This window comes from Methylocella silvestris, assembly GCF_002891535.1.
Classification (GTDB): Bacteria; Pseudomonadota; Alphaproteobacteria; order Rhizobiales; family Beijerinckiaceae; genus Methylocapsa; species Methylocapsa silvestris_A.
The window spans coordinates 226,903-456,448 of the sequence record NZ_PDZR01000001.1 but is presented as its reverse complement, the minus strand read 5'-3'; the positions used below and the strand labels follow the sequence as shown (position 1 = coordinate 456,448).

Genomic DNA, 229,546 nt, shown 5'->3' with positions numbered 1-229,546 from the left:
GGGACCGCAGGAAACACCGCATCGAGACAGGTTGCGATTGAGGCCGGTTTTCCCGGCAGATTGATGACGAGACACGCGCCCCTCAGCGAAGCGATCTGACGCGACAGAATGGCGGTCGGAACCTGCTTCAGGCTTTCCTGCCGCATCAATTCGCCAAATCCCGGCAGCACGCGGGGCGCCGCCGCCTCGGTCGCTTCCGGCGTCAGATCGCGCGGCGAAGGGCCGGTTCCGCCCGTCGTCAGGATGAGGTCGCAGCCAGCTTCGTCGGCAAGATGGATCAATTCGTCGCGCACGCTGTCGAACCCGTCCGGAATGATGCGGCGGAGGATGTCGAAAGGCGAGATCAGGATCTTCGTCAGATAGGCGACGATCGCAGGTCCGCTCAAATCCTCATAAATACCCGCGCTGGCGCGATCGGAGATCGTCACGACGCCGATTGTGGCCACGCGCTTGTCGTCACCCGCCATTACGTTGCCTCATGGCGCTCGCCCGTTCCCGCGCCGGCCTTGTTATAGCTCAAAGCGAACAGATCCCTCCGGCAAAAAGACAGGCGCCGCGCCGCTTGCGTCGGCTATCCACGAAAATTAATTTACCAGAAGTCATATCGCGGGGCGCGCGACAATACGTCGTTTGACCGCAGGCGCAAGCGGGAGGCGACCTTGGCGACTTTCAATACGCGCCGGATATTTGAAGAGGCGCGGCGTTAGGCAAGCCGCCTCTATTCCGCGCAGATTCGCCGCCGCCCTCCTATTGCTGCGGCGCCAAACTCTGATTGCCGAAAGGTGAGGATTTCGGCGGGGCGATGGTCACGAAACCAACGCCGGCGGCCTTGTGGCAGGCGTTGCACGCCGTCGTGAGATTGGCGAAGGCGAGCTTCGCCTTCGTCTGATCCTTTTGTGTGGCCGGATCCTGCAACGCGACAAGCGGCTTTGCCGCCGCCTCGACGAATTCGATCGGGATCGACTGATAGAGCATCGCCGAAGCGACCAAATTATCCGCCATCAAGCGCGCCTCGAAAGCGGCGAGCGGCGCATTTCCCGCCGAAATCGCCTCGCCGAGCTTGATATGGCGGAGCTGCACGAAGGTCATGATGTCGGCAAGGCTCATAAGATAGGAGTCGCCCGGCCGCGCGGACCGAGCAAAAGGCACGTCATCGGCGAAGGCCAAAGCCCCCATCGAGACCGCTGCCAGCGCAGCAACCCCCCATCGCATCCTGAAGGTCCGATTCATCATGTTCTCTCCGCAAAGCCCGCATTCCGGACGCAAGCTATAGCGTTTTTGGCCCGGCGCGAATGCGGCAGAACATGCCGGGATGCGCCGATGTGCTTTTTGCGGCGCTTGCGTCTGTCCTTGCGATTCTTCGGGCCCGGCGGGCGCGGCGATTGTCCGGCGCGGCCAGCGCCCTTAGAGAGGGGTCGCGCGCCGTTTGTCTCGCCTTGTCCAATCCCGTCCTGGAGCTGATCGCATGCGATCCATGATTCGTCTTATGATCCTCGCCCTCGCTCTATCCGGCCCTTGCCTCTCCTCCTCCTCAGCCGCGACCTGCCGCGACCCGGCTGGATTTGCCGCCTTTATCGCGTCCATCAAGACCGAGGCCGCGGCGCAAGGCATTTCAAGCGCCGCGATCGCCGCGCTCGATGGCGTCGCCTACAGCCCGAGCATCCTCGCCAAGGATCACGGCCAGCGCGTCTTCCAACAAAGCTTCGAGCAATTCTCGGCGCGGATGATCAGCCCCGATCGCCTGCGCCGCGGCGCAACGCTTTTGAAAACATACGCCTCGGCGCTGAGCCGGATCGAGGCCGCCTATGGCGTCTCCGGCCCGGTCCTCGTCGCGCTGTGGGGGCTCGAGACGGATTTCGGCGCCGTCAACGGCGACGAGCCAACGCTGCAGGCGCTGGCGACGCTGGCTTTCGATTGCCGCCGTACGGAGAAGTTTCAGGCCGAATTGCTCGACGCCCTGCGCCTCGTCGCGCGCGGCGACCTTGCGCCCGCCGCGATGCGCGGCGCCTGGGCGGGCGAACTCGGCCAGACCCAGTTCATGCCCTCGTCCTATCTGAAATACGCCGTCGATTTCAACGGCAACGGCCGGCGCGACCTGATCCGCGACCCGCTCGATGCGCTCGCCTCTACGGCGAACTATCTGAAAGGCTATGGCTGGCAGGCCGGCGCGGGCTATCAGCCGGGCGAGCCGAATTTCGCAGTCATTCAGAAATGGAACGAATCAGAGATTTACGCGAAGACGGTCGCAGCCTTCGCGACGAAGCTGGCTGCGACCTATTAGACCGCGGCCCGGCATGGCTGCGACCTGGCTTGTGTCGGCCTCAGCGCCGCGCGGCCGCGTCGCCGCCGTCGATCTTCTGGCCGACCATCGCGATCGCCTGCTGATAGACGCTCGCCGCGTTCCAGGCCTGAAGCGCCGCGAAATTCGCCTCGCCCGGCTGATAGCCCGCGCCGGCCTGCCAGCCATGCGCTTTCAGGAAAGCCGCCGTCGCATTGAGCGCGCCAGACGGCGTGTCGAGATTGGCGCCGCCGCCATAGGCCAGAATATTTTTCGGCAGGAACTGGGTCTGGCCGATCTCGCCATGCATCGAGCCGCGCTCATTGGCTGACATCAGCCCCTTGTCGATCAGGGTCAGCGCCGCATAAAGCTGGTCGGTGAAAAAGGCCGAGCGGCGGCAGTCATAGGCGAGCGTCGCCACCGCCGAAAGCGCGTGCTGATTGCCGTGCACCGCGCCGAAGCCGGTCTCAAAGCCCCAGATGGCGATCAGCGGCCCCGCCGGCACGCCATAGCGCTGCTGGATCGAGGCGAATAGCCCGGCATTGGACTGCTTCAGCGACCGCCCGCGCGCGGCGATGGTCGAGCCGCCGCGCTTGGCCATGAACTGATCGAGCGAGAGACGGAAGCCATGCTGACCACGGTCGGCGCCGATGGTCGCCCCGTTGTAATGCGTCCCCTGGAGGGCGGCGACGCCCGCCGCGCCGACGCCGCGGCCTTTGGCTTCATTGGCGAACTGGCCCTTCCACGCCTCAAAGCCTGCGCTGTTGTTGCCGCATTGCGCGGCGCTCGCGCCGCCGGGCGCGGACGAGAACCCGATCATGGCCGCGACAACAAATGCACCGAACTGGCCGCCCTTGATCATCTGATCCCCCTGCGCGCCCTTGCGCCGGACGACATGCCGGCTTGCGTCCCTTGCCGGGATAGAGCGCGATCCCGCGCCCCGCGCATAGCCCGCCGCGCCGCCCGTGTCAAAAATGCGGCGCAGGCAAGGCGGCGGATCGGGGGCACAAGCCGGCCCTTACCGCGGGAACTGGTGATACTGCCGCCAATAGGGCGTCGGAATCAGTTTCTGATGCTTTCTGACGCCGCCCGTCTGCGGATTGCCGAGCGCGTTCGGCCCCAGCGATTGCGGGACCGGATCGGGCTTCAGATGCTGATGCCTGGACGCGCGCGGCGCCCCTTCCGGCAGGATCGCCGTATTGCCGAATGATTCGGGATAGGGCGCGGGGATCAGCTGCTGGGCGGCGTCGGCGGCGGCGCTGGCGGCAAAAAACAAGGCCAGCGCCGCCAAACCGCGCCTCACCGCGACTTCCCCTTGAACACCCTTGTCCCGCTTTTCCCTCCCGTACTTCTTGGCGCCGGCCGCGCCCCTGCCCGCGGCTTGGCTTCGCCGCCGCCGAAATTATGCGGCCCCATCTCGTCGTCGGTCGGCTTGTGCGGCCGATTGGCCGGCATATTGGCGGCCGCGCCATATTTGCGCTCGCCGGCATAGGCGCCGGCCGAGGCTTCGACGTCGCGCTGGCTCGCCATCGGATCGGCGCTGATCGCAAGCTCCACCGCCTGCAGCCGTTTCAACTCGTCGCGCAGCCGCGCGGCCTCCTCGAAATCGAGATCGCTGGCTGCGGCGCGCATGCGCTTTTCGAGGTCCGTGACGGTCGCCTTGAAATTATGGCCGACGAGCGACTGCGCCCCGACGAGGCCGGCGTCGACCGTCACATGGTCGCGCTCATAGACCGAGCCCAGAATGTCCTGAATGCCGCGCTTGATCGAGGCCGGCGTGATGCCGTGCTCAAGATTATAGGCGGTCTGCTTGTCGCGCCGCCGCGAGGTTTCGGCGATGGCGCGCTGCATCGAGCCGGTCTCGCGATCGGCGTACAAGATGACCTTGCCGTCGATATTGCGGGCAGCGCGGCCGATGGTCTGCACCAGCGAGGTTTCGCTGCGCAAAAACCCTTCCTTGTCGGCGTCGAGAATGGCGACAAGGCTGCATTCCGGGATGTCGAGGCCTTCGCGCAGCAGATTGATGCCGACCAGCGCGTCGAAGGCGCCGAGCCGCAGATCGCGGATGATCTCGATGCGCTCGATGGTGTCGATGTCCGAATGCATGTAGCGCACGCGCACGCCATGCTCATGCAGATATTCGGTGAGGTCCTCGGCCATGCGCTTGGTCAGCACGGTAATCAGGCTGCGATAGCCGCGCAACGCCACCTCGCGCACCTCGCCGAGAAGATCGTCGACCTGGCTGCGGGCGGGACGGATCTCGACCGGCGGGTCGATGAGGCCGGTCGGCCGGATGATCTGCTCGACGAAGACGCCGCCGGTGCGCTCCATTTCCCATGAGCCCGGCGTCGCCGAGACATGCACCGTTTGCGGCCGCATCGCCTCCCATTCCTCGAAGCGCAGAGGCCGGTTGTCGAGGCAGGACGGCAGCCGAAAGCCATATTCGGCGAGCGTCGCCTTGCGCCTAAAATCGCCGCGATACATGGCGCCAATCTGCGGCACCGTCACATGCGATTCATCGGTGAAGACGAGAGCGTTGTCGGGCAAATATTCGAACAGCGTCGGCGGCGGCTCGCCGGGGCGCCGGCCGGTAAGATAGCGCGAGTAATTCTCGATGCCGGCGCATGAGCCGGTCGCCTCCAGCATTTCGAGATCGAACATGCAGCGCTGTTCGAGCCGTTGCGCCTCGAGCAGGCGCCCGCCCGCGTAAAGCTCGGTGAGGCGCTGCTTCAGCTCGATCTTGATGCCCTTGATCGACTGCAACAGGGTCGGGCGCGGCGTCACATAATGCGAATTGGCGTAGATTTTGACGAATTCGAGATCCTGCGTTTTTTTCCCGGTGAGCGGATCGAATTCCGAAATGGTTTCGATCGAATCGCCAAAGAAATTGATGCGCCAGGCGCGGTCCTCATAGTGGGCCGGGAAGAGGTCGATGGTGTCGCCGCGCACGCGAAACACGCCGCGCGAGAAATCGCCGGCCGAGCGCTTGTATTGCAGCGCGACGAGGTCAGCGATGAGCTGGCGCTGGTCGATCCGCTCGCCGGCCTTCACCGTAAAGGTCATCGCCGTATAGGTTTCGACCGAGCCGATGCCATAGATGCAGGACACCGAGGCGACGATAATGACGTCGTCGCGCTCCAGCAGCGCGCGCGTCGCGGCGTGGCGCATGCGGTCAATCTGTTCGTTGATCGAGCTTTCCTTCTCGATATAGGTGTCGGAGCGCGGCACATAGGCTTCCGGCTGATAGTAATCATAGTAAGAGACGAAATATTCGACGGCGTTGTCGGGAAAGAAGCTTTTGAATTCGCCGTAGAGCTGCGCCGCAAGGGTCTTGTTCGGGGCGAGCACCAGCGCCGGGCGGTTGGTCCGCTCGATCACCTGCGCCATGGTGAAAGTCTTGCCGGAGCCCGTGACGCCAAGCAGAACCTGATCGCGCTCATGCGCCGCGATGCCCTTGACCAGTTCGGCGATGGCCGCCGGCTGATCGCCCTTCGGCTCATATTCGGACACGAGCTTGAATTTGACGCCGCCTTCGCTCTTGTCGGGGCGGTCGGGGCGATGCGGAGTCCAGGGCTTTGTCTCGCGCAGATTGGGATCGCCGCGCTCAAGCAGGTCCTTTAGCGATTCGACGGTGGCGACGGCGCCGCTGAGGCCGGGCGGCTGATAGAGCGGAGCCGAAGACCCGTTCGCGCCACGGTCCGGAGAACGGCCAAGCGATTCGGCAAGCTGCGCGTCGATGCGGGATGCCGGGCCGGCGTCATAGGCCGCGGGCGCCTCGGAAAAACCCGGCTGCTTCTGGTTCAGCGCCGGGTTCAGCAAGGCGGCAAGATGTTCGCCGAGCGGCTTGACCTCGGGCTTCGAGGCCTTGGAGCGGGGCGTTTTCGTCGCCTTGGCGGCGGCGCGCTTAGCGGGGACGGAAGATTGGGGCGGCTTCGACATCGTCCCAATATGGGGTGAATCGGCCGGTGTTGGAAGGGTGCGAACCGGCCCGGAAAGGCGAGCGCGGCTGCGGCGGTTACAACCCCTCGACGATAACCCCCAGCAGAAGCGCCAGATAGGCGCCCGCCAGAACCCAGAAGCGATGCGAGCTCACATAGGCGCCCACCACCGGCACCCGCCAATAAAGCGTCGCGATGGCGAGCCCGGCGAGAACGACGGAAACAAGGAAAACGGGAAAGCCCGGAGGCGACAGTCTGAAACGCATGGGGATCCCGAATCGATAAGCTCGCGGCAATTTACCCGAAGGCGCCGCGGCTTTGAACCATTCGCTCGCGGCTTCAAGACGCAGGACGACCGCTCGTTTGCGCGGCTATATAAAAACAACATCGGATTAATTTAGATCAAATCTAAGACAGCTCTGAAAGCGCTAGCTTAAGAGTTATCTCGATTTTCGATTGGGTCTAAAGGAGTTGACAATGAAGCGCTTGGCAGTCGCGGCGGCGGCGATCCTTTGTGCGCAAATCGCCTCGGCGGATGACTTGCGCAACGACGCGCTGGCGGTTTTCAAGCCCATTCCATCCACGGTTCCGGAGGTCCGCGGAAATCCGGTTACCCCCGAAAAAATCACTCTTGGCCGAAAGCTGTTTTTCGATCCGCGGCTGTCGGGCAGTCAGGCGCTCAGCTGCAACAGCTGCCACGACGTTGGCGCGGGCGGTTCGGACGCCGGTCCGACCTCGGTCGGCCATGGCTGGCAGCGCGGTCCGCGCCGGGCGCCGACCGTGTTCAATTCCGTGTTTAACATCGCCCAATTTTGGGACGGCCGCGCTGCGGATCTCGCGGCGCAGGCGAAAGGGCCGCTGCAAAATCCGATCGAGATGAACGCGACCGCGGATGTCCTTCTGGCCGTGCTGAAATCGATGCCGGAATATGTCGCTGACTTTCAGCGCGCCTTTCCCAAAGTCGCCGACCCCGTGACGTTCGACAATGTCGCGAAGGCGCTTGAAGCGTTCGAGGCGACGCTAATCACGCCGGCCTCGCCCTTCGACCAGTTTCTCGCGGGCGACGACAACGCTCTCACCGTCACGCAAAAATCCGGCTTGCGCCTGTTCATGGATAAGGGCTGCTCGGCCTGCCACAATGGCGTAAACATCGGCGGCGACGGCTATTTCCCATTCGGCGTGATCGAAAAGCCCGGCGCAGACGTCCTCCCGCGAGACGACCACGGCCGCTTCATGGTCACCAAAACCGCCTCGGACGATTACGTGTTCCGCGTCGCGCCGCTGCGCAATGTGGCGCTGAGGGCTCCCTACTTCCATTCGGGCCAAGTCTGGAGCCTTGAACAGGCGGTCGCCGTCATGGGCGTCGCACAGCTTGGAACAGAGTTGACGCCGCAAGAGGTCAAGGACGTCACAGCTTTTCTGGGCAGCCTGACGGGAGAACAGCCCCGGATCGAATATCCGCTGCTGCCGCCGCGCACGAAAGAGACGCCCATCCCGCACTAGAGCCTGTTCCGATCAGTTTGAGTCAAACTGATCGAACGGAATATGCCTCACCTTCGAAGCAGGGGCGATGTCTTATCGACCGCATGACTCCATTCGGTCGGTAAGCGCTTTAGATCACGATGCCTTTGGATGGACACATCCGGAAGCTCCGAAGGTCGCCGTCGACCGGAGCCGCCGGCGAGGGGAAATCAGCGCCGGCTCTTTCAATTGAGGCCAGGCGCCGGATTTCTTCCTTCCAGAATTGCGCCGAGGCTGCCGCTCGCGCCGCGCGGGTTCGTGACGGCGCCATATTGAACCGCGAAGTCCGGCGCCCCGCCCGCGGAGGGGCCCTGATACAGGCCATAATATTGATCGGCGCGGGCGGGCGGCGGCGCCCGGCGCCTATCTTTCGCCAGGGCTGCTCCGGAAATCAAAAGCCCGCAGCCGATCAGCGCGATATTGAAAAATTTCATTGTCGTCTCCGTCGTCGGGTCGAGCCGGCGATGCGCCGGCGGCGCTGCGGCCCTTGCGGCAAAGACTCCGGATCGGCGCTTCTATTCCGCTCGATCGCCGGGCCCCGGCTCAAAATCAGGTGATGCGGGGATGACGCGCGATCCATTCGCCGCGGAAACTAGGTCCTGTTGACAAATAAGATTCCCAGTCCCGGCTTTCGGTGATTCAACGTTGCTTTCTCAGGGAGGCGGCTTTGATTCGGGACATGATGAGCGACGAGGAGTGGGCGTTCTTCGAGCCGTTTGTGACCACGCGCGGTGCGCACAGCGGCCGGCCGCCTCGGGATCATCGGCTGGTGCTCGACGGCGTGTTCTGGATCGCCCGCACCGGCGCCCAGTGGCGAGATCTGCCCGAAGTCTTCGGCAAGTGGGGTACGGTCTACCGTCAGTTCCGCCGCTGGAGCCTCTCGGGACTTTGGGATCTGCTGCTTGAGGTGCTGAACGACACCGAAGGCGTCGGGGAAACGGTCCAGATGATCGACAGCACTGTGATCCGGGCCCATCATTGCGCCGCCGGCGCAAGGGGGGGACTCATATTCAGGGTCTCGGGCGCTCGCGAGGTGGCTTTACGACGAAAATTCATCTCCGAACGAACGGAATTGGCCTCCCCGTAGCCGTCGATATCGCCCCCGGCCAGGCCTCCGACTACACGGGTGCGTTGCCACTCCTTGAAGCCGACGGACCGGAACCCGGGGTTCTGCTCGCCGATCGCGGGTACGATGCCGATGCGATCCGCGACGCGATGGTCGCACGAGCTGTCACGCCGATCATTCCGACACGGCGCAGTCGCAAGGTTCAGGTTCCCGTCGATGGCCACATCTACGCCCTCAGAAATCGGATCGAGCGCTGCTTCAACAAACTGAAAAACTGGCGCCGCTTGGCGACCCGCTACGACAAGACCGCCGAAAGCTACCGCGGCTTCGTCCTCATCGCCGCCGTCCGACTATGGATGAGGGTATTTGTCAACAGGACCTAGACGATGACAGCGCCGAGCAGCGCGCCGGCGACGGCGGCCGCGAACAGAATGAAATCATGGAGCGCAAGCATCGCCCGCGGCGCGCCGCGCTGATGCAGCCATTGCGTCGCGCCGAGGGTGGCCAGCGACCAGCCGCAGCCGCCAATAATCAGCGCCAGATCGAAGCCGAAGGCGCTGTTTTGTCCGCGCGCCGCGAGGACGCCGAGGCCTAATAGAGCCAGCCCCACGAGGGTCGTCGCCGCCGCGGGCGGGCGCCAGCCGGAGGCGGCGATGGCGGCGGCGGGCGCATACATGGCCAGCAAATGCCAGGCGATCCCGCCCGAAGCTGCGCCAAGGCCGAGGCCACAGCCAGCCATCGCCAGCGGCGCGCCGGCCATCAAGGCCATCATGCCGAACCAGGCGAGCGCCGCCGCGCTGGTGATCGCGGCGAAGCGCTGGACGAAATCCGTAGGCGCTGAATCGCCGCCGCTCTCCGGCGGCGACAGCTCGACCGTCGCTGGCAGCGGCGCCGCGAGCACCAGAACGCCCAATTGCGCCAGCGCCGCGCCGATCAGCGCGCCGGCCGGCGCGAGCGGCCCCGCCACGGCCTGGGAGAGCCCGACGACGGCTGGCGCGGCGAAAGCGGCAAGGCTCGCCGCGCCGAGCACAATTGCCGCGGCGCGAGCTCCGCCGCCGACGGCATGGCGATAGAACAGTCCAAAACCCTGCGCGACGCCAAGCCAGAAAGCGCCGAGGCAGAGCGCCCCGAACTCGCCCGCGGCGAGGCCGAAGGCGGCCAGCGCGGCGCCGGCGACGCCAAGACTGGCGCCGAGCGCGAAGGCCGAGCGGCGGCCGAACAGCCCGGTCAGGAACGCCGCCGGAAAGGTCGCCGTCGCCGCTCCCGCCAGCATCAGCGCGACCGGCGCCGTCGCTGCCTCCGGCCGCGGCGCGAGCACGGCGCCAGCGATCGGCAGTGCGGCGAAAGCCAATGCCTGCGCCAGCACGGAAAAGGCAAAGCCCGCGGCGATCAGCGCGAGCGGCTGCGCAGGCGCATCGACAGCCCCGTCGTCTGGAACGTCAAAGTCGCAGGCGCAGCTGAGGAGGCCGGCCCGGCGGTCGCGCAGGGCGGTCATGGCGGCAGATCGTCATCGGACAGCACCCGCACGGCGGCGCCGTCGAGGTCTTCGTACTGGCCGTTGCGCAAAGCCCAAAGAAAAGCGGCAAGGCCCAGAAATCCGAGCGCGAGGGCGAGCGGCAAAAGAAAAAGCAGGATCGTCATGGCCGGGCCTCGTTGAGACGGCTTGCGCTGCGGGCTGCTGCGGGCGCGCCGCCGGGCGCGATGGCCCGCGCAGCGCCCCTCGCCCGCAGCGCGTTGAGGGTGACGATAATCGAGGACCCCGACATCGCCGCCGCCGCGATGAGCGGCGTCGCCAGTCCCGCCACCGCGAGCGGCACGGCGACCATATTATAGACGACCGCGAAGCCGAGATTCTGCCGCATCAGGTTTTTTGCGCGTCGCGAGACGTCAAGGACCGCATCCACGGGGCCGAGCAGGTCGCCGAGGAACAGCGCGTCCGCCGCCGCTTGCGCGAGGCCCGAGGCGGTGATCGGCGACAGCGAAGCATGGGCGGCGGCGAGCGCAGGGGCGTCGTTCATGCCGTCGCCGACCATCAGCGGCTTGCGCCCGTTTTTCTTGAGTTCGGCCAGAAATGCGAGTTTCTCGCCCGGCCGCATATCGGCGCGCCATTCGGCCACCCCGAGCGCCAGCGCGCAGGAACGCACCGCGGGATCAGCGTCGCCCGACAGGATGACGATCGCAAGCCCGCGGCGCCGAAGCGCAGCGATGACAGAAGCCGCGTCAGCGCGCAGCTTCTGCCGGATGCGGAAGATGGTCGCCTCGCCGCCATGGCGAAAAGCGATCAGGGAGGCGCCCGGATGAATCAGCCGGAGGCGTGCGGCGTCAGCCTCGAGGCCGCAAAAACCGGGCGAGCCAAGACGAGCCTCGGCGCCGTCGATCGTCGCCTGCACACCGGAGCCCGGAACCTCCTGCGCGTCCGCGACAGGCGCCTGCGCCCGCGACAGGCGGGCGAGCGCCGCGGCGAGGGGGTGATGCGAGGCGAGCGCCAGGCGGGCCGCCCGTTCGACAAGGCCGGGCGGCGCATCGTCGTCGACTTCGACGCCAAGCTCCGGCAAGGTCAGCGTGCCGGTCTTGTCAAACACCACCATGTCGACGTCGGCGAAGCGTTCGATGGCGTCGCCGGCGCTGAGGATGATTTTCGCGCGAAACAGCGCGCCCGCGGCGACGACCTGCACCGCAGGAACGGCGAGAGCGAGGGCGCAGGGGCAGGTGATGATCAAAACCGCGATGGCGGCGATGATGGCGTCATGGACCGATGCGCCGGCGATAAGCCAGAAGATGACGGTCAGCGCGGCCATCGAATGCACCACAGGCGCATAGAGACGAGCGGCCCGGTCGGCGAGGCGAACATAGGCGCTTTTCTCATGGATCGCCCCGTCCAGCAGCCGCTCGATCTCGTCGAGGAAAGTACCCCCGCCGGCGGCCTTGACGCGAATGGTGAGAGCGCCGCTGAAATTCAGCGAACCGGCATAGATCTCATGACCAGCCCCGACGGGGACCGGCGCGGTTTCGCCGGTGACGAGGCTCTGATCGATCTCGGATCTGCCTTCAACGACGATCCCGTCGACCGGCGCGCGTTCGCCCGGACGGAGCAGGACGATCTCGCTTGGCCGGAGCGCCGCCGCCGGCACGAGCCCGACAGTTCCATCGGCGTCGATGCGCGAGGCGGTCGGCGCGCGCAGGGCCGACAGATTGGCGGCGTAGGAGCGCGTCTTGCGCCGCATCGCAGAATCGAGATAACGGCCGGCGAGCAGGAAGACGAGCAGCATGATGGCGCTGTCGAAATAGGCGTGCTCGGCGTGGCGCAGAGTCTCAAACACCGACATCGTCAAAGCGAGCAAGACGCCGAGCGAGATCGGCACGTCCATATTGAGGGAGCGCCGTCCAAGGGCGCGGATCGCGCTGCGGAAGAAGGGCTGCCCGGCGAAAGCCGCGGCCGGCAGGACGATGAGCGCCGACACCCAATGAAAGAAATCGCGCGTCTCCGGCGTGATGTCGCTGACGTTGCCGGCCCAGACCGAGATCGACAGCAGCATGATGTTCATCGCCGCGAAAGCCGCGACGGCGAGGCAGCGCAGCAGCCAGCGCGCCTGCGACGCCTCGACGTCCTCTTCGCGCAGACGCGGCGAGAAGGGATAGATGCGATAGCCGAGCGCGCGGACCCGTTCGACGATCGACGCAGGATCGACGCCGTCCGTCCATTCGACCAGAAGGCGCTGCTCGGAAAAATTGACCCGCGCCTTGGTCAGTCCGGGCAGAGCACGGAGCGCATGTTCGATCGCATGGATCGCGGCGGCGTCCTTGACGCCCTCGACGGCGAATTCGATCCGGCAGCCGCCTTCCTCAAGGCGCTGCACAAAAGCGGAAAGATCGAGCGCCTCGGTCATGATCGCCTTTCCGCCGCGATCGTCCCGAGGGATTTTTCTACGGGAGGTTGCGCCAACCAAAATCCAACGGATTGCGCGGCGGGCAGCTTCAGCGCCGCCGCCGGCCGCAAGGGCCATCGCATAATTTCATCTATTTACCGCGCGCCGCGCCGCTGCGTCTATGCGATGACGCAATAATGACGAGGCCGCCCAGCCCGTCTTGAGAGCGCTAGCGAATCTCGATCCGGTTGTTGGACTTGAACACGCGTTCTCCCTCGCGGCGCGCGTCGATCAGGAGATCCCATTGCCCCGGCCGCGCTGCGACGAGGCCAAGATAAACGCCGGGTTCGATTTCCTTCAGCGTCAGATCGGCGTCGAGTTTTATATCGGCGGGCGAGTCCAATCCGGCCGAGACCGCAAGGCCCGGCACCGGAGCGCCGCCGCGATCCTTGAAGCGCGCCTCGATCGCCTCCTTGCCGCTGACGTCGCGGCCAAGGTGAACGGCGACATCCCAGCCGAGAGCGTCCTGCGCCTTGGCGGCGAGTATGTCTTTCTCATAGGCGAGCCCATGCTCATATGGGCTCGGATCGGCAAGGCCCGTGAACGTCGAGACCGCGTAATAGGCCATTACGCCATTGACCGCGAAGACGACCCCGAAAGCGGCGAGCGTCATCGCCAGCACCATCCAGCCGGTGAGCGGCCCGCGAATTTCGGGAAACGAGAGATCCCGCTTTGACATCGGCTATGCTCCAGTTTTCAGGGCGCGAAGAAATTGTCCGTCGCCGTCGTCGATGCGCCGCTCGCGGCGTCCTTCAACTTGAGGACCAGCTCCTGGCTCGCCGGCAGCGCGTCGTTGCGCGGCATGATGACGAAGACGCGCACTTCCCGAACCTGGTCCGGCCCGACTTCAATGATCGGCGCCGCTTCCGCATTGTCGCCGCCGACGACGGCCACCCTCGCCCCCGCCGGCCGCTCGACTTCGATCGAGAAGCTGCGCGCGGTCGAGTGGCGGTTGACAATATGCGCGGTGACGGCGTTGCGTATCGATCCATCCGAAGTTTTGACAAACATCGGATTGCGGTCGTGCATGACCGACAGGCTCACATCCTTGCGGCCGACCAGGGCCGCAATCATAATGCCGCCGACGGCTGAGATGACGACGGCGTAAAGGATCGTGCGGCCGCGGATCAATTTGAACGCGTTGGGCTTGCCCGCGAGGCGGCGCGCGACATTGAGGTCGGTGTCATAGGCGATGAGCCGGGGCGGACGATCAATCTTGGCCATCACCGTATCGCAAGCGTCGATGCAAAGACCGCATTGGATGCAGCCGAGGCTCGGCCCCTGGCGGATATCGACGCCGGTCGGGCATACGGCCACGCACTGACCGCAATCGATGCAGTCGCCGATCTTCTCACCTCCCGAACGCAGCAGCTTCGCTTTCTTGAGCGATTCGCGCGGCTCGCCGCGATCGTAGCGATAGGTGACGTTCAGCGCGTTTTCGTCAGTCAGCGCGGCCTGGATGCGCGGCCACGGACACATATAAAGGCAGACCTGCTCGCGCATGAAGCCGGCGAGCACATAGGTCGTCGTGGTCAAAATCGCGATCCAGATCAGCGCTGTGGGCGGCGCCTCGAATCGCGCCATCTTGCCGACGAGCGTCGGCGCGTCGGCGAAATAGAGCACCCATGCGCCGCCGGTCCACCAGGCAACGGCGAGCCAGACGACATGCTTTAAGGTTTTCTCGCGCACGCGCTGGAAGGTCCAGGGCCCGGCGTCCTTGCGCATCCGCTCGCGGCGATCGCCTTCAAAAAGGCGCTCGGTCCAGAAGAACAGGTCGGTCCAAACGGTCTGGGGGCAGAGATAGCCGCACCAAACGCGCCCGGCGAGCGCGTTCATGAGGAACAGGGTCATCGCCGCCAGGATCAGAAGCCCGGTCAGATAATAGATTTCCTGCGGCCAGATCTCGATGAAGAAAAAGTAGAATTTTCGATTGGCGAAATCGATCAGCACGGCCTGGTTTGGCGCATCGGGACCGCGATCCCAGCGCACAAACGGAAGAAAATAATAGATCCCCAGCGTCACCGCGAGGAGGATCCATTTGATGCGCCGGTAGGTTCCGGTCACCTTTTGGGGGTAGATCTTTGGGGCGGAGGCGTAGAGAGGTGAGTCGTCTCCGAGATCGCTCGCTTGTGCTTGCGTCATTGTCCAGCTTCGGCCTGCCGGAGCGAACGCGCATCTCCGCGCCACGCTCCTTTTTGTTTCAATGCTTGATTTCTACTCGAAAACGCGATCCGTTTCCGGAAATCATGCATGTGTGGCGAGCGGCTATTTGCCGCCGCCAAGCGTATGGACGAAAACAGTAAGCGCCTTGATCGTGCTTTCGTCGAGACGGCCCTTCCACGCGGGCATCACGCCGCCGCCGCCAACCTCGATGCGGTGCATGATATCTGCCTTGGTCGGGCCGTAAAGCCAGACCTGCGTCGTGAGATTCGCCGCGCCCACATCAACATTGCCCTTGCCGTCCTCGCCATGACAGGGCGAGCAATTGTCGATGAACAATTGCTTGCCCTTGGCGAGGTCGGCTCCAGCGTCAGGAGCGTTGCCGGACAGTGTGCGAACATAATCGGCGATCGTCGAGATTTCCTCCTTGTTCAGGAGTCCGTCGCGGCCGAAAGACGGCATGACGCCGGCATGGGTGTCGGGATCGGCGGTCCATCGCGCGCCATGGGTGATGGTCGTGTGGATTTGATCCAGCGTGCCGCCCCACAGCCAGCGATCGGCGTTGAGGTTCGGATAGCCCCGCGACCCCTGAGCGCCGGCGCCATGGCAAGGCGAGCAATTCTGCGCAAAGGCCGCCGCGCCCTCGGCGCGAGCGAAAGCGAGCAGTTCTGGCGTCGCCTCAATCTGCTGCAGCGAGGCGGCGGCGAGCTTGTCGTTCATGGCGCTGCGCGAAGCCCTGAGCTCGTCCAACTCGCGCGCGACAACCGTGCGCGAGTTCCAGCCAAGAAGACCCTTCGTCGCGCCGCCGAACCAAGGCCACGCCGGAAACAGCACCCAGTAGATGATCGCCCAGACGATGCAGCCGTAAAGCGTGTAGAGCCACCACCGCGGCAATGGCGTGTTCAGCTCCGAGATGCCGTCCCAGCTGTGGCCCGTTGTTGTTTTTCCGGTCGCGGCGTCATAATCGCCGCCGTGAGCATGATCGGCCACGGGATCAATCCTCTCTGAGGGGAATGCGAGCCGCCTCGTCGAAGGCGGCGCCTTTCGACGGCCAAAGCGCATAGACGACGACGACGATGAAGATCACGCTGAAGTAGGCAAGACCCCAGGTCGCCGCGAACTGTCGCAAAATTTCATAGGTGGACATTGAAGCGCCTCACCGGATGTTCGCCTTGTTGTCGTAAATCTTGAAGTCGATCTGCGTGCCGAGCTGCTGCAGATAGGCGATTACAGCGTCGGCTTCGGTCAGCGGTCGCTTGTCCGCGCCGAACTCATGCGCGCTCGCCTTGGGATAGCGCGCTTGCAGATCGGCGACGCCCGGCGAATCCGGCGAGCCCTGCGCCGAAAGATCCTCCTGCGCCTTGTCGATCATGTCCTGCGTATAGGGGACGCCGACGAGGGCGAGCGTTTTCATATTGTCGGCGATATGGGCGCCGTCGAGCGGCGTCTCCTCAAGGAATCCGTAGCGCGGCATGATTGAGGCCGGCACCACCGCTTGCGGATGGCGCAGATGGTCGCGATGCCAATCGTCCGAATATTTGCCGCCGATGCGAGCGAGATCCGGGCCGTTGCGCTTCGAGCCCCATTGGAAAGGATGATCATACATGCTCTCGGCGGCGAGCGAGTAATGGCCGTAGCGCTCGACCTCGTCACGCAAGGCGCGGACCTGCTGCGAATGGCACAGATAGCAGCCCTCCCGGACATAGATGTCGAAGCCGGCGAGCTCCAGCGGCGTCTTCGGACGGACGCCGTCGACCTTTTCAATCGTGGCCTTGAGGAAGAACAGCGGGACGATCTCGACGAGGCCGCCGATCGAAATAGCGACCAGAATGCCGAGGACCAGAATGATCGAATTCTTCTCGAAGATCGCATGGTAATCCCACAGCGAGCGCTTCGGCGTCGGAGCTTGGTTTGTCGCGGACACGCTATAAGTCTCCTACTCGGCCGGAACGAGACGCGGTTGCGGCGAGGGCCGCGATTCCGGCACCTCTGCGGCGTCGGGCGAGACGATCGTCATGTAGAGGTTGTAGGCCATGATCAGGGCGCCGACGAGGAACAGGAAGCCGCCGAGCGCGCGGATCACATACATCGGATGCATCGCCTCGACGGTCTCGATGAAGGAATATTCGAGGAAGCCAAGCGAAGTATAGGCGCGCCACATCAGACCCTGCATGATGCCGGCGACCCACATCGAGCTAATGTAGAAGACAATGCCGATCGTCGAAATCCAGAAGTGCCAATTGACGAGCTTGAGCGAATAGAGGCCGCGGCGGTTCCAGAGCCAGGGAACGATGCAATAGAGCGCGCCGAAGGAAATGTAGCCGACCCATCCGAGCGCGCCGGAATGGACATGGCCGATGGTCCAGTCCGTGTAATGGCTGAGCGAGTTGACCGTCTTGATCGACATCAACGGCCCTTCGAACGTCGACATTCCGTAAAAGGCGATCGAGACAACGAGCAGTCGCAGCACGGGATCGGTGCGCAGCTTGTCCCACGCGCCGGAAAGCGTCAGCATTCCGTTGATCATGCCGCCCCAGGAGGGCATCCACAGGATGATGGACATGGTCATGCCCAGCGTCTGCGCCCAATCGGGAAGCGCCGTGAAGTGGAGATGGTGCGGACCCGCCCAGATATAGAGGAAGATCAGCGCCCAGAAATGGATGATCGACAGGCGATAGGAATAGACCGGCCGCCCTGCCCGCTTCGGCACGAAATAATACATCATGCCGAGGAAGGAGGCCGTCAGATAGAAGCCGACCGCGTTGTGGCCGTACCACCACTGGATCATGGCGTCCTGGACGCCCGACCACACGATGTAGGATTTCGGCGAGAACAACGAGACAGGGATCGCCGCATTATTGCCGAGAACGAGGACCGCGATGGTGACGATGAAAGCGAGGAAGAACCAGTTGGCGACATAGATATGCGGTTCGGACCGCTTCATGATCGTGCCGAGGAAGACGCCGAAATAGGTCAGCCAGACGGCGACGAGCAGAAGGTCCGCGTACCATTCGGGTTCGGCGTATTCTTTGGAGTGGGTAATGCCGAGCAGATAGCCAGTGCCGGCGATGACGATGAAAAGATTATAGCCAAGCGCTATGAACCAGGGCGAGAGGTCGCCGGGAAGGCGGGCGCGGGAGGTCCGCTGAACGATATAGAGCGAAGTCGCGAGCAAGATATTGCCGCCAAACGCGAAGATGACGGCCGAGGTGTGCAGCGGCCGCAGGCGTCCGAAATTGACCCAGCGCGCGAAATTGAGGTCGGGAAAGGCCAGTTCCAGCGCTATGTAAAGGCCGACCGTGAAGCCCGCTATGCCCCAGAATACCGAGGCGAGGGTGCAGAATTTGATCGGGCCGAAATTATAGTTGGGAACGCCGTCCAGCTCCTGCGGCGGCCAGGCGGCCTCGCGCTTCTGGTAGCGCAGATAGATCGCATAAATGCCCGCGACGCTGGCGAGGCAAAGCACGACCATGTGGAAGGCGTAGCCCGGCGTCCACGCCTTGACGGCGATAAAGGCCGTCAGCAAGGCGAGAACAGCAAGCACGCCCGCGAGGCCAATTTCGCCGAATCTTGGAGTTTTGGCGGCGGCGGGAGAAAGCGTTTGAGACATGAAAGGCGCCCGTTCGCAGCGTTCAATTATTGAGACAGCTCAGAGACTGCCTGCGGAGAGAAGCGGAACTTGGACGAATCATAGGGATGAAGCAATGCGTTAAATCAATTCAAAATTGCGCCAAAAGGTCGCCGCGTCGCAGCAATACGACTACAGTCGCAGGCTACGGACGGACAACAGGCTGAGCTGCGGCGCACAAAATAAGGCCATAAGGCGCCGCAAGCGATAAGGCTGCGGCGGCGTCCGGGCGCAGCCTTATACGCGGAGTGGCGTGCGCTACTTGCCCGCGGCGCTTTCAAGCGCGCCGGCGTCGACGCGGCTTGTCGCTTGCAGCAGGCGCACCGCCTGCCTGACGTCGGGATCGAGATCCATGCCGCCCTCGTCGAGATGCTTGACGATCTTCGCCCGCATCGCCGGATCCCAGAACTTGCGCAGATGATCGGCGATGCCCGCGGCCGGATCAGTGTGCTTTTGCGAGGAAAAATATTTCCCGATCTGATTGGCCATATAGACAAGTTTGTTGCTAGGCGACATTGGCGGCGACCCGATCGATAATACGCGCAGGATGCGTGAAGACCTCGAAATCCTTGCCCCGCGCGACGGCGACAAGGGTGACGCCGCAGGCGTCGGCGAGCCGAATCGCGGCTGCGGTCGGCGCGGAGATGGCGACAACGGCGGCGGCGCCCATGCGCGCAATCTTCTGAATGAGTTCGACCGAGACGCGGCTCGTCAGGAGAACGAGCCCCTCGGCCGGCGCGACGCCCGCGCGCAGCAGCGCGCCGGCGAGCTTGTCCAGTGCATTATGACGGCCAACATCCTCGCGCGCGGCGACGAGGCCCCGCGCTGGCGTCCAGAACCCCGCGGCATGAACCGCATGCGTTTGTTCGTTCAAAAATTGCCCCGCCCCGAGCGAGGCGATCGCCTCCGAGATGTCGCGGCGGCCGAAGGTCAGCGCGCTCGAGACGGGCGGCGCGGCGCGCATCGCCTGCTCGAGGCTTTCGATGCCGCAGAGGCCACAGCCGGTCGGGCCGGCCATGGCGCGGCGGCGCGCTGCATGATCGCTGGCGCGCTCCGCCGGCAGCCAGGAGCGCAATTCGACGCCGAGTTTAGTCGGAATCATTTCGAACCCCGAGAGGTCCGAGACCTTGTCGATGAGACCTTCCGTGAAGGAAAAGCCGATCGCGAAATCCTCAAAATCGGCCGGCGTCGCCATCATGACGGCGTGCGTCGCGCCGTTGAAGGTCAAGGCGATCGCCGTCTCTTCCGGCACGTCTCGCGCGGCGGGCGAAAACATCGCGCCGCGCTGCGCGAGGCAGGGCGCCCGCATGACCGGAGCCGGCGCCTCGCACGCCAAGGCGCCATCGCGGTCGAGATCGCTCATTCCGCCGCGTCCGCCTCCTGCAAGATGCGGCGGCTTTGCTCGGCCTGCTGGCGGTAGCTCTCCTGCCATTCGGACGGACCATTTGAGGGCGAAACCTGCACCGCCGTCACCTTGAATTCCGGACAATTGGTCGCCCAGTCAGAAAATTCCGTCGTCACCACATTGGCCTGCGTCATCGGGTGATGGAACGTCGTATAGACAACGCCCGGGGCGACCCGGTCGGTAATCAGCGCGCGCAGCGTGGTATCGCCGGCGCGACTCTGCACCTTCACCCAATCGCCGCCCTTGACGCCGCGCAGCTCGGCGTCGTGCGGATGGATTTCGAGAAGATCCTCCGGATGCCAGGCGACATTGGCGGTCCGCCGCGTCTGCGCCCCGACATTATAATGGCTGAGGATACGCCCCGTCGTCAGCAGCAGCGGGAAGCGCGGCCCCGTGCGCTCGTCGGTCGCGACATATTCGGTGATCACGAATTTGCCCTTGCCGCCGGCAAAGCCGCCGATATGCATGACCGGAGTGCCGTCGGGGGCGGCCGCGTTGCAGGGCCATTGCACAGAGCCCATCTCGTCAAGCTTGGCGTAGGAGACGCCGGCAAAGCTCGGCGTCGTCAGCGCGATCTCGTCCATGATCTCGCTTGGATGTTTGTAGGACATCTTGAAGCCCATGGCGTTGGAGAGCAGCATGGTGATCTCCCAATCGCCGTAACCGTTCTTCGGACTCATCACCTTGCGCACGCGCTGAATGCGGCGCTCGGCGTTGGTGAAGGTGCCATCCTTCTCAAGGAAGCTCGAGCCCGGCAGGAAGACATGGGCGTAATTGGCCGTTTCATTCAGGAACAGATCCTGGACGACGACGCATTCCATCGCCTTGAGGCCGGAAGCGACGTGATGCGTGTCGGGGTCCGACTGCAGAATGTCCTCGCCCTGGATATAAATGCCGCGGAACGTTCCCTCGACGGCGGCGTCTAGCATGTTTGGAATGCGCAGCCCCGGCTCGTGCTCGAGCGCGACGCCCCACAGACTTTCATAGACGTCGCGGGCGGCCGTGTCCGACACATGGCGGTAGCCCGCGAATTCATGCGGGAAAGAGCCCATGTCACAGGCCCCCTGGACATTGTTCTGACCGCGCAGCGGATTAACGCCGACGCCCGGCCGGCCGAGATTTCCGGTGGCCATGGCAAGGTTTGCGATCGCGAGCACGGTCGTCGATCCCTGGCTGTGCTCCGTCACGCCAAGGCCATAGAAGATCGCCGCGTTGCCGCCGGTCGCGTAAAGCCTCGCGGCGCTGCGGATGAGGTCGGCGCGAACGCCTGAAATCTTCTCGACTTCTTCGGGGCTATGGCGCGGCTCGGAGACAAAAGCCGCCCAGTCCTGAAACTCCGACCAGTCACAGCGTTCGCGCACGAACGCCTCATTGACGAGTCCTTCTGTCACGATGACATGGGCGAGCGACGTCACCACCGAAACATTGCAGCCCGGCTGAAGCGGCAGATGGAAATCCGCCTTGACGTGCGGCGTCTCGACAAGATCGATGCGGCGCGGATCGATGACGATCAGCTTCGCTCCGGCGCGCAGCCGCTTCTTCATGCGCGAGCCGAAGACCGGATGACCATCGGTCGGATTGGCGCCGATCACCAGCATCACATCGGTTTCTTCGACGGAGTCGAAATCCTGCGTGCCGGCCGAGGTGCCGAAGGCGGTCTTGAGGCCGTAGCCGGTCGGCGAGTGGCAGACGCGCGCGCAGGTGTCGACATTATTATTGCCGAAACCGGCGCGGATCAGCTTCTGGACGAGATAGGTCTCTTCATTGGTGCAGCGCGAGGAGGTGATGCCGCCGATCGCATGCTTGCCATGCTCCGCCTGGATACGCCGGAACTGCGAGGCGGCGTAATTGATCGCCTCCTCCCAGGACACTTCGCGCCACGGATCCTCGATCGAGGCGCGGATCATCGGCTTCAGGATGCGGTCGCGATGCGTCGCATAGCCATAGGCGAAGCGGCCCTTGACGCAGGAATGGCCATGATTGGCCTTGCCGTCCTTGTGCGGAACCATGCGGACGAGCTCCTCGCCGCGCATTTCGGCCTTGAAAGTGCAGCCGACGCCGCAATAGGCGCAGGTTGTCACCGCCGAATGCTCGGGCAGACCGATCTCGATCACCGATTTTTCCATCAGCGTGGCCGTCGGGCAGGCCTGGACGCAGGCGCCGCAGGAGACGCATTCCGATTCGAGGAACGGCTCGTCCTGGCCGGCGGCGACCCGGCTGCCAAAGCCGCGCCCGTCGATTGTCAGGGCGAAAGTGCCTTGCACTTCCTCGCAGGCGCGCACGCAGCGGTTGCAGACGATGCATTTGGCCGGGTCATAGGCAAAATAGGGATTGGACAGGTCCTTGACGTTGTCGAAATGGTTGGCGCCCTCATAGCCGTAGCGGACGTCGCGCAGGCCGACCGCGCCCGCCTGCGTCTGCAATTCGCAGTCGCCATTGGCCGAACAGGTCAGGCAATCGAGCGGATGGTCGGAGATATAAAGCTCCATCACGCCCTTGCGCAGCGCCTTCAGCCGCGGCGTCTGCGTTTTGACGGAGATGCCGGGCGCGACCGGAGTTGTGCAGGAGGCCGGCGTGCCGTTGCGCCCCTCGATTTCGACGAGGCAAAGCCGGCAGGAGCCGAACGCCTCGATCGAATCCGTCGCGCAAAGTTTTGGGATTTCCGTGCCCATCTCCATCGCGGCGCGCATGATGGAGGTGCCTTCGGGCGCGCTGACTTCGACTCCGTCGATCGTCAGCGTCACCATTTTTTCGGATTTTTGGGCGGGAGTGCCGAAATCGATCTCGGTGATCAGAGCCATCGCTATCTTCCTTCACTCAGCCGCGATTGCGTGGCGCGGGGCAAAATCTTCCGGGAAATGACGCAGAGCGCTCGTCACCGGATAGGGAGCAAAGCCGCCGAGAGCGCAGAGCGAACCGAATTTCATCGTGTTGCAGAGGTCTTCCAGCAGCGCGATGTTCTCCTCGACTTTGACTCCGGCGCGGATGCGGTCGACCGTTTCGACGCCGCGCGTCGAGCCGATACGGCAGGGCGTGCACTTGCCGCAGCTCTCGATCGCGCAGAACTCCATCGCGAAGCGCGCCATCTGCGCCATATCGACCGTGTCGTCGAAGACGACGACCCCGCCATGGCCGATGAGCGCGTCCTTCTTGGAAAAAGCCTCATAGTCGAACGGCGTGTCGAATTGCGAGACGGGCAGATAGGCGCCGAGCGGGCCGCCGCACTGCACCGCCCGGATCGGGCGGCCTGAGCGCGTTCCGCCGCCGATATCCTCGACGATCTCGCCAAGGCTCAGGCCGAAGGCCGTCTCGAACAGGCCGCCGAAGCGGACATTGCCGGCGATCTGGATCGGCATCGTCCCGCGCGAACGTCCCATGCCGAAGCTCGCGTAAAATTCGCCGCCCTTGGCGAGAATATGCGGCACGGCGACGAGGGAGAGCACGTTATTGATGACTGTCGGGCGTCCGAACAGGCCCTTATGCGCCGGCAGCGGCGGCTTGGCGCGGACAATGCCGCGCTTGCCCTCGAGGCTGTCGAGCAGCGCCGTTTCCTCGCCACAAACATAAGCGCCGGCGCCGGTCCGCATCTCGAGATCGAAGGCAAGGCCCGAGCCAAGGATATTCGGCCCGAGATAGCCGGCCGCGCGGGCGACCGCGATCGCCTCGTTGAAGGTTTTGATCGCGTGCGGATATTCGGACCGGCAATAGACATAGCCCCTGGTCGCGCCGACGGCGACGCCGGCGATGGCCATGCCCTCGATGAGGGCGAAGGGATCGCCCTCTATGATCATGCGGTCGGCGAAGGTGCCGCTGTCGCCCTCATCCGCGTTGCAGACGATATAGCGCCGGTCTGCGGGCGCCTCGGAGACCGTCTTCCATTTGATTCCGGTCGGGAACCCTGCCCCGCCGCGTCCGCGCAAACCAGATGCGGTCACTTCGGCGATCGTCGCCGCCGGGCCGATCTCGATGGCGCGGGCAAGGCCCTTCCAGCCGTCGAGCGCGGCGTAATCGGCCAGCGAGACCGGATCGACAATGCCGCAGCGAGCGAAGGTCAGCCGCGTCTGGCGCTTGAGATAGGGATGATCCTCGACCCGGCCGATGCCGAGCGCATGCGCGCCGCCGTTGAGCAGGCCCGCGTCGAACAGAGAGGAGACATCGGACGCCTTGACCGGCCCATAGCCGACACGCCCTTCGGCGGTTTCGACCTCGATCAGCGGTTCAAGGAACAGCATGCCGCGCGAGCCGGTGCGGACGATCTCGACGTCAACTCCGCGCGCCTGCGCCTCGGCGAGGACTTTCGCGGCGACCTTTTCGGCCCCCAGCGCCAGCGCGGCGGCGTCTTTCGGGATGAAAAGCCGGGTCATATGCTCACCGTGTCAACCGCCTCGGCCAGCGTCTCCGCGTCGAGCCGGCCAATCAGTTCATCATCCAGCATGGCCGCGGGCGAGCAGGCGCAAAGACCAAGGCAATAGATGGCTTCGACCGTCAAATCCCCGTCCGCCGTCGTCCCGCCCCATTCGAGGCCGCGGCCGGCGAGGAATTTACGCGCAAGCTCCTCGCTGCCCATGCTCTGGCAGGATTCGCCGCGACAGAGCTTCAGCACATGCCGCCCGGCGGGTTCATGGCGGAAATCATGATAAAAACTTGTGACGCCATGAACTTCGGCCCGGCTCAGATTGAGCGCTTTGGCGATCATCGGAACGGCGTCGGCGCTGACATAGCCGAATTCGTCCTGCAACGCGTGAAGAATCGGCAGCATCGGCCCCTCAAGGCCAAGATGTTCATTGATGATTTGTGCGGCCCGCTCTGCGTTCCAATTGGACGCCCCAGACATTGTTCCACCCATGACGCCTGCTTTTGCTTGTTGTCTGGAAAACGTGGCCCGCCGAACGTCAAAGATCAATGGGCTTGTTTCATCGGTTGATAGAAGCCTTCTATAAAGGGCAGCTTTGCGATGTCCCGTCGGCAGTTAATGGCCCCACGGCGACGGCCGAGGGCGCAGACGCGCCGGCGGCGCTGTGACGCCGGCGGCAAAGGTCAAGTTAGCCGCACTACGGCGACCCGCCAATCAATAGCGGCGGTAGACGCCGCGCGGCGCGTAGACCCTGCGCGCGCCATAGACCGGCCGCGCATAGACGCCGCGGCGCGCGACGACCGCTCCATTGGGCCCGGCGCAGCCTGCGCGATAGACGCCGCGCGCGCAGACGACGGCGCCGGCCTCTTCCACCGACACCGCCATGGCGCCCATCATGACCAAAGCGGTCGACGCCGCGAGAATGAATGTTTTCATTGACAGTCCCCTTGAGAACGGCCGTCCGGATGGACCGCCGCGTTTCCTGAACTCCGGCCTCGCCTTGCAAGCGGCGACTTTCGGAGAGACACAGCTATAGACCTTTTCCGATCGTCACGGCGAGGCCGCCTGCGAGCTCATGCGTGATGGTCAAGAGCGTTGAGTGATATTCTCAGCTCCATGGCGAAGGAGACCAAGGATCCGATCAACAAAAGCAGCGCCACAGAAAACAGAAGCGCGAGACCCGGCTCGTGCGCGATTTGAAAAAATGCGCTGGCGAAGGCGAAGAGAAGCAGGCCCGAACTGGCGATGGCGCTGCAGACGGCAAGGAAGATCGCGCGCCTGATCAAGACCGCGCGTCGCACCAGCCGCGGAATGTCGGCCTTGAGACGGGCGCGAGCCGGGTCGTCGTCCGATATGGCGTTGAGAGCGCGGCTGCGATCCGTGATCTTGTCCATGCGGACGCTGAGGATGGAAGCGAAGGCGGCGACGGCCCCCAGAAGAAAGGCGGGAGCGGTCGCCTGCGAGATGACGCGCGACAGGTGCTCGACATTCTGCATGTCGGAAATCATGCGGCGTTCCCCTGGAGCGGGATCAGGATAAGCGCGCGCCTGGCCCGTCCCATTTTGAGTTCGCTTCGGGCTAGAGGCCAAGGCCACGCGTTCGCTCGCCGGCGCCCGTCCTCCCGCGCCCGCTGAGCGCCGGGGTTCGACCACCCTGAGAATTTGGGTGAACGAATCCAACAGCGCGGGCTCTTTAGCAGCCCTTGCGACGCGATGCATCCGTGTTTAGCGGCCAGCACTGACGCGAGCCGGTCCCGCCGACTGAACCCTGCGTCGCCCGCCGTGTTGAAGCGACGCGCCGCGCGGGCGCGCGATCAAGCGATCCTATTCAGTAAGTGAGGCGGCATGTTCAAGGAATTCAAGGAATTCGCCCTCAGGGGCAATCTGATCGACCTGGCCATTGGCTTCATCATCGGCGCCGCCTTCAGCGGGCTGGTGCAGTCGGTTGTCAATGACATCATCATGCCGATCGTCGGCCGCGTCACCGGCGGCGTCGATTTTTCCAATCTCTATTGGCAATTGTCCGGCGCGCCGCAGCCAACCTTGGCGCGGGCCCGCCAGGCCGGCGCAACCATCGCCTATGGGAATTTCATTACGCTTCTGATCAATTTCCTGATCGTCGCTTTCGTCCTCTTCCTTATCGTCAAGGCGGTGAACAAGCTGACGCCGAAGCGAGCTCCGGCGTCGACCGAACCGCCAAAGCAGGAAGTTCTGCTGGAACAAATTCGCGACCTGCTGGCGAAAAAATAGCGGCGCGGGCTCCGCGGGCCGCGGCGATGGCGGGTTCGGGTTTGTGTCCGTTTCCCGACACTGCCGCATGTCGAGAAAACGACGCCGCCGCCTCGCCGCCGCGCGACGCGCCAATCTCCCAGAGGGAGACCCGCTCTTGCGGACGATCAATGCGGGATTGGCACGACCCGTGCTGTTCTATCGGGAATGCCTCCCGTCGATGCGATTTTTGATCGAAATGTGACGGGAGACCAAGAGCGCGCGGCCCCCTTCGCGTGAAACCCTGAGATAGGCCGAAATGACATCGCAAGCCACGTCCCAGCCATATGGAGGATCGGAATTCGCTCCCAAGGGACGCGATTTCCAGGCAGCCATGCGCGCCAAGCTGCGGGCGGCCGGACTGCGGCCGACCCGCCAGCGCCTGACGCTGGTCGCGCTTTTATTCGCGAATGGCGACTGCCACGTGACCGCCGAGACATTGCACGCCAGGTCGAAGCAGGCGCGGCCGCCGATTTCGCTCGCCACCGTTTATAATGCGCTGAACCAGTTCACCGAAGCCGGCCTGCTGCGCGAGATCGCCGTCCAGGGCTCGCGAACCTGGTACGACACCAATACGGGGCCGCATTATCATTTCCTGCTCGAGAACGAAGAGGATCTCCTCGACATTCCTCCGGAAGCCGTTGGCGTGCTTGGCCTGCCGCAGCCGCCCGAAGGCATGGAGATCATCAGCGCCGACCTTATCATCAGGGTTCGCAAGATCGATCCGCGCCGCTGAGCCGGACTGTTCGTCAGCCTCACGGCCCCCGATCGCTCCGACGCAAAACAAGACCGCCGGGCGAGCGCCATAAATCGATAACAAGCTTGAAAGAACGAAGCGGCCACAGGTCGTTTCCACCGCCGCTTCATTACCCGCGCCGATGATCGGCGGGGCTTGGGAATTCACTATCGCCATGGTTGACCAAGAGCTGCAAACCGCGATCCGGGACTTCGATCTCATCGGAGGCGCCGCCGCCGTCGATCGCCTGGTCGAATCCTTCTACCGCAACATGGATGAGCGCCCCGAGGCGCAAACCATTCGCGCCATGCATGCAGAAGATCTCGGATCGACGAAAGCGATCCTGAAACTTTATCTCGGCGAGTGGCTTGGGGGACCGGCTCTTTATTCGCAGAAGCGGGGACACCCGCGTCTGCGCATGCGGCACGTCCGTTTCTCCATCGGTCCCGGCGAGCGCGACGCCTGGCTCGCCTGCATGAACGCGGCGCTCGATGAGGTCGTCACGGAGCAGCCGCTCCGCGAACGGCTGAAGAGCGCTTTCCTTAAACTGGCCGACTGGCTTCGCAACGATCCGGAAAACGCACATGACAAGCATCACTGAAACGCCCTTCGCCTCTCTCGAAGCCGAAGGCCGACTGATTAACGCGGTCTTCAAGGGCGCCACGGAAAAGCCCGGTCGCTTTGGCTATCGCGGCGGGATCGCGCTGAAATTCCAGCAGTCCTTCGCCGACGAGAAGCGCCCGCCGGAACTTGCCTGCGAACAGGTCATCGCGGTCGCCGACGCCGGCGCCGAGACGATTCCCTTTCTGACCGCCAATTTCCTGTCGTTCGAACATCTGCAAACCTTCGCCGACGTTCTCAAAGGCAAGCTCAGCCCGACCGGAAAATATTTCGCCTTCTGCAACAACATCGATCTGCTCGCCAAATATCATGTCGAGATCGACGGCATTCCCTTCTTCGTGCTGCCGCTCGACGAATCGACTGTCTATAATGAAGTGCTGGAGCTGCTGAGGCTCGACAAAACCGATCTCAAGAAACTGACGATCGGCGGCAAGACCGACGCTGTGGCGGAGGCGGCCCTTGCTTTCGACGATTCCTACGACGCCATCAGTTTCGCGCAGGGGCTGGAGCGGATGGGGCCGGTCAAGAACCGTTACGAGCATCGTCCGGTTTGATCCGCAAGGGGTCGCAAGTCGCGATCTTGAACGACTGAACGATTTGGAAAGGCGCCGCCGCAAATCTGTGGCTGCGCCTTTTTTCTTGTCGCCAGATCCTTGCCACGCTCCGCTCAACCAGATGCACGGGCCGCGACACGCGCCCGCACATCTTGCTCCTCGCGCGACCTTTAGAATTTCTTGACGCGTATATTGTGCTTTCGCAGCGCATAGCCGATCTGTCTTGGCGTAATGCCGAGGACTCGGGCGGCTTTGGCCTTGACCCAACCGGCGCGCTCCATGGCGTCGACGATGCGTTCGCGGTCCGACCGGAACGCGCCCTCGCCCGCCGGAGGCAAGGCGCCCTCCGCCAGCTGGGGAAGCGATGCGGCGGCGGTCTCGGACGCGGCGACATCGCGCGCCGTCTCGACCGGCGGCAGACGCGTAAGGCCGACAGGGGCCTCGATATGCCTGTGACTGACTTGCGGCGCGTCGGACCCTTTCCACAAGATCGCTGACAGGCAGCCATCATTGTGGCAGGCGAAATCGTTTTGCTCGATTTCGTCGCCCGGGGCCATCGTCGCCGTGCGGCGCACGCAATTTTCAAGTTCGCGAATATTGCCGGGGAACTTGCATTCCGCGAGAACGGCGATCGCGGACGCCGTCAGCACCAGTTCGGTTTTCTGCTCGCTGTTGAAGCGGCGCAGAAATTCATTGGCGAGCGGCAGAATGTCGCCTTCGCGCTCGCGCAGCGGCGGCAGAAAGATCGGCACAACCGTAATGCGATAATACAGGTCGGCGCGGAATTCGCCGCGCTTGACGGCGTCCTCGAGGTTTTTGTTGGTGGCGCAAACCAGCCGCACATCGACCTTCAGCGGGCGCGAGCCGCCGACCCGCTCGAATTCCCCCTCTTGCAGCACGCGTAGCAATTTGACCTGGAACGCTGGCGAAATATCGCCGATCTCGTCGAGGAACAATGTGCCGCCGTCAGCAAGTTCGAACCGGCCCTTGCGCGTCGCGAGGGCGCCCGTGAACGCGCCCCGTTCGTGGCCGAACAGTTCCGACTCAAGCACGCTCTCCGGCAGAGCCGCGCAGTTGAGCTTGATGAAAGGCTTGCCGTGGCGAGGCGACAGATTATGGATCGCCGCCGCAAAAAGCTCCTTGCCGGTGCCGGATTCGCCGCGCAACAGCACGGTCGAACGGCTCTTTGCGACGATCCGGATCTTCTTGACCACGGCGCGCACGGCCGGGCTATCGCCGACGATGCCCTCGATGCCGCTGAATCGCGTCTCGGGCGAGCGGGGACGCGCGCTTTTTTCGAGCCGCGCATTTTCCTGCATCAGCCGCTCGCGGTCGCGCGCGACGAGCTTTTGCAGACGGAGAGTCTGGCCAACAAGATTGGCGATCATGGTCAAAAAGCGCACATCATGATCAAATCTGACGCTGGCGCGATTGGTATTGTTACGATCTACGGTCAAGGCGCCTATAACTTCATCGCCATCCTTGATCGGAACGCCGATGAGGGCGAAGGGCTCGCCATCCGCCCGCCCCCAGCCTGTGAGATCCGACCCTTCGAACAGGGGCGAAGCGTAAACATTTTCGACGACCAGCGGCATTTTGGTGGTGACGATCTGGCCAATCGCCCGTTCCGGCAGGCGGTCGAAATAAAGCTTCGCATTCTGTTCCGACCATCCGGAGCCGACGACGATTTCCGGCTTGCCGTTCTTGTCGAGGAGGGCGATCAGCCCATGCCGCATCTCGAGAAAACTGGAGAGCAACGTCAATACGCCGGCCAGGGACACTTCGAGCCTGTTCACCGACGCGAGAAGCTTCGAAATTTCATAAATGCCGACGAGGGTCGTTTCCCCCGGATCGGCTGCGCGACTGATCGGCTGCGGCGCCGTAGACGTCTGTCCATGAATCATTGAGAGCCACATTCTTGAGGACCGTTAAGCGACAATTCAAGCAAGCCCCATGCCGATTGTTCGAAATCATACAAAGCCGCCGGGTCAAATCGAACAATCGCCAAAAAGCCCGTTGCGAAACAATTGTCAGTTTCCGCCGCTATAATGTTGCGAAACGGACAACCCCGACACTTCTGTAAGCTATTCCTCGTTTAATATAGCTGTAACCACCCGTTTGCGGCTCGCTCAAGAGGAAAATCATAGCTTTGCGCTACTGGCCCGCCGCTTGCTATCCGGTCGCTGGAGGGCTTGGCATGGTCGATTATTCACATTTTCCCCCGGGTCGTTCGAGCAGACCCTTCGCCGTCATTCTGGGAGTGAACGAGGTCGCTTCGGCCATCGCCGTCCATCTTCACAGAAGCGGATGGAGCGCCGCTCTCTCCCGCGATTCCAACCCGCCAGTCTACCGCCGCGGCATGTCGTTCCATGACGCCTTGTTCGGCGACCGGGCGATGATCGCCGCGATTTCCGGCGCGCGCGCCGAAACCGGCCTCGAAGTGCTCGCGGCGGTCGCGCGGCCAGATTGCGTCGCCGTAACGACGCTCGGCCTCCTCGATCTTCTCGTGCTGCGCCAGCTCGACCTCGTCATCGACGCGCGGCTGCAGCCCCTTGCGTTGCGGCCGGACCTGCGCAATCTCGCCAGATTGACGATCGGCGTCGGGCCGGGGTTCGACGCCAAACTCAACTGCGACGTTGCAGTGCCGCTGGCGCAGACCGCCGCCGTAAAGATTGCCGGCGGCGCAGCGGAGACCACCGCCGCAGATCCTAAAAACTTCGTCTTCGCGCATCGGCGCGGCTCCTGGCGGACAGCCGTCGATCTCGGCTCGCGCGCCTTTCGCGGTTTCGTCGTCGGCCATGTCGGCGGCGAGCCTCTGGCCGCAGCGGCGGACGGCATTCTCATCGGCATCGTGCGGGACGGAACCGAAGTGGTCGAAGGCGATGTTCTCGCCGAAGTCGATCCGCGCACGCGACAGGCGGCGTGGACCGGAATGGACCCCGCCGGCCGCCTCACCGCCAAAGCGGTCATGCGCGCCCTTCAGAAAAATGCGACTCCGACTCTAAAGCGATCGGCCGTCATCGCCCAGGACGCCCGCTAGATCGCTTTGATCGCCAATTCGGCCGATCCACAAACACATGGGCGACCGCTTTCAGTTGATGGGAGCAGGATGTCGGCCCGAAAACGCTGCGACCTTCCGCGTCGTGCTCAAAGCTTCCAGAGTTCGCCGCGTTCGCCTGCTTGGAGCCCCCGTCCTTGTTCATCTCGACCGGGCGCGCCGCGATTGATTGAGATCATTGTCTCGCGATAGTTTCTGTGGGTTTATCGCGCCGCTGGCAAGGCCGCGGCAATCTTTCGGAATCTGCGGCCCCGTTTTCCGAAGTGTCGATTAACTGACATGGCGGCATTCGCTTTCCGACAGTGTCAGCATCGCGACATCGCCACATCTAATCTAAAATCTCTCTAAATATCAGTTGCTTGCCACGTTCAACCGCGATGGCACGGTTGTTGCCGAACTGTCCTTGCACGGTGCTTTGCTCGACCAGTCAAACAGCAAAGTCGAGCCGCGATCCGAGAGTTCTGGCGCAGAGCCTACCCGCGAGGAACTGATATGGAAGAAGCCTATCAAAACATTGAACATGACGCCGGCGAACCCGACGCCCTCGACGATCTCATGCAGAAGATCGCCGAACACAAGGGATGTGAAACGACCGGCAGCAGCGGCAAATCAAGCTGCGGCACGGGAGCCGGAGCCAATGACCTTGCTCCCGAAATCTGGGAAAAAGTCAAGAACCACCCCTGCTACAGCGAAGAAGCTCACCATCACTACGCGCGCATGCACGTCGCCGTCGCGCCGGCCTGCAACATTCAATGCAACTATTGCAACCGCAAATATGATTGCGCCAATGAATCGCGCCCCGGCGTCGTCAGCGAGAAGCTGACGCCGGAACAGGCCGCCAAAAAGGTGCTCGCCGTCGCCTCGACCATCCCGCAGATGACCGTGCTCGGCGTCGCAGGCCCCGGCGATCCGCTCGCCAATCCGGAAAAGACGTTCAAAACCTTCGAACTGATTTCCCGGACTGCGCCCGACATCAAGCTCTGCCTGTCGACCAACGGCCTCGCACTGCCTGATCACGTCGACACCATCGCCAAATTCAACGTCGACCATGTGACCATCACGATCAACATGGTCGATCCGGAAATCGGCGCGAAGATCTATCCGTGGATTTTCTGGAAACACAAGCGCATCACCGGCTATGAGGCGGCCAAGATCCTGACCGACCGCCAATTGCAGGGCCTCGAAATGCTGACGGAGCGCGGCATCCTCTGCAAGGTCAACTCGGTGATGATCCCCGGCGTGAACGACAAGCATCTCGTCGAAGTCAACCGTGCGGTCAAATCGCGCGGCGCTTTCCTGCACAACATCATGCCGCTGATCTCCGCTCCGGAGCATGGCACGGTGTTCGGCCTTACCGGCCAGCGCGGTCCCTCGGCGCAGGAGCTGAAGGCGCTGCAGGACAGCTGCGAAGGCGAAATGAACATGATGCGGCATTGCCGCCAGTGCCGCGCCGACGCCGTCGGACTGCTTGGCGAAGATCGCAGCGCCGAGTTCACCACCGACAAGATCATGGAAATGGAAGTCAACTACGATCTTGAATCGCGCAAGGCCTACCAGAACAAGGTCGAGGAAGAGCGCATCGCCAAGGTCGAAGCCAAGAATGCCGAGCTCGAAACCCTGGCCGGCGCGTCAAGCGACATCGAGATCCTGATCGCCGTCGCGACCAAGGGCAGCGGGCGCGTCAACGAGCACTTTGGCCACGCCAAGGAATTCCAGATCTACGAACTCAGCACCAAGGGCGCGAAATTCGTCGGCCACCGCCGCGTCGATCTTTATTGCCAGGGCGGCTACGGCGAGGAAGACGCGCTCGAGACGGTCATTCGCGCCATCAATGATTGCGCGGCTGTGTTCGTCGCCAAGATCGGCGGCTGCCCGAAAGATTCGCTGCGCGCGGCCGGCATCGATCCGGTCGATCAATACGCCTTCGAATTCATCGAGCAATCGGCGATCGCCTACTTCAAGGACTATCTCGCCAAGGTGAATAGCGGCGAAGTCGCACATGTTGTCCGCGGCGACGCCGACATCCGCCAAGGCGCTTTCGTCCCGGTCTGACCGGGACGTGCATCTTCCGCGGACGTCGCCGACTTCCGCGCCAGGACGATGCGTCCCATCAAAAGCGACTGAGCGTTTTCACACCCGAAAACGCTCAGTCATAAAATTCGTCAGGAAAGGAGTGAGCCATGACCTACAAAATCGTCGCCTCCCAATGCACGTCATGTTCGGCGTGCGAAGCCGAATGCCCCAATGTCGCGATCACCGAGAAAGGCGGCACCTTCGTCATCAACCCGAAGAAATGCACCGAGTGCATTGGCTATTTTGATATTCCGCAATGCGTCGCGGTCTGCCCGGTGGACAATACCTGCGTGATCGACAACGCGCTGCCGCGCTACCAAGGGAACGCGGCATGAACATCACCCTGACCCCCGCCGCTCATAAATTCGTGCGCCGCCTCGTCATGTTCGACGGGGGGCCAGGCAGCGGCCTCCGGCTGCAAGTGACGCCGGGCGGTTGCTCCGGTCTCAGCGCTGAATTCAGCGTGCAGCCGGCGCCAGTCGGCAATGAGCAGGTCTTCACCCAGGACGGCGTCAGCCTGTTCCTTGGCGCCGAAGCCCGGCTCCTGCTCGATGGCGTGACGATCAATTTCGTCGATACGCCAGCGAAGACGGGCTTTGACTTCATCGATCCGAAAAAGGCGTCTTGCGGCTGCAGCAGCAGCGCGCCAGCGGCTTTGGAAGAAGCAACCCTCACGTCGGTGAAATAGGGCCAGAATGTTCGCGAGCGACGACATAGACGCAAAGGCGCCCGCCGCGCTCGAGATCGACGCCATCGCGGCGTCGATTCTCGGCGAGGGGCTCCCGGCCGTCGCGGAGCGCCGCCTCCGCGAAGCGGCGGCGTCTTATCATCTCGACGACGTCGCCGAGACGCTGTTGCTCGAAGCGCTCGAAGCGGCGCCGCATCATCCCGCGGTGCTGATCGGACTCTACCGTTTCTATTTCTACAAGGGACGCCTCGCCGACGCGATCAGCGTCGCCCGGGCCTGTCTCGACAAGGCGCTGAGCGAGCTTGGCCTTGCCGGCGACTGGCGCGCCGTCCAGCCGGGCGACGCCGATTTCGGCTCCTATTCCGCGGTATTGCCGCGTTTCTTTACCTTCACGCTGAAGGGCTACGCCTATTTGCACATGCGGACCGGCGCGATCGAAGAGGGACGCGCCGCCGTAACCAAGCTCCTCGCGCTGGATCCGTCCGACAAGATCAACGCAGGGCTGCTGCTCGACATCGCCGACAGGATGGGAGCGGAAGATGAAGACTGACATCGACGAAGCCGTCGACTGGCGCGGCGAGGCGGTCATTTGCGCAGATTGCGCCCATGTCGAATTGTTGAATTCCCGCTGCCAGCCGCTGAAGGCCTGCGTGCACGACCGCTATGCGCGGCGCATCGATCGCTTTTTCGACTGGAACCCCACCCTCGCCAACGGCTATCTTGAGCACCCTTATTTCGAGGTTCGCGCCTGCGGCGCCAAAGCGGCCGATGTGTTCCATCTGCCGCGTTTGCTCGACGATCCCGAGGAAGCCGTCCGCTGGAGCGCCGCGCGCCGCCTGCCGAACCGCTATCTTTTGCGGCTGCGCAACGATCCGCACCGCGAGGTGCGCATCCGCGTCGCACAACGCCTCGAAGGCGCCGATCTGATGACAATGATCGCCGACCCGGACTATTACGTGCGCCAGACGGTTGCGCGAAAAATTCCGGCTGATCTGCTCGTCCTGATGATCGGCGACGCCGATGTCGAGGTTCGGCGCGTCGTCGCCGTGCGCATCGGCGTCGAGCATCTTTCGCGCCTTGCCGCCGACCCCGAAGCCGGCGTCCGGCTTGAGACGGCGCGCCGGCTCGAACCCGCAAGTCTCACAAAACTGGCGGGTGATCCTGACTGGCGGGTCCGCTACGAAATCGTGCTGCGCGCGGACATCGAGATCGTGCGCGGGCTCGCCGAGGATGAAGATCCGCTGGTGCGCGCCGCCGCGCAAGACCGGATTTCGGCCGGCCGTCGTGACGGCGATACGCCCGCCGAGCGCGTCGACTTTTCCGTTCCTGCGGCGCCGAGCAGCGCCTCGCCCGAGGCGCTCGAGCGCCCAACCGCTGAGGATTTGAGATGACAAACATCAGTCGTGACAGCGAAGTCGTCGAGCTCAATCAGCCGCCGCTTTACAATTACGGTCAGAAAGTGCGGGCGAAAAAAACCGTCCGCAACGACGGCACCTTCATGGGCAAGGAGATCGGCGAGGTGCTCTGCAAGAAGGGCGACGAAGGCTATGTCGTCAGCATCGGCACTTTTCTGCAGCAATTCTACATCTACGGCGTCGAATTCGTCGCTACAGGCTACCGCGTCGGGATGAAGCGCAAGGAGCTCGATCCCGTCGAAACCATCGCCACAACCGCCAACGGAACTTCATCATGAGCGCTTCTTCGCCGGGAAAATTCGAGTGGGGACAGCGGGTCCGCGCCACAGCGGATCTGTTCAACGACGGCTCCTATCCCGAGCAGCCCGAGAACGCCCTGCTGGTCCGCGCCGGCGACGCCGGGGAAATCGTCCAGGTCGGCTCGCATGTCGAAACTGAAACGCCCGTCTATCTCGTCGAATTCGGCGAGCATCGGGTGGTCGGCTGTCTTGAAGACGAGATCACGCCGCTCTAGTTGCCTGGCGGACCGGCGGCGTCGCCGTCGGCCGCCCTTTTTACGAACACAACCCATAAAGGCGCCCCGTGAAAATCATGATCCGCAGGAGCTCGGAAGGCATCCTCTCCGCCTATGTGCCGAAGAAGGACCTCGAAGAGCCCATCGTCGAGATGGAAAAGCCGGACATGTGGGGCGGCACGATCACGCTGCAGAATGGCTGGCTGTTGGCTCTGCCGGAAATGGGTCCCGAAACGACGCTTCCCATCACGGTGGAAGCGCGGCGATTGAGCGGCGATTAAGATGACGCTTGACGAACAAAGCCTTGGCGCGATCAGCGCTTTTCTGGCGACGGCGGAGCTTGATCCGGCGGCGCTGGCCGAATTGCGGCGCCGCTTTCCCGGCCTCCCGCTCAGCCGCTGCGACGCCTCGGATGTCGCAGATGAGACGCCTTACCGATCGTTCGAGCGCTGCAATCTCTATCTGCTCGACGGTCGCGATCATTGCGTCAAGCTGACGACCGATCCGAGCTGCGCGACCGGACTGGTGCTCGCGTCGAAAGGAGCGAGGTGATGGATACGACCTGGCTGACCCTGTCCGACCCCGACATGTCGGAGATCGAAGCCGCGGCCGCGCGCGACGTGCTGGTCTCGGCCAGGATGTCGTCCGGGCCGGTCACCGAGGAATTCGAGGAGGCGTTTGCGCAATATCTCGGGCGCAAGCACGCCATTGCCGTCTCGAGCGGCATCGTCGGTCTTTATCTCACGCTGCAAGCCTACGGCGTCGGGCCCGGCGATGAAATTGTCGCCCCGTCGCATTCCTTCCGCGAGACCGTCCACGCCATCACGCTGACTGGCGCGCGGCCGGTATTCGCCGACGTTGATTACTGGACCGGAGCCTTGGCGCCCGACAAGGCCGCGGCCTGTCTCACAGAGCGCACGCGCATGATTGTCGCGGGCAATCCCGCCGGGCACCCGGCGCCATGGGCGCCGCTGCGCGAACTCGCGACAGGCGCGGGCGTCGCCTTGATCGAGGATTCCACCGAGGCGATCGGCTCGGTCTACAAGGGCGCGCGGGTCGGCTCCTTCGGCGATTGTTCGGTCTTTGATTTTTCTCAGCCCGGCGCGCTGATCTGCGGCGAAGGCGGCATGGTCGTCACCGACGACGACGATCGCGCCCTGGCGATCCGGCGGCTGCGCTCGCGCAAGCTCGAAGAGCGCACCTCGGTCGTGATCGGCGCCGTCGCGCCGCTGCAGGCGTCCCTGAGCGACCTCGCTTCGGCAGTTGGCCTTGCGCAATTGCGCCGCCTCGACGTGCTGCTGGCGCGACGCAAGACCATTGAGGCCTATTATTGCGACTATTTCCGGTCGTTCGAGGGAATCAAGGATCCCTACATCGCGCCGGAAGTGGATGAGATTCACTGGTTTCTTTTCGTCGTCCACCTCGGCACCCGCTTTTCGCGGTCAAGCCGGGATTCGATTATCGACGATCTGAAGACCGAGAAGATCGAATCGGCCGCCTATTCTCAGCCGCTTCATCTGCAGCGCCGCTATTTCGAAATGGGTTATCGCCGCGGCGATTTCTTCGTCACCGAGAAAGTCGCGGACCGGGCGGTCGCGCTGCCGTTCCACGCTCACCTCACCGAAGAGCAGATCGCATTCATTGTCGGCACGATGAAAGATGCATCCATCAACAACGGCGCCGGCGCAGCGATCTATTGACGCGCTCCGGGCCACTCACCAACAGGAGAAGACAATGCCGCTTTTAACAATTCAGCCTTCCGGAAAGACGATCGAGGCCGCCGAAGGCACGTCACTGCTCGACGCCCTTCTCGCCGCCGGCGAAAAGATCGTCTCGAAATGCGGCGGCAACGCGAAATGCGGCCAATGCCACGTCTTCGTTCAGGAAGGCCGCAAGACCATTTCGAAGATGACCCGCGCCGAGAACGAAATGCTCGACACCATCATCGGCGTCGGCTCGAAGTCGCGCCTCGCCTGCCAGGCGATGTTCGGGACAGAGCCGGTCACCGTCGAGGTGTTGAGCTTCGTCTGAAAGCGGACAAAGCGCAGTTCCCCTGATCTGGTCGGGCGCGTTGCAGATGCGACAACGCCCGATTGCATTCAACGAAAGGCCGAGACAATGAGCGAAGAGAAAAAAGTCATCCTTCACGTCCGCTTCTATCCCGATGGCAGCGTCAGCGAAATCCAGGATCGCCCGGCGGGCCTTGCGCCGCAGGAATGGTTCAACCGCCTGACCAACATCAACAAGACCGGCGAGAGCTTTGAAGCGCTTTCCGGCGGCCGCGGCGTCTTCCGCTATCCCGCGGCAGAAATCGAAGCGCTGAAGGCCGCCGCCCTTCAATAGGCCGACGTCGCCAGCGACCCTCCGCAGGAGAAGACAATATGATTGACCAAATTCTCGCGGCAATGAATCGCGGAGAGGTTGTTCCCTATCTCGGACCGGGCGTGCTCGCCCTCGCCGGCGAGGCCGCCCCTCCGCATTCGCCCGAAACGCTGGTGACCCAATTGACCGCGGCGGCGACGGTGCCGCACAAGATTCGTAACAATCTGACGGCGGCAGCGCAGTTCATCGAAAATTTCAAGCACCGCAAGACAGTCGCGCAGACGATGACGAAGGCGTTCACCAATGCGACGCCTCCGACGACGCTGCATACGTGGCTTGCCACCCGGGCAAAGGCGCCGATCATCGTCAATGCCTGGTATGATGATCTGCTGCAAAAGGCCTTCGCCGGGCGCGCCGACTGGGGCATGGCGCAAGGCGTTAGCCAGGCGGAGCATTTTGGCGAATGGGTGCATTATTTCCGCGCCGACGGCTCGCAGGTCCCGGGCGTCTCGCGCATCCAGGATGGTTCGGGCGCAAAAGCGCCGGCCGACGCGCCGGATGAAACGCTGAAATGGACGACGCTGATCTATCAACCGATCGGCTCAGTCTCGCCCGCAGCGAACTACATCATCTCGGATTCCGATTATGTCGAGGTTCTGACAGAAATCGACATCCAGACGCCCATCCCCGAGGCGGTGCAGTCCATCCGCCGCGGCAAAAGCTTCCTTTTTGTCGGCTGCCGCTTCTCGAGCCAGATCGAGCGCAGTTTCGCGCGGCAGATCATGAAGCGCTCCTCCGATCGTCACTGGGCCGTGATGCCAGGACCGCTCACGCGCAACGAAGAACGCTTCATGCGCGAACAGAACATCGAATGGATCGACCAGCCGCTCGACGCTTTTGTCGCAAAACTGACCGACGGCGCCGCGAGCCGCCCGCAAATGGCCTCGATCGCTTGACGCGAACAGTTCCCGGAAGGCGACGCCTTCCGGGAACGCATGCTTTGATGGGGATCGTTGTTTCGAACCGGATAGAGCAAAAGCCGATCTAACTGAACCAGCTTTTGCCCTAACCCATTGTTTCGGCGTATCCGCCTGGTCAAAAAGCCGTCGTCTTTTCGGGCGGATGCGCTAGCGCTTACCGCCTCCCATTCCCTGTGACCAGAGCTGCGATGGCCTCAGGACGTCTTCAGAACGCTGAGCGGCAGGGCGAAACCGGCGCGTCGTCCGAGCAGAACGTCGACCCTTTCGCGCACCGCCTCGAGCTTTAGCGGCTTCGCGAGCAGACTATGCGCGCCGGCGGCAAGACATTGCTTGCCGAATTCATCGCCGGCCGACTCGACGATCACCAGGATCTTGGCGCCCGGGATCTTCTGCTTGATATCCGACAAAACGCCGACGCCCTCGCTGCGCACGATCGACGACGCAAGCAGGAGCAGATCCGGCTTCCCATCCGGCAATTTCTCGAACGCCCGCTGCACCGATCCGACTTCATGCGTCTCGTTCTCGTCATGGAGCATGAACTGCAGGGCGGCGCGGATGATTTCGTCGTCGTCGACGACGAAAATGCGTTTGTTCTCGACAGCTCGCGACGTCTCTACGCCGATCTGCATGATATTGTCTCCTTGCGTTGAGCTCCTTTGCGGATAGCAATTTACGTACCGGCTACCGCCGCGCCTCGGTTGTGCGCTTTGCGCCACCGGCGGCGGCGGACCTACCGCGCGGGCCAAAAAAAAACGTTCCAAATGTGCCGCTTAGCGCTGTTCGATTCTGCCGAATGCCGACAGCAATGTCTGATTTGAGACACGGCCGCCACGGCCGGCCGTTGAACTGTTTTTTCCTTTAATAACATTGGCTTACATGCCAGCATCGGCTCTGGCACGGTGCTTGCGGAATAGGGCCTGCGTGGGGCGGGTTGTCGCCGTTAAGGCACTTCTCGGGAAAGCGCAACCTCGGCGCCTGCGCCCGGCGCCGCACGGCTTAGTCAACATTCCAATTAGTCAGCCGACGTTAGGGGCGCCGAGGCAAATTAACGGGATCAAGGAGCAAGCAATGTCAGATCTGCGGCAAATCGCATTCTACGGCAAGGGAGGCATCGGCAAGTCGACGACCTCCCAGAACACCCTCGCGGCTCTCGCCGCCATGGATCAGAAAATTCTCATCGTCGGCTGCGACCCCAAGGCCGACTCGACCCGCCTCATCCTCCACTCCAAGGCGCAGGACACCATCCTGAGCCTCGCGGCTGAAGCTGGCAGCGTCGAGGACCTCGAGCTCGAAGACGTCATGAAAGTCGGCTTCCGCGACATCCGTTGCGTCGAGTCGGGCGGCCCGGAGCCGGGAGTTGGCTGCGCCGGCCGCGGCGTCATCACCTCGATCAACTTCCTCGAGGAAAACGGCGCTTACGAAGGCGTCGACTATGTTTCCTATGACGTTCTCGGCGACGTGGTCTGCGGCGGCTTCGCGATGCCGATCCGTGAGAACAAGGCGCAGGAAATCTACATCGTCATGTCCGGCGAGATGATGGCGATGTACGCCGCCAACAACATCTCCAAGGGCATTCTGAAATACGCCAATTCCGGCGGCGTGCGCCTCGGCGGTCTCGTCTGCAACGAGCGTCAGACGGACAAGGAATATGAGCTGGCGGAAGCGCTCGCTGAAAAGCTTGGCACCAAGCTGATCTATTTCGTCCCGCGCGACAATATCGTCCAGCACGCCGAACTGCGCCGCATGACGGTCATCGAATACGCGCCCGACTGCGCGCAGGCCGAGCATTACCGCACGCTGGCGACGAAGATCCACGCGAACAAGGGCAATGGCGTTATCCCGACCCCGATCACGATGGACGAACTCGAAGACCTGCTGATGGCTCACGGCATCATGAAGGCCGTCGACGAATCGCAGGTCGGCAAGACCGCGTCTGAACTGACGGCGTAATCACCGGCCGGACGCCGGTTCCGCATGGAGCCGGCGTCCTCCTCCGATCAACCGATTTTGAAAGGTGCGACCATGAGCCTGGCGCCTGCTGAATCCATCGAAGACATCAAAGCCCGGAACAAAGCCCTCATCAAAGAGGTGCTCGAAGTCTACCCGGAGAAAACAGCCAAGCGACGCGCCAAGCATCTCGGCACGTTCGAAGAGGGCAAGCCTGATTGCGGCGTCAAGTCGAACATCAAGTCGATCCCCGGCGTCATGACGATCCGCGGCTGCGCTTATGCCGGCTCGAAGGGCGTCGTGTGGGGTCCGATCAAGGACATGATCCACATCAGCCACGGCCCCGTCGGCTGCGGTCAGTATTCCTGGGCCTCGCGCCGCAACTATTACATCGGCACCACTGGCGTCGACACCTTCGGCACGATGCAGTTCACCTCCGATTTCCAGGAGAAGGACATCGTGTTCGGCGGCGACAAGAAGCTCGCCAAGATCATGGACGAGATTCAAGTCCTATTCCCCCTGAACAAGGGCATCACCGTCCAGTCCGAGTGCCCGATCGGCCTCATCGGCGACGACATCGAGGCGGTCTCCAAGGCCAAGTCGAAGGAATATGAAGGCAAGACGATCGTTCCCGTCCGCTGCGAAGGCTTCCGCGGCGTGTCGCAGTCGCTTGGCCACCATATCGCCAACGACGCCGTTCGCGACTGGGTGTTCGACAAGCAGGAGGGCAAGCCCGCCCGCTTCGAGCAGACCGACTATGACGTCGCGATCATCGGCGACTACAACATCGGCGGCGACGCCTGGTCCTCCCGCATCCTGCTCGAGGAAATGGGCCTTCGCGTGATTGCGCAATGGTCCGGCGACGGCACCATCGCCGAGCTCGAGGCGACGCCGAAGGCGAAGCTGAACGTGCTCCACTGCTACCGTTCGATGAACTACATCTCGCGCCACATGGAAGAGAAATACGGTATACCGTGGGTCGAGTATAACTTCTTCGGACCGACCAAGATCGAGGAATCGCTGCGCAAGATCGCCAGCCATTTCGACGACAAGATCAAGGAAGGCGCCGAGCGCGTCATCGCCAAATATCGCGCGCTGACCGACGCCGTCATCGCCAAATACCGGCCGCGCCTCGAAGGCAAGACCGTTATGCTGTTCGTCGGCGGCCTGCGTCCGCGCCACGTGATCGGCGCTTACGAGGATCTCGGAATGGAGATCGTCGGGACCGGCTACGAGTTCGGCCACAACGACGATTATCAGCGCACCACCCACTATGTGAAGGACGGAACGCTGATCTATGACGACGTGACCGGCTACGAGTTCGAGAAATTCGTCGAAAAGATTCAGCCCGATCTCGTCGGCTCCGGCATCAAGGAAAAATACGTCTTCCAGAAAATGGGCGTGCCTTTCCGCCAGATGCACTCGTGGGACTACTCGGGCCCCTATCACGGCTACGATGGCTTCGCGATCTTCGCGCGCGACATGGACATGGCGATCAACTCGCCGGTCTGGAAGCTGGCCAAGACCCCCTGGGCGGCCTGATCGGCTTCATTAATAACGCACTCTCCTTCGGGAGAGTGCGCCTCCCGGCTTCGGAACTAAAAGGGTTTAACTATGCCACAGAATCCTGACAATGTTCTCGACCATTTCAACCTGTTCCGGCAGCCGGAATATAAGGAAATGTTCGAAAACAAGAAAAAGAACTTCGAAAATCCCGTCGCTGACGAAGAACTCGAACGCGTTCGCGAATGGACCAAGACCGAAGAATATCGCGAGCAGAATTTCGCCCGCGAAGCGCTGACCGTCAATCCGGCGAAAGCCTGCCAGCCGCTTGGCGCCGTGTTCGCCGCCGTCGGCTTCCAGGAGACAATCCCGTTCGTGCATGGCTCGCAGGGCTGCGTCGCCTATTATCGCAGCCACTTCTCGCGTCATTTCAAGGAGCCGACCTCTTGCGTCTCCTCCTCGATGACGGAAGACGCGGCGGTGTTCGGCGGCCTCAACAACATGATCGACGGCCTCGCCAACACCTACAACATGTACAAGCCGAAGATGATCTCGGTGTCGACGACCTGCATGGCGGAAGTCATCGGCGACGACCTCAACGCCTTCATCAAGACGGCCAAGGAAAAGGGCTCGGTCCCGCAAGAATATGACGTCCCGTTCGCTCACACTCCTGCGTTCGTCGGCAGCCACATCACCGGCTACGACAATGTGATGAAGGGCGTCGTTGAGCATTTCTGGGACGGCAAGGCCGGCACCGCGCCGAAGCTCGAGCGTGTTCCGAACGAGAAGATCAATTTCTTCGGCGGTTTTGACGGCTATACGGTCGGCAATCTGCGCGAGATCAAGCGGATCTTCAACTCGATGAATGTCGAGTACACGATCATGGGCGACAACAGCGATGTGTGGGATACGCCGACCGACGGCGAGTTCCGCATGTATGACGGCGGCACGACGCTCGAGGACGCCGCCGACGCCGTCCACGCCAAAGCGACGATTTCGATGCAGGAATATTGCACCGAAAAGACCCTGAAGTTCATCGAAACCAAGGGTCACGAAGTCGTGGCGTTCAACCATCCGCTCGGCGTCAAGGGCACCGACGAGTTCCTGATGGCGATCTCCCGCATCACCGGCAAGCCGATCTCGGCCGAGTTGACCCGCGAGCGCGGACGCCTTGTCGACGCCATCGCCGATTCGAGCGCCCATATCCACGGCAAGAAATTCGCCATCTACGGCGATCCCGATCTCTGCATCGGCCTCGCCTCTTTCCTTCTCGAGCTTGGCGCCGAGCCGACCCATGTTCTGTCGAGCAATGGCGGCAAGGCCTGGGAAGCCAAGATGCAGGGAATTCTTGACGCCTCGCCGTTCGGCAAGGGCTGCCACGCTTACGGCGGCCGCGATCTGTGGCACATGCGCTCGCTGCTGTTCACCGAGCCGGTCGACTTCCTCATCGGCAACACCTACGGCAAATATCTCGATCGCGATACGGGCACCCCGCTGATCCGCATCGGCTTCCCGATCTTCGACCGCCACCATTATCATCGCTATCCCGTGTGGGGTTATCAGGGCGCGATGAACGTCCTTGTGTGGATCCTCGACAAGATCTTCGACGAGATCGACCGCAACACCAACGTCGTCGCGAAGTCTGACTACAGCTTCGACATCATCCGCTAACAGCGCCGGCGCCTTTCGGGGCGCCGTCCGGAATCGCCGCGCCGCGCCTTGACCGCGGTTGCGGCGGACCGCGGTCAAACGAAAATACGCATGCAACTTGTCTGATCGACTGGCGCAACCCGGGGGCCACCCAAAGAACGCCATGGCTCGTAGTCGAAGAGGTAGGCATGACCAGTCTTGCAAATAAGATCCAGGACGTTTTCAACGAGCCGGGCTGCGACAAAAATCAGGGTAAATCCGACAAGGAGCGCAAGAAAGGCTGCACCAAGCAATTGCAGCCGGGAGCCGCCGCCGGCGGCTGCGCCTTTGACGGCGCCAAGATCGCTCTGCAGCCGATCACCGACGTCGCCCACCTCGTTCACGGCCCGATTGCCTGCGAGGGCAATTCATGGGACAACCGAGGCGCCAAATCTTCCGGATCTCAACTTTATCGCACGGGCTTTACGACCGACATCAACGAGACCGACGTCATCTTCGGCGGCGAGAAGCGCCTGTTCAAAGCGATCAAGGAAATTATCGACAAATATGATCCGCCGGCCGTGTTCGTCTATCAGACCTGCGTGCCCGCGATGATCGGCGACGATATCGGCGCCGTTTGCAAGGCTGCCGCCGCCAAATTCAACAAGCCTGTCATTCCCGTCATTTCGCCGGGTTTCGTCGGCCCGAAAAATCTCGGCAACAAGCTCGCTGGCGAGGCCATCCTCGATCATGTGATCGGCACGATGGAGCCCGAGTACACGACGCCCTACGACGTCAACATCATCGGCGAATATAATCTGTCCGGCGAATTGTGGCAGGTGAAGCCGCTGTTCGACGAGCTCGGGATTCGCATTCTTTCCTGCATCTCGGGCGACGCCAAATACAAGGAAGTCGCCTGGTCGCATCGCGCCAAGGCCTCGATGATGGTCTGCTCCAAGGCGATGATCAACGTCGCCCGCAAGATGGAGGAGCGTTACGACATTCCCTTCTTCGAGGGCTCCTTCTACGGCATCGAGGACACGAGCGACTCGCTGCGTGAGATCGCCCGGCTGCTGATCGAAAAAGGCGCCCCGGCCGAGCTCATGGAGCGCACGGAGGCGGTCATCGCCCGCGAGGAGGCGCTCGCCTGGAAGAGCATCGAACCCTATCGCGCGCGTCTCGCCGGCAAGCGCGTGCTGCTCATCACAGGGGGCGTCAAATCCTGGTCGGTCGTCGCTGCGCTGCAGGAAGCCGGATGCGAAATCGTCGGCACCAGCGTCAAGAAGTCGACCAAAGAGGACAAGGAAAAGATCAAGGAGCTGATGGGCCAGGACGCTCACATGATCGACGACATGACGCCGCGCGAAATGTACAAGATGCTGAAGGACGCGCGGGCCGACATCATGCTTTCCGGCGGCCGTTCGCAGTTCATCTCGCTGAAGGCGAAAATGCCCTGGCTCGATATCAACCAGGAGCGCCACCACGCCTATATGGGGTATGTCGGCATGGCCGAACTCGTCAAGGAGATTGACAAGGCGCTCTACAATCCCGTGTGGGAGCAGGCGCGCCGCGCGGCTCCGTGGGAGACAAAGCCTTCGGAAATGTTTTCCGAGCCCGAGCCGGAACTTGCCGCGCCGACGGCGCTCGCAGCGGAATAAGGGCGAACGCCATGGCGACAGTCCAGAAACCCAAAAAGGCCTGCACGGTCAATCCGCTCAAGATGAGCCAGCCGATGGGCGGCGCCATGGCGATGATGGGCGTGCAGAACTGTATGCCGATGCTGCACGGCTCGCAGGGCTGCACATCTTTCGGCCTCGTCCTGCTGGTCCGGCATTTTCGTGAAGCCATTCCGCTGCAGACAACGGCGATGAGCGAAGTCGCGACCGTCCTTGGCGGCCTCGACAATGTCGAACAGGCGGTGCTGAATATCGTCAAGCGCGCCAAGCCCTCGATCATCGGCATCTGCTCCACCGGCGTCACCGAAACCAAGGGCGACGACGTCGAGGGCTTTATCCGGCTCATCCGCGACAGGCATCCCGAGCTCTCCGGAGTCGAGATGGTCTATGTCTCGACCCCCGATTTCAAGGACGCCTTTCAGGACGGCTGGGGTAAGACTGTCGCCAAGCTCATTCAGGATCTGACGCCAGAGCGAGCCAAGGGCGCGCCGCGCGACATGAGCCGCCTCAATATCCTCGTCGGCTGCCATCTGACGCCGGGCGATATTGACGAACTGCGCGGCATCGTCGAGGATTTCGGCCTGACGCCGGTGTTTTTGCCCGATCTTTCGGGCTCGCTCGACGGGCATATTCCCGACGATTTCACGCCGACGACCCTCGGCGGCACATCGCTGTCCGAAATCGCGACGCTCGGCGAGGCGGGCGTGACGCTCGTCATTGGCGAACAGATGCGGGCCGCCGCGGAGACGCTCGAGAGCAAGACCGGGACGCCCTTCGTACTGTTTGACCGGCTGACCGGCCTCGCCCCGAACGACGATCTCATCTCCTTTCTCGCCAAGACGAGCGGCCGTGAGGTTCCGGCGAAATATCGCAAGCAGCGCGGCCAACTCGTCGACGCGATGCTCGACGGACATTTCTTCTTTGGCGGCAAGCGCATCGCGATCGGCGCCGAGCCGGACCTCTTGTGGAATATGGCCGGCTGGCTGACCGATCTTGGCGCCGTGATTGCGACGGCTGTGACCACGACGGAATCGCCGCTGCTCGCAAAGCTGCCGGTCGAGACCGTGCTGATCGGCGACCTCGAGGATCTCGAGGAACGCGCGAAGGACTGCGACCTGCTCATCACCCATTCGCATGGAAGGCAGGCGGCCGAGCGGCTTCACATTCCCTTCTTCCGTGCTGGGGTGCCGATGTTCGACCGTCTCGGAGCCGGCCACGAGACCTCGATTGGCTATCGCGCGTCGCGAAATCTGATTTTCGAAATCGGCAATCTCTTCATCGTGAATGCGCATGAACCGGATCCCGACAGCTGGCGGACAGATCACGGCGCGGCCGCGCATACGAGGCCAGAGACGTCAAGCGAACCTGCACGAATGGAGGCGTTATGAAAGTTGCATTTGCAACCCAGGATCTGAAGCGGGTCGACGCCCACTTCGGCTGGGCCAAGAACATCATGGTCTATGAATTGACGCCTGAGAGCGCCGCCCTGGTCGAGACCTTTGAATTCCAGGGCGATCTGCAGGAAGACGGCAATGAGGACAAGCTCGGGCCGAAACTCGATGCGATCAAGGATTGCGCGATCCTCTACGTCGCCGCCATCGGCGGCTCGGGCGCGGCGCGTGTGGTCGCGGCGAATATTCATCCGATGAAGGTCAATCAGCCGGAGGAAATCGACGATCTCCTCGAAAAGCTTAGGGCCGTGCTGAACGGCGTGCCCCCGCCATGGCTGCGCAAGGTCATGATGAAGGGCCAGGAACGCAAAATCGAGTTCGAGGAAGAGGTGTAAGATGGTTGAGACCGTAGACGTCGCGGAAGTTCCCGCGATCGACTCTCCGTTCGTCAAGGAGTTGATCAAGCAGTGGCGCGCGCAGGACACGCATGGAAGCTGGGACAACAAGAGTGATCTTGATCTCATTGCGCCCTACATCGTCGACAAGGAGGCGCGCAAGCAGCTTCCGATTATTGGCGATCCCGATCCGGAGATCCTGTGGCGGGTTGAGCTTTTCTTCAACGCCGTCGGTCTCGCCATCGAGCGTGCGACCGGCTGCATGGTCTCGCCGATGATGAAAATGAGTCATGAAGGCTTCGGCCGCCAGGTGCTCATGGCCGGACGCCTCATCGTCGTCAACAAGCAGCTGCGCGACGTGCACCGCTTCGGCTTCCTTACTCTCGAAAAGCTCGCCGAGGAAGGCACGAAATATGTGCAGCAGGGCGTCGAGATGATCGAAAAATTCCCGGAAGTAGCGAAATACTGAACCGGACTTTTCGCAACAGCGCCTTCGGGGGCGAGCGCCCCCGGAGCCCGCGCTCAACCCTCAGGAGGACGATTTGAGCTCCATCGATGAACTCAAGGCCGAGATCAAGAAGCTCTCGTCCAAGGCGACCAACATGAAATTGGCCCTGCACGATCTCTCCGAAGATCTGCCGGTCAACTGGATGACGATCAACGACGTCGCCCAGCAGACTTATGCCGCTTACAAGGCCCTCGAAGACGCCCGCGCGCGGCTCAAGGCTCTGGAGGATGCGTGATGGGTGAACATAAGACCCGTGGCGGCGCCACATGGACGCCGCAATATCTGACCGAGATCGATCCCGTCACCTGCATCGGCTGCGGCCGCTGCTTCAAGGTGTGTCCGCAAAACGTCATGACCCTCTATGGCGTCAATGATGAGGGCGAGATTCTTGGCGCCGTGACGCAGGACGACGACGATGATTTCGACGGCGACCTCAACCGCAAAATCATGGCGGTGGAGCATCCCGATTCCTGCATTGGCTGCAACGCTTGCTCCAAGGTCTGTCCGAAAAATTGCCAGACGCATGTGAGCGCCGACACGTTGTCGGCCTAGCGTCATGATAACCGATCCGGGCCACGGATTGTCGCCGGCGCCCCGCCTGAACGCGGTCGGGCGCGGCGAACCGGCGCCGGATCCCACCGCTCTTTACAACGCCCTGCGCGCCGCCCCGGCGGCGGCCGCGTTGGCCGATCCCTTTACCGCTCATGTCCTGACCTGCATTCTCGCGGTCGGTCTTCACGAGGCGACGCGGGACGGCTCCTCGCTCTGCCGCGCCGTCGGACTTGATCGCGATCAACTCGCGCAGCTGTTGCGGGACTGGCTGCCCGCAGGCCTTGCGCAAATCGACCTTGCCGCCGAGCCTTTGACAGCCGCCTTCGATGATGAAGAAGAACAGCTGCTGCAGCTGCTGCAAAGCCATCAGGCGGATCAATCCGCGCCGGCGCGCTGGTTGACCGCAATGGTCGTGCGCCGCTCCATGTCTGACAATCATCTTTGGCAGGATCTCGGTCTCATCGAACGGGCCGAGCTTACGCGGCTCATGGACGAGCGCTTTCCGCATCTTGCCGGCCGCAACGTCGCCAACATGAAATGGAAGAAGTTTTTCTATCGATCGCTCTGCGAGATGGAAGGCTTCACGCTCTGCACGGCGCCAAGCTGCCGCGAATGCTCCGATTTCGACAATTGTTTCGGCGAGGAGACCGGCGAAAGCGCCCTTGCCCGCATCAGACGCGACGCGACGCGGACGGTCTGAAGCTTTTCCCGCGTCTTGGGCAATGCCCCGCCCGGCCTTTTTTAGAACCATTGCGATTTGTCGTTTTCCGGACATTTGATGGAATTCAGACACGCGGTCGGCCACGACGCAATTCTTTATATTTCAATATCTTACCCGATGGCACGGCTATTGCGAAACAGGGTCTGAGGCAGGTCCAGAAATTTAAGGAATTTCACCATGATCCAGCTAACGGACGGCGCAGTGGACGCGGTGCGCCAGGCGATCGAAGGAGCCGGCGCTCAGGTCGAGGGGCTCCGCATCATGGTTGAGGCCGGGGGATGCGCGGGGCTCAAATATATGATGGGCCTCGTCAGCGACATCAACCCGAGCGACATCCTCGTCGAACGCGACGGCGTCAAGGTCTATGTCGATGAGGCGAGCCTGCCGCATCTCTACGGCACCACCGTCGATTTTGTGTCGGGCCTCGAAGGCGCTGGGTTCACATTCAACAATCCGACGGCCACAAACAGCTGCTCCTGCGGCAAATCCTTCAGCTGATGACCGAAAGCGCCGGGGCTCCCGCCATGTTGGACTACAGCGACAAAATCAAGGATCATTTCTTCAATCCGAAGAATGCCGGTCCTCTCGCCGAAGCCAATGCTGTCGGGGAGGCCGGGACGCTCTCCTGCGGCGACGCCTTGAAGCTGATGCTGAAAGTCGATCCGCTGACCGAGGTCATTCTCGACGCCCGCTTTCAGACATTCGGCTGCGGCTCGGCGATCGCCTCCTCCTCGGCGCTGACAGAACTCATCATCGGCAAGACGATCGTTGAAGCCTCCGGCCTCACCACCCAGCAGATCGCCGCGTCCCTCGGCGGCTTGCCGCCGGAAAAAATGCATTGCGCGGTCCTCGGCCATGACGCGCTGCAGGGAGCGATCGCCAATTTCCGCGGCGAGGCCTGGACGGCCAGCGATGAGCCCGGCGCCCTGATCTGCAAATGCTCCGGCGTCAGTGAAGGCTCGCTGAAGCACGCCATCAGGATGAACAGGCTGACGAGCGTCGACCAGCTCACCGCCTTCACAAAGGCCGGGGCCGGGTGCTTCACCTGCTACGACAAGCTTGAGGCCGTCCTCGCACAAACCAACGCGGAGCTGGTCGCCGAAGGATTGATCGCCAGGGAGGCCGCCTTTTCGCTGCAAACCCGCGCGCCAAAACCGGCGCCGGCCACAGTCGCTGCGACGCCGGAGACGCCGGCGCAGCCGGTCGCGCGCCCCAGAATCCAGATTTCGCCGCTCGCGCCCTCCGCGCCTGCAGGCGAACCGGCGATGACGAATTTGCGCAAGATTAAGCTGATCGAAGAGACGATCGAGGAGCTGCGCCCGTTCCTGCGCAAAGACGGCGGCGATTGCGAATTGATCGACGTCGACGGCTCGAACGTCCTCGTCAAAATGTCGGGCGCCTGCGTACTTTGCAAGCTCGCCAGCGCGACAATTTCCGGCATTCAGGAAAAACTGGTCGAAAAGCTCGGCGTCCCGCTCCGCGTCATCCCGGTCGGCAAGACCCCTTTCGGCAAAGCCGCCAGCGGACATTGAGGAGGCGCAGATGAAGCCGATCTATCTCGACAACAACGCCACGACCCGGGTCGATCCCGCCGTCCTCGAGTCGATGCTGCCCTTTTTTACCGAGCAGTTCGGCAACGCCTCGTCGACGCATTCCTTCGGCGAGACCGTCGCCGGCGCGATCAAGACTGCGCGCAAGCAGTTGCAGGAGCTCCTCGGAGCTGCCCATGATCACGAGATCATCTACACCTCGGGTGGCACCGAAAGCAACACGACCGCGGTCATGGCCGCGCTCGAAGCCATGCCGGGCCGCGATGAAATCATTACGAGCGCCGTCGAGCACCCTTCCGTGCTGCAGCTTTGCGAGCATCTGGAGAAGACCGGGCGCGCCAAAATTCATGTCATCGGCGTCGATTCCTACGGCCGGCTCGATCTTGACGCCTACCGCTCCGCTCTCTCGGACAGAGTCGCCCTGGTCTCCATTATGTGGGCGAACAATGAGACGGGCACGATCGTCCCCGTCGACGCGCTCGCCGATCTCGCCAAGGCGGCCGGCGCCCTGTTTCACACCGACGCCGTACAGGCCATCGGCAAGCTTCCAGTCGCGCTGAAAGATACGGCGATCGACATGCTGTCGCTGTCCGGCCACAAGCTGCACGCGCCGAAGGGAATCGGCGCCCTTTATGTAAAGCGCGGCGTTCGGTTCAAACCGCTCATCCGTGGCGGCCATCAGGAGCGCGGACGGCGCGCCGGGACGGAGAACGTTCCCGCCATCGTCGGCCTCGGCAAGGCAGCCGAACTCGCCATCCAGAATTTCCCCGACGAGCTGGGACGCGTCAAGGCGTTGCGCGACCGACTCGAGAAGGCGATTTTAAGCAGCGTGGCGAATTGCGCCGTCAACGGCGACCCGCACGACCGGCTGCCCAACACCTCGAATATCGCCTTCGACTATATCGAAGGCGAGGCGATCCTGCTGCATCTGACGCGGGCCGGCGTCGCCGCCTCGACGGGATCGGCCTGCACGGCGGGATCGACCGAGCCGAGCCATGTTCTGCGGGCGATGCATGTCCCCGAAGCCGCGCTGCACGGGGCGATCCGCTTCTCCCTTTCGCGCGATAACAGCGAGGCGGACGTCGATCGCGTGATCGAAGCGCTGCCGCCGATCGTCGACAAGCTCCGCGCACTGTCGCCGTTCTGGTCCGATGGAAAGTCGCCTTCCGGCGACGCCACGCCACTTTACGCATGAGGCGCCAGATGTCGGATGAGAACCCCCTGATTTCGATCAACGACACCACGCTGCGGGATGGCGAACAGGCGCCCGGCGTCGCCTTCTCCGCGCGGGTGAAACTCGCGATCGCCCGCGAGCTTGCCGCCGCCGGGGTCGACGAGATCGAGGCCGGCACGCCGGCAATGGGCGCGGATGAAATCGATTCAATCGGCGCCATCGCCGCCGCAGGCCTGCCCTGCCGCGTCGTCGCCTGGTGCCGCTTGAGCAAGGGCGACGTCGACGCCGCGCTCGCCGCCGGGGTCAGCCACGTCAATATTTCCGCGCCCATGTCGCGCGTTCAGATGACGGTAAAGCTGAACGCCGATGTCGCCGAGATCGCCTCGCGGGTGCGCCGCGTCGTGGCCTATGCGGTCGAACATGGCCTGACCGTCGCGCTTGGCGGCGAGGATTCCTCCCGCGCCGATCCGCGCGACATCGGCGAGGTAGCCCGCGCCGCCGCCGACGAAGGCGCGAGCCGGCTTCGCTTCGCCGACACGATGGGCATGCTCGACCCCTTCTCGACCTTCGAGGCGGTGCGCCGCGTGCGCGAGGAGACCGGTCTCCCGCTCGAATTTCACGGTCATGACGATCTCGGACTGGCTACCGCCAACACGCTCGCGGCGCTGCGCGCAGGAGCAAGGCACGCGAGCGTCACGGTTCTCGGCCTTGGCGAACGCGCCGGCAACGCCGCGCTCGAGGAAGTGGCGGTGGGGCTTGGCCACGCCGTCGCCGGCCGCTCCAACGTCGATCCGCTGCGGCTGCGCGCGCTGGCGCGTCTTGTCGCGCAAGCGGCGAACCGGCCGATCGGACGCGCGAAAGCGATCGTCGGACCCGACATCTTCACGCATGAATCCGGCATCCATGTCGCCGCTTTGATGAAGGATCCGCGGACCTATCAAGGCCTCGATCCGGCAATCCTCGGACGGCGCAACAAAGTGGTCATCGGCAAGCATTCCGGCCTTTCGGCGATCACCGGCCTTTGCGCCGAACTCAGCATGGATATCGATCGCGACGAAGCGGCTCAGGTGCTGCTGCTCGCCAAGCGCCGCGCGCTCGCGAACCATCGTCCGCTCGGCCGCGGCGACGTCGCCGAACTTGTCGCGCAGGTTCGCAGCGAAGCACGCCAGCCTGTGACGACTGTTCCCACGGGAGCAGCCTCATGAGCGTCGTAGCCATCGAAAGCGAAACACTCGCGCCAAAATCGCTGTGGCGCATGATCCGGGACGACGTCGCCTGCGTTCATCAGCGCGATCCGGCGGCGCGCAACACGGTCGAGATCGCGCTCCTTTATCCGGGCGTGCATGCGATCGTCCTTCACCGCATCTCGCACGGGCTGTGGACCGCAAAGCATAAGTTTCTCGCCCGCCTGCTGTCGTTCGCGGCGCGGTTCCTGACCAACGTCGACATCCATCCGGGCGCCCGCATCGGCGAGCGCTTCTTCATCGATCATGGGGCCGGCGTCGTGATCGGCGAGACGGCGATCGTCGGCGATGACGTGACGCTCTATCACGGGGTGACGCTTGGCGGTTCGTCCTGGTCGCCCGGCAAGCGCCACCCAACCCTCGAAGACGGCGTGCTGGTCGGCGCCGGCGCGAAGATCCTCGGCGACATCACGGTGGGCCGCAACGCCAGGGTCGGCGCGAATTCGGTCATCATCGAGGATGTCGCGCCGGAAGCCACCGTCGTCGGAATCCCCGGCCAGATCGTGCGCAAGGCGCGGCCGCGCTCGGGACCCGGCGGGCGCATCGATCTCGAGCATCATCTCATTCCCAATCCGGTCGCCGACGCGATGTCGATCATGATCGACCGCATCGACTTTCTCGAAACACGCCTCTCGCATTTGCAACAAAAGGTCGGCGCAGGTCGCGCCGACAAGGGGCGCCCGCATATCCAAACGGAGGATCAAACGTCATGAGCGCAATCGACCAACTTCGCTCGCTCTCGTCCGCCGAAGATTTCTTCGACACACTCGGCGTCGCCTATGACCCAACCGTTCTGCGGGTGGCGCGGCTGCACATTCTGCGCCGCATGGGCGAATATCTCTACACCAACGAGGCCGTCGGCAGCGACGACGACATCTGGCTCGCCTGCCGCGCCTTTCTGGAAAACGCCTATAATGATTTCGTCGAATCCTCGCCGATCGAACAACGTGTGTTCAAAGTGCTGAAAGACGCGGTGAAGCCGAAGGAAGAGCCGAAACCATCGTTCGTCTCGCTGAGCCCGGTTGTCGTGAGCTCGCGCGACATGGAGCGGCAGAACTCGGCCTGAACGATTTTAAGGGACATTCATCATGCATATCCTCGTCTGCATCAAGCAGGTGCCAGATAGCGCGCAGATCCGGATCAATCCGGTCACTCAGACGATCATGCGTCAGGGCGTGCCGACGATCATCAACCCATATGATCTGTTCTCGCTCGAAGAAGCTCTGCGCCTGCGCGATCAGTTTGGCGGGGAGGTGACGGTGCTCACCATGGGCCCGCCCATGGCCTCGGATTCACTGCGCAAGGCGCTCGCCATCGGCGCGGACCGGGCCGTGCTTCTGACCGACCGGTTCTTCGCGGGCTCCGACACTCTTGCAACAAGCTTCGCCCTGACGCAGGCGATCGTGAAAATCAGCGAGACATTCGGCGCGCCGGACATCGTGTTCACCGGCAAGCAGACGATTGACGGCGACACCGCCCAGGTCGGGCCGGGGATCGCCAAGCGGCTCGATCTGCTGCAGCTGACCTATGTCGCGAAGATCGTCGAATGCGATCCGGACAAAAGAGAAATCATCGTCGAGCGCCGGTCCGAAGGCGGCGTGCATGTGCTCAAGACCAAATTGCCCTGCCTCATCACCATGCTCGAAGGCTCGAACGAGGTGCGTCGCGGCGCCATGAAGGATGCGCTGCGCGCGGCCCGCGCTGAGATCGTCACCTGGAGCGCCAAGGACGCCGGCATCGCGGACATGACCAAATGCGGCCTCAAGGGGTCGCCGACGGTTGTGAAAAAGGTCTTTGCGCCGCCGCCGCGTTCCGAGCGCGCTTTCTTTGTACCGACCGCGGATGTGGCTTCGCAGGAAGCGGAGAATCTCATCACGACGCTGTTCGAGCGTCAGCCCGCCCTGGAGCAGGACCTCACCACAACCGCCGCCGGATTCTGAGGAGATCGATATGTCGGACAAGCCCGCCGCCCCCGCATCGGCTCCCAGCCGGGCCTCAATGAAGAAAGAGCTGCCCGAACATTTCCGCGGCTATAAGCACGTCTGGGTTTTGATCGAGATCGAACGGGGAACTATCCATCCGGTCTCCTTCGAGCTGCTCGGCGCGGGACGCAAGCTCGCCGACTCGCTTGGCGTCGAACTCGCCGCCGCCATTCTCGGCGCGCCGGGCGAGACCATGCGCGAGGCGGCGAAGGAAGCCTTCGCCTATGGCGCGGATCTCGCCTATCTCGTCGAGGACGAGACGCTCGCCGACTATCGCAACGAGCCCTATTCCAAGGCGATGACGCAGCTCGTCAACGCACACAAGCCCGAGATCCTGTTGCTTGGCGCGACGACGCTCGGACGCGATCTCGCCGGCTCTGTCGCGACCACCCTTTTGACCGGGCTCACGGCGGACTGCACCGAACTTGCCGTCGACGCCGACGGCTCGCTCGCCGCGACGCGGCCGACCTTCGGCGGGTCGCTGCTTTGCACGATCTACACGCTGAACTACCGGCCGCAAATGGCGACGGTGCGCCCGCGCGTGATGCCGATGCCGCCGCGCGTCGAGGGACGCGAAGGCCGCATCATTTCCTTCAAGCCCGATCTCGACGAGGACCAGATCCTCACCAAGATCCTGAAATATGTGCCCGATCGCGACAGCGCCAAATCGAATCTCGCCTATGCGGACGTGGTCGTCTCCGGCGGCCTCGGGCTGCAGAGCCTCGAGAATTTCCAGCTCGTGCGCAATCTTGCCAGCGTGCTCGGCGCTGAATTCGGCGGCTCGCGTCCGCTGGTGCAGAAGGGCTGGATCACCTCGGACCGGCAGATCGGCCAGACCGGCAAGACGATTCGCCCAAAGCTCTACATCGCGGCTGGCATCTCGGGAGCGATCCAGCATCGCGTCGGCGTCGAAGGCGCTGATTGCATTGTCGCGATCAACACCGACAAGGACGCGCCGATCTTCGATTTCGCTCACATCGGCATCGTCACCGACGCCATCCGTCTTCTGCCGGCTCTGACCGAAGCCTTCAGAAAACGTCTTTCGCCCCATAGCCGCGACCGGCTTGCAGGCTAAGCTCAAGGGGATTGAAATGATCGAGGAAAGATTCGACGCGATCGTGATTGGCGCCGGCATGGCCGGCAATGCGGCCGCTCACACCATGGCCTCGCGCGGCCTCAAGGTGCTCCAGCTGGAGCGCGGCGAATATCCCGGCTCGAAGAATGTGCAGGGCGCGATTCTCTATGCTGACATGCTCGAGAAGATTGTGCCTGAATTCCGCGAGGAGGCGCCGCTCGAGCGCCGCCTGATCGAGCAGCGCATGTGGATGATGACCGACAAGTCGCATACCGGCATGCATTATCGCTCGGATGAATTCAACGAAGAGAAAGCCAATCGCTACACGATCATAAGATCGCAGTTCGATCGCTGGTTCTCGAAAGAGGTTCAGGCCAAGGGCGCGCTCGTCATCTGTGAGACGACGGTCACGGAACTCGTCAGCGACGCCTATGGCAAGGTGATTGGCGTGCGCACCGACCGTGATGCGGACACGATCTTCGCCGACGTCGTCGTGCTCGCCGAAGGCGTCAACGCCTTGCTCGGGACGCGAGCCGGCCTGCGCCCGGCGCCGAAGCCCGAGAATGTCGCGCTGGCCGTCAAGGAAATGCACTTCCTGCCCCAGGAGACCATCGACGCCCGCTTCAATCTGCGCGGCGACGAGGGCGTCGTGATCGAAGCCGTCGGCACGATCTCCAAGGGTATGACCGGCATGGGCTTCATCTACACCAACAAGGAGTGCCTCTCGCTCGGCATCGGCTGCCTCGTATCCGATTTCGCCGAAAAGCAGCAGACCCCCTACGGCCTGCTCGAAGCCTTCAAGAAGCATCCTTCCGTCGCCCCACTGATTCAAGGATCGGAAGTCAAGGAATATGCCGCGCACCTCATCCCGGAAGGCGGGTATAAGGCGATTCCGGATCTCTTCGGCGAGGGCTGGGTCGTCGTCGGCGACGCCGCGCAGCTCAACAACGCCATTCACCGCGAAGGCTCGAACCTGGCGATGACCTCCGGGCGCCTCGCCGGCGAGGCGATCTTCCAGATCAAATCGCGCCGCGACCCGATGACGAAGCAAAACCTGTCGCTCTACAAGACCTATATCGACGACAGCTTCGTCATGAAAGATCTCAAGAAATACAAGGATATGCCGCATCTGCTGCATACCAACTCGAAGAATTTCTTCCTGACCTATCCCGAGCTCATTTCGACCGCGATGGATAATTTCCTGCGCGTCGACGGGAAGCCGAAGCTCGAGAAGGAAAATGCCTCAATCCGCTCCTTCGTGAAGCAGCGCTCGCTGATGGGGCTCTTTGGAGACGCCTTCAAATTCGCCCGCGCGTGGCGTTGACGTCAAGTTTTAGGAGGATGACATGGCAAAGGAACTCGGACGGGTAGAGGAAAAACTCTACCAGAACCGCTACATCGTAGACGCCGGCAAGCCGCATATTGCGATTGAGCCGCATACCATTCCGTCGCGCAATCTGCTGGCGATGACGAAAGTCTGCCCCGCGGGCTGCTACGCGGAAACCGACACGGGACAGGTCGAAATCGTTTCGGACGGATGCCTCGAATGCGGCACCTGCCGCGTTCTTCTGGAGCCGACCGGCGAGATCACCTGGAGCTATCCGCGCGGCGGCTTTGGCGTCCTGTTCAAGTTCGGCTGATCGAGTCGCGCTCCGTCCCGGCGGTTAAGGGCTCGCGCAACAACTCGCGCAGGCGCGGCGTGATGAAATCAAGGAACGCGCGCACGCGGCGGGGGGCGCGCTCGCGGCCCATGTAGAGGGCGTGGACCGCCTCGCTATCGACGAGCGTGTCATCGAGGACCGTGACGAGACGTCCGGCCTCGAGATCCTCCTTGATGTGGAATTCGGCGAGCCGCGCAAGGCCGAGCCCGAGGGTCGCCAGGCAACGCAGAGTCTCGCCATTATTGGCGGTGATTGCGCCCTGCGCCTCGCGCTCGGTTAACCGGCCGCCGGCTTGCAGCGGCCAGACCGCCGCGGCCCGGCGAAAATTGAAACCGAGACATTTATGGCGATCGAGATCGGCAACGGTGCGCGGGATTCCATATTCCTCAAGATAGGTTTTTGAGGCGACGACCCGGCGGCGCGCCTCCCCCAGCCGAATCGCCAATAGCTCTGAATCCGCCAATTGTCCGATGCGGAACGCTATGTCGGCGCCGGTCGCATAGAGATCGACGACGTCGTCCGTCAGCGTAAGGTCGAGGCGAATCTTCGGAAATTCGCGCGCGAACGCCGGCAGTTGCGGCATCAGGCAGTGCTGGCCGAAGGGAACCGAGACATTGATCCGGATTACCCCGGTCGGCGCGCGCGCCTCGCCGACAACCTCCGCGTCGAGCGCATCGAGATCGCCAAGGATCGCCTCCGCGCGTTCGCGATAAAGCTCCCCTTCGGAGGTCAGCCGCAACGAACGAGTCGAGCGTTCGATCAGCCGCGCGGCGAGCCGAGTCTCGATCCGACTGATCAGCTTGGCTGTCGATGAGGGCGTCATGCCGACGATTCGCGCGGCGGCGCTGAAACTGCCGGCGGCGACGACCTGAAGAAAGACCCGCATCTCCCACGCACGTTGATCGCTCATCGCATCATCCTGTCATTCAATGACAAGATGATAGGAATATCTGCGCCATTCAACCATCATCGATGAAGGCTTATTCTACGCCACGACGTCAAATTAAAAAGGAGGATCGTGGTGGATCTGCAATTGGACGGAAAAACAGCCCTCATCACCGGGTCGACGGCCGGCATCGGGCTCGAAATCGCGCGAAAGCTGGCAGCCGAGGGGGCGGACACGATCATCTGCGGCCGGACGCAGGCCAAGCTCGACACAGCGCTTGCCGATCTTGCCTTGGCCGGCGGCAAGATTCGCGCTGTCCTGGCGGATCCGGCGACGGCCGAGGGCGCCGCAACGCTCGCGGCGGTCGTCCCCGCCGTGGATATTCTGGTCAACAATCTCGGGATCTATGAATCGAAACCCTTCGCCGATATTTCCGACGAAGACTGGCTCAGATTGTTCGAAATAAATGTGCTCAGCGGCGTCAGGCTGGCGCGCCAGTATTTTCCGGCCATGCTGCGGCAGAATTCTGGGCGGATCATCTTCATCTCGAGTGAATCCGCGCTGATGACTCCCGCGGAGATGATTCATTACGGGATGACAAAGACGGCGCAGCTCGCCGTCTCGCGCGGTCTCGCGCAGCTCACAAAGGGCACCCGGGTGACGGTCAATTCCGTCCTGCCGGGCCCGACCCGCTCCGAGGGCATTCTCGATTTCCTGAAAAGCGTCGCCGCCGACCCGAGCGCGCCGCCGGCTGGCCTCGAAGCGCAGTTTTTCCGCGACCATCGCGCGACCTCGCTGATCCAGCGCATGATCGAGCCGGAAGAGATCGCAAGCCTTGTCGCCTTTGTGGCAAGCCCGCTTTCGGCTGCGACGAATGGAGCTATCCTGCGCGCCGACGGCGGCATTACGCCGACCGCCGTTTAGAGCCTTATGTTCGCCCCGCGCGAGGGCATCGCCCCACAGGAATCGACGCCTACCCGCGTTCGATTTTCGCGATTAACGCCTTCTCTTCCGCGTCCACCTGCGCAATCGGGTTGAAACTCGCCTTCACATGGGCGAGCGCGGCAAAAAGCGTCGGTTGCGTCTTCCGCAGGAGGCCAAGCAGGAGCCGAGGCGACGTGCTGAGTTTCATATCCAGGAACGTCGCCGAGTCGATATAATGTCCGTGGTAATCAACCGGCCTCTTATGGTCTTCGGATCGGTAGATATTTTCGACAACCTGCGCGTAAAATTCTTCAAAATTCTTGTAGCCTCCGTCGAGGCGAACGAGGCTGTTCACCCCCTGGATATCGCGCGAGGCGTGAAGAAGTTCGTGCAGCAGGATCTGGTCGGCGGTTTCCTTCGACGTGACGCGGGTCGTGGCGTAGTAAATCAGCGCATTGCTGCCGATCCCCTCGCCGATCAAGAGGTCGCCGTCATCGTCCGTTGCATAGGCGAGCCCCTTCATGGTCGCCTTGCGCTCGCTCTTAAAATCCTCCACCGCGATTTCGTCAAAATCCCAAGGCATGTCCTGAAAGACATAGGGGAGAATTGTCACCGAAGGCGACTTCGCTTTCATCTGGCCGAGGACGGCCCTGCCCGTGGCGTGGTGATGTATGAGATCCAGCTGCCGCGTCACGGAGCGCTCGTGAGCGTCTTTCACTTCGGCGAATTTTTCCCGGTTGGCCGGCTCGCTCTTCATTTTGTACGGATCGTACAGGCGGCGCCAATCGCGGAAGACGGGATAACCGATCAAAACGCCGGCAGCGGTCGCATAGGAAGTTGTGTGCACCGGCCGCGTGATTGGCTCGACCGGCAGGCCAAACATCGTTTTGTCAACCATCTGCCCCTCCGGCGCCCTCCCAGTTACCTCCGTCCTTTCTGCCCTGGAATTCTTTGCTTCGATGTGCGCCGTCGTACAGCGGCCATCGGCGCTCGGCTATTATCCTGCTTTCGCTTGCTTATTGCGTTGCAGCGCGGCCCTCGTCATAACGCTGTCTGGCCGGGCGCGATCCCGCTCGGCAGCGGCGCGCCATCGTCAAGGGGCGCCAGATAATCGACAACCGTCTGCCGGTAGCGGGTCAATCCCTTATAGTCTTGCAGTTCAGTCGGCAGATCGAGCAACACGCGGTGAAGCCGCTTGCCCCATTTCTCAACGCGCGCAATATCGGCGACGCTGAGCAGATAGCAGCGGATGCCGAACAAAATCGCATTGGAGCGCGGCAGGCGGAACAGCGTCTGCAATTCAACGCGCAAAAACACCTTTTCGGCGACATTCTCCGGGGTGACGGTGGTGCGGTCCGTTCCCCACAGCGGATAGTTCTCAGGGCTCGTATCGAGCCGCGGATTGATCGTCATCGTCCAGTTGAGCCGCCGCACCGGCTGCCCATATTGCAGTCTCATCAGAAACTTCAGCGCGCGATCGAACACGCCAAGCTGATGGGCGAGCGGCACCGGCCCATGCCATTCATGGAAGGTCATGCCAATGTTGAATTCGAGCGACCAGTCGGCCTGCGTCGTGACCATGCCGCCATCGACAAAGAGATTGTCTTCGCGCTGATCCTGCAAGGTAAAATCGCCCTGCGCCTGACGCGTGATATATTCGAACGGCTCACATGGCAGGGTTTTGGCGTCGCCAAACACAAAGGACTGTTTGATCCCCAGCGGACGATTCTCCCAGACCCAGTTCGTTCCCTCTTTTGTGAGGGAAAAATCCTGCGGATAGTCGCGCGCAAAACTCTCCATGATCAATTCAAGCGTGTCCCACTGCGCCGCCATCATATGCGGCAGCACCTTGCAGCGGCCGGGGTCTTCCTCGAGCACAATCGCCCGCTCCGCGCATTCGGCGACATAATGCTCATCGACGTCGAAAGCGGCCTGAAAAGCCGCGGTCGGGCCGCCCGGCGTATGCGGCTCGATGTTGACCGAATACATGTAGGAATCTTCCGGGAACGGAAACGGGAAACGCAACACCGCCTCGTCGCTGTTGCGGAAGGTGAAGTCGCGCCGGAACGTTTCCGCCGGCTTGAATCGCTGGTTCATCCGAATCCTCCGATTGAATCCGGCCTCAGGTCCTTCGAGCGTCCCGCGACGCCAGCGAAGCGTAAGGTCCGGTCCTTAGTCCAGTCCTACAAGTCGAGCACGATGTTTTGCGTCTTCGCCCGCGACACGCAGATCATGATCGAGCGATTGGACGCGCTTTCAGCGCCCTCCAGAAAATGATCGCGGTGATCCGGCTCGCCCTCGAGCACGCTCGTCAGGCAGACGCCGCAGGCGCCGCCGCGGCAGAGGCAGTCGGGTTCGAGTCCCGCTTCCTCGATCGCCTCCAGAAGCGTCTGGTCGTCGCGCACGGCGACCTTCAGCCCCGATTTCTTCAAGATGGCGGTGAAGGGGAGGCCGCCGGCGTGAGCGCCGCCGAAGGATTCCGAATGCAGCTTTGAGGCCGGCCAGCCATGATCGCGCGCAGCCGCGAGCACCAGCCCCATCAGCGCTTCCGGCCCGCATGTATAAAGATGCGTTCCGAGCGGCTGCGAGGCGAGCGCCTGCGACAGATCGAAGGGCGCGGAGGCCGGATGGATCGTGATCCTGCCTGCGTCGAACCCCGAAAGGATCCTCTCGAAGATCGGAATTTCCTCGTCGCGGCAGAAATGCCGCAATTCGAAGTCGGCGCCCGTCGCTTCAATGGCTTCGAGATAGGACAGGAAGGGCGTCAGCCCGATGCCGCCGCTGACCATCAGATGCTTGCGGGCGATGTGCGACATCGGAAAGAGATTCCCCGGCTCATGGGCGGCGACGACCGCGCCGGGGTGGACAGCCTCGTGCAGAAAGGCTGAGCCGCCGCGCGAGGGCGAGACCCGGCGCACGATGATCGAAAGATGGCTGCGGTCGGCGGGAGCGGAAACAATCGAATAGGCGTTCTTCCAGCGCCGTCCCTCCCCCTCAAGGGTCAGGCGCAGATGGGCGCCGGCGCCGGCCGGCGGCAGCTCGCCGCCATCAGCCGCCTCGAAGACGAAGCGCTTCAGCAGCGGCGAAATCATCTCGGTTTCGCGCACGCGCAGGGGAAGATGGTCGGCGCCGCTCATGGAAAGGCCTCTTCGATCGGGGGAACCTCGCCGGGGGCTTCCGCATCGATCTGGAATCCCATGAAAGCGGCGAGCCGGCGCGAGAAATGATCGCGAACAAACAGATTTGCGCCGCAGCCGCTGCAGGCGACGACATTGGTCGCAACATTCTCGGTGATGGCGCGGCAGTGAACGCAATAGACGCGGCGGCGGTTTGAGCCGACATGCGACAGCCGATATTCGCTGCTGTCCATGCCAAGTCCACGCGCGAGCCGGGCGACGTCCCAGACGAAGGATTCGAGGCCGACGGCATAAAGCCTCAGACCGACGCGCTCGCGTTCCAGACGATAGGCAAGCGCGTCAAGAAGTTGCGTCGTCGAACGAAAATCTCGCGCGAGGGCGTTGGCCCGGGGACCGGCGCCGGAGCCGACGCGAGCCTCGGCCAGCGCGCGCCAAAGCTCGACAGGCGCCTCGGAGGGCAACGCCGCGAAGACGCCCGGGTCCGGCTCGAAGGCATGATCGGCGACAAAAAGATGACGCCGGCCGGCGGGATCGATCGCCAGAGCCTCATAGGTCGGCCGGCTGACAATTCCGGAAACGGGCATATCGAACTCCTTGACCGCCGTCGCGGTCGCCGGGAACTGAATTTTGCGCCGCGACGCAAGATCGGATGGTTTGACGCCCGCCGGCAAGACCATGGCGTCGCGATCGCCCGCGCCGCCAGTCTCTGGAGTCGAGCGTGGTCATCCTATGCGCCCGACGATGCTTGTCAATATTATTTCGTAAGAAGAAACATATCAATGTTGGGGCTTCGGCTGCCCTAAATCCGCCTTTTCCGCCTATCTCACAGGCATTTTGCCGAAAGGAGTTTCTTTAAAAGAAAATCTTTTGACTTTTAATTCGCGTCGATGTTTCGTCTGGACATTCGCCGCGCTCATCCCATGGGCCGCGATTTCTTATTTCACACAACGTTCCCGTGAATTCCGCAAGGAGGGAAAGCGCCATGACAAGCATAGCCGAGGCAAAGGCAGGAATTGAGACGGAAGGAACGCTTCATCGAACGATCGATTGGCGCGGCGCCTTTTGGGTCGCGAGCGGCGTTCCGGCGCTTGTTCTGTTTTCTATTGGCGGCATCGCGGGAACGACCGGAAAGCTGGCCTTTCTGATCTGGACCGTTTCGATCATTCTTGGGTTTCTGCAGTCCTTTACTTATGCCGAGATCGCGGGTTTGTTCCCGAACAAATCGGGCGGCGCCTCGATCTATGGCGCAGCGGCCTGGGTGCGCTACGCCAAGCTCGTCGCCCCGCTTTCGGTGTGGTGCAACTGGTTCGCCTGGAGCCCGGTCCTCTCGCTCGGCTGTTCGATCGCGGCGGCGTATATCCTGAATGCGCTCGCCCCCGTTCCGCTCGCCGCAGGCCCTGAAGTGGCGCAATGGATCGCCGCCCATGGCGCAAGCATTGCGGGTTCCGACGCGGACAAGACAGCGGCGGCCGTCGCGGCGCTGACCCCGGCAATCCGGGAGTGGACCGCCTTCACGCATAGCATCGGCCCGGTCAGCTTCTCCTTCAACGCTTCCTTCTTCGTCGGCGCCGTCCTGATGCTTCTGGTCTTCGCGATCCAGCATCGCGGCATTCTCGGCACCGCGAATGTCCAGAAATGGATCGGCCTCACGGTCATCATTCCGATGGTCATCGTCGGCCTTGTTCCCCTGCTGACCGGCAAGGTGGACTGGAGCAATTTCTCGCCTCTCGTTCCTCTCGCCGCAGCGTCTGCGCCAGACCCCGGCAGCTGGAACATCGCCGGCTGGACGCTCGTCCTTGGCGGCATGTTCATCGCGGCATGGTCGACCTACGGTTTTGAGACCGCCGTCTGCTACACCAGCGAATTCCGTAATCCCGGCACGGATACGTTCAAGGCCATTTTCTACTCCGGGCTGCTCTGCATGGGCCTGTTCATCCTGGTCCCGTTCACCTTCCAGGGCGTGCTTGGCCTGACCGGCATGCTCGATCCCTCAATCGTTGACGGCTCCGGCGTCGCGCAGGCCATGGCGCATATGGTCGGCGGCGGGAAATTCGTCGAAAGCATCCTTGTGATGCTGATGATTCTGGCGCTCATCCTCTCCATCATGACCGCCATGGCGGGATCGTCACGCACGCTCTATCAGGGCTCGGTCGACGGCTGGCTGCCGCGCTACCTCAGCCATGTCAACGAACATGGCGCGCCGACCCGCGCCATGTGGACCGATCTCACCTTCAACCTCATCCTTCTCGCCATCGCCTGCGCCGACGCCACCAGCTTCTTCTTCATCCTCGCGGTGTCGAATTGCGGCTACATCATCTTCAACTTCCTCAACCTCAACTCCGGCTGGCTCCACCGCATCGATTCGGGCCATGTGCCGCGTCCCTACAAGGCTCCGAACTGGATCATCGGGCTGGCCGCGATCCTCGCCTTCGTCAACGTCGTCTTCATGGGGGCGGGCGCCAAGGTGTGGAATCCGATCGCGCTCTGGGCCGGCCTGATCACCGCCGCCATGATCGTTCCGGTGTTCTGCTATCGGCATTACATTCAGGACGGCGGCAAGTTCCCGCATGAGACCTTTGAGGATCTTCAGATCGGCGATGGAACCGCCACCGTGAAAAGGGCCGGAGCGCTGCCTTATCTCACGCTGGCCGGCGGCCTGATCGTTTTGTTGCTGTCAAACTGGTTCTTCCAGCTCTGAATTTAAGCCCCGGGAGGCTCCCTCCCGGGGCCTCTGAATGCCACAAAATATTCTTTAGAAGAAAGTTTCTTGACGCTTACTATGCTAGGCGCCATTGTCCTGCACAAATGGAGAGCGGACGCAACGATCTCTCCGGACGCGGACGGAACGCCACGAAGAAGGCACTGCAATGAACACTCACGTCTACTCCCGCCAATCCATCTTGAACGATCGCCACCGAGCGCTTGGAACGCAGTTCGAAGCCTCATGGAACGACATGCCGATCCCGCAGAACTATGCGGCCGATCCCTATGTCGAGACGCAAACCGTGCGCAACAGCGCCGGCCTGTTCGACGTCAGCGCGCTGCGCCTCATTGACGTTTCGGGCGCGGACGCGCTCGCCGCGCTGAACGCGATGCTGACCTCCGACATCGCCAGGATCAAGCCCGGCCAATCCTCGATCAGCAACATCGTCGACGACGAAGGCTCGCTGATCGACGACGTGCTGATCTATTGCGACGGCCCGAACGCCTACCGCATCTCGCATGGCGGCGGCGCTCTCGAAGACGTGCTGCCCGCCTTCGCGGAAGGCCGCAACGTGCAATTCCGCAAGGATAATGACACACATATTCTCTCGCTGCAGGGGCCGAAGGCGCTTGAAATCCTGGCGCCGCATACGCCAATGAACCTTGCCGATCTGCGCTACTTCGAACATCAGCGCACGAGCCTGTTTGGCCGCGAGGTATCGATCGCCCGCGGCGGCTATTCGGCAGAGCGCGGCTATGAGGTCTTCTGCAAAGCCGCCGACGCCGTGTTCCTGTGGGATCAGATCCTCGAAGCCGGCAAGCCGTTCGGCGCAACCGCCGTCTCCTGGTCCTGCCTCGACATCGTCCGCGTCGAAGGGGCGCTCTTGTTCTTCCCCTTCGACATGCCGGAAGGCGACACCACGCCATGGGAAGCGGGCGTCGACTGGTCTGTCGACCTTTCCAAACCCGCGTTTCGCGGCAAGCAGGCGCTAGAGCGCCGCCGCAGCGAAGTGCGGACCGCGCAGGCCGGCATTGAGATCGACCATCACGAGGCGATCGAGCCCGGCGCCAGGATCTTCAAGGACGGCCATGAAATTGGCATCGTCAATTCGACAACCTACAGCCGCCATCTGATGCGCTCGCTGGCGCTGGTCCATATAAAGCCCGAATTCAAGGCGTTTGGAACGGAGGTTGAAGTTCGCGGCGAAGCTGGCAGCTTCAAGGCTCGCGTCGTCAAGACGCCGTTCTACGATCCGCTGCGTCTGCGCACGCACCCGCTCGAAGAGCGCGCTCCGCGCTGACCCCTGCAATTGACATCCTATTTGACTGACGAGGTTTTCTCATGACTCGTGTTGCAATTATCGGCGCAGGGCCGAGCGGCCTCGCGCAGCTGCGCGCTTTCCAATCCGCCGGCAAAAAAGGCGCCGCAATTCCCGAACTGGTCTGCTTCGAAAAGCAGTCGGACTGGGGCGGCCTGTGGAACTACACATGGCGCACCGGGGTCGACGAATTTGGCGAGCCCGTCCACGGCAGCATGTATCGTTATTTGTGGTCGAACGGCCCGAAGGAATGTCTCGAATTCGCCGACTATTCCTTCGAGGAGCATTTCGGGCGCCCGATCCCTTCCTATCCCCCGCGCGCGGTGCTGCATGACTACATCATGGGCCGCGTTGAAAAAAGCGACGTGCGCAAATTCGTGCGCTTCAGCACGGTTGTTCGCTGGATCGATTTCGATGAAAAGACCCAACTGTTCACGGTGACGGTCAAGGATCTGAAGAAGGACGAGCTCTACTCGGAAACCTTCGATTATGTCGTCGTCGCCAGCGGTCATTTCTCGACCCCGAACGTGCCGCATTTTCCGGGCATTGAAGTCTTTCCCGGCCGCGTGCTGCACGCGCATGATTTTCGCGACGCCAATGAATTCGTCGGCAAGAACCTTCTTGTCGTCGGCAGCAGCTATTCCGCCGAGGACATCGCCAGCCAGTGCTATAAATATGGCGCGAAATCGATCACCTTCAGCTACCGGTCAAAGCCGCTGAATTTCGACTGGCCGGAGTGTTTTACGGTAAAGCCGCTGCTGACGAAACTCACCGGCAAGACCGCCCATTTCAAGGACGGCAGCGAAGCCGTGGTCGACGCCGTTCTTCTGTGCACCGGCTACCTGCATCACTTCCCCTTCCTCGCCGACAATCTGCGCCTCAGGACAAACAACCGGCTCTATCCGGCCGGGCTCTACAAGGGCATTTTCTGGCAGGACAATCCGAAGCTCATCTATCTTGGCATGCAGGACCAGTATTTTACTTTCAACATGTTCGACGCGCAGGCCTGGTACGCCCGCGACGTGATCCTCGGACGCATCAAACTGCCCCCCGCAGCGGAGCGGCAGGCGGATATCGACCATTGGCGCGCGATTGAGGAAAAGCTCGAAACAGCGTTCGACGGCATCGATTTCCAGACGGAATATATGCGCGACCTCATTCCCGCCACCGATTACCCGATGTTCGATCTCGATAAAGTCGCCGCTCTGTTCAAGGAGTGGGAGGAGGACAAGGTCAAGAGCATCATGGGATATCGCGATAATTCCTACGTCTCGATCATGACCGGCAACAAGGCCCCGCCGCATCACACAAAATGGATGGAGGCGCTCGACGATTCCTTCGACGCCTTCCAGAACCGTCCGGAAGCCGCCGCGGAATAGGCGTCGTCTCAGGCGAGGATGTAGTCCGACAGGCATTGAAAAGGCGCGGCCATGAATGTTAACGCGGCGGGCCCGAAAGGGTCGTTCGACCTGGACCCGCCCCGGCGCGTCCAGACCCTTTCGGCGGCGGGCGGCAGCGGGGTTCAGTTCGACCTTTCCTCCGGCGACGAAGCGATCATTACAAATCTCGAGGGGGGCCAGGCCGGCGAATTGCTGACCGCCTGCAGCGATCCCCTCCAGCTCACGCCGGCCTCGGCGACGCTCGACGAGGCTGGCGTCCGCGCCGTCGCTGGCGATCTCGCCGGCGCCTTCCTCGCCGCGCGGCAGGGAGCCGAACGATTTCAGGCGACCCCGCTTTTTCATGCCACCGCGGAGCCGGGCGAAACCTTCCGCTTCAAGGCCGAGGCCGATATGCGCTGCCTTCTGATGGCGCCCGGCGAGCCGATGGCCCCTGACGCGCAGAACCCGCCGACGGAGCTGCGCCTCGATATTTTCTCAAGCCGGCCGACGGGCGGCGCGGCGCCGCCTCCTCTCGCGCCGGTAAAGCTCGATCTCAGGATCGACGCCGCGACCGCGCGCGCCTATCGCGTCAGCGCCGGCGATTATATCCAGATCATCGACGTCGATGGGCGCCAATGTTCCGACCTCCTCGCCTTCGACGCCAGGGCCCTGGCTGAAGGCCGCGAACTCGGCGTCGATCCGACCGTGACGCGCACGCTGATGGGTTCGGCGACGCCAGGCCCCGGCCTCCACGCGAAATATTTCGACGAGGACATGAACCCGCTCTTTGAGATCGTGCGCGACACCGTCGGGCGGCACGACACATTCATGCTCGCCTGCAACGCAAAATATTACGAGGACATGGGCTATCCCGGCCACGCCAATTGCACCGATAATTTCAACGCCGCGCTTGCGCCCTTCAGCGTCGCGCCGCGGCGCGGCTGGCCCGCCATCAATTTTTTCTACAACACCTTCGTCGCTGAAGACAACACGATCGGCCTTGACGAGCCTTGGTCGCGGCCGGGCGACTATGTGTTGCTGCGCGCCCTGACCGATCTCGTCTGCGCGTCCTCATCCTGCACCGACGACATCGATCCGGCCAATGGCTGGATGCCGACCGACATACATGTGCGCGTCTATGACGCTTCAGCCAGCTTCTCCAAAGGGATCGCTCATCGCATGACCGCTGACGCCGCCCCCAGACTTACGCGCGAATCCAGTTTCCATTCAAGGACTTCCGCGTTGACGCGCTCCTTCATCGACTATCGCGGCTTCTGGACGCCGCAATGCTACGCATCCGAGGGCCCCATCGCCGAATATTGGGCCTGCCGCGAGCGGGCCGTTCTCATCGATCTGTCGGCGCTGCGAAAGTTTGAAATCACCGGGCCGGACGCTGAAATTCTGTTGCAGGGCGCCGTCACGCGCAACATCCGCAAGCTTGCGGTCGGCCAGATCGTCTACACAGCGATCTGCCACGAACATGGCGGCATGCTGGATGACGGAACAGTGTTCCGGCTCGGCGACAATAATTTCAGGCTTGTCTGCGGCGATGATTATTGCGGCGTCTTTCTGCGCGAGCTCGCGGCGCGTCAGGGCTTGAGAGCCTTTGTCAGATCCTCGACCGACCAGCTGCACAATGTCGCCCTGCAAGGCCCGAAATCGCGCGACATCCTGCGCGAAATATTGGTCACGCCGCCGCATCGCGCCTCGGCCGACGAATTGAAATGGTTCCGCTTTACCGTCGGCAAGATCGCAGGCCTGCCTGTGCTCGTGTCCCGCACCGGCTACACGGGCGAGCTTGGTTATGAGATCTGGCTGCACCCCGGCTCCGCCGCGGCGGTCTGGGACGCCCTTATGGCGGCGGGGAAGCCCTATGGGATCGCTCCCTTCGGTTTCGCCGCGCTCGACATGGTGCGGATCGAGGCCGGCCTCATCTTCGCCCTTCACGAGTTCTGCGACGAGACCGATCCCTTCGAGGCCGGCATCGGCTTTGCCGTCCCTGCCGAAAAGGCCGACCCTTATGTCGGATCGGAGGCGCTGGCGCGCCGCCGCGCCCATCCGATTCGCCAGCTCGTCGGGCTCGACCTCGCCGGCAATGAAGCGGTTGGTCATGGCGATCCGGTCTTTGCCGGCCGCGCGCGGGTCGGAGTCGTTACCAGCGCGACGCGCTCACCCATCCTCGGCCGCACGATCGCCCTCGCCCGCCTCGACGCGGCCTGCGCCTCGATCGGCGCGAGCCTCGAGATTGGCAAGCTGGACGGGCGGCAAAAACGCATCAGCGCGACTGTGGCGCGATTCCCACACTACGATCCAGAAAAGACCCGAGTCAGGGCTTAGACACGGTTTGACTGTAGGCATGGCGCGGACTTCGCTTTAGATTTCTTCGAAAGGGGAGTCTCGACTATGACGAATATGATTAAATCTGTGATGACCGCGGCCGCTGGCGTTCTGCTCGCGAGCGCCGCCTCCGCCGCCGACCTCGCCGTTGCGCCTGCGGCCCCGCCGCCGCCGCCGATCGATCTCGGCTTCGGCATGAAGCTGGCCAATGATTACGTCTTCCGCGGCATCGACAATTCCAACGGCCACTTCGCCGCGCAAGGCTATCTCGAACTGCGCGCGATTGACTGGATCTACGCTGGCGTCTGGACGTCGAACGTCAGTTTCCCGACCGCCTATGGCCTCAACAATCCGTCGGCTGAAATCGATCTCTACGGCGGCCTTCGCCATACCTGGGGCGCCCTGACCCTCGACCTCGGCGGCCTCTACTATGAATACCCCAGCCAGACGATTCCGGCTGGCGGCTTCACGATGAACTACTACGAGCTGTATTTTAAGCCGACCTATGTGATCAACGACATGTTCACGATCGGCGGCAATGTCTACGGCACGACGAACTTCGCCAACTCCGGCTCGTCCGGCATCTACGCCAGCGGCACGTTGAAGGTTAACTTCCCAACCTTCCTTCCCTGGAAGGGAGTCGCCACCTACGCTTCCGGCGAATTCGGCGGGCAGTTCCTCGACAACAACCGGTTTGGCGTCCAGCTGCCGACTTATGCGACCTGGAACGTCGGGCTCGGCGCCACCTACGACATCTGGACGCTTGACCTGCGTTACTCAGGTTCGAGCCTGTCGCAGAACAGCTGCGCGCTCCTGTCGGGCGTTCGCAACTGGTGCGGCAATCGCTTCATCGCCAGCCTCGCGGTCGATACGTCGATCCTGTCGCTCATGAAATGATCTAGCTCGCGAGATCTCCCCGACCGCCGCGGCCAAAAAATCAACCGGCGCGGCGGTCCTCGCGACATAGTTCCTGTTTCGGACCTGAGAGGATGTTGATCTAACGATCATCATCCTCTTTTTTTGCGCCCATACGAGCCGATTTATGGCCCTGGCGCGGAGGCGGCTACGCGCAGCAGAGCGCCCCGAAGGCAAGCACGAGGCCTCCGGCCGGAACGTCGCGGGCCGGCTTTCAAGCGGCGTGAAACGCTCAACCATCGGATTGAATGAATCCAAGCGACAAGAAAATGCTCTCCCCTGAATCCCGAGCGAGTTCCTCTCGAGCAAATGATTCCAATCGCGCGGAAAGCGCCCTAACCTAAGGATATGACAGTTTAGATTCCGGCTTTGGCGTTTGCTATCCGCCGGCGTTCAATCGTCGGAACCGCGCCTTCCGAGGAGAGAAGAATGCTCCGTTTCATCAAAATCAGTGTTTTCTTTTTCAGCATAGTGACCGCCGCCAATGCAGCGGAGAGCGGGACGACATACCTCTTTCGCGTGGATTGCCGCGACGAAGCCTTTGTTGCGCGCTGGATTCCGGTCCCCGGCGATCCAGACAAAGACTATTTCCGGAGCGCGACCGGCACGCTCAATCTCGATTGCTCGATTTCTGATTACAACCCTAAGACGGACAGAGGGCTGCCGCAGCGGATTTGCAGCGACCCCGGCGGCGTCATAAGCGGCTTTCCCCCCGCCCTGATCGTTGCTGGCCTGACGCACTGCAACTGATCACGCCGCGCTTCGGCAAGGCCCTTGGAGGCCATCTGCACGCGATGGCGGCGCCCCCGTCGAGGCGCTTCGCATCGTATCGAGGCAGCGCCAGAACAATGACGCGGCAGACCCGCCTGAGCGACCCCCCGCGCAATCTAAACGGCGGCGTTGCTAAGGCGAAGGTTCGGTTCGACGGATGTGAACCGCGGCCTCATTTGGCAATCGGCGATCAACTGATTCGTCGAGCGATAAACGCTCAGAAATCGGGATGCGATCGCCATCGCGGCAAGCGCCGGGCGCCAGGGGAAAGGGAGCCGCTCTGGGTTGCTCCTACGTTCTTCCGGAATGCTTCGAGGACGCGCCCAATCGGGATCGTCAGAATCATTTTCCGGAGCGCGGCCTGCCGGCGCGGACCGCGCCTCGGATCACCTCGGCGCGGAGGCGCCGCCCCCGCCCAATTGGTAAAACAGCGCATAGAGCGCGCCGCGCGCGATCAGGGGCGCTTCCCCAGTCGACTTATTATCCGAAACCTGATTGCCGTTCGAGTTCGCAAAAACCACGACGCCGAGGCCGCGGGCCGGCATCAACATGATTTGGGTCGAAAAGCCCGTTAGGCCGCCGTTTTTCAGAACGATCGCGGGAACATGATTGACTTTATCCTCCGGGATCGTCGCCCAGGCGAGGTCTGACAGCAAAATGTTCGCGGGACACTTTGACAAAGAGGGCTTTTGGCCGGTGCACGCCCGCGGGGTCTGCGCGATTTTGAATCCGGCCGCCATAGCCGGCGGGACGAGGACTCCGGGCGATCCGAGCGCGGCCTGCGCAAAGGTCGCCATGTTCTGCACCGTCGAATGCAGCGCCCCGGCCGGCGCCCAGATTGGAACGACGTTGGTGAAGCCGTCGCCCGGATCCACGACGACGCTCAGCGGCAGCGCATATCCATCGCCGCCATCGGCGATGCCCACAAAGGCGACTTCTCCGTTCGCGATCTGAACCGTGCCGGTGGCATTGCGCCCGACGCCGCCGCCAAAGCCGCCCGAAAAAACCACCGTAGGCGCCGCGGCGTAGCCGGCGCCGTGCTCGACGATATTTACGCCGATGATTTTTCCGCCGGAGACGACCGCCTCCCCCTTCGCTGGCGAGGAGGGGGCGGGGAATCCGGGAGCAGGGACGAATGCGACCTTTGGCGGCGAGACATACCCTTGTCCGGCCTGCACAACAGTAAATCCGGTCACGGAGCCATTTCCGCCGACCTGCGCTGTCGCCTGCGCCCCAACGCCGGCGCCGCCGGAAATGGCGACCTTTGGCGGATCTGCCGGAGAGCGGTACCCCGCCCCGGCCACGACCACATTGATCGCGCTCAGCGCGCCGTTGACGACGACCGGCGCGCCAATCGCCTGTTGGTATCCAAGCGCGGTGGAACTGGAGCTCGTCGAAGGATACAAAGCGGTGTCGCGCATGTTCAGCGGACCAAGAATCTGCTTTTGCAGCAAGGCCTCCCATCCTTTAAGCGCCGCATTGCTGAGCAGCCCGTTGGGATTGGCGCCAAGGATGAGGCCGAGCAGCCCGACGGTGAAATCAGAATAGAAATAAGGCGCTGGGAGCGCCTTCAGCGAGGGCGGCGGCGGCTGCAAGTTTTGCGGCGTCGCATTCTGGAAATAACGCAGAAAGTCCTGTGCGGTATACTCGCTCGTCGAAGGACGATCCGTCTTCAGACATCCAGGCGGTTGATTTTTCTCGTTGCAGTTGGGCGCGAGGCTCGGAAACCCCGCCGTGAAATCAGCGAGTTCGGCAAGCGTGACTTTTGCGGTAAGGGGCTTGAACGAGCCAAGCATACGCGGAAAAGCCGAGATCGGCTGGTTAAGGGCGAGCCGCCCGCCGTAAATCGCCTGGCCAAGCAAATTCGTGGTGAAGACCTTGGTGACGGAGCCGATTTCGAACGAGACATCGGAGCCAAACAGCACATTGGCCGACTTGTTGGCGTAGCCATAGGAAAAGAAGGCCGGAGCCTGGCCCGGCGCGATGAGCGCGAGGCCAACGCCGACCGCCGCTCCGCTGTCGACCGCCGATTTGCCGAAGGTCTGGGCGATGAGGGTCATCAGCGCGGCGTTGTCGGCCGAGGCGGGACTCGCCCCGCCGGCGATAAGCAAGGATGCGACGAGGCTACGCCAAGCGGACGCCATCATCATTCTCCGCAAAAATTCGGGTTAACCGACCTTATTGAGGAAACTCGCGAATTTAGCCGACCGTGACAAGCCCCCAAACGGGACCAGCCCTGAAGATCGCGCCAAAGAAAAAGGGAGGCCGACGGCCTCCCTTTCCTAACCTCAGAGCTTGCGGATCGGCCTCGATCAATCCGGAATGATCAGGGTCTTTTCCCAGAAGTCGCATTTATGCGCCGCGGAGAATTGCGCATCCGTCATCGTGGTCAGAACCGGGATGTTTTGCGACAGGATGACAGGCTTGCTTCCGGTCGCTTTGTAGACCGGCCACGGGTTGTTTCCCTGTCCGTTGGGATTGCCCGTCCAGGCGAAGTTCGTCCAGGCGTCGACAAGTTGATCGGAAAGGGCCGCCTGCTTCTTGTTCAGTTCGTGAATCTTGCCCTGGGGGCCGCCATGCCAAAGCGGGAACAAGTACTGAATATCCGAGGTATGGTAGGCAAGGAACTGGAAGCCTGGAAGCTTCGGATAGTAGGTCGGCGCCGTACGCTCATCGAACTCATAAGCGTAGTAAGGCACCTGCGGGCCGAGGATCTTCGAGTAGTGGCGATCCCTGCATGCGCTCGGATCGGTCTGCACCGCATCCAACGCCAATTGTGGCGACGCATAGGCGTAGAGCGGATATTTGGCGAGGACCTTGTCGACGGTTCCCGCCGGATAGGTCGGAGGCGTATTGACCGGGCCGGCGTTGCCCGAGTAGGTCGTCGTGACGTAGCTGGTAAAGTCAGCTTCCGTATAGGGAACTTGCGGATCCTTGAAATATTCGGTGTTGGCGAGACCGAAGTTCGCCTCGTCTTGCACGCGCCCGTCCATCATCGGGATATGCGCGAACTGCCCGTTTGACCAGGCCTGCCACGGCTGCTGCGTGATGACCGTCCCATCGACGAATGGGCCGGTGATGTAGGCGCTCGTCGCGCTTTGCGTCCCGGCCAGCGTCTCGACTTGCTCGGGCGTCAAATTGCGCAGGCATTGGGCAGTGGCTTTGTCCGCCCCTGAACCGCATCCCGCCGCGACTGACATCGCGATTCCGCGCGCCAGGGCGATCTCCGCCGTGGGTATCGTGCTCGGCACGCTGCTTTCGTAAATCGCTCGGTGCAACAAGCCCTGCGACAGCGGCGAAATCACATGCATGCCGGTGTCTTGCGCGCCCGCGGATTGACCGCCGACAGTAACGTTATTTTTGTCGCCGCCAAACCGGTCGATGTTCCGCTGCACCCACTTAAGGGCAAGCTGCTGGTCCATGATGCCGTAGTTGCCGAAGACCCCCTTATTCAGGGCCGGGTGCGACAGCCAACCCATCAGGTTCAGGCGATAATTGATCGTCACCACCACAGTGTGGCCATCGGCGGCAAGCTTCGTTCCATCGTAGCCGGTGCTCGCTCCGTCAAAATTTCCGCCGCCGTGGATCCAGAAGATAACGGGCAGCTTGCCTTTGCCCGACGGATTGAGGTTGGGCGAAAAGACGTTGAGATACAGACAGTCTTCGTTTGCATTCGGAGGCCCGGCGAAGGGACCAAGAGTGGTCACCTGGGCGCAGATCGGACCGTAATTCGAGGCGTCGAGGACGGTCGTCCACGGCGCTTTGCGCTTCGGCGGCTGCCAGCGGAGATCGCCAACCGGCGGTTCCGCGTAAGGAATGCCATAAAACACCGATACGCCGTTCTGAATGACTCCCTTGACCGTCCCGTCCTGGGTTGCAACCTTCGGGCGGTTCGCCGCGCTTGCTGGCGTCACCTCCGCCGCGCTCGCTGGCGTGACCGCCGCCGCGCCGAGCGCGAAGCCGACTGCGCATGAGAGTTTCAGCAAGGATCGTGATCTGACCGCGCTGAGCCGCGCGGGCCGGGATGGCTTATACATGAATCCCCCCAAGTATTTCTTTTTTCTGCCAGGGTCGTAGCGGCAGTGGGGGCGTTTTTATGACTTCGTTTCACCTCAATCTTCCATGAAGTTCCGATTCTTATCACAATCTAGATTTCCGCTGCGAAAGCTTGTCTGCGTGACGGGGCGCGCGCTCGGAGACAACCGGCCACCGTTTTCGAAAAGAACACCCCAGGCCGGCGCATGGCTTCAGCGGCAGGAGGCGTGGCCGCCCCGTCCCGCTTATGCTTCATGCTGCGCCGCCACAGCGGCGCCTCGATCGCGGCGACGAAGGACGCAGCTCCAATTTGACAGCTGCGGCAGAGCCTATTTTTTTGCCGTGTGCGCCGAGGGCTTGCGATAATAGCTCAAGGAGCCTTGACGGCGATCGCGCGCGTCGCGCCAGCCGTCGCTCCATGCTTCGTGAGCTTCAGCGCGAGTCTGGCGATCATACGGATTGTCGCCCAAAGTGTCGCCATTGGCGAACGCCGTAGATCCGCGTCGATAAGCCCGCTCATACCTTGAAGCAATTTCGTCCACGCAAGCCACCTGTCGAAACGAAGTCTCGAGCGGCTTCCATGTTCGAACCTTGTATTCTGCGCCGCTTGGACCTGCTTTAAAGCACCACGCCTATCTTCATCGTTGAGGGGCGCTTAAGTTTTTTTCACGTAGCCGCCAGCTTCTTCAGCTTCACGCCTCAACGAGCGATGGCGAACGTGATTGATTACCTTATGAAGCAAAGCCCCCAAGAAGCGTCGAACACAGCTCCAGGATGCGAAGCCGATCGGCAGCTAAGCGGTTGATCTCCTGGTGGAGCTGAGGTCCACCGAACTATCGTCCATAGGTGTCCATAGCTGTTCCATAAGTACTTGATTTTCAGTCATTTTTATGATATCGTGTTCTCTAGTGTCTTTCATCGTCTACCCCAATCCACGCAAAACGTTGGGGTAAATGTTGGGGTAACGGGGTTCGACGGACAATGGCAACTAATATCAAAAGGCTCAATTCGCGGTCGATCCAAACGATCGCGAAACCGGGGCGCCACGCGGATGGGAACGGGCTCTATCTTCAGGTCGATCAGTCTGGCGCGCGGCGCTGGATCTTCTTGTTTCGGTATCGTACCAAGCCGAAAGAAATGGGCCTTGGAGGATTGGCGAGCGTCGGCCTCAGCCGCGCACGCGAGCTTGCGGCTGAAGCCCGCGCCATGGTCGCCGATGGCCTAAATCCGATAGAAGCCCGTCGCACTGAGCGCGCCGAAGAAAAAGCTCTCGTCACTTTTGGGGCGTTCGCCGACGAATTGGTTGAGAGTCTGACTCCCAGCTTTCGAAACGAAAAACATAAATATCAATGGTCTCGGACTCTCGAAGTTTATGCGGCGCCGATACGATCTAAAGCGATCGATTCGATTCAGACCGACGACGTTCTTTCGGTCCTAACCCCTATATGGACTACGAAAAACGAAACAGCGTCCCGGCTACGGGGTCGCATCGAACGGGTGCTTGACGCGGCAAAAGCTCGCGGCCTCCGCTCAGGCGAGAACCCCGCGCGCTGGCGCGGTCATCTCGACGCGCTGTTGCCGGCCCGCCAGAAGCTTTCGACTGGCCACCTCGCCGCGATGCCATATGCCGACGTTCCGGCATTCATGACACGCCTACGCGAGCGCGAAGCCATGGCTGCGCTTGCGCTCGAATTCGCGATCCTCACCGCTGCGCGGACGAACGAAACGCTGGGTGCAAAGTGGTCAGAAGTCGATCTCGATGTCGCGATTTGGACAGTCCCAGCCGATCGGATGAAAGCCGGTCGGGAGCATCGCGTCCCGCTATCTGACGCCGCCCTTGAGATCTTGGCGAAAGCGCAAAAAGCGCGACGCGGCAATTTCGTCTTTCCCGGCCAACAATTTGGAGAGCCATTGTCAAATATGGCGCTCTCTATGTTGCTCAGGCGATTGAAGATCGAAAACGCCACGGTACACGGCTTTCGCAGCTCGTTTCGCGATTGGGCGTTTGAAGAGACGGAAACTCCCCGCGAAATCGCCGAAGCCGCGCTCGCGCATATTGTTGGAAGCGAGGTGGAGCGCGCCTATCGTCGCGGCGACGCGCTAAAGAAACGGCGCGTCCTCATGGAGAAATGGGCTGATTTTTGCAGCCGACCATGATGCGCAAGTATTGTTTGATATGTCACAAGCATACAGTATGCTATTCTTACTGGACTTTTTTTCTACTTTACATTATACTGTATATCGTCTATATTCGTCTTTAGGCGTCAACGCACCTGCGCATTGCCGAACGTTAACGGTGACAAATGACCGAAATTCGACTGATCCATGAAAACAAAGATCAAGTAAAAAAAATTTCCTACACGATTGGCGAAGCCATTATCGCCTCAGGCCTATCGCGAGCGAAAATTTACCAGCTTCTTAAATCAGGCAATTTGCTGTCTCGATTCGTCGCCGGCCGACGCCTGATCCTTTGCGTCGATCTTGAAAAATTTATCACTTCCGCGTCGAGCGATTACGCCAGCTCGGTCAACGGCGTCGGGCGAGCCAAAAGGAGGGCATGAAAATGCCGTCGCGGACCAACTAACCGATACCCATCTTCGGAGTCAGACAATAGGAGGCCCAACGTGCTTTCTGAAAATGAAAGCGCCCTCCCCGCTGCGAACGGGGAAGGCGCCAACTCAACAGGCTACCAATCAATCAATACCATCAATATAGACGAAGTCTCTGAAAAGTCAAGAGAAAATAGCGCAAAAAAGACAAGAAAAGATAGCGATCCGCGTCCGAAGAATCTACTTTTATTCCGATCGCAGGCGCGAGAATTTTGCATCAAGCGCAGATTTGAAGACTCAGGCTTTTTGCCTTCATATCAACTTTCGGCCGCGTATTTTGCCGATATCCTTGACTGCGCCAATGGTCGCGTCGACCGATTCAAGGGGGAATCGTATCAGTGGCCGAGGCTTACCGTTGTTAACCTACGCAATGAGCTTGGTCGGGCCGCGATCCTGCACAATCTCTCTGATCGTGAGTTGCAAGAAATCATTACCGAAGTGCGCCAACTCCGCAACAACGACGCCATAAATGAAAATGGAGAGCAATTTCTTCATTTCAAATCATGGGATTGGGGCGACAGCTTTAAACTCGGATTCAGGGAGCGCGAACTTGGAAAGTTTTGGTTCATTACTGCCAATGATCGCGATTCAAAAGAATATGCTGAACATGAGTCGGCGAAGGAATTGTCGCGAAAGGCAAAGGACGCGAACCGAAAGAAAGCAGCGCGAGCAGCTGTAGGCGGAAAAAATCGTGATGAGTATATCGCGAGTTCAGTTAGCGAGGCTTGCCGGCGGGCAGGAATCTCGCGAGGCCGCTACTATAAGCTGCCCGAGGAAGAGAAAGAGGCGATCCGGGCCGGCGTCTGGAAAGGCGAAACAGGTCCGTCCCACCCCTCTATAAAGAAAGAGAATATTACCGCTGGACGCACCTGTTCCAAGCGTCAGACTTCAAAAAAAGCTTGTGACGGCGATCCGGCGCCCTCGGGCGCGCCGGTCGCGGCCGACGCTGTGAATGAAGAGCCAACTTCGGACTGTGCAAACATGTCGTCTCCGCCACGTGAGGCGGCTGAACTTCGGCCGGCAGATGCACGGAGAATAGACGCGATCAGATTTGCGTCGTTTGGCCGAAAGCCTACTGTCCCATCGCGAAGCGCGTCCTGTCGCAACGTCCGCGAATTTCGACAAGAGCCGCGAGTCATCTGCAGCCGCAATCATCGCGTCGTGTCATCCTTCCTATCGCGGTTGAGGATGACTCCAAGCAAGATGGACAAAAAGCGTCTGCGAGGCGCTTCGATATTGCGGCTCTGGCGCCGGACCGTGGCGGGTGACGATCTTGCGATTGAATCGCAGTCCATCGGCGGCAGTTCTACTGATGGGGCGATGCAAGCATTCGGATCTCACCGATGAAGCTTTCAAATGTTATGAGATGCGGCCTTACGCTATTGGGGAAGGCTCGATGAAGTCCGGCTGGCACAACGAGGCGAACTCCGGCGTCGGTCATTTCACGAAACTGACCTTCGGAAACGCCCTCCTGAAGCGTCAGAAGATGCTTGATGCGAATTCGATCCGCCTCATTGATGACCTGCCGCCAGCGGTCCTTGCATGTTGTTTTCGCCGCGAGCATGCGTAGTTTGCTGGCGGGAAACTCAAAATTGTCATAGTCGGCTTGTGACGGGAACAGAAAGTCCGGCCGCTTACCTCCCTCGACTACCGGGCGATGAGTAAAAGAGATGCCTGAGACGAGTCCTTCCTCACTCATAATCTCACGAACATGAAGTTCAAGCGAGTTCCCAGAGCGTGACTTGCGACTTTGCAGGATCGTTTGCGCAAGACTGAGAAAGCCATCCACTGATGTGAAGCCGCTAGTGATCCTTGGCAAGAAAACAGCCTGTTCTATGCTGAGGAACATTTCATACTCGCACTGGCGGCGGCGCAGGATACGCACATCAGGATTCATGCCGACGGGAGGGCGCTTCGCGATTGTGCGCCGAATGATCTCTTCGCCGGACGGAAATTTTTTAAACCATTGGACTGGTATTTCTGATGTTTGCAGGTGGCACGTCGTCGGTGTCGCAACCATCGTTGCAAAGAGATCGAAACGCGGTGCAAGTTCGCCCGGCGTCCAAACTACAAACTGCTTCGGTTCTACCGGACCAAGCCTTTCTTCAAACAGGTCCGCTTCGGTTCCCTCGCCGCCGCACACCCAGACGTGGCATTCCATCGTCTCGCTATCTGCATTTGAAACGAAAGCAAAGATAGCAAGCGACCCTGTGCTGTCGGGATCAAGCAGCGCGGAGCTGGCGCCTCCGAAGCCGGTCAGTCTGGTCTCGTTGCGGGTCCCTCCCCGAAAAGCATTGTTGTACCAAACTGCTCGCACTTTGCGATGATCGGGATGGGAGTCGATGTAGAGATCAAACCGAATGTCTGGATTTTCGGCCTCAGGTCTGTTGAGTGCTGGAAAGATGCGGAATAGAAGGTCCTTTGGAAAATAAGGACCAGCTTGATGCGCATTCGTTGCAAGCGTATCGTTGGCAGAGAGACGTTTAGCGTACCAAATGACTCCCGGACGGCCGTATTCGTCCATCCAGTCGGTCACGTCAGCAAGCGCCATGAGCGATGCCCCGTATCTCGCGGTTCTCGGCACCGGTTTGCAACCATGACGACACGTCGGTGATGACGTTGGAAAGCCCGATCGATTCGCGCCCCCTAATCGCGCATTCCCAAATCGTGAGCACGCGCCAATCCGTTTTCCGAAGCTGCTTTCTCACATCTTCGTCCCGCTGTCGGTTGCGGGTAATCTTGGCTGACCAGAAATCGGCGCGGGTCGCGGGCAGACGAAAAAGATGACAGTCATGACCGTGCCAGAAGCAGCCGTTTACGAACACGGCTACCTTGTATCGAGGAAACGCAAGATCCGGCTTGCCCGGCACGTTGGATGGATGAAGCCGATAGCGAAACCCGTTTGCGTGCAGCGCCTTGCGGATCGCAAGTTCCGGCCGGGTATTAGTGCTACGGATACCCGCCATCATCCTGCTTCGGGTGATGCTGTCGACGGTGTCAACCACGGGCTCTCTGCCTTTTCGGCGCTTGCTCGTTTCTCTGAACGTGTTGCTCAACGGCCTTGCGGATATAAGGCTCCATGTGACGCGCTACTGCAGTAACGGCCGGAACGGCCACAGAGTTGCCGAACTGCTTGTAGGCTTGTGTATCCGAAACGGGGATAAGAAAGTCGTTTTGACCCGGCGCATCAAATCCCATGAGGCGAGCGCATTCGCGCGGCGTAAGCCGGCGCGGTGGCTTGTGGGCCTGCCGAATGAGGATTTCCGATCCGTCCTTGTAATAACGCGCTGAAAGCGTTCGGGCTACGTCGTCAGGACCGAAGAGGCCAAAGCCGAATCCATTGCCAGCAAGACGGTGTTTCTCCGCGTAATTTTGAAGATAGGTCCAGAGATGAACTGACAGCGTGTATTTGTCGGATACCTTGCAGTCTTTGCCGGTTGTGTAGTGTTTGTCCGGCTTTTCGGTGCCGTCGCCGGGGTGAAGAATCGTCTGCAACCTCGGCCCCTTTAAGGGGTCTGGGAGCGTGAGCGTTTCGAAGCTGAAATCCGGTTCATCAGCGAAGCCAACGATAAAAATACGTTCTCGATGCTGTGGCAAGAAAGCTTTTGCGTCGATGACGCGATAGTCAACGTGATATCCTAGTTCCTCGGTCAAAACATCGTGAATCACTCTGAACGTGCGTCCGCGATCGTGATTTACAAGATTCTTAACGTTCTCCAGCACAAACGCCTTCGGTCTATGATGGCGAATAATGCGTGCGGCCTCAAAAAACAGAGTGCCCTGTGCCTCGCATGCGAAGCCGTGTGGTCGGTTGAGAGCATTCTTTTTCGATACGCCGGCAATAGAGAAGGGCTGGCACGGGAAGCCAGCAAGCAAAACATCATGCTCTGGCACATCCGCTTCCTTCACCTCACGAATGTCGCCGGCTATCGAATGCCCGTCGTTAGGAAAATTTGCGCTATAGGTTTCTCGCGAATAACGGTCCCACTCACACGTAAAGACACATTCGCCGCCGATGGCCTCGAATCCGCGCCGCAACCCACCGATACCCGCGAAAAGGTCAATGAAGCTGAAGGCGGGTGGCGTGCTACGGTCCTCACAATGAGGTTTCAGTGCGCGTAGAAGATCGAGGATTGCGCGACGCGGTTTAACCTCGCCACGCTCCCAGCGATAAGCCTCGCGTTCAGTGTATCCTAGCTTGGCTGCTGCCTCCGGGACGGAAAGTCCGCTCTTTTGCCGGAGAGATGAAAATTCTGTCACAAAACCTCCGGGGAGTCTTTCTGACAGATTGTCAGATTCGTTCCCTGCAAACAAGTACAGAACAAAAAATGTGGTGGATAGAGTGCAAAACGTTCGCTCACTACCGCGGAATGAGTCTGTAAATGAATTGGTTCTATCTCACGGCCCTCTTAGGAAGGTGTCCACGTCCGGCACGCCCCCAAGCGAAGCGTCTCAACCGCGCCCTCAAACTCGCCTAATACTGGGTCACTTATGCGGGAAAATGCGGCGGCACCGGCCGCTGGCATCGCCAAGCGTCGCGTCCTACGCACAGCGCGCCAACCGTCGGAAGCTCTTTCGCTTCTCCGGCGACTAAGTCGCCATCATCCGTCGTGACGAATGGGGCGCGACGTAATATTTGGCCTTCGCCATGGCGCTCGACCTCATATGTGCGAAAGCGATGAGCGACAATCCCGGCACCGCCCTTCACAACGCAAAATCCCCCCGCGCCGCGCACCTCATTGGACGTGCCGAATAGAAGATTTCCCTCGTCGATCGCACCGTAGAGATCAGGGAAAATGCCATGTGTGACGTGAAGTACTTCCGGATCGGCGCGACCGACGATATGGCGGATGAACTTGACTCGATAGACGGAACAATCTTCTGCTCGCCGGCGCTCGTTACTTTTTCCATCGCAATTCTCCCCGCTCCCGCGCCGCCTTTTCTTCAATCACTCGCTGCTGGCCTTCCGTTGCGACAGCGCCAACACTCCAGAAATATTCCCTATCGCCAGTCAGTTCGGCGGCGAGTGCATCAATCGCCGTCAAGACCCCGTGAGCGAGCTTGTCGACGTTGCTCCCGATTGGGATCTGCATCGACAACCGAATCGTAGCGTCACGACATTCCCAGAGTACGCGAACGCATGCGGCCGGATCACTTGGAATTTCCGGTCGCATTCGCCTCGCCATTCGCCCCCAATGTTCCTTGTTTGTTCTATAATGGCATTAGGGTTTTGTCCAGCCTTTCCCATGGTCATTTGAGACATACGGTATGCCATATGCATATCATATGTTTGATATTACAAGGTTTTTAGGATTTATGAAGTTGACTTCAATCGCCAGACGCGAGATCATTCAGAACGGCAGCGCTTCAGGCTGGAAGGCGTGTCTGCGAGGTCAATCATTCGGGGAAAAGCCGAAATTAATTGCTGAGGAAAAACGATGGATGAGCCGAAGCCTTTAGGCCTAACGACAAACGGCAAAGTGAAAGCCGCTCCTGTTCAAAACCGATCAAGGCGAACGCTTGAAAGCGCTGCTGAAATGAATGCTTCGATGTTGAAAAGCCAACATGAGAAATATGTGAAGGAGGCGGTAAAAGCCTTGAGCAAGGTGCGCCGAAAAGTTTCCCCATCCGAGTTAATTTATGCGGAAGAAACCGGACTTCACACGATAGGCGCGATTGCTGAGCATCGCCTTGGCATTCTCAAATCCATCAACATTGAAAATCTGAATCTGGCCGAGCAAAAGGCCTTTTGCGAAGAGGTCGCAACGTTAACGCTAATCGGGCGGCTGGCTTCTGGCGAGTTCTCGGGCGAGAAATGCCTCGATATAGCTTTCAATAAATAGGCGGAGATTTTCCGACTATTCTTCAACCCAATAGAGGACCATCGACAAGATCGGAATCTTGGGAATTCCTTTTTAATCGCGGCGGCCGGCGGCGTGGCCCCTCACCGGGGGCAGCGCCTATCTTCCATTTCCGCCCTGATCCCCTCTTTTTCGGCCGATTAATCACGACCGAATTAAAATGACAGCGAAGGAGGAAAAGAGCGCGAAAAGAGGTAATATTTCAGTTAATAATTTGAGGGGGTTGGCCTGCACCGCGCGCAGGCCTCCCACCCTATACTTGGCGCAAAGCAAGGAGCTTAGATGACTGAGGAAGAGTTCGAGGTCGTAAAACGAAAATTGGATGAGGAACTCCTTTCTCATCCAGTCGAAGTTGGAATCACGTTCGGTTACGATTTGTACGAGGCATTCGAACAGAAAAAGCTTTTCAAGCCGAGAGTTTTCGAAGCAATCGGCCTCCCGCTGATTACTGCGACGTATCCGACCTACGCTTCCCGCGCGGTCTATATAGTCAGCGAAATGCACCCGGATAGCTATAGAATTGGGAAGCACGGGGACTAAAGAATCCCAGCGCTGAAGCCGTCTGAACTGAATTTAAACTTAGTATTGTCCAAAATGCCGTTCCGCAGCTTCCACACGCGCGACATCGTCCGACCCGCATTGCGGCATTGCTCGAAAACGACAAAAAGAGGATAGAAAAATCTATCCTCTTGATTTAATTCAATTTCAGTCTTTTTTCTTAACATGCTGCCGAGTGCAGCTCAATACTTCGAATTGGCCTCAAACGTACCGATGAATACGGCCCGTTGTAGCGCGTCGGCTTCTGGAGTGTCGGCGCAAAACGCCCATTCGGCGAGCGCTTCAACGCTGCCGTGTTTCTTTATGAGCTGGCCGCGCTCTTCGTTTGAGAGCGCAAGATGCAGTATAACTGCCGCCCCGTTCGCAAAATTAACGAGTGCACCGGGATTGCAGTCACCAGACCAAGCATTTGCGTTCACGAAGTCAAAACTCAAGCGTTTAATTTTGTCATCAATGCTCTCATGTACCGCCATGTCAGTCTCCATTGCTCGATTGAGTCAATAATATAAGCAAATAACTCGCCGTCAACTTGATATTTTTTCCATATTATTCGGATATCTGTATTTATATTACAGATTGTGGAATTGAAAAAGCCGCCCGGCGAGGGCGGCGTTTGCGGCCTCGCGCCGTCAAGGATTTGTCGCCAATACCCGATAGACGCTGGCGCGACCGATGCCAAGGCGCTCGGCAATCTCTGTCGGGCCGAGCCGATCGACGTCGCGCAGCCGTCGGACAGCCGCCACGTCGATCGACGGCTTGCGGCCCTTATAGACGCCCTCAGCCTTCGCTTTGGCGATTCCTTCAAGCTGGCGCTCCTTACGGATATTAGTTTCGAACTCGGCGAACACGCCAAGCATGCCGAGGAACGCCTTGCCGGCAGCAGTGCTTGTGTCGATCGGCTGTTCCGTCGCCTTGAGCGCGGCGCCCTTGCTCTCCAGCTCGCGCACGATGCCCGCCAGATCGCCGATAGAGCGCGCCAGACGGTCGATCCTTGTGACTATGAGAACGTCGCCAGCGCGGATGAAGTCGAGAAGCGTGCGCAGCTCTGTGCGGCCGGCGAGCTTCGTTCCTGTCACCTTCTCTGCCCGGATGACCGTGCATCCGGCGGCCTTGAGCGCGCTCTTTTGCAAGGCGAGGTCTTGGTCTGTCGTCGAAACCCGCGCGTATCCGTAAGTCGCCATGTCGCCCTCAAACGTCTCAATAGCCTCTAGACCCTCTCTTTATGCCGTCTCAAAATGTGAAAGTCAACCCTATTAAGACGCCAAATGTGTCTCGCGCCGGTGTGTCGTAGGGGTTTACCCATTTGAGACGCCTTGGGCGATAGGCTCTGCACCGGCACCAAAAAACTAGTTAGGCGAGAGCGCGGTTACGCCATATCGCGACGGCCGTTGCAGCAATCGCGATGGAACTGCTCATGACGCACCGAATTATTGGTATTATATAGAGCTAATGCCGGCACTATAACTTACGAGCTAAGATCAAAATGACCGCACCATTCGAATATAATTCCAACATACTTGAATTTAATTCCACTGAGCTTACTGCGGTGCTCCGCGACAAAGTTGCCGCGAGAGACGCGATTCATGCCGAGATGTGCAGGTTGGAAGAATGCCGCGCGAGGCTTGAGCCGCGCATCCACATGCCAGCTAGCATCGAAGCAAAGCTGGATGCGCTGGCCGCCGAAGAGGCCACAGCCCTGCAAGGCTGGGCGGAGTCGAAGAGTGCGTCCGAACCGCCTCACCGGGGCGTAGAGCGGGCGCGTCTTGCCGTGGAGCTGAAGGAGGCCCGTGACATCGCTGCTGCTGCGGATGTAGCTCAGCGGTCATTTCAAGCGCAGCAAACGGCATTGATGACGCCCTACGCAGAAGCTAATCGCGATGTCCACGCCGCCATCTGGCCTGTCATCGCGTCAAATTTTGAGGCCGCCTGTGCTGATCTTGTTGCGAAGGTCGCAGCCTTTGACGCCGCGATCTCGCGCGCCAAAGGAGCGATTAGTTATTGTTTTGAACAGGGAAAAGAGATTGGCGCGTCAGACCACGAAAGTGCTGTTCCATTTTTCCAGCTCGGGGAAGTGCTGATCAAACGCATTAAATCGGTCGCCACTCCTGAGCCGGTTGGGGATGTTTCAACGTGGCGAGACATGATCGAAGCCGTGACGCGTGGGGCCGCCCGATGAGTGCCGCCAGCACGAAGTTCTATGGCGAACTACGCCGCATCGATACTGATGCCCGCATGGTCTATGGCTATGCCTCGACGGATGAACCCGCCCTCGACGGGAATGTCATCGCGCGGGAAGCTCTCGATGATGCTTTCGCGGAATACAAAAAATGGGGCAACATTCGCGAGATGCATCAGCCCAGCGCTGTCGGCGTCGCACGGAGCATCGAGCTGGACGAAAAGGGCGCCTACCTTGGCGCCTATGTGCAAGACGACGATGCTTGGTCGAAGGTCAAGGAGGGCGTTTACAAAGGCTTTTCCATTGGCGCTAAGGTGACGAAGCGGGATGACGCCGACAGGGCGATTGTTCGCGGGATGATCATTACAGAAATCTCTCTTGTCGATCGGCCGGCAGATCCCGGCGCGACTTTTGACCTCTGGCGCAGTGCCGATAGTGACTCGACTGCCGAGGCCGAAACCACACCCGATGCGGAAGACAATCCGCTCGCCGATTTGATCGCGGGAGCGCTGGCCATCATTGCCGCCGGCGCGATTGAATCGTCTGCACGACTGCTCTTGGCCGGCGGCGACGTGGTGACGGTGGAAGACGCCGCCAGCCTCGCCGCAGCGGTTGCGAACGGTCTTGATCTCGCACCACTACGCGGCCTCGCGCCGCAGATCGGCGACCTGCTTGCGCAAAACGCCGTTCGCGCCGCAAAGGAAGCGCTGGGCCGCCTTAATGTCATCTTGCCGGCTGCCGATAACGCCGCGCTCGCCGAAGCCGTGAGCGACGCCGCACGGGAACGCGCTGCGCAACTGACAGGGCAAAAATTCACCGTTGGCGGCGAGCTTGCGCCCGATCCCTCGGCTGAAAACGCGATCACGTCGTCGACGCGGTCAATGATCGGGGAAACGATTCAATCTGGATTGGCCGGCGTCGCGACAGGCGTCGCCGCCGCCACATTGGAAGAACTGATAAGGTCCGCATTCGCCTTCTCGCCTTCGCGGGCAAAAGGTATCGGCGTCACCGAGTCCAATCGAGCCAAGGGTTCCGCGATCGTTCAAACAATTCAGGTTGTGAACGAGTCGGGCGCCGGCCATTTTATGAAAGCGTGGATGACGGCCGACAGCGGGTGTTGCGCGGCATGTGCTGACAACGCAGCGCAGGGACCAATCCCGGCTGATCAGCCGTTTTCCAGCGGGGACATGGCGCCCGGCGCGCACACAAACTGCCGATGTAGCGTTCTTACGGTTCCTGCGTCCAATGTCGGACGGATCGCCCGGCGTTCTGACAGCGAATTTGATCGGAAAATTGCAGCGGTGATTTCGGAAACGGAAGAAATGCGGCGAAGCGTTCTGGCGATATTGGAGAGAATGTCGAAACCTCAAAAAGTCGACGATGCTGTTGAACGCCGAATGGTTGAATGGTTATCCGAACCGATGCCTGCAAAGTGCGCGTTAAATAGTTTTGCAAGACGCGCGGTTGACAATACGACCGACGCCGCCGGATCAACTATTGAGGCTTCCATTCCAAAATTGAGCGACGATGATCTTGTGCGCGCGCTCAACGCAATGCCGGAAAGCGAAAGAGTTATGTGTCTCATGCGTGCGGCGCAGCTCAATCCTCTGACACGACATTAAAGACATTAAAGTTCCGCCGTCTGCGTGCCTATGCGCGGATGGCGACGCGGCGGGAAATGAATGGAAAGCATTTCCCGCCGCGAGCATTCGTCTGCGGCACACAGGCGAGAATTGAGCGGCCCGGTTTTCCGTCATTTTAAGGGCCGCTCAAAAGGTCGAGTCGATCCCGGCATTTCGACTCGATCAATCCGGCTCGCGAAATTCCCTGTTCGTCGCGAGCCGGACAGTTTGCCCCTCTGGAAAGTGTGGAACGCGGAGGCAGAGGGGCGATAGGCGCGGCGGCGTTTTACGATTGGCGTCGCCGCGCTTTCATTTTGAAAGAAATTACTGTGGCCAAGTCATGTTCAATTTGCATACATCCCGAGCGGCGTAGGATCGAAGTTCTGCGCGCTGGCGGCGCGTCGTTGGACGAGCTGGCGAAACGATTCAATGTCTCTCGCGACGCGATTCATCGGCATTGGACTCTACACATCGATGACGAGACGAAGGCAAAGTATCTCGCTGGCCCATTAAAAATGCAACAGCTCTTGGACAAGGCAAGAGAAGAAGAACATAGCTTAATTGACTACTTTGGACTCGTTCGAACGGTATTGACAGATCAATTCGTCAGGGCGTCTGAAACCAACAACGCAAATGCCGTTGGCGTTATCGCTGGACGTTTGCTTGAAACACTCCGCCAGATCGGAAAGATAACCGGGGAGATCCGGGAATTTTCAAATTCAACCACAATCAACAACTTCAATCTATTCACTTCGCCAGACTTCGCGAGATTACAGGGCGCTTTAATCAAAGCCTTGGCTCCGCATCCGGCGGCGCGCGCGGACGTAATTCGCATGCTTCGCGATTTTGAGTCCGCCAAACCTATCGATCCGGCAATGAAAACAATCGAGCATATTCCGCCGGAGGAATCGTGATGTCGGAAATGTTTAATAAGATCGCGGATGCGCTAGAAAATTCGTGGTTGACGCAGGCGCGACCCAACCAACTTCCGCCGGATGGTGATTGGAGCATTTGGGCGATTATCGCCGGGCGCGGGTTTGGTAAGACCCGCGCTGCCGCTGAATTCGTCAGCGCCGAGATCGAGAGCGGCAGGGCTCGGCGTGTTGGGCTTGTTGGTAGCACCGCGAGTGACACCCGAGATGTCATGGTCGCTGGAGAGTCCGGCCTGTTATCGATCGGCCCGGAATGGTCAAGGCCTCAATACGAGCCCAGCAAACGCCTTTTGACCTATACGAATGGCGCGATTGCAATGACATTCAGCGCCGAAGAACCCAATCGGCTCAGGGGACCGGCTCACGATTTAATATGGGCGGATGAGATTTGCGCGTGGTCGAATCTTCAGGAAACCTACGACATGATGATGATGGGGCTACGTCTCGGAAAGAGGCCCAGACTTGTTATTTCGACCACGCCTCGCCCGCTCAAGATTTTGAAGGATATACTTTCCCGAGAAGGTCAAGACGTTGCTGTGAGTCGCGGATCGACTCATGAAAACCGGGACAACCTCGCGCCATCGTTCGTCAATTCGATCATCAAAAAATACGAAGGGACGCGACTCGGCCGACAGGAACTCGACGCCGAGCTTTTGGAAGATACGCCCGGAGCGCTGTGGAATCGCGACCTGATAGAGCGCGCGCGGATCTCCGTCGACGCCGTACCGGAAATGACCCGTGTTGTCGTCGCGATCGATCCAGCCATTTCGAACAACGAGGATTCAGATGAGACGGGAATCGTTGTCGCCGGCCTTGGCGTTGACGGAAAAGGCTACATTCTTCGCGACGCTTCCGGAAGATACGCGCCAGTCGAATGGGCGCGGATCGCCGTGGCGCTCTATCACGAGCATCGGGCTGATCGCATCGTCGCGGAAGTCAATCAAGGCGGGGCGATGGTCGAGACGACAGTCCGCGCCGTCGACCCTAACGTAAGTTACCGCCCGGTTCACGCCTCGCGTGGAAAAATCACGCGCGCGGAGCCTGTATCGGCGCTATTCGAGCAAAATCGCGTGCATTTGGTCGGCGCATTTCCCGCGCTCGAAGACCAGATGTCCTCATTCGCTCCGGGCGTCGCCGGCTCGCCAGATCGCCTTGATGCGATGGTCTGGGCAATCACCGATCTCATGATCCAGCCGCAAATGCCGAACTGGGGACTCTACGAACTCGCCCGCAGAGGCGAACTTTTTTAATCAGTTATTCAAGAGGACAAAGAATATGACACCGGAAAACTCCGATATTTTTATCGTCTTGCCGCCGGGCAACGGCCTGCGGAATTCGCAGAGCGTTGGCGGCGTCGTATTTAGCTGCCAGCCGGGAAGCACCCTGACCGTGCCGCGCAGCGTCGCTCAGGCCCTCAGCGCGGCGGGATGGCTCATCGGTGCGCAAGTGGTGACCTCTGCCACGCGCCCGGCGCGGCAGGCCGCCCAGCCGAACGGAGCACCGCGACCCGAGGAATTTGGAGAGAGCGTCTTTGACCAGACGATCGGAAAGCTGATCATCTGGGATGGATGGACGTGGCGCGACCTTACGGGCGCGGCCGTTTGAGCGGATTATCCGCTCCCTCAAAAAGCTCCGACGCGGTCAAGTCAATTTGACTTCTTCAGCAATGCCATTCGCAAAGCTCAGAATGACTTTCGCCAATCGCTCGAAATCTCCCTCGCTAAGAAGATCCAGAACAGCTTCCGAGATGTCGGAGGCATAATAGGCTTGAGGGCCGTCCGCCAAGCCGCGAGCCGATCGAATGACATCCATCGATCGCCGTTGCTCTTTAGTGGCATCTTTTTTGGAGAATTGCGCTTTTTTCCACTCGTCCGCATGGCGAAAGCTATTTGCCGCAGCGGTAACGACCTGTCCTGCCGAATAGCCACCGAAACTAGGATTGCCCAAGTTCCATCTCTTTAAGCTCGCATCGAGATCATTCCTGAATCGGTCTAAAAGGGAGCTGATCACGATCATCAAGCTACCGGCAAGAGCCTCTCGGCTGACTTCCAACGCGCCAATGGCATCATTTACCATGTGGTACAGTGAAACATCGTCCGATTCAAGGAATCGGCCGTTCGCCGGACCCCTGCCAAAAATTGCATCTAACTCCTTCTCGCGCTCAGGCTTCGTACGGCGAAGCTCATGCACGGTATCGAACATCAACCGCATTGCGGGGGCATTGAGGCGCCAAGCTTGCACAAGCCGGAACATCGCGTTGTATGAGGGACTGCCTATTTGAAGATCACCATCTTTGGTTAAGGCAAGATCCCCGTTCGCAAGTCGCAAGTCGCCGAGAAGGAACAAGGCGGTCAGCTCATAGCGGAGGATGACATCTTCATACGGATCGGGATCGATCATAAGTGGCATCCGCTGAGGTAGCCTTCCTCAAAAAAGTGAGAGCGCCGGCCCGCGATCGTCCAAACCAACGTAGGGGTAATAGTTGGGGTAAGCTCACGCTCTAACGCGAATATCCATTACATTTCAATATGATAATGTGATTTTCTGGTGGAGCTGAGGGGAATCGAACCCCTGACCTCTGCAGTGCGATTGCAGCGCTCTCCCATCTGAGCTACAGCCCCGGCCAGCCGCTGTTTACGCGACTGCGCGGTGAGGCGCAAGGGTCTGTGGCGCGCTCGTTTTGGCCTTGCTCGCAGCGCTATTGCAGCGGCCGCCTTGCCAGTTCGGCTCAAGCCGCGTAAACGGGGAATGCGGGCTCAAGGCTTCGGAGATCCAATGCGCGCTCTTCTAGATGTTATTCTGCTCGTTCTCGACCTTTATACTTACGTCGTGATCGCCGCCGTCATTCTGTCTTGGCTCGTCGCCTTCAACGTCATCAATACTTATAATGACGTCGTCCGCGCCATCGTCAACGCCGTCAATGCATTGACGGAGCCGGTGCTGCGTCCGATCCGGCAAATGCTGCCAAGCTTCGGCGGCCTCGACATTTCGCCCATCGTTCTGTTTCTGATTATCTTTTTGATCCAGCGAATCATCATACAATATATCTATCCGAACGTCTTTTGAGCGCAGGCGCCAAACCCGGCGACGCCGCGCCAAACCCCTGGATGCTGCGCGGCTCCGACGTCGTTCTGACGGTGCGGCTCACTCCCAAAAGCGCGCGCGACGAGATTGAGGGCGCGAGCCAATTGTCCGATGGGCGCGCCGTGCTCAAGGCTCGGGTCCGCGCGGCGCCGCGCGATGGCGAGGCCAATGCCGCGCTGATCAAGCTTGTCGCCAAATCATTGCGACTCGCGCCCTCGGCGGTGCGCGTTGAGGCTGGCGCGACGGGCCGCCTCAAAACCCTGTGTCTCACCGGCGATCCTGAAACGCTCCAGCAGGGCCTTGCGGAGCTGGCGGCGCGATCGGCCGGGGCTTAGGCCTGCGCGCAAAAACGCTCAGCTCCCAGCCTTGCGCAAAAAGTCCCAGATCAGCCGCGCGGCTTCGAGGTCGTTATTGTGCGGCCCGAGGCGCGGCCCATCGCCCGTGAGCGGACGCCCCGGAAGGGAATGACCGCCGCCTTCGACGCGCAGCAATTCGACCGGAACCTTGCAGCCGTTCAGCCGGTCGACATAGGCCCGCGTGCCGTCGCGCGGGTCGCGGTCGGGGATCGCGGTGGTCGTGCGGCCCTCGCCGCACCCCGCGGCCTTTCCGAAGATCGCCAGGATCGCGTCAACGGAAGCGACGTCGCTTTTTTGATCGGCAAGAGCGGCCTTGCCGCCTGCGAACGGAACCACGGGATCCGCCGTCCCGGCGATCATCATGAAAGGAACCGGCCGCGCCGGCTTGCAGGCTGTGGCAAGATCGACCGGCATGGCGCTGATCGCGACCGCAGCACCGGCCAGAAGCGGCGCGTTATCACAGGCGAGCTGGAGGGCGGGGAAGCCGCCGTCGCCAATTCCGACCAGGAACACCTTGCGCCGATCGACAAGCCCGTCGGAAACAAGCCGCGCGATCAGATCCCGAATGAAGGCGGCGTCAGCGCCCGGACCGGCGCTCCAACGGCCGCCGAGCGGGTCCGGATAGACGAGAATCGGGCCGCCTGACCCCGACATTTCGTCGAGACCGAACAGCCGCCGCTGGTGCGGCCCTTTCTCGCGCGCCTGCCGCAGGATGACGACCAGCGGGCGGCGGGCCTGTTTGAGCCTGCGCTGCTGCACCAGCAGCGCCGTGCGCGTGACCCCGCCCGACTGGACCGTGATTCGCCCGGAGGCGGCCGCGGCCGGCGGCGCGCCGACGGCGAACAGCGACAGGACAAATGCGAGCCCGATGGCGAGCGCGCCCCGGCGCTCGCGAACGATCTTCGCGCGAAAAACCGGCGCAAGACCGGGCGAGCCGAAGGGCGGGCGAAGAATGCCTCGCTCGGGCGCGTTGCTCGTCTCTTCGGCCATCGCCCGATCTCTTAAAGGGGACAATCTCTCACCCGCAATCTCCACCACGCGCGGCGCGCGAACGGCGCGGCGGGCCGACAGGGAGGCGGCTCCCGATCGCGGCAAGACCGCAGCCGAAACGCTTCTGGCGGCGGCATATTCTTCTACTGCGGCGCGCGCTTTGGCAACAAGCAAAGCCGCTGCAGCGGGGCCTGAACATGCGCTGGACGGGCGCCGCTTTTGCGCCGCGATTAGGTTTGCCCGCCATCCTCGATTGCGATAAGGAAAGGCGAAGCTTGGCTCATGCAATCGGGTGCAGCGTAAATGACCGAGGTCGAGTTGAAATCCGGCGGGCCTGCGAGCCGGCCGTTATCGCCCCATCTGCAGATCTATCGGCCGACCCTCACGATGACGATGTCGATCGTCCATCGCATCACCGGGGCGGCGCTCTACGGCGGGACCTTGCTGCTAGCCTGGTTTCTGATCTCCGCCGCCTCCGGCCCCGGAGCCTTCGCTGCGGCCTCGCATGTCGTCAGCTCGTTTTTCGGCAAGCTCGTTCTGTTCGGCTTCACCTGGGCCCTTTTCCATCATTTGCTCGGCGGCGTCCGCCACCTGATCTGGGATCTCGGCTATGGCCTCGACGACCCGGAACGCGAATGGCTGGCCTGGGCTACGCTCATTGGCGGAATTGCGTTGACTCTGCTTGTGTGGGTATGCGTGGCATTGCGCGCCTGACCGGCGCGCCGCAGCGCGCCGTCCCCGCTCGATCGACGCTTCAGGAGCCGCACTCTCATGGCGCATGACAATTCATCCTCCCGCAGCCCCGCGCGAAAGGGCTTTCTCGGTTCGGCCAAATCCGGCGCGGGCGACGCCTGGAGCATGCATGTCACCTCTGTCGCGCTGCTGCCGCTGGCGATAGGCTTCGTCTGGGTCATGCTTTCGCTGATGCATAAGGACTATGCCGGCGTGAAAGCCGAGCTCGGCCATCCGCTGCCGGCGATTGTGCTGCTTCTCTTCATTCTCGCCGGATGCTGGCATATGAAGCTCGGCATGCAGTCGATCATCGACGATTACATTCACGCCCCGCACGCCAAGGAATGGGCGCTCGTCGGCAATTTCTGTTTCAGCGCGGCTGTCGCCCTCGCCTCCGTTTTCGCGGTCGTCAAGCTCGGGCTGAGTTGAGCCCGCTGGCGCAGCGCCGAACAATCTTCCAGCCGGTAGCAAAAAAAGAAGTGGAAAGGCGATAGAATGGCGTTAGGCAGCACGTCGAACGGCGCCGCCGGACCGGCGCGGCTTGGAGCCGCTTATCCGATCACCGATCACAGCTTCGACGTCATCGTCGTCGGCGCTGGCGGGGCGGGCCTGCGCGCCACGGTCGGCTGTTCCCAGGCCGGTTTGCGCACCGCCTGCATCAGCAAGGTGTTTCCGACCCGCTCGCATACGGTCGCGGCGCAGGGCGGCGTCGCCGCCTCGCTCGCCAATATGGGGCCGGACAATTGGAAATGGCACATGTACGACACCGTCAAGGGGTCGGACTGGCTGGGCGATCAGGATTCCATCGAATATCTCTGCCGCAACGCCCCGGCCGCTGTCTATGAGCTCGAACATTGGGGCGTGCCGTTCTCCCGCACGGAAGACGGCCGCATCTACCAGCGTCCCTTCGGCGGCATGACCACCGATTTCGGCAAGGGCCCCCCTGCCCAGCGCACCTGCGCCGCCGCCGACCGCACCGGCCACGCCATGCTGCACACGCTGTATGGCCAGGCGCTGCGCTACAACACCGAATTTTTCATCGAATATTTCGCCATCGACCTCATCATGGAGGATGGCCGCTGCCGCGGCGTCGTCTGCCTGAAACTCGATGACGGCACGATCCACCGCTTCCGCGCGCAACTCGTCATTCTCGCCACCGGCGGCTATGGCCGCGCCTATTTCTCGGCGACTTCGGCGCATACCTGCACCGGCGACGGCAACGCCATGGTTTTACGCGCCGGACTGCCGTTGCAGGACATGGAATTCGTGCAATTCCATCCGACCGGCATTTATGGCGCCGGCTGCCTCATCACCGAGGGCGCGCGCGGCGAAGGCGGCTATCTGACCAATGGCGCCGGCGAGCGCTTCATGGAGCGCTACGCCCCCTCCGTCAAAGATCTCGCGCCGCGCGACATGGTTTCGCGCGCGATGACGATGGAGATTCGCGAAGGCCGCGGCGTCGGCAAGAACAAGGATCACATCCACCTTCATCTCGATCATCTCGATCCGAAAATCCTGCATGAGCGTCTGCCCGGCATTTCGGAAAGCGCCAAGATTTTCGCCGGGGTCGACCTCACCAAGGCGCCGATCCCGGTGCTGCCGACCGTGCATTATAATATGGGCGGCATCCCGACCAATTATCACGGCGAAGTCGTCATCAAGAAGGATGGCGATCCGGATGTGATCGTACCCGGCCTGATGGCGCTTGGCGAGGCCGCCTGCGTTTCCGTGCATGGCGCAAACCGGCTCGGCTCAAATTCGCTGATCGATCTCGTCGTGTTCGGCCGCGCCGCCGGCATGCGCGCCGCCGAACTCGTCACCGCCGGCGCGAAGCAGGCCGAACTGCCGGCCGATTCGGCCGAGCAGGCGCTCGCCCGGCTTGATGGCTTGCGCTACGCCAAGGGATCGATCCCCACCGCGGATTTGCGGCTGCGCATGCAGAAGGTGATGCAGAACCATTGCGCCGTCTACCGCACCGGCGAGGTCCTGGAAGAAGGCTCGAAACTGATTCATGAAGTGTGGGGAGCGAAGGATCAGGTCGGCGTCACAGACCGCTCGCTGATCTGGAATTCCGATCTCGTCGAGACGCTTGAATTCGACAATCTCATCATCCAGGCCGTCGTCACCATGGACGGCGCCGTCAACCGCACCGAATCGCGCGGGGCCCACGCGCGCGAGGATTATACGCAGCGCGACGACGTCAACTGGATGAAGCACACGCTGGCGACGATCGACCCCGACGCGCACACCGTCTCGATCGATTACCGCCCGGTGCACAGCTACACCATGACCAACGAGATGCAGTACATCGAGCCGAAGGCGCGGGTGTATTGATGCGGGCCGCGTCTCCCCGTCCATTTCAAACCCCGCTCGTCTGACACCGGGAACGCCACATGGTTGAATTCGCTCTCCCCAAGAACTCGCGTCCCGTTGCGGGCAAGAGCTGGCCAAGACCCGGCGCGGCGACGCGCACGACCGAGTTCAACATCTATCGCTGGAGCCCGGACGACGGCGCCAACCCACGCATCGACACCTATTACGTCGATCGCGACGATTGCGGGCCGATGGTGCTCGACGCCATCATCTGGATCAAATCGAAGATCGACCCGACGTTGACCTTCCGCCGCTCCTGCCGCGAGGGCATTTGCGGCTCCTGCGCGATGAACATCGACGGCGCCAACACCCTCGCCTGCACCAAGGCGATCGACGACATCAAGGGCGCGGTGAAAATCTATCCCTTGCCGCATATGTCGGTGGTCAAGGATCTGGTGCCGGACCTCACCAATTTTTATGCGCAGCACGCCTCGATCGAGCCATGGCTCCAGACCAAATCGCCGACGCCCGAAAAGGAATGGCGCCAGGCGCCCGAGGATCGCGCAAAGCTCGACGGCCTTTATGAGTGCATCCTCTGCGCCTGCTGCTCGACCTCCTGCCCCAGCTATTGGTGGAACGGCGATCGCTATCTCGGCCCGGCCGTTTTGTTGCAAGCCTATCGCTGGCTGATCGATTCGCGCGATGAAGCGACCGGCGAACGGCTCGACAATGTCGAAGATCCGTTCCGCCTCTACCGCTGCCACACCATCATGAATTGCGCGAAAACCTGCCCGAAGGGGCTCAATCCGGCGAAAGCCATCGCGAAAATCAAGAATATGATGATCGAGCGACAGCTCTGATCCGTATTTTCGCCGAAACCTCTTTGCGCAAGGCCGCTCCGCACAAATTTCTTGCGCAAGTCTTTCGTCTCGCCGTCCGCGCGCTGGAATGACAGCGACCGCGACCTATTTGCAACAGGATTCGGGCTTCGCGAATCCTGTGCTCAAGGCGCCACTTTCCCGCCATACTCGGGCAGCAACGTCCGCGCGTTGGGGGAATCTTAACCATGCGGCGTCTCTTTCTCAGCCTGTCTTTTGCAACCTTCGCTTCGGCGTCGGCGCTCGCCTACAACGAGAATCACCCCACGCTCTATGATGATTTCATTGCGCATCAGGCGCAAAAACATGGCGTGCCGGAGCGGCTGGTTCATCGCATCGTCCAGCGCGAAAGCCGCTACAACCCGCGCGTGACGCACAACGCCTGCTTCGGGCTGATGCAGATCAAAATCGGCACCGCGCGGTCGATGGGATACAAGGGCGACGCGCGCGGTCTGCTCGACCCGCATGTCAATATGACATACGCCATTCCTTATCTCGCCAACGCCTATCGCATTGCTGGCGGCGACGAAGATCGCGCCGTGCAGCTGTTCGCCGCCGGCTATTATTTCACGGCGAAAAGCAAACAGATGCTATCCGAATTGCGCACCGCCGAATCGCCGCCCCTGACGCCCGAACCCGCCGCCGCCCCGGCGCCCGAGCCGCCGAAAAGCTCCGTCTCCGGCCTTCTGGCATTTTTGGGCGGCGCTCCGGCGCAGCCCGCGCCAAGGGCGGATTATCCACAGGGCGGCGCGGTTGCTGCGATCGCCGCGGCCTCGCCCGCCGCCGCGCCGCCGACCGCGGACTCCCAGGCCGCTTCTGCTGTGGCGTCTGGCCCGCCCGCCGCCACGGCGGCGGCTCCAACGGCGCCGGCGCAAGACGCCCAAGCGCAAGTAGCGCAAATCTCCTCGACAACCGCCGCCCCGGCCGAAGACCTCGCGCCCACGAAGACGCATAAGCGCGGCGCGCGGACCTTGGCAAAGACGGCGACCAAATTGGCGGCAAAGCCTGTAAAGCAGCTCGACGCCGCGAAGACCGCCGAAACGGCCTCCGACGCCACGCGGGAAATCGCGCTCGCCAGCGCGCGCCCCTATGGCGCGCTGTCCCCTGCGACGCCGTCCGACACAATCGCAACGGCGTTGCCCGGCGCAAGCACGGAAGAAAGCGCCCCGCTTCCCCCGACAAGACCCGCGGCGGAGCGTAAATCGCCGACGAAGCACGCCGGCGTCAAAACAGCCCCCCTCAGCCCGTCCAAAGCCGCAGCACCCGCGATCGACGTCGCCGTCACAGAGCCAACGGACGCCCAGCCGGCGGCGCAAAAGCCCGCGGCTCCCCATCGCGCAATCCACGCGAGATCCAAGGCCTCGGCTGTGGCCTCGCATGTCGCGGTCGCCGCCGTCGATCCGCGCGCTCCGGCCGAGACGCACGAAGACGCCGGAGCGAAATAGCGAAGTCCGCTCGCGCGCCGCGCGTTTGGCCTCAAGCTATGTTTCGCGTTGCGCCGGACACAGAATCCTCTAACTTCCCATCGCCCCTGGCCTTGATGGGAAGGCGCCTTGTACCGATCGACGCAACGCCCGACGACTCCGCATCAAACAGAGATAGCGGATAGCCTCCCGAAATCCGGGGATGATTTGCCCATGCCGCAACGCAACGCCGCCCGTCTTGCGGCAGGCGGGATCGCGGCATGTTTCGTCGTGATTTCTTCGCTCGCCGCGCTAGCGCAGGCGCCGGGCGGCGCTCCGCCGAGCGTCGGCGTGGTCAGAGCCGAATTGAAGCCGATCACACAGACGAGCCAGTTCATTGGCCGCGTGCACGCCGTCAACCGCGTCGACATCGTCGCCCGCGTCACGGCCTTCCTCGACAAGGTGGAGTTTCGGGACGGCGCCGAGGTCAAGAGAGGCGACGTGCTTTACCGGCTCGAGCGAGGCCCGTTCGAAGCGGACCTTGCGGCAAAGACGGCGGTCGCTCAGCAATATCAGGCGCAACTCGAAAACGCCAATATTCAACTCCAACGCGCGCAAACGCTGCTGCAAACGCAATCGGGCGCGCAGGCCACCGTCGACACGGCGATTGCGACGCAGCGCAGCATCACGGCGCAGCTTCTTGGCGCGCAGGCCAGCGTCAAGCTATCGCAGATCAATCTCGACTACACGACGATCGCCTCGCCGATCGACGGCAAGAGCGGGCGCACGGCGATGACGCTGGGCAATGTCGTGACGCCGACCAGCGGCGTCCTCGTTACCGTCGTCAGCCAGGATCCGATGTATGTGCTGTTTCCCGTCTCCGTGCGCACCCTGCTGACGCTGCGCGAGCGCTATGTTCCCATCGGCGGCTTCAACGCGATCGTGGTCAGGCTGGGGCTGCCGGATGGGCGCATCTATAATCAGCCCGGGAAATTGGATTTCGTCGATAATACGGTGCAGACTTCGACCGACACCATCATGGTCCGCGCGGTCATTCCCAACCCGCCGCTGCCGATCAAATCATCGTCCGGAGACACGCTGCGCGAATTGACGGACACGGAATTCGTCAGCGTCTTTCTCGAAGGGGTAAAGCCCGTCGAGTTTCTCGCCGTGCCCCGCGCCGCGCTCCTGTCGGACCAGCAAAGCGACTATGTCTATGTCGTCGACGCCGATGGCAAGGCGCAGCGGCAGAACGTCAAGCTTGGCCAGTCGACGCCGACGACGGCCGCGATCGAATCAGGCCTCAAGGCCGGCGATCTCGTCATCGTCGAAGGCTTGCAGCGCGTGAGGCCGGGCATCGCGGTTCAAGCCTCGCCGGCGACGCCTGGACCGCCGGCTCCCGAGCCGCAAAAATAGGCGGCGCGCAAACCTGAGGCTGGCGCATGATTTCTTCGGTTTTCGTCGATCGGCCCCGGCTCGCCATCGTGATCGCGATCGTCATCACGATCGCCGGCGCGCTGTCGCTGCTGCGAATCCCCTTGTCGCAATTCCCCGACATCGTGCCGCCGCAGGTGCAGGTGACCGCCTCCTATCCCGGCGCCTCGGCCGAAGTGGTCGAAGCCTCCGTGGCGCAGCCGCTCGAAGCGCAGATGGTCGGAGTCGACAAGGCGATTTATATGAAGTCGGCGAGCGGCAACGACGGCAGCTATAATCTGACCGTCAGCTTCGAGCTTGGCACGAACCCCGACATCGCGACCGTCAACGTCAACAACAGGGTTCAGACCGCCCAGGCGCAATTGCCGGAGACCGTGACGCATCAAGGCCTCACGGTGCAAAAACGCTCCTCGGCGATTTTGCAGTTCATGATGCTCTATAGCGAGAATGGCGCGCAGGACCCGCTGTTCATCACCAATTTCGCGACGATCAACGTGCTCGACGAAATCGCCCGGACGCCCGGCGTCGGCCAGGCGATGCTGTTCGGCAAGCTCAAATATTCGATGCGGATCTGGTTCGACGTCGAGCGGCTGATCAGCCTCAATCTCGCGCCGTCCGACGTCATCGCAGCGGTGCAGTCGCAGAACACCCAGGCTGCGATCGGCCGCATCGGCGCGCGCCCGATCGAATCCGACCAGCAATTTCAAATCAATCTGCAGACCCAGGGACGCCTGACGACGCCGGCGCAATTCGGCAATATCGTCGTTCGCGCCAATCCGGACGGCTCGCTCGTCCGCGTCAAGGACGTCGCGTCGGTCGATCTCGGCGCGCAGAATATGGACAATGAAAGCCGCCTGTCCGGCAAGCCGGCGGTGGCGATCGGCATCTATCTGTCGCCGGGCGCCAATGCGGTGCAAACAGCCGCCGCGGTGCAGGCAAAGCTCGAAAAGCTTCAGGCGCGGTTCCCGGAAGGGCTGAAAACGAAGGTCGTCTATGATTCGACGACCTTCGTCTCCGACACGATTCACGAGGTCCTGAAGACCCTGGTCGAGGCCTTCGTCCTCGTGGTCTTCGTCGTGTTCATCTTCCTCGGCTCGATGCGGGCGACGATCATTCCGGCCATCGCGGTCCCTGTCAGTCTCATCGGCACATTTGCGGTGCTGCTGGCGGTCGGCTTTTCCGCCAATACGGTGTCGCTGCTCGCGCTGGTTCTGGCGATCGGCATCGTTGTCGACGACGCCATCGTCGTCGTCGAGAACGTCGAGCGCGTGATGGAGGAGGAGCCGGAGCTCTCGCCGGCTGACGCCACCAAGAAAGCGATGGCGCAGATCACCGCCCCGATCATCGCAATCACTTTGGTGCTGCTTTCGGTGTTCGTGCCGGTGGCGTTCATCCCCAGCGTTTCCGGCCAGCTATTCCGGCAGTTCGCGGTGACGATCAGCGTGGCGATGCTGATCTCGGCCGTGAACGCCCTGACGCTGTCGCCGGCGCTGTGCGCGCTCGTGCTGCGGCCCGGCGGCCACAAGGGCTGGATCATGTCCCGCGTGCTCGGGGCGATCGACAAGACGCGCGACGGCTACGCCCATATCGTCACGCATATCGTGCGCCGCGCCTTCGTCTCGATCGTCCTCGTGCTCGTCGTGGGAGCGGCGATCTACGTCCTCTCGCTCAAGACGCCGGTGGGATTCCTGCCCGAGGAGGATCAGGGCGTCTTCTTCACCGTGGTCCAGCTGCCGGACGGCGCCTCGGTCGATCGCACCAGCGAGGCGATGAAGAAAGTCGAGAAGATCGCGCTCGACATGCCGCAGGTCGACGCCACCTTCTCCATCATCGGCTATTCCTTCCTCGACGGCGTCAGCCAGTCGAACGCCGGCTTCATCGTGGTGAAGCTGAAACCCTTCGCCGCGCGGCCAACCGAGGCCGATTCGGCTCAGGCCCTGATCCGAAAAATCACCGTCGAGGCCGCGGCGATCCGCACCGCCTCGGTGATCGCCTTCAATTTGCCGCCGATCATCGGCCTGTCGACGACCGGCGGCTTCGAATATCAGCTCGAGGGTCTTGAGGGTCAAGATCCTGCGTCGCTTGCGAGCGTGATGCGGGGCATGGTCTCGGCCGCCAACGCTGACCCGGCGCTGACCCGGGTGTTCTCCACCTTCACCGCGACGAACCCCTCGATCTACCTCGATATCGACCGCGAAAAGGCGCAGGCGCTCGGAGTAGACATCGCCCAGATTTTCACCGCGCTACAGGCGACTCTCGGCGGCACTTATATCAACGATTTCAATCTCTACGGCCGCACCTGGCAGGTCAATCTCCAGGCCGACGAACAGAACCGGCGCGATTATTCGTCGATCTGGCAGATCTATATCCGCAACAAATCGAACACGATGGTGCCGATGGCCTCGCTCGCGGCGATGCGCACCATTGTTGGGCCGCAGGTCATCACGCGCTACAATAACTACCGCGCGGTGACGATCAACGGAACCCCGGCGCCGGGCGTGTCTTCGGGCGCAGCGCTCGCGGCGATGACGGCGCTTTCGGCGAAGACGCTGCCGCCTGGCTATTCCTTCGAATGGACCGGCACCGCCTACCAGGAGGCGCAGGCGTCGGGACAGACCGGAACAATCCTCACCCTTGCGCTTTTGTTCGCGTTCCTCTTTCTCGTCGCGCTCTATGAAAGCTGGGTCATTCCCGTTCCGGTCTTGATGTCCGTCTCCGTCGCGGTGCTCGGCGCCTTCGCCGGCGTGTTGATCGCGGGGCTGTCGCTCGATCTTTACGCGCAGATCGGCCTCGTCGTGCTGATTGCGCTTGCCGCGAAGAACGGCATTCTGATCGTCGAATTCGCCAAGGAGCAGCGCGAACAGGGCATGGACATTCGCGAAGCCGCAATTCTTGGCGCGCGGATGCGGTTTCGCGCCGTGATGATGACCTCGATCGCTTTCGTGCTCGGCCTCGTTCCGCTGGTTCTCGCGCATGGGGCGGCGCAGGTCAGCCGCCGCGGCGTCGGCACGCCGGTGTTTTCCGGCATGATCGCGGCGAGCGCTCTCGGCATCTTCCTCATTCCCATGCTGTATGTGGTGTTTGAGACGGCGCGGGAATGGAAATGGAAGGGCAAGGCGAAGCCGCAGCCTGAAGCCGGCGGCGCCGAATGACGACACGGTTTTTCACACGACGCGGATTTGGAGTCTCAGCTCTGGCGGGCGCGGCGCTGCTCGTCGACGTCGCCGGCGTCCGCGCGCAGAGCGATCCTGCGTTCCAGCAATTCCTGCTGGCGCTCTGGCCACGCGCCGAGGCGGCCGGCGTCAGCCGGACGACCTTCGATGCCGCGATTTCGGGGCTGACGCCAGACCCATCCGCGCCCTCCGCCGCGGCAAAACAGGCAGAGTTCGACAAGCCGCTCAAAGACTATCTCGCCTCCGCTGTCTCCAAGACGCGGATCGCGCGCGGGCGCGCTGCGCTTCAGAAATGGGGCGGCGAACTGACGCGCATTTCCCAGCGCAGCGGCGTTCCGCCTGAAATCATCCTCGCCGCATGGGGCATGGAGACGGATTTCGGCGCGGCGCGCGGCGGCAAGGACATTGTCCGCACGCTGGCGACGCTCGCTTATCAGCGACAGGACCGCGAGCTGTTTCGCGACGAATGGATCGCGGCGCTGGTCATTTTGCAAAAGGCATCGGTCCCGCGCGAAAAACTCAAAGGCTCCTGGGCCGGGGCGATGGGCGATCCGCAATTCATCCCCTCCGCCTATCTCAAATATGCGGTGAGCTACGACGGCGCGTCCTTCGCCGACATCTGGGACAGACCGCAGGACAGCCTCGCCTCGATCGCCAATTTTCTGCGCCAGTCGGGATGGAAACCCGGTCTGCCGTGGGGCATGGAGGTCAGGCTGCCGCAAAACTTTGGCTTTTCATCGCTGCATGGCGGCTTTGGCGCCTTCGCGGCGCAGGGCGTCGCCAACGCCGACGGCAGCGCGCTGCGAGCGCAGGGCGAGGCCACACTGTTTCTGCCCTCCGGCGCGACGGGCCCCGCCTTTCTGCTGTCCGACAATTATTGGGTGTTGAAGGCCTATAACAATTCCGATTCCTATGCGCTGTCCCTCAGTCTGCTCGCCGATCGTATCGGCGGCGCCGATCAATTGCGCGGGCGCTGGCCGGAGGGCGAAGTGTTTCTCAGCCGCGCCGACAAATCGACGATCCAGCGCGAATTGCAAAAGCGCGGCTTCTACAAGGGAACCATCGACGGACGTTTCGGGCAGGCCTCGCGCGACGCCATCCATGCGTTTCAACTTGCCGAAAAGATTACTCCGGCGGATGGTGTAGGAACGCTGGACGTGTTGCGGCGACTGGTCCGACAATAGATCTCGGCTCATCTCCCGCCAATGTTTCAAGAAACGCCAAGACAACCAAAAGGGGAAACCATGATCGGGAATCGGGTATACCGAACCATTCTTTCAACCGTCGCGGCCTGCGCCTTGATGCTCAGCAACGTTGCGTCATCTGTTGCCTGCACCGGCATCCGCCTCAAGGCGCAGGACGGCTCGGTCGTCGCCGCGCGAACGCTGGAATTCGCTATCGACCTGCACTCCGATGTGCTCGTTATTCCGCGCGGCTATGCGCGGACGGGAACGACGCCGGACGGCAAGGAGGGCCTGAAATGGACTGCCAAATACGCCAGCGTCGGCGCAAATGGCGTCGGCATGCCGGTGCTGTTCGACGGCCTCAACGAGAAGGGACTTTATGCCGGGTTGTTCTACTTCCCGACCTCGGCCGGTTACATGCCCTATGCGCCGGCCGACGCGGGCAAGACTATCGCGCCATGGGAGCTTGGCTCATGGATGCTCGAGAACTTCGCCAGCGTCGAGGAAGTCAAGGCTCATATCGGCGATATCGTCGTCCCCGCCGTCGTCTTCGCACAATGGGGCTTTGCGCCGGAAGTGCATTTCCGCGTGCAGGACGCCTCGGGCGGCAGCATCGTGGTCGAGTATCTCGATGGCAAGCTTAGAGTTTTCGAGGCGCCGCTCGGCGTTATTACGAATTCGCCATCGTTCGACTGGCATATGACCAATCTGCGCAATTATGTGAATTTCTCGATGACCAACCATCCGCCGGTCCAACTCGGGCCGGTGACGCTGGAACCGTTCGGACAGGGTACCGGGATGCTCGGCATGCCGGGCGATTTCACGCCGCCCTCGCGCTTCGTCCGCGCCGTCGCCTTCAGCCAGTCTGTATTGCCATCAAAGACCGGCGACGACGCCGTGCTTGACGCCTTCCATATTCTGAACCAGTTCGACATTCCAAAAGGCTCAGCCCGCGGACAGGAGAAAGACGCCCACGGCAACATCGAGGCCGACTACACGATTTGGACAGCGGCCAGCAACCTCAAGACGTTGCGCTATTATTTCCGCACTTATGACAACAGCCAGATTCGCATGCTGGATCTTGCAAAGATGAATCCCGACGCAAAGGACATCGCGACCTTCTCGATGAAGGGCGAGGAGATCATCAAATCGCTGAACCCCTGAGCGCAATTTGAGAGGGTCAATTTCCGAGGCCCATCTCGGGCCTGACGCCGAAGGTTGGCGGCGCTGTCAGGCCGCCAAGGCAAAATGATCGTCATCTAATAATCGAGGCGCCCTCGCATCTCGACAAACGGCACCATCACATGCTCGCGATAGGCCGCGCGCTGCTGCAGGCGCTGATACCAAGCCTCGACGTTCGGAAGGCTCGGGCGTTCGATCTCAAGTTCAAAATAGCGGTACAACAAGGCGCCAGCCGGGATATCGGCAAGCGACAGACTATCGCCGGCAAGATACGGGCGCCTCGCAAGGACATCATCAAGAATCTTCCAATAGCTGCCGCATCGGGCGAGGCTTTTTTCGATCGCCGACCAGTCGCGCTGCGCTTCCGGCGTGCGATAGAATCCATAAAAAACGCCGTTGAGAAATTCGGGCTGCAGCGCGCTCTGCGACCAATCCATCCAGCCGTCGATCCTCGATCGAACTGCTGGTTTTTCGTCCCAGAAGCGGCCTTGCCCATATTGCGCGGCCAAATATCTGAGGATCGCCTGCGACTCCCAGATCCCGAGCTCGCCGTCCTCGAGCACCGGCACACGGCCGTGCGGAGTCAGCGCAAGAAGGCGCGGGTCGTGCATGCGCCCGAACGGCCCCCCCGCCGGGATGTGCTCATAGGCGAGACCCAGCTCGCCGATCAACCACAGGACTTTTTGAACATTGACCGAATTGCGCCGTCCCCAGACTACAAGCATCAGAACTCCTCCCCCGCGATCATGCCGCCGCGCCAGCTTTCTTTCGTCTCAGCGCGAAACGCATCGAAGCTGCCGGCCGCAATTGCCGCCCGCATGCCCGCCATCAGCTCCTGATAATAGGCGAGGTTGATCTCGGTCAGCAGCATCATGCCAAGAATTTCGCCCGACTTCACGAGATGATGAAGGTACGCGCGCGAATAGGTTCGCGTCGCCTCATTCGTCGAGCCGGGATCGACAGGCGCCGGATCGTTAGCGTGGCGCGCATTGCGCAGATTGAGTTTTCCCGCGCGCGTGTAAGCCAACCCGTGCCGCCCTGCCCGCGTCGGCATCACGCAATCGAACATGTCGACGCCCCGTGCGACGCTCTCGATCAGATCGTCGGGCGAACCGACGCCCATAAGATAGCGCGGCTTTGACAACGGCAGCTGCGGCGCCGTGCACTCGATCATCGCCAGCATGATGTCTTGCGGCTCGCCGACGGCGAGGCCGCCCAGCGCATAGCCGTCAAACTCCATCCCGACCAGGGCGCGGGCGCTTTCCAGCCGCAGCGCCTGCGAGGCGCCGCCTTGCACGATGCCAAACAGCGCCCGCCCCGGCTGATGCGCAAAGGCTTTCCTCGACCGCTCGGCCCAGCGCAGCGACAGCTCCATGGCGCGGCGCGCCTCGGCATCCGTGCAAGGCAGCTTCACGCATTCGTCGAATTGCATCTGGATGTCGGCGCCGAGCAAATCCTGGATCTGCATCGAGCGCTCGGGCGTCAGCACATGGCGCGAACCGTCGATATGCGACTGAAAAGTGACGCCGTTCTCGTCGAGCTTGCGCAGCTTGGCGAGCGACATCACCTGAAAGCCGCCGGAATCGGTAAGGATCGGCCCCGACCAGTTCATGAAGCGGTGTAGGCCGCCAAGCTCGGCGATCCGCTCGGCGCCGGGACGCAACATCAGATGATAGGTGTTGGCGAGCACGATGTCGGCGCCGAGCGCGCGGACCGCTTCTGGATGCATCGCCTTGACGGTGGCCGCCGTGCCGACCGGCATAAAGGCTGGCGTCCGGATTGTTCCGCGCGATGTGGAGATCGCGCCCGTGCGCGCCGCGCCATCGACGCTGAAGATCCTGAAGGCGAACTCCCCGCTCATGCGGCGCCTCGGGGAGCCGCGGGATGGAGCAGGCAGGCGTCGCCATAGCTGTAGAATCGATAGCCGGCCTCGATGGCGTGTTGATAGGCGTCGCGCATGGTTTGCAGTCCGCTGAAGGCGCAGACCAGCATGAACAGGGTCGAGCGCGGCAAATGAAAATTGGTCAACAGCAGATCGACGGCCCGAAAGCTGTAGCCTGGCGTGATGAAAATCGAAGTGTCGCCGGAAAAAGCCATAAGGGCGCCATCCGGGCTGGCCGCCGATTCAAGAATGCGCAGGCTTGTCGTGCCGGCGGCGACAATGCGCCGTCCGGCGCGGCGCGCGGCGTTGAGGACGCCAGCCGTCTCGGCGCTGACCTCGCCCCATTCGGCATGCATTCTGTGATCGTCGGTATCCTCCGCCTTGACCGGCAGGAAGGTGCCCGCGCCGACATGCAGGGTGACGCGCGCGATCTGGACGCCCTTTGCCACGAGCGCAGCCAGCAGCGCGGGCGTGAAATGAAGGCTCGCGGTCGGCGCCGCGACAGCGCCTGGACGATCTGCGAACAGCGTCTGATAGTCTGCGGCGTCGCTCTCGTCCGTGACGCGCTTCGATGAAATATAGGGCGGAAGCGGCATATGCCCGACGCGGTCGAGCGCGCGGTCGAGCTCGGCGCCCGCGACCTCGAAGCCAAGCAGGACTTCGCCGCCCTCGCCCTTTTCGATGACGCGCGCGGCGAGCTTTTCGTCACCTAATGCGAAAACGATCGTCTCGCCGGCTCTCAGCTTTTTCGCCGGACGCAGGAAGGCGCGCCAGAGATCGCCGCTCTCGCGCTTGTGCAAGGTCGCCTCGATCCGCGCCAAAGCCTCGCCCCTGGCGCGAAACCCGTCGAGCCGCGCGGGAATAACGCGCGTATCATTGACGACGAGCACATCGCCCCTCGCCAACAATTCCGGCAAATCGCGAATGAGACGGTCATCGGGCGTGGCTGGAGACGAACCGCCGGGGCGCACGACTAGGAGGCGGGCGGAATCACGCGGAAGCGCGGGACGCAACGCGATGGACGCGTCCGGCAGATCGAAATCAAATTGATCGACGCGCATGGACGATGGCCGTCAGGCCGCGCTGCGCCGGCCGCCCAAAACTCAGCTCAGCGTGGCGCTGATGATCTTATCCGGATCGCGCACGGGTTCGCCGCGCTTGATCTTGTCGACATTCTCCATGCCGCTGACGACCTTGCCCCAGACGGTATATTGCTTGTCGAGGAAGCGGGCTTCGTTGAAAACGATGAAGAATTGCGAATTGGCGGAATTCGGATCCTGCGCCCGCGCCATGGAGACGACGCCGCGCACATGCGGCTCAGCATTGAACTCGGCCTTGAGGTTTGGATATGTCGATCCGCCCGTGCCGGTGCCATGCGGGCAGCCCGTCTGCGCCATGAAGCCGTCGATCACCCGGTGAAACACGACGCCGTCGTAAAATTTTTCTTCGACCAGCTTCTTGATATGAGCGACATGGCCCGGCGCGAGATCCGGCCGCATCTCGATGACGACCGGACCTTTGGTGGTCTCGAGGGTAAGGGTGTTGCCGGCTTCCGTCATGGGAACTCCTGCATGAGAAATGAGAGGCGCGACAGCGACAGGAAATCGCCTGATGGTGGCGCGGCGGGTGAAGAGAGCGACGGCCGCGCGAAGGTTGGGCGGCGGCCGCCTTTGGCGATCACATAGCCGATGCGCTCGCCAAGGTAAACCGGCGCCAAAGATGAACCGGCGCGCCGGCGGACGGCTTATTTCTTGGCGGGCTCGCTTGCCATCTGCATCTTGACGATCTTGTCGGGCGCGCTGACGGCGCCATTGTCGGCTTTCGAGCCCTTCTTGATCTTGTCGACGACGTCCATGCCGGAGACGACCTTGCCGACGACGGTGTAATTCTTGTTCAGGAAGGAGGCGTCGGCGAAGGTGATGAAGAATTGCGAATTGGCCGAATCAGGGTCCTGCGAGCGCGCCATGCCGACAGTGCCGCGCACGAAGGGCTCGTTGGAGAATTCGGCCTTGATGTTCGGCAGCTTGGAGCCGCCCATGCCGGTGCCGGTCGGATCGCCGGTCTGCGCCATGAAGCCGTCGATCACGCGATGGAACACAATGCCGTCGTAAAATCCCTGCTTGGTCAGCGCCTCGATCTGGGCGACGTGCTTTGGCGCGAGATCGGGGCGCAGCTGGATCGTAATCCGCCCGTCCTTGGTGTCGAGATAGACGGTGTCTTTAAGGTCTTGCGCGCGCGCGGGAGCGCCCGCCGCCAGAAGCGTCAACGCGAGGCCAAGGCCAGCGATCAATCGGTTCAGCATCATCGGATTTTGGTCCCTGTTTGACGAACGTCAGCCGCTCGTTTTGCTTTTTGCCTCGAGCGCGCGCAGCACGGGCTGCGGCACGAAACGCGAGACGTCTCCCCCCATCGCGGCGATCTGGCGCACCAATGTCGCGGTAATATGGCCAACCCCCGGCGAGCCCGCGAAAAACACGGTGCGGATCTGCGGCGCCATCGCCGCATTCATGCCGGCCATCTGCGCCTCATAGTCGAAATCGGAGCCATTGCGCAGCCCGCGGATCAGCATTTGCGCCCCTGCTTCCCGCGCCGCCTCGACAGCAAGGCCCGAAAACGGCCGCACGGACAGGCGGCAGGAGCGCTCTTTGAGAAAATCCCGGCACGATTGCTCGATCAGCGCGGCGCGTTCGGCGACGCTGAACAACGGCGACTTGGACGGGTGTGCGCCAATGCCGACGACGAGTTCGTCGCAGATAGAGGCCGCGCTGGCGATGACGTCGAGATGGCCATTCGTCAGAGGATCGAAGGAGCCGGTATAAAGCGCGATCCGGTTCATGGCGGCTCCTTCGGCGTGACGCCGGCGTTAATGGACTCCGAGCTTTTTCTGCAGATTGGTCGAGGACGTCGTGTACTGGAAAGTCAGCTTCTTGTCCGGATAGACGTAGCGGTGGATCTTCTGCGCCGCCAGCGCCCCCTCATGAAAGCCGCACAGGATCAGCTTCAGCTTGCCGGGATAAGTGTTGATATCGCCGATCGCGAAGACGCCCGGCACATTCGTCTCGAATTTCTCCGTGTCGACCGGCACCAGATTTTCATGCAGATTCAGCCCCCATTCTGCGACCGGCCCGAGCTTCATGGTGAGGCCGAAGAAGGGGATGAGCCGCTCGCAGGCAATGTCGCGCAAGGCGCCGTCGGCGCCCTTCAGCGTCAGCCCGCGCAATTGCCCGCCCTCGCCTGTGAGCGAGGCGACCTGGCCGATATGCAGATCGATGAGGCCGTTTGCAACCAGTTCGCGCATCGCCTTGACGGAATGCGGCGCGCCGCGGAAATCGTCGCGGCGATGGATCAGCGTCAGCCGTTCGACGATCGGCTGGAGATTGAGCGTCCAGTCCAGCGCGGAATCGCCGCCGCCGACGATGACGACGTGGCGGCCGCGGAAATCCTCCATCCTGCGCACGGCGTAGAAGACGGAACTCCCCTCATAGGCCTCGATGCCCTCGATCGGCGGCTTTTTTGGCTGGAACGAGCCGCCGCCCGCCGCGACGATGATGGATTTGCACTCGAATATCTTGCCGCCGGTGGCGCTCACCCTGAACAGCGGCGCCTCCGCCGTTCCAAGCGGTTCGATCGCCTCGACCATCTCGCCGTAATGGAACGTCGGATGGAACGGCTCGATCTGCTGCAGCAGATTATCGACGAGGCCCTGCCCGGTGACAATCGGATAGCCGGGAATGTCATAGATCGGCTTTTCGGGGTAGAGCTCGCTGCATTGGCCGCCAGCCTTCGGCAGGATGTCGACGAGATGGCTCTTGATATCCAGAAGGCCAAGTTCGAAGACGGCGAAAAGCCCGGCCGGCCCGGCGCCGACGATCACCACGTCGGTCTTGATGGTTTCGCTCATAAAATGCTCCTTGCGCCGGTCGCAAATGGCGGCCCCGCCTGCGCCCCGGCGGGCCTCACCCGAGGCGCAATCCCCTCTTTAAACACCGGGAATTCGGCGCGCGATCCTCTAAGGCCATGCTCTAGAGCGCCTATCGACCACATGTGATCGACAAGAAATCGCTCCACATCAATAAGTTGGAGCATGTCGTCATCATCCAGACGATTCCATCTGAACGCGACATGCTCTAGCCGCAGCTTGGCCGCGTTGCAAATCGCAGCGCCGCCAATTTGCAAAAAGGGGCTAGCCTTGACGGTCGGGGGTCGTCACATGCAACCCGTCGAGCTCTTCCGTCACCGTGATCTGGCAGGAGAGCCGCGAATTCGGCTGCACCGCATAGGCGAAGTCCAGCATGTCTTCCTCCTGCTCGGAGGCCTTGCCGGTCAGCGTCCCCCAAGGGTCGTCGACATAGATATGGCAGGTCGCGCAGGCGCAGCCGCCGCCGCATTCGGCGGCGATCTCGGGAATCGCGTTGCGGATCGCGGCCTCCATCACGGTCGAGCCCACTTCCGCGTCGACGGTTCGGGCTTCGCCGAGGGAGTCGACGAAAGTTATTTTCGGCATGAATGTCGCTTAAGCTCTGTTACGGCGAAGAAATTGCGGACGCCGGCGGCGTCCCGCGAATGTTCCAGCCTCGGACAAGGACTAAGGTCTAATCTTTCAGCCGCAGTTCATGGCCGAAGTTCGCCGATCCTGCAAGAGCGGAATGGCTGATCCCGAAACAGCGAAATAAAGGACGCGCCTCGCCCGGAGATAAGGGCTCGGGCGCCCGGCGATCGCCCAACCGGATCGTCGCAACAACGCCACAATCAGGCCGACCCATGGCCGCGCCGGCGCGCAGTTTTTCATGTCCTCGCCCGAGAGCGGCGACCGCCGCGTTAACGATGTTTCCAGTCGCTTTCCGGCTGCGGTTTGAATCCATGGGATGGGGATGTAAAGTAACATTTGATTAACTTTACGCTTGCGCTGCGCTGCTCGACTGCCGCTAGACCTTAAACGCCCTCGTGAATATCTTTAAAGAGGAACCAGATGGCGCGCTCCCCCAAAATCCACGATCCGGCTGCGGAGGCGCTTCTTGCCATCGAAGAAGCGCTGAACCTGCGCGGCGGCGATCCCTTTGGAGCGTCGCAGGAGCCCTTGGTCGAGGCGCCCCCAGAGGCAAGCCACAGCGAAAAGCAACCCCTTCGCGGCGCCGGCAATGGGCCACGCATGCCTTCAACCAGCGAGGACCCGCTGCTGCCCTCGCCGGGATCGAGCTTCGCTGCGGCCGTCGCCGAAGCCTCCTCGGGCCAGATCCGGCGCAGCGCATCTCCCGCCAATGACGACCGCCATTCGGCCGGCGAGATGCTGCGCAAGCTTCAGGCGCGGCCGAGCCGGACGCCGACCATCGTCGCCGCGATCGCCTCGCTCGCCTGGGTCGCGCTGACGCTCGGCTATCTGCTGGCCCACCGCGAGGCGCTTTTTGCCGGTCCGGAGGGTTCGACCCTTCCCGTCGGAGCCCTCTATTTCCTGACGATCGCCGGACCGGTCGTGTTCTTCTTCATCACAGCGATGATGATCCGACGCGCCCAGGAGATGCGGGTCACCGCCCGCTCCATGACCGAAGTGGCGCTGCGCCTCGCATCGCCGGAGACGGCGGCGACCGAACAGATGGTGACACTGTCGCAGGCAATCCGGCGCGAGGTCGCCTCGATGGGCGACGGCATCGAACGGGCGCTGGCGCGCGCCGGCGAACTCGAGACGCTGGTGCGGTCCGAAGTTTCCAATCTGGAGCGCTCCTATTTCGACAATGAGCGGCGCGTTCGCGCCCTGATCGACGAACTCGCCACGGAGCGGGACTCCGTCCTCGCCAACGCCGACCGCGTCCGCGGCGCGATTTCCCAGACCCATGAGGCCGTCTCGCGCGATATCGAGACAGTCTCGACACGGTTTTCCGAGCGGGTCGGCGCGGCCGCGGCCGAGGTCGGCGCCGCGCTCAACGCCAAGGGGGAGGAGATCACGAATGCGCTCAACCGCGGCCGCAACGATCTGATCGAGAGCCTCTCGAACCACGGCAACGACCTCGTCGGCCGGCTGACCCAGCGCGGCGAGGCGGCGACCGCCGATCTCGCGCAGGCGAGCGCCGGCGTCGCGCAGACCCTGGACGAGCGCCTCGCGGAGATCAACGCCCGTCTGAGGGATGCGCAGGAAGCGCTCGCCGCCGATCTTGGCGCGCGCGGGGACTCCCTCGCCCAGCGGCTCTCGGTCGTCGGCGCGGACATCGCTGACACCGTGACGTCGCGCGGCGACAGCCTCGCGACTCGGCTCGAAGCAACAAGCGGACGCCTGCATGAGGTGGTGGCCGTTCAGGGCGGCGCGCTCGGCGAGAGCCTCGCGGAAGCCGGCGACCGCTTCAGCCAGATGATCACGGAGCGCGTCAGCTCCGCCCGCGATACGCTCGACCAGTCGGGCCAATCCCTGGTCGCGTTGTTCGGAGCGGGCAGCGACCGCCTGCAGTCGGAATTCGACCGCACCGGCGGCGACTTGCAGCGAAATCTCTTGGCCGCCGCTGAATCGACCGCCGCGACCCTGTCCGCCCATGCCGAGAGCCTGCGCGGAACCCTCGCCCATTCGGTCGAGGAAACAGTTACGCGGCTCGACGATCACGCAAATCGCGTCCATACGCATCTTTCGCTGACGACCGATGACGCCATCGCCGCCTTCGCCGGCCGCAGCGAGCAGCTGAGCGAGCAGCTCGCCGCAACGCTCGAAGGCACGCTTGGCGCGCTCAACGATCATTCGGCGTTCATGAGCGAACGGCTGGATTCCGCCGCCGAACAGGCGGCCACGGATTTCGCCGGCCGTTCCGAAGCGCTGCATGAAAGGCTGACCGCGACGATCGACGACACGCTCGGCGCCCTTGCCGAACGCTCCGAACAGGTCGCCGCCGAATTGGACGCTTCCTCGCGCCGCTCGGCTGCCTTGCTCGGCGATCAGACCGAGGGAGTGCAGCAGCGGCTTTCGGGAACGCTGGAGACGCTTCATGCGCGGCTGGCGGCGACGGTCGAGGAAACCCTCGGGGCGCTCGCGGACCGCTCCGGGCAGGTCGCCGAAGAGCTCGACGCGTCCTCGCGCCGCTCCGCCACCCTGCTCGGCGACCATGCGGAGAGCCTGCAGCATCAAATCAGCGCGACGCTCGAAGCGCTCGACCGCCATGCGCAGGATCTCGGCGGGCGCCTCGGCGCCCTGAGCGAGCACTCGCTCGGCGCCTTTATCAGCCAGACGGAATCCTTGCACGAACGTCTCAACGCCACCGTCAACGCCCTCGACGAACATTCGAATTCGATCAGCCGCCGCCTCGCCGCGAGCGCGCAGGACTCGGCCGGCGCCCTCGCCGCGCAAACGCAGACGTTGCAGGAGCGCCTCGCCGCCGCCGTCGACACGGCCAACGAACGGTCGGACGAGATTGCCCGGCGCATCGCCGACGGCGCGCGCGACCAGAGCGAAACTCTCGCTGCCCGGACCGATGAGCTGCAGGCGCAGCTCGGCGCGACCATCGACGCGGTCGACACGCATCTCGAGGAGATCGGCCGCCGCCTCGCCGTCGTTTCGGAAAGCTCTGTCGGCGCGCTCGCCGAACAGACAGCGGCTTTGCAGGACCGGCTCAGCGCGGTCGCAAGGACGGTCAATGAACACGCCAGCGAAATCAGCCGCCGGCTTGCTTCGAGCGCGCGCGACTCGGTCGGAACCCTGGCCGAGCGCACACAGGCTCTGGAGCAGCGCATCGAGGCCGCGCTGAGCCTTCTCAACGAAAAATCGGACGCCATCGGCGAACGGCTCGCCTCAACCGCGGAACAGTCGGCCGACGCCGTAGCCGGCCAATCCGAGGCGCTGCGCGAGCGGCTCGGCGCCGCTATCGCCGCTTTGACGGCGCATAATGAAGAGATCGCCCGCCGCGTCGAGGCGGCTGCGCAGCAATCGGCGGGCGCTCTTGCCGGCCAGGCGGATTCGCTGCAGGAGCGCCTTGGCGCCGTCGTCGCCGCAATCGACGAGCATTCCGACGCCATCGCCGGGCGCCTCGCGGCCACCGCGGATCTGTCGGCCGGCGCGCTCGCCGAACGGACCGAAGCGCTGCATGAAAGGCTCGGCGCCGTGGTCGGCGCGCTCGACGAGCATTCCATCGAGATGAGCGAGCGTCTCGAGGCGACCGCGCATTATTCGATCGGCGCCTTCGCCGAACACAGCGAAGCGCTGCATCAGCGCCTCAACAACACGCTCGCCGAGACTCTCAGCGCCCTGACGCAGCACACTGAGTCGATGAGCGGCCGCCTCGATTCGACGGCGCAATTCACGGTCGACGCCTTCAGCGGCCATGCCCAAAGCGTGCATGAGCGGCTCGAAGCGACGCTGTCCGAGGCGCTTGCGAGCCTCACCGCGCATACCGATGACGTCAGCACGCGCCTGTCCGAAACCGCCCGCCAGTCGGCCGACGCGCTGACCTCTCCGGTCGAAGCGTTGCGCGAGCGGCTCGCGGGAACCGTCGCGACGACGCTCGGCGCGCTGAGCGACCACGCCGCCGAAATCAGCGAACAGCTCGCAGCAACCGCCGCCAATTCCGCCGGGGCGCTGACAAGCCAGACCGACTCCCTGCGCGAACGCCTGCGCGCGACGCTCAGCGAATCGCTGGCGGCGCTCGACGCGCACGCCTCCGAAATGGGCGCGCGGCTGGCCTCGAGCGCCGATTCATCGGCGAATGCTCTTGGCGCGCGCACCGAGGCGCTCAGCGAGAGGCTCGCCCTCGCCGTCGGCGAGACGCTTGGCTCCCTGACAAAACACGCCGACGATGTGAATCAGCGCCTGAACGCCGCTGTCGGCGAAACGCTGCTGACCCTCGGGGCGCAGACCGACCGCGTCAACGAACGCCTTGAGGCGACGACGCAACGTTCGGTCGGCGCGCTCGCCAGCCATACCGAGTCCTTGCAGACCAGACTGGCCTCGACCCTCGGCGAAACGCTCGGCGCGCTTTCCGGCTATTCGGACGAGATGCAGGATCGCCTGCAAGGGATCGGCCGCCAGTCGCTCGGCGCCTTCGCCGACCATACGGCGGGCCTCGAGGAGCGCCTGACCCTGATGCTTGGCGAAGCCTTCGCCACGCTGACAAGCCAGGCGCGCGAGCTCACCGACCACCTGTCCGCGCGCAGCCAGGAAGCGGTGCTGGCTTTCGCCGGCGAAACCCAGGCGCTGCAGGAAAGCTTCGACGCCACGGCGCAGCAGGCCGCCGCCGCCATCGGCTACCATGCAAGCGACCTCAACGACCGCTTCGTCGAAACGGCCTCACAGGCGATCGACGCGATCGCCGTCCATAGCGAGCGCATCAATGAGGCGCTGTCCTCGCGCCTCGCGATGTTCGAGGAGACATTCCTCGATCACGGCGGCGCAGTCGCCTCGAATCTTAGCGACCAGACCGAGCGATTCACGGCGACGCTGTCCGACCGTCTTGGCGCGATCGAGAACACGCTGACCGTGCGCGGCGGCGATCTCAACGAACGGCTCGCCCAGCGCGCCGGCGAAACGGCGCGGGCGCTCGAAGGACAGATCGGCGACTTCGAAAACCGGACGACAGCGCGAGCGCAGGAAATCGGACAAACGCTGCAGGCGCTGACCGAACGCTTCGACGCCGGCTTTGCATCGCGCGCCATGGCGCTCGACGCCGCCCTCAACGCGCGCGCCGGCGAACTCGCGCGGATGCTGGGCGAAGGCAGCGACAATGTGATCCACGCGCTCGACGACAAGGCGAGGGAGATCCAGGCCGCGCTCGCCTCGGGCGCAGCCGATCTGGCGCAAAGCCTGTCGGATCGGGCGGCGGAGATCGACGCGACCTTCGCGGCGCAGGCGCGCTCGATCGCAACGACGCTCGACACGCGCGTGGCCGAATTCGAAACGCAGATCGCAGGCCGGCTCGACCTCACCGCGAACGAGCTCGAATCGCGCGGCCGCGCTGTGGCCGAGGCCATCGCGGCCCGCACCAGCGAAATCGGCGATACGCTCGGTCAGCACGCGAGCGACATCAATGCCGCGCTCGACCGCGAGCAAGGGCATGTCGCCGCCTCGCTGTCTGGACGGGCCGCCGAAATCCGCGATCTGCTCACGCAGGCGACAGAAGATCTCGACGCGACCCTCGCCGGCCGCGCAGGCGAGATCGGCGATGCGCTCGGCGTGCGCGTCAATGAGATCAGTCTCGTTCTGGCCGACCGGCTCGCCGATATCGAGGGCGCGCTCGGCGGACGCGGCGAAGCGCTGCATCAGGGCTTGCTCGAAAGCGCCGAGAGCCTGCGCGACCTGTTCGACCGGCGCGGCTTTGATCTCGTCGCGGCCCTCTCCGCGCGCGGCGGCGAAATCGCCGACGAGATGACGAGTGTCGGCGATCTCGTGACGCAGACGATCGAAGGCCGCGGCTCAGCCATCGTGCAGCATCTTGGTGCCAAGCAGATCGAGCTCGCCGAGGCCATCGACCGCTCGGCGGCGCATCTGCGTGACGCCTTCGAGGCCGGCGCGGCACAATCGCTCGGCGCCCTGATCGACGCCAATGGCAAACTCGGCGCGGAAATGAAAGAAGTGATCGATCGTCTTGTCGCCGGCAGCGTCGCGCTGCAGGAGCAAATCTCGAACGCCAACGTCGATTTCGCCGGCGTCGAGACGACGCTCGGCCGCCGCATGGACGAATTCCGGACCGTGCTCGCCGCCGTTTCGGGCGAAGTCGCGCGGCTGAACGAGGCGGCCGGAGCAACCGTGCGCGAGGCGGGCGGCCTTGCGGAAATGATCGCCGCGCATCGCGATGCGATCGCCTCGTCGGCCGGCGACCTTGTCCGCTCGCAGGACGAACTCGATCAATCCCTTGAGACGCGGCGCGCTTCCCTTGAGACGCTAATCGGCGCGCTGGAGCTGCGCCGTCGTGATTTTGAGGCGATGATGGGCGCCTTCTCGGAAAATATGGAGCAGGCGTTCGAGACGGTCGAAGGTCGGGCCCGTGAAATCAGCGCCTTCATGACGGAGAGCGTCGGAGCCGCCGCCGGCGAGGCCGGCCAGCAATTGGCGGGCATCCGCGCCACTGTCGTTGAGGGACGCGAACGGGCCGCCGCGGCGATGCGGCTCGCCTGCGAGGAGGCCACCGCCGAAATCGACGGCTTCTACAGCCAGAGTTCGGAGCGCTTCCAGTCGTCCGTCGCCGACCTTCGCGACATGGCGCGGAACATTCAGGACGAACTGGCCGCGACGCGGGAGCTTTTGAAGACGAGCGTCGCGGAACTGCCGCAGGAGACGGCGCTGCAGGCCGCCTCGATGCGCAAGATCGTCGCCGACGAGATCCGGGCGCTGAAGGAATTGAGCGACATCGTCACCCGCTCCGGTCGTTCGCTCGACGTCTCGGCGCCGGCCGAACGGTCCGGCGCCGGCGCCCCCACCCTCCGCCCGTCGCCGCCGGTTCGTCCGCAAGAGCCTGCGCGCGCCCCCGAACCGCCGGCTCCGATCGCGCCGCGCCAGCCGCAAAGTCCGGCGGGGCCTGCGGAGCGCAGCGGATGGCTGTCGGACCTCCTCGCGCGCGCCTCGACCGAAGAGACGGCGCCCGCCCGCCCGCAGCGCGATCTGCGGCCGAAGGCCCTCGCGCCTGCGCCGCTCAGCGCTCCGCCCGCGACCGCGGCGCAAAACGCCAGGCCGCTCGAAGGCATCTCGCTCGACATCGCCGGCATGATCGACTCCGAAGCCTTCACCGCGGCCTGGGATCGCTATCGCCGTGGCGAACCGCGGCCCTTCTTCGAGCGGATCTATATCGGCCGCGGCCGCCAGACCTTTGATGAAGTGCGCCGGCGCTACCGGCTCAATCCGGAGTTCCGCGCGACGATCGACCGCTATGTGCAGGAATTCGAACGCCTGCTCAACGACCTCGATCACGACGGCGCCGACGCCGCCATGACGCAGAGCTATCTCGCCTCGGAGACCGGCATGGTCTACACCATGCTGGCGCATGCCTCGGGCCGGTTCGGTCAGGCTTAAAAATGGCGAAGCATTGGAGCCGCGCCCGACGCGCGGCTCCAATTTCGCCGTGAGGGGCGCCAGCCGGCCTGTAAGCCGGGTTCTGTACGGCGCCGCAGAAATCCACGGCGCGCGATGGCCATTCCTCTGGGACGGCCGTTGCCGGCCGCCTCGAGCAACCAACCCGGGCGACAATCCAGAGAAGGATCTGGGGCCTTCGCCCCGCGTCGCCCCTATTCGGTTTTGCTCCCGGTGGGGCTTGCCGTGCCGCTCATGTCGCCATGCGCGCGGTGCGCTCTTACCGCACCGTTTCACCCTTACCCCCGACGCAAGCCGGATGGCGGTCTGTTTTCTGTGGCGCTTTCCCTGGGGTCGCCCCCGCCGGACGTTATCCGGCACCGTTTCTCTGTGGAGCCCGGACTTTCCTCCACCCTGAGGCGGCGGCCATCCAGCCGACTGGCGCTTGCGGGATAGGCCTGAAGCCGCGCCGCGTCAATGCGCTTTGCTTTTCTGCGACGGCCGACGCTGATGTGTCGAAAAAGGCGCAGGAACGTAGCAAATCCTTAATAAAACCGGGTTCTGACTTGACCCTCCCGCTTTCGTCGCGAGATTGGCGCGACGATAGACGCAATGCTAGGAACAGGCATGAAGAAAAACCTTCCCTTCGTGGTCGCCGTCGCAGCTTCTCTGGCGCTTGCCGGCTGCGGCTACACGCCGGAACAGCGGGCGCTCAGCGGCGCCGGCCTTGGCGGCGCGACCGGCGCCGCGATCGGCGGCCTTGCTGGCGGCAATGTCGGTTCCGCGGTGCTTGGCGGCGTGCTTGGAGCCGCGACCGGCGCGATCGTCGGCGCCAATACGCGTCCGCCCAATCCGCCGCCGCCGCCGCCCGGCTATTATCCGCCGCCGCCGCCGCCGCCGCGTTGCGCACGCGTGGTCTGGGACGCTTATGGCAATCCATTCTGCCAGGGCTATGCTGGTTACTAAGACGCATTCCGCGCTGCCGATGACTCTATGCGCCTCGCCGAACCACGGCGAGCGCAAGGGCGGCAAGACGCCAAACTCGCTCATCCTGCATTATACCGGCGTGCCGACGGGCCAGGCCGCGGTGGCGCTGTTGTGCGACCCGGCGAGCGAGGTCTCGGCCCATTACGTCGTGATGCCGGATGGCGAGATCATGCTGCTGGTGCCGGAGGCGCGCCGCGCCTGGCACGCCGGACGCGGCATCTGGGCGGGCGAGACCGATATGAACGACGTCTCGATCGGCATTGAAATCGCCCATCCCGGCCACAAGGACGGTCACGCTGCGCATCCCTATCCAGAGGCGCAGATCGCCTCCGTGACGGCGCTTTGCCGCGATATCATCGAACGCTGGCGAATCGCCCCCGACCGCGTGCTCGCCCATTCGGACATCGCGCCCGACCGCAAAATCGACCCGGGCGAGTTTTTCCCTTGGGACTGGCTCGCGCATTCGGGGATCGGCCATTATGTCGCCCCCTGCCCGATCGCTGAGGGACCGCGGATCGACCATGACTCACGCGGCGCCGAGGTCGAGGAATTGCAGGCGATGCTTGGCGCCTATGGCTATGGCGCGCCGGTCAGCGGCGCCTATGACGCGCGCACCCAATGCGTCATCCGCGCCTTCCAGCGCCATTTCCGGCCGGCGCTGGTCGACGGGATCGCTGATTTCTCAACCGTCGCCACTTTGAGAAAGCTGCTGGCGATGCGCCCCCGCGCTTAAGAGGCGATCGCCGAAAATTTGGAGCGTCGCGTCTATTCCGCCGCCGCCGCGGCCTCCGCGACGCTCGCCGGATCATAGTTGAGGATCGGCGCCAGCCAGCGCTCCATCTCGGCGACGCTCATCCCCTTGCGCAACGCATAATCCTCGACCTGATCGCGCTCGATCTTGGCGACGCCGAAGTAATGCGCCTGAGGATGGGCGAAATAGAGCCCCGACACCGAGGCGCCGGGCCACATCGCAAAGCTTTCCGTCAACGAAACGCCAATCCGCTTTTCAGCCGCCAGCAGGTCGAACAGCGTCGCCTTTTCGGTGTGGTCGGGCTGGGCCGGATAGCCGGGCGCGGGACGAATGCCACGATATTCTTCGCGCAAGCGATCGTCTTCGGAGATCGCCTCGTCAGGCGCATAGGCCCAGAATTCGCGCCGCACGCGTTCATGCATGCGCTCGGCCAAAGCCTCGGCGATGCGGTCGGCAAGCGCCTTGACGAGGATCGAGCCGTAGTCGTCATTGGCTTTGGCGAAGCGGTCGGCGATCTTGCCTTCCTGCGCCCCCGCCGTGACCACGAAAGCGCCGATGTAGTCGGGTTTGCCGCCCTCGGGGGCGATAAAATCCGACAAGGCGATGTTGGGTTTTCCATCGCGGCGCATCAGCTGTTGGCGCAGCGTGTGGAAGGCCGCAAGTTTTTCCGTGCGCGACTCGCCGGTGTAGAGCGCGATGTCGTCGCCGACGGAATTGGCCGGCCAGAAGCCGATCACCGCCTTCGGATCGAGCCAATGCTCCTCGACCATGCGCTTCAGCATGGCCTGCGCATCGTCAAAGAGGCTGCGCGCCGCCTCGCCCTGTTTGGGATCGTCGAGGATCGCCGGATAGCGGCCGCGCAGCTCCCAGGTCTGAAAGAAAGGCGTCCAGTCGATGTAGGGAATCAATTCCGCGACGTCGTAGCTGCGGAACACCCGCGAGCCGGTAAATATCGGACGCGGCGGAGCGTAACCGGCCCAATCGATTTTTAGCGCATTGGCGCGCGCCTTGCCGATCGGCAGGCGGAGCTTTTCCGCTTCGCCGCGGCGGTGCGCCGCCGCCACCTTTTCATATTCGGCGCGAAAGGTCTCGGCCGCATCGCGCGCGTTCTCGCCAAGCAGCGACTGCACGACGCCGACCGCGCGGCTGGCGTCATTGACATAGACGGTCTGTCCGCGCGTGTAGTTCGGGTGGATCTTGACCGCCGTGTGCACGCGGCTTGTTGTGGCCCCGCCGATCAACAGGGGCAGGTCAAAACCCTCGCGCTCCATTTCGGCGGCCACATAGCACATCTCGTCAAGCGACGGCGTGATAAGGCCGGACAGGCCGATGGCGTCGACTTTTTCAGCCCGCGCGACGCTGAGAATCTTCGCGGCGGGCACCATAACGCCGAGATCGATGATCTCGTAATTGTTGCAGGCGAGCACGACGCCGACGATATTCTTGCCGATATCGTGCACGTCGCCCTTGACTGTCGCCATCAAGATCTTGCCGGCGGTGGAGCGCTCCGAGCCGCCGTTCCTGCGCTTCTCCTCGTCCATATAGGGAAGAAGATAGGCGACCGCCTGCTTCATCACGCGAGCCGATTTGACGACCTGCGGCAGGAACATCTTGCCGGCGCCGAAGAGATCGCCGACGACGTTCATTCCGGCCATCAGCGGACCTTCGATCACATCGAGCGGGCGACTGGACACGGCGCGCGCCTCTTCGACGTCGCGCTCGACAAATTCGGTGATGCCGTTGACCAGCGCATGTTCGAGCCGCTTGATGACCGGCTGCTCGCGCCAGACGAGGTCTCTTTCGGTTTTTTCGACGCCATGGCCGCGAAACCCTTCAGCGATCGCAAGCAGCCGCTCGGTCGCGTCGGGACGCCGGTTGAGCACCACGTCCTCACAGGCCTCGCGCAGTCCCGGCTCGATTTCGGCATAGACCGCGAGCTGGCCCGCGTTGACGATGCCCATATCCATGCCGGCCTGGATGGCGTGGTAGAGAAACACGGCGTGCATCGCTTCGCGCACCGGTTCATTGCCGCGAAACGAGAAGGACAGATTGGAGACGCCGCCGGAGATGTGCACGAGCGGGAAGCGTTTGCGAATCTCCCGCGCCGCCTCGATGAAGTCGACGCCGTAATTATTGTGCTCCTCGATGCCCGTCGCGATCGCGAAAATATTCGGATCGAAGATGATGTCTTCGGGTGGAAAGCCCGCTTCCTGCGTCAGGATTTGATAGGCTTTGGCGCAGATCTCGACCTTGCGTTCAAAGGTGTCGGCCTGGCCCTTCTCGTCGAAAGCCATGACGACGACGGCGGCGCCATAGGCGCGCACCGTGCGGGCGTCGGCGATGAATTTTTCAACCCCCTCCTTCATCGAGATCGAATTGACGACCGATTTGCCCTGCACGCATTTCAGCCCGGCCTCGATCACCGAGAATTTGGAGGAATCGATCATGACCGGCACGCGCGCGATATCCGGCTCGGCGGCGATGAGATTCAGGAATTCGACCATCGCCTTTTCGGAGTCGAGCAGGCCCTCGTCCATATTGATGTCGATGATCTGAGCGCCGGCCGCGACCTGATCTCGCGCGACATCGAGCGCGGCGGCGAAATCGCCCTGCTTGACCAGCTTTCTGAATTTGGCCGAGCCGGTGACATTGGTGCGCTCGCCGACATTGACGAAGGGAATTTCAGGCGTGAGCACGAAGGGCTCGAGGCCCGACAGGCGCAGCAAGGGCGCGATCTGCGGGATCTCGCGCGGCGCAATCCCCTCGATGCGTTTGGCGATCGCATGGATGTGCGCGGGCGTCGTGCCGCAGCAGCCGCCGACGACATTGACAAGGCCTGCGTCGGCAAATTCGCCGACAAGGCTCGCCATATATTCAGGGCTTTCGTCGTAAAGGCCGAATTCGTTCGGAAGACCGGCGTTCGGATAGGCGCAAACGAGCGTATCGGCGACGCGCGAGAGTTCGGCGAGATGGGCGCGCATTTCCCGCGCGCCGAGCGCGCAGTTGAGCCCGATCGTCAAAGGATCGGCGTGGCTCAGGGAATGCCAGAAGGCGGTCGGCGTCTGACCGGACAAAGTGCGCCCGGAAAGATCGGTGATCGTGCCGGAAATCATGACCGGCGCCTCGACGCCAAGCGTGGTGAAAGCGTCGCGCACGCCGGCAAGCGCGGCCTTGGCGTTCAGCGTGTCGAAGATCGTCTCGATGATCAGAAGGTCGGCGCCGCCCTCGATCAGCGCCCGCGCGGCTTCGTCATAGGCCGCGCGCAATTCATCGAAACTGACGGCGCGAAAGCCCGGATTATTGACGTCCGGCGAGATCGAGGCCGTGCGGCTCGTCGGACCAAGCGCGCCGGCGACAAACCGGCGCCGCCCGTCTTTTTTTTCAGCGGCGTCGGCGGCCGCGCGGCAAAGCCGCGCCGACTCGTAATTCAGCTCGAAGACAAGCTCCTGCATGCCATAGTCGGCCTGCGAAATGCTTGTCGAATTGAAAGTGTTGGTCGCGATGATGTCGGCGCCGGCGTCGATATAGGCGCGATGAATCTGCTCGATCGCCTTCGGCTGGGTCAGGCTCAAAAGATCATTGTTGCCGCGCAGATCGCTCGGCCAATCGGCGAAGCGCTCGCCGCGGAACTGCTCCTCCGTGAATCTATGCTGCTGGATCATCGTGCCCATGGCGCCGTCGAGCACCAGGATTCTTTTCCGCGCAGCGTCGAGGAAAGCGGCTCGGGTTTCTGCTCCGTCAAAGCGATGGGTCATTCAGGCGGCCTCTTTTTGTTCAGGTTTCGGCCGCAGCCCGAGGAGATGGCAAATGGCGTAGACGAGATCGGCGCGATTGTTGGTGTAGAAATGAAAGTCGCGCACGCCGTGATCGACAAGGTCGAGCACCTGCTCCGCCGCGACGGTCGCTGCGACGAGCCGCCTTGTCTGAGGATCGTCATCCAATCCCTCGAAGCGGTCGGCGAGCCATTGCGGCACGCTGGCGCCGGTCTTTTTGGCGAAGCCCGCAGTCTGCTTGAAATTCTGCATCGGCATGATGCCCGGCACGATCGGAATATCAATGCCCGCCGCGCGCAGCCGGTCGAGATAGCGCAGATAGATTTCGTTCTCGAAGAAGAACTGGGTGATCGCCCGGCTCGCGCCGGCGTCGACCTTGGCGCGCAGAAAGTCGATGTCGGCGTCAAGCGACAGGCTTTCCGGATGGCGTTCCGGGTAGGCCGAGATGGAAATCTCGAAATCGCCGATGCGCTTGATGCCGGCAACGAGCGCGCAGGAATTCTTATAGCCCTGCGGATGCGGCTCGAATGTCGCGCCAAGCCCGTCCGGCGGATCGCCGCGCAAGGCGACGATATGGCGAACGCCGGCGTCCCAATAGCCTTGCACGATGCCGTCGATCTCCTTCATCGAGGCGCCGACGCAGGTCAGATGCGCGGCGGGCCGCACAACGGCCTCCCTGGCGAGACGCGCAACAGTCTGATGGGTGCGCTCTCTGGTCGATCCGCCGGCGCCATAGGTCACCGACATGAAGCTTGGCCCGAGCGGGGCAAGCCGATTGATCGATTCCCACAGCAGCGCCTCCATGGCGACCGTCTTCGGCGGGAAAAACTCAAACGAGACGCGGATATCGGGGCAATGCGTGCGGCTCGCGCGCGGCAATTCACAGGTTGGATGTTCGCTCATGCGACTTCTCGCGCGGTCAAAGGAAGTTGATCGGAGATAATTCGTCGGTCTTGTCCGAGCCAGATCGACACCGTGAGCTTGCGGCCTTCGCTGCGATTTGGGGCGAGATCGCGGCGCAGCGCGACGTCGAGACCGGACGCCTGCATGAAGCCCGCGACCTCCTCGCCGGCGAAACCGAGACGGCGATGCGCATGGGCGGCGCGCAGATGCTCCTCCTGATGCGGCGCGAAGTCGACGATGAGGAGCCGTCCGCCCGGCCGCAGCGCCCGCGTCGCCTCGCGGATCGCGCGCAGCGGATCGTCAAGATAATGCAGCACCTGATGCATGACGACGAGATCGTAATGGTCGGGTTCGACCGGAAGCGCGTAAATGTCGCCCTGCCGCAATTGCGTGTTGCGCAGGCCTGCGCGCTCAAGGCGCGCGCGTGCGACAGCCAGCATCTGCGGCGACTGATCGACGCCGACGGCGCGCGCGGCGAGCGGCGCGAGAAGTTCAAGCATCCGCCCCGTGCCGGCGCCAAGGTCGAGCAGCGCATGGATCGGCGATTTGCCGACGATGTCGACGATCGCCGCCTCGACGCGCTCCTCGGGAAGATGCATCGCGCGAAGCTCGTCCCAGTTCGCCGCATGGGCGGCAAAATAGCGCGCCGCCTGCTCGGCGCGCGCCTGCCGCACTTCGGCAAGGCGGGCCCTGTCGGCGCCAAGGAGCGGCTCCTCCGCGTTGAGCCTTGCGACGATGTCGCGCGCAAAGCCCGCAGCGGGCCCATGCTGGCTCATCAGAAAGAAGACCCAGGAGCCCTCGCGATGGCGCTCGACGAGGCCAGCTTCTGCGAGCAGGCGCAGATGGCGCGAGACGCGCGGCTGCGACTGGCCAAGAATGGTGACGATTTCGGTGACGGTCAGTTCGGCTTCGGCGAGGAGCGCGAGCAGGCGAAGGCGGGTCGCTTCACCTGCAGCGGCGAGAGCGTTGAGAACGACGTCGAATGGAGCGTGAGATTGGGTCATGGCGTCCATCTTCAGGGGCAGCAACATATATATGCAGATATCTTTATATGTAAAGACAAAAATCTCTGCCGCGGCGCGGAGCGCGCCGGCCTTTGATTTGCCGCCAGTTCGACCTTAAGGTCGCGGCCCGCCTGTTCGACTGCGGGCGAATCGTTTCAACTGAAAAGGCGCTTCCATGAAGCTCATGCTTTCTTCTCTGCTCGCCGGCTCGCTCATCCTGTCGTCCGTCGCAGCTGGCTTCGCCCAGCAAACGCCCACGGCGGCGCCCGCAAGTCCCGCCGCCGCGCCTGCCGCAGCTGCCGGCGCGACGGGCAAGGCGAGCGGCCTCTCCGACGAGGCCAAAAAAGCGAAAGCCAAGGAATGTTCGACTCAGGCCGACGCCAAGGGGCTGCACGGCAAGGAGCGCAAGGCGTTCCGGCAGAAATGCAAACAAAGCTGAACCGAGGCGGTTTTTAGCCTGGCGGGCGAGATCCGGCTCCACTTCATCGATGACAGCCATCTGGCGCGGCGCAGCTTTCGAATAGCGCCCCGCGCCTATATATGACCCAAAACCGTCGCCTCCCGCGGATCGCATCGCGCGCGGCTCGTTTACAGCGCGTCCCAACAAAAGCCATGACCGTCATCCGCTCGATCCTTTTCAATGTTGCGTTTTACGTCAACATCACCGTGCTGGCCTTCGCTGGATTGCCGACTCTCTTGATGAAGCGCGGGGCCGTGCAGGATCTTGCCCGTCTGTGGGCGCGCAATTCACTCTGGCTGCTCGACAAGATCTGCGGTCTGAAAGTGGAGTTTCGCGGCCGGGAGAATTTACCCCGCGGCGCCTGCATCATCGCGGCGAAGCATCAGTCGGCGCTGGAGACCTTCGCGCTAACGACGCAGATGGATGATTTTACTTTCGTCCTCAAGCGCGAACTGATGGCGATTCCGTTTTTCGGCTGGTACCTGAAAGGCGCCGGCCAGATCGGGATCGAACGGGCGAGACGCGGCCAGGCGCTGGCGGAGCTGACGCGGCAGGTGAGCGTGGCGATCGACGAGCGCCGCCAGGTGTTCATCTTTCCGGAAGGAACGCGGACGCTCCCCGGCGCCGCGCCGGACTATAAGGCAGGCGTCGCGCATCTTTGCGCCGCGACGGGGGCGGTCTGCGTGCCGGTCGCGCTCAACTCCGGCCTGTTCTGGCCACGTCAGGGTTTCTTGCGGCGTCGCGGGCGCGTGGTTATCCAGTTCTTGCCGCCGATCGCCGCCGACGTCGACAAGCATAAATTCATGCGCCTTCTGCAAAGCCGTATCGAGGCGGCGACGGAGGAACTGATCGCCGAGGCGATCGTCGCAAATCCGTCCCTGTCTTCGGAGCTGGCGACCGTTTGAATTTTTGCGCGGCGTCAAGCGTCTCACGCCAAAATCAAGAACAAATCTGCACATAAGGTTGACAAAATCTCCGTTTGTTCTATGTCTGTTCCAGGCGTTTTTGATGGAGTTGGAACAGATGGGCGTCGTCCTTCGTCTTTCGCAAAAAGGCCAGACCCACGCGGAAACGCCTGCGCTCTATTGGGGCGAGAATGGCGGCTCCGATTGCCGTCAGCCATTGCGAAACACGCCGCTGCATTGCCTTGCAGGGGGCGATCTCGCCGGTCGCTTTCATAAATGGCGCGCCACTTCCGGCCGCTCTTATATTTTCTCCGTCTTTCCCGTTTCTGCCGCCGATGACCTCGGCGGCGGCGATCTTGGTGGTCTTCCGCCGTTCGAAAGCGCCGTCGTTCTCGCCATGGGCTTTAATGCTGCGGGCGAGCGCCGCAGACTCGGCGCCTTCGAACTCTGCTGTCCTGGCAGCAGGGCCTTCGCCGGGGCAAGCGCGACGGTCGCGGCGCTGTTGCGTCTCGGCGCCCGCGAGTGGCATGTCCATCTGCTGGCGAAGGGGGCCAATGCGCGGCGGGCGATTCTCGCCGATTTGACGGATTAGAACGCATTCCGACCGAATGGAATCATTGGTCGATCAGAAATCGCTCCACATCAACAAGTTGGAGCATCGCCCGTGGGCGGGATTTGCCGCGATGGCGCCGATCCTCGGCGTCAACCGCGTCGGCGCGCCCGTTCCGACGCTCGGCCCGAAGCCGGCGGCCGCGTCAGACTTGCAGCAGAAGCGCGACCAGTTCCCCTTGCCGGTGGGTTCCCGTCTTGGCGAAGATCGACTTCAACTGGTTGCGGGCGGTTTCGCGCGAAATATTGAGCTCGATCGCCGCCGTGTCCGGGCCGACGCCTCGCGCGATGATCGCCGCGAGCTTGGCTTCGGACGGAGTCAGCGAGAAGATCTTGGCGAGCAGGGCGGCTGGCGGTCCGGGACGAGGCCCAAGGGAATTCAAGGTCAAAAGCGCCCGTACGTCGGACGACGGCCAGCGCGCGCCGCTGTCAATCGGCCAGATCCGGACCAGGACTGGCAGCTTCTCCTGCCGCGGCACAATGATCGGCTCGATCGACGGGGCAAAGCGCGGCGTCGCATATTCGAATTGATCGACATAGATGCGCAGCTTGTTGCGGGCGTCCGGATCTCGGATGAAAAGGCGGCGCTGGCGCACCCTGATGTCATTGTCGAACAGCGCCCCTGCCGCAGCGTTGCTCTCGACGACGCAGCCATCGAGATCAAGCAAAAGCGCCGGCAGCGACAGAATATTCAAGGGATCGGTTGTGTTGAGATCCCCAACCGGCGCATGCGAGAGGAGGCCAATCTCGGCGACGCGCCGCGTCAGGCCGGCGTGGGCGCGCTTTTCCTCGCATTCCAGATTGATTTCATCTAAGTACATTGCAAAGGGAGTCATGATTTAATTCTACGCTGGCAAGGAAGCGCGAACGCGCGGAAACGAATTGATCGTTGGACCATCGACGCTTCGCGCGCCCAAAGGATTTAGCTAAAAGCCGAACGACTCAGCCAAAAAAAGCTCCGTGGCTAAAAATCAAAGCGCAGCTGTTCGGTCTTTAACTCTCTGTTTCTGTAGAATGGTTTAATACCCGACTGCGGATTGCGGTGTGCGGCAGCGCACACATGCATTGTTATTACGGGAATTTAACATTCTAGCCATAATATTGCCGGCGCTTAACGTATATTAAGTTTAGTTTAGCCGGGCTGTAAGCAAATATACTTCGCCATAGGCGTCAAGCAAAACGCTCCGCCGCCTCCCGCTAACTCAGGGCGAAAATGTGGCATAATCCTGCCCGCTTGTCATCACGTCGCGACGTTTCCAGGCGACGCTCTGCTGATTATGGCGAAGCTGTGGTGAAAAAGCGACAGCAGCTGGACGCCGCCCCGCGCAGGGCTTGAGCCGCGCCGGCAAACAGACTATGTCCAGCGCCGGACGAGGGCGCCCGCCCGGAAGGGTTCGCTCTGCGGTCGCTCCCACTCGACCAAAAGGCGAACGGCGAAGGACACGCGCCGACGCCCGCCTTTTTAAAACTGCGCATTCGCTTACGCCGATTGGTTTCGGCGACTGAGCCGAGGAGTTCACGATATGATCGACGTCACTTTTCCCGATGGCGCCACGCGTCAATTTCCCGCCGGCGCAAGCGGGTTTGACATCGCCAAAACCATTTCCCCCTCGCTCGCCAAACGCTCCATCGCCATGATCGTCGACGGCGCCCTTGCCGACCTCGCCGATCCGGTCCCCCAGGGCGCACGCCTGGAGTTCATCGGCCGCGAGGACAAGCGCGCGCTTGAACTCATCCGCCACGACGCCGCGCATGTTCTCGCCGAAGCCGTGCAGACGCTCTATCCGGGAACGCAGGTGACGATCGGTCCCGTCATCGAGAACGGGTTTTACTACGATTTCTTTCGCGATGAGCCCTTCACGCCGGACGATTTTGCCGCCATCGAGAAAAAAATGGCGGAAATCGTTGCTCGCGACAGGCCCTTCACAAAAGAGGTTTGGAGTCGCGATCAGGCGCGGTCCTTCTTCGAGACGCGCGGCGAGGCGTTCAAGGTTGAACTCGTCGACTCCATTCCAGGCGACGAGGACCTGAAGATCTACCGGCAAGGCGATTGGCTTGACCTCTGCCGCGGCCCGCACATGACCTCGACCGGCAAGATCGGCGACGCATTTAAGTTGATGAAGGTCGCCGGCGCCTATTGGCGCGGCGATTCGAACCGTCCCATGCTGCAACGCATCTACGCGACCGCCTTCGCTACGCGCGAGGAGCTCGCCGCCTATCTAAGGCAGATCGAGGAAGCTGAAAAACGCGACCACCGGCGGCTCGGGCGGGAAATGGATCTGTTCCATTTTCAGGAAGAAGGACCCGGCGCGATCTTCTGGCACCCCAAGGGCTGGACCCTGTTCCAGACGCTGATCGCCTATATGCGGCGGCGAATGGAGGCTGACGGCTATGTCGAGGTGAATACCCCGCAGGTGCTCGATCGCGCCCTGTGGGAAACTTCCGGCCACTGGCAGACCTTTCGCGAACACATGTTCCTGACCAAGACCGAGGACGAGCGGATCTTCGCGCTGAAGCCGATGAACTGTCCGGGCCATGTGCAGATCTTCAAGAATGGCCTCAAATCCTATCGCGACCTGCCGCTGAAGATCGGCGAGTTCGGCGTCGTGCATCGGTACGAGCCATCGGGAGCCCTGCATGGGGTGATGCGGGTGCGCGCCTTCACGCAGGACGACGCGCATATCTTCTGCACCGAAGATCAGATCATGGCGGAGAGCCTCAAGGTCAATGAGCTGATCTTGTCCATTTATCAGGATTTCGGCTTCGACGACGTCATCATCAAACTTTCGACCCGGCCCGAAAAACGCGTCGGCTCGGAAGAGGCCTGGGATAAGGCCGAGGCCGCACTCGGCCGCGTCGTCGACATGCTCGCTGCGGGCGGGGCGAAGACCGGGGTCAATCCCGGCGAGGGCGCGTTTTACGGTCCAAAACTGGAATATACGCTGCGCGACGCGATCGGCCGCGAATGGCAATGCGGCACGACGCAGGTCGATTTCAATATGCCCGGCCGCTTCGGAGCCTTCTACATCGACGCCGACAGCGACAAGAAGACGCCCGTCATGGTCCATCGCGCGATCTTCGGATCGCTCGAACGCTTTACCGGCATTCTGATCGAGCATTTTTCCGGCAATCTGCCTTTGTGGCTGGCGCCTGTGCAGGCAATCGTCGCGACGATCACTCAGGACGCCGACGACTACGCCCTGGAAGTGGCGGCGGCGGCGCGCAAATGCGGCCTGCGCGTCGAGGCGGATCTCCGCAACGAGAAGATCTCCTACAAGATCAGAGAGCATTCCCTCGCCAAAACGCCGGTGCTGATCGTCGTCGGAAAACGGGAAGGGCTCGAGCGCACTGTATCGATCCGGCGGCTCGGCGCCTCAGACACGACGAGTTTGAGTCTCGAGACGGCGCTGGAGCGACTCGCTGACGAAGCAACGCCGCCTGATCTCAGGCGTCTTCGCAGCGCAGCATGAATATTGCTTCGCGGCGGACGAATCCTGCAACTGCGCCGTTGCCAAGATGGCGCGCTTGCTACCCTAAGATGTACAATGAAAGGACTGCAGCGGCCGCTAACGTTCTTCAATGAAGGAACGATGAATACTCGCATTCGTAAATAGTTCAAACGCGCTTGATGGAGTGATATTTTCGTGAATACGACGTGCTGTCGCGCACATAGCGGGCAGAATGACCACTCCAAGGCTGGCTTTTAGGTTGATTTTTCGGGGTTACCGTAGCCTAATGCTAACAGAATCCAGCGGAACATTGCGAGTCTGGGAATGTACTTTAATCGCTTGAGCCAGATTGCTGAATCCGAGATTGACGGGGACGTGGTAGCCACGTCGCCGGCAAGACTTTATGTATCTTATAAGAACATTGAGGTGATTGCGGGTTGCGTTGATATATTCTTGATTACCGTTTCCAGCGTATTAGGCGTCCTTTTCTATGAGTATATTTGGGCGGGGGAGAGCGCCCGTATTGAAATAAGTCTTGGCGTCGGACTGTCTCAGGCATTGCTCTACACCTATGTCGCGAGTTCGCGTGGCCTTTACCGCCTGCCCGTGCTTCTTGCGCCATCGCGATATTTGGGCCGCATCTTCATGACCTGGGCGGTCGTGGTGTTGTTTGTGGCGATCTTTCTTGTCTTCTTGCGCGGCGAGACCGTGCTGCCGCGCGGAGCCATAACGGCAGCCGCCGTTATGCAGATTTCGCTGCTTCTCGTCGCGCGCTGGCTCGCCGAGAAAACGTCGCGGTCGCTGATGGCGAGGGGCGGGCTTGCTGGCCGCCGGGTCGTCACCCTTGGCGAGCCTTCCGAACTGCTGCGGCTTTCCACGGCTGTCCTGTTCCGCTATTTCGGCCTCAATGAAGTCGCCCGCGTCTCATTGGCGAGCGGAAGCGGCGCATCGGCGGAAGACGTTCTGGTCGATCTCGACCGCGCCTTGCACGAAGCCCGCGAATGTCACGCCGATCAATTCGTGGTGGCCCTGCGCTGGAACAACGCCGCGCTGCTCGAAACAGTGCGTGAAAGATTGCGCGCGTCCCCGCTGCCCGTGGAGCTTCTGCCCGACTATACGATCCGTTCGGTTCTCGGACGCCGCCTGCTGTCGACCAGCGGGCCCGGCCTGACCCTCGAGATCCAGCGGGCGCCGTTGACCCGCGTCGAGCAGGGGATCAAGCGCACGCTCGACATCGTCTGCTCCTCGATCGGCATCGTCCTCTTGTCGCCGCTGTTCGTCATGATCGCCATTCTGATCAAGCTCGACAGCAAAGGGCCCGTCATTTTCAAGCAACGCCGCAACGGCTTCAACGCCAGACAGTTTCAGATCTATAAATTCCGCTCGATGACAGTGCAGGAAGACGGCGACAAGATCGTGCAGGCGAGGCGCAACGACCGCCGCGTCACGCGAGTCGGTCAGTTTCTTCGGCAGTCAAGCATGGATGAGCTGCCGCAGCTGTTCAATGTGCTGAAGGGCGATATGTCGCTCGTGGGCCCGCGCCCGCACGCCCTTGCGCATGACAACGAATATAAGGTGCTGATCGCAAAATATGCGTTCCGCCATCACGTCAAGCCGGGGATCACCGGCTGGGCGCAATGCAATGGCTTGCGCGGCGAAACCGGCCAGCTGGAACAGATGATCGAACGCGTCAAGCTCGACCTCTGGTACGTCAACCATTGGTCGATCGCGCTCGACATCAACATCTTGTTGCGCACCTGCTTTGAAGTGCTGCGCAACCGAGCCTATTGAACGGGTCCGCAGCCGCCACGATCCTCTTGGCACAAAGAAGCCAATGATTTGCAAAAGATGATCCGATGAAAAGGATCATCTTTTTTGCTTTCGTGAACCTGACCTCCGCAGAGCGAGGGATTTAGATCTTCGACGGAGCCGCCTTTGTGGGTCCGCCGGAGACCCCATGCGGCTGTTGTCGCGCAGTCAATAAAGCGCGGGCAGACGCAACGACGTACGGATCGGCCCGATCGACACATAGCCATCAGCGACGCGCAGGGGCAAATGGATCGCCTGCGGCGCCTCCTCCTTGGCGGGCGGCCCTTTCAGGAGGCTCGTCAGCAGCGAGCCGGCGGCGATCAGCCCGGGGTTGACGCCAAACCGGCGCAGCACCGGGTCGAGCCCGCGCAAGGACGCGTCGAGTTCCCCGCGCGGGCGCCGCCCTTCGTCGATGTAAAGGCTACCTGTCGCCTTGAGCTCCGCCGTCCCGCTGACGAGGCGGGCCGATTTGACGTCGATCCTGCCGCCCTCGACGCGCCAGCGCTCGACGCGATCGAAAAGGTCCCCCGACCCGGCAAGACCGGCCCCGACGACCACCGCCGAGACGGTCGCGTCAAGCGGCGCCCGCAAGGCGAACGCATTGCTCAACGGCGGCGCGGTCACCCCTTTGAGGGTGATGGAGACCTCCTGCGCCGCCTCCGCGCCCGGCGTCGGCGCCAGCGTCGCCTGCGCGGTTTCCGCCGCCGCCTCGATGGGGGCTCCGGCCGCGGTCGACCCCGTCAGCGCCAGTCCAGCGCCATCGAGCGTCAGCCGCGGCGCCTGCTCGGAGCCGCCCTCGATCTGAAGCTGCAGATGTCGCCATTGCAGAGAAAAATGATCGCCCTCATGCGTGCGCGCAGTGAACGGCGGCTCAATTCGAATTTCAACCCGCTGCGGGTCGAACACGCCGGAGGCGGCGCGAAAACTCCCGACCGATCCCGAAAAGCTGCGGTCAAGGATCGCTCCCTCAAAGCCGAGCGCCGGGCAGCTCACTTCCACGGAAAATGGAAAGCCGCCGATGCGGCGCTGGGGACAGCTCCATTGGCGTCCGACCTGCGCCTCCTGCGCGATCCATGACGTCAGCACCGCCTCCGTCTGGCTGGCGGCGAGGCTCCAGAAGTAGAACCAGGCGGCTCCAACCGCGGCCACGGCAAGCGCCAGAGCGACGCCGAAGATCCGCGAGGCGCCGGAGCGCCGGAGCGGCGATCCTGTCATCAGCATTATTCGCTTCCCATCTTTCCGCGCCGGGCCTCATCGTTTATAGCGCGGGTTCGCCAGGAGCAAATCGACGATGAGCGCCGCACAGGATCTGTGGGTCTTCGGCTACGGATCGCTAATGTGGCGGCCCGGCTTCGCCTTCCTCGAAAGGCAGGCCGCCGTCGTACGCGGCTACCATCGCTCGCTTTGCGTCTATTCTCATGTTCATCGCGGCACCGCCGCGGTTCCGGGGCTGGTGCTCGGCCTCGATCGCGGCGGCTCATGCAAGGGCGTCGCCTTCCGCGTCGGCGCGGCTGACGCTGCGCAAACGCTCGCCTATCTCCGCGCGCGCGAGCAGGTGACCGCCGTCTATCTTGAGGTTTCTCTTTCCGCGCGCCTTTCCGACGGCCGCGCGGTTTCCGTGATCTGCTATGTCGCGGATCGTGGCCACCTCCAATATGCGGGGCGGCTGCAAAGGGACGAACTCCTGCGGCTCACGCAGCAGGGGGTCGGCCTGTCGGGCGCAAACGCCGACTATGTGCGCAACACGCACGCCCATCTCGCCGAATTGATGATTTCCGACGACACGCTGGATTGGCTCGTAAGGCGATTTGACTGAACGCGCCGGTTTCAGGCCGAGATTTCTTTCGATTTTGGCCGACGCTGAAGGAAACTCGGGATCGCCGCTGCATCCTCGCCGGCGACGTCTATTATGACGAGATCGATCAGGGTCAGCACCTCTTCGCAGGAGGTGGCGACATGGTCGTTCCACTGCGTCAAAGTGCGGTCATAGCCATACTGCTTGCGCAGGACAGCCGAAAATCTTCTTTCAAAATATTGAAAATAATATTCCTCACGGGCGGCGTCGAGCATGCGCCACGCCTTGCAGAGCGCCCCGGACAAACAATAGCGGCACGCAGAACCGCTATTTGCGTCCACCACATTGCCTGTTTCGTCGCGAGCGATACAAAACTGATTCCAGCCGCTACGCTGGAGCAACGATCTCGCCTCAAGAAGGATTTCGACTATAATTTTCTTTTCCACGCGTCACTCTCGAGAATCACAGCGGCTACTTCCAGATAATATGATGATCCAAGCCTTTAGTGAGCGGGGTTCATGTTTTTTCGCTATTTATATTATCAGATTCACAGTTCGCAGATCGAATAGGGAGGCCGTTCCAGTTGACGAGGCTGCTCTTTATTGAGTTACGAAATTCATCACTCATCATAGCAAAATTTCGCGAATATTCGTGAACCTAAACGAGCCCTATCCTCCGCACAAGCAGCGATATCCGGCGGCTCAGCCGCTTATTCTTTGGATACACCTGATCGGCCGGCGAAAACATTGATTTTGTGACCGTTTTTTTTGTCCGCGCTGGCGTGGCGCGCAAGCGCCGCACCCCCGGGCGGTCGACCCCTCGCCGCCCCCCATGTTAAGGTCTCGCCATGACCGAGATCGAACTGAAGCTCGCCGTGTCGGCCGATCCTGTCGCCCGCGCCCAAGCGCTGGCAGCCCTCAAGGCGGCGATGACCCGCGCCCGCGCGCAAAAGCTCGACTCCTGGTATTTCGACACCGCCGATGAAGCGCTGCGCGAGGGCGGATTCACTCTGCGGGTCCGGCGGGCCGGCAAGCAGCTGCTGCAAACGGTCAAGCAGGAGACCGGATCGGTATCCCAGCGCGGCGAGTGGGAGCGCCCCATCGACGGTCAGGCGCCGACGCGCCGACAGCGCGACAGCGCCGCCTGCATCGACTTTGCGATGATCCGTGAGACGCCCCTTGCAGATCTGGCCGAGGCGGTGCGGCCCGATCTGCGCCAGGCGTTTCACATCTCGGTCAAACGCGCCTTTCTATCGCTGGGCGAAGCGAACGCGCAGATCGAGGCCGTCCTCGACGCCGGTGAGATCATGGTCCCCGGACCGACCGCCGCCGAGCCCATTTTCGAGGTCGAGCTCGAACTGAAAAGCGGCGACAAGAGCGCCCTCTACACCCTGGCGCGCCGGCTGGCGGCGCAGGCGCCCTTGTCGATCAGCCTGATCAGCAAGGCAGAACGCGGCTATCGTCTGGCGGCCGGAGCGTCGATGCGTCCGGCCAAGGGATCGCAGCCGCGCCTGGGCGACGCGATGACGGCTGGGGCTGCATTCGAAGCCATCTGCAATGTCTGCCTTCACGACTTCATGTTGAATGCGCGTCTCCTTACGGTGCGGCCGGAGCCCGCCAGTCCGGTCGAGGCGATCCATCAAGGTCGCGTGGCGCTGCGGCGCCTCAGGGCGGCGCTCGCTCTGTTCCGGCCCATCGCGGACGACGAGTATTTCGCTGCGGCGGACAACGAATTGAAGCGAATGGCGCGATTGTTCGGCGATGCGCGCGATCGCGATGTCATGCAGGAAGCCGGGGCCGCCGGCGACGAGCTGACAGCCGAGGCGCGCGAATTCGCCGCCTGGCGCCAGTCCAAACGCATGGCCCTGCGCGCTGCCCTGATCGCGGCGATCGAAGCAAGACCCTGGCGGATCTTTTTGATCGATTTCTGCGAATGGCTGGGAAGCGGCGGCTGGCGGGCGCATAAAGCCGAGCGCGCCGAAACGGCAAAATTCATTCGCAAGCGGCTCGCCAAGCGGCGCAAGATGCTCCTGAAACAGGGAGAAATCCTCGAAAGCCTCGACCCCGAGGCCCGCCACAAGGTCCGGATCGACGCCAAGAAGCTGCGCTATATGACGGAGTTCTTCGTCGACTGCCCGGAGGTCGCTGACAAGAAGAGCGTCGGCGCGCTGTTGAAGCGCCTTGAGACGATCCAGTCGTCGCTTGGCGCAATGCATGACGCCGAAACGACGCTGGATGCGGCCGAGGCGGATCTTCGCCTTTGGCGCGCGGAAACCGGGCGTGCTGATGCCGGCGAGCTTTCCCACGGTGACGCCGACGTCCTTGAAGTGTCGGTGGAGGATAGTCAAAAATGGCTTGGCGAGGCGGTGCGGGCGTTCGCCAAACTCGCGAAGGACGACCCGTTCTGACTATCTCTCGGGTTGAAAATGCTCTAACACTGAGGCACGCGGCCGGGTTGCGCGGCGCTGCGGCGCCTTGACGGCGGAAACCGGCCAGGATTTATCGAGCGCAGGCAAAACTCACACGAATGTGGAAACCGCGTCTATTCGGAGCCGCCCCGGCGACGCCGACTCTTCCCGCCGGCGTCCGAATATACGCGATTGGCGATATTCATGGCCGCGCCGACCTGCTCGATCAGGTTTTTTTGCGAATCGACGCGGATCTGGCGCGTCATCCGATCGCCCATCCCCTGCAGATTTTCCTTGGCGATTATATTGATCGCGGATCGAATTCGGCTGAGGTCGTGACCAAACTTATCGAGCGCGCGAGACACCAGAGCGTCGTCTGCCTCAAGGGCAATCACGAGATCTATGTTCTCGAGTTTCTGCGCAATCCGCCGATCCTCAGATCCTGGGGACAATATGGCGGCCTCTCGACGCTTTTGTCCTATGGCCTTGCGCCGAGCTTTTCTCCGACCGCCGAAGAGGAGGAGGAGCTTGCGCGGGAGTTCGCGAGAGTTCTGCCAAAAAGCCATTCGCATTTTTTCAGCTCTTTGCCCGCTTCTTTCGCCTGCGGCGACTATTTTTTCGCCCATGCGGGAATCCGTCCGGGCGCGCCGCTCGCGCGCCAGAGCGAGGAGGACCTGCTCTGGATCCGGGAAGAATTCCTCTCCTGCGAAGAGTCCTTCGAAAAAGTCATCGTCCACGGCCACACGCCGGTGATGGAGCCGGAGGTTCGCCGCAACCGAATCAATGTCGATACGGGAGCCTATGCCACGGGCCGGCTCTCCTGCGTCAGGCTGGAAGGCGATCAGATCAGTTTCATCTAGATTTTTTTGCGCCACAGTCTATTCAATCCAAGGTGAAGCTTTACGGCGCAAGATCATGGGGGAGTGAGCGATGAGCCTCGAACCGCCTCGACCGAACTTCATGTTCGAGCGAGAACCCCGCCCCGCCGCCCTTGAAGAACCTTTGACGCTGCGCATCGGTCTTATCGCCTTCGCCGGCCTCCTCGCCCTCGGCGCCGTCTGGATGCTGCTTGCCGCGCTCATCGCTCCGCCGGCGATCGCCCTGCCCTCCGACCGGCAAAGCGCGGGCGCGGCCGCGGCGCACCGGACCAGCGCGCAATGGGCCGCGTGGCTCGGGCTCGTCAGAGGCGATCTCTATGCGCAGGCCGCTTTCGCCGACGCCGATCTTGCCTACCTCGACAAGGCGGGCGCGGAAGATCCGGCCAATGCGGCGCGCATCGCCCGGGCCCGCTCAAACGCGCTCTCGGCGACCTCGCTTTCGCCCGTCAATGGCGCGGCGTGGCTTTTGCTAGCCGAGTTGCCGGCCGCCGCCGGAAAAAGCGGCGACGCAAATCCGGCGACGCCTCTTTTCATGTCCTACTTCACCGCCCCGAACGATCCGACGCTGGCGCGGGTGCGCCTCGACCGGGCGCTCGCGACTCGCGCAGGGCTCGACAAGGACTTGCAGCAATTCATGAAGAGCGATCTGCGTCAGATTCTTGCAGACGGTCCGCAGGGCAAGGCGGCGATCATGGCCGCCTATAAAGCCGCCTCGCCACAGAATCAGGCCGTTCTCGAGTCCCTCTCAGCCGACGTCGATCGCGATTTCGCGCGGTCCCTTCGCGGCGAACCGCCGAAATGAACAGGCTTTCCCCCCTCCCCTCGCGAGCTCCGCTCCGTCGATCTTCGACGCCGGCAGGCGAGCGCATTTTTTCATAAACTCCAGATGAAAAGGTCGAACTAATGAGCAAGATCAAGGTCACAAATCCCGTCGTCGAACTTGATGGCGATGAGATGACCCGGATCATCTGGCAATATATTCGCGAAAAACTCGTTCTCGCCTATCTCGACCTCGACCTCGAATATTACGACCTTTCTGTCGAAAATAGAGACGCCACCGGCGATCGTGTGACCGTGGACGCGGCGAACGCCATCAAGAAGCACGGCGTCGGCGTCAAATGCGCGACGATCACGCCCGACGAAGCGCGCGTGAAGGAATTCAACTTAAAGCAGATGTGGAAGTCGCCGAACGGCACGATCCGCAATATTCTCGGCGGCGTCATTTTCCGCGCGCCGATCATCTGCAAAAACGTTCCGCGCCTGGTGCCGGGCTGGACGCAGCCGATCGTCATCGGCCGCCACGCCTTCGGCGATCAATATGCCGCGACCGATTTCAGGGTGCCCGGCAAAGGCAGGCTGACGATCAAATTCGAAGGCGACGACGGAACGGTCATCGAAAAGGAAGTCTACAATTATCCCGGCGCGGGCGTCTCGCTGTCGATGTATAATCTTGACGATTCCATCCGCGATTTCGCGCGCGCCTCGCTAAACTATGGCCTCGACGCCAAATATCCGGTCTTTCTGTCGACCAAGAACACCATCCTCAAAGCCTATGACGGGCGCTTCAAGGACCTGTTCCAGGAGGTGTTCGAGACGGAATTCAAGGAAAAATTCGACGCCGCGGGCATCATCTACCAGCATCGTCTGATCGACGACATGGTCGCCTCCGCGCTGAAATGGTCCGGCGGCTATGTCTGGGCCTGCAAAAACTACGACGGCGACGTCCAGTCCGATACGGTGGCGCAGGGCTTTGGCTCGCTCGGCCTCATGACCTCCGTGCTGCTCAGCCCCGACGGCCGGACGGTCGAGGCCGAGGCCGCTCACGGGACGGTGACGCGTCACTACCGCGAGCATCAAAAGGGAAAAGAGACCTCGACCAATTCAATCGCCTCGATCTTCGCCTGGACGCGCGCCCTGTCGCATCGCGCCAAGCTTGACGACAATCCGGAACTCGCGACTTTCGCGCAGACGCTCGAGAAGGTCTGCGTCAGGACCGTCGAATCGGGTTTCATGACCAAGGATCTCGCCCTGCTCGTCGGCGCCGACCAAAGATGGCTTTCGACCACCGGCTTCCTCGACAAGGTCGACGAGAACTTGCGCAAGGCGATGACCGCGCCAAAAGCATGACGCCGAGAAGTTGCGGCGTTTTCGGACGGCATCATGATGTAAATATATGGAGTCGATCGCGTTTCGTGATTTTGGAGTGATTCGTCCAATATCGTCGCGATCTCGGGCGTGAAAGCCGCGCGCTTCAGAATTTCGTCCTTGATCGCCGGCCGTTCGCCGGCGGCCGAGACGGGCGCGACAGGGGAATAACTCAAGGCGGCGGCGCGACTTAGATTGAACAAGCGCACTGCGATATGTATAAGGCAGCCATTCATCACGACGGAGGCTTTCCGGTGGCTGCCGATATGATCGATGACGGCTATACGCCTTCCGAATCAGAGACGTTCATGAATGAACGTCAACGCGATTATTTCCGCCGCAAATTGCTCGCCTGGAAAGAAGACATTCTGCGCGAGAGCCGCGAAACCCTGGTCGCGCTGCAAACTGAAAACGAGAATCACCCCGACGTCGCCGACCGCGCGTCTTCGGAGACGGATCGCGCGATCGAGCTTCGCGCGCGCGACCGCCAGCGCAAGCTCATCGCCAAGATCGAATCGGCGTTGGGACGGCTGGATGACGGCACTTATGGCTATTGCGAGGAAACCGGCGAGCCGATCAGCCTGAAGCGTCTCGATGCCAGGCCGATCGCGACCCTCTCGGTCGAGGCGCAGGAGCGTCACGAGAAGCGCGAGCGCGTCTATCGCGACGGGTAAGGGATCTCCGACGCCTTAGCGTTGCCCCCTCAAGCGGGCCTGCAAAAGCTGCAAAATCAGAAAATCTATGCGGGAATATCGGCGCCTGCGACGCTTCAGACGCCGCCCGGCCCACGCCCCAGCAGCTTGGCCAGTTCTTCCTCCAGCGAATCATGCGCCGGGGCCGAAGCGAAGCTTTTCCCAACATTGGCGTGCTTTTCGGTGGGCGGCGCCTCGATGTCCAGCGGAGCATCGGTCTCTGGCCGCCGCGTTGAATCCCTGGCTTCGGCAAGAGGCGTTTCCGCCAGATCCTCATGTCGGGGCGGCGCAAGCAGCGGCGCCTCCTCCGGCTGCTCCAGGGCTGCGGCGACAGCCGCGACGAAGTCGAACGGCTCGCTCGCCCGCAAAGGCGCCGCCGGCGTGAGTGGCGCCGGCTGTTTGGCGCCCGCTTCGACGACGTCCGGCGCCAGCTCCCGCTCGGCCCCCTGCGAAGGCGCGGCCGCTTCAGGCGGTTGGTCGGCGCCCGGCGCAGTTTGCGACGTATCCGCGTCGGCCGACCGGGGCAGCGTGGCGGGCTGCGCGCCCTCGATTGCGCCGACAGGGGTCGTTTGCTCGGAAACCGGCGGCTCGGCTGGCGGCGTCTGCGCCGGCGGGCCAGCGGGCGGATTGATCTGCCGCGCAAGCGTCTCGGCGAGCTGGCGCGGCGGCGGCGGGCGCAGGAATGGCGTCGCCAGCGAGGCGCGCTGGAAGGCGCCTGCCGACGCGCTCTCTGGGCGCAGGGCCGGATCGGCGCGAAGCAGCGGTTCGCGCGGCGGTCTCGGCGCAATGGCTGCGGCCGGCGCCGGGCGGCGCGTCGGCGAAAAAGCCGCCCCCCGCGCCGGGCCTGTGGGCGTGAAGCCCGGATTGCCCTCCGGCACGCCGGCTTCATTCGCTGCTGCGGCCGGAAGCTCGCCGCCGACTGTCGCGGCGGCGAGCGCGGCGATTGGCGGAATCGGAGCCTTCCACGCCGGCGGCGGATTTGGCGCCCGGGTCGCGACGGCTTCGCTCTCCGGCGGCAAGGCCGGAGCCGCCGCGGCGCCCGGTCCGAATGGAGCCGCGACCGACGTCAGCGCAGGTTCTTTTTCGCGCAAGTCCTTTTCGCGGGGCTCCTTCTCGCGATGCCGCTCGCGCGCCTCGGCGCGGATGATCTCCGATTCGATGACAAGGTCATTCGGGCCGCCGATCATCAAGAGATGCTCGACATTGTCGCGTCTGATGATGACGAGCTGGCGCTGACGGTCGATGTCAAAGGCGTCGACGACGCCCAGTCGCGGCAATCGCGTCCGCCCGCCGCCCGGCGCCTTGACCCTCCGGCCGAAGGCGAGCCGAACCGCGAACAGAACCAGCGCGCCGGCCAAAAGCAGGGCGACCACTGCCGCTATGAAGGTGAGCGGCTTGTTTTCGAAGATCTTGTCGATGAGGCCCTGCATCGGCTCGGCTCGCTTGGGAGGGATCTGCGCCAATGCGGATCGTGATTCGTTCGATCGCGGGCGAGCAACAAAAGATGGCGCGCACAATAGAAAATGCGCTCTCGGCGATCAAGGCGGAGTGTCGCCGCGCGTCAGAAAAGCAGCATATTCAACTATTTTGTTTACCGGCCCCGAAGTTTGCGCGCAATGCGGGCGCGCTGGACGGCGATTTCGCGCCCGGCGCCGTTGAATGACAATTGCGCGCGATCCGTTTATTGAGAAAATCGGCGCGCAATCGCAAGCGCCGGAGCGAGTCGGCCCGAACGTCAAGGTCGCACGCGCGCGGCGCGCCGCGCGAGGATTAAGCATGATGATCGATCAGCGAGGCGCCTTCGGCAAGACGAGCCGCGCCGGAAGCCTGGCGCTGATCTTTGCCCCGATGATCCTCATCGCCGGCGCGGCCGCGCTGGTCCTGCTCGCGCCGCCGCAGACCGCCGTCATGATCGCGACCGCCGCCCTTGCGCTCTTCGCGGGGATCGGCGTCTTCGCCACATTCGCCCTGTCAGCCGGTCTGCTCAGGGTCGCGGAGCGGGGCTCCCGCGGCGGCGATCTGACAAGGTTCGTCTGCGACGCCAATCCGGACGGGCTGATCGCGACCGACGCGAATGGCGCGATCCTTTACGCCAACCGCGCCTACAGGGCATTTTGCGCCGCCTCCAGCCTCGAAGAACTGCGTCCGGTCGAGCGGCTCGCCGGAGGCGGATCGCCGGAGGCGTCCGAGGCTGTCTACAGGCTCGCGCAGGCCGCGCGCGAAGGCCGCGCCCACGTGGAGGAGACCCGCCTTTGCCTCTCCCCCGGCGCGGGGTGGCGCCGGATCGAGGCGCGCCCGCTAGAGCTGTCCGGCGCGCAGCGCGCGACCCTCTGGACCGTCGCAGACATCACGCGCGAACGCGAGCAGCAGGAGACGACCTTCCAGGAGCTTCGGCGCGCAATCGATTGTCTCGACAACGCGCCTGCCGGTTTTTTCTCCTGCCGCAGCGACGGGACGATCGACTATCTCAATGCGACGCTGGCCTCCTGGCTTGATTGTGATCTTGCGGAGGCCGGCTCCGGCGGCCTGAAGCTCGGCGTTTTCCTTTCCGACGACGGCGCCGCACGGATCGCCGTGCTTGACGCGACGCCGGGCGCGGTAAAAACCCAGATTTTCGATCTCGAGCTCAAACGGCGCAACGGCCAAACTCTGCCGGTCCGCCTGATCCGTCGCGTCGCCTTCGATGCCGACGGGGCGGCCGGCCCCTCTTACGGTTTGGCGGTGGATCGCGCCAGCATCGCGGAGCGGTCGGAGGATGCGCGCCTCGCCGAGACGCGGTTTCCGCGACTTTTCGAGGCCACCCCGATCGCCATCGCGCTGCTCGACGGGCAGGGGCGCATCCTTCGGTCGAACGCCGCCTTTGCGCGGGTCATGCCCGAAGCAGCAAAGCCCTCGGACAGCTCGGCGAGCGGTTCGATCTACGCCGGCGTCGCCGCGCGGGATCGAACCGCGCTGGAATTGGCGCTCGCCGCCGCCGGCAAGGCGCGGAGCCCGATCGCGCCTGTCGATGTGGCGCTCCCCGGCGAAGGCGACCGCTCGGCCCGCCTGTTCATTTCAGCTTCGCAGGAGGAAGATGGCTCGGGCGCGACGATTTTCGCGCTCGACACCACCGAACAGCGCGCCCTGCAGACCAATTTCGCCCAGTCGCAGAAAATGCAGGCGATCGGCCAGCTCGCCGGCGGCGTCGCCCATGATTTCAATAATGTTCTGACGGCGATCATCGGCTTTTCCGATCTCCTGCTCGCCAATCATCGCCCGACCGACCCCTCGTTCCGCGACATTATGCAGATCAAGCAGAACGCTATCCGCGCCGCCGGGCTGGTGCGTCAGCTGCTCGCTTTTTCCCGCCGCCAGACGCTGCGGCCGCAGGTGCTGCAGCTCGGCGACGTCCTGTCGGAATTGCAGATGCTGATGCGACGTCTCGTCGGCGAAAAGATCCATCTCGAATTGCGCCACGGACGCGATCTCTGGCTGATCAGAGCCGATCTCAACCAGTTCGAACAGGTGATCGTCAATCTCATCGTCAACGCCCGCGACGCCATGCCGGACGGCGGCGAAATTCTCCTGAAGACCCGCAATGTCGCGCCGCATGAATGCGACGGCTTCGAGGAGAAATCGCTGCCTGCCGCCGAATATGTCGCGATCGAGGTCGAAGACTGCGGCCATGGCGTCCCGCCCGAGGTGAGGGACAAGATCTTCGAGCCCTTCTTCACCACCAAGGAAGTCGGCAAGGGAACCGGCCTTGGCCTCGCCATGGTCTATGGCATCGTCAAGCAGACCGGCGGCTTCGTGTTCTGCTCGAGCCCGCCCGGAAAGGGCGCGACCTTCACCGTGCTGCTGCCCCGCCACATTCCCGAGGCGGTCGAGACCACCGTCCCGCCCGAGCGGGCGAAGCCGGCGGCGGACCTCACCGGACGCGGCGTTATCCTGCTGGTCGAGGATGAGGAGGCGGTGCGCGCCTTTGCGGCGCGGGCGCTCGCCTCGCGCGGCTATAGCGTGCTGCAGGCCGGCTCCGGGGTCGAGGCGCTCGAGGTTGTCGACCGCAATCCGGGCAAGATCGACCTCGTCGTCTCCGATGTGGTCATGCCGGAGATGGACGGGCCGACGATGTTCGGCGAATTGCGCAAGCGCGGCGTCAAGGCGAAGGTGATCTTCGTCTCCGGCTATGCCGAGGAAGCCTTCTCGAAAAACCTGCCGGAAGGGGAGGATTTCGCCTTTCTGCCAAAACCGTTCTCGCTCAAGCAGCTGATCGAGGCGGTGAAGGGAACGGCGGCGGCGAGCTGAACCGCGCCGCCGCGCGCCGGTCTTTAAGCCAGGCGTGCCCGGCGGGTTACTCGATGCCCGCCGCCCGGGCGCGCGAATTATAGGCGTCGCGAAAGCGCTTTTCGATCGCCGCCTTGTCGGTTTCGGCCTCTGTCGCCATGGCGAAAGCGCCGCGCACGAGAGAAGCCTCCTCGACGGTCAGCACGATGGGCCCAGCCATGAAAGCGGCGTTCGGCAGCGCGCGCAGGATCGCCTCCTTGTTGGGATGTGAGCCGACCTCGACGATCTGGTCGGCGACGGGGTCGCGGTCGACGCAGATATAGGGGCCGATCACCTCGATCTTGCGGCCGTCGGAGGTTTCTCTGATGAATGTCGCTTGCATCTTCGCCTCACAGTCCTTTCACTTCACGATCACTTCTGTCGCAGACGCCTCGGCCCGATCGCAGGGCTGCGTTGCGAAAGAATGCTTGTCCGTTTAATCCACGCCCGCGGCGAGGGCGGCGATGACGCTGCCGCCGACCGTCTCCATCGCGCCAAGCTCGGCGATCTTGTCGAGACACAGCTGCGCCAGCGCCTTTTCGTTGCGGCGCAAATGGATGAAGGCCAGCGCTTTCAAGGTATAGAGCGCGAAATGGCCTGGACCGTTGACGTTGCTTGAAATATCGCCGCGCCGCCACGCCCGCCAATCCGGATCGATCCCGGCCTGGCGCGCCGCCTCGGCAAGGCCCGCCTGCGCGATCGCCAGCGATTCGTCGAGATTGCCCTGATAAGTGTGGATCTTATAAAGGCAGAGATAGGTCGGCAGAGCGTCAGGGCGCAGCTCAAGCGCGGCGCGGAAGGCGAGATCGGCCGCCGCCTTGTCGCGACGGTAGAGCGCGACGCCGCGTTGCAGCATCGTATTGACCTCGGGAAGGATCTCGCCGAAATCGACAAGATCGTCCATCCGGACGAGATTGTCCGCTTCCTGCCGCATCGAGTGTCGCGTCTCCGACATGCCTTGCGCCGCCGCCGGGGAAGACGGGCGCGCTCCCTTCGCCGCAGCAAGAGCCGTGCCCGCAATTACCCCGGCGCGGGCCAATTGCTTCGGTCCGGGGCGCTGATTAACCATGCGCGATTATTTTCGGCGTCGGCTGAGCGCCTCCGATTCGCGCGAATTTCCTCGTTTTTCCCGTCCTGCGCGCCCTGCCTCGCCCGCGCCGGTTGCAGGTCCCTCTGCGGCGGCGCACGCGGCGCGTTTTGACCGACGTTTGCGCGTCGAGAATAGAACATAAAAAGAACTTGCGGGTGAGAACAAACCGGATACATTTAGCAGCAACGCGGATCGCCAAGCCGATTGCATTGCACATTTCGCCAAGCCTGTGTCAGAAGGATTATCCAATGAGCCAAGCCAAACTTCGCCTTGTTGAAGGAACATCCGTGGACAAGACCAAGGCCCTCGACGCCGCCCTGTCGCAGATCGAACGCGCCTTCGGCAAAGGCTCGATCATGCGGCTCGGCAAGAATCAGAAAGTCGTCGAGATCGAGACCGTGCCGACCGGCTCGCTCGGACTTGACGTCGCGCTCGGCGTCGGCGGCCTGCCGCGCGGACGCGTCGTTGAGATCTATGGTCCGGAATCCTCCGGCAAGACGACATTGACCTTGCATGTCATCGCCGAAGCCCAGAAAAAGGGCGGCGTCTGCGCCTTCATCGACGCCGAACATGCGCTCGACACGATTTACGCGCGCAAACTTGGCGTCAATCTCGAAGATCTCCTCGTCTCGCAGCCCGACACCGGCGAACAGGCTCTCGAGATCACCGACACGCTGGTGCGCTCAGGCGCCGTCGACGTTCTGGTGATCGATTCCGTCGCCGCTCTGACCCCCCGCGCCGAGATCGAGGGCGAGATGGGCGACAGCCAGCCGGGCCTGCAGGCGCGCCTGATGAGCCAGGCGCTGCGCAAGCTCACCGCCTCGATCTCGCGCTCGAACACCATGGTGATCTTCATCAATCAGATCCGCATGAAGATCGGCGTGATGTACGGCAGTCCGGAGACGACCACGGGCGGCAACGCGCTGAAATTCTACGCCTCGGTGCGACTCGACATCCGCCGCATCGGCTCGATCAAGGACCATGAGGAAGTGATCGGCAACCAGACGCGGGTCAAGGTCGTCAAGAACAAGGTCGCGCCGCCCTTCAAGCAGGTCGAATTTGACATTATGTACGGCGAAGGCATCTCGAAAATCGGCGAATTGATCGATCTTGGCGTCAAGGCGGGCGTCGTCGAGAAATCGGGCGCGTGGTTCTCCTACGACAGCCAGCGGCTGGGTCAGGGCCGCGAGAATTCCAAGGCCTTTTTGAAGGCGCATCCCGAGATCGCCGACAAGATTGAACTGGCGATCCGCGAGAATGCGGGGATGATCGCCGACAAGATCCTCGACGTCGGCGAGGATGAAGGCGAAGACTAAGGGCGCCTGCCCCGCCGGACTGCGCTAGGCCCGCAATCGGGCCCCGGCGCAGAATGACGGCGGGCCGCGGCGCTGACGCTGGCCGCTCGGCGCGCGGGCAAGGCGCGCGCTCGCGCCCTTGCGCGCTTGCGTTTTGACTTCGCCCCACGCATTTTGCTTTGACCCATGAAAAGGCGCAGCGCAAAGCAGCGGCCTTGCAAACGGAATAGCAAATGAACGGCGTTAACGAGATACGGGCGGGTTTCCTCGATTACTTCAAGAAGAACGGCCATGAGATCGTGGCGTCTTCGCCGCTCGTGCCGCGCAATGACCCCACCCTGATGTTCACCAACGCCGGGATGGTCCAGTTCAAGAACGTTTTCACAGGACTTGAGAAGCGCCCCTATACCCGCGCGGCGACCGCGCAGAAATGCGTCCGCGCCGGCGGCAAGCACAATGATCTCGACAATGTCGGATATACTGCCAGGCACCACACGTTTTTCGAGATGCTCGGCAATTTCTCCTTCGGCGATTATTTCAAGCCGCTCGCGATCGAGCTGGCCTGGAAGCTGATCACGCAGGAGTTCGGTCTGGCGACGGATCGCCTGCTTGTCACCGTCTATCACACCGACGACGAAGCCTTTGCTTTATGGAAGAAGATCGCCGGCCTTACCGATTCGAAGATCATCCGCATCGCGACTTCCGATAATTTCTGGGCGATGGGCGATACCGGTCCCTGCGGCCCCTGCTCGGAAATCTTCTACGACCAGGGCGAGAAGCTGAAGGGCGGGCCGCCCGGCAGTCCCGACGAGGATGGCGACCGCTTCCTCGAATTCTGGAACCTCGTCTTCATGCAGTTTGAGCAGCTGGGACCAGGCGAAAGGATCGATCTGCCGCGTCCATCGATCGACACCGGCATGGGACTCGAGCGCATTGCCGCTTTGCTGCAGGGCGTCACATCCAACTATGACATCGACCTCATGCGCGCCCTGATCATCGCGGTCGCCGCCGCGACCGGCGTCGATCCTGATGGGCCGCAAAAGGCGAGCCATCGCGTCATCGCCGATCATCTGCGCGCCTGCGCCTTCCTCATCGCCGATGGAGTAACGCCCGCCAACGAGGGCCGCGGCTATGTGCTGCGCCGCATCATGCGCCGCGCCATGCGCCACGCGCAGCTGCTTGGCGCGCGCGAGCCTTTGATGTGGCGGCTCGTCCCCGTGCTCTCGCGCGAGATGGGGCAGGCCTATCCCGAGCTGATCCGCGCCGAGCCGCTGATCGTCGAGACATTGCGGCTCGAAGAGGCCCGCTTTATCGACACGCTGGCGCGCGGCCTGTCGATCCTCGACGAGGCTGTACGCGACCTGCCGGAAGGCGCCCCCCTGCCCGGCCAGGTGGCGTTCAAGCTCTATGACACCTATGGCTTTCCGCTCGATCTGACGCAGGATGCGCTGCGGGCGCGCTCGCTCGCCGTCGACGTCGACGGCTTCAATAGCGCGATGGAGCGGCAGCGCGCCGACGCGCGAAGGGCCTGGGCCGGCTCCGGCGAGGCTGCGACCGACAAGCTCTGGTTTGCGATCAAGGACGAGGCCGGCGCAACCGATTTCCTTGGCTATGAAGCCGAACGGGCGGAAGGAATCGTCGCCGCGCTCGTCAAGGACGGCAGGCCGGTTGAAATTCTCCGCGCGGGCGAGAGCGGAGCCGTGATCCTCAATCAGACGCCATTCTATGGCGAATCGGGCGGACAGGTCGGCGACACTGGCGTGATGGCCGCTGCCGGGGTCCGTTTCCGCGTCACTGATACGAAAAAGAGGCTTGGCGATCTGTTCGCGCATGAAGGAATCGTCGAGGAAGGCGAGATCGCGCCCGGCCTCGCGCTCGAACTGTCGGTCGATCACGCGCGCCGCTCGGCGATCCGGGCCAATCACTCGGCGACCCACCTCCTGCATGAATCGCTGCGGCTCGTGCTCGGCGATCACGTCGCGCAAAAGGGCTCGCTCGTCGCCGACGATCGTCTGCGCTTCGACTTCACCCATCTGAAGCCGATTTCGCCGGAAGAACTCGTCCGTGTCGAAGACATCGCCAATCGTGCGGTCACCGACAATGCGCCCGTCGTCACCCGGCTGCTGGCCGTCGACGAGGCGATCGCCTCCGGCGCGCGCGCTTTGTTCGGCGAGAAATATGGCGACGAGGTCCGCGTTGTGACGATGGGCTATGCGCAGGACCGCGAGGATGGCGGCGAAAGCGGCGCCAACAGGGCTTTCTCCGTTGAACTTTGCGGCGGCACCCACGTCGCGCGCACGGGCGACATCGGCCTCATCACCATTACGTCGGAATCGGCCGTCGCCGCCGGCGTGCGGCGCATCGAGGCGAAGACAGCGGCCGCGGCGCGGCGCCATCTCAACGCGCGCGCCGACAAGCTTGAGCACATCGCCGCCCTGCTCAAATCCTCCGAGGACGACGCCGAAAAACGATTGACCGCGCTCCTCGAGGAGCGGCGCAAGCTCGATCGCGAGCTGGCCGAGGCGCGCAAAAAACTGGCGATGGGCGGCGGTGAAAAGGCCGCGGCCGAGGCGCAGGAGATCGGCGGCGTCAAATTTTTCGGCCGTTCGGTTTCGGGCGTCGATCTAAAGGATCTTAAATCGCTCGCCGATGAAGCCAAACAGACCGTTGGTTCGGGCGTCGTCGCCATCGCCGGCGTCGACAGCGACGGCAAGGCGGGCGTCGTCGTCGGCGTGACTGCGGACCTCGTCGAGCGCTTCGATTCCGTCGCCCTGGTCCGCCTTGCCGCTGCGGAGCTCGGCGGCAAGGGCGGCGGCGGCCGGCGCGATATGGCGCAGGCGGGCGGACCGAATGGCGCAGGCGTCGACGCGGCCTTAACTGCGATCGCCAACGGGCTGCGTGGCGCTCAAAACGCCGCTTGACGCTCCTTTCGGACTTTTTTTTTGCGGCAGGTCAAAACCCGACCGCGAGGCTGGCAGTTAACTCCGAACTCATGGAGGAGTCGACATGTCAGACACCGACCAAAAGACGGCCGATCAAGCGGCGCAGGTCAGCAATGCGGCGGCGTCTATCGCCACCAGGAATTTGCAGGCTTTCGCCGCTGAATGCGCGGAGATATCGCGTCAGTCGATCGAGCACACGACTGAGACGGTCGAAAAGCTGCGCCACGCCAAGGGCCCGGCTGAAGTTCTCTCGATCCAGTCTCAATTTCTGCGCGAGGCCTTTGAAAATTTTACGCAGCACTCGCGCCGGTTTATCGAACTCATGGCCGCATTTCCGCTGGAAATGACCAGGACCTATAGCGAAGCCTTGACCCAGTCCATGAACGTCGCCACCGAGAAGACGCGCGAGGTCGGCGAAAAAGTCGCCTCCAACGTTGAGCGGCTGACGAAACCGTAAAGACCCGGCTGAGCTTCGCGCGCGAAAAATGTCAACACGGTCGCCAATATCCTGGCCGCCGATGAGGGAGGCTGCGTCGTCGCGGACCGAGACGCCTGTTTTTTTCCGTGTCATAACTTCGCGTCTCGTCGCTGCAAAGTTGCCTTGTCCATGCTTCGGCTTCTTCTTCTTCGCCACGCCGAAGCTGCGCCCGCCGCGGGAGGGGGCGATATCAACCGGCGCCTGACGGCGGGGGGCCGCGCCGCAGCCTCGCGCATCGGCGCCTATTTGCGTAAAGCGCAACTTGTGCCCGGGCTTGCGCTGGTTTCTCCGGCCCGGCGCACGCTCGAAACATTCGAGGAGCTTCAGTTCGGCGCCTCATGCGAAATCCCCCGCATCGTCGCGCCCTCGCTTTATAACGCGAGCATGGGGACAATTTTCGCGCTCTTGCAGGAAACGCCGGCCAATATCGAGCGCCTTCTCTTTATCGGCCATAATCCGGGTTTGGCTGAGGCGGCGGTTTTGTTGTCGCGAGAAGGCGAGCGGGCAGCGCTTGCCCGGCTTCGCGCCCAGTTTCCGGCGCCCTCCCTCGCAATCATCGATTTCGACGCTAACGACTGGAGGCAGGCGAGCCAGGATGCGGGCCGGCTCGATATCTTTCTCACTTTGACGTCGAACGAGTTGCAGGGCGGCGCATAAGCTGCAAAATCCGCTTGCCCGCAGCAAGCGCGCGGCCGCCTGCCCCGGGAACGCCCATGCTTCTCGAAATGCTGAGTTTAATCGCGCTCGCACTTTCCCCCAACGCCTCTCCCGACGGCGCGCTAAGCCACAGCTCGGAATTCATCGGAGCGATAGCGGAGGGACCGCTACAGGCCCCCTTCCCCGCCGCGACGTTTCAGCCGGCTCCGCGCGCCGTATCGAACTGGCGCTTCGAGGCGGCGCGGAATCTTGACGCGCCCGCCGCCCAGCTGGCCAAGCTCGTCGCCACGGACGCGCCGTCCCCGCGATGTGTAAAACTCAATAATTACTGGTGCATCAAGAAGGCGGGATGGGCCGGCGAGATCGCCGCCGACGCCGACGGTCATGTCGCTTTCGCCTCCGCGGCCGAAGGCGCCGTCGTCGCGGCGATGCTGCTGCGGCGCTACTATCTTGTCTATAATTTGCGCTCGGCGCAGGCGATCCTGTCGCGCTGGGCGCCGGCGCAATGCGGCGGTGGAGCGCTGTCGCGCGGCCGTGGCGGCGGGTTGCAGCTTGGCGCGCTGGCGCCGCGCGGGATCGGCAATACGCTGCGCGCGCGCTGGCTCGCCGCGCATCGGCCAGGATCGGCGCTGAAGAAAACCGCCAAAGGCGCCGGGCCCAGCGCGCCGACGCCAAAAATCCGGAGGTCAATCATCGCCGACCGAAAGATGCGGATGATCGAAGCCCCCGAAATCGCTGTCGGCATGGGCGAGCGAAGCGGCGCGCTGCAGCAGCCCTTCAAACTGGCCTCGCTCGAAATGCCGAGCCTCTCGCCGCTCCTTGCCGCGCCGACCTGCGTCGACGAGACCGCGCGCATCCGCCAATATGCGCTGCGGGCGATCGAGGGCGTCGTCTCCAGCCCCGACGACGATCTGCTGCTTTTCACGGCCGCGGGCGATCCCGGCGCCAATCTGCCGCTGGTGATGCAGAATATGGCCAAGGTCGAAATCGGCCCGCTGGCGGCGCGGTTCGATTTGATTTCAGCTGCGGTCGAAACCGAAGCGCGGCGGGAGGCGCGCACCCGCGGCGTCCCCTCGGCCGGCGCGCCAGCCGAGGAGCGGTAGGCCGCGACAGAGCAAGGAATCAGGCGCTGCTTGCAGGGGGCTTGATTCATACCTATCCCTTTGCCTATCCCTCCGCTTCCTCTCCCGCGAGGGCGCGCAGACGCCCGCCTAACGCCGTCTGGATCCCAATTGGCTCTTTTTTCCGACCTCCTTTTTGAAGCGCGCGCCGTCGCCCAAAGCCTCGTCGATCTGTCGGCGGGAACGCATATCAGGCTCGGCGTCACAGGGCTTTCGCGTGCGGGCAAGACCGTCTTCATCACCGCGCTCATTGAGCATCTGACAAAGGCGACGAGCCCCGGCCTGCGCGGGCGGAAAAATACGCTGCCTGTTTTTCGCGTGCACGCCGAGGGGCGCCTGATCAGCGGCGCGCTGGAGCCGCAGCCGGACGATAATGTGCCGCGCTTCGCCTATGAGGAGCATGAAGAAGCGCTGAATGGCGAAGGCGGCAAGGCGGAGCGCCGCATATGGCCGCAATCGACCCGCCGCATCTCCGAGGTGCGGCTGCGTCTGCAATATCAGCAGAAGGGCGGCATGAATCCCGGCCGGCGCGCGCTGACGCTCGATATTGTTGATTATCCCGGCGAATGGCTGCTCGATCTGCCGCTTCTCGAAAAATCCTTCGCGCAATGGTCGCAGGAGTCCTTCGCCGCCGCCTCCGGCGCGGCCCGGGCGCCGCTCGCCGCCCAATGGCGCGGCTTTTGCGCGCAAAAGGACCCGAGCGCCAAATTTTCCGAAGACGACGCCCGCCGCGCGGCCGAGTTGTTCACGGCCTATCTGCGCGCCTGCCGCGGCGAGGAATTCAGCTTTTCGAGCCTGCCGCCCGGCCGCTTCCTGATGCCCGGCGATCTCGCCGGCTCGCCCGCGCTGACCTTTTCGCCGCTCGCCGTCGATCCCAACCGCGCCTATCCGGCCGATTCGCTGGCCGCCATGATGGAGCGGCGCTATGAGGCCTATAAGTCGCACGTCGTAAAGCCGTTCTTCCGCGATCATTTCTCGCGGCTCGACCGGCAGATCGTACTCGTCGACGCGCTCGCCGCGCTGAACGCCGGGCCCGCGGCGATGCGCGATCTCGAAATTGCGCTCGGCGACGTGCTGACCGCCTTCCGCGCCGGCCGCAGCAATATTTTCTCGACCGTATTCCGGCCGAAGATCGATCGCATCCTGTTTGCGGCGACCAAGGCCGACCATCTGCATCATACCAGCCACGATCGGCTGGAAGCGATCCTGCGCCATCTGACCGCCAAGGCGATCGCGCGCGTGAAGGGCGTCGGCGCCGAGGTCGACGTCATCGCGCTTGCCGCAGTGCGCGCGACGCGCGAGGCGAAGGTCAACGGCCATGGCGGCCCGGCGCTCGAAGCCGTGATCGGCACGCCGCTCGACGGCGAGCGGATCGGCGACGAAATGTTCGACGGCAAGACCGAGGCGGCGATTTTTCCCGGCGAACTGCCGCTGGACCCCAAAGCCGTCTTTCGCGACGCTGGAAGGGATGCGGCGCCGGGCGAGGTCGATTACCGCTTCGTGCGCTTCCGGCCGCCGATTCCGATCCGCGCCGCCGACGGCTCAGCGCTGCCGCCGCCCCATATCCGCCTCGACCGCGCCTTTCAGTTTTTGTTCGGCGACAAGATGACGTGACGCAAATGCATGATGCCGAAAAGTTGCAGACTTTTCGGATCGACATCATGCTTCAAATTCTTCGGGTCGATCAGGTTCACGATTTTGGATCGATTCGATCCAAATCGTGATCTAAAGCGATCCCCGCGATACTGATCCCTGTCCCGAAAAGCGCGCCAAAAACAGCAAGCCGTAAAGAGCCGCCCCAATGCCCGAAGACCAGAAGCGACCGCGCGCGTTTCGCCTGCAAGATCTCAACCTCGAGGAAACCGAGCTGCGGGAGAATCCGCGCGGACCGATTTTGATCGAGCCGACCAAGGACCCATACGAGGCGGAAGCCGAAGCGCTGATGGGCGCCGCGCCCGCCGACACTGAGGAAGCCGCGGTCGAAATCGCCCAGAAGAAGGGCCTCGGCCAGCATTGGCTCATGTCCTGGGCGGGCGTCTTCTGGTCCGCCGCCAGCGGGCTTGTCGCGCTCAGCTTCGGCGTCTGGATCAACAACCTCGTCGACGATCTGTTTTCGCGCGCCCCCGCCCTTGGCGTCGTCGGGCTCATCCTTGCCGGGCTGGCCGGACTGGCGCTGCTTGTCCTCGCCGCGCGCGAGGCGGCCGGCGTCCTGCGCCAGCGCCGCATCGCCGAACTCCACGCCGGCCTCGCCGCGGCGCGCGAATCCGATGATTTCAAGGAGGGGCGCCGTCTCGTCCAGGAGCTCAGCGCGCTCTACGCGGCGCGCGCCGAAACCGCGCTCGCCCGTGACCAGCTGCGCGACCTCGCGCAGGACATCGTCGACGGGCGCGACCTCATCGACATCGCCGAGCGCACGCTGATCCATCCGCTCGACCTCAAGGTGCGCCAGGAGATCGCCGACGCGGCCAAGCGCGTCTCGATGGTGACTGCGATCGCGCCGCGGGCGATCATCGACGTCGTCTTCGTCATCGCCCAGGCGATCCGGCTGATCCGGCGCATCTCGACCATCTATGGCGGCCGGCCGGGTCTGCTCGGATTCCTGAAGGTGCTGCGTTCGATCGGCGCCCATATCGCCATCACCGGCGGCATGGCGGCCGGCGACAGCATCGTGCAGCAGGTGCTGGGACATGGCATCGCCGCCAAATTGTCGGCGCGGCTCGGCGAGGGCGTCCTCAACGGATTGCTTACGGCAAGAGTCGGCCTCTCGGCCATGGCCGTGTGCCGCCCGATGCCCTATGCGGTCTCGCGCGCGCCGGGCATACGGGACGTCGCGCCATTTTTGTTCAGCAAGGGCGAGTCGAAGGGGTGACTTGCCGTTCCAAGCGCAAAGCCCCCCACCGTCTGCTCATTTTATGTATCTGGCGTCGAACGTCGAGCGGAACACGATGACCGCCGCCTTGCCAAAGCCGTAGCTCGTGACGACAAGGCTCGTCAGAAGATAGACAAGAAAGATTTTGGGAAACACGCCGTCCGGCGGCGTCGGACTGTCGAGCGCGGGAAACATGGCCTGCAACAGAAACAGGCTCGAATTGGTGAAAGCGCCAACGACCATCGCCCAGCGCACATGCCCGGGCAACGGCGTCTTCGCTGCGTAAAAGCCAAGGATCAGCGCCGTCATCAGCAGGAAGTCGATGTGGGCTTGAAGCACTCTCGTCGTCTTGCCGGGAAATATATCCTTGATGAGGGGCAGGCCGAAATTAAGCGCAACGAGACACCAGGCCAATATTAGCGCCGCCAGCAGCCAGAGGCAGCCTCCTCGCAGCAAGACGACATTGCCGGCGTGTCTTGGATCTTCATTCATCGCTTCTGTCCTCGCTTTGGCGGGCATTTGGCGTAGCGAGGCCAAGAGAGAATCGACAGGGACGAGGCGGCGCAAAAAATTGACTGAGGCGGCTGTTTCCTGAGAAAAGAGCAAGATCCCCGCCTCGAGGGCGGGCCGGGAGGCGAGATCGCGCGATGGATGCTCTCCAACCGACGAATGAAGCGGCGAGCCGGGAGCAGAGCCGCCCGCTGCGGCTTTCCACGAATGACGTCGCGCCGGGTGAGCGATCCGGCTGGCTGCGCGATGTGATTTGCCGCGAATACGCCAATGTCGAAGTAACCTCGCCGACCCGCCAAATTCTGTCACAGGACCTGACGATCTATCCTTGGGATTGTTCGCGGCTGTCCGTTATCCGGTCCTCGGGCGTCGGCCTGAAGCGCCTGCCCCGCGAGCCGCTGCTCGCGGGGCAGGACGCCTATTTTGTCGTGGTGCTGCTATCAGGTGATTACGCGCTGGAGCAGGATGGCAAAGAGGTTGTCCTGCAGCCCGGCGATATGACGCTCTACGACGCCACTCGGCCACACAAGATCGATTGCCCGCGAGATTTTTCGAAGCTCATCTTGGCGATCCCCCGGCCGCTGCTGCGAGAGCGGATGGCGGGGGTCGAACATAGCGCCGCCCTGCGAATTTCAGGCTCCGCGGGGATCGGCGCCGTCGCCTCGCGCTTTTTGCGGTCCTGCGGCAAGAACGCCGATGAATTTGCGCCAAACGAAATTTTGGCGCTCGCCGACCAGGCCGTCGATCTTGTCAGCCTGGCGGCGGCCTCGGTTCGGCCTTCGGGCTTTTCGTTGTCGCGGAGCCGGGCGCTTTCGATGCGCCGCGTCAAGGCCTTGGTCGAAGGGCGCCTGGCCGATCCCGAGCTCGACACGGCCAAAATCGCCCGTCTCGCCAGGCTCTCGCCACGCTATCTCAGCGGCCTTTTCGGCGATGAAGGGACTTCGCTCATGCGCTATGTCTGGTCCCGCAGGCTGGAAAATTGCGCGAAGGATTTTTCCGATCCCCGCCGGGCGGCCGACGCCCTGTCCGAGATCGCCTTTCGCTGGGGGTTTAGCGACGCGTCCCACTTCAGCCGCGCATTCAAACAGCGCTTCGGTTGCGCGCCAAGGGAGTTCAGGCAAGGCCGATAATTTTCCGCGCGACACGCTGGGATCGATTGGCGCGGTCGCCGGAACCTGCCGCACGACGGAGCATTTCCACGCGAGTGCGAGCGAAGGGGAACACAATGGCGAAACTGACCAGCAAACAGCGTGACAAACTGCCAGAGGCCAAATTCGCAGGACCCGGCCGAACCTATCCGATTCCGGATAAGGCGCATGCCGGGGACGCCAAGGCCCGCGCCGCCCAGGCCGTCAAAGCCGGCCGTATGGGAAAAGCGCAGGAGGCCAGGATCGACGCCAAAGCCGACCGCGTGCTCAAGAAGGGGTGAGCCCTCATCCCGATACGTCTTTCGGGATGAGGGCGAGACTCAAGCCGCCTTCTGCTTCGGCGCGATCAGCTTGCGGTTGATGAGCGTCTCGGCGATCTGCACGGCGTTGAGCGCTGCGCCCTTGCGCAGATTATCGGCGACGCACCAGAGGATCAGGCCGTTCTCGACCGTCGGATCCTCGCGGATGCGCGAGATATAGGTCGCGTCCTCGCCGGCCGCCTCATGCGGCGTGATGTAGCCGCCGGTCTCGCGCTTGTCGATCACGAGGCAGCCGGGCGCCTCGCGCAGAATATCGCGCGCCTCGTCCGCGCTGATCGGATTCTCGAACTCGATGTTGACCGCCTCGGAATGGCCGATGAACACCGGCACCCGGACGCAGGTGGCCGAGAGCTTGATCTTGGGATCGAGGATTTTCTTCACCTCGACCATCATCTTCCATTCCTCCTTGGTCGAACCGTCCTCCATGAAGACGTCGATCTGCGGAATGACGTTGAAGGCCATCCGCTTCGGGAATTTATGCGACTGGACCGGATCGGACACGAAAATGGCTCGGGTTTGCGCGAAAAGCTCGTCCATCGCCTCCTTGCCCGCGCCCGAGACCGACTGATAGGTCGACACCACGACGCGCAGGATCTTGGCCTTGTCGTGCAGCGGCTTCAGCGCGACGACGAGCTGTGCCGTCGAGCAATTCGGATTGGCGATGATGTTGCGCTTGGAAAACCCGATGATCGCGTCGGCGTTGACCTCGGGAACGATCAGCGGCACGTCGGATTCATAGCGCCAGGCCGACGAATTATCGATCACGACGCAATTTTGCGCGGCGATCCGCGGCGAATATTCTTTCGAGACCGCGCCGCCGGCCGACATCAGGCAAATATCGACGCCGCTGAAATCGTAATTTTCGAGCGACTTGCATTTCAGGGTCTTGTCGCCGAATGAGACTTCCGTGCCGATCGAGCGAGAGGAAGCGACCGCGATCACCTCATCGACCGGGAACCGCCGCTCAGCCAGAATATCGAGCATCTCGCGGCCGACATTTCCTGTCGCGCCGACGACTGCAACCCTGAAACCCATGATCGTCTCCACGCGGCGGCAGATCGCCGTCGCCCTGATTTGCGCCGCGCCTTGGCAAAAGCAAAGGCGATCGAATGTAAAATGCTTGATCAGAACATAGGCGATGCGGGGGAGCCCCGCAATGCAGCAGCGCAGCCGGCGCAAGTTCGGTCAAGCTCAAGAAGCGGTTAATGCCGGCGGCAATCGTAAAGGCCGCGTTGAGCCTATTCCCAAACAGCGCGCCAACGTAACGTTTGACGTAAGCCCCGGCCACTATAGTCGCGCCAATGCCGCCGCGGGGCGCGGCAAAGGGCAATGAGGCGATGCAGCATGGCGCATTTGGCTGTCGATGACGACCGGCCCGCGACGGAGGTCCCGACGCGAAGTCGGCGACGCGGCGGAGGGCGAACGATAGGGAGCGGACTGACGCGCTTGATCGCCGTGGCGGCGCTCGGAGCCATCGCCTTTGGCTGTCTGATCGCGTTTTACGGTCAAGAGCAGGAGGGCGCCGGCCCGGCCGGCCCGCGGATCGCCGCCCGGCCCGAATGGACCGCCAATGGCGCGGCGCCGCCGATGTTCAGGGTCGAGGCGCCGGACGGGGCGGCTGAACCGCCTTCGCATGAGGTTCGCTTGCGGCGCGGCGGCGGCCGCCAGGACATTTTCGTCTTTGGCGATGTCAATGGCGATGGTCCCCTGGCGCGGCTTGCGCTCAATCCGCGCGGCGAGGCCAACGCCTCCGCTTCGCCATTCTTCGTCGTTCTTGCGCGCATGGCCGCGGACGTGGGGCGAAGCGTCGCCTTCGCGGCGCAGCCAGCCGCTCTTCTGACGCGGCTTGGCGTATTCGAGGCGGCCGAAGCCTCGCTACGCCGCAGCGGCGGCGGCGCGTCGAAATGCGTCGGCTTCCGCTATGTTCCGGGGGCCGGCGCGCCGGACGACGCCGGCGCGCCGCTTGCCGTCGCGGGTTTCATCTGCGCCGGCTCGGATCCGGGCGGCGCCGCGCCGTCCCTGCAAGAGAGTGCGGCCTGCCTCATCGACGGCATCGAGCTTTTGCCGGGAGTCGACGATCCCGCCCTGGCCGCCGCCTTCGCCGAGCGGGACCTGCGGCAAACCACCGCCTGCGTCGACCACGCCATGGACACGGGCGCGCGGATTTTACGAAAATCGCTGGATCGTGGGTTTTCTTTATCCGCGCGATGAACGAAAACGCAGCGGCTGCGTTATAAGCGTAGCAATAGAGGATTTTATCCATGGCCCTTGGCGCGTCTTTCAGATTTGCTTCGCTCTTTCTCGCCGCCGCTACGCTGGCTGCATTCTCGGGTTCGGCGTCTGCGGAGACGAAGACCCGCCATCGGCAGGCAACGCCCGCGGCCTATGCCGAGGAGAGGCCGCCGCTGACCGTCAACAAGCGCAGCTTCCTTGATCCCGGCCCGGTCGTGCCGGTCGGCAGCATGTCGAACTATGTGACGGCGAATACGATCTTCAACCGCACGCCGGATCAGGTCGCGCAGCGCTCGAAATACGGCAATGAAATCCTGCCGGCGCCGCTCGAAGTCCCCGGCCGTCAGACGCCGCTCTTCGAATTCGAATCGCCCCGCATTGACTAAAGCGAGCTGAATCGAGGGACGTTCAGGGTCCCTCGGACAGTCGCGGTTGAGGCGGAAGGCAGAAACAAATCAGCCAATAAAAGCGGCGCTTCTCCACGGAGCAGCCGCTTTTTGTTTGTGTCCTGCGGATCTATTCCACGTGACACACCTGGAACGCGATTACCGCTTCCCGTACGCTGTGAATACGTAATCCCTCGCCTTCACGATCGTATGGCATGCATAGCCGCAATCCGCGCCGCTCCCAACAGGCGTGAACGAGCCGGACGCCGGGTCAGAGTCGAACTGGGCGTATCCCCATCCGCCGCTGTCCGGAAATCTCTTGCTGTCGCGCACCATGAAATCAATGTCATGCAACGCGCCCGGCACAATCGTCGGAGAGGGCGACTCCGCGCTCTTTTTCGCGTTCCAATGGATCTTGGCCAGCTTGGAGCCGTCGGGAAAAAGCTGGCCGTTGTCGGGCGCGCCGGCCCGGTAGGCCTCGATCATCACGGGATTGGCGAGGATCACCTCGATCAGATCGCCGGTCTGACTAACGGCGACTGTTGGCCAGTCTTCGAATCCCCTGAATTCAGCGAATGCGAGCCCGTTCGGGACCTTGAGGGTGCACTTGTCCTGCGCGGAGACGGCGGGGCCGCCGAGGCTGGCGACCATTACCGCGATGGCCGCACCAATTGCGGCGGACGCAGTCAGAAAATTGCCCTTGGTCGGGAGCGGCGACGGTTGGCGGATGATCGATCTCCTCGGCTGGCGTGAGCTAAGCTGAAGAACTCTTCAAAGCCGGTCACGCACGCATCGGCGGCTCCAGCTTCCCACGACTCCGCGGTTAACCGACCGCCGCGAGGGACGTGGCGGCAGCGCAGGATAGGATCAAGTCCAAAATCATCCCGTTCTAATGCACGGCGACCTTCAACTCCTCGAGGATCGCGTCGCCCATCTGCGCCGTCGAAATCGTATTTTGCGCGCCGCCGGCGATGTCGCCGGTGCGCAGACCCTTCTCCAGAACGGCGGCGATCGAGCGGTCGATACGGTCGGCGAGATCCTCCAGATTGAAGGAATAGCGCAGCGCCATCACCAGCGACGAGATCATCGCGATCGGATTAGCGATTCCCTTCCCCGCAATATCTGGCGCTGAGCCATGCACCGGCTCATAAAGCGCCTTGCGCGCCCCGGTCGTCGCATTGCGTTCGCCAAGCGAGGCCGACGGCAGCATACCGAGCGAGCCCGTCAGCATCGCCGCGACATCCGACAGCATGTCGCCGAACAGATTGTCGGTGACGATCACGTCAAACTGCTTCGGCCGGCGGACAAGCTGCATGCCGAGGGCGTCCGCGAGCTGATGCTCAAGCTCCACGTCGGGGAATTCGCGTGTGTGCAGCGCCGAGATGACCTCGTGCCACAACACGCCGGATTTCATGACATTGCGCTTTTCCGAGGACGTCACCTTATTGCGCCGCTTGCGGGCAAGCTCGAAGGCGATACGGCCGATACGCTCGATCTCGTAAGTGTCGTAGACCTGCGTGTCGATTGCGCGCTTCTGCCCGTTGCCAAGATCGATGATCTGCTTTGGCTCGCCGAAATAGACGCCGCCGGTGAGTTCGCGCACGATCAGAATGTCGAGGCCGTCGACCACTTCCCGCTTCAGCGAGGAGGCGTCGGCGAGGGCGGGATAGCAGATCGCGGGGCGTAGATTGGCGAACAGCTGCATGTCCTTGCGCAAGCGCAGCAGCCCCGCCTCCGGCCGGTTCTCGTAAGGAACAGAATCCCATTTCGGCCCGCCGACCGCCGCCAGCAATACGGCGTCGGCTTCCTGCGCCCGCGCCATATCGTCTTCGCTGATCGCGACGCCGTACACGTCATAGGCGCTGCCGCCGACGAGGCCTTTCTCGATCTCGAATTTGACGAGACCCTCATAGGTCAAAAAGGCGGCGATCTTCTCGACCTCGGCCATCACCTCGGGGCCGATGCCGTCTCCGGGAAGGACGAGGAGCTTATATGTGGTCATTGGTCGAAAGGTCCCGATTCGTTTTGTTTTTGCGTGCGGCGGGAATAAAAGCCCGGGTCGCGGCGCGAGCAATGCTGCTTAACGCTTTGCCAGGCAAAAGGTCAGCAAAATTTCGCGATTCTGCGCCGGATGGCTCATCCAGACGACGCACGCCAAATTCGCAATTCCTCGCACGGCCCCAATCTTGAAAACGGTCTTGAAGAGCGGCGCGTCCCAAGGCGCGTCGCTCCAACTTTTCAACTCTCGCGCCAGCGCAAGGCTGGCGCTTCAGGCCACGGCGAGCTGGCGCAACACGAAGGGCAGGATGCCGCCGTTCTTGAAATAATCGAGCTCGTCAAGGGTGGCGATGCGGCACAGCAAGGGCGTCTTCTTCTTTTTGCCGTCCGGATAGGTGATCTCCATCTCCATCATCTGGCGCGGCTGCAGCGAATCGCCAAGGCCATGAATGGTGACGGATTCGTCGCCCTTGATCTTGAGGCTCTTCCACGACGTGCCGGGCTCGAAGGTCAATGGCAACACGCCCATGCCGACGAGGTTCGAGCGATGGATGCGCTCGAAAGATTCGGCGATCACCGCGCGCACGCCGAGCAGACGGGTGCCCTTGGCCGCCCAGTCACGCGAGGACCCGTTGCCATATTCGGCGCCGGCGAAGATGACCAGCGGAACGCCCTCCGCCTGATATTTCATCGAGGCGTCGAAGATCGACATTTCCTCGCCGTCCGGCCAATGCTTGGTGTAGCCGCCTTCCGGCACCGCGCCATCTTTCTCGCGGATGAAGTTCTTGATGCGGATATTGGCGAAGGTGCCGCGCATCATGATTTCATGATTGCCGCGCCGCGTGCCGTATTGGTTGAAGTTTTCGGCCGAAACCTGACGTTCGAGCAGATAGTTTCCGGCAGGCGAGGCGGCCTTGATCGAACCCGCCGGCGAAATATGGTCGGTCGTGATCTTGTCGCCGAAGATGGCGAGAATCCGCGCGCCGTCGATCTCCTTGACCGGCTCCGGCTCCACCGTCAGCCCGTCGAAATAAGGCGGGTTCTGCACATAGGTCGACCCCATGTCCCATTTATAGGTTTCGCCCGCCGGCGCCTTCACCTTGCGCCAATTGACGTCGCCGTTGAACACATCGGCATAGCGCTCCTTGAAGACCTTGCGCGTCACATATTGCTCGGTGACCTCGGCGATCTCTTCATCGGAAGGCCAGATGTCCGACAGATAGACGGGATTGCCCTTCTTGTCGTGGCCGAGCGGATCGATCTTCAGATCCTTCGCGACGGTTCCGGCCAGCGCATGGGCGACGACGAGCGGCGGCGAGGCGAGATAGTTCGCCTGCACGTCAGGGCTGATGCGGCCCTCGAAATTGCGGTTGCCGGACAGCACCGCCGCCGCGACGATGCCGTTTTCGTTGATGGTTTTCGAAATCTCGGCGGCGATCGGTCCCGAATTGCCGATGCAGGTCGTGCAGCCAAAGCCGACGAGATTGAAGCCGAGCTTGTCGAGACTTTTCTGCAGGCCGGAGGCGGCGAGATATTCGGCGACGACCTGGCTCCCGGGCGCAAGCGAGGCCTTGACCCACGGCTTGACGCTAATGCCCTTTTCGATCGCATTGCGGGCGAGAAGGCCCGCGCCGATCAGCACGCTCGGATTGGAGGTATTGGTGCAGGAGGTGATGGCGGCAATGACGACGTCGCCATGCCCGAGCGTGAACTCCTTGCCCTCGACCTTGAAGCGCTTGTCGGATTCGCCCGGCTTGCGGTACTCGGTCTCGAGCGCCGTCTTGAACCCCGCGCCGACGCTTTCGAGCGCAATGCGGCCTTCCGGCCGCTTCGGCCCGGCCATTGAGGGCTTCACCGTGGTCAGATCGAGTTCGAGCGTATCGGTGAAGACGGGATCGGCCGCATTGCGCGTCCGGTAGAGACCCTGCGCCCGCGCATAGGCCTCAACCAGCGCCACCCGGGCGGGCGTCCTGGCCGAGGTGGTCAGATAGGCGAGGGTTTCCGAATCGACCGGGAAGAAGCCGCAGGTCGCGCCATATTCAGGACCCATATTGGCGATCGTCGCGCGGTCGGCGAGCGAAAGATGGTTGAGGCCGGGGCCGTAAAATTCGACGAATTTGCCGACGACGCCCTTCTGACGCAGCATCTGCGTCACGGTCAGCACGAGATCGGTCGCCGTCACGCCTTCGTCGAGTTCGCCTGACACCTTGAAGCCGATCACTTCCGGCAGCAGCATGGAAAGCGGCTGGCCGAGCATGCAGGCCTCCGCCTCGATGCCGCCGACGCCCCAGCCGAGCACCGAGAGGCCGTTGACCATGGTGGTGTGCGAATCCGTACCGACAAGTGAATCAGGATAGGCGATCTCGACCGTCGCCGCCTTGCCGCGGGCGGGCTTGTATTTTTCCTTCCGCGTCCAGACCGTCTGGGCGAGATATTCCAGATTGACCTGATGGCAGATGCCGGTTCCGGGCGGCACGACGCGGAAATTATCGAACGAGCTCTGGCCCCATTTCAGAAAACGGTAGCGCTCGCCGTTGCGGGAATATTCAAGATCGACATTGGTCTTGAGCGCCTTGCTGCTGCCGGCGACGTCGACGATGACGGAATGGTCGATGACAAGATCGACCGGCACCAGCGGGTTGATCTTCTGCGGATCGCCGCCGAGCTTGGTCATCGCGTCGCGCATGGCGGCGAGGTCGACGACGGCCGGAACGCCGGTGAAATCCTGCATGAGCACGCGCGTCGGCCGGAAGGCGATCTCGCGCTCGGTCTTGCCCTTGTTGTCGAGCCAGGCCGCGACCGCTTCGATGTCTTCCCTGGTGACGGAGCGGCCGTCCTCGAAGCGCAAAAGATTCTCGAGCAGGATCTTCATCGAGAAGGGCAGCTTCGAAATTCCGGCCAGCCCGTTCTTCTCGGCGGCCTTCAACGAATAATAGTGATAGGTCTTGCGGCCGACGGTGAGTTTCTTGCGACATTTGAAACTGTCGAGCGAGGCCATGAGCATTTTTCTCCGCACGTCGGACGAGAACAGGAAAAGGGAAAAGCCGGAGGGCTTATAGGGAATATGTACGCTGAGAGCTATGCGGATGCTAGACAGTTCGCCTAAGCAATTTGTGCGATATGAGGACGCTTTATGATGCGGATTTCGGCATCGCGCCTGACCATTGAACGCGGCGGCCGCACCATTCTTCGCAATCTCGATTTTACCGTCGACGCTGGAGAAATGCTCATCGTCACGGGCCGCAACGGCGCCGGCAAATCGACGCTGCTGCGCGCGCTCGCCGGCCTCGTGCCGCTAGCTTCGGGCGCGCTGGCGTTGAGCCCCTCATCCGAAGAGAGCATCGCCGAACAGGCGCATTATATCGGCCACGCCGACGCGCTCAAGAATTCGCTCACCGCCGCCGAAAATCTTGAATTTTTCGCCGCCCTGCTTGACCTCGGACGCGGCGGCCTCGAGCCCTATGCGGCGCTCGATTCCCTTGGCCTCCGCCATGTCGCCGATCTTCCGGCGGCCTATCTCTCCGCCGGGCAGAAGCGCCGCGCCGCCCTCGCCAGGCTGCTTGTCGCGCGCCGCCCGATCTGGCTTCTCGACGAGCCGACGACGGCGCTCGACACGGCTTCGCAAGCGCTGATCCTGTCGGTCATCGCTGCGCATCTTTTGACCGGCGGCCTTGTCGTCGCCTCGACTCATGCCCGTCTCGATCTGCCGGCGCGCGAATTGTCGCTGGGAGCAGCCGCTTGAGCGTCGGCGCGACCGCCCCCGCAGCGGAAGGCGAAGCCGCGCCGCGCTCGCCGCTTCGCGCGCTTTTTATACGCGAATTGCGGATCGGCCGGCGCATCGGCGGCGGCGGCAGTCTCGGCGTCGTCTTCTTCCTGATGCTCGTCGTGCTGACGCCCTTCGCGGTCGGCCCCGATCTCGCCTTGCTCGGCCGCATCGCGCCCTCCATGCTGTGGATCGCCGCCCTGCTCGCGACCCTGCTCGGCCTCGATCGGCTGTTCCAGTCCGATCACGACGACGGCTCGCTCGATCTTCTCTTGATGAGCAAGGCGCCGCTCGAACTGATCGTGCTCGTCAAATGCCTCGCCCATTGGCTCGTCACCGGGCTTCCGCTCGTCGCCGCGGCGCCTTTTTTCGGCTTGATGCTGGCGATGCCGGCGGGTCAGCTGTGGAGCGTCGCGCTCTCGCTCATGATCGGCACCCCGGCTCTGACGCTGATCGGCGCGATCGGCGCGGCGCTGACGGTCAGCCTGCGCCGCGGCGGCCTTTTGCTGCCGGTGCTGATTTTGCCTTTCTGCGCGCCGGCGCTCATTTTTGGCGTCGCCGCCGCGGCGGCTGGAGCAGCAGTCTCGCCCGCGCCGGCCGCGCCGCCCTTTTTGATTCTTGCCGCAATCAGCCTCCTCGCGCTGGTCGGGGCGCCGATCGCCGCGGCGGCGGCATTGCGCCAGATGAGCGAATAGCAAGGCCAGACCGCGCAGCATTCGTCCGCTCATTGACAATTTTAGTCTTTGATTTTGCAGAGCCTTCAGGTCTCAAGCGCATCAATCCGGAGCACCTTGCTCCAAATTGCTCTGTCTTGAGGGTTTTAACCATGAATCGCAGTCTCAACGCCGGCGCAATCCTATTGTCCCTCGCGCTGTCTCTCGGCGCGGCGACATCCGTCGACGCTTTTGAGGGCAGCTTTCACGGCGGCGGCAGAGGCGGCGGGTTTGGCGGCGCGGGCGGCGCAGGCGGGTTCGGCGGAGCTGGCCGCTCAGGCTGCTTCAATGGGGGAGCCGCGGGCGCCGAAGGCGGCGGCTTCCGGGCGGGCGGCGCCGAAAGCGGCGAATATCACGCCGGCGCCGCCGTTGGCGGCTCAGGCGGACAGGCTGGCGGCGCCGGCGGCGGGCGTCGGGACGCCTGGCAGGCCGGCGAGGAGACCGCAGCCAGCATCATTGGCGCCGACGCCGTCCTGGGCGGCGGCGCGACGGGGCCCTATTACAACGGAGCGGGAACGACCTATGGCCAACCCTACAGCGGCGGCGCGGGGGCTGCGGTCGGCGGCGGCTATTATTCCGGTCCCGGCGGCGAGGGATGGAGCTCCAGCTCGGGCGCCGCGGCGGCCGGCGGAAGCTGGAGCGGCGGCGCGGCCTATGGCGCTGGCGCCGAGGGCGGCGAGCGCCATGCCGAAGGCGGCTTCGCGGATCACCGCGGCGCCGGCGGCTTCGGCGATGGCCGCGGCGACGGCGAATTTGGCGACGCCGAGGGACGCGGCGGGGCCGGTGGATTTGGAGGGCGCCGCTAGGCAGTCATTTAATTTCGTTGATCGCCGTCGGTCCGCTTTCCATTGGCGCTTGGCGTCGATGCTTTGAAGGGGCTGAAACCGCCCGACCGCCCAGCGCGCCCGCAAAAAATAAGAATTTGAGGCGGTCAACGTTGACGCCTAGGAGCCCTCATTCCTGACGCCTCCGTCGAGCCGCCTCAAATCCTCGTCGTCGCAAAGCGATGCGACGGATTGGACTCTAGCGTGATGGATGCGCGGCGATCTTCCATGAAGTTCCGCTCCTTATAATGATTTGGATATTTTCATAAGCCGCAGCCATTTCAAAGCTGCGCTCAAGGTAGCGCTTTCCCCCTCCACGAAAATCGAGGCGAGCCGCGCGGGAACAGCCCGCCGAAGGCCGGCAATTGCGTTTCGAGAGAGGGCGGAATAGAGAGTTCCTCGCGATCGTCCGGGATGGCTAATCCGCCTGATCGCGCCAGTGCGATGGAAAGACATGCGGAATTACGCCAATCCGACAAACTTCCTGGCGGCGGCCCGCGTCGCGACGCCGATACTCGCCACGCTGACGGGCGCGCTTTTGGGTGTTGGCCTTTATCTCGCATGGTTCGTCGCGCCGGCCGATTATCAGCAGGGCGAAACCGTCCGCATCATGTATCTGCATGTGCCTGCCGCCTGGCTGTCGATGTTCATCTATGTGACGATGACCTTCGCCGCGCTTGGCAGTCTGGTCTGGCGCCATCCGCTCGCCGACGCGGCGCAAAAGGCCGCGGCGCCGCTCGGCGCGGGCTTCACTTTTCTTTGTCTCGTCACCGGCTCGCTGTGGGGCAAGCCGATGTGGGGCGCCTGGTGGGTCTGGGACGCGCGGCTGACCTCCGTGCTCGTGCTGTTCCTGATCTATCTCGCCCTTGTCGCGCTCTGGCGCACGATCGAGGATCCCGGCAAGGCGGCGCGGGCGGCGGCCATTTTCACCCTCGTCGGCGCGGTCAATATTCCGATCATCAAATTCTCGGTCGATTGGTGGAACACGCTGCACCAGCCGGCCTCCGTGTTCCGGCTCGGCGGGCCGGCGATCGCGGGCTCGATGCTTTGGCCGCTGCTCGTCATGGCGCTGGCGTTCACTCTGCTGTTTTTGACGCTGCATATCATGGCGATCCGCAATGAAATTTTGCGCCGGCGCCTGCGGCGGCTGTCCATCCAGACGGCGGACGCCGATCGCAGCGAATTTTCCGCGCCCGCCTCGCTCGGGACGGCGCGATGACGCAGGACCCGCATTTCCTCTACATCGTCGCAGCCTACGCCCTCGGCTTTGTCGTCATCGGCGCGATGATCCTGTCCATCCTCATCGATTATGCCAGTTTGAAGCGGGCGCTGGCGCGCTTTCCTCAGCGCGCTAACGATCCCGAGCGTCCCGCGCAATGACGTCGACCGATCATCCCACGGTCGCGCCCAGGAAACGGCGCTCATGGCTGGTGTTCCTGCCGCTGCTTTTGTTCGCCGCGCTCACCGGGCTGTTCTTGCTGCGGCTGTTTGCAGGCGACGCCTCGCGCCTGCCCTCTGCCCTTGTCGGACGGCAGGTTCCAGCCTTCGCCCTGCCCGGCGTCCAGGGCCTTCCCCGCGCCGACGGCTTTAGCGACGCCGATCTGCGGCAGGGGCATGTCACCGTCCTCAATGTGTTCGCCTCCTGGTGCGTGCCCTGCCGCGAAGAGCATCCGGTGCTGACGCGCATCGCCGACAATGCGGCGCTGAAGGATCAGGGCGTGCGCCTCGTCGGCCTCGCCTATAAGGACGCGCCGGACAATGTCCGGACTTTTCTTGGCAAGCTCGGCAATCCTTACGCGACGATCGGCGCCGACGAGAAAGGCCGCACGGCGATCGACCTCGGCGTCTATGGCGTTCCGGAAACTTTTGTGATCAAGGGCGACGGAACCGTGGCCTATCGGTTTGTCGGCCCGATTTCGGAGGCCGATGTCGCCAAGACTCTGCTTCCGGAAATTGAGAAGGCGGGGCGGTAAACCGCCCCGCCTCGCGCATTGTCGGCGCAAGCGCAGACTATTCGTTTGCATGCGCTCAAGCCGCGAAGATAGGCAGCGGGCCTGCAAAAAAACTTCCGAACACGCTAGAGCGCGGCGCGAACGATTTCGTCGCGCGTCCGTTCGCCTTCCATCGAACGACCAACAAGATGGAGGCAATATGGGACAGTTTGACACGCCGCGGACCGATCTCGCCGAGTCGGAAACGGCCAGTTTGATCGCAGCCAGCAAAGTCAACGGCACGAATGTCTACAATTCAGCCGGCGACTCCCTGGGATCTATCCATGACGTCATGATCGACAAGCAATCCGGAAGGGTAGCCTACGCCGTAATGTCTTTTGGCGGCTTCCTCGGCATCGGCGAGGATTATCATCCCCTTCCCTGGAACGTTCTTCATTATGACGAACAGATGGGCGGCTACGTCGTCAATGTCGCCGCAGAGCGTCTGAAGGAAGGCCCGGCGTTTGCGGCAAATGAGTCGCCCGACTGGTCGACCGGCTACGGAAAGCGGGTTGACGACTACTACGGGTCGGGACAGGCGATTATGTAGCCTGCGGCGCATACTGCGCTCTGCAGTGCGAAACGGTCCGCGCCACGCGCGCGGGCCGAATTTCTCCGCGCTTGACCCGTTTTAGCCGCTCCGGCGGCTTGAGCCCGCGCCGGCCAAACCATCAAATGGCTGGTCCCTACCGCTCGCTGGCGCTCGGGAAACGCCACTTGCCGTCCCGCAATGGCAAGAAGGCGCCCTCGTCCGCGCCAACTTCTTCCGCGATCCGGGCGTTGAGCTTTTCATTCATCGCCATAATCAAATCGGCGTTGGTCTTCGGGTTCGCCGCCAGATTATTGACCTCTTCTTCGTCCTCCTGAAGATCATAGAGTTCGAGGTCGTTTTTAGCGAAAAGATCCTCAAGACGCGCCGGCGTGTTGAAAGCCAACGGCGAGAAATAGCGGCTAAAGCGGTAGCGCCCGTCGAAGACGCTGCGGATCGCGCAGCGATTGTGGAAATCCGGCTCCTCTTTCAACAGCGTCGCGATTTTTTGCGCCATCGGCATGTCCGAGCGCTTCAAAAAAACGTCCATTTTGAGAGCCCATTTCGCATCCTGAAACGACAGCATGTTGTAATTGTACAGTGACCCCGGCCGCAGGGACTCGAAGCCCGCCTTCTCCGGCGCGGTCAAGAGCTTCGAGAAATCGCGGCCGACAAGACCCGCGCCCGCCGTTCCAAGGCTCGCCGCGCCGGCGCCGGTCAAAGCCATCAGCGTCGGCGTCAAATCGACCTGCGAGGTCACAGCCTTGCAGGTCCGCCCGCCCGGATAGGCGGGATGGACGATCATCAATGGCAAATGGTTCTGTTGCCTGTAGGCGGAATTGCCCTTGCCGCGCATCTGATGATTGCCGCCGAGTTCGCCATGATCCGCGGTGAACACGATGATCGTGTTCTTGTCCATGCCGTTGGCTTTGAGTGAATCAAGGACGCGGACCACCTGCTGATCGCAGTCGCGGATGCAGTTGTAGTAATAGTTTCGCAGCAGCCGCCAGCGGCGATCTTCGTCCGGCCATGCGCCAACCAGAACGTCCTGGACTTCCTGATAGATTTTCTGCGCGGGCGGGCGCCCCGGCGCATCGAACGCCTGGCCTCTCGTCGCCGGCAAGGGCGTATCCCACTCCGCCTGATAGATTGCGTCGGCGGGCGGCCGGGCGATCGACATCGCCGTGTTCTTGCTCTGAACGGTTTCGCCGGGGAGATCTGAATTGACATACATGACGTCATGCGGATTGACGAAATTGACCGCAAGATACCAGGGCTTGCCCGCCTCCCTCAGCTCTTCGCCCTTGGTGCGCAGCCAGCGCGTGACGAAAGCCGAGGTGGTGTCGTCAAAATTATAGCCGCCAAGCGTCGTGTCGTTGATATCTCCGACGCCGAAGAAATCCTTGAAACCGTAGCTCTCGATGATCTCCCTGTATTTGCTGAACGGCGCGTCGATGGCGTGCTTGGCCTGATCGAGATTGACGCTAAGGTGCCATTTGCCCTGATAGGTCGCATAATAGCCAAGCTCGCTCATGCGATGACCGATGGTCTTCACCGCCGTCGACATATCCGCCTGCCACAGCGAATTGGCGTTGTCGAAAATGCCCGTGTGCTGAATATGCAGTCCAGTGTAGATCGTCGACCGTGCCGGCGAGCAGACGCAGGACGCCGCCTGATGATTGGCGAAGGTGACGCCGTTCGTCTTGATCCATTCCCGGCCGGGAACGGGCATCGGCCAGTCCTCGAAGAAATGCTCCTGATCGACCAGTATGAACAGAATATTGTAGCCGCCCGGGGGCGAGTCCGGCGCGACGAGAGGCAAGGCAGACGTCTCAACCACCGGCGCGTCAGCGCTGGCGGCGCCGGGCAGAAGATTGGCGCCGATCAGGCCGGCGCCAGACGCGACGACAGCGCGCCGTGACGGATTGCGGCTGCGATCGGACTTTTCTGTCACGCGGATCTCCCATGATCTTTCATATCACGCGGTGATCGCGCCTAGATTGTCTTCCGAGACCCAACCGGCTCGCTGGCACGCAGGACCGAGTTTGAACAGCCGCATCGCATTCAGGCGTCCGATTTTCTGGCGGTCTTCTTCGCTGATCGCACAATGATCGAACCATTCAACCGCCTGGTCCGTCCGCTCATAGGGATAGTCGATCGCAAACATCACGCGATCGGCGCCGACTTCCGTGATGACGTTCAACAAACTCGGCGTATGAAAATTGCCGCTGGTGGTGATGTAGAAATTATCCTTGAGATATTGCGCGACCGGCTTTTGAAGCCTTCTTCCGAACGAAGCGTAGTCGAAGCGATTCTGAAAACGCCACATCATGGGAACAAGGCCTTCGCCAAGATGGCCAATGACGACCGTCAGCTTGGGGAACCGATCGAACAGCCCGCTTGTGATCAGCCGCAGCGCGTGGGTCGCTGTTTCGACTCCAAAGGCCCAGGCTGGGCCAAGGAGCTCCTTGTGGCCGTCATAGATCATCTGCTGCGAGTCGAGCGGACTGCGCGGGTGCAGGTAGAATGGAACCCCGAGATCATCGACCCGCTCCCAGAACGGCAGAAACTTGCGCAGATCATAATATTCGCCGGTATCGCGATCGCCGACATTGCTGAAGCCATTCGCAAGCGCGCCGACAAAACCCAGCTGCCTGACCGCGCGTTCGAGTTCATCCGCCGCAGCTTTCGGGTCCTGAAGCGCGACGGCGGCAAAGCCCGCAAAGCGCGTCGGATGTCTGGCGACAAAGCGCTCCGCGAGTTCATCATTGGCGCGGCTGGCGATCCTCGTCGCCTTGTCGCGATCAGGCTCCATCTGGACGCCGTCCGCGGTCAACGACACGAGCTGAATTTCGACGCCATGCGCGTCCATGTCCGCAAGCCGATAGTTCTCGACGTCGGTCAGACCGTCATCGATCCTTTTCTGGACTTCGGGCCTCACCCCGAGCGCCGGCAGATAGGCCTTCGCGTCTTCCGACACGAAATGCTCCTCGAGTGCAATTTTTCCGATCATGGATGGGGTTAGTCGCCAAAAGTGAGGAAGATTCGACTGCGATGATAAGCCGCGGACGCAGCTTGTCGAGACAATCGCGAACCGGCGTGCGCCGGCGCGGCTTTTCCCAAATGGGTTGCACAAGCCCTCGTCGAGTTCGGACCTACGCCCGCCCCACCAGCTTCAGCCAGTCCTCTTCGCTGATCGTCTCCACCCCAAGCTCCGCCGCCTTGGCGAGTTTGGATCCCGCCCCCGGTCCGGCCACCACGAGGTCGGTCTTCTTCGACACGGAGGCGGCGACCTTGGCGCCCAACCGCTCCGCCATGGCCTTGGCCTCGTCGCGCGTCATGCGCTCCAGCGCGCCGGTGAACACCACCGTCTTGCCGGCGACGGGGGTGTCGAAGACGATCTCCTCCATCGGCTGCGGGATCACATGGGCGAGCAGCGCGTCGAGCGCTTCCTCATTGTGCGGCTCGGCGAAAAAATCCGCGACCGCCTCGGCGACGACTTCGCCGACCCCTTCGATATTGTTGATTTCCGCGCGGGCCTCGGACCCCGGGGCAGCCGCCCGGCCGGTCTCGCGCAGCGCGGCGAAGGAGCCGAAATGGCGCGCGAGGCGGCGCGCATTGGTCTCGCCAACATGGCGGATGCCGAGCGCAAAGATGAAGCGGTTCAGCGGCGGCGCGCGGCGCTGCTCGATCGCGCGGAACAGATTGCGGGTCGAGGTCTCGCCATAGCCCTCGCGGTCCTTGAGTTTCTTGAGCGAGGCTTTGTCGCGCGCTTCGAGCGTGAAAATATCGGCAGGCTTCGTAATCAGCCCGTCGTGATAAAACTGCTCGATCTGCTTGTCGCCCAGTCCTTCGATATCGAGCGCATTGCGCGAGGCGAAATGTTTCAGGCGCTCGACTGCCTGCGCCGCGCAAATGAGGCCGCCGGTGCAGCGGCGCACGACGTCGGCGACGCCGGTTTTTTCGTCGATCTCGCGGATCGCGGCCGAGCCGCAGATCGGACAATGATCGGGAAACACATAAGGCTTCGCCGCGGCCGGGCGCTTATCCAGGACGACGCCGAGCACCTGCGGAATGACGTCGCCGGCGCGCTGGATCTTCACTGTATCGCCGATGCGCACATCCTTGCGCGCGATCTCGTCCTCATTGTGCAGCGTCGCGTTGGCGACCGTGACGCCGCCGACGGTCACGGGATCGAGCCGCGCCACCGGCGTCAGCGCGCCGGTGCGGCCGACCTGGATTTCAATGTCGCGCAAAATGGTGGTCGCCTGTTCGGCCGGGAATTTATGCGCAACGGCCCAGCGCGGCGAGCGCGACACAAAGCCAAGCCGCTCCTGAAGCACAACAGAATCAACCTTGTAGACCACGCCGTCGATGTCATAGCCGAGCGCGGCGCGCCTCTCCTCGATCGAGCGATATTTGGCGATGAGCTCTTCGGCCGAATGGCAAAGAACCATCAGCGGATTGACCGGCAGCCCGTAGGATTTGAACGCCGCGACCATGCCCATTTGCGTGTCGGCTGGCGGACGGGGAAGAATTTCGCCCCAGGCATAGGCAAAGAAATGCAGCGGCCGGCCTTTGGTGATGTTTGGATCGAGTTGGCGCAGCGAACCCGCCGCGGCGTTGCGCGGATTGGCGAACAGCGTTTTGCCGGCCTCGGCCTGACGCGCATTGAGCGCGGCGAAATCGGCGTGGGTCATATAGACTTCGCCGCGCACTTCGAGGACTTCGGGCGGCTCCCCCTTGAGGCGTGCGGGAATCTCGGCGATGGTCCGCACATTGGCAGCAACATCCTCGCCCTCAAAGCCGTCGCCGCGCGTCGCCGCCTGAACCAATTGGCCCTTCTCGAAGCGCAGCGAGCAAGAAAGCCCGTCGATTTTCGGCTCGGCGGTGATCGCCAGGGGCGCCTCAGCGGGGAGGCCAAGAAAGCGCCGGACGCGCGCGACAAAATCCTCGACTTCCTCCTCGCTGAACACATTGCCGAGCGAGAGCATCGGGACCTTGTGACGGACCTTCGCGAATTTTTCCGAAGGCGCGGCGCCGACTTTTTTGGTGAGCGAATCCGGGCTCGCGAGTTCAGGAAAGGCGCTCTCAAGCTCGCCGTAGCGGAGGCGCAGCCGATCATATTCCGCGTCCGAAATCGTCGGCGCGTCCTCGCGATAATAGCGCGCGTCATGCGCCGCAATCTCGGCGCCGAGCCGCGTATGTTCGCGCTTAGCCTGCGCGAGCGTCATCGCCGATGGGGGCTTTGCGAGTTTCATCGCGGCAGAATTAGCATGAGGCGCGCTGCAGTGGGAAACGGAACCGTGGGACTTTATCTTATAATGGCATCTCAAATTGACGGCCCGCTATCGGCGCGCTGGACTAAGTGGCCGATGAACCGACCGGGTAGAGAAAGACAGACGCCGTTCAGCGCTGTTGCTTAACATTGAAGCGTAACCGAATAGCCACACAAGCCGGAAGTCTTACAGAGGAATAAGCTGAAATTTGCGTATCCTGCCGCCCATATTGCACTCTAACAAATTGGAATAATACGTGTTTATGGCCCCGGATCGAGCCGACGGAAAGCAAGCGCGGATCTCGCGTCAAGCTTCAGCCACACGACAGTTGAGGCAGGATATGCAATCCTGACGTTAAGGTGCAGCGCGTTCAAGAAACACGAGACTATGAGGCGGTTCAAGCCAGGAAAATCGACTTGGCGTAGGGTGGTCAGTGTTTCCATTGCGCAGCTGATCGTCCTGCAGGCGCTTCTCCTCGGCGTCATCGCCGGAAGCATGGCGTTTGAGGACGCATTGACGTCGTTTCCGATCTGCCGCGGAATTGAATCATCCCCCGCTGGCGTCCCGGACAACTCTCGAATTTTTCACCACCATTCGGCCTGCGTCTTCTGCGCGCTGGCCTCGCTTGCGCCGCTCTTTCCGGGCGATTTCTCGATCAATTTCCCAACGGCGATTCATAGCCGAAAGCCGAGTTTCATCGCGTCGGGCGTATCAATCGCCGAACGTCGCGAGCCCCGTTCGTCACAAGGCCCCCCGAGAACGGCAACCGTCTGACCTCACAGCCGATTGCAGTCTTTATCTCGTGGGAGATTTCCATGTCTCATGCGCTCCGCATGCTATGCGCGGCATCCGCAACTTTTGCTTCCATTCCCTCGGCCAGCTATGCGCAGTCCGACACCTTGCCGACCGTCATCGTGCAGCCAGCCGAGACTGGCGCCGACAGCCAGAACGTCGCCGGGCCTCCGGTCGAACAGACAACGGCCGGCCCGGTCCAGGGCTATCGCGCGCTGACAGCCGAGAGCGCCACCCGCACAAACACGCCAATCAACGAAATCCCTCAATCCATCCAGGTCATTCCCCGATCGCTTATTGACGATCAGGACAGCCTTTCGGTGACGGAGGCGCTTCGAAACGTCAGCGGCGTCGTCGGCACCAATGTGCTGCAGACGCCGGCGTTTAACTCCACCTATATCAGGGGCTTTCCCGCCGATCACTGGGTTGACGGGTTGACCACTTTCTACAATGGCGGCGACCGTGACTCTCTCGTCAATGTCGAACGCATCGAAGTGCTGAAGGGGCCAAACGCCATTCTTTATGGCGGCGGCGCCGGTGCCCCCCTCGGAGGCGTGGTCAATCTCGTCTCCAAGCTTCCCACCGATAAGGCCTTCGCCGAAATGGGTATGAGCTTCGGCAGTTTCACCTTTCTGCAGCCCTACTTCGACATCAATACGCCGATCACCCAGGACGGAACCGTCTTGTTCCGCATAACCGGAGAATATACTTCTGCGAACTCTTTCATCGATGTGATCGAGACGAATCGCTATTCGTTCAATCCGACGCTGACCTTCACCAACAAGTCGGATACGACCCTCACGCTGCAGGGACGCGTCACGAGCTGGGAGCAGCAGGAATATCAGGGCCTGCCCGCCACGGGCACGGTGACAGGGCCTTTCAGGCTGAATCCGGATCTGTTTGCCGGCCCCTCGGATATTCCGAAGTCCTATTCGCGAGTCCAAAGCGTCACAGCCAATTTCGATCACAGCTTTAACGAAGTCTGGTCCACGAATGTCCAGGCCCGGGTCAGCAACACTGAATTCAAGGAGCTGGCGCAGAATTTTACAAGCGGGTTCGATTTTGCCGGCAACTCGCCGGCTTTGCCCGTCGCCTACTGGAATATAATGAACATGGCGCTCTACCAGCAGCAGAAAGAAGTCACGCTGGCGGCAAGCTCACTGTTGAAATTCAACGTCGGGCCGACTGAAAACAAACTGCTGCTTGGCGCCGATTACAGCCGCGTGACGGACACGGGCTATATGTACGGCGATCTCAACGACATTTTCACGCTGGGCTACGTGAATCTGCTCAATCCCGCGTTTCCATCTTTTGTCGAGCCGGGGCCGGGCGTCAATAACGCCAATCTGATCGCGGGCGGCGACAATACCTATCTTACGGCTGGCGGCTATGCGCAGCTTCAGACGACAGCATGGGAGCGCATCCATCTGCTTGGCGGACTGCGGGTGGCAAATCTTCAGATCGAGAACGGATCGACTACGTCCCGGACTTTACAGAATGCCGACGCCAGCGCCATTCTTCCGCGCGCTGGAGCGGTGATCGACATTGTCGGCGGCTTTTCCGTCTTCGCCAGCTATAGCCAGGGCCTCAAGGGCAATCCGTTCACTATTTATGTCGGCGCTCCGACGCCAGAGCGGTCCGAGCAGGTCGAGGCAGGCGCCAAATTCGATCTAGGCTACGGCTTTACCGGCTCGGCCGCCGTGTTCGATATCAACCGCACCGGCGTGCCGGTTTTCACCGGCGTCGCCTATGAGGGCATCGGAAAACAGCGTTCCCGCGGCGTTGAAACAGACCTTCTGTGGCAGCCAGACAGCCACTGGAAAGTGCTGGCCAATTATTCCTACATCAACGCCATCCTTTTGAACGACATTCCCGGCACAGCCCCGGCGGGAAGCACGCTCAATATCGTGCCGCCCCATTCAGGTCGTCTCTGGGTCAATTATAGCTTCGATGGTCCGCTTCAAGGCTGGAGCCTCGGGGCCGGCGTCTATGCCGCATCGGGCGCCTATGTCGACCTTGCCAATCTGTACCGGACCAACGCCTATTTCACCGTCGACGCCACTCTCAGCTATCAGAAAGATAATTTTGCAGCGTCCGTCACGGTCAAGAACCTGACCGGCGAGCAATATTATGTGCCGTATAATTACTATGGCGGCCGCGTCGCGACGGGCGACGCCAGGGGCGTTTACGGCAAGGTCTCATGGAAGTTCAAATGAGGAGTCCCTGATGGAAATCTCAAGGCGAGCGCTGGGTTTCGCCGGTCTTCTCGCCTTTCTTGGCGGCGGGAAGGGCCATGCGCAGGAGGGAGGCGGGCCATCCGCCTCAACCCAGGGCGCCGTGCATGACATGTCGGCGATGCCGGCGTCCTGGATGGGCAAGGAGCAGATCGCCTTCCTTATCTATCCTCAATTTACCGCTCTCGACATGGTTGGCCCGCAATATATGCTGGCCAATCTGATGGGAGCTGCGACCTATGCCGTCGCCAGGACGAAAGACCCGGTGCAAAGCGACACGGGCCTGGTGTTCACGCCAACCCGGAGCTTCGATGATTGTCCTCTAGACCTCGATGTCGTCTGTGTGCCGGGCGGCTCATCGGGCACGCTCGCCGCCATGCAGGACGACGCCACGCTGCGCTTTCTGAAGGACCGCGGCGCCCGGGCGAAATATGTGACCTCTGTATGCACGGGCTCGCTGCTTCTCGGCGCAGCGGGGCTTCTCGAAGGCTACAAGGCGACATCGCATTGGGCGGCAAAGCCGGCGCTGGCGACTTTCGGGGCCATCCCGACAGACGGGCGGGTCGTTCTGGACCGCAACCGGATGACCGGGGGCGGCGTCACCGCCGGCATTGACTTCGGCCTGACGCTGGTCAGCCTCATGCGGGACAAGACCTATGCCCAAGCCGTGCAGCTTCTTTCGGAATATGCCCCGCAGCCCCCCTATGACGCGGGAACTCCCGATCGCGCGCCCGAGGACGTCAGGGCGATGATCGACGGGATGTTCGTCGACTTCGTCAAACAGGCTGAAACCGTTGGAGGCAAAGCCTTCGCCAGAGCGAAGACCCTCTGATCACGATGATTTTGGGACTCCTCGACCCGAATTAGCGAACGCGTTCGAAGAAGCTCGTCGCGTCATTCAACGCCAAGCAAAAATCACTTCGCGCGCTGCATCAGCTTTGCGGCCGCGGCACGGGCCTCATTGGTGATGGTCGCGCCGGCCAGCATGCGCGCGACTTCCTCGCGCCTTGCCTCCGCCGCCAGCGCCGTGACGCGCGTCGCCACGCGGCCGGGCTCGGCAGCGTCCTTGGCGATGCGGAAATGGCTTTCCGCCTTGGCCGCGACCTGCGGCGCATGGGTGACGGCGAGCACCTGCACGCGGCGGCCAAGCCGCTCGAGCCTCTGGCCGATGGCGTCGGCCACCGCCCCGCCGACGCCGGTGTCGATCTCGTCGAAAACGAGGGTCGGCGCCGACCCTCGTTCGGCGAGCACGACCTTCAAGGCCAGCATGAAGCGCGCGAGTTCGCCGCCGGAGGCGATTTTCAACAGCGGCCCGGGCCGCGTGCCGGGATTGGTCTGAACCCAGAATTCGACCGCGTCGATCCCCTCGGGGGCCGCCGCCTCGGGGCAGATCGCGGTCGAAAAAAGCGCGCCTTCGAGTTTCAGCGGCGCGAGTTCGGCGTTGACGGCGCGATCGAGCGCGCTCGCCGCGGTTTTCCGCGCGGCCGACAGCTCTTTGGCAGCCTTCCCGTAATCGGCTTCCGCGAGCGCCACATCCCTGGTCAAACCTTCAAGCCGCGCCTCGCCGGCGTCCAGCTCCCCGAGCGCTGTCGCGAAATTTTCCGCAAGCTTGGGCAAGGCGTCGACGGGAGCGGTATATTTGCGGCTCGCGGCGCGGAGGGCGAACAGGCGCTCCTCGACCTGCTCCAGTTCGCGCGGGTCATAGTCGGCCTCGCGCAGCGCCTGGGCCAGCGCCTCGCCGGCGAGGTCCAGCGCGGTCAGGACCGCGTCCAGCGCCTGCGCCGGCGGCTCGATCAGCTGCGGCGCCTGCGCCTCTCGCCGCTGCAGCCGGCGCAGCGCGGCCGAGAGCGCGGACATCGGCGAATGATCGCCTGCGACAGACTCATAGGCGTCGCGGAGATCGGCCGCGACCTTCTCCGATTGCATCATCAAGGTGCGGCGCGCCGCGAGCGCCTCCTCCTCGCCGGGTTCCGGGCTGAGTTTGTCGAGTTCCGCAAAGGCGTGGCGCAGATAATCGGCGTCCGCGCGCGCCTTGGCGATGCGAATCTCCTCGCGGGCTTTTTCCGCCGACAGATCGCGCCATCTGACATGCGCGGCGCGCGCCCGGCGCAATTGCGGCTCGAGCCCGCCATAGGCGTCGATCAGCGCGCGGTGCGTCGTCGAATCGACCATGGCGCGGTCATCATGCTGCCCGTGGATCTCGACCAGTTCGCGGGTGACGAGGCGCAGCGCCTGCGAGGTGACGCGCTGGTCGTTGACGAAGGCCCGCGTGCGCCCGTCCGCGAGCTGGACGCGGCGCAAGATGAGAGAGCCGTCGGTCTCGATGTCCTGCGCGTTCGCCGCCTTCAGGGCGGGATGGTCCGGCGTCAGATCGAAGGCTGCGGTCACCTGGCCCTGTGCCTCGCCCTCGCGGACGAGGGAGCCGTCGCCGCGCGCGCCAAGAGCGAGGGAGAAGGAATCGAGCAGGATCGATTTGCCGGCGCCGGTCTCGCCGGTCAGCACGCTGAGGCCGCCGGAAAAACTCATGTCGAGCCGGTCGATCAGGACGATGTTGCGGATGGAGAGCTGAACCAGCATCGCGGCGCCGCTTTTTCCGCCCGAATGAGCGATGTCAGGTCGCCCGGCGGAAAAGCCGCGCGCCATGCGTTCTTAACGTATGGCGCGGAAAAATTGCAGAGGTTTCGCGCCGGAACAAGGCTCAGCAGCGATCGGACGCGGACGGTTCGGCGGCCCGGAACGGCGTCGGCGGTCTAGCCGAGGCCAAGTTTCGAGAAGGCTTTGGAGATCCACGAGCCCTTGTCCTCGTTCGGCTCCAGCCCGTCGGTGCGCAGCAGCGCGTAAGCGTCCTTGTACCAGACCGAATCGGGGAAGTTGTGGCCAAGGATCGCGGCCGCGGTCTGCGCCTCTTGCGGTACGCCGAGGGCCAGATAGGCCTCCGTCAGGCGCATCAAGGCCTCCTCGGCGTGGCGCGTCGTCTGATATTTGGCGAGCACTTCGCGGAAGCGGCCGACGGCGGCGACATAGTTGCGCTGATTGAGATAAAAGCGCCCGACCATCATTTCCTTGCCGGCGAGCTGGTCGCGCGTCACCTGCAGCTTGTAGCGCGAATCGTCGACATATTCGGACTTCGGATATTTTTCGATGATCTGCGCAAAAAGATCGGCGGCCTTGGCCGAGCGGTCCTGATCGCGGCTGATGTCTGGAATCTGGTTATAATAGGACATCGCCTCGAGATAGTAGGCGTAGTCGACGTCCGCCGCCTGCGGAAACAGCCCGATATAGCGCTTGGCCGAGCCGATGGCGTCCTCATAGGAGCCGGCTTGATATTGGGAGAAGATGGTCATGATGAGACCTTTCCTCTGCCACTGCGAATAGGGATATTGCTTGTCGAGCGCAGCGAAAGACTTGGCCGCGGCGGGATAGTCTCTCACCTTCAGGCGGGCGAGACCTTGATTATAGAGATCCTCGGCCGGCGTATCCTTGAGGACTTCCGGCTTGTATTTGTCGCCGTTGAACCAGTTCATCGGGTTCAACGAATCAAGCATGTCGGCGCTGGCGGCGACGGGCAGCGCGAGCGCGCCGGCAAGTCCCAGCGTCAAGCCCCAGGAGCGCGCGATGGATCGCCCGATGGAGCGCCGCGTGGGGAAAAAACGAACAGCCTTCAATGCATGGTTCATGCGGATCGCTCGATCGTCGTCCGTGAAAAACACGTGTCTTGCGCCGGAACAGCCGGCCAAGGCCAACCATGCGCGGATTTAGCTGTGCGGCGTCACAAAGGCATTAATGTGGCGCCTCGGCCAGCGACAAATACCCCGCACCTATTTTTCAAAAGGGACGCCGCCCCCGCGTCCCGTGCGGGACCCAGGGGCGCGGCGCGTTCAGCTCGACTGGCGGCGCAGGAAAGCCGGGATTTCGAGCTGGTCCTCTTCGCTGACGCGGGTCTGATAGGCGGCGCGCGCATGCGGATCCTGTTGCGGCGGCCGCTGCTGCGGAGCCGGCTGCTGCGGACGCTTGCCATATTCGGCCTGCACCGGGTTTGGCCCCTGCGGGCGCGGCTGCGGCAGGCGCAGCTGCGGCGTCGGCTGACGTTGCTCGGGCGAGATGGCGACGCCCGGACCCTCCTCCTGGCGGCCCGCACCGAAGGAGGCGAGCCGCTCCAGCAACGAGCGGCGCTTGGCCTCGGGGTGAGGATGCTGCTGCGCCGGAGCCTCGCCGCGCTGGGCGCGCAGCTGGTTTTGCGCCGGCAGCGGCAGATCGTCGATCTGCGGCATTCTTTGCGGCCGCACCACCGGCGATTCCGGCGCCGCAGGAATGAACGGGCCGGGATCGAAATGATCGTCGACGCGCGCCTGGGGCGCGGCCGGCTCGGCGTAGCGATGCTGCGGCGCCTGGGCCTCCTCAATATAGACGCCCTGCGGCGCGGCGGCATATTGCGGGCGCGTCTGCTGCGGAATGCGCTCCTCATAGGCTTCGCGAACGGGCGAAGGATAGGCTTCGGGCGCCGCGGCATGTTCAAATACGGGCGCTGGCGCCGCCTCGATCGGCCGCGCCGCGGTTTGCGCGCGCAGCCGGTTGGCGACTTCAGTGATGCGGTTCTCGGCGGCAGTGAGCTCATAGGCGCCAGCCGGCTGGTCGATGCCGGTGGCGACGACCGAGACGCGGACAATGCCGTCGAGCGAGGAATCGAAGGTGGCGCCAAGGATGATGTTGGCGTCCTCGTCGACCTCCTGACGGATGCGGCCGGCCGCCTCGTCGACCTCGTAAAGGGTGAGGTCGTTGCCGCCGGTGATCGAGATCAACAGGCCGCGCGCGCCCTTCATCGACACTTCGTCGAGCAGCGGATTGGCGATCGCCGCCTCCGCCGCGAGGATGGCGCGCCGGTCGCCCGAGGCCTCGCCCGTGCCCATCATCGCCTTGCCCATCTCGCGCATGATGGCGCGCACGTCGGCGAAGTCGAGATTGATCAGGCCTTCCTTGACCATAAGGTCGGTGATGCAGGCGACGCCTGAATAGAGCACCTGATCGGCCATCGCGAAGGCGTCGGCGAAGGTGGTGCGCTCGGTCGCGATCCGGAACAGATTCTGGTTCGGGATGATAATCAGCGTGTCGACGGCCTTCTGCAGCTCGTTGATGCCGGATTCGGCAAGCCGCATCCGGCGCGAGCCTTCAAACTGGAACGGCTTCGTGACGACGCCAACGGTGAGGATGCCCATGTCGCGCGCGGCCCGCGCGATGACCGGAGCCGCGCCCGTGCCGGTGCCGCCGCCCATGCCGGCGGTGACGAAGCACATATGCGCGCCAGACAGATGATCGCGGATTTCCTCGATCGCCTCTTCCGCCGCGGCGCGCCCGACCTCGGGCTGCGAACCAGCGCCGAGGCCTTCGGTCACCTGCAAGCCCATCTGGATGATGCGTTCGGCGCGAGAGGAGGTCAGCGCTTGCGCGTCGGTGTTAGCGACAATGAAATCGACCCCGATCAGCCCCGAGACGATCATATTGTTGACGGCGTTGCCGCCGGCGCCGCCAACGCCGCACACCATGATGCGCGGCTTGAGCTCGCGGAGCTCGGGTGCTTTGAGATTGATCGTCATCGTCTGGCCTCTCGACGTTGGAGCGCCGGTGAAGGTCGCCCAGGATTGGTTTGGTTCATTTGAACGAAGCGCTCGAGGCCGCCACCCCTTGCGTTCCGCCTTCGACTCTATTGCCTGACCGCTTTGCGCGACGCTCAGGCGATCCTTTCGATCTCAGGGCTTTGGGAGGTCCGCTCCTCCCTGAACCCAGGCGATCAGAAACTGCTCTTCAGCCAGCGCCCGACGCGCCCCATGTAGCCTGGCGACTGAGAGGCCGCGATGCTTGGGACCCGCGAGGGCCGGAAATGTTCGTTGCCGCTGACCTGAGGATAGACCAGCAGGCCGACCGCCGCCGAAAAGGCGGGGTTCTTGGCCGATTCCGGCAGGCCCTGCACACCGAGCGGGCGTCCGAGGCGAACCTGGCCCGAAAGGATGCGCTTGGCCGCCTCCGGCATGCCGGAAAGCTGGCTCGCCCCGCCCGTCAGCACGATGCGCCGTCCGGCATGACCTGGAAAACCTGAGGCCTTCAGCCTGTCGCGCACGACCTCTAGGATCTCCTCGACGCGCGGCTTGATGATCGCGATGAGGTTCGACTTCGGCAGATGCGCCGGGTGGTCGCCGTCCTCGCCCACCTGGACGACCGCGACCGTCTCGCGCTCGTCGGAGGCCGACGTCATGCAGGCGCCGTAAAGCGTCTTCAGCCGCTCGGCGTCGGCAAGCCGGATGCTGAGGCCGCGCGCGATATCGGTCGTGACATGATTGCCGCCGAGCGCGAAGCCGTCGACATAGGTCAGATTGCCGCCGGCGAACATGCTGACCGTGGTGGTGCCGCCGCCCATGTCGATGAGGGCGGCGCCGAGTTCTGCTTCATCATCGGCGAGCACCGATAAGCCGGCGGCGTAAGGCGTTGCGACCATGGCGTCGACGCGCAGGTGGCAGCGCTCGACGGCGAGCATCAGATTGCGCGCGGCGGCGGCGTCGCAGGAGAGCACATGCATCTCGGCGCCAAGTTCTTCGCCGATCATGCCGCGCGGATCCTCGATATGGCGCGTCTCGCCAATCGAGAAGCCGATCGGCAGCGAATGCAGGACGGCGCGCCCGTCGCGCCCGCCATGCGCGGTGCAGGCTTCGAGCACCCGATGGATGTCGGGCTGGGCGACCGCGCGACCGCCGATCGCGACCTTGGCGTCTAACAGCTGCGAGCCAAGACGCCCGCCGGTGCCATTGATGATGACGCTTTCGACCTCGACGCCGGCCATCCGCTCGGCGGCGTCGACGGCGCGCCGGATCGAATCCTCGATCGCGTCCATATCGATGATGGCGCCGCCCTTGACGCCGCGCGAGCGCTGGTGGCCGATGCCGAGAATGCGGCAGCGATGCGTGCGCCCCCTTGGAGCCTCAGACGACGTATTGGGATTGAGCCGCGCGATCAGGCAGACGACCTTCGAGGTGCCGATATCCAGCACGGATAAAATCGCGCTCTTGCGTTCCGAGAGAGGACGCAGGCGCGGCGGCAGGGTATCGAAATTCATATCTGGCCGCCTTTCGACTTTGGCTTATGCGCGGCGGCCGCAGCAACGCGCTCGGCGCTCGCCTCTTCCGTCAACCGTGCGGTCATACGGCCTGGCTGGCGCAGGTCGATCGACAACACCGCCTTGTCGAGCACGCGTGATTCGCGCTGTAGCCGGACCAGCGTTTCGACCGCCGCGGCAGGAGCAGTTTCGGGAAGCAGGACATCGACGCCATCGTTCATTTTGAGGTTCCAGCGGCGGCCTGAGACAAAAACTCCGGCTCTGATTCTTTCGCGCAGCGAGCCGGCCGCCTCCAAAATCGCGCGATAGTCGTCAAGCTTCATATTGGCGTCGTCGCCGACGACGAGCGGCAGATTGGCGAAGCGCTGGTCGCGCAGATCGTCGATCGTCATGCCGTCGGTCGCTACGATGTGGACCGTTCCGTCTTTCTGCCAGAGCGCCGCGGGCTGGCGCTCCTCGATCTCGATCAGCAGGCGATTGGGGTAGAGCTTCGCGACGCTGACCTCCTTGACGAGAGGAATTGCACGCAATCTCTCGCGCACCTTGGCGACGTCGAGGAAGGGAAGCGAATTGCGCTCACCGACGCCGGCGGCGGCGAGGATTTCTGCTTCCGTGAGCTCGTTCTGGCCGGCGATCGTCACGGCCTTGATACGAAAGCCGAGCGCCCGCGCCATGATGTCGGCGGGCTCCCCATAGGCCTCGATCATCGTCTGATAGTGGCCGCCCCTCACCGCGCCATAGACGCCAGTCGCGGCGAACAGCGCTGCAACGAAGACGAAGGTCGCGCCGCTGCCGCTCAGCCGCGCGAGCAGACGATGACGCGCTCCCGGCCTCGGCCGGCGCGCCCGCGGCTTCGCCGTTGGCGCGCGCCGGACAGCCGCCGGGGCTTTGAGCGCCGCCCCGAACGGAGCCATCTGCGCAAATTCGCCCTGCCTCGCGCCTAGCGATCGCAGGAAGCGTCTTCGACCATCCATCGAACAAGCTCGCCAAAAGATATGCCGGCATATGCCGCGATCTCTGGCACCAGCGACGTCTCGGTCATTCCGGGTTGGCTGTTGACTTCGAGCACGACGAGCTCGCCCGTCCCTTGAGGCGTATCGTCGTAGCGAAAGTCAGTCCGGCTTACCCCGCGACAGCCGAGCGCTCTGTGCGCCACAAGAGCTAACTCTTGTACATTTTGGTAAACAAATTCTTTAAGATTCGCCGGAAGGATGTGGATGGAGCCTCCAGCCTTGTATTTTGCGTCATAATCGTACCATCCGCCGTCGGCGGCGCGGATTTCGGTGACGCCATAGGCCTTGTCGCCGATGACGGCGCAGGTGAGTTCGCGTCCGGCGACGAAACGTTCGACCAGAACGAGGTCGCCATAGACCCAGTCCTCGCGCGTCAGCTCCTGCGGCGGATGCGCCTGATCGGCGCGCACGATGATGACTCCGAAGGACGAGCCCTCTCCGAGCGGCTTGACGACATAGGGCGGCGCCATGACATGGGCCTTGGCCGCCTCGAAACGGCCGATGGTGACGCCCTCGGCCACCGGCACGCCGGCGGCGCGCAAAACATCCTTGGCGCGATCCTTCTGCATGGCGAGCGCCGAGGCGAGCACGCCGGAATGCGTATAGGGAATGGCGAGCATTTCAAGCACGCCCTGGATCACGCCGTCCTCGCCGTAGCGTCCGTGCAGCGCGTTGAGGGCAACGTCCGGGCGCAGCGCCGCGAGCGTCTGCGCGATGTCGCGATCGACGTCGAGCGGCGTGACCTTAAAACCTTCCGCTTCGAGCGCCTTGGCGCAGGCTGCGCCCGAGCGCAGCGAGACCTCGCGCTCGGCGGAAAGCCCGCCCATCAGAACGGCGACATGTTTGGTCATTGGTAAAATCCGTTTTTTGGTGAAGGCGGCATTGCGGAGCTTTAGGAAATCCTCATCCTGAGGAGCCGCGCAGCGGCGTCTCGAAGGACGAGGATTTCCGATGCAGGGCGCGTCGATCTACATTCTGCGCTGCGCCGATGGCAGCCATTCCACAGGAATTACGCATCGCTCAGTCGAAGAGCGGGTGAGCGAACACGCGCGCGGACTGATCGAGGCCTGCTATACGAAAAATCGCTCACCCGTCGAACTTGTCTTCAGCGAATATTACGAGCGAACGGATGAGGCCGTCGCGGCGGAGCGGCGCATCAAGGGTTGGTCCCGCGCAAAAAAGAAAGCGCATATGCGTGGGGATTTTGACGCTTTGTCTGCGCTTGCGCGGCGCAAGAGCAAGATCGAAACCTCATCGAGCGATCCCTCGTCCTTCGAGACGCAGGCTTCGCCTGCTCCCCAGGATGAGGGATCTTGAGGTTGAGGCGCGCGAGAAAGTTCATGCCTCCCCCACCCGCAAAATCTCCCATTCGAGCGTCACGCCGCTTTTTGCCTTGACGCGAGCGCGGACCTCCTCGCCGAGGGCCTCGATGTCCGCCGCGCTGGCCGCCCCCTGATTAATCAGAAAATTGCAATGCAGTTCGGAGATCTGCGCATCGCCGATCCGCAAGCCGCGGCAGCCGGCGGCGTCGATCAGCGCCCAGGCTTTGTGGCCCGGCGGATTCTTGAAGGTGGAGCCGCCAGTGCGGCTGTTGACCGGCTGGGTCTTGCCGCGCTCCGCCGTGATTTCCGCCATCTCGGCCATCAGCTTTTCAGACTCGCCAGCCAAGCCTTCAAACGTCGCGCCGGTAAAGATGATGTCCGGGCCGATTGCGCTGTGGCGATAGGAAAATCCCATATCGGCGTTGGCGAATTCGATGATGCGTCCGGCGCGGTCGACGCCGCGGCAGGAGATCAGGCGATCCTTGATCTCCGACCCATAGGCGCCGGCGTTCATGCGCAGCGCACCGCCGATCGATCCCGGAACGCCGCGCAGGAACGACAGACCCGCGACGCCGGCCCGGCCTGCGACCAGCGCGAGCTTCATGTCGCGCGCCGCGGCGCCTGCCGTGACGCGCAACCCCTCGATGGCGATCTCCTCGAACGGGCGGCCTAGCCTTATAACAACGCCCTTGAGCCCGCCGTCGCGCACGAGCAGGTTCGAACCCGCGCCGAGCGTCACAACCGGGAGCGACGGGTCGAGCCGCTGCAGAAAATAGGAAAGGTCGGCTTCGTCGGCTGGTTCGAACAGGATCTGCGCCGGGCCGCCGGTGCGAAAGAAGGTCAGCCCCGACAGCGGCGCGTTTGCGGCAAGCGCGCCGCGCAGGTCCGGCATCGCCCGCCGTAGATCCGGCGTCAAATCCGGAAACGCCACGGGTCGAGGCTCTGATAAATCCGGCTGCTGTCGCAAACGCTTACGCCGCGTTCGCCGCGAGCTCGCCCGGCAAGGCGTAGGCCCATTGCGTGATGTTGCCGGCCCCGAGCAGCACAATGTAATCGCCCGGCCGCGCCAGCTGGCGGACCAGCCGCGACAGATCGGCGGGACGGGCGAGCGGCATGGCGAGGCGATGGCCGCGCGCCTTGATCGCGGCGACAAGGCCGTCGCGGTCGGCGCCCTCGATCGGCGCTTCGCCGGCCGCATAGACATCGGCGACGATCACCGCGTCGGCGTCGTTGAAGCAGGCCGCGAATTCATTGAACAGCGAATGCAGGCGCGTGTAGCGATGCGGCTGCACGATGGCGATGACGCGGCCCTTGGTCGAGGCGCGCGCGGCCTTGAGCACGGCGGCGATCTCGACCGGATGATGCGCGTAATCGTCGAAAATGATGGCGCCGTTCCATTCGCCAGTGCGGGTGAAGCGGCGCTTGACGCCGCCGAACCCTGCGAGCGCGCCTCGGATCTGGTCGGGGCTCATGCCGAGCTGGTGCGCGACGGCGATGGCCGCCGTTGCGTTCAGCGCATTATGCAGGCCGGGCATCGGCATCAGGATTTTCTCGATCACCGTCTGGCTGCCGCTCTTGCGGTCGCGCACGATCACGGAAAAGCGCGACATGCCGCCGGCAAGATCGATTTCGACAAGCCGCACGTCGGCGTGCGGATTCTCGCCATAGGTGATGACGCGCCGGTCCTCGATCTGGCCGACGAGCTCCTGCACCGTCGGATGATCGAGGCACATGACGGCGAAGCCATAAAAAGGGATATTTTCGACGAAGGAGCGGAACGCCTTGCGGATGTTCTCGAAGGTGCCGAAATGGTCGAGATGTTCGGGGTCGATATTGGTGATGATGGCGACGTCGGCCGGCAGTTTCAGGAACGTACCGTCGCTTTCGTCGGCCTCGACCACCATCCAGTCGCCGGCCCCCAACCGCGAATTGGTGCCATAGGCGTTGATGATGCCGCCATTGATGACCGTCGGATCGAAGCCGCCGGCCTCGAGCAGCGTGGCCACGAGCGAAGTCGTCGTCGTCTTGCCATGCGTGCCGGCAATGGCGACGCATTGCTTCAGCCGCATCAGCTCGGCGAGCATTTCGGCGCGGCGCACGACCGGCAGGCGCATTTCGCGCGCATAGACGAGCTCGGGGTTGTTGCGTTTGATCGCCGTCGAGACCACCACAACCTCGGCGTCGCCGAGATTGTCGGCGCGATGGCCGATATGGATGATCGCGCCTTTGCGGCGCAGACGCAGCACATTGGCGTTCTCGGCGGCGTCGGAGCCCTGCACGGAATAGCCGAGATTGATCAGCACCTCGGCGATGCCGGACATGCCGATGCCGCCGATGCCGATGAAATGGATCGGTCCGAGTTCATGCGGAAGTTTCATGGCGCGGCCTTCTCCTTATGCCCGGCGACGCTGAGGACGAGATCGGCGAGGCGGTCCGCGGCGTCGGGAATCCCCGCGCCCCTCGCCGCCTCGGCGCGACGGGCGAGGCCCGCCAGGTCTTTTTGCGCCTCGCTCAAGGCATTGGCCAGCCATTGCGGCGAAAATGCGCTCTGCGCGACGACGCTCGCGCCGCCCGAGGCCGCGAACTGCCGCGCATTGGCCGCCTGATCCTGATCCAGAGCATGCGGCAGCGGCACGAGGATGGCGGGACGGCCGATCACCGTCAGCTCCGAGACGGTCGAGGCGCCGGCCCGGCCGATCACGAGATGGGCCGCCGCGATTCTGAGCGGCAGATCGGCGAAGAAGGCTTTGACCTCGGCCGCAACGCCAAGTCTTGCATAGGCTTCGCGGACGCGCGCCTCATCCTCGCCGCGCGCCTGCTGCACGACGATCAGGGCTTTGCGCTCGGCTTCGGACAACAGTTCGATGGCCGCCGGCACGATGTCCGACATCACCCGCGCTCCTTGCGAGCCGCCGGTGACGAGCAGACGCAGCCTTCCATCGGAAAAATCGGGGAAGGGAATTTTCGCCGCCTCGATCACCATCGGCCGCACCGGATCGCCAGTCAGATGGGTTTTTGCGGCGAGCGCGGCGGAAATTCCGTCGAGCGTCGCAAAGCCCTTGGCGATGGCGCGCACGCGGGGCGCGAGGAACAGATTGGCCTTGCCGATGACGGCGTTGCCTTCGTGGATGACCGTCGGCACGCCGAGCTGGCTCGCCGCCAGCACCGGCGGCACGCTCGGATAGCCGCCAAACCCGATCAGCGCGAGCGGCCGTATGCGCGCGATGAGCTTTCGCGCCTGCATCGTGCCGCGGGCGAGCGCCAGGGCCGCGGTCGCGCGCGAGATCAGTCCTGAGCCGCGCGGCGAGGCGGAGCTGACAATATGAATGGCTCGCGCAGGAAAATCCTGGCCATATTTTTGCGCTCGCTCGTCGGTGAAAAGCTCGACGGCAAAGCCCCGCGCGGCAAGCGCCTCGCTGGTCGCCAGCGCCGGGAAAAGATGTCCGCCCGTGCCGCCCGCCGCGAGCAGAATAGGCCGATCTGCGCTCATGGATAGATTTCCCGCCGCGCCGCCTCATGGCCTTTGAGCGCGGCGGCCCGGCCTTCGCGCTGCGCCTGCGCGCTGGCGATGATGCGTTCGCCGGGGCGCTTGCGCGTCACCGCGATCAGGAAGCCGATGCCGATCGCCAGCGAGATCAGCGAGGAGCCGCCATAGGAGATGAACGGCAAAGTCATGCCCTTGGCCGGCATCAGATGAAGATTGACCGCCATGTTGATGGCGCTCTGGATGCCGAACATCAGAACGAGGCCGGCGCTCGCGAAACGGCAGAACGGGTCGTCGTTGCGCGAGGCCTGAAGAAGGCCGCGCAGCACGACAAAAGCGAAAATCGAGGCGATGAACAGGCAGGCGGCGATGCCGAATTCCTCGCCCGTCACGGCGAAGATGAAATCGGTATGCGCGTCGGGGAGGATGCGCTTGACCGTGCCCTCGCCTGGTCCCTTGCCGAACCAGCCGCCGGACAGGAAGCTGTCGAGCGCGGTGTCGACCTGAAAGGTGTCGACGATGCCGCCGCCGGAGCCGGGATCGAGGAATTTGAGGACGCGCGCGCGCACATGCGGCACGAATTTATAGGCGAGCAGCGCGCCGCCGAAGCCGGCGCCGCCGATGCCGAAAACCCAGAACCAGTGCAGCCCGGCCATGAAGAACAGCGCGCCCCAGACGATCGAGATCAGCAGCGTCTGGCCAAAATCGGGCTGCAGGATCAAAGGCGCGATGGTCATCGGCAGGAGGATGATGGCAAGAAAGTTGCCCGGCACGTCCTTTCGCTTGCCGCCTTCGGAAAAGGCCCAGGCGGCGAGAATGACGAAGGCGGGTTTTAAGAACTCCGACGGCTGAACGCCAAAAATCCAGCGCCGCGAGCCCTTGACCTCATGGCCGAACAGGAGCGCCGCGATAATGAGGCCCATCGCGATCACGAAGATGATGAGCGCGGCGCGGCGCACCTGACGCGGGGTCAGGAAGGAAACCAGCAGCATCACGGCGATCGTCGGGAAGATGGCGAGCGCCTGACGATGAACGAAATGGAACGGCGGCAGGCCGAGCCGTTCGGCGACCGGCGGGCTGCCCGCCATGGTCAGGACGAGGCCGATGACGATCAGCGCGCCAATGGCCGCCAGCATCCAGCGGTCGATCGTCCACCACCAATTGGCCAGAGCCGATCGTTCCGTGCGCGCCGCCATCGCCAATTCCTAAAGGTTAATTCGAATCGTCCCGATTTTGTCCGCTTTTGGTTAAATTTTCTTCTCCGCCATCAGCGCGCGCGCAATATCGCGAAAACGGTCGCCGCGCTTTTCGAAATCAGGAAACTGGTCGAAGGAGGCGCAGGCGGGGGAGAGCAGCACGACAGGCTCGGCGCTCGCGCTTTGGAGCGCGTCGCGCGCGGCGAGCGGCAATGCGTTTTCGAGCGTCTGACAGAAAGCGACCGGAAAGACGCCGCCGATCGTCTTGGCAAAGTCGGAGCTGGCCTCGCCGATGAGATAGCCTTTGGCGATCCTGCCGAACAGCGGCTTCAAGGGCTCGATGCCGCCCTGCTTGGCGCGCCCGCCGAGGATCCAGTAGATATTGTCGAAGGAGAGAAGCGCTTTTTCGGCGGCGTCGGCATTGGTCGCCTTGGAATCATTGACGAGCAGCGCCTTGCCATATCTGCCGACCTCCTCCATGCGATGGGCGAGGCCGGCGAAGGAGCCAAGCCCCTTGGCGAGCCCTGCCCCGTCAAGGCCGATCGCATGCAGGACAGCGACGGCGGCGGCGGCGTTCTGGCCATTGTGCGCGCCGCGCAAAGAGCCGATGCCGATCAGATCGGCGATGAGGCTGAGGCGGCCGCCCGCCTTCCAGTAGAGCGCGCCGCCTTCAAAGACGACGCCATCCCCGTCGAGTTTTCCGGCGGCCGAAACGCCGATGACGTCATGGCCTTCGGCGCGCAGTCTCAAAGCAATCGTCGCGCAGAAGACGTCGTCGAAGCCGATCACGGCATGGTCGGCGGCCGAAACGAGGCGCGCCTTGATCGCCGCGTAATTTTCCATCGTCCCATGCCGGTCGAGATGATCCGGGGTGATGTTTAGAAGGACGCCGACGGTCGGATCTAGCGAGGGGGCGAGATCGATCTGATAGGAGGAGCATTCGACGACATGGACGCGCTCGGAGCTTGGCGGCTCCAGCGCCAGAATCGGCGTGCCGATATTGCCGCCGACCTGGACGTCGAAGCCGAGGGTCGCAAAGAGATGCGCGATCAGGGCGGTGGTGGTCGATTTGCCATTGGTGCCGGTAATGGCGATCAAAGGCGCATCCGGCGCGAGGCGCCGCCGCTCGCGGCAGAACAGCTCGATGTCGCCGATGATTTCAACCCCGGCCTCGCGCGCTTTGACAGCGGTCCAATGCGGCGCTGGATGGGTCAGGGGCACGCCCGGCGACAGCACGAGCGCGCTGAACCGACGCCAGTCGACGCCGGCGAGATTTTCGATCCTGAGACCGGCGGCGCGCGCCTTTTCGCGCGCATGCTCATTGTCGTCCCAGACGTAGACGCTGGCGCCGCCCGCAACCAGCGCCTGCGCGGTGATGAAACCCGAGCCGCCAAGGCCGAACACCGCGACGGACTGATCGCGGAACACGCCAACCGGAATCATGTCTACCTCAGCTTCAGGGTCGAAAGGCCGATCAGCGCCAGCACGAAGGCAATGATCCAGAAACGAACCACGACCTGTGGCTCCGACCAGCCAAGCTGTTCGAAATGGTGATGAATGGGCGCCATTTTGAAGACTCGCCGGCCGGTGAGCTTGAAGGAGATCACCTGCACGATCACCGAAAGCGTTTCCAGAACGAACAGGCCGCCGACGATGGCGAGCACGATCTCATGCTTGACGGCGACGGCGACGGCGCCAAGCAGGCCGCCGAGGGCGAGCGAGCCGGTGTCGCCCATGAAAATCTGCGCCGGCGGCGCATTGAACCATAAAAAGCCGAGGCCCGCGCCGATGACGGCGCCGGTAACGACGGAGAGTTCGCCAGCTCCCGGGACGAAATTGATGCCAAGATAGGTCGAGAAAATCGCATTGCCGGCGAGATAGGCGATGACGCCAAATGTGCCGGCGGCGATCATCACCGGCACGATGGCGAGGCCGTCGAGCCCGTCCGTCAGATTGACGGCGTTCCCGGCCGCGACGATCACGAAGGGCCCGACGACGAGAAAGAACAGGCCAAGATCGACGGCGAAGCCATTGATCGCGGGAAAGGCGAGCGATGTCGTGTGCGGCGTGCCAAGCAGCATCATCGCGTAGCAGGCCGCTCCCGCGATGCCGACTTCGAGCAAGAGCCGGATCCGCCCCGGAAAGCCCTTATGCGACTGCTTCGAGACCTTGAGATAGTCGTCGTAGAAGCCAATCAGCCCGAAGCCGGTCGTGACGAACAGGACGACCCAGACATAATGATTGCGCAAATTGGCCCAGAGCAGGGTCGATACGATCAGCCCCGAGAGAATCATCAGGCCGCCCATCGTCGGCGTGCCCTTTTTGGTGAGGAGGTGCGACTGCGGCCCGTCGAGACGGATCGGCTGGCCCTTGCCCTGCTTGATTCGCAGCGCGGCGATGATGCGCGGGCCGAAGAAGAACACGAAGAACAGCGCCGTAGCCGTGGCGCCGCCGGTGCGGAAGGTGATGTAGCGGAACAGGTTCAGCGGCTGAAAGTGCGGCGAAAACTGGGTGAGCCAGGTCAGCATGTCAGGCGGTCCGCCCCTCGTTTGAGCCGTTTCTCTCGGCCTGTTTCAGCGCTTCGACGACGGCGCTCATCTTCGAGCCGTTCGATCCCTTGACGATCACGAGGTCGCCGGCCCGCGCCGCGGCCGCGACGGCGGGCGCGATCATCTGCGCGCTTTCACGCCACTCCCCCTGCATGGCGGCGGGCAGCGCATCGAACAGATGCTTGCAGAGCGGCCCCGCGGCGAAGACGAGGTCGAAATGATTGGCGGTCAGATCCTCCGCGAGTCCCGCGTGCATGTCGGCGGCGCCGGATCCGAGTTCGAGCATGTCGCCGAGGACCGCGATGCGCCGTCCGGGCGAAGGCGGCGGCAGCGCGCCGGCCAGCTCGAAGGCGGCGCGCATCGAGGCCGGATTGGCGTTATAGCTCTCGTCGATCAGCGTGTAGGCGCCGTCGCACGCCTGGAGCGTCAGCCTTTGACCGCGGCCTGGCTGCGCGGCGAAAGAGGCGAGCGTCTGCGCCGCGTCGCGCGGATCAACGCCAAGCGCCTTGGCGGCGAGCAGCACGGCGAGCGAATTCATCGCAAGGTGTCGCCCCGGAGCGCCGAGTCGATAGGTCAGCCTTTGTCCGCAAATATCAGCCTCGACCATGGAATGGTCGGCGGCGAGGCTCACGTCGAGAAGTCGGGCCTCGGCATGCTCGTTTGCGCCGAAGCTCGCAACAAGTCCCGCCGGCGAACGCCTCGCCGCAGCGTCAAGCCGCTCGAACTGCGGATTGTCGGCCGGCAGAATAGCGACGCCGCCCGGCTCCAGCCCGGCAAAAATCTCCGCCTTGGCGTCCGCGACCGCGGCGAGGCCCGTGAAATTCTCCATATGCACCGCGGCGACGGTGGTGATGATCGCGACATGTGGACGCGCCATCCGCGTCAGCGGCGTGATTTCGCCTTGATGGTTCATACCGATTTCAAACACGCCGAACTCTGTCTGTTTTGGCATGCGGGCGAGCGTCAGCGGCACGCCCCAATGATTATTGTAGGAGGCGACCGAGGCGTGGGTTGGCCCCGCCGCGGCGAGCGCGAGGCGCAGCGCCTCCTTGGTCGAGGTCTTGCCGACTGAACCGGTGACGGCGACGATGCGCGCCTTCGTTCGCGCCCTTGCGGCCACGCCGAGGCGTTCGAGGGCGGCGAGAACCTCGTCGCGAACGACATAAAGCGGGCCAAGGCCGGCGAGAGATCCCGCGTGGGCCTCATCGACGACCGCGGCGAGGGCGCCCTTTTCGAGCGCGGCGGCAACATAATCATGCCCGTCGCTGTTGAGGCCGCTGATCGCAAAGAAGAGATCGCCGGGGCGAAGCGTGCGCGTATCAATGGAAACGCCCGTCGCGCCGCGCCGGGGCGCCCCGCCGCTGATGCGCGCTTCGAGCGGCGCGACAAGGCCAAGCGCCGTCCAGAGCGGTTCGCTCTGGCGCCCGGTCTCGGAGGAGCTTGCCTCGCGGATCGCTGTTTCGCTCATTCGGCAAGGTCCTTTGACGCCGCATCCTCTAACGCCGCTCTCGCGCATTCGGCGTCCGAAAATGGCAGGGTGACGTCGCCTATGATCTGGCCGGTTTCATGACCTTTCCCGGCAATAAGAAGAATATCGCCTGAATTAAGCGCGGCAACCGCCGCGCGAATGGCGCTCGCCCGGTCGCCGATCTCACGCACCGTCGCGTCACCGGCGGCGCCTTTCAAAATGGCGCTGCGGATCGCGGCGGGATTTTCGCTGCGCGGATTGTCGTCGGTGACGATGACGAAATCGGCGAGCTTTGCTGCGATCCCGCCCATGATCGAACGCTTGCCGGCGTCGCGGTCGCCGCCGCAGCCGAAGACGACGAGAAGCCGGCCTGCGACCGCAGGACGCAGCGCGAGGAGCACTTTTTCCAGCGCGTCCGGCTTATGGGCGTAATCGACATAGACGGCAGCGCCCTTGCGCTCGCCCACGTTTTCGAGCCGCCCTGGCGCGCCCTCGATTTTCGCCAATGACGCCAAGGCGCGTTCGGCCGGAACGCCGCAGACGATGGCGAGGCCCGCGGCGACAAGCGCATTCGAAGTTTGGAAGGCGCCCGCCAGCGGCAGATCCACCTGATAGGTCCGGTCCTCAAAGGCGACTTCAAGCGCCGTCGCGGCGGCTTTGGGCGTCGCGCCCAGAAGCTTCAGGCTTTCGCCCTTCGATCCAACCGTAAAAATTTTCAGGCCGCGGGCTTTGCAGGCGGCGATCACCTCCGCCGCAACATCGCAATCAGCGTCGATCACGGCGGGTTGGCCCGGCTGCAGCAGGCGCTGGAACAGCTCGAGCTTTGCCGCAAGATACTCGGCCATCGTCGCATGATAGTCGAGATGATCGCGCGAAAGATTGGTAAAGGCGCCGGCCGTGAGGCGGACGCCGTCGAGCCGGCGCTGCGTCAACCCGTGCGACGAGGCCTCGAGCGCAAGATGAGTCACCCCGGAGCCCGCAAGCCCGTCGAGGGTCTCATGCAGGCTGATCGGGTCCGGCGTCGTCAGCGCGCCATAGACCGAACCATTCGGGGCGACGACGCCGAGCGTGCCGAGCGAGGCCGCGGCGAAGCCGTTTGCGGCGAAGAGCTGGCGGACGAAGGCCGCGACCGACGTCTTGCCGCTGGTCCCGGTGATGGCGACGATCGTCTCGGGCTGACGCGGAAAAAAACGCGCCGACGCTTCGGCGAGCGCCGCCCGCACATCGGCGACGGCGATCACCGGCGCGCCTTCGATCGATCGGGACGGGGCGTCGCCAGCGACGATGGCGATCGCGCCCTTTCGCGCCGCCTGAGGCGCGAAGGCGAGCCCGTCCGCCTTCGTTCCGGGCACGGCGAAGAACAGGGTTTTCGGCGCCACCTTGCGGCTGTCGCAGCTGAGCGCCGCGACATCGAGGGAGGCCAGATCATTCGTGAGAGAGGCGCCGGGAAGAAGCTCGGCGAGCCGCATCAATGCTCCCTTCCGCCGCTCTGGGGAATGTTGGCCATCCCATAGCCCAGTTTGGCGAGAAGGGGAAAGGGTTGCGTCGGAAGCTCGAAGCGCGGCGGAAGGCCGAGCAAGGGGCCGACGCGTTCGATGATCTTGCCTGTCACGACGCCGGAGTTCCACGCCGCGGTGCGATAGCCGGCGGTCTCCGGCAGGCCCTGCGGCTCGTCCATCAGGGTCAGGATCAGATATTTCGGCTTGTCGGCGGGCATGAGCGCCATGAACGTCGTAAACACGCGGTCCTTGGCGTAGCGGCCATGCACGATCTTGTCGGCCGTGCCGGTCTTGCCGCCGATGAAATAGCCGGGAATGTCAGCCTTTTTCGCCGAGCCAATTTCGGCGTTGAGGCGCATCAGATAGCGCAGGGATTCGGAGGTCTCGGGCTTGATGACGCGGGGCGCGTTGCGCTTGGCCGCCTGCTCGTCGCGTTTCAAGAAGGTCGGATTGACGAGAAGGCCGCCATTGGCCAGCGCGCCGACCGCCATCATCGCCTGCAGCGGCGAGACATTGAGGCCCTGGCCGAAGGCGATCGTCATGGTGTTGAGTTCGCCCCAGTTCTTCGGCACGAGCGGATCGGCGGTCTCCGGCAGTTCGGTGTGCAGCCGCGTCAGCTGTCCGACCTTGCGCAGAAAGGCTTTGTGTCCCTCGACGCCGACCATAAGGGCGAGCCGCGCCGCGCCGATATTGGACGAAAAAGTGAACACTTCCGGCACGGTGAGGACGCGGTTCTGCGCATGGAAATCATGGATGGTGAAGCGGCCGTAGCGCAGCGAGGAGCGCGCGTCGACGCGCGAATTCAAATTGACCTTGCCCTGATCCAGCGCCATCGCGACCGAGATCGCCTTGAAGGTCGAGCCCATCTCATAGACGCCGACGGAGACACGGTTGATGTGGTTCGGATCGAGCGCGTCGGCCGGCGTGTTCGGATCATAGTCGGGCAACGAGGCGAGCGCGACGACTTCGCCGGTATTGACGTCAAGGATCACCACCGCGCCGGCCTTCGCCTTGAATTTGGCGACGCCCTTGGCGAGTTCGTCGCGCACCGCGTAGGTCGCCTTGAGGTCGAGCGAAGTCGTGATCGGGGCGAGACTCTCGGGCGTCAGGCTGAAGCCCGCGCCATGCAGATCGGCGAGTCCCTGCCCGTCGATATATTTTTCAAGCCCGGAAATGCCGACGCCGTCGAGATTGGCGAAGCCCAACACATGGGCCGCGATCGGGCCGTTCGGATAGACGCGCTTGTTCTCCGGCAGGAAGCCGACGCCCGGCAGGCCGAGGCGATAGACCTCCTGCTGCTGCTGCGGCGTAACGGCGCGCTTCACCCATATGAAGCCCTTGCGCGAGCCAAGGCGCTTGCGCAGATCGCTGGCGTCGACGTCGGGCAGCACGGCGGTCAGGAGTTCGACCGCCTCGTCCTTGTCGATGATGCGGCGAGGCTCGGCGAAGACCGACATCACCTTGATGTCGGTCGCAAGCACGGCGCCATTGCGGTCAAGGATGTCGGGGCGGGCCGCAGCGATGATATCGCCGCTGCGCTTCGAGCCGATCGAGGGCTCCTGGTGCAGCCCGAACCAGATCAGCTTGCCGGCGATCACGGCGTAGAGGCCGATGAAGACGCAGGCGACGAGCTTGATCCGAAGCGGGCTCTTGCCGAGGTTGGTCGAAAACAGCTTGACGAAAAACGCCTTCAGCCGGCCTGAACCCGCCTTCGGCGCGCCGCCTGGGCCCGCCCCCAAATTTCGATCCGTCTCGCGCCCGTCAGCCATTTCATCTCAATCTGGATCTTGTATTATCTCACGGGCGTCACAGGCGCTCCCGCCCCGCCGCCCGGCGTATTGGTCGGCTCGGACAGCCCCAGCGCCTCGAGCTTGTCGCCGATGGCGTCGCCCTTCGCGCCCCGCGCTGGCAGGGCGTCGGCGCTGACGATCTGGCGCAGACCGAGCGGCTGCAGATCCAGGAACTTGTCCGCCAACGCCTGCACCCGTTCCGGGCGCGTCAGATGCGACCATTCGGCCTTCAGCATGGCGATCTGATCCTGCTCCTTCTTGATCTCATGTTTCAGCTTAACGATTCGTTCAGCGTGGAAGATTGTTTCGTATTTGATCGAATAAGCGTAGATCGCCGAGCCGATCAGCGCGAAGACGGCGAGGACGTTCAAGATTCTGACCATGGCGGCGTCCCTGACTATCTTCCCTTGGCGGCGCGTTGCGGCAGCGCCGCCAGCGCCATGAGATCTCGTCCCGGCGCCCGTGCGGGAGCCGCGGTGCGCACGCCATGGCGGAGTTTGGCGGAACGCGCCCGCGGATTGGCGGCGATCTCCGCCACCGAGGGCGTCACCGGCTGACGGCCGCTGACGGCAAAGGTCGGCGGCGGCGGGATCGGCTCTCCCGGCAGGCGGCGTGAGGGCGCCTCGCCGCGGCCGGATCGCCCGGCAAAGAACAGTTTCACGATGCGGTCCTCGAGCGAATGAAAGGTGACGACGGCGAGGCGGCCGCCGGGCTTCAGCGCCGCCTCGGCGCCGGCGAGGCCGGCGACGAGTTCGCCGAGTTCGTCGTTGACGGCGATGCGCAGCGCCTGGAATGAGCGCGTCGCGGGATGAATGTCGCCCGGCTTACCGGGACAAACGCGGGCGATCATCGCGGCGAGCGCGGCCGTCGAGCGGAACGGCGCCTTGGCGCGATCCATCACAATCGCCTTGGCGATGCGCCGCGAGGCGCGCTCCTCGCCGAAATGATAGAGAATATCGGCGAGCGCCTCCTCGTCTGCATCATTGACGAGGTCGGCGGCGCTCAAGCCCGATTGCTGCATCCGCATATCGAGCGGGCCGTCGAAGCGGAAGGAAAAGCCGCGCGCGGCCTCGTCCAGCTGCATCGAGGAGACGCCGATGTCGAACAGCGCGGCGTCAAAGGGGCCAAGCCCCAGTCCTGCCGCGACAGCGGCAAGATCGGAAAAGCGCGCCTCGACCAGCGTGAGGCGTCCGTTCGATTCGGCGACAAGCCCCGCGCCGGCCGCGATGGCGCCCGGATCGCGATCGAGCGCCAGTACGCGCGCGCCTTGCGTTGCAAGCAGCGCGCGCGAATAGCCGCCGGCGCCGAATGTTGCGTCGAGATAAAGGCCGCCCGCGCAGGGCGCGGCAAGGGCGATGATTTCATCACGAAGCACGGGAATGTGCCGGGCCGGTCCGCCAGCGGCGAGGAAATCCCCATCGCCGCTGCCCGCATTCATTCCCGTGCTCCATGTGATCGCAGCGGCGGAGCCTCCGGCGCTGCGTGCCTGGCGCTGAGCTGTCTTCGTAAATCGCGCACCCGACTTCTGGCCTCCTCCAGATGCGCGCGAAAACGTCCCGGCTCCCAGATCTGAAATTTGTGTCCATGTCCGACGAAGGTGACTTCGCCGGTGACGCCTGCATAGTTCTTGAGGGTTTCGGTCAAAATCGTCCGGCCCTCGGAGTCGACTTTCAAAATCTCGCTCGTCCCGATAAGCGCCGTCGAAAACAGATCGCGCTCCTCCGAATAGGGCGACAGCCCAGACAGAAGTCCGTCGATCTCCCTCAACAGGGCGTGACCACCGCAATCGAGCGCCTCCTGGTCGAGCGAGGGATGCACATAGAGACCGTCAAAACCGTCACGCACGAGCACTGCCCGGAACGGAGCCGGGATCGATACGCGGCCCTTGGCGTCAAGCTTGTTGGTGTAGTGCGAGACATAACCGTCCACCCCACCACCTCAAGATCCGCACGCCCGCGGCAAAGAACCGCCCGCGGCGAAAAAGCAAACCCACGCCTGCGGCACAACAGACCCCACCGCAACGCCAACGCATTTGTGACGGGATGATTTGGGATATCATGGGATTATATGGGGGTCAATCGAGTTTCCATGGGCGTAGCCGTCTAAGGGCAGCAGAAAGCGGACGGCGACAGCGCCGTTCGGCCAGCGTGGAAACCGTTTGCGGCGGGTGGAAGCGGGCTGGCGTGTCTGCGGTCGAACGCCGGACGGATCGTGACGCCGAATCCTGCAGGGTTTTCGCTGCGCGCGTCTTGTGTTCAAGCAAAGACTTGAAGCGCCGGATGCGCTTCAGCCCCGTGGCGCCGCGCGGCGGCCGATGAAAGCGGGAAGCTGACTTGCGCCTCGATCACGCCGCAGCCGCGCCCGTCCGCGCGCAGTTCGGCGAGAGGGCGCTCGCCGAACTGACCATAGCGATCGCCCTTACGCAGACCACGAACCGATGCCGTAGCTTTTCGGGTCGCGCCCGCCTCCGTACTGATCGTCTGACGGGCGCTGTCCATCTCTGAATGCTGTCTTACTTTTTCTTGTGATCCGGCGCGCCGGGCCCAGTGCTCGGCTGGGTCATCGAAGGCGGGTCGCTGGCCGGAAAGGAATCCTCGAGTTCTTCCTCGAGTTCGTCGTCCCGGGCTTCGGCGGCAGCCTTGGCTGCATGCTTGGCGCCAGCTCTGGCGGCGATGTTTTCTTTTTCGTCGTCCGCCGCGGATTTCTTTTCGTCGTTCATTGCATCTGTCCTCTGAGCCAAAGATGCACAAGAAACGGCCCCGCTCGCGAAGCGTTCCGCGCCCGCTCCGGCTTCACTCAGGCAGTGAACTCAACCAGGGCGAGGGAACAGGCGGAGAAATCCCACGCGTGGCGCCAGACGCCTCCGGTCCGGTTTCCGCGTTGAAAATCTGAAGGTCGACCCCGACACGGCGACGTTGGGCGCCCGCAGCCAGTCCAGTCTGACCATCGCCGATCATGAGGGCGCCGCGCGGATCTTCCATCAAGCCTGAAGCCAGCGCCGCAGATCATCGGCCTTGGGCAGGCCACCAGAATGGACCACCTTGCCGTCGATGACGATGCCGGGCGTCGAGACAATTCCGAATTGGGCAATAGCCTCGTAGTCCGTAATCTTTTCGACTGAGACGTCGACCCCGAGCCTGACGGCCTCTGCCCTGACCATCTCTTCCGTGGTCTTGCAGCGGGCGCAGCCCGGACCCAGGACTTTCACTTGCTTCATCGTGCAATCCTTTCAAGAAAACAGGGCGTTGAACAGAAACCCGACTGCAAGGATGCCGCAGGCAACGACTGTAACGAAGACGGCGATGAGCTTCATGCTCAGCACCTTGCGCAGAATGATCATTTCAGGGAGCGACAGGGCGATCACCGACATCATGAAGGCGAGCACGGTTCCAACAGCGGCGCCCTTGCCCAGAAGCGCCTCAACAATCGGAATGACGCCAGCCGCGTTGGAATACATCGGGATGCCGATCAGCACGGCCGCCGGGACCGACCACCAGGCATCTGCCCCCATGATCCGCGACAGCAGCGCGGCAGGCACATAGCCGTGGATGAACGCGCCGACAGCGATCCCGGCGATGATCCAGTACCAGACCTTGCCAACGATCTCCTTTACGGCATCGAGGCCTGCCTCTAACCGGTCGACCCAACTCATGTTTTCGGGCTGCAGATCGACATCGCCAGCGCGGATATTTTGGACCCATTCCTCTAGCCAGCCTTCGAGATGCAGGCGGCCAATGACCCACCCCGAGACAATCGCAATGATCAGGCCGAAGGCAAGGTAGGTCAGGGCGACACGCCATCCGACAAGCGCGAAGAGCAAGCCGAGCGCGACCTCGTTGATCATCGGCGCGGCAATGAGGAAGGAGAAGGTGACGCCAAGCGGCACGCCCGCCGACACGAAGCCGACAAAGAGCGGCACCGCCGAGCAGGAACAGAAGGGCGTAAAGACGCCAAGTCCGGCAGCGGCAATATTGCCAAGCCCTTCGCGCTTTCCGGCCAAAATTGCGCGAGTGCGCTCCGGCGAGAAAAAACTCCGCACCACGCCCATGGCAAACACGACGAGCGTCAGCAGCATCAGAACTTTGGGCGTGTCGTAGAGGAAGAACTCGACCGAAGAAGCGAACGCGCTCCCCTGCGGCGCCTGCATTTGGGCCACCGCCCAGCGCGCGAAAGGCTGAAGCTGCCAGTAAAGCGCGAACCAGAGGATGAGGGCGATTGCGATGCCGCCAAGCCACATGCCGGGCGAACGCTTGAGAGGGTGGGCCTGGCTGGCCATGACATGCAGCTTTCTGCCGAGCGCAATCACGCGCCGCGAGCCCGGCCGCAATGTTGGCGATCGCACCGCGCGGGCACGCATCGGGGCGGCGATAGCAGAGACTCATTGGGCCTCGCGCCCATACGTAAACAGTCCGACGGTTTTCGGCCATGGGCGCGACAAATGTTTTTTGGCGCACCCGCAATACTCGTTGCCGTCCCGGATGACCCTGAAGCCGCAAGCTCCAGCCTAGTTATGCTCCGCATTTCGACTGGCGACCACCCGCGCGGGCAGGAAGGCGACTTCGACCAACGTGCCTTCCTGGACCTTGCTTCTGATCGAGAAGGAGGCGCGATTGGCCTCGACCAGCGCCTTCGTCAGCGGCAACCCAAGCCCCGTGCCGCCGGAGCCGCGCGCGCGCGGCGCCTGACCGAATGGCTGCAGCGCCACTTCAAGATCGCCCTCCGACATGCCAACGCCCGTGTCGCGGATGCGCAAGGCGGCGCAGTTTTCGTCATTGAGCGCGGTCGACACGATCACCTGCCCGCCGCTTTGCGTGAATTTGATGGCGTTCGACAGCAGATTCAGCACGATCTGCCGCACCGAGCGCTCATCGGCAAAGATATGCGGCAGCTGCGGCGCGAGCGACAGCCGGATGACGACGCGCGCGCTGCTCGCCTGCGGCTGCATGATCGACACGCATTCGGTGACGATGCGGTTGGCGTCCACCGCCTCGAAGGACAGCTCCATCTTGCCGGCCTCGATCTTGGAGAGGTCGAGCAGATCATTGACGAGGCTCATCACCAGCGAGCCAGAACTATGGATGTCCTTCAGATAATCCTTGTAGCGCGCATTGCCGATCGGCCCGAAGCGTTCGTCAATGATCACCTCGGCAAAACCGAGGATGGCGTTGAGCGGCGTGCGGATTTCATGGCTCACCTTGGCCAAAAAGTCCGATTTGAGGGCGCTCGCCCGCTCCGCCTGCCGGCGCGCGTCGTCGAGTTCGCGCTCGACCTTTTTCCAATGCGTCATGTCGCGCAACAGCGCACAATAGCGCTGATCGCTCCCCGACGCGGCGCTGGAGCCGATCTTGCCGAGCGTCATGAAAATCGGAATCTGCCCACCCTGCCGCGTCAGTCCGAGAATTTCGCGGCCGTCGTTGAAAATTTCCGCCACCCCGTTCGATTTCAGTCCCTCGAAATAGGCGAGCGCCCTCTCGCGGCTTTCGGGCGCGATGAGAGCCGTGAAGGGCTCGCCCGCGACCTCGGCCTTGTCGTAGCAAAACAGCGCCTCGCCGGACCGGTTGAGACTCTTGATGCGGCCCGCCGAATCGATGACAGCGACGCCTTCCATCGCCGTATCGAGGATCGCATTGAGTTCGCGCGCCTCGCGCTGGTAGCGCCTCAACTCGGGCTCGGCGCCGGAGCGCGCCGCAGGCGGTTGTGGAATCAGCGAGATCGCCTCCGGCCATTGCGCCCCGCGACGCAGCGGAGCCCGCGCGACGCGCAGGCGCACGGCGCGGCCCGTCGCGTCGCGCAGCTCGAGATGCTCGGCGGAAGACGAGGGCGTCATGGCCGGCCGGATCGCTTCGCGAAATTTGGCGCTGGCGAAGTCGGCGCAGCCGAGAAGATCAAGCAGAAACCGGTTGGCGAAGAGCGCCACGCCCTCGCCGCAGACAAGAACGCCGATCGGCAGAACGTCAAACGCCGCCTTTTCGTCGCTCGAGAGGGGAGCGGGCTCCGCCGCGCTCTGGCGCGGGTTTGCGCGCGGCGCGGCCGGCCACTCCTGCTCGAGCCGGCAGGCAAGATCGGCGAGCCGCGCCCGACTGCCCGAGATCGAAGGGTCCTCGGCGCCCGGCTCGGGGCTTGACTGCGCCGCCTCGCCCGCCTCCAGCGGCGAGCGCAGCGCAATAATCTTGGAATCAAATATTTTCGCATCCCGCGCGGCGGCGCGGCGCGGGTGGATCAGGCCAAAACCGCGAAAGCCAAGCAATCGGCGGCGCGCATCGAACACCGGCGAGCCGGCGATCGTCACCGGCGCGACGAAATCCGCTCCCGTGACCGGCCAAGCGAGTTCAAGGCCGCTCCAGCTCTCTCGTGCTTCGAACAGCCGTGCGAGCTCCATCCCCTTGTCCGCATCGAAGCCGGCGACGAGACGCGCCAGTTTCTGGCCGACAAATTCCGGCGCGGATTCGCCGACGGCTTCGGGAAGATGCGGACCGACCTCGATCAGCCGATCCTCCGCGTCAGTGCGCCAGAGGAACCGCGCCGGGCCGCCGCGATCGGGCCGCCCCGCGACGACGATCCCGGCCGGCTCGACCCTCGGCGTCGCGCGAGAGCCGCGCAGATCATGCGGCATATCGAGCGCCGCCGCGAGAAACAGCGAAGGGGCGCCTTCGACGCCAAGCCTGCGGCAAAGAAAAATGAACGGCCGTTTGACGCCTTCAAAGCGCAGCCGTTCGAGCCGGGCCGGCCCGTTGAGGGGCAGGGTTTGCGCCAATTGACGCAGCCGCCCGGCCGCCCCCTCGGAGGCGGCGATGGCGCGCGACAGCTCCGGCAGTTTCGTCGCGCCGAACAGGCGCATGATCGCCGCGCTGGCGAAAATGGCGTCGCCGGGCGCGAGAGCTCCACATCCGCCGAGCGCCATCGCCGGCGTATCGGGCGCAAGACGCGGCGACAGGCTGCCTAGCGCTGCCGCGACATCCGCTTCCCCTGATCCGGGGCTGAAGCAAATCTCGGTCATCCCCTGCGGCTTTCTCCAAGACGGCTTAACAGAATGCTAACCACGTCCCGACCTGCGGTCCATTCAGCACAGCATTTTAAGCAAATATTGGTTAATTATCCTTAACCATCGAATCTGGGCACGGCGGACCGCCGCGCCGGCGCGGGATTTCGAGCTTCTTTGGCCGGCCGGGCGCGGCGGCGCCTTCACGCTTGCAATCGGCAGGCGTTCCTTTTAGGGTCCGCCGCCTGTTGGGTCGCGCCGCCATAGCTCAGTTGGTTAGAGCGCTAGATTGTGGATCTAGAGGTCCCCCGTTCGAGCCGGGGTGGCGGTACCACCAAATCACCTCGTTAGCTGATTGGACGCGCGTTCCGCTGGGGCCGCGAGTCCCTTGGAGCGAGCGAATTTCTTCCTCCGGCGATCGCCTCTCGTTGGAGGGGCTGCAGGGCGCCGCCTCTGCGCGACCTGAAAACGCGCCCGGGTCCGTTCTTTTGGCCATCGCGGCTCCCGCCACCGCGTCGATCGTGAGGAAACAGTCGCTGCCTGGGTTGACGCTCTAAATGCCTGTTCGTTGCTTCTGACGGAACAGGATCAACCAAGCTTAATTAAAACCCACGCATAGCTTGTTGAGTACCCCAGAGACGGATTTGTATTGTTTTTCAAGGTTTGAATAGCGACTTTTTCAACAATAGTCGCTATTGTTAGTAATTTTAGCATAAACACCTCCTCCCCGGCGAAGGTGATGCGACAGCCGGTTTGGGAAAGCCTGCTGATCTCGTCTATTTCATTCATGCCGTTCGGCTGGTGCGTATCCTTACGATTATAGAGCGGGGAAGATCGCAGGCAGATATCGCTGACGCTATTGTCCTCGAGGCCCGGCCCTCTCTCCGATTTATAGGTCAGTTTTCTGAGCGGCCCGCCGTCGTGGTCGCAATAAAGAGGATTACAGGAATAGTCTTCAAAGCCGAGATAGTCAGTCTCGTATGTCCCGTAGATATTGATCATCCTGCCCCAGCGGTTGGGATTTTTCGGCGTAAGGAGATGGCCCTCCACCTGAAGCGGGCGGCATTTCGAGTGATCGTGCGGCTCGCCCAGTTTATTCGTGCAGACGAATTGACTTGGGGGCGTTTTCTCGACCCCCTTCATGTCTTCATCGAGCCACGCGATGGTCCGCTTGCCGACGATCGCATCGGGTATCGTCTGACGAAGTTGCGTATTGAGTATGTTTCGTGGCGGGCCTTTATATTTCAGCACGGCGCGGGAGGTCGAAGGACCATAAAACTCCCGGGTGATTTCGTTTGCGTCAATCAAGCCAGCGCCAAGGATCGTCAAAGCCTGCTGGATCAAGGCGACATGGGCGCCTCGATCGCCTTCCAGCACATGAAACGGATCTGCGACGAGGCAGCTCTGTAAGCGGTCGTTGCCTTTGAAGTGTTCGGATTCGAGCGGCATGCCGCGCTCCAAAATGCGTTGCGTCCAATAGTGCGACTATCGATCGCCTATCAAAGTCTTACAAGCGGCGCCGCAGCGCACATCGCACAATGCGCGCCGGGACCACGCGTCCGCAGGCTCAGGAAGGGAGCGCCGCCTCGCGCCCGCTCCGCGACCGAGGAATTTGATGATGTGAAGGAAAATGCGCCGTGCTGAGACGCTGCGCCCTGAACGGAGCCAGACGATCCGCCGTCGCAAAGACAGCAGGCCGCGCCCGCGCTCTTTAGCCTCGAAGGCCAATCAGGTGCAGGGGCCGGGCGTCAGCTGGCCATTTCAGCGGCCGCCCCGAGCGTGGCGCCGCCACGCTGAAGCTCCGGCTGGGATCCGCGCAGGTTTGCCGCTCGTCGGGCTGATGTCCCTTCCAGCGCTAGCCTACGTCGCTGCAGGTCGAGTTTACGTCAGATCGTGTTGGCGCTGAGGCGCCCGGCGATATGCTCGGCCTGCCGAATCGCCAGTGCGACGATCGTCAACGTCGGATTTTCGCAGGCGCCTGTGGTGAACTGCGAACCGTCCGAGACGAAGAGATTGTTTATATCGTGGGTCTGCCCATGCTTGTTGACGACGCCGTCGCGCGGGTTCGCCGACATGCGGTTGGTGCCAAGATTATGCGTCGACGGATAAGGCGTCTGCGGAAAGACGCGCGTCGCCCCAACAGATTCATAAAGCGCCATGCCCTGCCGATAGGCGTGGTTTCTCAGGGCGACATCATTTGCATGATCATCATAATGGACGCTGGCGACTGGAAGGCCGAACTTGTCCTTGACCGTCGGATCAAGCGTGATCCTGTTTCTCTCCTGCGGCATATCCTCCCCGACAATCCAGAGTCCTGCCATATTCTGATAGGAATCCAGCGCCGAGGCGAACTCACGGCCCCACGCGCCAGGATCGAGGAAAGCGGCCATGAAGGGAAGCCCTACCGAAATGGTCTCGAACTCATAGCCGCCCGCAAAGCCGCGCGCAGGATTATGGGGCGCTTCGTCGCGGATGACGCCCGCCATGGTGGTGCCGCGATACATATGGACCGGCTCGTCAAAAATAGCGAAGACGGCGCCGGTGGTATGACGCATATAGTTGCGTCCCACCTGCCCTGACGAATTGGCGAGACCGTCGCGGAAGGTCGAGGAAGCCGAATTCAACAGAAGCCTCGGGCTTTCGATGGAATTGCCGGCGACGCAGACAACCCGCGCCTTCTGGCGCCGCAGCACGCCGGCGCTGTTCGCATAGACGACGCCGGTCGCTTTCCCGGCAGCGTCATGCTCGATGCGAACCGCTTGCGCGTCCGGACGAACCTCGAGATTGCCGGTTTCTTCGCCCTTGGGAATCTCAGTGTAAAGGGTCGACCATTTCGCGCCGGATTTGCAGCCCTGAAAGCAAAAGCCGATCTGCTGGCAGCCGCCTCGTCCGTCACGCGGTTGCGAATTGATCGCCATCCGCCCTGTATGCACCTCCTTGTAGCCGAGCTTCTTCGCGCCGGCCTCAAAGACCTTGTAATTGTTGTTTCCAGGCAGACCGGGGATGCCGTTGGTGCGCGTCACGCCCATCTTGTCTTCGGCCCTCGAATAATAGGGCTCAAGCTCATCAAGCGAGAGCGGCCAGTCGAGCAAATTCGCGCCCTGCATGTCCCCGTAATGGCTTTTCGCGCGAAACTCATAATCCTGAAAGCGCAGCGATGCGCCCGCCCAATGAATCGTCGTGCCGCCAACCGCCTTGACGATCCAGGCGGGCAAATTGGGAAAATCGCGGTGAACGCGCCATGACCCCGATGTCGTGCGCGCATCTCTCCACGAGAGCTGGGAGAAAGATGCCCATTCGTCGTTGAGGAAATCCTCGATCTCAAAGCGCTGTCCCGCCTCCAGGATCACAGTCTTGACGCCCTTCAAGGCGAGCTCGGCGCCGAGCGTTCCGCCGCCCGCGCCAGAGCCGACGATCACGACTACGGACTCGTCATTGAGATCGAATTTAGCCATCATCAAATCCTTATCCCCATGGGCCTCAAAGCCAGTTCAGATCGTTGAAGCCGCGATTGATGTAGCCGCCTTCAGACGCGCTTTCGCCCTCATAGCCGAATAAGGGCCATATCTCCTTTTGATTGTAGAGGCCGACGACGAGACCCGAACGGATCATGATGAAGAACGGACCGTCCTCTATCTCCTTCAGTATCGCCACGCGAGGGGCCTCCCACCCGATCTCTACATAGCGCACGCCATGGCGCGCCATAGCGCGGCTGTCGAGATCTGCGACGCCGCCTTCAATCAAAGCCTTGAGCTCTGGCTTTTCCGCCGCCTTGGCGTCATATCCCTTCACCGCCAGGGCGTAATATTTGTCGCTCAGGCGATCATGCGGATAGATATCGCGCGCCGCTTTGACGAGAGTCTGCATGGTGGCCGGGGCGAGCGTCTTGACCTCAAGGCCCCAGGCCTCGCCTGGATGGATGATGGCGGCGCCTGAGATAAAAATCGCCGCCGAGGCGCTCGCCGAGCCTGCGATGAAACGGCGTCGATCCATTGCCGCCGCCGGCGCCTTGCGTTCATGTGTCTTCATGGCTTTCTCCCTGACGCCGTCGCGCCGGCTTTGTATCTTTGGCCCATCGGGCGACTTCGCCGCCGCCGGCGCTCGCCTAACGATAGCGACCGTGTTTTTGCAAAACCTCGATCTTGTATCCGTCGGGATCCTGAACAAAGAAGAATCGCGCCATCAATCGTCCGCCGCGAAAGAACTCCTTGATCGGCTGGGGCTTTAGCCCCTGCGTCTCAAACCGCTTGTGCTCCGTGTCGAGGTCGTCGACGACAAACGCCAGATGGCCATATCCCTCGCCGTGGGTATAGGGCTCGATCCGGCCAAGATTCACTGTAAGTTCAACCTCGAAGTCGGCATCCTGACTGCGCAGATAGACGAGCGTGAAATCGTCGAAGGGAAAGCGGTCGGCGATTTCAAGACCGAAGGCAGCGCCATAGAAGGCGACCGATCGGCTTTCCTCCATGACGCGTATCATCATATGAATAGCTTTGGTCATCCGGCCGCTCTCACTTCGATGCCGACAGGGACTTCAGATAGTTGATCACGAGCTTTCGCTTCTGCGGATCAGCCTGGCGATAGGTCATGAACGTTCCCGGATGAGCCTCCTGGGCATTGGCGATCCATGTATCGAGCGTCGCTTCGTCCCAGATCCAATCTCCGCCTTTCAGCGCCTGCGAATAGGCAAAGCCCGCGGCGCTTCCAGCCTTGCGCCCGTAGACATCGCGCAGATTTGGACCCTGTCGCGCGCTCGCGCCCGGATCAACCGAGTGGCAAACGCCGCAACTCGCAGCAAATTGCCGCCTGCCTGGATCGACATCCTCGGCGCGCGCCGTCGCCGCGGCATGAAGCGAACCAAGCACAGCCAGCACGATCACCGGGCGATGCTTGTTCAGACCAACTCCAGTCAATTAAAACCCTCTTGCAACCAAGGGCCCGGCCAAACAGGCGCCCCATCCATCCGGCAGAATGTCGGGGCCTTCGGCGCCGCGACAGCCGTGATTTGGAAGCTACAGAGCCGCTCGATCAACAGGTAGTAAGTGACTACTACCTTCCTAAATTTTATCGCCTCGCGGCGTCATCATCAGGCGGGCCGGGCGCCAATATCTAATCAAAAAACGCAGGCTTTCCAAAATCCTTGCGCAAATCGGCAAAGCCGCGGGGTCCTGCCTCCAGCAGCGAAGGAAATTGCGCGCGAGCTCCGACTTCCGCAGCGTAGCCAATGCAGGCGCACCGCAGGAGGGCCGTGAAATTTCCGATCTCTCCTTCAAACTCAAGGCTTTCATCATGCAGTCTGGTAAGCAGACGGCCGAGCGTCGCGCCTTCGGAAGCCGCCATTTTTTCTAGGACGCGCCAAAACAGCGCCTCAAGCCGGATCGACGTCACGTGACGGCCGAGCCGCACGGAGCGCGTCTGACATTGATAGGATGACGCATCTAACTCATTGAATATCTTGCACATGGAATTCCTCGGACGTCCCTCGCCGGCGCAGCGGAGCGCCGTCTCACTTTGGGGCTCAATCAGTGATTTGATCTTGATCCGAAAGGGCCTCGCCTTCGCGCGGCGCGTCGAGCCCATAGGCGCGAAGGCGGCGATAGAGAGTCGTGCGCGCGATTCCGAGCGCCGCGGCGCTCAAGCTGATATTGCCCTGATAGCGATGCAACACACGCTCGATGTGCTGTTTGTCGAGGCTGCGCAAATCACTCGCGGAACTGGCTTCGCAACCTGGCCGGTTGGCCTCCTCGGCCCGGCGCGGCGCGGCGAGAGGCGCAGCGATGCGCTCGGGTTCGGGCGGTCGATAGTCCAGGATCTCGTCGGGAAGCCAGCCGCGCCCGATAATCGGCGTGTCACACAACAAGAGCGCGCTTTCGACGACATTGCGAAGTTCGCGAATGTTGCCAGGCCATGGATAGGTCTTGAAAATGCTCAGCACATCCGGCGGAAAGCGCCTCAAGCCGAGATCATGTTTTTTCGACAGATAGTCGACGAAATGCTGCGCCAGCAGCACAGCGTCGCCGTCACGCTTGCGCAACGGTGGAACCTTTAGCGTCGAGACATTCAATCTGTAGAGAAGGTCTCGCCGAAAGCGGCCTTTCTCCACTTCCTCGCGAAGATCGCGATTGGTCATTGCGATAAGACGGACTTTTATCGGGCGAGGCATGGTGTCGCCGACACGGCAAACCGTCCCTTCCTCCAGAACGCGCAGGAGAAAGGGCTGAAGATCGAGCGGCAGTTCGCCGATTTCGTCGAGACAGAGGGTGCCATTGTTGGCGCGCTCGAATCGCCCCAGGGCCCCATTCGCCGACGCGCCGGTAAAAGCGCCCTTGACGTAGCCAAAAAGCTCCGTGGCGATCAGCTCGCGCGAGACGGCGCCGCAGTTGAATGCGACGAACGGCCCGTCCGCGCAAGGACTGGCGTCATGCACCGCCCGGGCGAAAAGCTCCTTGCCGACGCCTGTCTCGCCTTGGATCAGCACAGGCGCATGATAAACGGCGAGTCGGCGGGCGCGATGAACAACATCGAGCATGGCGGCGCATTTGGTGACGATCGGATCGAAGGCGTTGGCGCGTTTGATCGCCGGAACCGAGGGCCGCGTCGCCGTCGCGGCGATCACGACTGCGCCAATGAGGGAATCCTCATGATGAACGGGAAGCAGATTGTCTTGGCTAATGCCGTAACGGGCAGCCGCCGCCAGATCGAAGCTTCTGCCGTCATTGCTCAGCTTCAACAGCGGCTGATCGGACTGAAAGCCCAACTCCACGCCGTCTCGCGTCTCGCCGCGCCGGGCCAGCAGACGATAGGCATGTTCATTGGCCGAGACGATCCTGCCGCTGCGATCGCAGACGATCACACCGTCAGACCATCCCCTGCCCATGGTCGAGCTATATTCCATCAGCATGCGGCGCTCGCCTTCGAGTTGCAGCGAAAGCGCCGCTTCGATCCGGCCGGCCACCATCACCGCAAAGGCGAGATTGTGCTGTTGAAATGTGCTCTTTGCCCCGGACATGTCGACAAGCCCCAGAAGAGAGCCGTCGAGCGGGTTGCGCACGGGAGCGCCGACACAAGTCCAGTTCTTGGTGAGCGCGCAGAAATGCTCGGCGCCATGAATCAGTACCGGCGAACGCGAAGCCAGAGTGGTGCCGATGCCATTCGTCCCGGCGTTGGCCTCGCTCCAGTCGGCCCCGACGACGAGATTGATGTCCCGACCCGCGTCAAGCGTCCCAGGATCGCCGACCGCGTCGAGAACGACGGCGTCGACGTCCGTCAGGATCAGCATGGAGCCTGTTCCGGTCAGGGTCTGCTGCGCTTCCGAAAAGACTTTTGACGCCGCATGGAGCAACAAGCTATTGGCGCGCAGCCGATGCTCGAATTCGCGCTGCGCGAGGATTGTTCTTGAGCCGGCAACTTTGTGGTCAATGCCGATTGCGGCGCAGCGCTCCCAGGATTTTGCCACCACGTTGCGAACCTTGAGGCGATGGGAGGCGCCCGAAAGATAATCCTCCCACGCCTTCATGATGACGCGTTCCTGCGCGGGATCGGCTCCCGCTTCGGGGGCCGCCCATTCATCCAACTGGTCAAGATTCATCGCGTCGAATGTCCCGTTGAACGTTCCCCCCGCCGGTCAGGTAAAATGCCAGCGTAGAATTGCAGCCGCCCGTCTTTGCGAACCGTCAGCCCGGCAAGTTTATTCCCTTGACCCTTTCCAAACAACCGCTATTTGCTCCCTTTTTCACCTTTGCCGCAGCGGAAATGGGCTCACGCACGCCCGAGCAATTCCGCGCCGCCGCCCCGCGCAGGGCCCGCGGTCGGATCGTTCTGCTCGATACGATCGACGATCAACGTGTTCGTTCCGAGAATGAGCTTTGCCGAAGAAACGGCGTTGCGGACCGAAGCGATGGTCACCAGTACCGGATCTATCACGCCCGCCTCGAACATATCCGCCAGTTTGCCCGAACGCGCGTCAAAGCCAACCCCCGTTGGCGCCTTGATTACCGCATCGACGATCGCGTCCGGATCGCGGCCCGCATTCTCAACAATCTGGCGCAATGGACGGCGCATCGCCGAACAGAACAGCGATATTCCCTTCGCCACGCCCGCGTTCGCGTCCGCGCTCTTTGGCGCGATCGTTCCGGCGAGTTCGGCAAGGGTCGTTCCGCCGCCGGCGACGACGCCTTGACGAAGCGCGGCGCGCCCCGCGCAAATCGCGTCGTCGAGCAATTGCAGTCGGCGCCGGCGCTCTGCTGGAGTCACGCCCCCGGCCTTGATGCGCACCGTGCCCGACGTCATTTTCGACAGCCGCTCGTCAAGCTTGTCACGTTCGATATTTTGCGGCGCGAGTTCGATCTGCTGACGGATTTGCGCGCGCCGCGCGTCAACCGCTTGAGGCGCGCCGCGTCCTTTGAGAATCATCGTCTCAAATTGCGAAGAAATGACGCTTTCGGCGCGCCCGAGATTTTCAAGCTTCGTGCGTTCGAGCAGATAGCCAAGATCCCCGGATATGACTTCGCCGCCGGTCAGGATGGCGATATCCTCCATCATTTGCTTGCGCCAATGGCCGAAATCCGGCGGATTGACCACGAGGAAGCGACCGTGGCCAACGCTTCGCGTCGCCAGCAGACCAATCAACACTTTGGGATCGAGCTCTTCGGCGATGATCAGCAGGCTGGCGCCCTTCGACTGAACCTCTTCGACCAGGGCCTGGATCTGCTCGAATCGATTGATCTTGTGATCCGTCAGTAAAATATAGGCGTCCTCCAGAATCGCCCGCATGGTCGGAACATCGGTTATCATATGATGTGACACATATCCGCGATCGAAGGAGAAGCCTTCGATGAGCTCCATGATATCGGCGTCTGTTTCCCCCTGCTCCAGCGTGATGACCCCCTCTGCGCCGACCGCCTCCAGCGCGCGCGCCACAACGTCAGAGAGCGCCGCGTCGGCCCCCGCCACCGAGGCGATGCAGCGCAGTTCGCTTGCGCCCGCGAGCGGTCTCGAGCGCGCAGTCAGAGCCTCAACCATGGCGTGCTCGGCTTCGTCCAATCCTTCGATCAGATCGGCCGCAGCGGCTCCGCCTTCAGCGAGAATCGCGACCCCTTCCTGAACCAGCGCATTTGCAAGCACGGTCGCGGTCGTCGTGCCGTCCCCGGCGATCTCCGCCGTTTGCTTCGAGACTTCGCGCACGATCTGCGCGCCGAGGTTCTCGAACCGGCATTCAAGCTCGATCTCATCGGCGATGCTGACGCCGTCGCGCGACACGATCGGCGAGCCCGTGGGTCGATCGATGATCGCGTTCAATCCGCGCGGGCCAAGCGTGCCGCCGACTGCCGCCGTAAGCTTTCCGACTCCACGCGCCAGCGCAGCGCGCGCCTGCGCCCCATGCAACATCAGCTTCGGCATATTCATCTCCCTGTTATTCTTATTGCTTGTTCTTTTGTCGGATTCAGGCTTTGCGCCAATGTTTCGCCGATGCGCGAACAACGGCCGCCGCAGCGGCCGTTGTTTCAAATGGCAAGCTCAAGCCTCCGGCCGAGGCCGCGCCGCAGCGCCCCTATTCAAAGGCCATGGCCTCTTCCATATCGCCGAAAAGAACCACAGTGTCGTCATCGAGCATGACCATTCGGCCGTAGTGGGTGGAGGTCGAGATCTCGAAAAGATACGGCGTCATCTCCCGGCCGAGCGCCTCGGTGAGCTCCTTCATATCGAAGGTGATCTTGCCTTCGCCGTCGATGCGGATCATCGCCGGCAAATAGGTAATCCGGATCCCTGGCTTTCCCTCCATGACTTCGGCGATCGCGCGCGCCTCTACGCTGTCGTTCATCGTGACGCCGCATTGGTGCGAAATCGTCTCGTCGAATCGGATCTGATCCATTGATTTGAAGATATTGGTGGTGTGTTCAGCGCTCACGAGTGAAGACTCCTCGATAAAAGGGAATAGCAGACGCGGACGGCAGGCGGCGTCCGCAAGATTTGCTCTCAATGTCAGCGCGCAAGAGGATCGAGGCCGATCGCAGTTGTGATCGAGTCGACGCGCGCGAGCTGCACGGCGAGGACTTCGTCGAACCGCGCCCGCTTATTGACCGGCAAGGACCACAGGGGCTGCAGTTGTCTCGCCGCCGCCAGCGCGCGCCCGCCATGTTCCTGCAGCCAATTTGTGAGGATCGAGCGATTCTCCGCGCCGTGAGCCGGATCTGCGACAAGCATGCTTAGCAACTCTACGCAATTGACGAGATTGCGCTCATAGTCCGCCTCACCCGCCGCAATTACCGATGGCGTGATGAAATCGTTCTGGGCGGCTGCGTCCTGCATGATGAACCCGCTGCGGAAGAGCTCGCAGATGAGCGGTTCGATGCAAACATTGGTTGCGAGAGTCTGTTCGATGTAATCATTGGTGCCCATGACGCCTTCGACAGCGGCGCGAGCGTCCTGCCACAGCGGATCCTCGAGCCAGTGCGTCTTGCCGGCGGAAAGATCGAGCGCCGGGAGATCGAGATTGAGTTCGCCAAGATAAAGCGTGATGTCCTGCGCGAACCGGATCTTGTACGAGCAATTGGTCAAAAGAACATTGTTGACCATCTGCGTGTAGCCGAGGCGCTGCGCGTGCATCAGGGCGGTGCCAAGTCCGTATTCGACGTGTTTATAAGCGCCAAGATGATCCTGCAGGATCTTGACCCATTGTTTGTCGAAGCGGTCCGGCGCGCCGGACCGGCGACCGTTCTGGATGATGTTCTGTGTTGTCCCGATAATGGTCGACTGACGCTGATAATGCGTGCGCTCCCATTCCTGGTCGGGGGCGCGGTAGGCGTGCCAGTTGGAGCTTTTGACCTTCGTCCAATCCTTGCTGTAAGTCGGGTCGCCGTTGGCGAAAGCTATGATCCATCCTTGTGCGAGATAGCGTTCCGGATCAGGCTGGACATCGACGGTGACGTCCTCGTAGTGCGTCGCCTTGCGGCCTTTCGGCTCGAAATAATTGTAGCGGCGGCTGTCCGATCCCGGAAAGGTTTTTGCGCCCGCCGCGCCCGAGACGTCTTCGTCCACCTTGACCTGAATATTCATCGCGCCATGTCCTCCTGAGCATAGTTCTTAGTTTGTCGCCGGGGTAAATTTATCGAAGTAGATACGGTCGGGCTCAACTCCCGCCATCTGCAAGACCGGCATGACGGCGTCGATCAACGGAGGTGGACCGCAGGCATAAGCGTCGGCGCCGTCGCCGATTTGCTCCGCTTTCAACCCGCGCTGAACCACTTCATGGATAAAGCCGCGTTCGCCGCTCCATTGGCCGTCTTCGGACGCGGCCGACAGGGCCGGAACGAAGCGAAAATCCGGCAATTCCGACTGAAGCTGCTGAAACCGTTTCTGCCAGAACAGATCGGCCTGCGTCCGCGCGCCATAGAACAGCCGGATCGGCCGCTGCGGCGCCTCCGCAATCTGATCCTCGAGGATCGCCAGAAGGGGCGCCAATCCCGAGCCGCCGCCGATCAGCAGCAGGGGCGCCTCATCGCGATGCTCCCGGCGGAAACACGTGCCGTAAGGTCCGCTGACGGTCACTGTCGCGCCGGGGGCCAGCGTATCGAGTTGAGACGAAAAACGCCCGCCTTGATATTTCTTGATGATGAATTCAAGCCGCCGTGGATCGCTTGGCGGATTGCCCATCGAATAGGATCGCGTCGTTGCGCTGTCCGGCAAGGTGATGTCGGCATATTGCCCGGCGAAAAACGTCATCGGGCGATCGAGAGTCACGACAAGCCGTCTGATATCCGAAGTCAACGCCTCGACGATCGCCACCTCGCCAACAAATTCGCTGACCGCGACCGAATGCGAAAGCAACTCCTCGTCGAACATCAGAAGTTCAATTTCGAGGTCGCTGAAGGGGATCGTGCGGCAGAGCAGCACATGGTTCGAATCGCGCTCCGCCTCTGGAAGCGCAAAGGTGGAATATTTAAGCATCTCCGCATCGCCATCCAAAAGCACGGCTTTACATGCGGAGCATTGGCCTTCCTTGCAGCCATGGATCAGGGCGACGCCCTGCCGGAAGCCAGCGTTAAGGACTGTCTCGCCCTCATAGACGCCGAACTCTGTGCCCGTCGGCTGCAGCCGCACCATATGCAGCGGCTTACTCGTATCAGGCTTGCTGACCAATTTCCCTCCTCCCCGCGCGCGCCCGCCACATGGGCCGGCGCGGCCGGATCGATATGCTTCTGTTGCGTCAACCGGACCGACGCCCCGCGGCGCCGGTCCATGCGTTTCGGGTTAAAGACGCTTGATGGTAAAGCCCTTCTTATAGTCGGCGATATGCTTCTCCCGGTCAGCCGGTGAAAGGTCACGCAGGATCTTGATCGGCGCCTTGATCGTGTAGCCGCGCACGTGATCGAGGGTCCACATGTCCTTTTCTTCCAGGGACAGATGCGGCTGCGCCATCAGCGTCTTGCCGTCGGGACGCACAAAGCCCATGTCCTTGATGGCGTCGGCGACATCCCAGCCGTCATATAGCTCCTCCCACTGGCGCTTGCCGCTGAAGCGGCCCATCGCCGGCGTCGGCCGACCCTGATATTCCCCGGCGAACGCCTCCTTGTGGGTCCAGCGGTCGATCTCATGACCGTAGGTATAAAGCTCACCGTCAACGACATCGGTGGTGAACTGATCGCGGATCACGCAAGGGACGAGATTCGACCAGCAGCGATGCGGATAGACATAACCGGTGTCGGCGAAAGTGATCGGAACGCTACCGGGCTTCGACAGCTTGCGGTAGTTTTCCCACCACGCGCCATATTCATTGTACCAGCCCGGATATTTATATTCGAACCATTCGAAGTCGTATTCATCAAGACCTTCGAGGCGCCAGAAATTGGCCCACCAGCCGGCCGAGAAGAACTGCGCCACCTTATGGACATAGCCCTCTTTGACGATACGGTCCCACGCCGCGTGGACATCGTCGTGATGGATCTTGATGCCGTATTTCTCGAGAGGCAGCATATAGGTGCGATAATAATCCTCATAGATCCAGCGGTGCCAAAGCTCCGCATAGGATTCCTTCTTCTTGTCGCGATGTTTCGTCCCGTATTCGACGATCGTCCCGACCGCGGCGTCGACGATGCCGTGGTTCTGCCAGAAGGCGTAACGGATATCGCGCTCGAGCAGCAAATGGTTGTCGGGGTTGTTCAGAACCGACATCAGGAACGAATGTCCGTTGCCGATATGGCGGGATTCATCCGATTGCACCGACAGAAACACCGTGGGCAAGGCATAGTCGCCGTTACGCGCAGCCTCGGAGGGCATGGCGACGAAAAGCGTGTTGGTGAAGGCGCTTTCCGCCACGACCTGAAGGTAGATATTGGCCGCGGTCACGGCGTCGCCGGTCAGGAAGGCTTCGCCAAACTGGCGCCCGATGGTCGTCGCATAGCATTTTCCGAAAGCGGCTTCCGTGATGTCGAAGCCCGCCGGATCGATATAGTTCTCCATGTACCATTTCTTGAGATTCATTTGAATCGTGGAATGGCGGAACTCATCGACCATCTGCATCGTGAAGCCGGTGCGCAATTCGTCGCCTGGCGCGAGGCGACCAAGCATGGCCATCGAACGGGCGGCGGAGATCTCCGGAAAAGGAATGATCGCCAAAAACAGCTTCATCCATTCGACCCAGCGCTGCTCCACATTACGGAACATATCGCCGCGCAGGGCCGCGTCCAACGCGCCATAGACGCGGTTGTCTTTCTCTTCCTGCATCGGAAAATAAGAGCGCAGGACTTGCTTCATCGGATCTTTTGGATGCTTCGATATTTTGTAGTCAGTCGGGAAAGTCATCGCCTCCTTGACATAGGTCGGCGTCCAGCCGAGGTCGGCGATCCTCCGCGTCGCTTCCGCGATCGGGATCCCTTTTTGTTGCGTTATGCTGTGCAAAGATAGAGACATTGATTTTCATCCTCCCCTGGCGGCGTTTGAGCTGGTTGAGCCGCTGTTGGCCGCCTGCTGCTGCGCGATGGTTCAAGGTTTCATCGCAAGCCGTGGCGGCGCGATTGCTTCGCCCCATCCACAATGCTTTTTAGCAACCTGCATGCCAGACCATAACTCGCATATTATCAATGTGTTACGTATACTCTCAGGCTACGCTTTCAATCTTCGATTGTCCTCTGTTGCAAGACGAAACAGTTTCGCGACACAAACTCCCTGCTCCATTTCGTGACGCGCTCGTCGCCTTCAGCATTGCTTTCGTTTGTGGAAAAAAGAACGCCGGATGTCGGATGATCCGGCGTCAAGGAGGGCCGAGGAGAGTCTGCGTCTTCCGGGCGTTGACTATGTTAGAAGGAGAACAGCGTTCCGACTGCAAGCGCGTTCGAACTGAACGCGCCTCCCGACTGGTTCTTAGCTATGCCGCGGAAAAAGTTCGCTTCGAGCATGACCCAGGACGTTAGCTGATAGCGCGCAAAGGCCACGTAGGACTCATAGGAGCGCAGCATAAAAGCGTTGTAGTTCTGAACGTTGTCGTAGCTGTTCGACTGGAGATAGCTGATGCCGTAATTTGCGCCAAGCGTCAGCTTGTCGAAAAAAGTGTAGCTTGCTTGACCCAGCCAGCCGTAGGATTCGCGGGTTTGGCCGTTCGGGCTGATGCCATCGAAAAACAACACGCTGGTGCCGAGCCCGTTGCCGTAATAGCCGTAGCCGACAAAGCTCGCGTCGCCGACGTCGAGTTTCGCGCCGCCGTCCACTGCCGAGGCGCGAATTCTCTGGCCCGCCGGGAGGGCGTCTCCGGCGGCCAGCCCTTCGGAGCGCTGCTGCTCGGTCAGGCCTGAAACCCAGGCCGTCAGCTTGACTGACGGCGCGACATCGCCCTTGTAACGGACGCGGCCTTGCAACATCGGCTGGTCGTGACCGCTGAGATTGCCGGAATCCGTCCCCGTAAATACGGCGGCCTGACTAAGCGGGGTGAACAGGCCGACCGAAGCGTCGAATCCGTAAAAGCTTGGAGAGGTGTAGCTGATCTGCGGAAGCCAGTCCGCGTACACATAGCCGCTGCCGATATGCCCGGAGGTAAATCCAGGAGAGGCGTTGCGGAACGGAAGTCCGACGCCAAGCAGCATCGCATCATACAAAATAATGTCGCCCCCGAAGAAGGCGAGATCGCGTCCAATCTTGACCGTGCCTGCCTCCGGGGTTCCAATGGTCCCGAATACCTGCCGCAGGTCGATCGACGCTGTGCCCAGCCCGTAGGCCACGCCAAAGCTGTTGGCGTTGAAGGGCGATGCTCCGGTGTTGACGTTGGTCCCGACGCTATAAAATCCGAACGTCGCGCCGAGATCGTAACCCATCTGATTTGTGGCGAGGCTGAGCACCAGCGAACTGCCGAGCATGCCGCCACGCGTTGAATTGGAATTATTGACCGTGCTGGTGTCGATGTTGACAAGGCCGCCGACGACGCCGCCGGTCGTGGCCGAACCCGTCACCTGCCCCTTGAACTGCTCGACGGCGAAAAAGTCGATGCCTCCGGAGAGCTTGACGTCAACATCGCCGATTCGCACGCCGAAGCCCTTGTCGAGCGCTGTAACGAAATGAGGGTCGGCAGGACCGCCGGCGGGCGCCGGCGCGAGGCCTTTTGCCTCACGCTTCACGCGGACGTCCTTTGCCTCCGCAGCGCGACGCTGCTTCAATTTGTGATATTCGCCGCCGCTGAGAATGCCCTTGGCTTTGAGCTGCTCGATAAGATCGTCGGTTGTGTCCGCGCGCGCCTGGGCGCCGGCCAGAAGCCCGGCGCCGATGCAGCAGCCGAGCAACGTTCTGGCCGCATATCGAATGCGGCCGTTGTGCGACCCCTGGCGCATAATCACCCCTCCCGCGTGCTGGCGCATTGTTTCGCGCCATTATCTCCGCGAGATATCACTGCAATGCTTAGGCCAGACTGGAAACTCGTGTTATATCAAATTGGTATGTTGCATTTGCTATTGTTTGTATCGGTGCGCGCGCCAGGAGTGTTGTAGCGCTGTAGCGTTTCGCAACAGTCGTAAAGACATGCATGAGTTTGACAGGATAGCGGAATGGCCGGAAGGCAACGGCGTGTCTGATAGGCCCTTGCTGCAGCGCAATAGAGGATGGTAGCTGGTTGCTCCGCCCGCGCTCGTCCTGCCGAAATGGGACGATGGTCAGTCCGACACGCGAAAATGACGTCGCCTCGATCGTCCGGAATTATCGCCAAGCTACAGGCTCCGCGGGACGGAACATCGGCGCTGGATTCTAATTTGCGCCTCGGGGGAGGAGGCGCGCCGTCCTGCGGGACCGCCTTTGCGAGCCTGCGCAACCGTCGGACGCCAAATGCGGCCAATGTTAAATCTCTTGAGCGGCCCGTGGAATTTCGATAGCGTCCGATAAAAGGGCGATTTCATCGACGATATCCCAGGAAAAATCCTGCAAGCTCCAGATCCGACCCTCATCGGCTCCCATTGACGGCCTTCAAGCTGCATTTTTTCGCGGCTGTCTTTTGGAGGCCCCCATCGGCCGGACGCGTCATCACCAAAACCCTCGGTGGCGCGACTTTTGACGTCCGCGGCCTTGACGCCGGCGCCACGGCGCCGTTCGCCCCCTGATTTCGCCGGCTTTCGCCCCCACTCATCAGCCAAGAGGATATTAATGCGGTCATTCCCACCTATGCTATTCGCCGCCTTCGCAGTTGCGGCGGCGACTGCCTCCACGCCGGCGGCCGCTCTCGGTCCGATCGGCGGCGACATGAAAGGCGCGCTTGAACAGCCGCTGATCCAAAAGACGCAATATCAACGCTATGGCGGCTATCGCGGGAATTACCGCAATGGCGGCTATTATCGGGGCGGCCGTTATTACGGCAACGGCTATTATAACAATGGCGGCAACGTCGCCGGAGCCGCTATTGCCGGCGGCATTCTGGGCCTTGCGACGGGCGCGATCATCGCCGGATCGGCAGCCAACGCCGCGCCGCCGCCGCCTCCCGGCGCAGACCCGAACTGGGTCGCCTATTGCGCGCGAAAATATCAATCCTTCGATCCTGGGAGCGGCACCTATCTCGCCTATGACGGCAATCGTTATGTCTGCCAATAAGGCGCAGAATTTCCGCGTTGAGCCGCCGCGCGGCGGCGCGACGCGGAAGGCCAGGACCGATGCTTTCAAACCAGAGACGCGCCATGTCCCTATCGATGTATCAAGCCTCCATCCCCGTCTTCGCCCGCGCGCTCGGCAATCTGTCGAAAATTCTGGAGAAGGCGGAGGCCCACGCCGCCGCGCGAAAGTTCCAGCCCTCCGTCCTGATCGCCGACCGGCTAGCGCCAGACATGCTGCCCTTTTCGAGCCAGGTGCAACTTGCAGCGGATACGGCCGTGCGCGGGGCGGCGCGGCTGGCCGGCGTCGACTTTCCGAGCAACCCGGATGTTGAGACGACCTTTGCTGAGTTGCAGGAGCGACTGGCGAAGTCGCTCGCTTTTCTTAAAACAATCTCAAACGCCCAGATCGAAGGCGGCGAAGACCGCATTGTGACGCTGAAATTGCGCGACGGCGAAATGACCTTCACCGCCCAAGACTTCCTTTTGAATTTCGCTTTGCCGAATTTCTTCTTCCACGTGACGGCGGCCTATCTGATCCTGCGCCACAATGGCGTCGAACTCGGCAAGATGGATTATCTCGGCCTGCGGTGAAAGAGGCCGGCCCGAAGGGAGAATCCGGCCCGTTGCGGCTTTGTGCGCCCGCTCAAACCAGTTTCCCCTCGCGAGCGCCGAGAACCAGCTTGTCCCGTCGCACCATCATGCGCCGCGCCACCAGCCATGAAGTCGGCAGAGCCAAAAGGAAACTCGCCGCCGCAACGGCCATATAGGACCCGAACGCCAGGTCGAAATGGTGCAAGAGCGCTGGCGAAAACGCGAGGCCGATCGACATCAATCCAAAAAGGACGGCCGCCGTCGGCAGAAAAGCAACGAGAGCGATTTTAATCACGACTAACTCCTTTCACGCGTGGGATATCCCTGCTTGCGCCGACGCTCCCTCTTTGCAGCGACGCGGGCGTGAACACCGGAACGAAAGGGCCAACTTTCCCCTTCCAGCAAAGTTCCATGGCCTCAAGGACCGCCTCGGCTAGGCTTTCGTCCGGTTTCGCGATATCAATGCGGCGGCGTGATTGTGCAGAATCGGACGTTCGACTGCGCCGTCAGGCGATGTGTCCTGCTATGGATCGATCATGAGCGAACTAGACGCGAGCGGCCCCATCGTCGAGCGGGTCGCGCCCTCGCCCAAAGACAGCTTCTGGATGCGGGAGCTCCCCTATGTCGTCGTGCTCGGGCTCATGCTTCTTGGCGTCGCCTATACGAGCGTGTCGCGGCGCAATCTCGTCGGCTACTGGGAGTTCATGGCGCTTGTCGTCTGCGTCGCCGTCATCGCGACGGGCTGGGCCGAAACGCCCGGCCGCAAGGCAAGGATGCGCCTCGTCATCACGCAAGGCCTGCATTGGCTGTCGTTTCTCGTCGCCATGAACCTCGCCTTGCTGCCCGGCGTGCAAAGGCTGCTCAATCCGGAAGCCACGGGCCTCACGGTGCTGCTGCTGCTCGGTCTCGGCACGGTCACCGCCGGCATCAACATTCTATCCTGGCAGATCTGCTTTATCGGGGTCGTCATGGCCCTCGCCGTGCCGGGCATCGCCTGGCTCCAGCAATCGGCGATCGCCGTGGTACTAGGCCTGATCGTCGCTTTGCTCGGCCTTGGCGTCGTCTATTCCTGGCACCAAAGCGCCCGGCGCGACGCATCCGCCACGCCAAAACAGGCCGGGGCCGACTGATCGGCTTTGAACGGCGTCATGGACGCAACCTCATCGACAGCGGCCAAAATGAGCGGGCGAAATGACTGAGTTTGACGACGATACAGACCGTCTGGAGCCCTCGAGCCTCAAGGGTTTCTGGCTGCGCGAACTGCCCTATTTGCTGATTTTGGCGCTGACGCTGGGCGGCGTCGCCTATATCAGCATGTCGCGCCAGTCGTTGGTCGGCTATTGGGAATTCATGGCGCTCGTGATCGCCGTGGTCTGCATCGCCTCGGGCTGGTCTTCAGCCGGCGAGGGGGCAGGCCGGTGGCGGCTGATCTGGACGCAGGCGCTGCATTGGGGCGCTTTCCTCGTCGCCATGAATCTCGTGCTGTTGCCGAGCGTTCAGGCGATCGCCGACACCGACACGACAAGCCTCACCATCCTGCTGCTTCTCGCTCTTGGCGCCTTTATCGCCGGCGTTCATATCGGCTCGTGGCGGATGTGCGCCAATGGCGTCGTCATGGCGCTTTGCGTCCCGGCGATCGCCTGGCTCGATCAGTCGGCGCTGTTCCTCGCGCTCGTCGTGATCGCGCTTGCGGGTCTTGGCTTCGCCATCCTCTGGTGGCGGCGGGAGAAGCGGGTTGGCCTGGCCTAGCCGGCAATACCCTCGCGGAAGGCCGCGGCGAGCGCCGATGCGTTCGCCTCGATCACCCCGCGCTCCGTGATGAGCCCAGTGACAAGCCGCGCGGGCGTGACGTCAAAGGCGGGATTAAGGGCGCGGCTGCCCTCTGGCGTCAGGCGCACGCGCGTGACTTCGCCATCAGCCGTCAATCCGGAAATATGCGTCACCTCGGCTTCCGACCGGATCTCGATCGGGACCTCGCGAACCCCGTCGGCGATCGAAAAATCGATCGAGGGGGACGGCGCCGCGACATAGAATGGAACGCCGTTATCCTTGGCCGCCAGCGCTTTCAAATAGGTGCCGATCTTGTTGCAGACGTCGCCAGAGGCGGTCGTACGGTCGGTTCCGACGATCACGGCGTCGATCCCGCCATGCTGCATCAGATGGCCCCCGGCATTATCAGCGATCACCGTATGCGGGACGCCATGCTG

215 protein-coding genes, 2 tRNA genes and 1 other RNA gene (2 of these 218 running past the window's edge) are annotated in these 229,546 nt (G+C 62.6%); 112 read left to right on the top strand and 106 right to left on the bottom strand.

Annotated features, from left to right (window positions below):
• Both mog and CR492_RS02115 read right to left on the bottom strand, forming a co-directional pair.
• Positions 1–467, bottom strand: partial view of a molybdopterin adenylyltransferase gene (mog, locus tag CR492_RS02120; protein ID WP_102842033.1) — the 5' portion only. It extends 79 nt beyond the left edge of the window; the window shows 467 of its 546 coding nt (coding positions 1–467); it begins with the start codon at positions 465–467; its stop codon lies off the left edge, out of view.
• A 280-nt stretch (positions 468–747) separates the two neighbouring features.
• Entirely contained in the window at positions 748–1,233 is a 486-nt protein-coding gene (locus tag CR492_RS02115; RefSeq protein ID WP_146030142.1) for a hypothetical protein, read from the bottom strand.
• A 232-nt stretch (positions 1,234–1,465) separates the two neighbouring features.
• Between CR492_RS02115 and CR492_RS02105 the strand changes: the two genes are divergently transcribed.
• Positions 1,466–2,281, top strand: a complete 816-nt coding sequence (locus CR492_RS02105; protein ID WP_102842030.1) for a lytic murein transglycosylase — start codon at positions 1,466–1,468, stop codon at positions 2,279–2,281.
• Between the two features lie 40 nt (positions 2,282–2,321).
• Here the strand turns inward: CR492_RS02105 and CR492_RS02100 are convergent, their stop codons facing one another.
• The 4 genes from CR492_RS02100 to CR492_RS02085 all read right to left on the bottom strand — a co-directional run bounded on the left by CR492_RS02100 (position 2,322) and on the right by CR492_RS02085 (position 6,482).
• Positions 2,322–3,140 carry a lytic murein transglycosylase gene (locus tag CR492_RS02100; RefSeq protein ID WP_102842029.1) on the bottom strand — a complete coding sequence of 273 codons (819 nt, stop codon included), beginning with the start codon at positions 3,138–3,140 and terminating at the stop codon, positions 2,322–2,324.
• 156 nt (positions 3,141–3,296) lie between these two features.
• Positions 3,297–3,581 carry a hypothetical protein gene (locus CR492_RS02095; protein ID WP_146030141.1) on the bottom strand — a complete coding sequence of 95 codons (285 nt, stop codon included), beginning with the start codon at positions 3,579–3,581 and terminating at the stop codon, positions 3,297–3,299.
• Entirely contained in the window at positions 3,578–6,217 is a 2,640-nt protein-coding gene (uvrB, locus tag CR492_RS02090) for an excinuclease ABC subunit UvrB (protein ID WP_102842027.1), read from the bottom strand. Before uvrB ends, CR492_RS02095 begins: the two co-directional genes overlap by 4 nt.
• Before the next feature lie 76 nt (positions 6,218–6,293).
• Positions 6,294–6,482 carry a hypothetical protein gene (locus tag CR492_RS02085; protein WP_102842026.1) on the bottom strand — a complete coding sequence of 63 codons (189 nt, stop codon included), beginning with the start codon at positions 6,480–6,482 and terminating at the stop codon, positions 6,294–6,296.
• Positions 6,483–6,693: 211 nt separating this feature from the next.
• Between CR492_RS02085 and CR492_RS02080 the strand changes: the two genes are divergently transcribed.
• Positions 6,694–7,719, top strand: coding sequence for a cytochrome-c peroxidase (locus CR492_RS02080; protein ID WP_102842025.1), 1,026 nt, complete (start codon positions 6,694–6,696; stop codon positions 7,717–7,719).
• A gap of 203 nt (positions 7,720–7,922) precedes the next feature.
• Here CR492_RS02080 and CR492_RS02075 read toward each other — a convergent pair whose 3' ends face one another.
• Positions 7,923–8,171 carry a hypothetical protein gene (locus CR492_RS02075; RefSeq protein WP_102842024.1) on the bottom strand — a complete coding sequence of 83 codons (249 nt, stop codon included), beginning with the start codon at positions 8,169–8,171 and terminating at the stop codon, positions 7,923–7,925.
• Between the two features lie 245 nt (positions 8,172–8,416).
• Between CR492_RS02075 and CR492_RS02070 the strand changes: the two genes are divergently transcribed.
• Positions 8,417–9,186, top strand: a protein-coding gene (locus CR492_RS02070) for an IS5 family transposase (RefSeq protein WP_245411943.1) whose coding sequence is annotated in 2 segments (ribosomal slippage) — positions 8,417–8,729 and positions 8,729–9,186 — 771 coding nt in all. Because the reading frame shifts where the segments join, the coding sequence is not laid out codon by codon here.
• Here the strand turns inward: CR492_RS02070 and CR492_RS02065 are convergent.
• From CR492_RS02065 to CR492_RS01990, 16 genes are all read right to left on the bottom strand, one after another.
• Complete coding sequence (locus CR492_RS02065; RefSeq protein ID WP_102842023.1) at positions 9,183–10,298, bottom strand: hypothetical protein; 1,116 nt, start codon at positions 10,296–10,298, stop codon at positions 9,183–9,185. The genes CR492_RS02070 and CR492_RS02065 overlap by 4 nt on opposite strands.
• Positions 10,295–10,444 (bottom strand): cbb3-type cytochrome oxidase assembly protein CcoS, encoded by a 150-nt coding sequence (gene ccoS, locus CR492_RS02060; protein WP_012592619.1) that lies wholly within the window; start codon positions 10,442–10,444, stop codon positions 10,295–10,297. The genes CR492_RS02065 and ccoS overlap by 4 nt, the downstream gene beginning before the upstream one ends.
• Positions 10,441–12,690, bottom strand: coding sequence for a heavy metal translocating P-type ATPase (locus CR492_RS02055; protein ID WP_102842340.1), 2,250 nt, complete (start codon positions 12,688–12,690; stop codon positions 10,441–10,443). The genes ccoS and CR492_RS02055 overlap by 4 nt, the downstream gene beginning before the upstream one ends.
• 208 nt (positions 12,691–12,898) lie before the next feature.
• The gene (locus CR492_RS02050) at positions 12,899–13,408 is read right to left on the bottom strand and encodes a FixH family protein (protein WP_102842022.1); all 510 of its coding nucleotides are present in this window, start codon (positions 13,406–13,408) and stop codon (positions 12,899–12,901) included.
• A 17-nt stretch (positions 13,409–13,425) separates the two neighbouring features.
• Complete coding sequence (gene ccoG, locus CR492_RS02045) at positions 13,426–14,871, bottom strand: cytochrome c oxidase accessory protein CcoG (RefSeq protein ID WP_102842021.1); 1,446 nt, start codon at positions 14,869–14,871, stop codon at positions 13,426–13,428.
• 123 nt (positions 14,872–14,994) lie between these two features.
• Entirely contained in the window at positions 14,995–15,879 is an 885-nt protein-coding gene (gene ccoP / locus CR492_RS02040; protein WP_102842020.1) for a cytochrome-c oxidase, cbb3-type subunit III, read from the bottom strand.
• A 4-nt stretch (positions 15,880–15,883) separates the two neighbouring features.
• Positions 15,884–16,036, bottom strand: coding sequence for a cbb3-type cytochrome c oxidase subunit 3 (locus tag CR492_RS02035; RefSeq protein ID WP_102842019.1), 153 nt, complete (start codon positions 16,034–16,036; stop codon positions 15,884–15,886).
• Positions 16,037–16,045: 9 nt separating this feature from the next.
• Entirely contained in the window at positions 16,046–16,813 is a 768-nt protein-coding gene (gene ccoO / locus CR492_RS02030) for a cytochrome-c oxidase, cbb3-type subunit II (RefSeq protein WP_180982391.1), read from the bottom strand.
• A gap of 12 nt (positions 16,814–16,825) precedes the next feature.
• On the bottom strand, positions 16,826–18,499 hold the full coding sequence (gene ccoN / locus CR492_RS02025) for a cytochrome-c oxidase, cbb3-type subunit I (protein WP_102842018.1): 1,674 nt from the start codon (positions 18,497–18,499) through the stop codon (positions 16,826–16,828).
• 276 nt (positions 18,500–18,775) lie between these two features.
• Complete coding sequence (locus tag CR492_RS02020; RefSeq protein WP_102842017.1) at positions 18,776–19,033, bottom strand: formate dehydrogenase subunit delta; 258 nt, start codon at positions 19,031–19,033, stop codon at positions 18,776–18,778.
• Positions 19,023–19,880: a formate dehydrogenase accessory sulfurtransferase FdhD gene (gene fdhD / locus CR492_RS02015; protein WP_102842016.1), complete on the bottom strand. Its 858-nt coding sequence runs from the start codon at positions 19,878–19,880 to the stop codon at positions 19,023–19,025. The genes CR492_RS02020 and fdhD overlap by 11 nt, the downstream gene beginning before the upstream one ends.
• On the bottom strand, positions 19,877–22,723 hold the full coding sequence (gene fdhF / locus CR492_RS02010) for a formate dehydrogenase subunit alpha (RefSeq protein WP_102842015.1): 2,847 nt from the start codon (positions 22,721–22,723) through the stop codon (positions 19,877–19,879). The genes fdhD and fdhF overlap by 4 nt, the downstream gene beginning before the upstream one ends.
• Before the next feature lie 12 nt (positions 22,724–22,735).
• Positions 22,736–24,286, bottom strand: coding sequence for a formate dehydrogenase beta subunit (locus tag CR492_RS02005; protein WP_102842014.1), 1,551 nt, complete (start codon positions 24,284–24,286; stop codon positions 22,736–22,738).
• Positions 24,283–24,756 (bottom strand): formate dehydrogenase subunit gamma, encoded by a 474-nt coding sequence (locus CR492_RS02000; protein ID WP_245411926.1) that lies wholly within the window; start codon positions 24,754–24,756, stop codon positions 24,283–24,285. The genes CR492_RS02005 and CR492_RS02000 overlap by 4 nt, the downstream gene beginning before the upstream one ends.
• Positions 24,757–24,990: 234 nt before the next feature.
• Positions 24,991–25,212, bottom strand: coding sequence for a hypothetical protein (locus tag CR492_RS01995; protein WP_102842012.1), 222 nt, complete (start codon positions 25,210–25,212; stop codon positions 24,991–24,993).
• A 137-nt stretch (positions 25,213–25,349) separates the two neighbouring features.
• Positions 25,350–25,784 (bottom strand): DUF2721 domain-containing protein, encoded by a 435-nt coding sequence (locus tag CR492_RS01990; protein ID WP_102842011.1) that lies wholly within the window; start codon positions 25,782–25,784, stop codon positions 25,350–25,352.
• Positions 25,785–26,120: 336 nt separating this feature from the next.
• Between CR492_RS01990 and mscL the strand changes: the two genes are divergently transcribed.
• The 4 genes from mscL (at position 26,121) to CR492_RS01970 (ending at position 28,454) form a co-directional block, all read left to right on the top strand.
• On the top strand, positions 26,121–26,525 hold the full coding sequence (gene mscL / locus CR492_RS01985) for a large conductance mechanosensitive channel protein MscL (protein ID WP_102842010.1): 405 nt from the start codon (positions 26,121–26,123) through the stop codon (positions 26,523–26,525).
• A gap of 352 nt (positions 26,526–26,877) precedes the next feature.
• On the top strand, positions 26,878–27,279 hold the full coding sequence (irr, locus tag CR492_RS01980) for a Fur family transcriptional regulator Irr (protein WP_210200228.1): 402 nt from the start codon (positions 26,878–26,880) through the stop codon (positions 27,277–27,279).
• Between the two features lie 175 nt (positions 27,280–27,454).
• Positions 27,455–27,880 carry a group II truncated hemoglobin gene (locus CR492_RS01975; RefSeq protein ID WP_102842338.1) on the top strand — a complete coding sequence of 142 codons (426 nt, stop codon included), beginning with the start codon at positions 27,455–27,457 and terminating at the stop codon, positions 27,878–27,880.
• Complete coding sequence (locus CR492_RS01970; protein ID WP_102842008.1) at positions 27,864–28,454, top strand: hypothetical protein; 591 nt, start codon at positions 27,864–27,866, stop codon at positions 28,452–28,454. Before CR492_RS01975 ends, CR492_RS01970 begins: the two co-directional genes overlap by 17 nt.
• A gap of 170 nt (positions 28,455–28,624) precedes the next feature.
• Here the strand turns inward: CR492_RS01970 and nifA are convergent, their stop codons facing one another.
• On the bottom strand, positions 28,625–30,358 hold the full coding sequence (nifA, locus tag CR492_RS01965) for a nif-specific transcriptional activator NifA (protein WP_102842337.1): 1,734 nt from the start codon (positions 30,356–30,358) through the stop codon (positions 28,625–28,627).
• 293 nt (positions 30,359–30,651) lie between these two features.
• Here nifA and CR492_RS01960 point away from each other — a divergent pair, with 293 nt between their 5' ends.
• The 14 genes from CR492_RS01960 (at position 30,652) to CR492_RS01895 (ending at position 39,480) form a co-directional block, all read left to right on the top strand.
• Positions 30,652–31,494 carry a xanthine dehydrogenase gene (locus CR492_RS01960; protein ID WP_102842007.1) on the top strand — a complete coding sequence of 281 codons (843 nt, stop codon included), beginning with the start codon at positions 30,652–30,654 and terminating at the stop codon, positions 31,492–31,494.
• Between the two features lie 510 nt (positions 31,495–32,004).
• Positions 32,005–33,564, top strand: coding sequence for a nitrogenase cofactor biosynthesis protein NifB (nifB, locus tag CR492_RS01955; protein ID WP_102842006.1), 1,560 nt, complete (start codon positions 32,005–32,007; stop codon positions 33,562–33,564).
• Positions 33,565–33,692: 128 nt separating this feature from the next.
• The gene (locus CR492_RS01950; protein ID WP_102842005.1) at positions 33,693–33,920 is read left to right on the top strand and encodes a 4Fe-4S dicluster domain-containing protein; all 228 of its coding nucleotides are present in this window, start codon (positions 33,693–33,695) and stop codon (positions 33,918–33,920) included.
• Positions 33,917–34,273: a HesB/IscA family protein gene (locus CR492_RS01945; RefSeq protein WP_102842004.1), complete on the top strand. Its 357-nt coding sequence runs from the start codon at positions 33,917–33,919 to the stop codon at positions 34,271–34,273. The genes CR492_RS01950 and CR492_RS01945 overlap by 4 nt, the downstream gene beginning before the upstream one ends.
• Before the next feature lie 7 nt (positions 34,274–34,280).
• A complete protein-coding gene (locus CR492_RS01940) occupies positions 34,281–34,823 on the top strand; it encodes a hypothetical protein (RefSeq protein WP_102842003.1) in 543 nt (180 codons plus the stop codon).
• The gene (locus CR492_RS01935) at positions 34,813–35,664 is read left to right on the top strand and encodes a 4Fe4S-binding leucine-rich repeat protein (RefSeq protein ID WP_102842002.1); all 852 of its coding nucleotides are present in this window, start codon (positions 34,813–34,815) and stop codon (positions 35,662–35,664) included. The genes CR492_RS01940 and CR492_RS01935 overlap by 11 nt, the downstream gene beginning before the upstream one ends.
• Positions 35,661–35,966 (top strand): nitrogen fixation protein NifZ, encoded by a 306-nt coding sequence (locus CR492_RS01930; protein ID WP_102842001.1) that lies wholly within the window; start codon positions 35,661–35,663, stop codon positions 35,964–35,966. The genes CR492_RS01935 and CR492_RS01930 overlap by 4 nt, the downstream gene beginning before the upstream one ends.
• Positions 35,963–36,202 carry a nitrogen fixation protein NifZ gene (locus CR492_RS01925; protein ID WP_012592593.1) on the top strand — a complete coding sequence of 80 codons (240 nt, stop codon included), beginning with the start codon at positions 35,963–35,965 and terminating at the stop codon, positions 36,200–36,202. The genes CR492_RS01930 and CR492_RS01925 overlap by 4 nt, the downstream gene beginning before the upstream one ends.
• 68 nt (positions 36,203–36,270) lie before the next feature.
• Positions 36,271–36,483, top strand: coding sequence for a putative nitrogen fixation protein NifT (gene nifT / locus CR492_RS01920; protein WP_041368185.1), 213 nt, complete (start codon positions 36,271–36,273; stop codon positions 36,481–36,483).
• A gap of 1 nt (position 36,484) precedes the next feature.
• Positions 36,485–36,754: a DUF6129 family protein gene (locus CR492_RS01915; protein WP_102842000.1), complete on the top strand. Its 270-nt coding sequence runs from the start codon at positions 36,485–36,487 to the stop codon at positions 36,752–36,754.
• Positions 36,754–37,902 (top strand): DegT/DnrJ/EryC1/StrS family aminotransferase, encoded by a 1,149-nt coding sequence (locus tag CR492_RS01910; protein ID WP_102841999.1) that lies wholly within the window; start codon positions 36,754–36,756, stop codon positions 37,900–37,902. The genes CR492_RS01915 and CR492_RS01910 overlap by 1 nt, the downstream gene beginning before the upstream one ends.
• 34 nt (positions 37,903–37,936) lie before the next feature.
• A complete protein-coding gene (locus CR492_RS01905; RefSeq protein ID WP_102841998.1) occupies positions 37,937–38,233 on the top strand; it encodes a 2Fe-2S iron-sulfur cluster-binding protein in 297 nt (98 codons plus the stop codon).
• 87 nt (positions 38,234–38,320) lie between these two features.
• The gene (locus CR492_RS01900) at positions 38,321–38,545 is read left to right on the top strand and encodes a hypothetical protein (RefSeq protein WP_102841997.1); all 225 of its coding nucleotides are present in this window, start codon (positions 38,321–38,323) and stop codon (positions 38,543–38,545) included.
• Between the two features lie 38 nt (positions 38,546–38,583).
• Complete coding sequence (locus CR492_RS01895) at positions 38,584–39,480, top strand: SIR2 family NAD-dependent protein deacylase (protein WP_102841996.1); 897 nt, start codon at positions 38,584–38,586, stop codon at positions 39,478–39,480.
• 218 nt (positions 39,481–39,698) lie between these two features.
• Here the strand turns inward: CR492_RS01895 and CR492_RS01890 are convergent, their stop codons facing one another.
• The gene (locus CR492_RS01890; protein ID WP_102841995.1) at positions 39,699–40,133 is read right to left on the bottom strand and encodes a response regulator; all 435 of its coding nucleotides are present in this window, start codon (positions 40,131–40,133) and stop codon (positions 39,699–39,701) included.
• A 439-nt stretch (positions 40,134–40,572) separates the two neighbouring features.
• On the opposite strand from CR492_RS01890, the gene nifH reads away from it, so the two are divergent.
• The 20 genes from nifH to CR492_RS01790 all read left to right on the top strand — a co-directional run bounded on the left by nifH (position 40,573) and on the right by CR492_RS01790 (position 58,491).
• Positions 40,573–41,454, top strand: a complete 882-nt coding sequence (nifH, locus tag CR492_RS01885; protein ID WP_102841994.1) for a nitrogenase iron protein — start codon at positions 40,573–40,575, stop codon at positions 41,452–41,454.
• 72 nt (positions 41,455–41,526) lie between these two features.
• On the top strand, positions 41,527–42,993 hold the full coding sequence (nifD, locus tag CR492_RS01880; protein ID WP_102842336.1) for a nitrogenase molybdenum-iron protein alpha chain: 1,467 nt from the start codon (positions 41,527–41,529) through the stop codon (positions 42,991–42,993).
• Between the two features lie 72 nt (positions 42,994–43,065).
• Positions 43,066–44,625 (top strand): nitrogenase molybdenum-iron protein subunit beta, encoded by a 1,560-nt coding sequence (gene nifK / locus CR492_RS01875; protein WP_102841993.1) that lies wholly within the window; start codon positions 43,066–43,068, stop codon positions 44,623–44,625.
• Positions 44,626–44,792: 167 nt separating this feature from the next.
• Positions 44,793–46,241, top strand: a complete 1,449-nt coding sequence (nifE, locus tag CR492_RS01870) for a nitrogenase iron-molybdenum cofactor biosynthesis protein NifE (RefSeq protein WP_102841992.1) — start codon at positions 44,793–44,795, stop codon at positions 46,239–46,241.
• An 11-nt stretch (positions 46,242–46,252) separates the two neighbouring features.
• Positions 46,253–47,647 (top strand): nitrogenase iron-molybdenum cofactor biosynthesis protein NifN, encoded by a 1,395-nt coding sequence (gene nifN / locus CR492_RS01865; protein ID WP_102841991.1) that lies wholly within the window; start codon positions 46,253–46,255, stop codon positions 47,645–47,647.
• The gene (gene nifX, locus CR492_RS01860; RefSeq protein WP_102841990.1) at positions 47,644–48,045 is read left to right on the top strand and encodes a nitrogen fixation protein NifX; all 402 of its coding nucleotides are present in this window, start codon (positions 47,644–47,646) and stop codon (positions 48,043–48,045) included. The genes nifN and nifX overlap by 4 nt, the downstream gene beginning before the upstream one ends.
• Before the next feature lies 1 nt (position 48,046).
• Positions 48,047–48,514, top strand: coding sequence for a NifX-associated nitrogen fixation protein (locus tag CR492_RS01855; protein WP_102841989.1), 468 nt, complete (start codon positions 48,047–48,049; stop codon positions 48,512–48,514).
• A 73-nt stretch (positions 48,515–48,587) separates the two neighbouring features.
• A complete protein-coding gene (locus CR492_RS01850; RefSeq protein ID WP_102841988.1) occupies positions 48,588–48,788 on the top strand; it encodes a CCE_0567 family metalloprotein in 201 nt (66 codons plus the stop codon).
• Positions 48,788–49,105: a ferredoxin III, nif-specific gene (gene fdxB / locus CR492_RS01845; RefSeq protein WP_102841987.1), complete on the top strand. Its 318-nt coding sequence runs from the start codon at positions 48,788–48,790 to the stop codon at positions 49,103–49,105. The genes CR492_RS01850 and fdxB overlap by 1 nt, the downstream gene beginning before the upstream one ends.
• A gap of 4 nt (positions 49,106–49,109) precedes the next feature.
• Positions 49,110–49,805, top strand: coding sequence for a nitrogen fixation protein NifQ (locus CR492_RS01840; protein WP_102841986.1), 696 nt, complete (start codon positions 49,110–49,112; stop codon positions 49,803–49,805).
• 198 nt (positions 49,806–50,003) lie between these two features.
• Complete coding sequence (locus CR492_RS01835) at positions 50,004–50,324, top strand: HesB/IscA family protein (RefSeq protein ID WP_102841985.1); 321 nt, start codon at positions 50,004–50,006, stop codon at positions 50,322–50,324.
• A 26-nt stretch (positions 50,325–50,350) separates the two neighbouring features.
• Complete coding sequence (gene nifU, locus CR492_RS01830) at positions 50,351–51,358, top strand: Fe-S cluster assembly protein NifU (RefSeq protein ID WP_102842335.1); 1,008 nt, start codon at positions 50,351–50,353, stop codon at positions 51,356–51,358.
• 10 nt (positions 51,359–51,368) lie between these two features.
• A complete protein-coding gene (gene nifS / locus CR492_RS01825; protein WP_102841984.1) occupies positions 51,369–52,571 on the top strand; it encodes a cysteine desulfurase NifS in 1,203 nt (400 codons plus the stop codon).
• An 8-nt stretch (positions 52,572–52,579) separates the two neighbouring features.
• On the top strand, positions 52,580–53,755 hold the full coding sequence (locus CR492_RS01820; protein ID WP_102841983.1) for a homocitrate synthase/isopropylmalate synthase family protein: 1,176 nt from the start codon (positions 52,580–52,582) through the stop codon (positions 53,753–53,755).
• Complete coding sequence (gene cysE, locus CR492_RS01815; RefSeq protein ID WP_102841982.1) at positions 53,752–54,507, top strand: serine O-acetyltransferase; 756 nt, start codon at positions 53,752–53,754, stop codon at positions 54,505–54,507. Before CR492_RS01820 ends, cysE begins: the two co-directional genes overlap by 4 nt.
• Positions 54,504–54,860, top strand: coding sequence for a nitrogenase stabilizing/protective protein NifW (gene nifW, locus CR492_RS01810; protein ID WP_102841981.1), 357 nt, complete (start codon positions 54,504–54,506; stop codon positions 54,858–54,860). The genes cysE and nifW overlap by 4 nt, the downstream gene beginning before the upstream one ends.
• 22 nt (positions 54,861–54,882) lie before the next feature.
• Complete coding sequence (locus CR492_RS01805; protein WP_102841980.1) at positions 54,883–55,734, top strand: electron transfer flavoprotein subunit beta/FixA family protein; 852 nt, start codon at positions 54,883–54,885, stop codon at positions 55,732–55,734.
• A gap of 10 nt (positions 55,735–55,744) precedes the next feature.
• Positions 55,745–56,851: an electron transfer flavoprotein subunit alpha/FixB family protein gene (locus CR492_RS01800; RefSeq protein ID WP_102841979.1), complete on the top strand. Its 1,107-nt coding sequence runs from the start codon at positions 55,745–55,747 to the stop codon at positions 56,849–56,851.
• 16 nt (positions 56,852–56,867) lie between these two features.
• Positions 56,868–58,175: an FAD-dependent oxidoreductase gene (locus CR492_RS01795; RefSeq protein WP_012592567.1), complete on the top strand. Its 1,308-nt coding sequence runs from the start codon at positions 56,868–56,870 to the stop codon at positions 58,173–58,175.
• Between the two features lie 22 nt (positions 58,176–58,197).
• Positions 58,198–58,491 carry a ferredoxin family protein gene (locus CR492_RS01790; protein WP_012592566.1) on the top strand — a complete coding sequence of 98 codons (294 nt, stop codon included), beginning with the start codon at positions 58,198–58,200 and terminating at the stop codon, positions 58,489–58,491.
• Here CR492_RS01790 and CR492_RS01785 read toward each other — a convergent pair.
• Entirely contained in the window at positions 58,478–59,422 is a 945-nt protein-coding gene (locus CR492_RS01785; RefSeq protein ID WP_102841978.1) for a LysR family transcriptional regulator, read from the bottom strand. The genes CR492_RS01790 and CR492_RS01785 overlap by 14 nt on opposite strands.
• A gap of 111 nt (positions 59,423–59,533) precedes the next feature.
• On the opposite strand from CR492_RS01785, the gene CR492_RS01780 reads away from it, so the two are divergent.
• Positions 59,534–60,322: an SDR family NAD(P)-dependent oxidoreductase gene (locus CR492_RS01780; protein ID WP_102841977.1), complete on the top strand. Its 789-nt coding sequence runs from the start codon at positions 59,534–59,536 to the stop codon at positions 60,320–60,322.
• Positions 60,323–60,371: 49 nt separating this feature from the next.
• Here CR492_RS01780 and CR492_RS01775 read toward each other — a convergent pair whose 3' ends face one another.
• From CR492_RS01775 to CR492_RS01760, 4 genes are all read right to left on the bottom strand, one after another.
• The gene (locus tag CR492_RS01775) at positions 60,372–61,220 is read right to left on the bottom strand and encodes a hypothetical protein (protein WP_102841976.1); all 849 of its coding nucleotides are present in this window, start codon (positions 61,218–61,220) and stop codon (positions 60,372–60,374) included.
• A 143-nt stretch (positions 61,221–61,363) separates the two neighbouring features.
• Positions 61,364–62,419 carry a dimethylamine monooxygenase subunit alpha gene (locus CR492_RS01770; RefSeq protein ID WP_102841975.1) on the bottom strand — a complete coding sequence of 352 codons (1,056 nt, stop codon included), beginning with the start codon at positions 62,417–62,419 and terminating at the stop codon, positions 61,364–61,366.
• An 86-nt stretch (positions 62,420–62,505) separates the two neighbouring features.
• Positions 62,506–63,459, bottom strand: a complete 954-nt coding sequence (locus CR492_RS01765) for a PDR/VanB family oxidoreductase (RefSeq protein WP_102841974.1) — start codon at positions 63,457–63,459, stop codon at positions 62,506–62,508.
• Positions 63,456–64,043, bottom strand: coding sequence for a dimethylamine monooxygenase subunit gamma (locus tag CR492_RS01760; protein WP_102842334.1), 588 nt, complete (start codon positions 64,041–64,043; stop codon positions 63,456–63,458). The genes CR492_RS01765 and CR492_RS01760 overlap by 4 nt, the downstream gene beginning before the upstream one ends.
• Positions 64,044–64,441: 398 nt before the next feature.
• Between CR492_RS01760 and CR492_RS01755 the strand changes: the two genes are divergently transcribed.
• The 6 genes from CR492_RS01755 (at position 64,442) to CR492_RS01730 (ending at position 72,862) form a co-directional block, all read left to right on the top strand.
• Positions 64,442–66,157, top strand: a complete 1,716-nt coding sequence (locus CR492_RS01755) for an APC family permease (RefSeq protein ID WP_102841973.1) — start codon at positions 64,442–64,444, stop codon at positions 66,155–66,157.
• Positions 66,158–66,326: 169 nt separating this feature from the next.
• Complete coding sequence (locus tag CR492_RS01750) at positions 66,327–67,463, top strand: aminomethyltransferase family protein (RefSeq protein WP_102841972.1); 1,137 nt, start codon at positions 66,327–66,329, stop codon at positions 67,461–67,463.
• A 41-nt stretch (positions 67,464–67,504) separates the two neighbouring features.
• Complete coding sequence (locus CR492_RS01745) at positions 67,505–68,860, top strand: NAD(P)-binding domain-containing protein (protein WP_102841971.1); 1,356 nt, start codon at positions 67,505–67,507, stop codon at positions 68,858–68,860.
• A 51-nt stretch (positions 68,861–68,911) separates the two neighbouring features.
• The gene (locus tag CR492_RS01740; RefSeq protein ID WP_102841970.1) at positions 68,912–71,197 is read left to right on the top strand and encodes a DUF1989 domain-containing protein; all 2,286 of its coding nucleotides are present in this window, start codon (positions 68,912–68,914) and stop codon (positions 71,195–71,197) included.
• A gap of 66 nt (positions 71,198–71,263) precedes the next feature.
• Positions 71,264–72,094, top strand: a complete 831-nt coding sequence (locus CR492_RS01735; protein ID WP_102841969.1) for a TorF family putative porin — start codon at positions 71,264–71,266, stop codon at positions 72,092–72,094.
• A gap of 447 nt (positions 72,095–72,541) precedes the next feature.
• On the top strand, positions 72,542–72,862 hold the full coding sequence (locus CR492_RS01730) for a hypothetical protein (RefSeq protein WP_102841968.1): 321 nt from the start codon (positions 72,542–72,544) through the stop codon (positions 72,860–72,862).
• 407 nt (positions 72,863–73,269) lie between these two features.
• Here CR492_RS01730 and CR492_RS01725 read toward each other — a convergent pair whose 3' ends face one another.
• The 3 genes from CR492_RS01725 to CR492_RS21465 form a co-directional block, all read right to left on the bottom strand.
• Positions 73,270–75,027 carry a serine hydrolase domain-containing protein gene (locus CR492_RS01725; RefSeq protein WP_180982390.1) on the bottom strand — a complete coding sequence of 586 codons (1,758 nt, stop codon included), beginning with the start codon at positions 75,025–75,027 and terminating at the stop codon, positions 73,270–73,272.
• 168 nt (positions 75,028–75,195) lie between these two features.
• The gene (locus CR492_RS01720; RefSeq protein WP_348626698.1) at positions 75,196–76,869 is read right to left on the bottom strand and encodes a carboxylesterase/lipase family protein; all 1,674 of its coding nucleotides are present in this window, start codon (positions 76,867–76,869) and stop codon (positions 75,196–75,198) included.
• A gap of 378 nt (positions 76,870–77,247) precedes the next feature.
• Positions 77,248–77,460: a ribosome modulation factor gene (locus tag CR492_RS21465; RefSeq protein ID WP_432431189.1), complete on the bottom strand. Its 213-nt coding sequence runs from the start codon at positions 77,458–77,460 to the stop codon at positions 77,248–77,250.
• A 439-nt stretch (positions 77,461–77,899) separates the two neighbouring features.
• Between CR492_RS21465 and CR492_RS01715 the strand changes: the two genes are divergently transcribed.
• The 3 genes from CR492_RS01715 to CR492_RS20345 all read left to right on the top strand — a co-directional run bounded on the left by CR492_RS01715 (position 77,900) and on the right by CR492_RS20345 (position 80,874).
• On the top strand, positions 77,900–79,075 hold the full coding sequence (locus tag CR492_RS01715) for a tyrosine-type recombinase/integrase (RefSeq protein ID WP_102841965.1): 1,176 nt from the start codon (positions 77,900–77,902) through the stop codon (positions 79,073–79,075).
• 146 nt (positions 79,076–79,221) lie between these two features.
• Positions 79,222–79,479: a hypothetical protein gene (locus CR492_RS01710; protein ID WP_102841964.1), complete on the top strand. Its 258-nt coding sequence runs from the start codon at positions 79,222–79,224 to the stop codon at positions 79,477–79,479.
• 63 nt (positions 79,480–79,542) lie between these two features.
• Positions 79,543–80,874 carry a hypothetical protein gene (locus CR492_RS20345; protein WP_146030140.1) on the top strand — a complete coding sequence of 444 codons (1,332 nt, stop codon included), beginning with the start codon at positions 79,543–79,545 and terminating at the stop codon, positions 80,872–80,874.
• Here the strand turns inward: CR492_RS20345 and CR492_RS01705 are convergent.
• From CR492_RS01705 to CR492_RS21015, 4 genes are all read right to left on the bottom strand, one after another.
• The gene (locus CR492_RS01705) at positions 80,834–82,078 is read right to left on the bottom strand and encodes a type II restriction endonuclease (RefSeq protein ID WP_102841963.1); all 1,245 of its coding nucleotides are present in this window, start codon (positions 82,076–82,078) and stop codon (positions 80,834–80,836) included. The two genes, CR492_RS20345 and CR492_RS01705, sit on opposite strands and share 41 nt — an antisense overlap.
• On the bottom strand, positions 82,065–82,532 hold the full coding sequence (locus tag CR492_RS01700; protein WP_102841962.1) for a very short patch repair endonuclease: 468 nt from the start codon (positions 82,530–82,532) through the stop codon (positions 82,065–82,067). Before CR492_RS01700 ends, CR492_RS01705 begins: the two co-directional genes overlap by 14 nt.
• Positions 82,525–83,787 carry a DNA (cytosine-5-)-methyltransferase gene (gene dcm, locus CR492_RS01695; protein ID WP_102841961.1) on the bottom strand — a complete coding sequence of 421 codons (1,263 nt, stop codon included), beginning with the start codon at positions 83,785–83,787 and terminating at the stop codon, positions 82,525–82,527. The genes CR492_RS01700 and dcm overlap by 8 nt, the downstream gene beginning before the upstream one ends.
• Positions 83,788–84,016: 229 nt before the next feature.
• Complete coding sequence (locus CR492_RS21015; protein ID WP_245411925.1) at positions 84,017–84,475, bottom strand: hypothetical protein; 459 nt, start codon at positions 84,473–84,475, stop codon at positions 84,017–84,019.
• A gap of 490 nt (positions 84,476–84,965) precedes the next feature.
• Between CR492_RS21015 and CR492_RS01680 the strand changes: the two genes are divergently transcribed.
• Positions 84,966–85,370, top strand: a complete 405-nt coding sequence (locus tag CR492_RS01680) for a hypothetical protein (protein WP_146030139.1) — start codon at positions 84,966–84,968, stop codon at positions 85,368–85,370.
• 300 nt (positions 85,371–85,670) lie between these two features.
• Positions 85,671–85,928 carry a hypothetical protein gene (locus CR492_RS01675; protein ID WP_102841958.1) on the top strand — a complete coding sequence of 86 codons (258 nt, stop codon included), beginning with the start codon at positions 85,671–85,673 and terminating at the stop codon, positions 85,926–85,928.
• Positions 85,929–86,128: 200 nt separating this feature from the next.
• On the opposite strand, the gene CR492_RS01665 is transcribed toward CR492_RS01675, so the two are convergent.
• Positions 86,129–86,419, bottom strand: a complete 291-nt coding sequence (locus CR492_RS01665; RefSeq protein WP_146030138.1) for a hypothetical protein — start codon at positions 86,417–86,419, stop codon at positions 86,129–86,131.
• A gap of 156 nt (positions 86,420–86,575) precedes the next feature.
• Positions 86,576–87,127 (bottom strand): recombinase family protein, encoded by a 552-nt coding sequence (locus tag CR492_RS01660; protein ID WP_102841955.1) that lies wholly within the window; start codon positions 87,125–87,127, stop codon positions 86,576–86,578.
• A 302-nt stretch (positions 87,128–87,429) separates the two neighbouring features.
• Between CR492_RS01660 and CR492_RS01655 the strand changes: the two genes are divergently transcribed.
• From CR492_RS01655 to CR492_RS01635, 5 genes are all read left to right on the top strand, one after another.
• Positions 87,430–88,122, top strand: coding sequence for a hypothetical protein (locus CR492_RS01655; RefSeq protein ID WP_102841954.1), 693 nt, complete (start codon positions 87,430–87,432; stop codon positions 88,120–88,122).
• Positions 88,119–89,744: an XkdF-like putative serine protease domain-containing protein gene (locus CR492_RS01650; protein ID WP_102841953.1), complete on the top strand. Its 1,626-nt coding sequence runs from the start codon at positions 88,119–88,121 to the stop codon at positions 89,742–89,744. The genes CR492_RS01655 and CR492_RS01650 overlap by 4 nt, the downstream gene beginning before the upstream one ends.
• 404 nt (positions 89,745–90,148) lie before the next feature.
• Positions 90,149–90,658, top strand: coding sequence for a hypothetical protein (locus CR492_RS01645; RefSeq protein ID WP_102841952.1), 510 nt, complete (start codon positions 90,149–90,151; stop codon positions 90,656–90,658).
• Positions 90,658–91,926, top strand: a complete 1,269-nt coding sequence (locus CR492_RS01640; protein WP_102841951.1) for a DNA-packaging protein — start codon at positions 90,658–90,660, stop codon at positions 91,924–91,926. Before CR492_RS01645 ends, CR492_RS01640 begins: the two co-directional genes overlap by 1 nt.
• Positions 91,927–91,951: 25 nt before the next feature.
• Positions 91,952–92,281 carry a hypothetical protein gene (locus tag CR492_RS01635; protein ID WP_102841950.1) on the top strand — a complete coding sequence of 110 codons (330 nt, stop codon included), beginning with the start codon at positions 91,952–91,954 and terminating at the stop codon, positions 92,279–92,281.
• A 36-nt stretch (positions 92,282–92,317) separates the two neighbouring features.
• Here CR492_RS01635 and CR492_RS01630 read toward each other — a convergent pair whose 3' ends face one another.
• Both CR492_RS01630 and CR492_RS01625 read right to left on the bottom strand, forming a co-directional pair.
• On the bottom strand, positions 92,318–93,076 hold the full coding sequence (locus tag CR492_RS01630) for a hypothetical protein (protein WP_146030137.1): 759 nt from the start codon (positions 93,074–93,076) through the stop codon (positions 92,318–92,320).
• A 145-nt stretch (positions 93,077–93,221) separates the two neighbouring features.
• Positions 93,222–93,297, bottom strand: a tRNA-Ala gene (locus CR492_RS01625).
• A gap of 154 nt (positions 93,298–93,451) precedes the next feature.
• Here CR492_RS01625 and CR492_RS01620 point away from each other — a divergent pair.
• Together CR492_RS01620 and CR492_RS01615 are read left to right on the top strand one after the other, a co-directional pair.
• Positions 93,452–93,742 (top strand): YggT family protein, encoded by a 291-nt coding sequence (locus CR492_RS01620; protein WP_012592526.1) that lies wholly within the window; start codon positions 93,452–93,454, stop codon positions 93,740–93,742.
• Entirely contained in the window at positions 93,739–94,095 is a 357-nt protein-coding gene (locus CR492_RS01615; protein ID WP_245411924.1) for a DUF167 family protein, read from the top strand. The genes CR492_RS01620 and CR492_RS01615 overlap by 4 nt, the downstream gene beginning before the upstream one ends.
• Before the next feature lie 18 nt (positions 94,096–94,113).
• On the opposite strand, the gene CR492_RS01610 is transcribed toward CR492_RS01615, so the two are convergent.
• Positions 94,114–95,106, bottom strand: a complete 993-nt coding sequence (locus tag CR492_RS01610; RefSeq protein ID WP_102841947.1) for an alpha/beta hydrolase family esterase — start codon at positions 95,104–95,106, stop codon at positions 94,114–94,116.
• A gap of 303 nt (positions 95,107–95,409) precedes the next feature.
• Here CR492_RS01610 and sdhC point away from each other — a divergent pair, with 303 nt between their 5' ends.
• The 9 genes from sdhC (at position 95,410) to CR492_RS01565 (ending at position 107,387) form a co-directional block, all read left to right on the top strand.
• Positions 95,410–95,820, top strand: coding sequence for a succinate dehydrogenase, cytochrome b556 subunit (gene sdhC, locus CR492_RS01605; RefSeq protein ID WP_102841946.1), 411 nt, complete (start codon positions 95,410–95,412; stop codon positions 95,818–95,820).
• 57 nt (positions 95,821–95,877) lie between these two features.
• Entirely contained in the window at positions 95,878–96,267 is a 390-nt protein-coding gene (sdhD, locus tag CR492_RS01600) for a succinate dehydrogenase, hydrophobic membrane anchor protein (RefSeq protein ID WP_102841945.1), read from the top strand.
• 66 nt (positions 96,268–96,333) lie between these two features.
• Positions 96,334–98,172 carry a succinate dehydrogenase flavoprotein subunit gene (sdhA, locus tag CR492_RS01595; protein WP_102841944.1) on the top strand — a complete coding sequence of 613 codons (1,839 nt, stop codon included), beginning with the start codon at positions 96,334–96,336 and terminating at the stop codon, positions 98,170–98,172.
• A gap of 59 nt (positions 98,173–98,231) precedes the next feature.
• Positions 98,232–99,011: a succinate dehydrogenase iron-sulfur subunit gene (locus CR492_RS01590; RefSeq protein ID WP_102841943.1), complete on the top strand. Its 780-nt coding sequence runs from the start codon at positions 98,232–98,234 to the stop codon at positions 99,009–99,011.
• 206 nt (positions 99,012–99,217) lie between these two features.
• Entirely contained in the window at positions 99,218–100,474 is a 1,257-nt protein-coding gene (locus tag CR492_RS20340) for a lytic transglycosylase domain-containing protein (RefSeq protein WP_146030136.1), read from the top strand.
• Positions 100,475–100,666: 192 nt separating this feature from the next.
• The gene (locus CR492_RS01580) at positions 100,667–101,848 is read left to right on the top strand and encodes an efflux RND transporter periplasmic adaptor subunit (RefSeq protein ID WP_102841942.1); all 1,182 of its coding nucleotides are present in this window, start codon (positions 100,667–100,669) and stop codon (positions 101,846–101,848) included.
• Positions 101,849–101,874: 26 nt separating this feature from the next.
• Positions 101,875–105,018 (top strand): efflux RND transporter permease subunit, encoded by a 3,144-nt coding sequence (locus CR492_RS01575; protein WP_102841941.1) that lies wholly within the window; start codon positions 101,875–101,877, stop codon positions 105,016–105,018.
• Entirely contained in the window at positions 105,015–106,223 is a 1,209-nt protein-coding gene (locus tag CR492_RS01570) for a lytic murein transglycosylase (RefSeq protein WP_102841940.1), read from the top strand. Before CR492_RS01575 ends, CR492_RS01570 begins: the two co-directional genes overlap by 4 nt.
• Positions 106,224–106,283: 60 nt before the next feature.
• Positions 106,284–107,387, top strand: coding sequence for a linear amide C-N hydrolase (locus CR492_RS01565; protein ID WP_102841939.1), 1,104 nt, complete (start codon positions 106,284–106,286; stop codon positions 107,385–107,387).
• 95 nt (positions 107,388–107,482) lie between these two features.
• Here the strand turns inward: CR492_RS01565 and CR492_RS01560 are convergent, their stop codons facing one another.
• The 8 genes from CR492_RS01560 to CR492_RS01525 form a co-directional block, all read right to left on the bottom strand.
• Positions 107,483–108,130, bottom strand: a complete 648-nt coding sequence (locus CR492_RS01560; protein WP_102841938.1) for a glutathione S-transferase family protein — start codon at positions 108,128–108,130, stop codon at positions 107,483–107,485.
• Positions 108,130–109,266, bottom strand: coding sequence for a tRNA guanosine(34) transglycosylase Tgt (tgt, locus tag CR492_RS01555; RefSeq protein ID WP_102841937.1), 1,137 nt, complete (start codon positions 109,264–109,266; stop codon positions 108,130–108,132). Before tgt ends, CR492_RS01560 begins: the two co-directional genes overlap by 1 nt.
• Positions 109,263–110,348, bottom strand: a complete 1,086-nt coding sequence (gene queA / locus CR492_RS01550; RefSeq protein WP_102841936.1) for a tRNA preQ1(34) S-adenosylmethionine ribosyltransferase-isomerase QueA — start codon at positions 110,346–110,348, stop codon at positions 109,263–109,265. The genes tgt and queA overlap by 4 nt, the downstream gene beginning before the upstream one ends.
• 42 nt (positions 110,349–110,390) lie before the next feature.
• Complete coding sequence (locus CR492_RS01545; protein ID WP_102841935.1) at positions 110,391–110,846, bottom strand: peptidylprolyl isomerase; 456 nt, start codon at positions 110,844–110,846, stop codon at positions 110,391–110,393.
• A 185-nt stretch (positions 110,847–111,031) separates the two neighbouring features.
• Entirely contained in the window at positions 111,032–111,592 is a 561-nt protein-coding gene (locus CR492_RS01540; protein ID WP_432431188.1) for a peptidylprolyl isomerase, read from the bottom strand.
• Positions 111,593–111,619: 27 nt separating this feature from the next.
• Positions 111,620–112,123, bottom strand: a complete 504-nt coding sequence (coaD, locus tag CR492_RS01535; RefSeq protein WP_102841934.1) for a pantetheine-phosphate adenylyltransferase — start codon at positions 112,121–112,123, stop codon at positions 111,620–111,622.
• Positions 112,124–112,150: 27 nt separating this feature from the next.
• A complete protein-coding gene (locus CR492_RS01530; protein WP_102841933.1) occupies positions 112,151–113,188 on the bottom strand; it encodes an NAD(P)/FAD-dependent oxidoreductase in 1,038 nt (345 codons plus the stop codon).
• 282 nt (positions 113,189–113,470) lie between these two features.
• Positions 113,471–113,791, bottom strand: a complete 321-nt coding sequence (locus CR492_RS01525) for a 2Fe-2S iron-sulfur cluster-binding protein (RefSeq protein WP_102841932.1) — start codon at positions 113,789–113,791, stop codon at positions 113,471–113,473.
• 465 nt (positions 113,792–114,256) lie between these two features.
• On the opposite strand from CR492_RS01525, the gene CR492_RS01515 reads away from it, so the two are divergent.
• Positions 114,257–121,255 carry a hypothetical protein gene (locus CR492_RS01515; RefSeq protein ID WP_102841930.1) on the top strand — a complete coding sequence of 2,333 codons (6,999 nt, stop codon included), beginning with the start codon at positions 114,257–114,259 and terminating at the stop codon, positions 121,253–121,255.
• 55 nt (positions 121,256–121,310) lie between these two features.
• Here the strand turns inward: CR492_RS01515 and rnpB are convergent.
• An RNA gene (rnpB, locus tag CR492_RS01510) (RNase P RNA component class A) lies at positions 121,311–121,694 on the bottom strand.
• Between the two features lie 185 nt (positions 121,695–121,879).
• Here rnpB and CR492_RS01505 point away from each other — a divergent pair.
• Together CR492_RS01505 and CR492_RS01500 are read left to right on the top strand one after the other, a co-directional pair.
• Positions 121,880–122,218 (top strand): hypothetical protein, encoded by a 339-nt coding sequence (locus tag CR492_RS01505; RefSeq protein ID WP_102841929.1) that lies wholly within the window; start codon positions 121,880–121,882, stop codon positions 122,216–122,218.
• Entirely contained in the window at positions 122,205–122,972 is a 768-nt protein-coding gene (locus CR492_RS01500; RefSeq protein ID WP_102841928.1) for an N-acetylmuramoyl-L-alanine amidase, read from the top strand. The genes CR492_RS01505 and CR492_RS01500 overlap by 14 nt, the downstream gene beginning before the upstream one ends.
• A gap of 32 nt (positions 122,973–123,004) precedes the next feature.
• Here CR492_RS01500 and metH read toward each other — a convergent pair whose 3' ends face one another.
• The 3 genes from metH to CR492_RS01485 are packed head-to-tail and all read right to left on the bottom strand — an operon-like array spanning position 123,005 to position 128,670.
• Complete coding sequence (gene metH, locus CR492_RS01495; protein WP_102841927.1) at positions 123,005–126,745, bottom strand: methionine synthase; 3,741 nt, start codon at positions 126,743–126,745, stop codon at positions 123,005–123,007.
• Complete coding sequence (gene metF / locus CR492_RS01490) at positions 126,746–127,666, bottom strand: methylenetetrahydrofolate reductase [NAD(P)H] (protein ID WP_102841926.1); 921 nt, start codon at positions 127,664–127,666, stop codon at positions 126,746–126,748. It lies immediately after the preceding gene.
• A complete protein-coding gene (locus tag CR492_RS01485; RefSeq protein ID WP_102842332.1) occupies positions 127,663–128,670 on the bottom strand; it encodes an ArsR family transcriptional regulator in 1,008 nt (335 codons plus the stop codon). The genes metF and CR492_RS01485 overlap by 4 nt, the downstream gene beginning before the upstream one ends.
• Positions 128,671–128,845: 175 nt before the next feature.
• Between CR492_RS01485 and CR492_RS01480 the strand changes: the two genes are divergently transcribed.
• The 3 genes from CR492_RS01480 (at position 128,846) to CR492_RS01470 (ending at position 130,627) form a co-directional block, all read left to right on the top strand.
• Entirely contained in the window at positions 128,846–129,109 is a 264-nt protein-coding gene (locus CR492_RS01480; protein WP_102841925.1) for a PsiF family protein, read from the top strand.
• A gap of 173 nt (positions 129,110–129,282) precedes the next feature.
• Positions 129,283–130,035, top strand: coding sequence for a lysophospholipid acyltransferase family protein (locus CR492_RS01475; protein WP_102841924.1), 753 nt, complete (start codon positions 129,283–129,285; stop codon positions 130,033–130,035).
• 103 nt (positions 130,036–130,138) lie between these two features.
• On the top strand, positions 130,139–130,627 hold the full coding sequence (locus tag CR492_RS01470) for a hypothetical protein (protein WP_146030135.1): 489 nt from the start codon (positions 130,139–130,141) through the stop codon (positions 130,625–130,627).
• 163 nt (positions 130,628–130,790) lie between these two features.
• On the opposite strand, the gene CR492_RS01465 is transcribed toward CR492_RS01470, so the two are convergent.
• Positions 130,791–131,480, bottom strand: coding sequence for a helix-turn-helix transcriptional regulator (locus tag CR492_RS01465; RefSeq protein WP_146030134.1), 690 nt, complete (start codon positions 131,478–131,480; stop codon positions 130,791–130,793).
• Between the two features lie 687 nt (positions 131,481–132,167).
• On the opposite strand from CR492_RS01465, the gene thrS reads away from it, so the two are divergent.
• Together thrS and CR492_RS01455 are read left to right on the top strand one after the other, a co-directional pair.
• Entirely contained in the window at positions 132,168–134,114 is a 1,947-nt protein-coding gene (thrS, locus tag CR492_RS01460) for a threonine--tRNA ligase (RefSeq protein ID WP_102841921.1), read from the top strand.
• 303 nt (positions 134,115–134,417) lie between these two features.
• Positions 134,418–135,884 (top strand): undecaprenyl-phosphate glucose phosphotransferase, encoded by a 1,467-nt coding sequence (locus CR492_RS01455; protein WP_102841920.1) that lies wholly within the window; start codon positions 134,418–134,420, stop codon positions 135,882–135,884.
• Between the two features lie 186 nt (positions 135,885–136,070).
• On the opposite strand, the gene CR492_RS01450 is transcribed toward CR492_RS01455, so the two are convergent.
• Positions 136,071–137,123, bottom strand: a complete 1,053-nt coding sequence (locus CR492_RS01450; RefSeq protein WP_102841919.1) for a DUF2125 domain-containing protein — start codon at positions 137,121–137,123, stop codon at positions 136,071–136,073.
• Positions 137,124–137,193: 70 nt separating this feature from the next.
• Here CR492_RS01450 and CR492_RS01445 point away from each other — a divergent pair, with 70 nt between their 5' ends.
• Positions 137,194–137,718, top strand: coding sequence for a gamma-glutamylcyclotransferase (locus CR492_RS01445; protein ID WP_102841918.1), 525 nt, complete (start codon positions 137,194–137,196; stop codon positions 137,716–137,718).
• 11 nt (positions 137,719–137,729) lie between these two features.
• Here CR492_RS01445 and CR492_RS21460 read toward each other — a convergent pair whose 3' ends face one another.
• Positions 137,730–138,143 (bottom strand): DUF6197 family protein, encoded by a 414-nt coding sequence (locus CR492_RS21460; protein WP_432431187.1) that lies wholly within the window; start codon positions 138,141–138,143, stop codon positions 137,730–137,732.
• A gap of 401 nt (positions 138,144–138,544) precedes the next feature.
• Here CR492_RS21460 and CR492_RS01435 point away from each other — a divergent pair, with 401 nt between their 5' ends.
• The 5 genes from CR492_RS01435 to dksA all read left to right on the top strand — a co-directional run bounded on the left by CR492_RS01435 (position 138,545) and on the right by dksA (position 143,801).
• A complete protein-coding gene (locus CR492_RS01435) occupies positions 138,545–140,104 on the top strand; it encodes a CYTH and CHAD domain-containing protein (RefSeq protein WP_102841916.1) in 1,560 nt (519 codons plus the stop codon).
• 119 nt (positions 140,105–140,223) lie between these two features.
• Complete coding sequence (locus CR492_RS01430; protein WP_102841915.1) at positions 140,224–140,964, top strand: metallophosphoesterase family protein; 741 nt, start codon at positions 140,224–140,226, stop codon at positions 140,962–140,964.
• Between the two features lie 70 nt (positions 140,965–141,034).
• A complete protein-coding gene (locus CR492_RS01425) occupies positions 141,035–141,784 on the top strand; it encodes a hypothetical protein (protein ID WP_146030133.1) in 750 nt (249 codons plus the stop codon).
• Positions 141,785–141,885: 101 nt separating this feature from the next.
• A complete protein-coding gene (locus CR492_RS01420) occupies positions 141,886–143,109 on the top strand; it encodes an NADP-dependent isocitrate dehydrogenase (RefSeq protein ID WP_102841913.1) in 1,224 nt (407 codons plus the stop codon).
• Between the two features lie 284 nt (positions 143,110–143,393).
• Positions 143,394–143,801 carry an RNA polymerase-binding protein DksA gene (gene dksA, locus CR492_RS01415; protein WP_432431191.1) on the top strand — a complete coding sequence of 136 codons (408 nt, stop codon included), beginning with the start codon at positions 143,394–143,396 and terminating at the stop codon, positions 143,799–143,801.
• Between the two features lie 95 nt (positions 143,802–143,896).
• On the opposite strand, the gene CR492_RS20950 is transcribed toward dksA, so the two are convergent.
• Positions 143,897–145,282 (bottom strand): flagellar biosynthetic protein FliO, encoded by a 1,386-nt coding sequence (locus CR492_RS20950; protein ID WP_245411923.1) that lies wholly within the window; start codon positions 145,280–145,282, stop codon positions 143,897–143,899.
• Between CR492_RS20950 and CR492_RS01405 the strand changes: the two genes are divergently transcribed.
• Both CR492_RS01405 and cckA read left to right on the top strand, forming a co-directional pair.
• Positions 145,282–145,482, top strand: a complete 201-nt coding sequence (locus tag CR492_RS01405; RefSeq protein ID WP_102841911.1) for a hypothetical protein — start codon at positions 145,282–145,284, stop codon at positions 145,480–145,482. The two genes, CR492_RS20950 and CR492_RS01405, sit on opposite strands and share 1 nt — an antisense overlap.
• Before the next feature lie 113 nt (positions 145,483–145,595).
• Positions 145,596–148,103, top strand: a complete 2,508-nt coding sequence (gene cckA, locus CR492_RS01400; RefSeq protein WP_102842330.1) for a cell cycle histidine kinase CckA — start codon at positions 145,596–145,598, stop codon at positions 148,101–148,103.
• Between the two features lie 46 nt (positions 148,104–148,149).
• Here cckA and CR492_RS01395 read toward each other — a convergent pair whose 3' ends face one another.
• Both CR492_RS01395 and CR492_RS01390 read right to left on the bottom strand, forming a co-directional pair.
• On the bottom strand, positions 148,150–148,464 hold the full coding sequence (locus CR492_RS01395) for a hypothetical protein (RefSeq protein WP_102841910.1): 315 nt from the start codon (positions 148,462–148,464) through the stop codon (positions 148,150–148,152).
• A gap of 93 nt (positions 148,465–148,557) precedes the next feature.
• Positions 148,558–149,076, bottom strand: coding sequence for a hypothetical protein (locus CR492_RS01390; protein WP_245411922.1), 519 nt, complete (start codon positions 149,074–149,076; stop codon positions 148,558–148,560).
• Positions 149,077–149,459: 383 nt separating this feature from the next.
• On the opposite strand from CR492_RS01390, the gene recA reads away from it, so the two are divergent.
• The 7 genes from recA to CR492_RS01355 all read left to right on the top strand — a co-directional run bounded on the left by recA (position 149,460) and on the right by CR492_RS01355 (position 158,573).
• Entirely contained in the window at positions 149,460–150,527 is a 1,068-nt protein-coding gene (gene recA / locus CR492_RS01385; protein WP_102841908.1) for a recombinase RecA, read from the top strand.
• A gap of 212 nt (positions 150,528–150,739) precedes the next feature.
• Positions 150,740–153,427, top strand: coding sequence for an alanine--tRNA ligase (gene alaS, locus CR492_RS01380; RefSeq protein WP_102841907.1), 2,688 nt, complete (start codon positions 150,740–150,742; stop codon positions 153,425–153,427).
• Positions 153,428–153,512: 85 nt separating this feature from the next.
• Entirely contained in the window at positions 153,513–153,905 is a 393-nt protein-coding gene (locus tag CR492_RS01375; RefSeq protein WP_102841906.1) for a phasin family protein, read from the top strand.
• Positions 153,906–154,055: 150 nt separating this feature from the next.
• On the top strand, positions 154,056–154,583 hold the full coding sequence (locus CR492_RS01370; RefSeq protein ID WP_102841905.1) for a SixA phosphatase family protein: 528 nt from the start codon (positions 154,056–154,058) through the stop codon (positions 154,581–154,583).
• A 68-nt stretch (positions 154,584–154,651) separates the two neighbouring features.
• Complete coding sequence (locus CR492_RS01365) at positions 154,652–155,686, top strand: hypothetical protein (RefSeq protein ID WP_146030132.1); 1,035 nt, start codon at positions 154,652–154,654, stop codon at positions 155,684–155,686.
• Positions 155,687–155,815: 129 nt separating this feature from the next.
• Positions 155,816–157,318 carry a YcjX family protein gene (locus CR492_RS01360; RefSeq protein WP_102841903.1) on the top strand — a complete coding sequence of 501 codons (1,503 nt, stop codon included), beginning with the start codon at positions 155,816–155,818 and terminating at the stop codon, positions 157,316–157,318.
• A 187-nt stretch (positions 157,319–157,505) separates the two neighbouring features.
• Positions 157,506–158,573: a YcjF family protein gene (locus CR492_RS01355; protein WP_102841902.1), complete on the top strand. Its 1,068-nt coding sequence runs from the start codon at positions 157,506–157,508 to the stop codon at positions 158,571–158,573.
• 36 nt (positions 158,574–158,609) lie between these two features.
• Here CR492_RS01355 and CR492_RS01350 read toward each other — a convergent pair whose 3' ends face one another.
• A complete protein-coding gene (locus CR492_RS01350; RefSeq protein WP_102842329.1) occupies positions 158,610–159,065 on the bottom strand; it encodes a hypothetical protein in 456 nt (151 codons plus the stop codon).
• 155 nt (positions 159,066–159,220) lie between these two features.
• Here CR492_RS01350 and CR492_RS01345 point away from each other — a divergent pair, with 155 nt between their 5' ends.
• Together CR492_RS01345 and CR492_RS01340 are read left to right on the top strand one after the other, a co-directional pair.
• Complete coding sequence (locus CR492_RS01345) at positions 159,221–160,213, top strand: helix-turn-helix domain-containing protein (protein ID WP_102841901.1); 993 nt, start codon at positions 159,221–159,223, stop codon at positions 160,211–160,213.
• Positions 160,214–160,308: 95 nt separating this feature from the next.
• Positions 160,309–160,512 (top strand): hypothetical protein, encoded by a 204-nt coding sequence (locus tag CR492_RS01340; protein WP_102841900.1) that lies wholly within the window; start codon positions 160,309–160,311, stop codon positions 160,510–160,512.
• Positions 160,513–160,551: 39 nt separating this feature from the next.
• Here the strand turns inward: CR492_RS01340 and CR492_RS01335 are convergent, their stop codons facing one another.
• Positions 160,552–161,586 carry an aspartate-semialdehyde dehydrogenase gene (locus tag CR492_RS01335; RefSeq protein ID WP_102842328.1) on the bottom strand — a complete coding sequence of 345 codons (1,035 nt, stop codon included), beginning with the start codon at positions 161,584–161,586 and terminating at the stop codon, positions 160,552–160,554.
• A 121-nt stretch (positions 161,587–161,707) separates the two neighbouring features.
• Here CR492_RS01335 and CR492_RS20660 point away from each other — a divergent pair, with 121 nt between their 5' ends.
• The 3 genes from CR492_RS20660 to CR492_RS01325 all read left to right on the top strand — a co-directional run bounded on the left by CR492_RS20660 (position 161,708) and on the right by CR492_RS01325 (position 163,169).
• Positions 161,708–161,884 carry a hypothetical protein gene (locus CR492_RS20660; protein WP_180982386.1) on the top strand — a complete coding sequence of 59 codons (177 nt, stop codon included), beginning with the start codon at positions 161,708–161,710 and terminating at the stop codon, positions 161,882–161,884.
• Between the two features lie 113 nt (positions 161,885–161,997).
• Positions 161,998–162,762 (top strand): hypothetical protein, encoded by a 765-nt coding sequence (locus CR492_RS01330; RefSeq protein WP_146030131.1) that lies wholly within the window; start codon positions 161,998–162,000, stop codon positions 162,760–162,762.
• A gap of 50 nt (positions 162,763–162,812) precedes the next feature.
• Positions 162,813–163,169: a hypothetical protein gene (locus tag CR492_RS01325; protein ID WP_102841898.1), complete on the top strand. Its 357-nt coding sequence runs from the start codon at positions 162,813–162,815 to the stop codon at positions 163,167–163,169.
• 159 nt (positions 163,170–163,328) lie between these two features.
• Here the strand turns inward: CR492_RS01325 and CR492_RS01320 are convergent, their stop codons facing one another.
• The 3 genes from CR492_RS01320 to acnA all read right to left on the bottom strand — a co-directional run bounded on the left by CR492_RS01320 (position 163,329) and on the right by acnA (position 168,165).
• On the bottom strand, positions 163,329–163,820 hold the full coding sequence (locus tag CR492_RS01320) for a cytochrome P460 family protein (protein ID WP_102841897.1): 492 nt from the start codon (positions 163,818–163,820) through the stop codon (positions 163,329–163,331).
• A 238-nt stretch (positions 163,821–164,058) separates the two neighbouring features.
• Positions 164,059–165,171 (bottom strand): 3-isopropylmalate dehydrogenase, encoded by a 1,113-nt coding sequence (gene leuB, locus CR492_RS01315; RefSeq protein WP_102841896.1) that lies wholly within the window; start codon positions 165,169–165,171, stop codon positions 164,059–164,061.
• Positions 165,172–165,438: 267 nt separating this feature from the next.
• Positions 165,439–168,165: an aconitate hydratase AcnA gene (acnA, locus tag CR492_RS01310; RefSeq protein ID WP_102842327.1), complete on the bottom strand. Its 2,727-nt coding sequence runs from the start codon at positions 168,163–168,165 to the stop codon at positions 165,439–165,441.
• A gap of 138 nt (positions 168,166–168,303) precedes the next feature.
• On the opposite strand from acnA, the gene ccmA reads away from it, so the two are divergent.
• The 7 genes from ccmA (at position 168,304) to CR492_RS01270 (ending at position 173,008) form a co-directional block, all read left to right on the top strand.
• Complete coding sequence (gene ccmA, locus CR492_RS01305) at positions 168,304–168,909, top strand: heme ABC exporter ATP-binding protein CcmA (protein ID WP_102842326.1); 606 nt, start codon at positions 168,304–168,306, stop codon at positions 168,907–168,909.
• Positions 168,906–169,625 (top strand): heme exporter protein CcmB, encoded by a 720-nt coding sequence (gene ccmB / locus CR492_RS01300; RefSeq protein WP_102841895.1) that lies wholly within the window; start codon positions 168,906–168,908, stop codon positions 169,623–169,625. The genes ccmA and ccmB overlap by 4 nt, the downstream gene beginning before the upstream one ends.
• Positions 169,626–169,756: 131 nt before the next feature.
• Positions 169,757–170,449 carry a hypothetical protein gene (locus CR492_RS20655; RefSeq protein ID WP_180982385.1) on the top strand — a complete coding sequence of 231 codons (693 nt, stop codon included), beginning with the start codon at positions 169,757–169,759 and terminating at the stop codon, positions 170,447–170,449.
• Positions 170,450–170,921: 472 nt separating this feature from the next.
• On the top strand, positions 170,922–171,686 hold the full coding sequence (locus tag CR492_RS01285) for a heme ABC transporter permease (RefSeq protein ID WP_102841893.1): 765 nt from the start codon (positions 170,922–170,924) through the stop codon (positions 171,684–171,686).
• Positions 171,683–171,847: a heme exporter protein CcmD gene (ccmD, locus tag CR492_RS01280; RefSeq protein WP_102841892.1), complete on the top strand. Its 165-nt coding sequence runs from the start codon at positions 171,683–171,685 to the stop codon at positions 171,845–171,847. Before CR492_RS01285 ends, ccmD begins: the two co-directional genes overlap by 4 nt.
• On the top strand, positions 171,844–172,440 hold the full coding sequence (locus CR492_RS01275) for a DsbE family thiol:disulfide interchange protein (RefSeq protein WP_102841891.1): 597 nt from the start codon (positions 171,844–171,846) through the stop codon (positions 172,438–172,440). The genes ccmD and CR492_RS01275 overlap by 4 nt, the downstream gene beginning before the upstream one ends.
• A 178-nt stretch (positions 172,441–172,618) precedes the next feature.
• Complete coding sequence (locus CR492_RS01270) at positions 172,619–173,008, top strand: PRC-barrel domain-containing protein (RefSeq protein ID WP_102841890.1); 390 nt, start codon at positions 172,619–172,621, stop codon at positions 173,006–173,008.
• A 136-nt stretch (positions 173,009–173,144) separates the two neighbouring features.
• Here the strand turns inward: CR492_RS01270 and CR492_RS01265 are convergent, their stop codons facing one another.
• The 3 genes from CR492_RS01265 to ligA form a co-directional block, all read right to left on the bottom strand.
• Positions 173,145–174,941, bottom strand: coding sequence for a sulfatase-like hydrolase/transferase (locus CR492_RS01265; protein WP_102841889.1), 1,797 nt, complete (start codon positions 174,939–174,941; stop codon positions 173,145–173,147).
• A gap of 24 nt (positions 174,942–174,965) precedes the next feature.
• A complete protein-coding gene (locus tag CR492_RS01260; RefSeq protein WP_102841888.1) occupies positions 174,966–176,000 on the bottom strand; it encodes an amidohydrolase family protein in 1,035 nt (344 codons plus the stop codon).
• Positions 176,001–176,142: 142 nt separating this feature from the next.
• Positions 176,143–178,221 carry an NAD-dependent DNA ligase LigA gene (gene ligA, locus CR492_RS01255; protein ID WP_245411921.1) on the bottom strand — a complete coding sequence of 693 codons (2,079 nt, stop codon included), beginning with the start codon at positions 178,219–178,221 and terminating at the stop codon, positions 176,143–176,145.
• Positions 178,222–179,081: 860 nt separating this feature from the next.
• Between ligA and CR492_RS01245 the strand changes: the two genes are divergently transcribed.
• Together CR492_RS01245 and CR492_RS01240 are read left to right on the top strand one after the other, a co-directional pair.
• Positions 179,082–181,274 carry a TonB-dependent siderophore receptor gene (locus tag CR492_RS01245; protein ID WP_102841885.1) on the top strand — a complete coding sequence of 731 codons (2,193 nt, stop codon included), beginning with the start codon at positions 179,082–179,084 and terminating at the stop codon, positions 181,272–181,274.
• A gap of 10 nt (positions 181,275–181,284) precedes the next feature.
• On the top strand, positions 181,285–182,124 hold the full coding sequence (locus CR492_RS01240; protein WP_102841884.1) for a DJ-1/PfpI family protein: 840 nt from the start codon (positions 181,285–181,287) through the stop codon (positions 182,122–182,124).
• 83 nt (positions 182,125–182,207) lie between these two features.
• On the opposite strand, the gene recN is transcribed toward CR492_RS01240, so the two are convergent.
• The 6 genes from recN to CR492_RS01210 all read right to left on the bottom strand — a co-directional run bounded on the left by recN (position 182,208) and on the right by CR492_RS01210 (position 190,258).
• Positions 182,208–183,869: a DNA repair protein RecN gene (gene recN, locus CR492_RS01235; protein ID WP_102842325.1), complete on the bottom strand. Its 1,662-nt coding sequence runs from the start codon at positions 183,867–183,869 to the stop codon at positions 182,208–182,210.
• 173 nt (positions 183,870–184,042) lie between these two features.
• On the bottom strand, positions 184,043–184,969 hold the full coding sequence (locus CR492_RS01230) for an outer membrane protein assembly factor BamD (protein WP_245411920.1): 927 nt from the start codon (positions 184,967–184,969) through the stop codon (positions 184,043–184,045).
• 201 nt (positions 184,970–185,170) lie between these two features.
• Positions 185,171–186,883: a cell division protein FtsZ gene (gene ftsZ / locus CR492_RS01225; RefSeq protein ID WP_102841883.1), complete on the bottom strand. Its 1,713-nt coding sequence runs from the start codon at positions 186,881–186,883 to the stop codon at positions 185,171–185,173.
• A 194-nt stretch (positions 186,884–187,077) separates the two neighbouring features.
• A complete protein-coding gene (gene ftsA, locus CR492_RS01220; RefSeq protein WP_102841882.1) occupies positions 187,078–188,394 on the bottom strand; it encodes a cell division protein FtsA in 1,317 nt (438 codons plus the stop codon).
• The gene (locus CR492_RS01215; protein ID WP_348626696.1) at positions 188,391–189,308 is read right to left on the bottom strand and encodes a cell division protein FtsQ/DivIB; all 918 of its coding nucleotides are present in this window, start codon (positions 189,306–189,308) and stop codon (positions 188,391–188,393) included. The genes ftsA and CR492_RS01215 overlap by 4 nt, the downstream gene beginning before the upstream one ends.
• Before the next feature lie 26 nt (positions 189,309–189,334).
• A complete protein-coding gene (locus CR492_RS01210; protein ID WP_102841880.1) occupies positions 189,335–190,258 on the bottom strand; it encodes a D-alanine--D-alanine ligase in 924 nt (307 codons plus the stop codon).
• A 100-nt stretch (positions 190,259–190,358) separates the two neighbouring features.
• Between CR492_RS01210 and CR492_RS01205 the strand changes: the two genes are divergently transcribed.
• The gene (locus CR492_RS01205) at positions 190,359–190,724 is read left to right on the top strand and encodes a GIY-YIG nuclease family protein (RefSeq protein WP_102841879.1); all 366 of its coding nucleotides are present in this window, start codon (positions 190,359–190,361) and stop codon (positions 190,722–190,724) included.
• A gap of 21 nt (positions 190,725–190,745) precedes the next feature.
• On the opposite strand, the gene murB is transcribed toward CR492_RS01205, so the two are convergent.
• The 17 genes from murB to CR492_RS01115 form a co-directional block, all read right to left on the bottom strand.
• The gene (gene murB, locus CR492_RS01200; RefSeq protein ID WP_102841878.1) at positions 190,746–191,660 is read right to left on the bottom strand and encodes a UDP-N-acetylmuramate dehydrogenase; all 915 of its coding nucleotides are present in this window, start codon (positions 191,658–191,660) and stop codon (positions 190,746–190,748) included.
• 40 nt (positions 191,661–191,700) lie between these two features.
• Positions 191,701–193,107, bottom strand: coding sequence for a UDP-N-acetylmuramate--L-alanine ligase (murC, locus tag CR492_RS01195; protein WP_102841877.1), 1,407 nt, complete (start codon positions 193,105–193,107; stop codon positions 191,701–191,703).
• Positions 193,104–194,219: an undecaprenyldiphospho-muramoylpentapeptide beta-N-acetylglucosaminyltransferase gene (gene murG, locus CR492_RS01190; RefSeq protein WP_102841876.1), complete on the bottom strand. Its 1,116-nt coding sequence runs from the start codon at positions 194,217–194,219 to the stop codon at positions 193,104–193,106. Before murG ends, murC begins: the two co-directional genes overlap by 4 nt.
• A complete protein-coding gene (locus CR492_RS01185) occupies positions 194,216–195,409 on the bottom strand; it encodes an FtsW/RodA/SpoVE family cell cycle protein (RefSeq protein WP_102842323.1) in 1,194 nt (397 codons plus the stop codon). Before CR492_RS01185 ends, murG begins: the two co-directional genes overlap by 4 nt.
• A 51-nt stretch (positions 195,410–195,460) precedes the next feature.
• Positions 195,461–196,852, bottom strand: coding sequence for a UDP-N-acetylmuramoyl-L-alanine--D-glutamate ligase (gene murD, locus CR492_RS01180; protein WP_102841875.1), 1,392 nt, complete (start codon positions 196,850–196,852; stop codon positions 195,461–195,463).
• Between the two features lie 2 nt (positions 196,853–196,854).
• Positions 196,855–197,937 (bottom strand): phospho-N-acetylmuramoyl-pentapeptide-transferase, encoded by a 1,083-nt coding sequence (gene mraY, locus CR492_RS01175; RefSeq protein ID WP_102841874.1) that lies wholly within the window; start codon positions 197,935–197,937, stop codon positions 196,855–196,857.
• A gap of 1 nt (position 197,938) precedes the next feature.
• Positions 197,939–199,426, bottom strand: coding sequence for a UDP-N-acetylmuramoylalanyl-D-glutamyl-2,6-diaminopimelate--D-alanyl-D-alanine ligase (locus tag CR492_RS01170; RefSeq protein WP_102841873.1), 1,488 nt, complete (start codon positions 199,424–199,426; stop codon positions 197,939–197,941).
• The gene (locus CR492_RS01165; RefSeq protein WP_102841872.1) at positions 199,423–200,895 is read right to left on the bottom strand and encodes a UDP-N-acetylmuramoyl-L-alanyl-D-glutamate--2,6-diaminopimelate ligase; all 1,473 of its coding nucleotides are present in this window, start codon (positions 200,893–200,895) and stop codon (positions 199,423–199,425) included. Before CR492_RS01165 ends, CR492_RS01170 begins: the two co-directional genes overlap by 4 nt.
• Entirely contained in the window at positions 200,895–202,694 is a 1,800-nt protein-coding gene (locus CR492_RS01160) for a peptidoglycan D,D-transpeptidase FtsI family protein (protein WP_102841871.1), read from the bottom strand. Before CR492_RS01160 ends, CR492_RS01165 begins: the two co-directional genes overlap by 1 nt.
• A gap of 23 nt (positions 202,695–202,717) precedes the next feature.
• Positions 202,718–203,098, bottom strand: a complete 381-nt coding sequence (gene ftsL, locus CR492_RS01155) for a cell division protein FtsL (RefSeq protein WP_102841870.1) — start codon at positions 203,096–203,098, stop codon at positions 202,718–202,720.
• 14 nt (positions 203,099–203,112) lie between these two features.
• The gene (rsmH, locus tag CR492_RS01150; RefSeq protein WP_102841869.1) at positions 203,113–204,153 is read right to left on the bottom strand and encodes a 16S rRNA (cytosine(1402)-N(4))-methyltransferase RsmH; all 1,041 of its coding nucleotides are present in this window, start codon (positions 204,151–204,153) and stop codon (positions 203,113–203,115) included.
• Positions 204,150–204,644 (bottom strand): division/cell wall cluster transcriptional repressor MraZ, encoded by a 495-nt coding sequence (locus CR492_RS01145; protein ID WP_102841868.1) that lies wholly within the window; start codon positions 204,642–204,644, stop codon positions 204,150–204,152. The genes rsmH and CR492_RS01145 overlap by 4 nt, the downstream gene beginning before the upstream one ends.
• A 326-nt stretch (positions 204,645–204,970) precedes the next feature.
• A complete protein-coding gene (locus CR492_RS01140) occupies positions 204,971–205,213 on the bottom strand; it encodes a hypothetical protein (RefSeq protein WP_102841867.1) in 243 nt (80 codons plus the stop codon).
• Positions 205,214–205,227: 14 nt separating this feature from the next.
• Complete coding sequence (locus CR492_RS01135; protein WP_102841866.1) at positions 205,228–205,434, bottom strand: hypothetical protein; 207 nt, start codon at positions 205,432–205,434, stop codon at positions 205,228–205,230.
• A gap of 261 nt (positions 205,435–205,695) precedes the next feature.
• Positions 205,696–205,932, bottom strand: coding sequence for a thioredoxin family protein (locus tag CR492_RS01125; RefSeq protein ID WP_102841864.1), 237 nt, complete (start codon positions 205,930–205,932; stop codon positions 205,696–205,698).
• A gap of 12 nt (positions 205,933–205,944) precedes the next feature.
• Entirely contained in the window at positions 205,945–206,991 is a 1,047-nt protein-coding gene (locus CR492_RS01120; protein WP_102842322.1) for a permease, read from the bottom strand.
• Between the two features lie 228 nt (positions 206,992–207,219).
• On the bottom strand, positions 207,220–209,712 hold the full coding sequence (locus tag CR492_RS01115) for an ATP-binding protein (protein WP_102841863.1): 2,493 nt from the start codon (positions 209,710–209,712) through the stop codon (positions 207,220–207,222).
• 239 nt (positions 209,713–209,951) lie between these two features.
• Between CR492_RS01115 and CR492_RS01110 the strand changes: the two genes are divergently transcribed.
• Positions 209,952–210,028: transfer RNA gene (locus tag CR492_RS01110), tRNA-His, on the top strand.
• A gap of 254 nt (positions 210,029–210,282) precedes the next feature.
• Here CR492_RS01110 and CR492_RS01105 read toward each other — a convergent pair.
• From CR492_RS01105 to CR492_RS01045, 13 genes are all read right to left on the bottom strand, one after another.
• On the bottom strand, positions 210,283–211,143 hold the full coding sequence (locus CR492_RS01105; protein ID WP_146030130.1) for a peptidoglycan-binding domain-containing protein: 861 nt from the start codon (positions 211,141–211,143) through the stop codon (positions 210,283–210,285).
• 437 nt (positions 211,144–211,580) lie between these two features.
• On the bottom strand, positions 211,581–213,149 hold the full coding sequence (locus CR492_RS01100) for a GMC family oxidoreductase (protein ID WP_102841861.1): 1,569 nt from the start codon (positions 213,147–213,149) through the stop codon (positions 211,581–211,583).
• Positions 213,150–213,174: 25 nt separating this feature from the next.
• Positions 213,175–213,723 (bottom strand): Twin-arginine translocation pathway signal, encoded by a 549-nt coding sequence (locus tag CR492_RS01095; RefSeq protein WP_180982384.1) that lies wholly within the window; start codon positions 213,721–213,723, stop codon positions 213,175–213,177.
• Between the two features lie 76 nt (positions 213,724–213,799).
• Positions 213,800–214,195 carry a VOC family protein gene (locus tag CR492_RS01090; RefSeq protein WP_102841860.1) on the bottom strand — a complete coding sequence of 132 codons (396 nt, stop codon included), beginning with the start codon at positions 214,193–214,195 and terminating at the stop codon, positions 213,800–213,802.
• A 10-nt stretch (positions 214,196–214,205) separates the two neighbouring features.
• Positions 214,206–214,607, bottom strand: coding sequence for a c-type cytochrome (locus CR492_RS01085; RefSeq protein WP_245411919.1), 402 nt, complete (start codon positions 214,605–214,607; stop codon positions 214,206–214,208).
• A 196-nt stretch (positions 214,608–214,803) separates the two neighbouring features.
• On the bottom strand, positions 214,804–215,157 hold the full coding sequence (locus CR492_RS01080) for a ribbon-helix-helix domain-containing protein (RefSeq protein WP_102841858.1): 354 nt from the start codon (positions 215,155–215,157) through the stop codon (positions 214,804–214,806).
• A 55-nt stretch (positions 215,158–215,212) separates the two neighbouring features.
• Positions 215,213–217,282 (bottom strand): sigma-54-dependent Fis family transcriptional regulator, encoded by a 2,070-nt coding sequence (locus CR492_RS01075; protein WP_102841857.1) that lies wholly within the window; start codon positions 217,280–217,282, stop codon positions 215,213–215,215.
• 170 nt (positions 217,283–217,452) lie between these two features.
• On the bottom strand, positions 217,453–219,093 hold the full coding sequence (locus CR492_RS01070) for a molecular chaperone GroEL (protein WP_102842320.1): 1,641 nt from the start codon (positions 219,091–219,093) through the stop codon (positions 217,453–217,455).
• 151 nt (positions 219,094–219,244) lie between these two features.
• Positions 219,245–219,565 (bottom strand): MmoB/DmpM family protein, encoded by a 321-nt coding sequence (locus tag CR492_RS01065; RefSeq protein WP_102842319.1) that lies wholly within the window; start codon positions 219,563–219,565, stop codon positions 219,245–219,247.
• Positions 219,566–219,675: 110 nt separating this feature from the next.
• Positions 219,676–220,749 carry an aromatic/alkene monooxygenase hydroxylase subunit beta gene (locus CR492_RS01060; RefSeq protein WP_102841856.1) on the bottom strand — a complete coding sequence of 358 codons (1,074 nt, stop codon included), beginning with the start codon at positions 220,747–220,749 and terminating at the stop codon, positions 219,676–219,678.
• A gap of 27 nt (positions 220,750–220,776) precedes the next feature.
• Positions 220,777–221,832, bottom strand: a complete 1,056-nt coding sequence (locus tag CR492_RS01055; protein ID WP_245411918.1) for an NADH:ubiquinone reductase (Na(+)-transporting) subunit F — start codon at positions 221,830–221,832, stop codon at positions 220,777–220,779.
• 111 nt (positions 221,833–221,943) lie between these two features.
• Complete coding sequence (locus CR492_RS01050; RefSeq protein WP_102841854.1) at positions 221,944–223,602, bottom strand: methane monooxygenase; 1,659 nt, start codon at positions 223,600–223,602, stop codon at positions 221,944–221,946.
• A gap of 386 nt (positions 223,603–223,988) precedes the next feature.
• Positions 223,989–225,506 (bottom strand): porin, encoded by a 1,518-nt coding sequence (locus CR492_RS01045; RefSeq protein ID WP_245411917.1) that lies wholly within the window; start codon positions 225,504–225,506, stop codon positions 223,989–223,991.
• Positions 225,507–226,308: 802 nt separating this feature from the next.
• On the opposite strand from CR492_RS01045, the gene CR492_RS01040 reads away from it, so the two are divergent.
• Both CR492_RS01040 and CR492_RS01035 read left to right on the top strand, forming a co-directional pair.
• The gene (locus CR492_RS01040) at positions 226,309–226,749 is read left to right on the top strand and encodes a BA14K family protein (protein ID WP_102841853.1); all 441 of its coding nucleotides are present in this window, start codon (positions 226,309–226,311) and stop codon (positions 226,747–226,749) included.
• Between the two features lie 83 nt (positions 226,750–226,832).
• Positions 226,833–227,339 (top strand): DUF1993 domain-containing protein, encoded by a 507-nt coding sequence (locus CR492_RS01035; RefSeq protein WP_102842317.1) that lies wholly within the window; start codon positions 226,833–226,835, stop codon positions 227,337–227,339.
• A 52-nt stretch (positions 227,340–227,391) separates the two neighbouring features.
• Here the strand turns inward: CR492_RS01035 and CR492_RS01030 are convergent, their stop codons facing one another.
• Positions 227,392–227,634, bottom strand: coding sequence for a hypothetical protein (locus tag CR492_RS01030; RefSeq protein WP_102841852.1), 243 nt, complete (start codon positions 227,632–227,634; stop codon positions 227,392–227,394).
• A 241-nt stretch (positions 227,635–227,875) separates the two neighbouring features.
• Here CR492_RS01030 and CR492_RS01025 point away from each other — a divergent pair, with 241 nt between their 5' ends.
• On the top strand, positions 227,876–228,469 hold the full coding sequence (locus CR492_RS01025) for a hypothetical protein (protein WP_102841851.1): 594 nt from the start codon (positions 227,876–227,878) through the stop codon (positions 228,467–228,469).
• Positions 228,470–228,530: 61 nt separating this feature from the next.
• Positions 228,531–229,088: a hypothetical protein gene (locus CR492_RS01020; protein WP_102841850.1), complete on the top strand. Its 558-nt coding sequence runs from the start codon at positions 228,531–228,533 to the stop codon at positions 229,086–229,088.
• Here the strand turns inward: CR492_RS01020 and mtnA are convergent.
• Positions 229,085–229,546, bottom strand: the 3' portion of a protein-coding gene (gene mtnA, locus CR492_RS01015) for an S-methyl-5-thioribose-1-phosphate isomerase (protein ID WP_102841849.1). The gene runs 639 nt beyond the window's last position; 462 of the gene's 1,101 nt are visible here — the last part of the coding sequence; its start codon lies beyond the right edge, outside the window — the gene reads right to left on this strand; the stop codon is at positions 229,085–229,087. The genes CR492_RS01020 and mtnA overlap by 4 nt on opposite strands.

Coding starts and splice junctions, on each gene's coding strand:
- CR492_RS02115 (WP_146030142.1), bottom strand. CDS start 1,233: ATGATGAATCGGACCTTCAGGATGCGATGGGGGGTTGCTGCGCTGGCA.
- CR492_RS02105 (WP_102842030.1), top strand. CDS start 1,466: ATGCGATCCATGATTCGTCTTATGATCCTCGCCCTCGCTCTATCCGGC.
- CR492_RS02100 (WP_102842029.1), bottom strand. CDS start 3,140: ATGATCAAGGGCGGCCAGTTCGGTGCATTTGTTGTCGCGGCCATGATC.
- uvrB (WP_102842027.1), bottom strand. CDS start 6,217: ATGTCGAAGCCGCCCCAATCTTCCGTCCCCGCTAAGCGCGCCGCCGCC.
- CR492_RS02085 (WP_102842026.1), bottom strand. CDS start 6,482: ATGCGTTTCAGACTGTCGCCTCCGGGCTTTCCCGTTTTCCTTGTTTCC.
- CR492_RS02080 (WP_102842025.1), top strand. CDS start 6,694: ATGAAGCGCTTGGCAGTCGCGGCGGCGGCGATCCTTTGTGCGCAAATC.
- CR492_RS02075 (WP_102842024.1), bottom strand. CDS start 8,171: ATGAAATTTTTCAATATCGCGCTGATCGGCTGCGGGCTTTTGATTTCC.
- CR492_RS02065 (WP_102842023.1), bottom strand. CDS start 10,298: ATGACCGCCCTGCGCGACCGCCGGGCCGGCCTCCTCAGCTGCGCCTGC.
- ccoS (WP_012592619.1), bottom strand. CDS start 10,444: ATGACGATCCTGCTTTTTCTTTTGCCGCTCGCCCTCGCGCTCGGATTT.
- CR492_RS02055 (WP_102842340.1), bottom strand. CDS start 12,690: ATGACCGAGGCGCTCGATCTTTCCGCTTTTGTGCAGCGCCTTGAGGAA.
- CR492_RS02050 (WP_102842022.1), bottom strand. CDS start 13,408: ATGTCAAAGCGGGATCTCTCGTTTCCCGAAATTCGCGGGCCGCTCACC.
- ccoG (WP_102842021.1), bottom strand. CDS start 14,871: ATGACGCAAGCACAAGCGAGCGATCTCGGAGACGACTCACCTCTCTAC.
- CR492_RS02035 (WP_102842019.1), bottom strand. CDS start 16,036: ATGTCCACCTATGAAATTTTGCGACAGTTCGCGGCGACCTGGGGTCTT.
- ccoN (WP_102842018.1), bottom strand. CDS start 18,499: ATGTCTCAAACGCTTTCTCCCGCCGCCGCCAAAACTCCAAGATTCGGC.
- CR492_RS02020 (WP_102842017.1), bottom strand. CDS start 19,033: ATGTCGCCTAGCAACAAACTTGTCTATATGGCCAATCAGATCGGGAAA.
- fdhD (WP_102842016.1), bottom strand. CDS start 19,880: ATGAGCGATCTCGACCGCGATGGCGCCTTGGCGTGCGAGGCGCCGGCT.
- fdhF (WP_102842015.1), bottom strand. CDS start 22,723: ATGGCTCTGATCACCGAGATCGATTTCGGCACTCCCGCCCAAAAATCC.
- CR492_RS02005 (WP_102842014.1), bottom strand. CDS start 24,286: ATGACCCGGCTTTTCATCCCGAAAGACGCCGCCGCGCTGGCGCTGGGG.
- CR492_RS02000 (WP_245411926.1), bottom strand. CDS start 24,756: ATGTCTGGGGCGTCCAATTGGAACGCAGAGCGGGCCGCACAAATCATC.
- CR492_RS01995 (WP_102842012.1), bottom strand. CDS start 25,212: ATGAAAACATTCATTCTCGCGGCGTCGACCGCTTTGGTCATGATGGGC.
- CR492_RS01990 (WP_102842011.1), bottom strand. CDS start 25,784: ATGATTTCCGACATGCAGAATGTCGAGCACCTGTCGCGCGTCATCTCG.
- mscL (WP_102842010.1), top strand. CDS start 26,121: ATGTTCAAGGAATTCAAGGAATTCGCCCTCAGGGGCAATCTGATCGAC.
- irr (WP_210200228.1), top strand. CDS start 26,878: ATGCGCGCCAAGCTGCGGGCGGCCGGACTGCGGCCGACCCGCCAGCGC.
- CR492_RS01975 (WP_102842338.1), top strand. CDS start 27,455: ATGGTTGACCAAGAGCTGCAAACCGCGATCCGGGACTTCGATCTCATC.
- CR492_RS01970 (WP_102842008.1), top strand. CDS start 27,864: ATGACAAGCATCACTGAAACGCCCTTCGCCTCTCTCGAAGCCGAAGGC.
- nifA (WP_102842337.1), bottom strand. CDS start 30,358: ATGATTCATGGACAGACGTCTACGGCGCCGCAGCCGATCAGTCGCGCA.
- CR492_RS01960 (WP_102842007.1), top strand. CDS start 30,652: ATGGTCGATTATTCACATTTTCCCCCGGGTCGTTCGAGCAGACCCTTC.
- nifB (WP_102842006.1), top strand. CDS start 32,005: ATGGAAGAAGCCTATCAAAACATTGAACATGACGCCGGCGAACCCGAC.
- CR492_RS01950 (WP_102842005.1), top strand. CDS start 33,693: ATGACCTACAAAATCGTCGCCTCCCAATGCACGTCATGTTCGGCGTGC.
- CR492_RS01945 (WP_102842004.1), top strand. CDS start 33,917: ATGAACATCACCCTGACCCCCGCCGCTCATAAATTCGTGCGCCGCCTC.
- CR492_RS01940 (WP_102842003.1), top strand. CDS start 34,281: ATGTTCGCGAGCGACGACATAGACGCAAAGGCGCCCGCCGCGCTCGAG.
- CR492_RS01935 (WP_102842002.1), top strand. CDS start 34,813: ATGAAGACTGACATCGACGAAGCCGTCGACTGGCGCGGCGAGGCGGTC.
- CR492_RS01930 (WP_102842001.1), top strand. CDS start 35,661: ATGACAAACATCAGTCGTGACAGCGAAGTCGTCGAGCTCAATCAGCCG.
- CR492_RS01925 (WP_012592593.1), top strand. CDS start 35,963: ATGAGCGCTTCTTCGCCGGGAAAATTCGAGTGGGGACAGCGGGTCCGC.
- CR492_RS01915 (WP_102842000.1), top strand. CDS start 36,485: ATGACGCTTGACGAACAAAGCCTTGGCGCGATCAGCGCTTTTCTGGCG.
- CR492_RS01910 (WP_102841999.1), top strand. CDS start 36,754: ATGGATACGACCTGGCTGACCCTGTCCGACCCCGACATGTCGGAGATC.
- CR492_RS01905 (WP_102841998.1), top strand. CDS start 37,937: ATGCCGCTTTTAACAATTCAGCCTTCCGGAAAGACGATCGAGGCCGCC.
- CR492_RS01900 (WP_102841997.1), top strand. CDS start 38,321: ATGAGCGAAGAGAAAAAAGTCATCCTTCACGTCCGCTTCTATCCCGAT.
- CR492_RS01895 (WP_102841996.1), top strand. CDS start 38,584: ATGATTGACCAAATTCTCGCGGCAATGAATCGCGGAGAGGTTGTTCCC.
- CR492_RS01890 (WP_102841995.1), bottom strand. CDS start 40,133: ATGCAGATCGGCGTAGAGACGTCGCGAGCTGTCGAGAACAAACGCATT.
- nifH (WP_102841994.1), top strand. CDS start 40,573: ATGTCAGATCTGCGGCAAATCGCATTCTACGGCAAGGGAGGCATCGGC.
- nifD (WP_102842336.1), top strand. CDS start 41,527: ATGAGCCTGGCGCCTGCTGAATCCATCGAAGACATCAAAGCCCGGAAC.
- nifK (WP_102841993.1), top strand. CDS start 43,066: ATGCCACAGAATCCTGACAATGTTCTCGACCATTTCAACCTGTTCCGG.
- nifE (WP_102841992.1), top strand. CDS start 44,793: ATGACCAGTCTTGCAAATAAGATCCAGGACGTTTTCAACGAGCCGGGC.
- nifN (WP_102841991.1), top strand. CDS start 46,253: ATGGCGACAGTCCAGAAACCCAAAAAGGCCTGCACGGTCAATCCGCTC.
- nifX (WP_102841990.1), top strand. CDS start 47,644: ATGAAAGTTGCATTTGCAACCCAGGATCTGAAGCGGGTCGACGCCCAC.
- CR492_RS01855 (WP_102841989.1), top strand. CDS start 48,047: ATGGTTGAGACCGTAGACGTCGCGGAAGTTCCCGCGATCGACTCTCCG.
- fdxB (WP_102841987.1), top strand. CDS start 48,788: ATGGGTGAACATAAGACCCGTGGCGGCGCCACATGGACGCCGCAATAT.
- CR492_RS01840 (WP_102841986.1), top strand. CDS start 49,110: ATGATAACCGATCCGGGCCACGGATTGTCGCCGGCGCCCCGCCTGAAC.
- CR492_RS01835 (WP_102841985.1), top strand. CDS start 50,004: ATGATCCAGCTAACGGACGGCGCAGTGGACGCGGTGCGCCAGGCGATC.
- nifU (WP_102842335.1), top strand. CDS start 50,351: ATGTTGGACTACAGCGACAAAATCAAGGATCATTTCTTCAATCCGAAG.
- nifS (WP_102841984.1), top strand. CDS start 51,369: ATGAAGCCGATCTATCTCGACAACAACGCCACGACCCGGGTCGATCCC.
- CR492_RS01820 (WP_102841983.1), top strand. CDS start 52,580: ATGTCGGATGAGAACCCCCTGATTTCGATCAACGACACCACGCTGCGG.
- cysE (WP_102841982.1), top strand. CDS start 53,752: ATGAGCGTCGTAGCCATCGAAAGCGAAACACTCGCGCCAAAATCGCTG.
- nifW (WP_102841981.1), top strand. CDS start 54,504: ATGAGCGCAATCGACCAACTTCGCTCGCTCTCGTCCGCCGAAGATTTC.
- CR492_RS01805 (WP_102841980.1), top strand. CDS start 54,883: ATGCATATCCTCGTCTGCATCAAGCAGGTGCCAGATAGCGCGCAGATC.
- CR492_RS01800 (WP_102841979.1), top strand. CDS start 55,745: ATGTCGGACAAGCCCGCCGCCCCCGCATCGGCTCCCAGCCGGGCCTCA.
- CR492_RS01795 (WP_012592567.1), top strand. CDS start 56,868: ATGATCGAGGAAAGATTCGACGCGATCGTGATTGGCGCCGGCATGGCC.
- CR492_RS01790 (WP_012592566.1), top strand. CDS start 58,198: ATGGCAAAGGAACTCGGACGGGTAGAGGAAAAACTCTACCAGAACCGC.
- CR492_RS01785 (WP_102841978.1), bottom strand. CDS start 59,422: ATGAGCGATCAACGTGCGTGGGAGATGCGGGTCTTTCTTCAGGTCGTC.
- CR492_RS01775 (WP_102841976.1), bottom strand. CDS start 61,220: ATGGTTGACAAAACGATGTTTGGCCTGCCGGTCGAGCCAATCACGCGG.
- CR492_RS01770 (WP_102841975.1), bottom strand. CDS start 62,419: ATGAACCAGCGATTCAAGCCGGCGGAAACGTTCCGGCGCGACTTCACC.
- CR492_RS01765 (WP_102841974.1), bottom strand. CDS start 63,459: ATGAGCGGCGCCGACCATCTTCCCCTGCGCGTGCGCGAAACCGAGATG.
- CR492_RS01760 (WP_102842334.1), bottom strand. CDS start 64,043: ATGCCCGTTTCCGGAATTGTCAGCCGGCCGACCTATGAGGCTCTGGCG.
- CR492_RS01755 (WP_102841973.1), top strand. CDS start 64,442: ATGACAAGCATAGCCGAGGCAAAGGCAGGAATTGAGACGGAAGGAACG.
- CR492_RS01750 (WP_102841972.1), top strand. CDS start 66,327: ATGAACACTCACGTCTACTCCCGCCAATCCATCTTGAACGATCGCCAC.
- CR492_RS01745 (WP_102841971.1), top strand. CDS start 67,505: ATGACTCGTGTTGCAATTATCGGCGCAGGGCCGAGCGGCCTCGCGCAG.
- CR492_RS01740 (WP_102841970.1), top strand. CDS start 68,912: ATGAATGTTAACGCGGCGGGCCCGAAAGGGTCGTTCGACCTGGACCCG.
- CR492_RS01735 (WP_102841969.1), top strand. CDS start 71,264: ATGACGAATATGATTAAATCTGTGATGACCGCGGCCGCTGGCGTTCTG.
- CR492_RS01730 (WP_102841968.1), top strand. CDS start 72,542: ATGCTCCGTTTCATCAAAATCAGTGTTTTCTTTTTCAGCATAGTGACC.
- CR492_RS01725 (WP_180982390.1), bottom strand. CDS start 75,027: ATGGCGTCCGCTTGGCGTAGCCTCGTCGCATCCTTGCTTATCGCCGGC.
- CR492_RS01715 (WP_102841965.1), top strand. CDS start 77,900: ATGGCAACTAATATCAAAAGGCTCAATTCGCGGTCGATCCAAACGATC.
- CR492_RS01710 (WP_102841964.1), top strand. CDS start 79,222: ATGACCGAAATTCGACTGATCCATGAAAACAAAGATCAAGTAAAAAAA.
- CR492_RS01705 (WP_102841963.1), bottom strand. CDS start 82,078: ATGGCGCTTGCTGACGTGACCGACTGGATGGACGAATACGGCCGTCCG.
- CR492_RS01680 (WP_146030139.1), top strand. CDS start 84,966: ATGGATGAGCCGAAGCCTTTAGGCCTAACGACAAACGGCAAAGTGAAA.
- CR492_RS01675 (WP_102841958.1), top strand. CDS start 85,671: ATGACTGAGGAAGAGTTCGAGGTCGTAAAACGAAAATTGGATGAGGAA.
- CR492_RS01665 (WP_146030138.1), bottom strand. CDS start 86,419: ATGGCGGTACATGAGAGCATTGATGACAAAATTAAACGCTTGAGTTTT.
- CR492_RS01660 (WP_102841955.1), bottom strand. CDS start 87,127: ATGGCGACTTACGGATACGCGCGGGTTTCGACGACAGACCAAGACCTC.
- CR492_RS01655 (WP_102841954.1), top strand. CDS start 87,430: ATGACCGCACCATTCGAATATAATTCCAACATACTTGAATTTAATTCC.
- CR492_RS01650 (WP_102841953.1), top strand. CDS start 88,119: ATGAGTGCCGCCAGCACGAAGTTCTATGGCGAACTACGCCGCATCGAT.
- CR492_RS01640 (WP_102841951.1), top strand. CDS start 90,658: ATGTCGGAAATGTTTAATAAGATCGCGGATGCGCTAGAAAATTCGTGG.
- CR492_RS01635 (WP_102841950.1), top strand. CDS start 91,952: ATGACACCGGAAAACTCCGATATTTTTATCGTCTTGCCGCCGGGCAAC.
- CR492_RS01630 (WP_146030137.1), bottom strand. CDS start 93,076: ATGATCGATCCCGATCCGTATGAAGATGTCATCCTCCGCTATGAGCTG.
- CR492_RS01620 (WP_012592526.1), top strand. CDS start 93,452: ATGCGCGCTCTTCTAGATGTTATTCTGCTCGTTCTCGACCTTTATACT.
- CR492_RS01610 (WP_102841947.1), bottom strand. CDS start 95,106: ATGGCCGAAGAGACGAGCAACGCGCCCGAGCGAGGCATTCTTCGCCCG.
- sdhC (WP_102841946.1), top strand. CDS start 95,410: ATGACCGAGGTCGAGTTGAAATCCGGCGGGCCTGCGAGCCGGCCGTTA.
- sdhD (WP_102841945.1), top strand. CDS start 95,878: ATGGCGCATGACAATTCATCCTCCCGCAGCCCCGCGCGAAAGGGCTTT.
- sdhA (WP_102841944.1), top strand. CDS start 96,334: ATGGCGTTAGGCAGCACGTCGAACGGCGCCGCCGGACCGGCGCGGCTT.
- CR492_RS01590 (WP_102841943.1), top strand. CDS start 98,232: ATGGTTGAATTCGCTCTCCCCAAGAACTCGCGTCCCGTTGCGGGCAAG.
- CR492_RS20340 (WP_146030136.1), top strand. CDS start 99,218: ATGCGGCGTCTCTTTCTCAGCCTGTCTTTTGCAACCTTCGCTTCGGCG.
- CR492_RS01580 (WP_102841942.1), top strand. CDS start 100,667: ATGCCGCAACGCAACGCCGCCCGTCTTGCGGCAGGCGGGATCGCGGCA.
- CR492_RS01575 (WP_102841941.1), top strand. CDS start 101,875: ATGATTTCTTCGGTTTTCGTCGATCGGCCCCGGCTCGCCATCGTGATC.
- CR492_RS01570 (WP_102841940.1), top strand. CDS start 105,015: ATGACGACACGGTTTTTCACACGACGCGGATTTGGAGTCTCAGCTCTG.
- CR492_RS01565 (WP_102841939.1), top strand. CDS start 106,284: ATGATCGGGAATCGGGTATACCGAACCATTCTTTCAACCGTCGCGGCC.
- CR492_RS01560 (WP_102841938.1), bottom strand. CDS start 108,130: ATGCTTGTAGTCTGGGGACGGCGCAATTCGGTCAATGTTCAAAAAGTC.
- tgt (WP_102841937.1), bottom strand. CDS start 109,266: ATGAGCGGGGAGTTCGCCTTCAGGATCTTCAGCGTCGATGGCGCGGCG.
- queA (WP_102841936.1), bottom strand. CDS start 110,348: ATGCGCGTCGATCAATTTGATTTCGATCTGCCGGACGCGTCCATCGCG.
- CR492_RS01545 (WP_102841935.1), bottom strand. CDS start 110,846: ATGACGGAAGCCGGCAACACCCTTACCCTCGAGACCACCAAAGGTCCG.
- CR492_RS01540 (WP_432431188.1), bottom strand. CDS start 111,592: ATGATGCTGAACCGATTGATCGCTGGCCTTGGCCTCGCGTTGACGCTT.
- coaD (WP_102841934.1), bottom strand. CDS start 112,123: ATGAACCGGATCGCGCTTTATACCGGCTCCTTCGATCCTCTGACGAAT.
- CR492_RS01530 (WP_102841933.1), bottom strand. CDS start 113,188: ATGAGCGAAACCATCAAGACCGACGTGGTGATCGTCGGCGCCGGGCCG.
- CR492_RS01525 (WP_102841932.1), bottom strand. CDS start 113,791: ATGCCGAAAATAACTTTCGTCGACTCCCTCGGCGAAGCCCGAACCGTC.
- CR492_RS01515 (WP_102841930.1), top strand. CDS start 114,257: ATGGCGCGCTCCCCCAAAATCCACGATCCGGCTGCGGAGGCGCTTCTT.
- CR492_RS01505 (WP_102841929.1), top strand. CDS start 121,880: ATGAAGAAAAACCTTCCCTTCGTGGTCGCCGTCGCAGCTTCTCTGGCG.
- CR492_RS01500 (WP_102841928.1), top strand. CDS start 122,205: ATGCTGGTTACTAAGACGCATTCCGCGCTGCCGATGACTCTATGCGCC.
- metH (WP_102841927.1), bottom strand. CDS start 126,745: ATGACCCATCGCTTTGACGGAGCAGAAACCCGAGCCGCTTTCCTCGAC.
- metF (WP_102841926.1), bottom strand. CDS start 127,666: ATGAGCGAACATCCAACCTGTGAATTGCCGCGCGCGAGCCGCACGCAT.
- CR492_RS01485 (WP_102842332.1), bottom strand. CDS start 128,670: ATGACCCAATCTCACGCTCCATTCGACGTCGTTCTCAACGCTCTCGCC.
- CR492_RS01480 (WP_102841925.1), top strand. CDS start 128,846: ATGAAGCTCATGCTTTCTTCTCTGCTCGCCGGCTCGCTCATCCTGTCG.
- CR492_RS01475 (WP_102841924.1), top strand. CDS start 129,283: ATGACCGTCATCCGCTCGATCCTTTTCAATGTTGCGTTTTACGTCAAC.
- CR492_RS01470 (WP_146030135.1), top strand. CDS start 130,139: ATGGAGTTGGAACAGATGGGCGTCGTCCTTCGTCTTTCGCAAAAAGGC.
- CR492_RS01465 (WP_146030134.1), bottom strand. CDS start 131,480: ATGACTCCCTTTGCAATGTACTTAGATGAAATCAATCTGGAATGCGAG.
- thrS (WP_102841921.1), top strand. CDS start 132,168: ATGATCGACGTCACTTTTCCCGATGGCGCCACGCGTCAATTTCCCGCC.
- CR492_RS01455 (WP_102841920.1), top strand. CDS start 134,418: ATGTACTTTAATCGCTTGAGCCAGATTGCTGAATCCGAGATTGACGGG.
- CR492_RS01450 (WP_102841919.1), bottom strand. CDS start 137,123: ATGCTGATGACAGGATCGCCGCTCCGGCGCTCCGGCGCCTCGCGGATC.
- CR492_RS01445 (WP_102841918.1), top strand. CDS start 137,194: ATGAGCGCCGCACAGGATCTGTGGGTCTTCGGCTACGGATCGCTAATG.
- CR492_RS01435 (WP_102841916.1), top strand. CDS start 138,545: ATGACCGAGATCGAACTGAAGCTCGCCGTGTCGGCCGATCCTGTCGCC.
- CR492_RS01430 (WP_102841915.1), top strand. CDS start 140,224: ATGTGGAAACCGCGTCTATTCGGAGCCGCCCCGGCGACGCCGACTCTT.
- CR492_RS01425 (WP_146030133.1), top strand. CDS start 141,035: ATGAGCCTCGAACCGCCTCGACCGAACTTCATGTTCGAGCGAGAACCC.
- CR492_RS01420 (WP_102841913.1), top strand. CDS start 141,886: ATGAGCAAGATCAAGGTCACAAATCCCGTCGTCGAACTTGATGGCGAT.
- dksA (WP_432431191.1), top strand. CDS start 143,394: ATGATCGATGACGGCTATACGCCTTCCGAATCAGAGACGTTCATGAAT.
- CR492_RS01405 (WP_102841911.1), top strand. CDS start 145,282: ATGCGGATCGTGATTCGTTCGATCGCGGGCGAGCAACAAAAGATGGCG.
- cckA (WP_102842330.1), top strand. CDS start 145,596: ATGATGATCGATCAGCGAGGCGCCTTCGGCAAGACGAGCCGCGCCGGA.
- CR492_RS01395 (WP_102841910.1), bottom strand. CDS start 148,464: ATGCAAGCGACATTCATCAGAGAAACCTCCGACGGCCGCAAGATCGAG.
- CR492_RS01390 (WP_245411922.1), bottom strand. CDS start 149,076: ATGTCGGAGACGCGACACTCGATGCGGCAGGAAGCGGACAATCTCGTC.
- recA (WP_102841908.1), top strand. CDS start 149,460: ATGAGCCAAGCCAAACTTCGCCTTGTTGAAGGAACATCCGTGGACAAG.
- alaS (WP_102841907.1), top strand. CDS start 150,740: ATGAACGGCGTTAACGAGATACGGGCGGGTTTCCTCGATTACTTCAAG.
- CR492_RS01375 (WP_102841906.1), top strand. CDS start 153,513: ATGTCAGACACCGACCAAAAGACGGCCGATCAAGCGGCGCAGGTCAGC.
- CR492_RS01370 (WP_102841905.1), top strand. CDS start 154,056: ATGCTTCGGCTTCTTCTTCTTCGCCACGCCGAAGCTGCGCCCGCCGCG.
- CR492_RS01365 (WP_146030132.1), top strand. CDS start 154,652: ATGCTGAGTTTAATCGCGCTCGCACTTTCCCCCAACGCCTCTCCCGAC.
- CR492_RS01355 (WP_102841902.1), top strand. CDS start 157,506: ATGCCCGAAGACCAGAAGCGACCGCGCGCGTTTCGCCTGCAAGATCTC.
- CR492_RS01350 (WP_102842329.1), bottom strand. CDS start 159,065: ATGAATGAAGATCCAAGACACGCCGGCAATGTCGTCTTGCTGCGAGGA.
- CR492_RS01345 (WP_102841901.1), top strand. CDS start 159,221: ATGGATGCTCTCCAACCGACGAATGAAGCGGCGAGCCGGGAGCAGAGC.
- CR492_RS01340 (WP_102841900.1), top strand. CDS start 160,309: ATGGCGAAACTGACCAGCAAACAGCGTGACAAACTGCCAGAGGCCAAA.
- CR492_RS01335 (WP_102842328.1), bottom strand. CDS start 161,586: ATGGGTTTCAGGGTTGCAGTCGTCGGCGCGACAGGAAATGTCGGCCGC.
- CR492_RS20660 (WP_180982386.1), top strand. CDS start 161,708: ATGCAGCAGCGCAGCCGGCGCAAGTTCGGTCAAGCTCAAGAAGCGGTT.
- CR492_RS01325 (WP_102841898.1), top strand. CDS start 162,813: ATGGCCCTTGGCGCGTCTTTCAGATTTGCTTCGCTCTTTCTCGCCGCC.
- CR492_RS01320 (WP_102841897.1), bottom strand. CDS start 163,820: ATGGTCGCCAGCCTCGGCGGCCCCGCCGTCTCCGCGCAGGACAAGTGC.
- leuB (WP_102841896.1), bottom strand. CDS start 165,171: ATGACCACATATAAGCTCCTCGTCCTTCCCGGAGACGGCATCGGCCCC.
- acnA (WP_102842327.1), bottom strand. CDS start 168,165: ATGGCCTCGCTCGACAGTTTCAAATGTCGCAAGAAACTCACCGTCGGC.
- ccmA (WP_102842326.1), top strand. CDS start 168,304: ATGCGGATTTCGGCATCGCGCCTGACCATTGAACGCGGCGGCCGCACC.
- CR492_RS20655 (WP_180982385.1), top strand. CDS start 169,757: ATGAATCGCAGTCTCAACGCCGGCGCAATCCTATTGTCCCTCGCGCTG.
- CR492_RS01285 (WP_102841893.1), top strand. CDS start 170,922: ATGCGGAATTACGCCAATCCGACAAACTTCCTGGCGGCGGCCCGCGTC.
- ccmD (WP_102841892.1), top strand. CDS start 171,683: ATGACGCAGGACCCGCATTTCCTCTACATCGTCGCAGCCTACGCCCTC.
- CR492_RS01275 (WP_102841891.1), top strand. CDS start 171,844: ATGACGTCGACCGATCATCCCACGGTCGCGCCCAGGAAACGGCGCTCA.
- CR492_RS01270 (WP_102841890.1), top strand. CDS start 172,619: ATGGGACAGTTTGACACGCCGCGGACCGATCTCGCCGAGTCGGAAACG.
- CR492_RS01260 (WP_102841888.1), bottom strand. CDS start 176,000: ATGATCGGAAAAATTGCACTCGAGGAGCATTTCGTGTCGGAAGACGCG.
- ligA (WP_245411921.1), bottom strand. CDS start 178,221: ATGACGCTCGCGCAGGCTAAGCGCGAACATACGCGGCTCGGCGCCGAG.
- CR492_RS01245 (WP_102841885.1), top strand. CDS start 179,082: ATGTCTCATGCGCTCCGCATGCTATGCGCGGCATCCGCAACTTTTGCT.
- CR492_RS01240 (WP_102841884.1), top strand. CDS start 181,285: ATGGAAATCTCAAGGCGAGCGCTGGGTTTCGCCGGTCTTCTCGCCTTT.
- recN (WP_102842325.1), bottom strand. CDS start 183,869: ATGCTGGTTCAGCTCTCCATCCGCAACATCGTCCTGATCGACCGGCTC.
- CR492_RS01230 (WP_245411920.1), bottom strand. CDS start 184,969: ATGAACCATGCATTGAAGGCTGTTCGTTTTTTCCCCACGCGGCGCTCC.
- ftsZ (WP_102841883.1), bottom strand. CDS start 186,883: ATGACGATCAATCTCAAAGCACCCGAGCTCCGCGAGCTCAAGCCGCGC.
- ftsA (WP_102841882.1), bottom strand. CDS start 188,394: ATGAATTTCGATACCCTGCCGCCGCGCCTGCGTCCTCTCTCGGAACGC.
- CR492_RS01215 (WP_348626696.1), bottom strand. CDS start 189,308: ATGGCTCCGTTCGGGGCGGCGCTCAAAGCCCCGGCGGCTGTCCGGCGC.
- CR492_RS01210 (WP_102841880.1), bottom strand. CDS start 190,258: ATGACCAAACATGTCGCCGTTCTGATGGGCGGGCTTTCCGCCGAGCGC.
- CR492_RS01205 (WP_102841879.1), top strand. CDS start 190,359: ATGCAGGGCGCGTCGATCTACATTCTGCGCTGCGCCGATGGCAGCCAT.
- murC (WP_102841877.1), bottom strand. CDS start 193,107: ATGAAACTTCCGCATGAACTCGGACCGATCCATTTCATCGGCATCGGC.
- murG (WP_102841876.1), bottom strand. CDS start 194,219: ATGAGCGCAGATCGGCCTATTCTGCTCGCGGCGGGCGGCACGGGCGGA.
- CR492_RS01185 (WP_102842323.1), bottom strand. CDS start 195,409: ATGGCGGCGCGCACGGAACGATCGGCTCTGGCCAATTGGTGGTGGACG.
- murD (WP_102841875.1), bottom strand. CDS start 196,852: ATGATTCCGGTTGGCGTGTTCCGCGATCAGTCCGTCGCGGTGTTCGGC.
- mraY (WP_102841874.1), bottom strand. CDS start 197,937: ATGCTGACCTGGCTCACCCAGTTTTCGCCGCACTTTCAGCCGCTGAAC.
- CR492_RS01170 (WP_102841873.1), bottom strand. CDS start 199,426: ATGAGCGAAACAGCGATCCGCGAGGCAAGCTCCTCCGAGACCGGGCGC.
- CR492_RS01165 (WP_102841872.1), bottom strand. CDS start 200,895: ATGCGGCTCGCCGAGCTTCTTCCCGGCGCCTCTCTCACGAATGATCTG.
- CR492_RS01160 (WP_102841871.1), bottom strand. CDS start 202,694: ATGGCTGACGGGCGCGAGACGGATCGAAATTTGGGGGCGGGCCCAGGC.
- ftsL (WP_102841870.1), bottom strand. CDS start 203,098: ATGGTCAGAATCTTGAACGTCCTCGCCGTCTTCGCGCTGATCGGCTCG.
- rsmH (WP_102841869.1), bottom strand. CDS start 204,153: ATGAATGCGGGCAGCGGCGATGGGGATTTCCTCGCCGCTGGCGGACCG.
- CR492_RS01140 (WP_102841867.1), bottom strand. CDS start 205,213: ATGGACAGCGCCCGTCAGACGATCAGTACGGAGGCGGGCGCGACCCGA.
- CR492_RS01135 (WP_102841866.1), bottom strand. CDS start 205,434: ATGAACGACGAAAAGAAATCCGCGGCGGACGACGAAAAAGAAAACATC.
- CR492_RS01125 (WP_102841864.1), bottom strand. CDS start 205,932: ATGAAGCAAGTGAAAGTCCTGGGTCCGGGCTGCGCCCGCTGCAAGACC.
- CR492_RS01120 (WP_102842322.1), bottom strand. CDS start 206,991: ATGGCCAGCCAGGCCCACCCTCTCAAGCGTTCGCCCGGCATGTGGCTT.
- CR492_RS01115 (WP_102841863.1), bottom strand. CDS start 209,712: ATGACCGAGATTTGCTTCAGCCCCGGATCAGGGGAAGCGGATGTCGCG.
- CR492_RS01105 (WP_146030130.1), bottom strand. CDS start 211,143: ATGCCGCTCGAATCCGAACACTTCAAAGGCAACGACCGCTTACAGAGC.
- CR492_RS01100 (WP_102841861.1), bottom strand. CDS start 213,149: ATGGCTAAATTCGATCTCAATGACGAGTCCGTAGTCGTGATCGTCGGC.
- CR492_RS01095 (WP_180982384.1), bottom strand. CDS start 213,723: ATGAAGACACATGAACGCAAGGCGCCGGCGGCGGCAATGGATCGACGC.
- CR492_RS01090 (WP_102841860.1), bottom strand. CDS start 214,195: ATGACCAAAGCTATTCATATGATGATACGCGTCATGGAGGAAAGCCGA.
- CR492_RS01080 (WP_102841858.1), bottom strand. CDS start 215,157: ATGTGCAAGATATTCAATGAGTTAGATGCGTCATCCTATCAATGTCAG.
- CR492_RS01075 (WP_102841857.1), bottom strand. CDS start 217,282: ATGAATCTTGACCAGTTGGATGAATGGGCGGCCCCCGAAGCGGGAGCC.
- CR492_RS01070 (WP_102842320.1), bottom strand. CDS start 219,093: ATGCCGAAGCTGATGTTGCATGGGGCGCAGGCGCGCGCTGCGCTGGCG.
- CR492_RS01065 (WP_102842319.1), bottom strand. CDS start 219,565: ATGGATCAGATCCGATTCGACGAGACGATTTCGCACCAATGCGGCGTC.
- CR492_RS01060 (WP_102841856.1), bottom strand. CDS start 220,749: ATGAATATTCAGGTCAAGGTGGACGAAGACGTCTCGGGCGCGGCGGGC.
- CR492_RS01050 (WP_102841854.1), bottom strand. CDS start 223,602: ATGTCTCTATCTTTGCACAGCATAACGCAACAAAAAGGGATCCCGATC.
- CR492_RS01045 (WP_245411917.1), bottom strand. CDS start 225,506: ATGCGCCAGGGGTCGCACAACGGCCGCATTCGATATGCGGCCAGAACG.
- CR492_RS01040 (WP_102841853.1), top strand. CDS start 226,309: ATGCGGTCATTCCCACCTATGCTATTCGCCGCCTTCGCAGTTGCGGCG.
- CR492_RS01035 (WP_102842317.1), top strand. CDS start 226,833: ATGTCCCTATCGATGTATCAAGCCTCCATCCCCGTCTTCGCCCGCGCG.
- CR492_RS01025 (WP_102841851.1), top strand. CDS start 227,876: ATGAGCGAACTAGACGCGAGCGGCCCCATCGTCGAGCGGGTCGCGCCC.
- CR492_RS01020 (WP_102841850.1), top strand. CDS start 228,531: ATGACTGAGTTTGACGACGATACAGACCGTCTGGAGCCCTCGAGCCTC.